This window comes from Roseibium sp. MMSF_3247, assembly GCF_030733765.1.
Lineage (GTDB): Bacteria > Pseudomonadota > Alphaproteobacteria > Rhizobiales > Stappiaceae > Roseibium.
This window is the reverse complement of the sequence record NZ_JASHII010000001.1, coordinates 978745-1209430: the sequence shown is the minus strand read 5'-3', so window position 1 is coordinate 1209430 and position 230686 is coordinate 978745. Positions and strand designations below refer to the sequence as shown.

193 protein-coding genes, 1 tRNA gene, 1 pseudogene and 1 riboswitch (2 of these 196 running past the window's edge) are annotated in these 230686 nt (G+C 56.5%); of the genes and pseudogenes, 93 read left to right on the top strand and 102 right to left on the bottom strand.

Annotated features, from left to right (window positions below; translation table 11 throughout):
* From RBB44_RS05390 to RBB44_RS05355, 9 genes are all read right to left on the bottom strand, one after another.
* Nucleotides 1-294 carry the 5' end (the start) of an HDOD domain-containing protein gene (locus RBB44_RS05390; RefSeq protein WP_306149371.1) on the bottom strand. The gene continues 726 nt to the left of window position 1, outside the view, so 294 of the gene's 1020 nt are visible here — the first part of the coding sequence; it begins with the start codon at nt 292-294; its stop codon lies beyond the left edge, outside the window.
* A 209-nt stretch (nt 295-503) separates the two neighbouring features.
* On the bottom strand, nt 504-1544 hold the full coding sequence (locus RBB44_RS05385) for a response regulator (RefSeq protein ID WP_306149372.1): 1041 nt from the start codon (nt 1542-1544) through the stop codon (nt 504-506).
* 253 nt (nt 1545-1797) lie between these two features.
* A complete protein-coding gene (tnpA, locus tag RBB44_RS25500; protein WP_371932631.1) occupies nt 1798-2082 on the bottom strand; it encodes an IS200/IS605 family transposase in 285 nt (94 codons plus the stop codon).
* A gap of 69 nt (nt 2083-2151) precedes the next feature.
* Nucleotides 2152-3645, bottom strand: a complete 1494-nt coding sequence (locus RBB44_RS05380; RefSeq protein WP_306149373.1) for a bifunctional diguanylate cyclase/phosphodiesterase — start codon at nt 3643-3645, stop codon at nt 2152-2154.
* A gap of 153 nt (nt 3646-3798) precedes the next feature.
* On the bottom strand, nt 3799-5172 hold the full coding sequence (locus tag RBB44_RS05375; protein ID WP_306149374.1) for a sensor histidine kinase: 1374 nt from the start codon (nt 5170-5172) through the stop codon (nt 3799-3801).
* Nucleotides 5136-5675: a heme NO-binding domain-containing protein gene (locus tag RBB44_RS05370; protein ID WP_306149375.1), complete on the bottom strand. Its 540-nt coding sequence runs from the start codon at nt 5673-5675 to the stop codon at nt 5136-5138. Before RBB44_RS05370 ends, RBB44_RS05375 begins: the two co-directional genes overlap by 37 nt.
* Nucleotides 5676-6092: 417 nt before the next feature.
* Entirely contained in the window at nt 6093-8417 is a 2325-nt protein-coding gene (locus tag RBB44_RS05365; protein WP_306149376.1) for a methyl-accepting chemotaxis protein, read from the bottom strand.
* A gap of 36 nt (nt 8418-8453) precedes the next feature.
* Nucleotides 8454-8822, bottom strand: a complete 369-nt coding sequence (locus RBB44_RS05360) for a response regulator transcription factor (RefSeq protein WP_306149377.1) — start codon at nt 8820-8822, stop codon at nt 8454-8456.
* A gap of 28 nt (nt 8823-8850) precedes the next feature.
* On the bottom strand, nt 8851-10188 hold the full coding sequence (locus RBB44_RS05355; protein WP_306149378.1) for a PAS domain-containing protein: 1338 nt from the start codon (nt 10186-10188) through the stop codon (nt 8851-8853).
* 1178 nt (nt 10189-11366) lie between these two features.
* Here RBB44_RS05355 and RBB44_RS05350 point away from each other — a divergent pair.
* The 12 genes and pseudogenes from RBB44_RS05350 (at nt 11367) to RBB44_RS05295 (ending at nt 27076) form a co-directional block, all read left to right on the top strand.
* Nucleotides 11367-12730 (top strand): annotated as a pseudogene (locus RBB44_RS05350) (transposase).
* Between the two features lie 673 nt (nt 12731-13403).
* Nucleotides 13404-13952 (top strand): heme NO-binding domain-containing protein, encoded by a 549-nt coding sequence (locus RBB44_RS05345; protein ID WP_306149379.1) that lies wholly within the window; start codon nt 13404-13406, stop codon nt 13950-13952.
* Nucleotides 13949-16396, top strand: a complete 2448-nt coding sequence (locus RBB44_RS05340) for a hybrid sensor histidine kinase/response regulator (RefSeq protein ID WP_306149380.1) — start codon at nt 13949-13951, stop codon at nt 16394-16396. The genes RBB44_RS05345 and RBB44_RS05340 overlap by 4 nt, the downstream gene beginning before the upstream one ends.
* A gap of 14 nt (nt 16397-16410) precedes the next feature.
* Nucleotides 16411-17499, top strand: coding sequence for a two-component system response regulator (locus tag RBB44_RS05335; protein ID WP_306149381.1), 1089 nt, complete (start codon nt 16411-16413; stop codon nt 17497-17499).
* A gap of 875 nt (nt 17500-18374) precedes the next feature.
* Nucleotides 18375-18746, top strand: coding sequence for a transcription termination/antitermination NusG family protein (locus tag RBB44_RS05330; RefSeq protein ID WP_306149382.1), 372 nt, complete (start codon nt 18375-18377; stop codon nt 18744-18746).
* Nucleotides 18747-19287: 541 nt separating this feature from the next.
* A complete protein-coding gene (locus RBB44_RS05325) occupies nt 19288-20178 on the top strand; it encodes a helix-turn-helix domain-containing protein (RefSeq protein WP_306149383.1) in 891 nt (296 codons plus the stop codon).
* Entirely contained in the window at nt 20175-20786 is a 612-nt protein-coding gene (locus RBB44_RS05320) for a hypothetical protein (protein WP_306149384.1), read from the top strand. Before RBB44_RS05325 ends, RBB44_RS05320 begins: the two co-directional genes overlap by 4 nt.
* Before the next feature lie 987 nt (nt 20787-21773).
* Nucleotides 21774-22349: a transcription termination/antitermination NusG family protein gene (locus RBB44_RS05315; protein WP_306149385.1), complete on the top strand. Its 576-nt coding sequence runs from the start codon at nt 21774-21776 to the stop codon at nt 22347-22349.
* Nucleotides 22350-22991: 642 nt separating this feature from the next.
* Nucleotides 22992-24278 (top strand): tyrosine-type recombinase/integrase, encoded by a 1287-nt coding sequence (locus tag RBB44_RS05310; protein WP_306149386.1) that lies wholly within the window; start codon nt 22992-22994, stop codon nt 24276-24278.
* A 295-nt stretch (nt 24279-24573) separates the two neighbouring features.
* Nucleotides 24574-24792: a hypothetical protein gene (locus RBB44_RS05305; RefSeq protein ID WP_306149387.1), complete on the top strand. Its 219-nt coding sequence runs from the start codon at nt 24574-24576 to the stop codon at nt 24790-24792.
* A 7-nt stretch (nt 24793-24799) separates the two neighbouring features.
* A complete protein-coding gene (locus RBB44_RS05300; RefSeq protein WP_306149388.1) occupies nt 24800-25549 on the top strand; it encodes a hypothetical protein in 750 nt (249 codons plus the stop codon).
* Between the two features lie 354 nt (nt 25550-25903).
* Entirely contained in the window at nt 25904-27076 is a 1173-nt protein-coding gene (locus RBB44_RS05295; protein WP_306149389.1) for a trypsin-like peptidase domain-containing protein, read from the top strand.
* 60 nt (nt 27077-27136) lie between these two features.
* Here RBB44_RS05295 and RBB44_RS05290 read toward each other — a convergent pair whose 3' ends face one another.
* The gene (locus RBB44_RS05290) at nt 27137-27685 is read right to left on the bottom strand and encodes a helix-turn-helix domain-containing protein (protein WP_306149390.1); all 549 of its coding nucleotides are present in this window, start codon (nt 27683-27685) and stop codon (nt 27137-27139) included.
* A 140-nt stretch (nt 27686-27825) separates the two neighbouring features.
* On the opposite strand from RBB44_RS05290, the gene RBB44_RS05285 reads away from it, so the two are divergent.
* Complete coding sequence (locus RBB44_RS05285) at nt 27826-28578, top strand: AzlC family ABC transporter permease (protein WP_306149391.1); 753 nt, start codon at nt 27826-27828, stop codon at nt 28576-28578.
* On the top strand, nt 28571-28867 hold the full coding sequence (locus RBB44_RS05280) for an AzlD family protein (protein ID WP_209172991.1): 297 nt from the start codon (nt 28571-28573) through the stop codon (nt 28865-28867). Before RBB44_RS05285 ends, RBB44_RS05280 begins: the two co-directional genes overlap by 8 nt.
* A gap of 71 nt (nt 28868-28938) precedes the next feature.
* Here RBB44_RS05280 and RBB44_RS05275 read toward each other — a convergent pair whose 3' ends face one another.
* From RBB44_RS05275 to RBB44_RS05260, 4 genes are all read right to left on the bottom strand, one after another.
* On the bottom strand, nt 28939-30048 hold the full coding sequence (locus RBB44_RS05275; RefSeq protein ID WP_306149586.1) for an acyl-CoA dehydrogenase family protein: 1110 nt from the start codon (nt 30046-30048) through the stop codon (nt 28939-28941).
* 117 nt (nt 30049-30165) lie between these two features.
* Nucleotides 30166-31194 (bottom strand): AraC family transcriptional regulator, encoded by a 1029-nt coding sequence (locus RBB44_RS05270; RefSeq protein WP_306149392.1) that lies wholly within the window; start codon nt 31192-31194, stop codon nt 30166-30168.
* A 117-nt stretch (nt 31195-31311) separates the two neighbouring features.
* Nucleotides 31312-32220, bottom strand: a complete 909-nt coding sequence (locus RBB44_RS05265) for a DNA-binding response regulator (RefSeq protein ID WP_306149393.1) — start codon at nt 32218-32220, stop codon at nt 31312-31314.
* A complete protein-coding gene (locus RBB44_RS05260) occupies nt 32213-35605 on the bottom strand; it encodes an ATP-binding protein (RefSeq protein ID WP_306149394.1) in 3393 nt (1130 codons plus the stop codon). The genes RBB44_RS05265 and RBB44_RS05260 overlap by 8 nt, the downstream gene beginning before the upstream one ends.
* A 390-nt stretch (nt 35606-35995) precedes the next feature.
* Here RBB44_RS05260 and urtA point away from each other — a divergent pair, with 390 nt between their 5' ends.
* From urtA to RBB44_RS05225, 7 genes are all read left to right on the top strand, one after another.
* Complete coding sequence (urtA, locus tag RBB44_RS05255; protein WP_371932296.1) at nt 35996-37279, top strand: urea ABC transporter substrate-binding protein; 1284 nt, start codon at nt 35996-35998, stop codon at nt 37277-37279.
* Between the two features lie 179 nt (nt 37280-37458).
* Nucleotides 37459-39078: an urea ABC transporter permease subunit UrtB gene (gene urtB / locus RBB44_RS05250; protein WP_306149395.1), complete on the top strand. Its 1620-nt coding sequence runs from the start codon at nt 37459-37461 to the stop codon at nt 39076-39078.
* The gene (gene urtC / locus RBB44_RS05245) at nt 39075-40307 is read left to right on the top strand and encodes an urea ABC transporter permease subunit UrtC (protein ID WP_306149396.1); all 1233 of its coding nucleotides are present in this window, start codon (nt 39075-39077) and stop codon (nt 40305-40307) included. The genes urtB and urtC overlap by 4 nt, the downstream gene beginning before the upstream one ends.
* A 3-nt stretch (nt 40308-40310) precedes the next feature.
* Complete coding sequence (urtD, locus tag RBB44_RS05240; RefSeq protein WP_133947833.1) at nt 40311-41057, top strand: urea ABC transporter ATP-binding protein UrtD; 747 nt, start codon at nt 40311-40313, stop codon at nt 41055-41057.
* A gap of 3 nt (nt 41058-41060) precedes the next feature.
* Nucleotides 41061-41756, top strand: coding sequence for an urea ABC transporter ATP-binding subunit UrtE (gene urtE / locus RBB44_RS05235; protein ID WP_209172983.1), 696 nt, complete (start codon nt 41061-41063; stop codon nt 41754-41756).
* A gap of 241 nt (nt 41757-41997) precedes the next feature.
* The gene (locus RBB44_RS05230; RefSeq protein WP_306149397.1) at nt 41998-43305 is read left to right on the top strand and encodes a UDP-glucose/GDP-mannose dehydrogenase family protein; all 1308 of its coding nucleotides are present in this window, start codon (nt 41998-42000) and stop codon (nt 43303-43305) included.
* 272 nt (nt 43306-43577) lie between these two features.
* The gene (locus RBB44_RS05225; RefSeq protein ID WP_306149398.1) at nt 43578-44399 is read left to right on the top strand and encodes a sugar transferase; all 822 of its coding nucleotides are present in this window, start codon (nt 43578-43580) and stop codon (nt 44397-44399) included.
* Nucleotides 44400-44432: 33 nt separating this feature from the next.
* Here the strand turns inward: RBB44_RS05225 and aroQ are convergent, their stop codons facing one another.
* Nucleotides 44433-44876 carry a type II 3-dehydroquinate dehydratase gene (gene aroQ / locus RBB44_RS05220; RefSeq protein ID WP_306149399.1) on the bottom strand — a complete coding sequence of 148 codons (444 nt, stop codon included), beginning with the start codon at nt 44874-44876 and terminating at the stop codon, nt 44433-44435.
* Nucleotides 44877-45309: 433 nt separating this feature from the next.
* Entirely contained in the window at nt 45310-45846 is a 537-nt protein-coding gene (locus RBB44_RS05215; RefSeq protein ID WP_306149400.1) for a response regulator, read from the bottom strand.
* A 298-nt stretch (nt 45847-46144) separates the two neighbouring features.
* On the opposite strand from RBB44_RS05215, the gene RBB44_RS05210 reads away from it, so the two are divergent.
* Nucleotides 46145-46309, top strand: coding sequence for a hypothetical protein (locus RBB44_RS05210; protein ID WP_306149401.1), 165 nt, complete (start codon nt 46145-46147; stop codon nt 46307-46309).
* Between the two features lie 31 nt (nt 46310-46340).
* Here the strand turns inward: RBB44_RS05210 and ccoS are convergent, their stop codons facing one another.
* The 9 genes from ccoS to RBB44_RS05165 form a co-directional block, all read right to left on the bottom strand.
* Complete coding sequence (gene ccoS, locus RBB44_RS05205) at nt 46341-46505, bottom strand: cbb3-type cytochrome oxidase assembly protein CcoS (protein ID WP_008193235.1); 165 nt, start codon at nt 46503-46505, stop codon at nt 46341-46343.
* Between the two features lies 1 nt (nt 46506).
* Nucleotides 46507-48759, bottom strand: a complete 2253-nt coding sequence (locus RBB44_RS05200) for a heavy metal translocating P-type ATPase (protein WP_306149402.1) — start codon at nt 48757-48759, stop codon at nt 46507-46509.
* A 10-nt stretch (nt 48760-48769) separates the two neighbouring features.
* Nucleotides 48770-49282: a FixH family protein gene (locus tag RBB44_RS05195; protein WP_306149403.1), complete on the bottom strand. Its 513-nt coding sequence runs from the start codon at nt 49280-49282 to the stop codon at nt 48770-48772.
* 139 nt (nt 49283-49421) lie between these two features.
* A complete protein-coding gene (ccoG, locus tag RBB44_RS05190) occupies nt 49422-50885 on the bottom strand; it encodes a cytochrome c oxidase accessory protein CcoG (RefSeq protein WP_209002271.1) in 1464 nt (487 codons plus the stop codon).
* A 264-nt stretch (nt 50886-51149) separates the two neighbouring features.
* Nucleotides 51150-52028, bottom strand: coding sequence for a cytochrome-c oxidase, cbb3-type subunit III (ccoP, locus tag RBB44_RS05185; RefSeq protein ID WP_133947851.1), 879 nt, complete (start codon nt 52026-52028; stop codon nt 51150-51152).
* 3 nt (nt 52029-52031) lie between these two features.
* Nucleotides 52032-52187 carry a cbb3-type cytochrome c oxidase subunit 3 gene (locus RBB44_RS05180; RefSeq protein WP_133947853.1) on the bottom strand — a complete coding sequence of 52 codons (156 nt, stop codon included), beginning with the start codon at nt 52185-52187 and terminating at the stop codon, nt 52032-52034.
* Nucleotides 52188-52192: 5 nt separating this feature from the next.
* Complete coding sequence (gene ccoO / locus RBB44_RS05175; protein ID WP_133947855.1) at nt 52193-52927, bottom strand: cytochrome-c oxidase, cbb3-type subunit II; 735 nt, start codon at nt 52925-52927, stop codon at nt 52193-52195.
* A 14-nt stretch (nt 52928-52941) separates the two neighbouring features.
* Entirely contained in the window at nt 52942-54597 is a 1656-nt protein-coding gene (gene ccoN / locus RBB44_RS05170) for a cytochrome-c oxidase, cbb3-type subunit I (protein ID WP_306149404.1), read from the bottom strand.
* 204 nt (nt 54598-54801) lie between these two features.
* Entirely contained in the window at nt 54802-55905 is a 1104-nt protein-coding gene (locus RBB44_RS05165; protein WP_306149405.1) for an AbrB family transcriptional regulator, read from the bottom strand.
* Nucleotides 55906-56163: 258 nt separating this feature from the next.
* Between RBB44_RS05165 and hemN the strand changes: the two genes are divergently transcribed.
* Nucleotides 56164-57540 (top strand): oxygen-independent coproporphyrinogen III oxidase, encoded by a 1377-nt coding sequence (gene hemN, locus RBB44_RS05160; RefSeq protein WP_306149406.1) that lies wholly within the window; start codon nt 56164-56166, stop codon nt 57538-57540.
* A gap of 62 nt (nt 57541-57602) precedes the next feature.
* Here the strand turns inward: hemN and RBB44_RS05155 are convergent, their stop codons facing one another.
* The 6 genes from RBB44_RS05155 to RBB44_RS05130 all read right to left on the bottom strand — a co-directional run bounded on the left by RBB44_RS05155 (nt 57603) and on the right by RBB44_RS05130 (nt 63288).
* The gene (locus RBB44_RS05155; protein ID WP_306149407.1) at nt 57603-58691 is read right to left on the bottom strand and encodes a MerR family transcriptional regulator; all 1089 of its coding nucleotides are present in this window, start codon (nt 58689-58691) and stop codon (nt 57603-57605) included.
* 135 nt (nt 58692-58826) lie between these two features.
* Nucleotides 58827-59540 carry a Crp/Fnr family transcriptional regulator gene (locus RBB44_RS05150; protein ID WP_306149408.1) on the bottom strand — a complete coding sequence of 238 codons (714 nt, stop codon included), beginning with the start codon at nt 59538-59540 and terminating at the stop codon, nt 58827-58829.
* Between the two features lie 221 nt (nt 59541-59761).
* The gene (locus tag RBB44_RS05145; RefSeq protein ID WP_209177115.1) at nt 59762-60103 is read right to left on the bottom strand and encodes a response regulator; all 342 of its coding nucleotides are present in this window, start codon (nt 60101-60103) and stop codon (nt 59762-59764) included.
* 133 nt (nt 60104-60236) lie between these two features.
* The gene (locus RBB44_RS05140; protein ID WP_133947866.1) at nt 60237-60848 is read right to left on the bottom strand and encodes a response regulator transcription factor; all 612 of its coding nucleotides are present in this window, start codon (nt 60846-60848) and stop codon (nt 60237-60239) included.
* A gap of 38 nt (nt 60849-60886) precedes the next feature.
* A complete protein-coding gene (locus RBB44_RS05135) occupies nt 60887-62041 on the bottom strand; it encodes a nitrogen regulation protein NR(II) (protein WP_306149409.1) in 1155 nt (384 codons plus the stop codon).
* Nucleotides 62042-62115: 74 nt separating this feature from the next.
* Complete coding sequence (locus tag RBB44_RS05130; RefSeq protein WP_306149410.1) at nt 62116-63288, bottom strand: pyridoxal phosphate-dependent aminotransferase; 1173 nt, start codon at nt 63286-63288, stop codon at nt 62116-62118.
* A gap of 279 nt (nt 63289-63567) precedes the next feature.
* On the opposite strand from RBB44_RS05130, the gene RBB44_RS05125 reads away from it, so the two are divergent.
* Complete coding sequence (locus RBB44_RS05125) at nt 63568-67095, top strand: PAS domain-containing hybrid sensor histidine kinase/response regulator (protein WP_306149411.1); 3528 nt, start codon at nt 63568-63570, stop codon at nt 67093-67095.
* 81 nt (nt 67096-67176) lie between these two features.
* Here the strand turns inward: RBB44_RS05125 and RBB44_RS05120 are convergent, their stop codons facing one another.
* On the bottom strand, nt 67177-69645 hold the full coding sequence (locus RBB44_RS05120) for a bifunctional diguanylate cyclase/phosphodiesterase (RefSeq protein WP_306149412.1): 2469 nt from the start codon (nt 69643-69645) through the stop codon (nt 67177-67179).
* A 243-nt stretch (nt 69646-69888) separates the two neighbouring features.
* Entirely contained in the window at nt 69889-70569 is a 681-nt protein-coding gene (locus RBB44_RS05115; RefSeq protein ID WP_133947876.1) for a response regulator transcription factor, read from the bottom strand.
* A gap of 466 nt (nt 70570-71035) precedes the next feature.
* Here RBB44_RS05115 and RBB44_RS05110 point away from each other — a divergent pair, with 466 nt between their 5' ends.
* Nucleotides 71036-71905 (top strand): thioesterase family protein, encoded by an 870-nt coding sequence (locus RBB44_RS05110; protein ID WP_306149413.1) that lies wholly within the window; start codon nt 71036-71038, stop codon nt 71903-71905.
* Between the two features lie 37 nt (nt 71906-71942).
* Here the strand turns inward: RBB44_RS05110 and RBB44_RS05105 are convergent, their stop codons facing one another.
* From RBB44_RS05105 to RBB44_RS05095, 3 genes are all read right to left on the bottom strand, one after another.
* On the bottom strand, nt 71943-72482 hold the full coding sequence (locus RBB44_RS05105; protein ID WP_306149414.1) for a hypothetical protein: 540 nt from the start codon (nt 72480-72482) through the stop codon (nt 71943-71945).
* Nucleotides 72483-72602: 120 nt separating this feature from the next.
* Entirely contained in the window at nt 72603-74267 is a 1665-nt protein-coding gene (locus RBB44_RS05100; RefSeq protein WP_306149415.1) for a cisplatin damage response ATP-dependent DNA ligase, read from the bottom strand.
* Between the two features lie 83 nt (nt 74268-74350).
* Nucleotides 74351-76672: a methyl-accepting chemotaxis protein gene (locus tag RBB44_RS05095; RefSeq protein WP_306149416.1), complete on the bottom strand. Its 2322-nt coding sequence runs from the start codon at nt 76670-76672 to the stop codon at nt 74351-74353.
* Between the two features lie 308 nt (nt 76673-76980).
* On the opposite strand from RBB44_RS05095, the gene RBB44_RS05090 reads away from it, so the two are divergent.
* On the top strand, nt 76981-79098 hold the full coding sequence (locus tag RBB44_RS05090; RefSeq protein WP_306149417.1) for a DEAD/DEAH box helicase: 2118 nt from the start codon (nt 76981-76983) through the stop codon (nt 79096-79098).
* A 58-nt stretch (nt 79099-79156) separates the two neighbouring features.
* Here the strand turns inward: RBB44_RS05090 and RBB44_RS05085 are convergent, their stop codons facing one another.
* Nucleotides 79157-79843, bottom strand: coding sequence for a MipA/OmpV family protein (locus RBB44_RS05085; RefSeq protein ID WP_306149418.1), 687 nt, complete (start codon nt 79841-79843; stop codon nt 79157-79159).
* A gap of 424 nt (nt 79844-80267) precedes the next feature.
* On the opposite strand from RBB44_RS05085, the gene RBB44_RS05080 reads away from it, so the two are divergent.
* A complete protein-coding gene (locus tag RBB44_RS05080; RefSeq protein WP_306149419.1) occupies nt 80268-80912 on the top strand; it encodes a TetR/AcrR family transcriptional regulator in 645 nt (214 codons plus the stop codon).
* Nucleotides 80913-80998: 86 nt separating this feature from the next.
* Here the strand turns inward: RBB44_RS05080 and RBB44_RS05075 are convergent, their stop codons facing one another.
* The 6 genes from RBB44_RS05075 to RBB44_RS05050 form a co-directional block, all read right to left on the bottom strand.
* The gene (locus RBB44_RS05075; RefSeq protein ID WP_306149420.1) at nt 80999-81538 is read right to left on the bottom strand and encodes a tail fiber domain-containing protein; all 540 of its coding nucleotides are present in this window, start codon (nt 81536-81538) and stop codon (nt 80999-81001) included.
* A gap of 120 nt (nt 81539-81658) precedes the next feature.
* Nucleotides 81659-83776, bottom strand: a complete 2118-nt coding sequence (locus RBB44_RS05070; RefSeq protein ID WP_306149421.1) for a peptidase domain-containing ABC transporter — start codon at nt 83774-83776, stop codon at nt 81659-81661.
* Complete coding sequence (locus RBB44_RS05065) at nt 83776-85014, bottom strand: HlyD family secretion protein (RefSeq protein ID WP_306149422.1); 1239 nt, start codon at nt 85012-85014, stop codon at nt 83776-83778. The genes RBB44_RS05070 and RBB44_RS05065 overlap by 1 nt, the downstream gene beginning before the upstream one ends.
* 210 nt (nt 85015-85224) lie before the next feature.
* Complete coding sequence (locus tag RBB44_RS05060) at nt 85225-85620, bottom strand: VOC family protein (protein ID WP_306149423.1); 396 nt, start codon at nt 85618-85620, stop codon at nt 85225-85227.
* Between the two features lie 161 nt (nt 85621-85781).
* Entirely contained in the window at nt 85782-86219 is a 438-nt protein-coding gene (locus RBB44_RS05055) for a DUF4440 domain-containing protein (RefSeq protein WP_306149424.1), read from the bottom strand.
* A 31-nt stretch (nt 86220-86250) separates the two neighbouring features.
* Nucleotides 86251-87285 carry a ligase-associated DNA damage response exonuclease gene (locus RBB44_RS05050; RefSeq protein ID WP_306149425.1) on the bottom strand — a complete coding sequence of 345 codons (1035 nt, stop codon included), beginning with the start codon at nt 87283-87285 and terminating at the stop codon, nt 86251-86253.
* A gap of 77 nt (nt 87286-87362) precedes the next feature.
* Here RBB44_RS05050 and RBB44_RS05045 point away from each other — a divergent pair, with 77 nt between their 5' ends.
* Nucleotides 87363-89864 carry a ligase-associated DNA damage response DEXH box helicase gene (locus RBB44_RS05045; protein ID WP_306149426.1) on the top strand — a complete coding sequence of 834 codons (2502 nt, stop codon included), beginning with the start codon at nt 87363-87365 and terminating at the stop codon, nt 89862-89864.
* Nucleotides 89861-90598 (top strand): ligase-associated DNA damage response endonuclease PdeM, encoded by a 738-nt coding sequence (pdeM, locus tag RBB44_RS05040; RefSeq protein WP_306149427.1) that lies wholly within the window; start codon nt 89861-89863, stop codon nt 90596-90598. The genes RBB44_RS05045 and pdeM overlap by 4 nt, the downstream gene beginning before the upstream one ends.
* Here the strand turns inward: pdeM and RBB44_RS05035 are convergent.
* Nucleotides 90595-91728, bottom strand: a complete 1134-nt coding sequence (locus tag RBB44_RS05035; protein ID WP_306149428.1) for an AI-2E family transporter — start codon at nt 91726-91728, stop codon at nt 90595-90597. The genes pdeM and RBB44_RS05035 overlap by 4 nt on opposite strands.
* A gap of 25 nt (nt 91729-91753) precedes the next feature.
* Here RBB44_RS05035 and RBB44_RS05030 point away from each other — a divergent pair, with 25 nt between their 5' ends.
* Complete coding sequence (locus tag RBB44_RS05030; RefSeq protein ID WP_306149429.1) at nt 91754-92344, top strand: histidine phosphatase family protein; 591 nt, start codon at nt 91754-91756, stop codon at nt 92342-92344.
* 21 nt (nt 92345-92365) lie between these two features.
* On the opposite strand, the gene RBB44_RS05025 is transcribed toward RBB44_RS05030, so the two are convergent.
* From RBB44_RS05025 to RBB44_RS05015, 3 genes are all read right to left on the bottom strand, one after another.
* On the bottom strand, nt 92366-93145 hold the full coding sequence (locus RBB44_RS05025) for a TIGR02186 family protein (protein WP_306149430.1): 780 nt from the start codon (nt 93143-93145) through the stop codon (nt 92366-92368).
* Complete coding sequence (locus RBB44_RS05020; RefSeq protein ID WP_133947901.1) at nt 93142-94071, bottom strand: sulfite exporter TauE/SafE family protein; 930 nt, start codon at nt 94069-94071, stop codon at nt 93142-93144. Before RBB44_RS05020 ends, RBB44_RS05025 begins: the two co-directional genes overlap by 4 nt.
* Nucleotides 94072-94303: 232 nt before the next feature.
* The gene (locus RBB44_RS05015) at nt 94304-98209 is read right to left on the bottom strand and encodes a peptidoglycan-binding protein (RefSeq protein WP_306149431.1); all 3906 of its coding nucleotides are present in this window, start codon (nt 98207-98209) and stop codon (nt 94304-94306) included.
* Between the two features lie 571 nt (nt 98210-98780).
* Here RBB44_RS05015 and RBB44_RS05010 point away from each other — a divergent pair.
* From RBB44_RS05010 to RBB44_RS04995, 4 genes are all read left to right on the top strand, one after another.
* Nucleotides 98781-99245, top strand: coding sequence for a MerR family DNA-binding transcriptional regulator (locus tag RBB44_RS05010; protein WP_008192637.1), 465 nt, complete (start codon nt 98781-98783; stop codon nt 99243-99245).
* 342 nt (nt 99246-99587) lie between these two features.
* The gene (locus tag RBB44_RS05005; protein ID WP_306149432.1) at nt 99588-101384 is read left to right on the top strand and encodes an acyl-CoA dehydrogenase C-terminal domain-containing protein; all 1797 of its coding nucleotides are present in this window, start codon (nt 99588-99590) and stop codon (nt 101382-101384) included.
* A gap of 105 nt (nt 101385-101489) precedes the next feature.
* Nucleotides 101490-102128, top strand: a complete 639-nt coding sequence (locus RBB44_RS05000; protein ID WP_306149433.1) for a glutathione S-transferase family protein — start codon at nt 101490-101492, stop codon at nt 102126-102128.
* Between the two features lie 27 nt (nt 102129-102155).
* Nucleotides 102156-103364, top strand: coding sequence for an acetyl-CoA C-acetyltransferase (locus RBB44_RS04995; protein WP_209172948.1), 1209 nt, complete (start codon nt 102156-102158; stop codon nt 103362-103364).
* Nucleotides 103365-103464: 100 nt separating this feature from the next.
* Here the strand turns inward: RBB44_RS04995 and RBB44_RS04990 are convergent, their stop codons facing one another.
* On the bottom strand, nt 103465-104220 hold the full coding sequence (locus RBB44_RS04990) for an EAL domain-containing protein (RefSeq protein ID WP_306149434.1): 756 nt from the start codon (nt 104218-104220) through the stop codon (nt 103465-103467).
* A 161-nt stretch (nt 104221-104381) separates the two neighbouring features.
* On the opposite strand from RBB44_RS04990, the gene RBB44_RS04985 reads away from it, so the two are divergent.
* The 4 genes from RBB44_RS04985 to RBB44_RS04970 all read left to right on the top strand — a co-directional run bounded on the left by RBB44_RS04985 (nt 104382) and on the right by RBB44_RS04970 (nt 109956).
* Nucleotides 104382-106592 carry a 3-hydroxyacyl-CoA dehydrogenase NAD-binding domain-containing protein gene (locus RBB44_RS04985; protein WP_306149435.1) on the top strand — a complete coding sequence of 737 codons (2211 nt, stop codon included), beginning with the start codon at nt 104382-104384 and terminating at the stop codon, nt 106590-106592.
* Between the two features lie 165 nt (nt 106593-106757).
* Nucleotides 106758-107858 (top strand): AraC family transcriptional regulator, encoded by a 1101-nt coding sequence (locus RBB44_RS04980; protein WP_306149436.1) that lies wholly within the window; start codon nt 106758-106760, stop codon nt 107856-107858.
* A gap of 684 nt (nt 107859-108542) precedes the next feature.
* The gene (locus tag RBB44_RS04975) at nt 108543-108818 is read left to right on the top strand and encodes a DUF6460 domain-containing protein (RefSeq protein ID WP_209172945.1); all 276 of its coding nucleotides are present in this window, start codon (nt 108543-108545) and stop codon (nt 108816-108818) included.
* Nucleotides 108819-108906: 88 nt separating this feature from the next.
* A complete protein-coding gene (locus RBB44_RS04970; protein ID WP_306149437.1) occupies nt 108907-109956 on the top strand; it encodes a hypothetical protein in 1050 nt (349 codons plus the stop codon).
* A gap of 2 nt (nt 109957-109958) precedes the next feature.
* Here the strand turns inward: RBB44_RS04970 and RBB44_RS04965 are convergent, their stop codons facing one another.
* Nucleotides 109959-110900, bottom strand: a complete 942-nt coding sequence (locus tag RBB44_RS04965) for a histone deacetylase (RefSeq protein ID WP_306149438.1) — start codon at nt 110898-110900, stop codon at nt 109959-109961.
* Nucleotides 110901-111019: 119 nt separating this feature from the next.
* On the opposite strand from RBB44_RS04965, the gene RBB44_RS04960 reads away from it, so the two are divergent.
* Nucleotides 111020-112369 carry an MATE family efflux transporter gene (locus RBB44_RS04960; protein ID WP_306149439.1) on the top strand — a complete coding sequence of 450 codons (1350 nt, stop codon included), beginning with the start codon at nt 111020-111022 and terminating at the stop codon, nt 112367-112369.
* A 12-nt stretch (nt 112370-112381) separates the two neighbouring features.
* Here the strand turns inward: RBB44_RS04960 and RBB44_RS04955 are convergent, their stop codons facing one another.
* Together RBB44_RS04955 and RBB44_RS04950 are read right to left on the bottom strand one after the other, a co-directional pair.
* Complete coding sequence (locus RBB44_RS04955; protein WP_306149440.1) at nt 112382-113476, bottom strand: quinone-dependent dihydroorotate dehydrogenase; 1095 nt, start codon at nt 113474-113476, stop codon at nt 112382-112384.
* On the bottom strand, nt 113473-113817 hold the full coding sequence (locus tag RBB44_RS04950; RefSeq protein ID WP_306149441.1) for a DUF952 domain-containing protein: 345 nt from the start codon (nt 113815-113817) through the stop codon (nt 113473-113475). The genes RBB44_RS04955 and RBB44_RS04950 overlap by 4 nt, the downstream gene beginning before the upstream one ends.
* 219 nt (nt 113818-114036) lie before the next feature.
* Here RBB44_RS04950 and RBB44_RS04945 point away from each other — a divergent pair, with 219 nt between their 5' ends.
* The 4 genes from RBB44_RS04945 (at nt 114037) to RBB44_RS04930 (ending at nt 118268) form a co-directional block, all read left to right on the top strand.
* Complete coding sequence (locus RBB44_RS04945; RefSeq protein ID WP_306149442.1) at nt 114037-114675, top strand: helix-turn-helix transcriptional regulator; 639 nt, start codon at nt 114037-114039, stop codon at nt 114673-114675.
* An 18-nt stretch (nt 114676-114693) separates the two neighbouring features.
* The gene (locus tag RBB44_RS04940) at nt 114694-115578 is read left to right on the top strand and encodes a thermonuclease family protein (protein WP_306149443.1); all 885 of its coding nucleotides are present in this window, start codon (nt 114694-114696) and stop codon (nt 115576-115578) included.
* Nucleotides 115579-115733: 155 nt separating this feature from the next.
* Nucleotides 115734-117704, top strand: a complete 1971-nt coding sequence (locus tag RBB44_RS04935; protein WP_306149444.1) for a methyl-accepting chemotaxis protein — start codon at nt 115734-115736, stop codon at nt 117702-117704.
* A gap of 60 nt (nt 117705-117764) precedes the next feature.
* The gene (locus tag RBB44_RS04930) at nt 117765-118268 is read left to right on the top strand and encodes an aggregation factor core (RefSeq protein ID WP_306149445.1); all 504 of its coding nucleotides are present in this window, start codon (nt 117765-117767) and stop codon (nt 118266-118268) included.
* Between the two features lie 60 nt (nt 118269-118328).
* Here RBB44_RS04930 and RBB44_RS04925 read toward each other — a convergent pair whose 3' ends face one another.
* On the bottom strand, nt 118329-119987 hold the full coding sequence (locus RBB44_RS04925) for a lysine--tRNA ligase (protein WP_306149446.1): 1659 nt from the start codon (nt 119985-119987) through the stop codon (nt 118329-118331).
* A 256-nt stretch (nt 119988-120243) separates the two neighbouring features.
* Here RBB44_RS04925 and RBB44_RS04920 point away from each other — a divergent pair, with 256 nt between their 5' ends.
* The 3 genes from RBB44_RS04920 to RBB44_RS04910 all read left to right on the top strand — a co-directional run bounded on the left by RBB44_RS04920 (nt 120244) and on the right by RBB44_RS04910 (nt 122275).
* On the top strand, nt 120244-120615 hold the full coding sequence (locus tag RBB44_RS04920) for a tellurite resistance TerB family protein (protein ID WP_209177786.1): 372 nt from the start codon (nt 120244-120246) through the stop codon (nt 120613-120615).
* A gap of 26 nt (nt 120616-120641) precedes the next feature.
* On the top strand, nt 120642-121712 hold the full coding sequence (locus tag RBB44_RS04915; protein WP_306149588.1) for a S9 family peptidase: 1071 nt from the start codon (nt 120642-120644) through the stop codon (nt 121710-121712).
* Between the two features lie 152 nt (nt 121713-121864).
* A complete protein-coding gene (locus RBB44_RS04910) occupies nt 121865-122275 on the top strand; it encodes a hypothetical protein (protein WP_306149447.1) in 411 nt (136 codons plus the stop codon).
* 17 nt (nt 122276-122292) lie between these two features.
* On the opposite strand, the gene apaG is transcribed toward RBB44_RS04910, so the two are convergent.
* On the bottom strand, nt 122293-122712 hold the full coding sequence (gene apaG, locus RBB44_RS04905; RefSeq protein ID WP_209172933.1) for a Co2+/Mg2+ efflux protein ApaG: 420 nt from the start codon (nt 122710-122712) through the stop codon (nt 122293-122295).
* Nucleotides 122713-122840: 128 nt separating this feature from the next.
* On the opposite strand from apaG, the gene RBB44_RS04900 reads away from it, so the two are divergent.
* Nucleotides 122841-123452 (top strand): CDP-alcohol phosphatidyltransferase family protein, encoded by a 612-nt coding sequence (locus RBB44_RS04900; RefSeq protein ID WP_306149448.1) that lies wholly within the window; start codon nt 122841-122843, stop codon nt 123450-123452.
* Between the two features lie 31 nt (nt 123453-123483).
* Here RBB44_RS04900 and RBB44_RS04895 read toward each other — a convergent pair whose 3' ends face one another.
* Entirely contained in the window at nt 123484-124341 is an 858-nt protein-coding gene (locus RBB44_RS04895; RefSeq protein WP_306149449.1) for a LysR family transcriptional regulator, read from the bottom strand.
* A gap of 113 nt (nt 124342-124454) precedes the next feature.
* Between RBB44_RS04895 and RBB44_RS04890 the strand changes: the two genes are divergently transcribed.
* Nucleotides 124455-125066 carry a LysE family translocator gene (locus tag RBB44_RS04890; RefSeq protein WP_306149450.1) on the top strand — a complete coding sequence of 204 codons (612 nt, stop codon included), beginning with the start codon at nt 124455-124457 and terminating at the stop codon, nt 125064-125066.
* Between the two features lie 9 nt (nt 125067-125075).
* On the opposite strand, the gene RBB44_RS04885 is transcribed toward RBB44_RS04890, so the two are convergent.
* On the bottom strand, nt 125076-125393 hold the full coding sequence (locus tag RBB44_RS04885; RefSeq protein WP_133947941.1) for a helix-turn-helix transcriptional regulator: 318 nt from the start codon (nt 125391-125393) through the stop codon (nt 125076-125078).
* A 91-nt stretch (nt 125394-125484) separates the two neighbouring features.
* Here RBB44_RS04885 and RBB44_RS04880 point away from each other — a divergent pair, with 91 nt between their 5' ends.
* A complete protein-coding gene (locus RBB44_RS04880; protein WP_306149451.1) occupies nt 125485-125838 on the top strand; it encodes a putative quinol monooxygenase in 354 nt (117 codons plus the stop codon).
* A 22-nt stretch (nt 125839-125860) separates the two neighbouring features.
* Here RBB44_RS04880 and RBB44_RS04875 read toward each other — a convergent pair whose 3' ends face one another.
* Complete coding sequence (locus RBB44_RS04875; RefSeq protein WP_306149452.1) at nt 125861-127060, bottom strand: O-succinylhomoserine sulfhydrylase; 1200 nt, start codon at nt 127058-127060, stop codon at nt 125861-125863.
* Nucleotides 127061-127103: 43 nt separating this feature from the next.
* Nucleotides 127104-127183, bottom strand: a riboswitch (SAM riboswitch).
* Between the two features lie 126 nt (nt 127184-127309).
* On the opposite strand from RBB44_RS04875, the gene RBB44_RS04870 reads away from it, so the two are divergent.
* The 3 genes from RBB44_RS04870 to RBB44_RS04860 all read left to right on the top strand — a co-directional run bounded on the left by RBB44_RS04870 (nt 127310) and on the right by RBB44_RS04860 (nt 130435).
* Nucleotides 127310-128446, top strand: a complete 1137-nt coding sequence (locus RBB44_RS04870) for a 2'-deoxycytidine 5'-triphosphate deaminase (RefSeq protein WP_306149453.1) — start codon at nt 127310-127312, stop codon at nt 128444-128446.
* A 7-nt stretch (nt 128447-128453) separates the two neighbouring features.
* The gene (locus RBB44_RS04865; protein ID WP_306149454.1) at nt 128454-129020 is read left to right on the top strand and encodes a YigZ family protein; all 567 of its coding nucleotides are present in this window, start codon (nt 128454-128456) and stop codon (nt 129018-129020) included.
* 146 nt (nt 129021-129166) lie between these two features.
* The gene (locus tag RBB44_RS04860) at nt 129167-130435 is read left to right on the top strand and encodes a glycoside hydrolase family 3 N-terminal domain-containing protein (RefSeq protein WP_306149455.1); all 1269 of its coding nucleotides are present in this window, start codon (nt 129167-129169) and stop codon (nt 130433-130435) included.
* Here the strand turns inward: RBB44_RS04860 and RBB44_RS04855 are convergent.
* Nucleotides 130401-131195, bottom strand: a complete 795-nt coding sequence (locus RBB44_RS04855) for an ion transporter (RefSeq protein WP_306149456.1) — start codon at nt 131193-131195, stop codon at nt 130401-130403. The genes RBB44_RS04860 and RBB44_RS04855 overlap by 35 nt on opposite strands.
* A 151-nt stretch (nt 131196-131346) precedes the next feature.
* Here RBB44_RS04855 and RBB44_RS04850 point away from each other — a divergent pair.
* A tRNA-Gly gene (locus RBB44_RS04850) sits at nt 131347-131420 on the top strand.
* 234 nt (nt 131421-131654) lie between these two features.
* Complete coding sequence (locus RBB44_RS04845) at nt 131655-133262, top strand: BCCT family transporter (protein ID WP_306149457.1); 1608 nt, start codon at nt 131655-131657, stop codon at nt 133260-133262.
* An 81-nt stretch (nt 133263-133343) separates the two neighbouring features.
* Here RBB44_RS04845 and RBB44_RS04840 read toward each other — a convergent pair whose 3' ends face one another.
* On the bottom strand, nt 133344-133757 hold the full coding sequence (locus RBB44_RS04840; protein WP_209177070.1) for a universal stress protein: 414 nt from the start codon (nt 133755-133757) through the stop codon (nt 133344-133346).
* A gap of 301 nt (nt 133758-134058) precedes the next feature.
* On the opposite strand from RBB44_RS04840, the gene bchI reads away from it, so the two are divergent.
* The 4 genes from bchI to RBB44_RS04820 are packed head-to-tail and all read left to right on the top strand — an operon-like array spanning nt 134059 to nt 139185.
* Nucleotides 134059-135114, top strand: coding sequence for a magnesium chelatase ATPase subunit I (gene bchI, locus RBB44_RS04835; protein ID WP_306149458.1), 1056 nt, complete (start codon nt 134059-134061; stop codon nt 135112-135114).
* Nucleotides 135107-136981, top strand: coding sequence for a VWA domain-containing protein (locus RBB44_RS04830; RefSeq protein WP_306149459.1), 1875 nt, complete (start codon nt 135107-135109; stop codon nt 136979-136981). The genes bchI and RBB44_RS04830 overlap by 8 nt, the downstream gene beginning before the upstream one ends.
* A complete protein-coding gene (gene bchO / locus RBB44_RS04825) occupies nt 136981-137901 on the top strand; it encodes an alpha/beta fold hydrolase BchO (RefSeq protein WP_306149460.1) in 921 nt (306 codons plus the stop codon). The genes RBB44_RS04830 and bchO overlap by 1 nt, the downstream gene beginning before the upstream one ends.
* 33 nt (nt 137902-137934) lie before the next feature.
* Nucleotides 137935-139185: an ATP-grasp domain-containing protein gene (locus RBB44_RS04820; protein ID WP_306149461.1), complete on the top strand. Its 1251-nt coding sequence runs from the start codon at nt 137935-137937 to the stop codon at nt 139183-139185.
* Here RBB44_RS04820 and RBB44_RS04815 read toward each other — a convergent pair.
* Complete coding sequence (locus RBB44_RS04815; RefSeq protein ID WP_306149462.1) at nt 139166-140548, bottom strand: cytochrome P450; 1383 nt, start codon at nt 140546-140548, stop codon at nt 139166-139168. The genes RBB44_RS04820 and RBB44_RS04815 overlap by 20 nt on opposite strands.
* A gap of 52 nt (nt 140549-140600) precedes the next feature.
* Between RBB44_RS04815 and RBB44_RS04810 the strand changes: the two genes are divergently transcribed.
* The 3 genes from RBB44_RS04810 to RBB44_RS04800 all read left to right on the top strand — a co-directional run bounded on the left by RBB44_RS04810 (nt 140601) and on the right by RBB44_RS04800 (nt 144299).
* Entirely contained in the window at nt 140601-141380 is a 780-nt protein-coding gene (locus RBB44_RS04810; RefSeq protein WP_306149463.1) for a hypothetical protein, read from the top strand.
* Between the two features lie 172 nt (nt 141381-141552).
* On the top strand, nt 141553-143118 hold the full coding sequence (gene crtI / locus RBB44_RS04805; protein WP_306149464.1) for a phytoene desaturase family protein: 1566 nt from the start codon (nt 141553-141555) through the stop codon (nt 143116-143118).
* Entirely contained in the window at nt 143115-144299 is a 1185-nt protein-coding gene (locus tag RBB44_RS04800; RefSeq protein WP_306149465.1) for a phytoene/squalene synthase family protein, read from the top strand. Before crtI ends, RBB44_RS04800 begins: the two co-directional genes overlap by 4 nt.
* A 15-nt stretch (nt 144300-144314) precedes the next feature.
* On the opposite strand, the gene RBB44_RS04795 is transcribed toward RBB44_RS04800, so the two are convergent.
* Nucleotides 144315-145100, bottom strand: a complete 786-nt coding sequence (locus RBB44_RS04795; RefSeq protein WP_306149466.1) for a carotenoid 1,2-hydratase — start codon at nt 145098-145100, stop codon at nt 144315-144317.
* A 68-nt stretch (nt 145101-145168) separates the two neighbouring features.
* Nucleotides 145169-146764, bottom strand: a complete 1596-nt coding sequence (gene crtD, locus RBB44_RS04790) for a 1-hydroxycarotenoid 3,4-desaturase CrtD (protein ID WP_306149467.1) — start codon at nt 146762-146764, stop codon at nt 145169-145171.
* Between the two features lie 102 nt (nt 146765-146866).
* Between crtD and RBB44_RS04785 the strand changes: the two genes are divergently transcribed.
* The 12 genes from RBB44_RS04785 (at nt 146867) to pufC (ending at nt 157949) form a co-directional block, all read left to right on the top strand.
* Complete coding sequence (locus RBB44_RS04785) at nt 146867-147736, top strand: polyprenyl synthetase family protein (RefSeq protein ID WP_306149468.1); 870 nt, start codon at nt 146867-146869, stop codon at nt 147734-147736.
* Between the two features lie 71 nt (nt 147737-147807).
* The gene (locus RBB44_RS04780; RefSeq protein ID WP_306149469.1) at nt 147808-148929 is read left to right on the top strand and encodes a methyltransferase; all 1122 of its coding nucleotides are present in this window, start codon (nt 147808-147810) and stop codon (nt 148927-148929) included.
* 133 nt (nt 148930-149062) lie between these two features.
* On the top strand, nt 149063-150004 hold the full coding sequence (gene bchC / locus RBB44_RS04775; protein WP_306149470.1) for a chlorophyll synthesis pathway protein BchC: 942 nt from the start codon (nt 149063-149065) through the stop codon (nt 150002-150004).
* Nucleotides 150001-151008, top strand: coding sequence for a chlorophyllide a reductase iron protein subunit X (locus RBB44_RS04770; RefSeq protein ID WP_208326692.1), 1008 nt, complete (start codon nt 150001-150003; stop codon nt 151006-151008). The genes bchC and RBB44_RS04770 overlap by 4 nt, the downstream gene beginning before the upstream one ends.
* A gap of 84 nt (nt 151009-151092) precedes the next feature.
* Nucleotides 151093-152601: a chlorophyllide a reductase subunit Y gene (gene bchY, locus RBB44_RS04765; RefSeq protein WP_306149589.1), complete on the top strand. Its 1509-nt coding sequence runs from the start codon at nt 151093-151095 to the stop codon at nt 152599-152601.
* A complete protein-coding gene (gene bchZ / locus RBB44_RS04760; RefSeq protein ID WP_306149471.1) occupies nt 152595-154040 on the top strand; it encodes a chlorophyllide a reductase subunit Z in 1446 nt (481 codons plus the stop codon). Before bchY ends, bchZ begins: the two co-directional genes overlap by 7 nt.
* Nucleotides 154041-154086: 46 nt before the next feature.
* Nucleotides 154087-154320: a hypothetical protein gene (locus RBB44_RS04755; RefSeq protein ID WP_209172908.1), complete on the top strand. Its 234-nt coding sequence runs from the start codon at nt 154087-154089 to the stop codon at nt 154318-154320.
* 131 nt (nt 154321-154451) lie between these two features.
* Nucleotides 154452-154598 (top strand): light-harvesting protein, encoded by a 147-nt coding sequence (locus RBB44_RS04750; RefSeq protein ID WP_008196822.1) that lies wholly within the window; start codon nt 154452-154454, stop codon nt 154596-154598.
* A 30-nt stretch (nt 154599-154628) separates the two neighbouring features.
* Entirely contained in the window at nt 154629-154829 is a 201-nt protein-coding gene (pufA, locus tag RBB44_RS04745) for a light-harvesting antenna LH1, alpha subunit (RefSeq protein WP_133947988.1), read from the top strand.
* A 147-nt stretch (nt 154830-154976) separates the two neighbouring features.
* Nucleotides 154977-155822 (top strand): photosynthetic reaction center subunit L, encoded by an 846-nt coding sequence (pufL, locus tag RBB44_RS04740; protein ID WP_209172907.1) that lies wholly within the window; start codon nt 154977-154979, stop codon nt 155820-155822.
* Between the two features lie 10 nt (nt 155823-155832).
* Nucleotides 155833-156795 (top strand): photosynthetic reaction center subunit M, encoded by a 963-nt coding sequence (gene pufM, locus RBB44_RS04735; RefSeq protein ID WP_306149472.1) that lies wholly within the window; start codon nt 155833-155835, stop codon nt 156793-156795.
* 11 nt (nt 156796-156806) lie between these two features.
* Nucleotides 156807-157949 (top strand): photosynthetic reaction center cytochrome PufC, encoded by a 1143-nt coding sequence (gene pufC, locus RBB44_RS04730; protein WP_306149473.1) that lies wholly within the window; start codon nt 156807-156809, stop codon nt 157947-157949.
* 401 nt (nt 157950-158350) lie between these two features.
* Here the strand turns inward: pufC and idi are convergent, their stop codons facing one another.
* The 15 genes from idi to bchF all read right to left on the bottom strand — a co-directional run bounded on the left by idi (nt 158351) and on the right by bchF (nt 174710).
* Complete coding sequence (gene idi, locus RBB44_RS04725; protein ID WP_306156106.1) at nt 158351-158884, bottom strand: isopentenyl-diphosphate delta-isomerase; 534 nt, start codon at nt 158882-158884, stop codon at nt 158351-158353.
* A 61-nt stretch (nt 158885-158945) separates the two neighbouring features.
* Nucleotides 158946-160163: a 5-aminolevulinate synthase gene (gene hemA, locus RBB44_RS04720; RefSeq protein ID WP_306149475.1), complete on the bottom strand. Its 1218-nt coding sequence runs from the start codon at nt 160161-160163 to the stop codon at nt 158946-158948.
* Nucleotides 160164-160192: 29 nt separating this feature from the next.
* Complete coding sequence (puhE, locus tag RBB44_RS04715; RefSeq protein ID WP_306149476.1) at nt 160193-161044, bottom strand: putative photosynthetic complex assembly protein PuhE; 852 nt, start codon at nt 161042-161044, stop codon at nt 160193-160195.
* 10 nt (nt 161045-161054) lie between these two features.
* Complete coding sequence (gene acsF, locus RBB44_RS04710) at nt 161055-162164, bottom strand: magnesium-protoporphyrin IX monomethyl ester (oxidative) cyclase (protein ID WP_306149477.1); 1110 nt, start codon at nt 162162-162164, stop codon at nt 161055-161057.
* A complete protein-coding gene (locus RBB44_RS04705; RefSeq protein ID WP_166672675.1) occupies nt 162161-162466 on the bottom strand; it encodes a hypothetical protein in 306 nt (101 codons plus the stop codon). Before RBB44_RS04705 ends, acsF begins: the two co-directional genes overlap by 4 nt.
* The gene (gene puhC / locus RBB44_RS04700) at nt 162463-162957 is read right to left on the bottom strand and encodes a photosynthetic complex assembly protein PuhC (RefSeq protein ID WP_306149478.1); all 495 of its coding nucleotides are present in this window, start codon (nt 162955-162957) and stop codon (nt 162463-162465) included. Before puhC ends, RBB44_RS04705 begins: the two co-directional genes overlap by 4 nt.
* A gap of 9 nt (nt 162958-162966) precedes the next feature.
* Nucleotides 162967-163644: a photosynthetic complex putative assembly protein PuhB gene (puhB, locus tag RBB44_RS04695; protein ID WP_306149479.1), complete on the bottom strand. Its 678-nt coding sequence runs from the start codon at nt 163642-163644 to the stop codon at nt 162967-162969.
* Nucleotides 163641-164420 carry a photosynthetic reaction center subunit H gene (puhA, locus tag RBB44_RS04690; RefSeq protein WP_371932298.1) on the bottom strand — a complete coding sequence of 260 codons (780 nt, stop codon included), beginning with the start codon at nt 164418-164420 and terminating at the stop codon, nt 163641-163643. The genes puhB and puhA overlap by 4 nt, the downstream gene beginning before the upstream one ends.
* A gap of 34 nt (nt 164421-164454) precedes the next feature.
* Nucleotides 164455-165891, bottom strand: coding sequence for a BCD family MFS transporter (locus RBB44_RS04685; protein ID WP_371932300.1), 1437 nt, complete (start codon nt 165889-165891; stop codon nt 164455-164457).
* Nucleotides 165891-166610 carry a magnesium protoporphyrin IX methyltransferase gene (gene bchM, locus RBB44_RS04680; protein WP_306149482.1) on the bottom strand — a complete coding sequence of 240 codons (720 nt, stop codon included), beginning with the start codon at nt 166608-166610 and terminating at the stop codon, nt 165891-165893. The genes RBB44_RS04685 and bchM overlap by 1 nt, the downstream gene beginning before the upstream one ends.
* Before the next feature lie 17 nt (nt 166611-166627).
* On the bottom strand, nt 166628-167557 hold the full coding sequence (gene bchL / locus RBB44_RS04675) for a ferredoxin:protochlorophyllide reductase (ATP-dependent) iron-sulfur ATP-binding protein (protein ID WP_008189250.1): 930 nt from the start codon (nt 167555-167557) through the stop codon (nt 166628-166630).
* Entirely contained in the window at nt 167554-171324 is a 3771-nt protein-coding gene (locus RBB44_RS04670; RefSeq protein ID WP_306149483.1) for a magnesium chelatase subunit H, read from the bottom strand. The genes bchL and RBB44_RS04670 overlap by 4 nt, the downstream gene beginning before the upstream one ends.
* Nucleotides 171299-172861, bottom strand: coding sequence for a ferredoxin:protochlorophyllide reductase (ATP-dependent) subunit B (gene bchB, locus RBB44_RS04665; protein WP_306149484.1), 1563 nt, complete (start codon nt 172859-172861; stop codon nt 171299-171301). Before bchB ends, RBB44_RS04670 begins: the two co-directional genes overlap by 26 nt.
* Nucleotides 172852-174156, bottom strand: coding sequence for a ferredoxin:protochlorophyllide reductase (ATP-dependent) subunit N (locus RBB44_RS04660; RefSeq protein WP_306149485.1), 1305 nt, complete (start codon nt 174154-174156; stop codon nt 172852-172854). The genes bchB and RBB44_RS04660 overlap by 10 nt, the downstream gene beginning before the upstream one ends.
* Nucleotides 174153-174710 (bottom strand): 2-vinyl bacteriochlorophyllide hydratase, encoded by a 558-nt coding sequence (gene bchF, locus RBB44_RS04655; protein WP_209177044.1) that lies wholly within the window; start codon nt 174708-174710, stop codon nt 174153-174155. The genes RBB44_RS04660 and bchF overlap by 4 nt, the downstream gene beginning before the upstream one ends.
* Before the next feature lie 218 nt (nt 174711-174928).
* Here bchF and RBB44_RS04650 point away from each other — a divergent pair, with 218 nt between their 5' ends.
* The 6 genes from RBB44_RS04650 to RBB44_RS04625 all read left to right on the top strand — a co-directional run bounded on the left by RBB44_RS04650 (nt 174929) and on the right by RBB44_RS04625 (nt 181252).
* Nucleotides 174929-175909 (top strand): cobalamin-binding protein, encoded by a 981-nt coding sequence (locus tag RBB44_RS04650; protein WP_306149486.1) that lies wholly within the window; start codon nt 174929-174931, stop codon nt 175907-175909.
* Complete coding sequence (gene ppsR, locus RBB44_RS04645) at nt 175906-177342, top strand: transcriptional regulator PpsR (RefSeq protein WP_306149487.1); 1437 nt, start codon at nt 175906-175908, stop codon at nt 177340-177342. Before RBB44_RS04650 ends, ppsR begins: the two co-directional genes overlap by 4 nt.
* Before the next feature lie 95 nt (nt 177343-177437).
* Nucleotides 177438-178358 (top strand): chlorophyll synthase ChlG, encoded by a 921-nt coding sequence (gene chlG, locus RBB44_RS04640; RefSeq protein ID WP_306149488.1) that lies wholly within the window; start codon nt 177438-177440, stop codon nt 178356-178358.
* A 22-nt stretch (nt 178359-178380) separates the two neighbouring features.
* Nucleotides 178381-179751 carry a BCD family MFS transporter gene (locus RBB44_RS04635; RefSeq protein ID WP_306149489.1) on the top strand — a complete coding sequence of 457 codons (1371 nt, stop codon included), beginning with the start codon at nt 178381-178383 and terminating at the stop codon, nt 179749-179751.
* 29 nt (nt 179752-179780) lie between these two features.
* The gene (locus RBB44_RS04630; protein ID WP_306149490.1) at nt 179781-180986 is read left to right on the top strand and encodes a geranylgeranyl diphosphate reductase; all 1206 of its coding nucleotides are present in this window, start codon (nt 179781-179783) and stop codon (nt 180984-180986) included.
* Nucleotides 180983-181252, top strand: coding sequence for a hypothetical protein (locus RBB44_RS04625; protein WP_306149491.1), 270 nt, complete (start codon nt 180983-180985; stop codon nt 181250-181252). The genes RBB44_RS04630 and RBB44_RS04625 overlap by 4 nt, the downstream gene beginning before the upstream one ends.
* Here the strand turns inward: RBB44_RS04625 and RBB44_RS04620 are convergent.
* The gene (locus RBB44_RS04620; RefSeq protein ID WP_306149492.1) at nt 181249-181695 is read right to left on the bottom strand and encodes a TspO/MBR family protein; all 447 of its coding nucleotides are present in this window, start codon (nt 181693-181695) and stop codon (nt 181249-181251) included. The genes RBB44_RS04625 and RBB44_RS04620 overlap by 4 nt on opposite strands.
* Before the next feature lie 345 nt (nt 181696-182040).
* Here RBB44_RS04620 and RBB44_RS04615 point away from each other — a divergent pair, with 345 nt between their 5' ends.
* The 3 genes from RBB44_RS04615 to RBB44_RS04605 all read left to right on the top strand — a co-directional run bounded on the left by RBB44_RS04615 (nt 182041) and on the right by RBB44_RS04605 (nt 185568).
* On the top strand, nt 182041-183930 hold the full coding sequence (locus tag RBB44_RS04615; protein ID WP_306149493.1) for a 1-deoxy-D-xylulose-5-phosphate synthase: 1890 nt from the start codon (nt 182041-182043) through the stop codon (nt 183928-183930).
* Nucleotides 183931-184052: 122 nt separating this feature from the next.
* Nucleotides 184053-184982: a B12-binding domain-containing protein gene (locus RBB44_RS04610; protein ID WP_306149494.1), complete on the top strand. Its 930-nt coding sequence runs from the start codon at nt 184053-184055 to the stop codon at nt 184980-184982.
* Between the two features lie 199 nt (nt 184983-185181).
* Entirely contained in the window at nt 185182-185568 is a 387-nt protein-coding gene (locus RBB44_RS04605; RefSeq protein WP_306149495.1) for a hypothetical protein, read from the top strand.
* 76 nt (nt 185569-185644) lie between these two features.
* Here the strand turns inward: RBB44_RS04605 and RBB44_RS04600 are convergent, their stop codons facing one another.
* Entirely contained in the window at nt 185645-188437 is a 2793-nt protein-coding gene (locus RBB44_RS04600; RefSeq protein WP_306149496.1) for a bifunctional aconitate hydratase 2/2-methylisocitrate dehydratase, read from the bottom strand.
* Between the two features lie 625 nt (nt 188438-189062).
* Here RBB44_RS04600 and RBB44_RS04595 point away from each other — a divergent pair.
* Entirely contained in the window at nt 189063-191132 is a 2070-nt protein-coding gene (locus RBB44_RS04595) for a peroxidase family protein (protein WP_306149497.1), read from the top strand.
* 162 nt (nt 191133-191294) lie between these two features.
* On the opposite strand, the gene RBB44_RS04590 is transcribed toward RBB44_RS04595, so the two are convergent.
* From RBB44_RS04590 to RBB44_RS04580, 3 genes are all read right to left on the bottom strand, one after another.
* On the bottom strand, nt 191295-192176 hold the full coding sequence (locus RBB44_RS04590) for a bile acid:sodium symporter family protein (RefSeq protein ID WP_209177033.1): 882 nt from the start codon (nt 192174-192176) through the stop codon (nt 191295-191297).
* Nucleotides 192177-192182: 6 nt separating this feature from the next.
* Nucleotides 192183-193898, bottom strand: coding sequence for an AMP-binding protein (locus RBB44_RS04585; protein ID WP_306149498.1), 1716 nt, complete (start codon nt 193896-193898; stop codon nt 192183-192185).
* A gap of 289 nt (nt 193899-194187) precedes the next feature.
* Nucleotides 194188-195447: a urate hydroxylase PuuD gene (locus RBB44_RS04580; RefSeq protein WP_306149499.1), complete on the bottom strand. Its 1260-nt coding sequence runs from the start codon at nt 195445-195447 to the stop codon at nt 194188-194190.
* A 104-nt stretch (nt 195448-195551) separates the two neighbouring features.
* On the opposite strand from RBB44_RS04580, the gene RBB44_RS04575 reads away from it, so the two are divergent.
* From RBB44_RS04575 to RBB44_RS04565, 3 genes are all read left to right on the top strand, one after another.
* The gene (locus RBB44_RS04575) at nt 195552-196469 is read left to right on the top strand and encodes a LysR family transcriptional regulator (protein WP_306149500.1); all 918 of its coding nucleotides are present in this window, start codon (nt 195552-195554) and stop codon (nt 196467-196469) included.
* An 88-nt stretch (nt 196470-196557) separates the two neighbouring features.
* A complete protein-coding gene (gene puuE / locus RBB44_RS04570) occupies nt 196558-197973 on the top strand; it encodes an allantoinase PuuE (RefSeq protein ID WP_306149501.1) in 1416 nt (471 codons plus the stop codon).
* Complete coding sequence (locus RBB44_RS04565; protein ID WP_306149502.1) at nt 197970-198458, top strand: ureidoglycolate lyase; 489 nt, start codon at nt 197970-197972, stop codon at nt 198456-198458. Before puuE ends, RBB44_RS04565 begins: the two co-directional genes overlap by 4 nt.
* A 1-nt stretch (nt 198459) precedes the next feature.
* Here RBB44_RS04565 and RBB44_RS04560 read toward each other — a convergent pair whose 3' ends face one another.
* The 3 genes from RBB44_RS04560 to RBB44_RS04550 form a co-directional block, all read right to left on the bottom strand.
* Nucleotides 198460-199443, bottom strand: a complete 984-nt coding sequence (locus RBB44_RS04560) for a type I glyceraldehyde-3-phosphate dehydrogenase (RefSeq protein WP_306149503.1) — start codon at nt 199441-199443, stop codon at nt 198460-198462.
* Nucleotides 199444-199642: 199 nt separating this feature from the next.
* A complete protein-coding gene (locus tag RBB44_RS04555) occupies nt 199643-200464 on the bottom strand; it encodes a bifunctional allantoicase/(S)-ureidoglycine aminohydrolase (protein WP_306149504.1) in 822 nt (273 codons plus the stop codon).
* Between the two features lie 130 nt (nt 200465-200594).
* Nucleotides 200595-202448 (bottom strand): glycosyltransferase family 2 protein, encoded by a 1854-nt coding sequence (locus RBB44_RS04550; protein ID WP_306149505.1) that lies wholly within the window; start codon nt 202446-202448, stop codon nt 200595-200597.
* A 143-nt stretch (nt 202449-202591) separates the two neighbouring features.
* On the opposite strand from RBB44_RS04550, the gene RBB44_RS04545 reads away from it, so the two are divergent.
* A complete protein-coding gene (locus tag RBB44_RS04545; protein WP_306149506.1) occupies nt 202592-203389 on the top strand; it encodes a transporter substrate-binding domain-containing protein in 798 nt (265 codons plus the stop codon).
* Here the strand turns inward: RBB44_RS04545 and RBB44_RS04540 are convergent.
* On the bottom strand, nt 203383-204147 hold the full coding sequence (locus tag RBB44_RS04540) for a sterol desaturase family protein (RefSeq protein WP_371932301.1): 765 nt from the start codon (nt 204145-204147) through the stop codon (nt 203383-203385). The two genes, RBB44_RS04545 and RBB44_RS04540, sit on opposite strands and share 7 nt — an antisense overlap.
* 178 nt (nt 204148-204325) lie before the next feature.
* On the opposite strand from RBB44_RS04540, the gene RBB44_RS04535 reads away from it, so the two are divergent.
* A complete protein-coding gene (locus tag RBB44_RS04535; RefSeq protein WP_306149508.1) occupies nt 204326-204967 on the top strand; it encodes an alpha/beta family hydrolase in 642 nt (213 codons plus the stop codon).
* A 2-nt stretch (nt 204968-204969) separates the two neighbouring features.
* Here the strand turns inward: RBB44_RS04535 and RBB44_RS04530 are convergent, their stop codons facing one another.
* The 5 genes from RBB44_RS04530 to RBB44_RS04510 all read right to left on the bottom strand — a co-directional run bounded on the left by RBB44_RS04530 (nt 204970) and on the right by RBB44_RS04510 (nt 213095).
* Nucleotides 204970-208368: an efflux RND transporter permease subunit gene (locus RBB44_RS04530; RefSeq protein WP_306149509.1), complete on the bottom strand. Its 3399-nt coding sequence runs from the start codon at nt 208366-208368 to the stop codon at nt 204970-204972.
* Nucleotides 208369-208380: 12 nt separating this feature from the next.
* Nucleotides 208381-209790, bottom strand: a complete 1410-nt coding sequence (locus RBB44_RS04525) for an efflux RND transporter periplasmic adaptor subunit (RefSeq protein ID WP_306149510.1) — start codon at nt 209788-209790, stop codon at nt 208381-208383.
* A 192-nt stretch (nt 209791-209982) separates the two neighbouring features.
* Entirely contained in the window at nt 209983-210957 is a 975-nt protein-coding gene (locus RBB44_RS04520; protein WP_306149511.1) for an Hsp33 family molecular chaperone, read from the bottom strand.
* Between the two features lie 12 nt (nt 210958-210969).
* Entirely contained in the window at nt 210970-211899 is a 930-nt protein-coding gene (gene argF, locus RBB44_RS04515; protein ID WP_306149512.1) for an ornithine carbamoyltransferase, read from the bottom strand.
* A complete protein-coding gene (locus RBB44_RS04510) occupies nt 211896-213095 on the bottom strand; it encodes an aspartate aminotransferase family protein (protein ID WP_306149513.1) in 1200 nt (399 codons plus the stop codon). The genes argF and RBB44_RS04510 overlap by 4 nt, the downstream gene beginning before the upstream one ends.
* A 424-nt stretch (nt 213096-213519) precedes the next feature.
* Here RBB44_RS04510 and RBB44_RS04505 point away from each other — a divergent pair, with 424 nt between their 5' ends.
* Nucleotides 213520-214065 carry a GcrA family cell cycle regulator gene (locus RBB44_RS04505; RefSeq protein WP_306149514.1) on the top strand — a complete coding sequence of 182 codons (546 nt, stop codon included), beginning with the start codon at nt 213520-213522 and terminating at the stop codon, nt 214063-214065.
* 66 nt (nt 214066-214131) lie between these two features.
* Here RBB44_RS04505 and phoB read toward each other — a convergent pair whose 3' ends face one another.
* The 8 genes from phoB to RBB44_RS04465 form a co-directional block, all read right to left on the bottom strand.
* Nucleotides 214132-214827, bottom strand: a complete 696-nt coding sequence (phoB, locus tag RBB44_RS04500) for a phosphate regulon transcriptional regulator PhoB (RefSeq protein ID WP_040451610.1) — start codon at nt 214825-214827, stop codon at nt 214132-214134.
* A gap of 87 nt (nt 214828-214914) precedes the next feature.
* On the bottom strand, nt 214915-215610 hold the full coding sequence (phoU, locus tag RBB44_RS04495; protein ID WP_133948073.1) for a phosphate signaling complex protein PhoU: 696 nt from the start codon (nt 215608-215610) through the stop codon (nt 214915-214917).
* A gap of 32 nt (nt 215611-215642) precedes the next feature.
* Nucleotides 215643-216431 carry a phosphate ABC transporter ATP-binding protein PstB gene (pstB, locus tag RBB44_RS04490; protein WP_286189813.1) on the bottom strand — a complete coding sequence of 263 codons (789 nt, stop codon included), beginning with the start codon at nt 216429-216431 and terminating at the stop codon, nt 215643-215645.
* A 21-nt stretch (nt 216432-216452) separates the two neighbouring features.
* Nucleotides 216453-217802, bottom strand: a complete 1350-nt coding sequence (gene pstA, locus RBB44_RS04485; protein WP_306149515.1) for a phosphate ABC transporter permease PstA — start codon at nt 217800-217802, stop codon at nt 216453-216455.
* Complete coding sequence (gene pstC / locus RBB44_RS04480) at nt 217802-219274, bottom strand: phosphate ABC transporter permease subunit PstC (protein ID WP_133948078.1); 1473 nt, start codon at nt 219272-219274, stop codon at nt 217802-217804. The genes pstA and pstC overlap by 1 nt, the downstream gene beginning before the upstream one ends.
* Nucleotides 219275-219363: 89 nt before the next feature.
* Nucleotides 219364-220401 carry a substrate-binding domain-containing protein gene (locus RBB44_RS04475; protein ID WP_133948080.1) on the bottom strand — a complete coding sequence of 346 codons (1038 nt, stop codon included), beginning with the start codon at nt 220399-220401 and terminating at the stop codon, nt 219364-219366.
* Nucleotides 220402-220802: 401 nt separating this feature from the next.
* Nucleotides 220803-222119, bottom strand: coding sequence for an ATP-binding protein (locus tag RBB44_RS04470; protein WP_306149516.1), 1317 nt, complete (start codon nt 222117-222119; stop codon nt 220803-220805).
* 161 nt (nt 222120-222280) lie between these two features.
* On the bottom strand, nt 222281-222802 hold the full coding sequence (locus RBB44_RS04465) for an SRPBCC family protein (protein ID WP_306149517.1): 522 nt from the start codon (nt 222800-222802) through the stop codon (nt 222281-222283).
* A 112-nt stretch (nt 222803-222914) separates the two neighbouring features.
* Between RBB44_RS04465 and RBB44_RS04460 the strand changes: the two genes are divergently transcribed.
* Nucleotides 222915-223817, top strand: a complete 903-nt coding sequence (locus RBB44_RS04460) for an MBL fold metallo-hydrolase (RefSeq protein ID WP_306149518.1) — start codon at nt 222915-222917, stop codon at nt 223815-223817.
* 10 nt (nt 223818-223827) lie between these two features.
* On the opposite strand, the gene RBB44_RS04455 is transcribed toward RBB44_RS04460, so the two are convergent.
* Entirely contained in the window at nt 223828-224814 is a 987-nt protein-coding gene (locus tag RBB44_RS04455) for a DUF1499 domain-containing protein (protein ID WP_306149519.1), read from the bottom strand.
* Nucleotides 224815-225583: 769 nt separating this feature from the next.
* On the opposite strand from RBB44_RS04455, the gene RBB44_RS04450 reads away from it, so the two are divergent.
* The gene (locus tag RBB44_RS04450; RefSeq protein ID WP_133948089.1) at nt 225584-226558 is read left to right on the top strand and encodes a CorA family divalent cation transporter; all 975 of its coding nucleotides are present in this window, start codon (nt 225584-225586) and stop codon (nt 226556-226558) included.
* A gap of 6 nt (nt 226559-226564) precedes the next feature.
* Here the strand turns inward: RBB44_RS04450 and pdxH are convergent, their stop codons facing one another.
* A complete protein-coding gene (pdxH, locus tag RBB44_RS04445; protein WP_306149520.1) occupies nt 226565-227200 on the bottom strand; it encodes a pyridoxamine 5'-phosphate oxidase in 636 nt (211 codons plus the stop codon).
* A gap of 83 nt (nt 227201-227283) precedes the next feature.
* On the opposite strand from pdxH, the gene RBB44_RS04440 reads away from it, so the two are divergent.
* Nucleotides 227284-227766 carry an RT0821/Lpp0805 family surface protein gene (locus RBB44_RS04440; RefSeq protein WP_306149521.1) on the top strand — a complete coding sequence of 161 codons (483 nt, stop codon included), beginning with the start codon at nt 227284-227286 and terminating at the stop codon, nt 227764-227766.
* A 185-nt stretch (nt 227767-227951) separates the two neighbouring features.
* Nucleotides 227952-228947, top strand: coding sequence for a J domain-containing protein (locus RBB44_RS04435; protein ID WP_306149522.1), 996 nt, complete (start codon nt 227952-227954; stop codon nt 228945-228947).
* Between the two features lie 4 nt (nt 228948-228951).
* Here the strand turns inward: RBB44_RS04435 and RBB44_RS04430 are convergent, their stop codons facing one another.
* On the bottom strand, nt 228952-229845 hold the full coding sequence (locus RBB44_RS04430) for a DMT family transporter (protein ID WP_306149523.1): 894 nt from the start codon (nt 229843-229845) through the stop codon (nt 228952-228954).
* A gap of 141 nt (nt 229846-229986) precedes the next feature.
* Nucleotides 229987-230686 carry the 3' portion of a VOC family protein gene (locus tag RBB44_RS04425; protein ID WP_306149524.1) on the bottom strand. Its footprint extends 323 nt past the window's final position, so the window shows 700 of its 1023 coding nt (coding positions 324-1023); its start codon lies off the right edge, out of view — the gene reads right to left on this strand; it ends in the stop codon at nt 229987-229989.

The window sequence follows — 230686 nt, the reverse complement described above, 5'->3', positions numbered from 1 at the left end:
GCCAACTATCCGGTAAATCTCTTCCAACTTCGCTTCGCCAGACAGAACAACGCGAATGATCTTCGGGTGGTGTTCGGAAATCCATTCGAGCAACTTCGGCCCGTCGACCTCCGGCATGCGCATGTCGGTCACGATGATGTCGATGTTCTCGCGGGTGATAACTTTGACGGCGTCCACTCCGCCATATGCAAAATGCACATCCCATTGATCGCGAAAATGCCGCACGTGTCTGCGCACCGCCCGGAGGATGTTTGGTTCGTCATCTACAAACAAGATACTCACTTTGCGCGTCATCGCGATCAGTCCCTTCCATCTATTTTAAGAAGACGGTAGGAGATCACGACGTCAGCGAGAATCCCCATTTGGGAACAAAGCGCCTGGTCCAATGTTTTTCAGTCGCGAAAATGGAAAGAAAGCCTTTGTGAGCGGTGTACAACCCCGAGGCTGGGAGAGCGGGTTGCTTAGACATCGGATCATTTCGGGCCCATGATCAGCCTGCATTTCTATCCTGACAGCACTTTCTGATGGTCATTGGCCGGAGGCGCATCGGTTCCGTCCTTTGTTGCCTGACCTGTGCGGAGAAGTGTCGCCGGTGTCGTCAAGATCAGTTGCACCAGATCCACCTGCCGACGGACACCTGTCTTGAGAAAGATCCGCTTTAAATAGGTTCGCGCGGTTTCCTGGGTCACATTGCCCTTGGTCGCCGCTTCTTCTACGGTGCCGCTGTTGGCTATTGTCTGCGCAATGACCGCCTCTACCGGAGTCAGGCCGAACAGGTCAATCAAGCACTCCACGGAAGGAGGCTCAAACCGTCCTGGGACCGTGAACAAGACCGCGACGCGTGTCTGGCCAAGAGGCGTGACAACCGCCGTCAGCTGCTCCAGGTCATCCGGGTCCGTCAGGGATATGAACTTGGGAATGGCCTGTGGATCTTCCGCGGCCTTTTTCACGGTCTCGTTAAAGCTGCTACAGCTGCCCGAAGCGTTTACCTTCAACGCGCCCTTGCGGTCCACCACGATGCCGCGATGGGTCTTCAGCACTTCGGCTGCACTGTCGTTGTAGTAGATAATCCGACTTTCACCATCGACTACCGCGACCGCTGGCGACATTGCAGACAAGGCGGCTGTTGCCATGTTTTCGGGCTGTTGCTGTCGGCATTGAATGGCCGAAAGCGCGACGTCGACCGCATCGATCAGGTTCTCGGCAGCGCAAGGTTTTGTTAGGAACCGAAAAACGCATGTCTTGTTGATTGCGTCGATCGCCGATGCCAGATCCGCGTTACCGGTGAGGAGAATAAATTCTGAATCGGCCGTTTGGTGCTGACGCATCTCCGCGATCATTTCGAGACCTGTCATATTTGGCATGCGCAGGTCGCTGACGATGACGTCAAAATGATCGGAGCGAAATCGCTCTACCGCCCTGAGCGGATCCGATTCAAAGAACAGGTTCAAACGACCGCGTTCGCTTCGCAGGCTTCGCCGAAGCGAATCCAGCATGATGGTTTCATCGTCTACGAAAAGAACACAAGGTAGAGCATTTGTCATAAAACTCAGTCTACAGATCGCAGGGTAAAGCAAGTATTTAAATTTTTTATTTTATTCATTGATAATAATAACAATGCGACAGGGACGTATTCGACTTAGGGTAATATTTATTGGAACTATTCTACTACCCGCTGGGACCGGCAGAATTTTCGGAGTGATTCTTCCAGTACTGAAGTCGAATGTTTTCAGCTATAACGCCTGCTGTTGTGTAAAATATGCCGGCGTCCATAAGTGCTTGCCCAATAACGCTTCTTCAACTGCGGGAACTCCCCTCAGATTTTCGTGATGAACATCGTTTTGCATTGCGATTGAAATCGCTCACGGACAGGTTCGGCTGGATCGAGCCAAACACATGCACGAGGTCCCAGCACAAGACACACTTGATGATCTCAACCCGATTTTCACCGTAAACCCGCCGGACAATCTCTTGCACACGCAAACGCGCGTCACACACCAAAGCCTTCAAGCGATACTTTGTCACCCAGACAAGATGGCTCCGATGATAGAAAACACGGTGTTTGCATCGGTCAAAATGCATGATCATTCTTTTCAGCGGCGCCATCGCGGTCCGTCTGGAAGACGGAAGATTTCACCCAAGGCGTAGATTTTAGATCAGTGCTCGCCGATCAAGCGTTTTGTGCACAGTTGAAACATAAGGAGATGAATTCAGATCCATATATGACATTGGCTTCGCATAGAGAAATCCTTGAGCAAATTTGTATCCAAGTTTAGCAAACAAATCTCTCTGTGCGTGCGTTTCAATACCTTCTACAGTCAACTTGGCATTTATTTTTTCAGCAATCGACCCTATAGCTTGGGCGACATGTCGGGCACGTTCACTAATACTTGCTTTAGAAACAAAACTGCGGTCGATTTTCAACTCATCCCAGTCAAAATCGGTCAAATAGGATAACGCAGAAAAGCCTGTTCCAAAATCGTCCAGTGAAATCGAAATGCCCATGGCCTGTAGTTCGCCGAGCACGTCGTAAACTTGACCACCATTCTCTATACAGATCGACTCTGTGACTTCCAGCTTCAGCCGCGAAGGTGGGAGACCGGTTGAGTCCAGAACCTGTGCGACAAAGTCTCGTATCGAGTCTTGAGTGACTTGGAGGGTAGAGAGATTTACCGATACTGTCGGATTCCCGCGCATCGATACAGCATCTTTGCACGCGAGATGCATTATATACCGACCGAGTGCCACTATTTTCCCGGTCCGCTCAGCTGCTTCCACAAACTCAAATGGCGGCACTAGGCCAAGCTCGGGGTGTTTCCAGCGTGCGAGAGCCTCCATTCCTACCATATCCCCATTCAAGATATCGAATTGCGGTTGGTAGACGACGAATATATCCCCCTTCTCGATAGCTGGTTGAATATCGACCTCTATTTGTTGTCTGCGACTCAGATGTTCTTTTGGGTTCAGGGTTCCATGTGTGAGTTTGGCTGCGCCGTTATTTCGTGCTCGCTGCATCGCATTGTTTGCTTCAAGCAACATATCAAGAGCTGCTACTGAATTGTCTTTAGCTAAAGCAGCTCCAAAGTACCCTTCCAAGATTTCATCGAATTCGTGATCCTTACCAACCGCAGTGACAATAGCGACCAGCATATCGCCAACCAGATTGATCTCGATATCATCCTCCACGTTATGGATCAAAAATGAAAACTCTGCCGAGCCGGTGCGCGCCGCAAGATTACGTGTGTCAATTTTGGAAACAAATTTAGATAGCTCTACTGCAACACCTCGTAAAAGAGCATCCCCGCGAAGATAGCCAAACTTTGAATTGATTTGAGCCAAGCCGCTCAGTTTCAGAACGATAAGCCCAAGTTTTAGCTTCTCATGCCTCTTGGAGCAGTTTCTGATCGTGCTTTCGAGGAACCAATTGCGGTCGGGTAGTTTGGTCAATTTATCTGCACTGCAAAAAAACTCGTAATCTCCTCCTATGGAATGGCTTTTTAACGAGTTCCCAGGCTGAAGATTCAACTCGCCGACCGGTTTCGCACGCCGAATGAACGACTGCAAAACACTCTTCATTGATGCTGCCAATCCTGACCGGGCATCTCCCTGGTAAACGGGTTGCGTGTTTTTGTTCCTGCCGGTCATTGATCCCACCCTACATTGTTCTGATGGCCGCAAGTATTGCGGCGGTGTCAACCAGCATTAAAGTTGAAGACCTAGGGCGAGCGATATCCTCATTTGGGGATACTGTTAGGCAAATTCCTCCGATGTGCAGATGTCCTCCCGATGCCGAGGGTGTTATCCAATAGGGAATTTCAAAGTGAAGGTCGTTCCCTTACCGGGTTTGCTGTCGATTCGGATCTGACCACCGTGCTTGACCTGAACGATTTTGTAGACAATCGCGAGGCCTTGCCCGGTTCCCTTGCCGGGCGCTTTCGTAGTGAAGAACGGGTCGAACACGCGCTCCATTGTGGCCTCGTCGATCCCCACTCCGTTGTCGGCGACTGTGACTTCGACCCATTTTTCGGTTCTTGTTGTCCGGATGTGAAGCTGGCCCAACTTGGAGAGTTCTTTTTCTTCAATTGCATCCGCGGCATTGCCAAGCAGATTTATAAAGACCTGATGGAGATCACCAGGATGCCCGATGATCTCGGGAAGATTGTCGGCCAGATCCAAGTTCAGTTCCGCGTTATGTTTCCAGCTGTTGCGCGAGACCGAAACCGTAGTCTCAATGATGCTGTTGATGTCGACCTGTTTTAGCTCGGCGTCGCCCGGATGGGAAAATTCACGGATCGCCGAGACTATTGAGGCAACTTGTTCGAGCCCGTGGAGCGATTGTTCAATCGCCACAGGCGTTTCTTCGATTGTGAATTCGATGTCTTCAGCTTCATATCTTTCGGCGATAGTTTTTGTAAGTTCGGGGAACAGCCCTTGTTTTTCCACTGCAGATTTGAGCGGTTCATAGGCCGCCAGAAGACCTGTCATTGAATCGTAGAATTCCTTTAAGAATTTAACGTTGTCGCCGACATATTGAATTGGTGTGTTGATTTCATGCGCGACCCCGCTGGCCAGGGTTCCCAGAGCTTCCATTTTTTGCGCCTGATTGAGTGTGCGTTCCAGCATTTGTTTTTCTGCTGCGTGCGCCCTGTCTTTCCGGACATCCACAAGGATCCAGAGCAGCAATCCGTCGTAGCCGATATCGGCACAGGAAATGCGAACCGGGATGTTCTCACCTTCAGATCGACCCACTTCGCCTTCGACCGAGCTGTCATCGGCGCGACTTTCAGGACCCGCATGCGCCTTGACCCAAGCTTGAGCTTCACCCTCTTCAGCCAGGAAGGAAATCAGATTTTGCCCACCGACATCACTTTGCGGAACATCAAGCAAAGTCGCTGCAACGGTGTTCAGTCTGACAATCCGGAGCGTATCGTCGGTCAGAACCAGGCCGGAGGAGCGTGCATTGAAGACCGCACTGAGAAGCGTTCGTTCCTTGTCGAATTTTGCAAGGGAGGCAGCGAGATCCTGGTTCGCATTGTAAAGCTCAAGGCTCTTCTGTTCCAAAAGACGTTCTGCCTCCATGCGGGCATTACGCTCCCTTGAAAGCCGTTTGGCCAGGATATCATAGGGAAGACCGGTCAGTTTGGCCTCCTGCTCAATATGAATTTCACACATTGCTCGTCATCGATATCCGGCATTTCAACCCTGTCGACATCAATCGTTTCGCCATAATGGTCGATGGCTCCCCACAGCAAACCTTCCGCGAGGTCCGCCATTCGTCGGCTCGACCTGTAAACCAATGTCAACTGATCATCATTCGCCTGTTCAGCTTGCAGCCGTGGCAATTCTGCTCCCGGATACAACTTACGCACGTCGACATGGATTTGTTCTTCCACTGACGATACGAACTCGAAGGTGTTTGTACAGGCGTTGAAGTAGGCCCCATGCCCTACCTTGAAACTGCCAAGCAGGTGTTTTCCGAACGTTTTCAACAAATCAGCGATCGGTAGGCTGGTTTCAGCATGCAGGCATTTGACCAATCGGACAATCTCCGCCGCATCATAGTTGCCGACCCCCGTATATGCGCCATCATTCGGCAACTCGGCATTGGTAATAATCTTTTCAGTCACCTCGGCACCGAAAGCTTCGTCAACCAAGGCAAAGAACTCGTTGAACACGATTCCTTTCATGAGCTACCCCTACTCGTTTTATTTAACACTTCACCAAAAGTAATTCGTGTAGATCGAAAATATTTCATTAAATCGAATGCGTTATTTTTGGAAAAACACAGTTTCTATTGCGATTTTTCGAACAGATAAAAACAAGTCTGATCGTTCAAGTGTGATAACAACATGCTTGCATTCCACTGGCGCCATTGAGACTTGGTGTTGTATTCATTTGCCCGCGCCCTTACGCAGGTTCGGTAACCGCGATCAACACGATGTCATTCTGCTCAGGCTGAGAGGAGTAGTGCTCGGACGTTGCAGCGCCGGGTGTTCCGTTGGAATCACCCGGAGCTCGAACAAAAAGAGCGATAAGATTCGGTCCGAAACAGAGATCAGCGCCAATGACCGCTGATCCTGAAACCCGCCCAATTACGCAGCCATAATAGTCAACTGCTCAAGCTTCATGTGCAATTTGGCGATGTGGTCCCGCTTGAGAGGGAACTGCAACATGGTCCCGCCCGCCTCGGTTTGTGCTACCCGCGCCTGGATGGGGTCATTGAGGAACTCGGTATAAAATTCCACTGGTGTTCCTGGCTCGGCTTCTAGCATGGTGTCGATGTGGCAGGATGCGGAAGAAATCTGCCGCAGATTCACAGCCATGGACCGCCCGGAGAGTATTACTGTTGCCGGCCAATCGACTTGGAAAATGCGATAGGTTTCGTCGTCGCCGCGATTTGCGATTGCATCAAGGAACGTTTCCACCTCCGTCCCGAGCAGCATGGCTTCGTCGTAGACAACGGTGCTTCCGGATTGAACACTGTCTGCCGTTTCAGCACTGGTATCAGCATTGGTCTTCATCAGCGTGACGCTGTCCTGCACCCGTGAGGCATTTTGCGCGACCGTATCCATACTTTGCGCAATTTCAGTAGTGGCATCTTTCTGCTGGCTTACCGAAGCTGCAATGCTGACAGCTGTTTCTGTCACTTTGCCGATCGCGTCATAAATTTCGTTTAGGGACGACTCAGCGCATTGGGCCGTTTCTTGCACAGCGGTGACTTGTTCCCCAATTTCCGCTGTGGCTTTTGCGGTTTGGGCAGCCAGCTCTTTAACTTCCGTCGCCACAACAGCAAACCCTTTGCCGGCTTCACCTGCGCGAGCCGCTTCGATTGTTGCATTGAGAGCGAGAAGGTTGGTTTGATCCGCGATTGCCCGGATCAGTTCAACCACACTGGTGATCTGGGTCGAAACCTCCAGAAGACGATTGAACTCATCCCTGGTTTGCTCGGCCTTTGTTGAGGCTTCAGATGCCACATCGGCAGATTGGTTTGCATTGCGCCGGATTTCCTCAATGGACGAGATCAGCTCTTCTGCGGCAGAAGACACGGTCGCAACCATGGTGGTTGTTTCAGACGCGTCCTTGTCCAGGACCGCAGACTGGTTGGCAGAGACTGCCGAGATTTCGGTGAGGGATTTCGCCGATGTCGACATTTCCGACGACGAGTGCGACATTCTCTGGAAAATCCCGCGAATTGCGTTTCCAAAGACCCCGATCATTTGATCGAGTTCGTCGCGACGGCGGGATGCCGTTTCATCGCTTTGCATTTGCTCTTCGCGCATCCTTTCGCGCTCGACCAGAGCTTCGTGAAAGACGATAATCGCCCGCGTCATTTCGGCGATCTCATCATTGCCCCGTGGCGGCGCGATTTCCAGATCCAGATTGTTGTTGGTCAGGCTCTTCATGACCGCAACAAGCTTTGTCACCGGTTGGCTGATCAAGCGGCCGAGACCGAAAGCCGTAGTGAAGCCGATGATCAAACCTGTTATTGTCGCAACGACTGCAAAAATCATCGCGGTCTTTGTCTGGGCGTGAACCTGTTCCTCGATCTTGTGCTCCAGAGACATGGCGATCCTGTTGATTTCGTCGAGATCGTGCGAAATCACTCCGGCCTCTTCCACCATGACTTCCTTTTCAAGACGCTGAATATCAATATCCAGGACGCGATAACGGTCTAGGGCGGCAACATAGACGTCCAACTGCGTGAGAGCGTCCTCGACCAGTGCCTTGTCGTCGGCGGATATACCAGTCAGGGCGTGGTCGGTCAGATCCTTTCTCACGCGATCGATCTCAGACATCGCAAAATCCAGATCATTGTCCTGATGAGAATAAACGAACCGGTTCGCGTGATCGCGGGCAATCAGGACGTGGATCAGCGCGTCGATAACAATATTCAGCGTTTCGCTCGGTTTTCCATCGACGATTTCGGCGTCCAGGATATGACTGAAGACCAGCTGCAAGTCCTTTTGCAGCGCATCGCCTGCTTCGGTGAGATTCCCTTGGATCAGGTCATTTTGTTCGTCACGTTCCTGGGCGAGTTTCACAAAGTTCTTCCAGTAGATCTTAATGTGCTTGTCCGCGTCTCTCAGTCGTTCCAGCTCCTGTTCGTTATCGATAAGCAGGAGCTTCTTTTCGATCAGGCCGGACGCCGTTTGGTAGGCCTTTTCGGCCGCGGCCATGTTTTCAGTGGTCGAACTGGATATGAAATCCTTGGTCCGGCCTTCCAGAATTGCAAATGAACGGGTGATTTCACTTGTAGCGGCAAGCACATTGCCTTGTTCGGAGAATTCGGTGAATTCTTCGTCTAGCAAGTCCAGCGTGAAGACGAATGTGCCACCGAGACCGCCCAGCAGGACAAGCAGGACGCCGAATGCGCAAAACAATTTGTTCATCAGTCTGAGATTTAAGAACCAGGTCATGAAACGCTCCTGTTTTTTACTTTTTGTTTGCCGTCGTCACGCGGCGAGCAACTCTTTCACGGTGCTGATGAGCAAAGCATTTTCGATCGGTTTTGCGAGAACGGCATCGGACTTGACCATCGCCAGCCGGAGGGCTTCTGATGGGGAGATCCCTGCACCACCTCCGGACATGGCGACCACTTTCATCTGTTGCCGACTCTCTTTGAGAGCAAACACAACATCTGTCCCATCGGAGTCCGGCATCATGATATCGGTCAGAACAAGATCAAAATCCTCGGTAGTTGCCAGTTGAAGACCTGACTGTCCATCGGCAACGGCAGTCACATCGTGGCCTTCCTTTTCCAGGATAGCTGTGAGGGCGTGCTTAACCGCGGGTATATCGTCGATAAGAAGTATCTTGGCCATTGGACCTCTCCTTTTATTTTGAAGAATTTCAGGTGATGGGAAGCGTCAGACGAACACGGCACCCGAACCCGCTCGTCCGGGTGCTTCTCAGTCCCGCCTCAATCGCGAGAGTGCCGCCGGCTTCAGAGATTATGGTCTTGACGATGTGCAGCCCTAATCCGGTTCCGTCCTTGCGCCCGTGCGTAACGAAGGGTTTGAGAACGTTAAGCCGATCTGCTTCCGGAATGCCCGGCCCGTCATCGGAGATGCAGATCTCGCACAGGTCAGGCGTGGCGGAGGAAACGTCAACGCGTACAGTGCCGCCGGTGCCGGTTGCCTGGGCGGCGTTCAGCACAGTGTTCATGATCACCTGAAAAAAATCTGCTTCCGTTATCACAGCCTTTGCGGCGCGCACGTCTTTGCCGATCTGAAAGTAGAGCTGGACCTTGACCGGCAGCAGGACCTGCAAGAGCTTGTGAGCCCTGTCCAGCGCGGCCGAGATGGGTGTCAGACGGCCGGCAGTTTCAGAAACGCCCTTGGTCATCGCCAGAAGGTTGTTTGACAGGTCTGCGGCCCGCATCGTGCTTTCGCGAACGATCTCGAGATCATTGCGAATGCGCTGGTCGGGCATCTCGGGCCCATGAAGAGCCAAAAGACTAATCGCCGGTTGGAGGAGATTGTTCAATTCATGCGCCAATGCTCCGGACGCCAGACCCAGGGCCTCAAGCCGGTTTTCAACTCTGTCATGTTGCGCGCGAAGCTTTTCTTCTGTGATGTCCCGCTGAATGCCGAGATAGGCCACAAGAGACCCGCCAGCGTCAAAGACCGGTGTGAGTTTCAAGGCGTTGACAAAGGGCTGGCCGTCCCGCCGGTAGTTCAGGATTTCGAAGGCACCGCTTTTTTGCTGGCGCACCGTGTCGGCCAGATTTCTGACAACATTCGGATCGGTTTGCGGGCCTTGCAGAAACCGGCAGTTCCGGCCAATAACTTCCCCTGCTTCATAGCCGGTCGTCTCCGTGAAGGCCGGGTTGACAAAGACCAGGGGCATGTCCGGACAGGTTGCATCGGCTATGCTGATCGTGTCCGGCGATGCTTCCAGCACGGCGGCAAACATCTCCAGGGCGATGGCCGAGAGATTGAAGGGGGGGACTGCACCGCCTTCAGACCTTGCCGGGCGTTTTAGGATACTCGGTTGGCCGGTCAGGCAGGCGGCCATCAAGGCGTTGATGCCGGTGGCGTCCGTGTCGAACCCTTCGATAGCCCCCCCGGCCCCGAAGATATGGGGTGCTCGGCCTTGCGGGCCAAACACCTGATGTTCGGGCCGGGTCCTCAGCATCTCTTCGGCTGGATCCGTGTGGATCTGCCCTGTTGCTTTCCGTCGCAGCATACATCTTTCTCCAAATTCGCTCGAAAGATGCAGAAACCGGAAGGCCTCACCAATTCCCAAATGGGGAGGTTCGAATGGTTCCGCGCAGGCCGGCCCCCTCTTGTCTTCCCACGCCTTTAACGACGCTGGATTTTTCAAAAAAAAAACAATTTGTTACAGTTCGAGAGGGTTCTTTCGGGAGGGCGCCATTGCGGCGGTTTCCGGAGTCGATCAAGGATTCTGCAAAGGCCGGTTCTTAAAAAATCACCCAATCAAGCGGCCTTATCCGGAATCGAGGAGGCACTCACCGCAAAAATCGAATTTTATCTGACACGTTCAAAACGAAGGTTCAGCTTAAGGCTTTGCGTAGTGACAAGATAATCCACGAGATCGCAGCCAGGTGACAGGTACACCCGAACCAGATGCGCGCGCAGAAATGTCGGGCTTTTGTAGGATTGGCGGATGTGTTCGCCGATGGTGGCATTTCCGATGGACCGACGGAAGCGGAGGTGAAGGAGTTGCAAGTTAAGATCGGGAGCTTACCGTCAAGAACGATCAATTTCACGACGCTTTTGCGCCTATTCGCTTAGCCGCAACTCCAATCAGTTTGTACACGAACCCGCTTTGAGCAAGTTCCGAAATCAAAACGCCAACACCCTTTCAAACATAAATGTCGCCACCCATAGATGTGCTGAACACGAAGCTGGACGAGATTCGATAGGATCTACCTTATAACGTGTGCTTTGCACTGGATGCCCTGATCAGCAAATTAGACGCGTTGAGTCGGCAGATCGATGGGATCGATGCCCGACTGGCTCAAATTCACAAGACCAATGTGATTTGCCGCTTACTCGCCACCATACCGGGGATTGAGCCGGTTCCATCCACGCCGCCGACGGAAGGGAGCAGGAAGGGTGCCTAATTATCGATCAAACTGGAGAAAACTGGCCAGTTTTTCCAATAGAAATCTCTTTGACTCGACTTCATTGCGAGCCGAAGACTGCGAACCAGTTGGTAGAAAAGTTCCGTTCTTTAGAGTGGCAGGGGAGCTTTGGTGTTTCCCAGGCGAACCGACTTTGCTCAGGCTAAGACCGAACGCAGGAGTAAGGTTACTCTGAGCTAATTTTGTTGAAAAACTAACTGTTGCGATCGGTTTTGCTGACTGATTCAATTGCCTAACTGGCGGAGGATTGAATCGGATGATGGGATCTAATCAGGAGTTTCAAAGTTCTCTTTTTTACGAGTTTTCCGTGGATGAGCATGTACCCGGGAACCATCTGCTTCGCTCGATTGACCAGTTCATCGATCTTTCTGACGTGCGAGACCATCTAAAGCTCTTTTACAGTCACACCGGTCGCCCGTCGGTTGACCCCGAACTGATGATCCGGATGCTGATCATTGGTTATACCCATGGCATTCGTTCGGAACGGCGCTTGTGTGAGGAGGTGCATCTCAATCTGGCCTACAGGTGGTTCTGCCGCCTGGATTTGACCGACGCGGTGCCTGATCACTCTACCTTTTCCAAGAACCGGCACGGTCGTTTTCGGGGCAGCGATCTGTTTCGCAAGGTCTTCGAGACTGTCGTGGTGCGTTGCATTGCCGAGGGTGTCGTTGGCGGCGAGCGGTTTGCCACCGATGCCAGCCTGATTGCAGCGGACGTGAACAAGCAGACCTCGACAAGATCAACCCGGAAACCGCCGCACGTGCCGTGCGCGAATACCTTTTGGCTCTTGATGATGAAGCCTTTGGCGCCGCCACCGATGTGCCCCCCAAGTTCACGTCGCATGCCGACCCGTCCAGTCAGTGGACAGCTGCGCATCACGGTCCGGCTTATTTCGCCTATTCAAACAATTACCTGATCGACACGGACCATGCGATCATCGTTGATGTAGAAGCGAGCCGCTCGGTTCGCACCGGTGAGACCCATGCCACGATCTCCATGATCGATCGGGTGAAGGAGCGCTTCGATCTGTGGCCGGAACGGCTTATCGCCGACACTGCCTATGGCACCGCCGAGTTCTTGAACTGGCTTGTTGAGCACCACGGCATCGAGCCGCACATACCGGTGTTTGATAAATCAAACCGGACAGATGGCACCTTCGCGCGCGACGACTTCACGTATGATTATAAGGCTGACGCCTACATCTGCCCGGCCGGCAAACAGCTGCTCAAAAGCCGGCGCGCGTTTCAGACGATCCGTCAGAAGCCAAAGGACATAGGTTTTACAAAATATGGCGCTTTGAAAGCAGACTGCGATGCATGCGCCTTGAAGGAAAAGTGCTGTCCCAAGAACTCCCCACGCCGAATTACCGTTTCCGAATTTGAAGGCGCACGGCAAATGGCGCGAGACATTGCCAAGACCGAAGAATACGCAATCTCATGCAAGCTCAGGAAAAAGGTGGAGATGTTGTTTGCCCATCTCAAGCGCATTCTCGGTCTCAGGCGGCTCAGACTACGAGGACCAAACGGAGCAAACGATGAATTCCTCCTCGCAGCAACCGCCCAGAACCTTAGAAAACTCGCAAAGCTCTTCCCAATCGTACAAACAACGAAGCCTGCATGACAGAGCCAGGCGTTTGTCAAATCTTGAAACCGCTTTCTAACAACTTGAAAGAAGACTTTTTCAACGGAATTAGCTCAGAGCCGACGTTTGCTGTAAGCGGCACCAAGGTCAGCAATGGGCCGATTTTGACGCTTTAAAAATTCGGCAGACCGGAAAAAACGGCCCAAAGAGGTCATTGATACACCTGATAACGAAGGTTTGCTCCCCGCCCAAAATTCGACTTTAGTGGCTGACGCAACCGAACATCCAGACGCGGAGACCCCGGAAAATCACCCCCACTGTGTCCGAAGCCGTAGGGGAGGAAGACCGTGACCGAAGGGATCATGCGTGATCGGCTCGTGAACAGCAGGGCCACAGGCGAACACGACGAACCGATTTAGATCTATCCTCTAGAGATGATCCTCATCAAAGGAGCGTTCAAAGCCGAAAACCAGATGCATTGCTGATTGCTCTCAGAGACTGGCGACGACAAGGGCGAACGCACCTAAAAGCGCCTTTGTGTCACGCCTACCGTGTTGCGCGGCGACAGGACAGGCCCAACAAATCTGGACTTTTCAGTTTTCGGGCCGCGTCGGCACCTTACTCGTAAAAATGTACGCATTTAGAAATTCGCAACTGCGGTACCTTAGAGTTTCCGACGTGTCCGATTGCATGGTGATGTTGGGATCAAGAAATGCTTGGGGTTGTTTTTACTGAATTCATGGAGATGGTCGAAGATGTCTTTTCCTTCGACATGGCCGACAAGGTTTTGGAGATCTCAGGCGTAGGATCCGATGTGGGATTCACCGCAGTTCAAGACTATGATCACACCTTGATGGTAAAACTGGTCGCTGCCTTGAGTAAGCAAACGGAAATGCCAATCGACGACCTCATTCAAGCTTTCGGAAAGCATCTATTTGGCCGTTTTTCGATAACGCATTCTCATTTCTTCAATGAGGCCACAAGTTCTCTAGACTTTCTCGAAAATATCGAAGATTATATTCATGTCGAGGTCAAAAAACTCTATCCGAATGCGAAATTACCAACCTTTGACTGCATACGGCATTCTGATGACTGTTTGGAAATGAATTACCGTTCGGTCAGGCCATTCGGAGACCTGGCTCACGGTCTTATTCTTGGGGCTGGTCAACATTTCGACGAGACGCTCGAGGTGGAAAGAACGGACCGGAATGGACCGAACGAGGTCCAATTCCTGGTGCGGCGGATTGGCGCGACACAATGACTGGGTCGGACGAAACCAAATGGCGCAACCGATTTGAGCGGGAACGCAAAGGTCGGAAAGAGGCTGAAGCGCTCCTGCAAAACAAAAGCCTTGAGCTTTACAAAAAGAACAACGAATTACAATCAACGCTAAGAGATCTTGAGGGTCTGGTCAGCGAACGCACAAGAGAAATTGAAAATGCTATGGCCGATCTGGCCAAAGCCAGTCAAGCAGCAGAGGGCGCAAACCGGGCGAAGAGCAATTTCCTGGCCAACATGAGCCACGAAATCAGGACGCCGATGAACGCAATTGTTGGCCTCAGCCACCTCGCTTTGCAGACCGAACTAGATCCCAAGCAGCGTGACTATCTCCAAAAAATCCAGAATGCGTCGAAAACACTGCTTGGCATTATCACCGACATTCTCGACATATCAAAAATTGAAGCCGGCAAAATGACAGTCGAACACATTCCGTTCGACTTATTTCAAGTTCTCGATCAAGTCGTGACTTTATCTTTGCACAAGGCGCAAGAAAAAAAATTGCAATTCATTCTTGATGTTCATCCCGATGTGCCGCCAGATCTTAAAGGTGACCCGCTGCGGTTAGGTCAGGTTCTGACCAATCTGGTCAATAATGCTTTGAAGTTCACAGAATTTGGAGAGGTCGTTTTAACCGTACAGCCGGAAACACGTGGCAACGATCAGACCGTCCTTGTCTTTACCATCAAAGATACCGGAATCGGACTCTCCCAACACCAGATCGAAGATCTGTTTAAGCCGTTCAATCAGGCCGACCTGTCGACAACACGAAAATACGGTGGAACGGGTCTTGGCCTTGCCATTTGCAAACAACTCGTCAAATCGATGCAAGGGACCATCTCGGTCGAGAGTGAGCCGGGTCGTGGCAGCGCGTTTACAATCAAGATACCCATGGACCACGCAGATCGAGATGGCGGAATTTCAAATCTCGATACAACGCTCACAGCCGGGCGCAAAGCCCTCGTTGTGGACAGCAACACAACCGCCGGCAAGATCCTTTCAAGAGACCTCGAAAGTCTTGGAATGGAGGTTGTTCTGGTCTCCGGCGCAGAGCTGGCGCTCGACTTGATCCGTTCAGCTTCAAGAAATTTCGATCTGGTGTTTACCGAATGCACCATACCCGAAGGTATGGATGGGATCGATCTGGTCCGCGAGGTTCTGGCCGACACACAAATCCAACCCCGACCGCTCCTTTTCCTGACGACAACCTCGAACCGCTGCGAACCCTGGAAGTCCCTGGACGGAAAAGTGACCGAAGAGAACGTCCTACACAAACCCATTAACCGCCGATCGCTGTTTAACCTCTTGAACCCCCTTTTTGGCGGTGAACCAATCCGGCACCAGCTACCCGCTACTCGCGGAAAAAATTTGGAAGACAGTAACCTGTTGCTCGGCGGGCGCGTTCTTGTTGCAGAAGACAATCATATTAATCAGCAGGTGATATCCGAGCTTCTGGAAGAACTTGGCATATCTGTCACTTTGGCAAGCAACGGTCAGACCGCCGTCGAAGCCATGCAGGCAGATCAGAGTTTCGATGTCATTTTGATGGATGTGCAGATGCCCGTTCTGGATGGTTATCAGGCAACCCAAATACTGCGCTCCAATCCAGCGACGCAAAACGTTCCTGTCATCGCGCTCACGGCAAATGCAAGCAGTGAGGACAGGGAGAAGTGCTTGAAGGCCGGAATGAACGATTATCTTCACAAGCCGGTGGAACCTGACACGTTGCGGGAAAAACTGTCTCACTGGATTCCGTCGCGCGATGCGCGCGACGGCCCTCGCCCGCTGAACGCGGCGCCTGGCAAAACCAGCACCGCCGCTCTACCACAGTATCTCCCTGGTATTAATCTGCAGATAGGCAAGCACTTCGTAAACGGCAACGAACACGCCTATGCGAAGCTGCTGCGGCAAATGTGGCAAGACCACTCGACGGCAGACCTCCTATTGCGCGATGCAATAACGGCCAACGATAAAGACTTGGCAGTGCGTACGGCCCACACGATGAAAAGCCTGAGCAAAACGCTCGGCGCAGAAGAGCTGGCCGAGGTAGCTGGGTACCTCGAACTCAAGCTTAAACAGGGGCTAGACACGATCGAGGCATCGGATGTCGAAGCATTCACAACGCATTTGCAATGCGTCATGGACGGGCTTTGGCAATGGTGGCAGCAGGACCCGTCGGACCAAGTCTCTCCTACCGGGCAAATGCCGATTGCTGAACTGCTTGAGCGTTTGACTGACCTTGAGGTGGCACTGCTGCGGGGGGACAGTGCGGCCGAAGATATATTGAATGACGTGAGTGCCAGCGTGCAAGCCTATGCCAATCGGACCGATACCCAAGACTTGATCGATGCGATCGATCAGTTCGAATTCGATGATGCATTGACCATTCTGGCAGGTTTGAAAGCCAAACTATCTGCAGCAGCATAGGACCCAGACACACCATGGACCGGAACACAATCCTTGTTGTTGATGACGAACGGGTCAACATAAACGTTCTTGTGGAACTTTTGCGGGACGACTACCAGGTTTTGGTTGCAAAAGATGGCGACCAGGCACTCAAGCGCGCCAACGGGGATCAGCCGCCCGATCTCATCCTGCTGGATGTGATGATGCCTGGGATAGATGGCTATGAGGTTTGCCGCAGGTTGAAGCACACGCCTGAAACCGCGGACATTCCTGTCATATTCATTACGGCCATGGGAGAGGTCGAAAACGAGTCCCATGGACTGGAGCTCGGCGCTGTCGACTATATCACCAAACCGATTTCGCCAGCTGTCGTCAAGGCGCGGGTGCGGACTCATTTATCCTTGCGCCAAGCGCGTAATGAATTGAAGGACCAGAACAGAAAACTTGAAGTCAAGGTTGCCGAACGCACTGAAGAGTTGCGCCATATTAACGAGGAGCTGCTCAACACCCGCCTTGAGATCATTCGCCGGCTAGGCCGAGCCTCGGAGTACAAGGACAACGAGACCGGGCTCCACGTTATCAGGATGAGCCATTATTCCCGTATCCTTGCTGCGGCATACGGTATGCCAGCTGAACAGGTCGAGATGCTCTTCCAGGCCGCCCCGATGCATGACATCGGCAAGATTGGCATCCCGGACCGGATCCTGCTCAAGCCCGGGAAACTGGACGATGACGAGTGGCGTCTCATGCGCAAGCACCCTGAAATCGGAGCCGGGATTATTGGCGACCAGGACAGCCCTCTCCTCACGGTCGCACGGTCAATCGCCCTCACACACCATGAAAAATGGAATGGTCAAGGATATCCGCACGGTCTGAAGGGCGAAGATATTCCGATAGAAGGGCGCATATGTGCGGTTGCAGATGTGTTTGATGCCCTAACAACGGCGCGTCCGTACAAGGCGGCCTGGCCGGTTGAGCGCGCAGTCAAGCTACTCGAAGAGGAAGCGGGCGACCATTTCGATCCAAGCTTAGTACCTTTGTTCATTAATAACCTGGATGCCATCCTGGCTATCAGAGATAAATGGGCTGAAAAAGAAAGCGTTTTAGAGGATCCGGTTCAGTAAACGGTGCGTTGATCATTTTGAGGACATCCAACCCTCGCGATAGGGTGTGCGTCTGGGTGTGATGCATAGGGTTGAGCCTCAATAGTACAAATGCACGTTCCAAGCCTGTTTATCCAATTGAGAACGGTATTCTGAATTGCAACTTTTAATTGCTTCCACTTGCACGTTTTCGATTGAACAAACTGATCAAATCCCGCGCCGGAGCACCAGCATGCCGGATAGCGGTGACGATGCTTGAAAGTCCATCCGCGTGACTTAAGATCTCGTCGGCGCAAAAGTCCTTTGCCGCTGCCATTTGTTTATCATCGGACTGGTGTACAAGAGCAATAATCTGGAAAGGCGATGCCGAAAGCCAGCGTTTGCGTAACTCCTGAAGAGCTTCATCCGTGGCATCGCTAAAGTCGACTAAAACAGCGTCAGAACCGCTAATCGATAGCGGCGTTACATCTTGTGGCCTGAAATAACTGACTGAAAAATACAGCCCAAGAAATTTGCAGGTTGCACTACTCTCTAGGTCGGCGAAGTGTATTATTGAGAGCCTCATCACTAATGGATAAGATGATAAACCTTACCAAAGCTTAATTTTGGGTCGCTCGTTTCAGATTTGTTGCGGTCTTCTCACGCTACGAGGTTACCGTGATGAAGGACATGAGACCGTGAAGCCAGAGATTGTCCTAAAATTCAGATCTATGTACTCCCGACAGCCAGTGCACCATGCAGCATTCGATGCGAGTCTAGCGGTGTCAAAGTAGTTTCGGTATCTGCCATTTTCGGCCTTGGCGGTCATTGATGCATACCGCAACAAATGGCCGCTTTCCGCCCATTTCGAGCATTAGCTGCGATCAGAACAAACGACCGCCCCGGGACGAAAAGTCATGTCACCGAGAGGCAGGCATCGGAATGAAAGTGGAACGGAAAAACTGAACACCGAAATAGAGCTGCTGGAGGCGCTGGTGAGAGGTTATCCACCGCTTTGGTGTGCAGTTTACGCGAACCCGAACTGCGAGCGGCGAGCGTTCATGAGCCTCACCAAGGCGAGGATCGTTGCGCATCATCCGGCAGAGCAACACGAGCGACAGCAGGTGCGCTTGAAACGGAAAGCAGCTCCGAGCAAGCTGATTTTCACGCGCTATCTGTTTATTTGCTTTGATTTGATCCCAAAGCGGGTCATGACTTTGCGCATGTTAGTAGGCGCGATCGCGTCGAAGGTATTGTTTCTCTTAATAAAACTGGCTAGTCTTATCTGATCGGGCACGATAAAATGGTGTCACCGATTCAACGTTGGAACACAGGCGACCGAGGCCCGGGCGGGCCATTTGTCTGGGTCTGAAAGACGCTGTAATTGATCAATGGACTATTTGCCGGGTTCAATCTTGAGATCACAAGCTACGAGGACACGGCCAAAACATTTCGCGGCGAAGTTTCCGCCTTCTGCCGCAAAACGCTCCTTGTCGCACCCGTTGACGATCTGGCGATTTGGGCATATCTGATTCAATCAGGATGATTCGTTGGACCCTTCGGACCTGATGCTGGCGCAAGGCCAGACGCTAATAGACGACTGAAGCGGCGGACCCAGCCAACACAAGACGCAGGACCTGCGGAGTTGGTGCGATGGGTTCATATGGAATAAAACCAGAAGACGATGCACACGGCTCGCTTTGATGCGGGCCTTTTTTGTTGCCTGGAGGCGCGTGGGCGCCATGCCGTCAGCAATAGCGGGCGTTACGGACTGACCACCATCGCACTGGCGATTGACTTTCCCGACCACACTTTGAAGGAGGCGCCGGAATGAGCCTCGGGCGGCAACGGTTTTCGATCATCCCGGCCATGGCGGTTACCGACCGCCGGCTGAAGCCGCGTGACCTGCAGGTGCTGTGCCTCTTGGGGCGGCATACCGACAACAATGGCTGGTGCTGCCGCAGTCAGGTGAAGATGTCGAAAGAGCTGGATTGCGGACGCAGCACGCTGCAGCGCGCGCTTGATCGTCTTTATGAGGCCGGCTACTTGGAATTCAGGGTCAATGAGCGCGCGTCCGGGGCATCCGCGGCACATGACTACCGCGTGGTGATCGACCCGAAAGAGGCCGACCACGGAGACGATTGTTCGCTGGAAGTCGACAGCAAAAACGCGGCCGAACTCACGCCTGAAAGTGAGCCAGAACTCCGTGAAACACCCCTGCCCATATATGGGCACCCCCTGCCCGCCTATGAACGGGCACCAATGTTAACGACCCAAGATAAACGAATAAGTGGGGTGGTCGCGCGCGCGCTTGCCCGCGAGGAGGGTGTTTCACGGAAAACCGATACACTGCCCGAGACCGACCTCGTCGACCGCGGCAAGCGCGTTTGCGGGGCGATGGGCATCGGTTGGGACGACCCGCACTGGACGGGCGATGTCTGGCTGATCACGCAATGGGCCGCAGCCGGGTTTGATTTTGACCTGGATGTGATCCCGACCATCACCGGGATTTGCCGCATCAGGGCCGAGCCGCCCGCATCGCTGAGCTATTTCACCAAGGCCATCGCCAGACACCGGCAAGCCCGGCTCGATGCGGCAAACGGCAAGACCGGGGCTGCTGCCGGTTCTGGCGGCAAGGACCGGTTCGTTTCAGAGCACGATGCGCAAAGCGCAAGGATCAAAGCGGCTATTGCCGAGGTTTTTGGGGAGGATGAGGCATGACGATTTCGCCGGCGCAAGCCCATTTCATCAAGCCGCTTCTGGGTGTCTTCAAGCGTACACCGGGCGCCGATGAGAACGCGTATTTCCGGCTGTTGAAAGACAAGCTTTCCAGCTTTGAGCAAGAGGATCTCCTGGCGGCGGCCGACCACTTGTCGACCAATGCCGAAAACCAAACCTGGCCGCTTTTGCGCGACTGCATAAGAGCCTGCGAGGCAGCTCGGGCAAAGCGGCTGGCGGCGGAAAACCCGCGACCCAACATCCCTGTACCCGCGGACGGACCACGACTGCCCGAAGCGGCAGCGATGCGCATCCTGGCCGCCGACGTGCCGGAGGTTGCGCTTCGGGCCTGCGACGGCGACTGGATCGTCTGCCTCCTGGAGTTCGTCCAGGACAAAAAGCGCGTCCCGACGGGTAGGGAAATCGACGATTGCAAGGCGCAGACATCGCGCACCGACGCCAAGATCGAGGAACACTGCACCCTTGCCAATGGCAGTGCCCTCGATCAGATGATCTCAAGAATGATCAACGGCATTCACGCCAAACGTGAGCGTGTCAAATCGGCCATGAAAGAGATGCTGCGGTGCCCGGCAAGCCAGGTGGCGGAGTGAGCCAATTGATGAAGATCCCGGTTAGCAACAGTGACGCTCGACGTTGACAAGCTAGGGAAGCTTTGAGATCTACTTGGGTCAGGACGATTCGTCGGATCCCTCGAACCTGGGCGTGCCGCTGCCGCTATTCCAAACAGAGTGCGCGAGGCGATGAACCCAGCCAACAAAAGACGCCGGAGGGGCGGAGTTGGCGCGACGGTTTTCTATGGACCAAATTCAACCGCCAAATGAACGGCTCGCAAGTCAGCGGGCCTTTTTGCTACGATACCAGTCACTGGCGATGGCCATGACCCGTTTTAGGGACCGTACAACCACCTCGTCCCGCCACGGGCGGAAAGCTCCCGGGATCTCGTCAGTCTGACGCTAAATTCCAAGCCTAAACTTAAATTTGAGAGCTAAACGTCTAAGGTTGAGAATTTGAGGAGATCGGTTTGCTCAACGCACCGTTACTGGAGTTCCCGTCTAAGAGCTGACTTACCTAAATAATCAGCGACCCGAAGTGGCGGGTCCGTCTCCCTGGCTACAGGCAATGCGCTCAATCTCCTTGCGCTCGGCTATGAGCATCTGCTTAGGCGATGATCTTTCAGGAACTGCGAACGGACATGGATTTCGTCCTCAGCGACGAATATCTGCGGAGCCGGACGCTGATTGAAAACTCCGGCGTTTGTGACCTCCTAGAGCACAGACCCACAAACGGCGTTCCTGCCGTCGCAAACTCAGATGTGCCTACGCTTTAGAAGGTGCTGGAAATAGCGTCCCTTCCAGGTGCAGAAGTTCTAACTCATGCCTGTTAACGCGAGGCGGAAGAGACCGCCGGCGCCGACGTCTCATGTGAACATCCCCTCGTCATAGCGTGTCGTCACCTAAGCACACGTGCCGGTGCCGTCGGACGCTCTCAAAACCTATCCAAACCCGCTGGAAGCCGCGCGCGGCAGTTGATTGTTTCCGGCAAGACCACGCAACAATCACGGAAAGGCAAGCGGCGAAATGAGTGTCGTAAAAAGAAAGCTGAACCCTGAAATCGAACTACTCAAAACCCTGGTGAGGCGTTATCGACTGCTTTGGTGTGTGGTTTACACAAACCCGAATTGCGAGCGGCGAGCGTTCATGAGCCTCACCGAGGCAGGGATCGCTGCCCATCTTCCGGAAGAGCAATTCGAGCGAAAGCAGGCCCGCTCAAAGCGAAAGGTGACCGTGCGCAAGCCAATCTTCACGCGTTACCTGTTTGCAGGCATTGATCCGAAGGCGGGCCAAGACTTTGCGCATGTTCGAAACTGCGACGGCGTCGAAGGTATTGTTTCTCTAAATAAATCCGGCAAGCCTTATCTGATCGGGCGCGATGAAATGGTGTCGCTAATCGATAGACTGAACACAGGCGAGCGCATCCCTGACGGGTCATTTATCCAACTCGGCAAGACGCTGCAATTGATCAAAGGACCGTTTGCCGGGTTCGATGTCGAGATCACCGGATACGAGGAAGCGACCGCAACCTTTCGCGGCGAGGTTGCCATCTTCGGCCGCAAAACACCCGTTGTCGCATCCGTCGACGATCTGGGGAGTTGAGCGTATCGGTTTCGCGCGGGCGGGAAGCGCACGGTGTCCGATCGAAAAGCCGAAGTCAGATGGGATCATCCCTATAAAAACGGTCAAAGTCGCATTGGGCCGACCCTGGAAATTGACCATCAACATGGTTTTGCCTGTGCGCATGCGCCACTAAATCAAGCGCCGCGCAGGCAAAGCGTTCTCGTGACGATGTCAGGCAAGACGAAGGGCGAGGACACTAGGGACCGTATCCAAAGCACGCCCGCCGACGGGCGGAAAGCTCCCAAGATTTTACCAGTAGAGGGGTCTTCAACCGATACACGCTTTGCACGGATGCACGCGTGTAGCGAACGGAAGACGAGCACGCCTTCGATCAGTGGCGCTTGGAACCGAGCCTCGACCCGGTCACACAGTAGTGCCGCCCTAACAGCACAACCCCGTGAACCGCAAAGGGCGACGGGCAGACGAAATCAGGAACGCGAACCCCATGTCCAGCAAGCAAACGCTTGACCCTACCGCGACGCAGTATTTCACTGTGTCGGAAGTGGCAAAGCACATACGCAAGTCTTTGCGCTGGCTGAACGGAATACTGGCCGAAGACGGCCGGCGCCGGCCGGGCGAACAGCTGTTTCAGTTTCACCGACGCCATGGGAGGACGAGACTTTGGACACGGCAAAACCTTCAGGATCTCTGCGAGGCAATCGCGCGGGAAAGCGAGCCGGGCGGCGTGCTCGCGGGCTCGCCCCGGTCGACCGTGACGGCGTCTGGCACGTTCACGGCACCGTCCGGACTCGCGGACGCTCAATCCGCATTAGAAAAAGTCTTGGCCTTTCAGTCGCACGCGTCTCCGAGGACGCTGCAATCGAGGAATGCCGGCGCATCGAAACCGAAATCATCGCGGAAGCGGCCGGCGAGCGCACGAAAGGTTCTTACGTTTCGGTCGCCGCCAACGACTACGTGACCCGCCCGCGCCAGAAAGCCATCGGCAAAACCACAATCGACATCATCAAAGAAATTGTCCAGCGGTTCGGACTGCGGCGTCTGAACGAGATTTCCGAAGAAGAGTGGCAGCGCCATGTGGACCAGCGTCAGAAAGGCAATAGCGCCGCTACTCGAGAACGCTATCTGAACGCACTGCTGGCGTTCCTGTCGTTTTGCCAAGGAAAGAAACACAACCTGGAAAAACTTCCGGAATTTGACCGGGACAAACGCGCCCGCAACCCGAACCGGCGCACGCGCCGCCGCATCAAGGAGTTGCGGCCAGATCTGATCGCGCGCCTGATGATGTCCGCGCATATCACCATCCGGGCTCAGATGGCGGTAGAATGGTCAGCGGGCGCCCGCGTCTCTTCGGTGCTGCATGGGTGCCGAGTCTGCGACCTCATTCTAGCCGAAGGCCGCGAGCAGATCACCTTTCACGACACCAAGAACGGCGAACCGGTTGACGCGGCCCTGCATCCGACCGCCGCCGCGATCCTGCGCGACTATGTCAAGTGGCGCGGCAACCTGCACGACCGCGAGGCGCCGCTGTTTCTCACCTTTCGGCGAAAGCCCTACACTGACACGGGCGGCGCATGGGGCGGCCAGAACAAGACCGGTTTTAACGCGGCCAAGCGCCGCGCCGCTGAAGCCGTTTTGAACGATGCCCAGGAGGCAGCGGCAAAGCTCGGTGACACGTCGCGTAAGAAGGCAATCCTGAACGAGGCGCAAGCCGATGCGGTTCTTTTGAAATCCATGACGCAGCACTGGTTCCGCCACATGCTGGCAAGCCGCATGCTGCGCGACGGCGACATCCGCGCCGCCATGGAACAGGGCGGCTGGCTCGACCCGCGCTCGGTCATCGGATACACGCACGACGTGCCAGAATTCCGCCGGTCGGTCGTGTCAAACTTCGATGATTTCGGCAAGTCTTTGACACATACAAACGACGCCACGACAGCAAGTAATTAACAAAATTACACAAATCAGAACTAGAACCACCCCTTGGTAAGGGAGAGGTCGAGAGTTCAAATCTCTCCGGCAGCACCATTTTCTAGCGATCTACATACCAACGCGCATCGTGATCGAACTAGCTTCAGAAAAGTTCAACGGCGCACAATGGCCTCTGCGAAAAAGTCTCCACGCAGGTCCAGAAACAGCCTTATCTGGACCTCATGGGCTTTGTGCGGTCATTGATGTAGGATCCTGACAGGGGCAGCATTACGCAACGCTCTCAAATACATGATCATTCGGAGGGGGGCGCGAGATGAGTTTGTTGGAACCTAAAGCTTCCGCCCTCTCCGCGACAGATCTTTCCGGGCTTTGGGCTTTCGGCTTGCTCAGCGCCCGTACGGGCGAGCCGCTGATCTTTGAAGGCGGCGAACACCAACTTGATACCAGCCTCATCTCTTACGGATACAATCAGGTCACCGACAGCAGCGGCAATTTGAAATCCGCCGCCGCAGCCCCCCTTTTCCGGAGGTGAACTGCTGGTGCTGTCGGATACGCCAATCACCGATCCAAACACCGTTGAATACGCCCGCACCCTCGCAATCATGGCACCGATCCGTGACGCGATCCTCTATCAATACGATCAGACATCCCGTGCCGAATGGGAGTTCCTAACTGCCGTCTTGACTCTGAATGGTCTCAAAACCTTGGGCGCCACAACCTCAAGCACATCGCTGCTGGCAAGTGGCGAGGTGTTTGATTATGTCGCAACCGGCCCCACCGACGGCAATCCGGTGCTGCAATACCTTGAAGAGGCTGAACTTGAACTGAAATGCCTCGGCTTCATAGCGTTTAACTTCACCAATCCCGAAGGCACCAATCACTGTGAAGAGACAGGGCTGGTTGAGGGGTCAGGGATCAGGACATCCGCTGTTCTGGACGCCGGTGTTGATGAGGTGTTTTACCTTCAGGAAAACGATGATGTGGCCGCCGCCCTGCTGGACGGATCAGCGCACTACAACACCTTTGGCTGGCGGGAGGGCCGTGACCCCAATGGCTGGTTCGATACGGACTGGTATTTGGCACAGAACACGGATGTCGCCGCGGCGGACATCAACCCGCTTGCCCACTACCTTGATCACGGATGGCGCGAGGGAAGAAGCCCCTCAGAATACTTCAACGGGGATCGTTATTTGAACGCAAACCCGGATGTGGCCAATGCCGGGATCGATCCGCTCAGCCATATGTTGATGTTTGGTCTTGCAGAAGGCCGAGATTGGGGACTTCTCTAAGCGAAAGCTCCAACATTGTTACTTGTATGTGGCACCAGAACCATCAACGACTCATACCGGACTTGCCATCACCAGAAGAATGACAGCCTCCTCGGCTCAGCTGAGCGCAGAGCACCGCCAGCGAAACCGCTATGAACGGGTCGTATCCGGTGTCGACTATTCCCTACGGCCGTTCTGACAGCGTCGCTGGCAGCAACACAGCATTCAAGCGGCCTAAATTTCACCTCAGATGAGATGGAAACTGCCTAATCAGTGCTCGAAGAACCGGGCAGTCGGCTCCCCGTTGGTCGGCCTCCGCCTGGTTTGAAAAGTCGAAATTACTCATCGCTGTATCAAAGAATATTCGAGGCCAGGATGACCTACGAAGTTGATGACGACATATATCCGGCAACGACCGGCATCTACATCGAAGCGACCTGGTACGGATACGGAACGTATACCGGAAGCGGTGTTCTCGTTGGACGCAACGACATCCTGACGGCGGCCCATGTCGTCTATGACCCTATTTGGGGTATTGCCGATGATATTGTGCTTTACCCGTCCTACGATCCCGACGACTTTTCCAACGACACTGTCGAATGGTCGACGGTTCACTATTTCCCAGATTTCGATCCAGACGCAGATGGACGCTTGTATTGGGGTGATTTCAATTCCGGCACTCTAGGGGAGACCGAACTTGATATCGCCCTATTCACTCTTAGCGAGGCAGCCGGAGACGTCTATGGCTGGATGGGAATGGACTACGGGTTCAACGGCGGGAACGTGGGTGTTCTGGGATACCCGGGCATTTATGGCCGGCAGCCCATGTATGACACCGGCTCCGTCAGCAACGCGCCTTTCAACGACTATGCGTTTCTCTACAACGGGGACCTTGAGGTCAACAGCGGCAACTCGGGCGGCCCAATATTCTATGACTACGGTGATGGTCCCTATGTGGTCGGAATTGTCTCCACCGGCATCGCGGCTGTTGATATTGCCGGCCATGAGTATTGGTTGCGCGACTATATTCGCGACAACGATGTGGCACTGTCCGGCGGCAGGTTTGATCCCACATCAAGCGGCAGCACGGTAACGATCGACTTGGTCGAAGATGGTGTTTACCGCTTCTACAACAGCTCAACCGGGACACATTTTTACACCTCGGCTTATGCCGAGGCGACCTCGATCAACACGAGCTCATCCCAATACAGCTACGAAGGCGTCGCTTATAAAAGTGTCGACAGCACGGGTTCCAATGCGGTCGAGTTCTACCGGTTTTACAACACAGATACGGGCACGCATTTCTTCACAGCAAGCGCCACGGAACGCGACTCAGTGATCTCAACTCTGCCTCAGTTCAACTATGAAGGCGTTGCCTATCACCTCCACAGTACTGCGGACGCCGACGACATTGCACTCTATCGTTTTTTTAATACGGAAACGGGAACCCATTTCTATACAGCTGTTCAAGCGGAACGGGACAGCGTGATCAACACGCTCTCGCAATACACCTATGAGGGAATTGTCGGATACGTTGACATTGCCTAGCGCGCAATGTGGCATCAGACCACGAGACTGAGGCTGCCCTGTTCGAAAGAGATACTGACCCTAGACCGGGCTTTCCATCACCAGAAGAATGACAGCCTCTTCAGAGAGGACTTCATAGCTGTGGGCGACATCGCCGGAAAACCGGAAATAGTCCCCTTCTGAGAGGGTTTCCGGTTCGTCCGCGGGGCCGACGCGGATCTCGCCGTTTGCGACGAAAACATGTTCAATCGTGCCTGCTGGATGCGGCTCGGCCGAGCGGAGTGCACCGCCGGAAAGGCTGGTCCGGTAAAGATCGCGGCGGCGGCCAGGCGGGCAATTTGCCAGCAGGACAGCGGTAAAGCCGGCTGCTTCCGAGGCGACCGGATCCCCTTCCCCGGCCCGGATGAGTGTTTTATCCGTCGTACCAGTCTCAAACAGGAAGCTGAACGGGATATTGAGTGCACTCGCGATTGCCCAAAGCGTTTCAACACTCGGGTTGCCCTGCCCCGCCTCCAACTGGGACAAGGTCGACTTTGCGAGCCCGGCGGTCTTTGCAAGCGCAGACAAGCTCATGTCTGCTTTCAATCTTTCTCGTTGAATGGCTTTTGCAATGAGGGTGATCGGTGTCATGTCGCGTGGTCTCTTGTTGTTCGTTCGTTTTAACACTCATGTGTTCGATTTGACAAACGCCATCCAATAGTTCATTTATTCAAACACCGTTCTTTATATCGAACGATCATTATCGAATTAGCACCTCTCAGGCGACACTCATGAGCATGACACGCAATGACGGCGGAACGCCCGACTTCGCAGGCAAACCAACAAGCACCTTCCGATCCGATATTTCGGACGGTATCCGGGATGCCCTGCCCATCTTGTTTGCCGTTGCGCCGTTTGCAGCCGTATTCGGCGCTATTGCGCTGGAGAACGGACTGACCTTTGGCGAGCTCCTGCTGACATCGATGTCCATTTACGCTGGGGCTAGTCAGTTCGTTATGCTGGACTTGCTCGGCCAGGGCGTGCCGGCCTGGTCTATCGTTTTAACGGTCTTTGCGGTGAACTTCCGGCATGTGCTCTATTCGGCCGCCGTCGGCCGGCATTTGAGCAAGTTTACGACCTTGCAGAAGGCACTGGCTTTTTTCGTTCTGGTTGATCCGCAATATGCAGCTGCCGAGCGCCGCGCGGGCCGGGATGGCCTCCGACCCGCCTATTACTTTTCGTTCGCAGCTGCAATTTATGTCGTCTGGATCACGTCCAACTGCCTCGGCGCTGCCTTCGGGTCGCTGATTGAAGATCCGGCCGCCTTCGGTCTCGATGTGATGCTTCCGATTTATTTCGCTGGCCTTGTCGCCGGTTTTCACACCCGCCGCGGGTTTGGAGTGATCCTGCTGGTCAGTGCAGCCGCCTCAACCCTCGCCTTCCACACGATCGGCAGTCCCTGGCACATCACGATTGGCGGCCTTTGCGGCCTTGCCGCAGCCGCCCTACTCAGCCGTCCGAAAGGAGAGGCGTCCCATGGATAACACTGTTCTGATCATCTGCCTGTGCGCCCTGGCCACTTACCTCACAAGAACCGGCGGGCATCTGATTCTGTCGCGGTTTGGTGCGCTTCATCACCGCGCGGAAGCTGCGCTCGATGCCGTCCCGGTGGCCGTCCTCACCGCGCTGGTTGCCCCCGCCGCAACGACGGAGGGGCCCGCGGAGGCCATCGCGATCATCCTGGCAGGCGTTTTGACATTGCGTTTTTCCCTGATCATCAGCGTTTCCGCGGGGATTTTCAGTGTCGTCGCCCTGCGCAGCCTTGGGCTCTAACGCACTGAAAAACGGCCGGAGGGAAGATCCCTCCGGCCGCTAACTGTATTACTTGGTGCCGCTGCAGCCGATCAGATGTCTATGGACCGGGCGATCAGCTCTTTCATGATCTCATTGCTGCCGCCATAAATCATCTGCACCCGGGAATCGGCATAGATGCGGGCAATCGGATACTCCATCATATAGCCATAGCCGCCATGCAGCTGCAGGCATTCGTTGGCGATCTCGTTCTGAACTTGCGTACCCCAGTATTTCGCCATGGATGCAGTTGCCGCATCCAGCGTGCCCTCGTCCATCCGCGCAATACAGTCATTCACGAAACTGCGCAGCACTTCCGCCTTGGTCTTGCACTCGGCCAGCTTGAAACGCGTGTTCTGAAAGTCCATCACGCGCTGACCAAAGGCTTTGCGGTCCTGAACGTAGCGAACCGTCTCATCGATCGCGAAGTCGATTACACCCAGCGCCAGACAGGCAATGATCAGCCGCTCCCAGGGCAGCTGCTTCATCAGCTGATAAAAACCCTGCCCTTCTTCGCCTCCCAAAAGGTTCTCCGGGGGTACGCGCACGTCTTCGAAGAACAACTCGGATGTGTCATTCGCCTTGCAGCCGAGTTTCTTGAGGTTCCGTCCCCGCGTGAACCCATCTGCGCCCTCAGTTTCTAGAACCAGGAGGGAGACGCCCTTCGACCCTTTCGTCTTGTCGGTCTTGGCGACAACAATGATCAGGTCTGCAGTCTGGCCATTGGTGATGAAAATCTTCGATCCGTTCAGCACGTACTCATTGCCGACAAGCTCAGCTGACGTCTTGACGCTCTGAAGATCGGACCCGGTGCCGGGTTCGGTCATGGCAATCGCACCGACATATTCGCCGGAGGCAAGCTTCGGCAGCCAGCGCTCTTTCTGGCTGTCCGTGCCATAAGCTGTAACATAGTGATTGACGATCGACTGGATGGAAAAACCCCAGCTGCTCTCGCCTTTGCGACCCTGGAGGTAGGCCGTCACCGCATCAAAGCTGATCGGGGCTCCGGCGCCGCCAAACTCTTCGGGAAGCGCAGCGCCCAGAATTCCGGCCTCGCCGGTCTTGGTCCAGAACTCGCGGTCAACGACACCCTGATCGTTCCACTTTTCGATGTTCGGCACCATTTCATCATCCAGCAAACGCGACGCTGAATCGTAGAACATTCGGTGCTCTTCCTGAGGCCAGGATGCGGTGGCGGCAAAAACAGACACGATAACCTCCCAAGGGTCCAATTCTTACGTTTACGGAAAGGTGGCGCACTTGTTACTTTTTGTCAATTTCTATCTGAATGTGCGATGACCCGGCACAGGAACCTGAAGACGTCCGGATTGCCGGTATGTTCGTGGTGTCACGCCTGTCCACTCTTTGAAAGCACGAATGAAAGCGCTGGTCTCACTGAATCCGAGGCGCAGTGCGATGGCTTCGATACTCTCGCCTGTTTCCGCCAGCATCGCACGGGCATGGTCCCGCTTGACCTGAAGTCGGATATCTGGAAGTGAGACACCTTCTTTTTTCAAACGGCGTCGCAGCGTGTAGACCGGCACCTCAAGTAGGCTGGCAAGTTCATCCATGGACGGCAATGGCCTGTTTTCAACGATCGCCGCTTCAATCAGACCCGCCACTTCTTGCGACACATCCTGAAGCAATGCCACGGGCATGAAGGCATCCATCGGCGTGCGCCGGGCCCAGGCAACGGCGGCCTCTTCACTCCGTTGTAAAGGCCAGGCCTGAACATCAACCGGCATAGAAAAGCCGCTGCTTTCTGAGGAAAACGAGGGAAGTGCGCCGGGGAAGAGTTCGTTGCAGCCTGACGCCCAGGCTGGCCGTGGATAGTCGAACCAGACCGACGACAGCGGCAGCCATTTACCGGCGAGCCACCCCGTCAGCCGGTGCATCAACACCAATATAGCCTCAATACCAAATTCCGACTTCGGAAAGGCTGGGGTCGTGCGCTCGAGCTGAAACCGGCACTCTGAACCGGCAGTGGAAAATGTCACAGTGAACGTGTTGTCCAGCATGTTCATAAATTCCGCCAGCCGCGAGAACGCGCCACCGACCGTCTGTCCGCGGGAAGCATGTTCTGCCATCAGTGCCAGCGTGCCAATGCGCTGCGGCCGCTCCAGCTGCCCGGCGAACTCGTCGTTCATCTGAAGGGAGATTGCGCGGCTGAGGCGGATGAAATCCTGCGCTGTCGGCGCATCCGACAAACACTCAAGCTTGGCCGCGGTGAGTGCATCTGCCCGACTGTAACCAGCCTCGGCATACCCTCGCAGAAGATTGCTCACCAGACCTGAATATGCAGTTGTCATAACTCGTGTTTTGTAAGTTTATGTCAATTATGATCACCTTGAGTGCCAGAAACAGGCGCAAATGTCCATCCCGCTGCCACAGTTGGCAGATTAAGCACGGTTACCGAGTCTGGAGATTTAGAGCGCGAACATGACCTCTGCAGCCCGAACGGCGGCGGAGGCGCGGTTCTCGACACCAAGCTTTACAAAGATCTGCTCAAGGTGCTTGTTCACCGTTCGTGGGCTCAGGTTCAGGATTTCGCCAATATCCTTGTTGGACTTGCCTTTGGCAATCCAGATCAGGACTTCTGCTTCGCGCTGGGTCAACTGAAACTCGATTTGCAGCGCCCGCACTTGCCCCTCCTCGTCTTCCGCCGTCACGCGAAAGAGATTCTCATCCGGCCCAACGCGGCCGAGAGGATAGAGCTGGACGGCCAATTCTTCGGACAGTCCCAACATGAAGCTGCCGCGCCGTGGCGCATCTGCACTGCTCTCAAGCCATTCGCCGAGCGCACGGCCCAGCTGAAAAAGCGTTGCATCTGCAGCGCCGGTCCGCGCCAAAAGGGTGTGGATCTGGGGCGTGGTCCACAGGATCGCCCCTTCCGAGGATACAGCGACGAGATGCCGTCCGGCGGCATCGAGCGCAACATGCGCGCTCTGAACGGATCGGGCGTTGCGCAAATGCACCTTGATCCGGGCCTTCAGCTCATCAACATCAATGGGCTTGGTGAGAAAGTCGACCCCGCCGCAATCCAGTGCCTTTACGATGTGTTCGGTCTCTGAAAGCCCTGTCATGAAGATTACAGGAACATGCTGAAGGCCTTGGTTCTCCTTGAGCTTCCGGCAGGTTTCGAACCCGTCGAGCCCCGGCATCACTGCATCCATGAGGATTGTGTCCGGGGTTACCCGCTCGCAGATGGAGAGAGCTGCTTCACCACTGGTCGCAACCAGGACCGCGATGCCGGTCTTTTTCAGAGCTTCTGTCACAAAGCCGAGGGAGTCCGGGCTGTCGTCAACCACAAGAACGGTGTCGCGGCGGCTATCCATCCTGCCTCTCCAATCCGTTCAACACATCCTTGTACCCTTCAAAATCGAACCGGCTCAGGTGCTCCTGCAGCGCTCGAACCAGCGGCTCGTTGACCGGGTCTTCGGTCAGCTCCGTCAACTTCGCCTCAATCCCCTCAACATAGCCAATTTCAGCGAGATTGATCAGATCGGCAACATGGCGCCCTCCCGGTGACGTCAATCCAGAGCTTTGAGAAAGTGCCAAATCTGATTCCACCTGCGCATGTTCGCTCCATTCGACACCCGTATGATGTTGGATCAGATCGAGCAGCTGGTGAATATCAAACGGCTTGGCGAGCGACGCAGTGTGATTGGTTGGCCCTTCCGGTTTCAGCGCCTGATCACCGATATTGGCCGACAGCATAATGACCGGGGCTGTTTCCCCTTTCATCCGCAGATCCTTGACCAGCTCCCAGCCGTTTGTCCCGGGCATAAGGATGTCTACAAGATAGAGGTCCGGCTTGAGGGGCAAGACAACTTCAACACACTGGTTGGCACTCGCAGCCTCCAGAACAACGAAGCCAATTGGATCGAGGATATCGCGTACCAGTGCCCGGTGGTCCGGATTGTCGTCGATCACCGCGATCGTCTTACGAGGCCCCACGTAGCCGCTGATCCGTTTTTCACGGCGAACCGCTGTCACAGGCTTATCAACTGCAGCCAGCATGAGCCGGACTTCAAACCTGGAGCCGTCTCCCTCAGAACTGGAGAGCGCAACAGCGCCACCCAGCGTTTCGGTCAGCAGCTTTGTAATCGTGAGCCCCAGCCCCAAGCCTGGGATCCTGTCGGTCTCCTGAGTTGCACTGCGCGCGAAGGGTTCGAAGATTTTTGCCTGTTCATTGAGGGGGATGCCGGGACCGCTGTCCTCGACCACAAAGCTCGCAACTTGCGACCTATAGGTCACGGCGAAGGAAACGTGCCCAGCGTTCGTAAACTTGATGGCGTTCGACAACAGGTTGACCAGGATTTGACGCAGACGCTTTTCGTCGGTGCGCACGATCACCGGCAGGTTGTCAGCCCGTTCGAAATGAAAGTCCAGTCCCTTTGCTTTCGCCTGCATTCGGAACATGTCAACGATTTGATCAAGGAACTCGTGGCAATTGATCTCATTCGAATAGACCTGCAATCGGCCGGCCTCAATCCGTGAAATATCCAACAATCCGTCGATCAAGCCGGACAAGTGCTCGGCGCTTCGGCGAATGGTCGTCACAGCCGGTTTTCGGGCTGTCGGCAGCGCCTCATCCCGCTCCAAAACCTGGGCATAACCGAGGACTGCATTGAGAGGCGTCCGCAGTTCATGGCTGAGGCCGACCACATAGCGGCTTTTCGCAAGATTGGCAGCTTCCGCATCTTCCTTGGCCTTTTGAAGCGCGGCATCGGTGACATTGTGAGCGTCAATTTCCTTCTGCAAAAGAGCGTTCTGGCGGGCGGATTCTTCTTCAGCCACATGGCGGGTGTCATGCGCAAGCACCAGGAACCAGGACGCGATACCAGCCGCGATCGCGAAGACGAAGAAGATGAGGGCGACGATTTCGCCCAAAATCCCGGTTGGATCTCCAAGGCGGCTGACCGCTTGGGCATAGATGATCCAGAGCACAGCTCCAATTGCAGCGATACCGAAGACGGCCGTCAGCGCATACCGGCCAAGCCGTGTCTGAAACATCTCCATGACCGGCACTGGCAGCACTGCACCAGCCACCGACCCGAGCTGATAATTCAGGCGCGCCTTGGGTTTGCAGGAATCATGACATCTGGCATCCAGCGAGCAACACAGGGAGCAGATCGGTGCCTGATAGGCGGGACAGTACGCCATATCTTCCGGCTCAAAAGGATTCTCGCAAATGGAACAGGCTATGTGATCTCGCGCCTGCCAACTTTTGCGCGGCTTGCGCGCAAGGTAGTATTGGCCCTTGGTCGCCCAGGCGATGAGCGGTGCAGCCACGAACGCGATGGCCATGGCAAGGAAGGTCGAGAGCGCTGCGGCCACCTTACCGAAATAGCCGAACTGCGCGGCGAGTGCAAAGCCCGCAGCCAGCAGCATCGCGCCAGTGCCGACAGGGTTGATGTCATAAAGGTGCGCCCGCTTGAATTCGATCCCGGGCGGGGAAAGACCGAGCGGTTTGTTGATGAAGAGATCAGCCGAGATAGCTGAAAGCCAAGCCATGGCGATGATTGAGAAAACACCCAGCGTTTCCTCCAGCATCCGGTAGATGCCCAGCTCCATCAAAAGAAGCGCGATAACCACATTGAACACGAGCCAGACAACCCGGCCCGGATGCGAATGGGTTAGACGGGAGAAGAAGTTCGACCAGGCAAGCGAGCCCGCATAGGCATTCATCACGTTGATTTTGAGCTGCGCCACAACAACAAAGGCAGCCATCAGCAACAGCACAACTGTCTCGTTCGGAATCATGTATCCGAACGCCACGGTATACATTCTTGATGGATCGTCCGCATGCTCGACCGGCACGCCGTGGGACAAGACAAGAACCGCGAGGAACGACCCGGCGATCATCTTCGGTGCACCGAGAATGACCCAACCGGGCCCGGCGAGGAATACTGCCAGCCTGTGACGCTTCCTACCGTGGTCAGTGGCCGGCAAAAACCGCAGAAAATCAACCTGCTCTCCGATCTGTGCCATTAAAGCAAGGATCACAGCGGATGCTGCGCCAAAGCTGATCAGACTGATGCTGTCCCAGCCGCTTTGTGCGGCTTTTGGCGCACCAGTTGCCGGGTCAATGCCGGAAAAACTCAGCCAGGTGCCGAGGGCCTGCCAGTCCGTAAACAGAATGAAGACGAAGGGTAGAATGTTCAGGATGATCCAGAAGGGCTGGGTCGCCAACTGAAACCGGCTGATCCAGGTGATGCCATGCGTGACCAGAGGAATAACCGCGACCGCGCTGATGATATAGCCGAGCCAAAGCGGTATCCCGAATGCAAACTCCAAAGCCCCAGACATGATCGAGGCTTCGATCGCGAAGAGAATAAAGGTGAAACTGGCGTAGATCAGCGATGTAATTGTTGATCCGATATAGCCAAACCCTGCCCCGCGAGTCAGAAGATCAATGTCCACGCCATATCGGACCGCATACCGGCTTATCGGCAGGCCGACGATCAAAAGGACCAGGCTTCCGACGAAAATCGCGAGAAAGGCATTCGCCGTGCCGTGGGAGAGCGTGATCGCTCCACCGATCGCTTCCAGAGCAAGGAAAGATATGGCCCCAATGGCCGTTTGGGAAATGGCACGGGATGAGAATTTCCGTGCGCCCTTGGCGGTGAACCGGAGCGCATAATCCTCAAGGGTCTGATTGTTGACCCATTTGTTATACTGGCGCCGGATCGGCACGATGCGTTGGCGCGCCGTCACTGAGCTGCCTCAATAATAGGCAGCCGCCCTTTCTGCAGGCAGATTCGAGCCTCCATTCCCCACTTGCGCTCCGCGTTTTTTCGTTTTGATGAAGCAGAGCAAGTTTTGCGCCAGCCCTTTGAGAGGAAGCAGCCACCGCCAATCTGCAGATAGGGTGATAGAAGTGATTTTGTCGGGTTACCTTCCCTGCCTGAGCAGTCCACGCGACAACTCGCCAAAATTACACTCATAATTTCAGAAGCTTAGATGACAGTGACCGGCAACTTACGTCAATTGACGTATACCGCACCGCAACAAACCACCGCACGATCTTTCTCCGACAGCGGCACTCCTTCCAGCCGCCTCGCACCGGCATGGGGGCTGGTGACGTCACTCAAGAGGGGAAAGTCAATGACCAAGACATTCAAGCAACTGATGCTGGGCGGCCTGATGGCGTCCACCATGATCGGCGGTGCCGCAGCTGAGGAAACCATCAAGGTTGGTATTCTGCACTCGCTCTCCGGCACGATGGCGATTTCCGAAACCACGTTGAAAGACGCCATGCTGATGCTCATCGAAGAGCAGAACAAGAAGGGTGGCCTTCTCGGCAAGAAACTCGAAGCTGTTGTCGTAGACCCGGCTTCCGACTGGCCGCTGTTTGCCGAAAAGGCGCGTGAGCTCATCGAAGTGAACGGTGTTGATGCGGTCTTTGGGTGCTGGACGTCCGTCTCCCGCAAATCCGTTCTTCCGGTCTTTGAAGAGCTGAATTCTCTTCTGTTCTACCCGGTCCAGTACGAGGGCGAAGAATCCCAGCGCAACGTCTTCTACACCGGTGCTGCGCCGAACCAGCAGGCCATCCCGGCTGTTGATTACCTGATGAACGAAGAAGGCGTCGAGCGCTGGGTTCTGGCAGGTACCGACTACGTCTATCCGCGTACGACCAACAAGATCCTTGAAGCATACCTCAAGTCCAAGGGTGTTGCTGAAGAAGACATCATGATCAACTACACGCCGTTCGGTCATTCCGATTGGCAGACGATCGTCTCCGACATCAAGGCCTTCGGGTCAGCTGGCAAAAAGACCGCCGTGGTCTCCACCATCAACGGTGACGCAAACGTTCCGTTCTACAAGGAACTCGGCAACGCCGGCATCAAAGCGGAAGACATCCCGGTTGTTGCCTTCTCCGTGGGTGAAGAAGAACTCGCCGGCCTCGACACCGCTCCGCTCGTCGGCCACTTGGCAGCCTGGAACTACTTCCAGTCCGCCGACACCGACGCCAATGCAGAGTTCATAGAGACCTGGCAAGCCTTTGTCGGTGACGAAGAGCGTGTGACCAACGACCCGATGGAAGCCCATTTCATTGGCTTCAACATGTGGGTTGAGGCTGTCAACAAGGCCGGCACTACAGATCCGGACGCTGTCATTGACGCGATCGTTGGCGTGTCCGTTCCAAACCTGACCGGCGGCTACTCCGCCATGATGCCGAACCACCACATCACCAAGCCGGTGCTGATTGGTGAGATCCAAGACGACGGCCAGTTTGAAACCGTCTGGGAAACATCTGGTCTCGTTGTCGGCGATGCCTGGTCGGATTACCTGGAAGGCTCCAAGGACCTGATCGCGGACTGGCGCGCTCCGCTGTCCTGCGGCAACTTCAACACCGTAACCGGCAAATGTGGTGGCTCCGGCTCCTAAGTTAAGAGCTGGAATATGCGGGACGGGCGTTGATGGGGGCCCGTCCCGTTTTCTTCCCACTCGCCAAGAACAGGTGATCTCCTGTTGCCCATCTCCCCGAAAGGAACCTCATCCTTCGAGACGCCGTGACAGCGGATCCGCAGGATGATTGGCGGATATCTTCCAACCGCGGTGGACCAATGTCCTTTTTGAAATCATTCCTCGTTCTCCTATGCCTTGCAGTGCTGTCAATCGGATCAGTTTCCGCACAAGACAGCAGCAAAGCGCTCCGGCCGCTGGTCAATGAACTTGCCGAAGGCAAATTCGACGAAACCCAGCGCCAGGTTGAAGCGCTCAAGGCAACTGGCGATCCAGCTGTTGCGCCAGCGCTTGAAGCGCTCAGCGCGGGCGATCTTTATTTCCGCAAATCTGACGGAATGGTCTTCATCGCTCAAAGGGAGGGGAAATCCTATAAACTCACCGACCCTCTCACAGGAGAGGCTGCAGGCACGGCGGGCCGCCGAGAAGTCAAAAAGATCAAGGTCAACAACCGGCTCCGCCGCGTCATACGAGCTGCACTTGGATCACTGACCCTGCAGGCACCCGATCCGGCTGTCCGCATGACAGCCGCCGAAGCGATTTTCAAAGCCCAGGATCCGGAGAAGATTGAAGCGCTGGATGAAGCGCTTGCCGCCGAAACCGACGACAACGTCCGCACAGTCATGGAGCAGGCGCGAGCGGCGGCCGTCCTGAATTCCGATCTGGATGAGAGTGAAAAGCTTGGGGCAGTTCAAACGTTGTCCGACATGGGCAACCGGGATGCGCTCTCCCTTCTGATTGCTACTCAATCCGCCTCCACGGGCGCGGTTCAAGAAGCTGCCGCAAACGCAGTTGCCAAGATCGAGAAGTCCATCGCCACTTGGGATGCAGCTCAGAACATCTGGTACGGCCTGTCGCTCGGCTCCGTTTTGCTGCTTGCTGCAATTGGCCTTGCCATCACCTTCGGTGTCATGGGTGTCATCAACATGGCCCACGGCGAAATGGTCATGATCGGTGCGTATGTCACCTTTGTGGTGCAGGAGCTGATCCGCACTTCCGCGCCGGGCCTTTTCGACTATTCTCTGTTCATTGCTCTTCCGCTTGCCTTCGCGACCTCTGGCCTTATCGGCATCGGGATTGAGCGCGGCGTCATCCGCTGGCTCTATGGCCGTCCGCTGGAAACACTTCTTGCTACCTGGGGCATCTCGCTCATTTTGCAGCAAGCCGTCCGGTCGATCTTTGGCCCGACAAACCGCGAAGTCGGCAACCCGGACTGGATGTCAGGCGCCTTCGAAATCGGCCAGATGACCGTTACCTACAATCGGATGTGGATCATCCTGTTTGCCTTGCTGGTCTTTGCCGGGCTGATCCTGGTCCTGAAGAAAACGCCGTTCGGTCTCTACACACGAGCCGTGACCCAAAACCGGCGTATGGCCGCGTCCATGGGGATCCGCACGCCCTGGATCGACGCTCTGACCTTTGGCCTCGGTTCAGGGATCGCGGGGATTGCCGGAGTTGCTCTCTCCCAGATCGACAACGTTTCCCCGAACCTCGGACAAGGCTACATCATCGACAGCTTCATGGTCGTGGTCTTTGGCGGGGTTGGCAACCTTTGGGGCACCCTGGTTGGCGCCATGACCCTTGGCGTGGTCAACAAGTTCCTTGAGCCTTATGCCGGGGCGGTTCTTGCCAAGATCCTGGTGCTCGTCTTCATCATCCTATTCATTCAAAAGCGTCCACGGGGTCTGTTTGCCCTCAAGGGCCGGGCAGTTGAAGCATGATGACGTCCTTTCTGTTCCGGGCCATGGACGCCCGTGCCGGTATCTTCCTGGCGCTGCTCACCGCTGTGATCCTGCTTGTCCCGGCCGGCAATCTCCTGGTCCCGGAAGATTCCCCGTTCCATGTTCCGACCTATGCGGTTGCGCTGATGGGCAAGTACCTGACCTATGCACTGCTTGCCCTGTCAGTCGATCTTGTTTGGGGCTTTTGCGGGATCCTGTCGCTCGGCCATGCCGCCTTTTTTGCGCTCGGCGGTTATGCCATGGGCATGTACCTGATGCGCCAGATCGGTAGCCGGGGCGTTTATGGCGACCCGATCCTTCCCGATTTCATGGTGTTTCTGAACTGGGATGCCCTGCCCTGGTTCTGGTACGGCTTTGACATGTTCTGGTTTGCAGCACTGATGGTGGTGTTGGTTCCAGGCGCTCTAGCCTTCGTGTTCGGCTGGTTTGCTTTCCGCTCGCGCGTTACGGGCGTTTACCTCTCCATCATCACGCAGGCCCTTACCTACGCGCTGTTGCTGGCCTTCTTCCGCAATGACATGGGGTTCGGTGGCAACAACGGGCTGACCGACTTCAAGGACATCCTGGGTTTCGACATTCAGGCGGACACGACCCGAGCGGCGCTTTTCGCAGCCTCCGGGATTGCCCTCGGCCTTTGTTATATCATCTGCCGCGCGATCACGCGGTCCAAACTGGGCAAGGTGCTCGTCGCCGTGCGCGATGCGGAAAGCCGGACACGGTTCCTCGGCTACAGGGTCGAACACTACAAGCTCTTTGTCTGGACCATTTCAGCGATGATGGCCGGGATTGCAGGTGCGCTTTATGTTCCTCAAGTCGGCATCATCAACCCGGGCGAATTCGCGCCAGCCAACTCCATTGAAGTGGTGATCTGGGTCGCAGTTGGCGGGCGTGGGACACTGGTCGGCGCCGTCCTCGGAGCCGTTCTTGTGAACTTCGCTAAAACCTGGTTCACCGCCGTCCTCCCTGACATCTGGCTGTTCGCTCTCGGCGGCCTGTTCGTGGTGGTTACCCTGTTCCTACCCAAGGGCATTGTCGGGACAGTCACACAAGGGTGGACGGCACTGAAGCAGCGCAAAGTGTCAGCAAGCGCGGAAAGCGGGTCTGGCACGCCGCCGACCACACCGCCTCAAAGCCCGGCGGCTCCCGCCAATATTACCGGGCCAGGAAAGAGCAAACCACTCTCATCAGAACCTCAGCCCGCGGAGTAACTCATGGCCAGATCAACAAGCCAGCTTTATCTGGACGGTGTGTCAGTCTCCTTTGATGGCTTCAAGGCGATCAACGACCTCTCGCTGACCATCGACCCGGGAGAAATGCGGGCGATCATTGGTCCAAATGGTGCCGGCAAAACCACGATGATGGATATCATTACCGGCAAAACCCGGCCTGATACGGGAGAGGTCTTCTTCAACGGTGTCATCGACCTGACTGGAGAAGACGAGGCCTCCATCGCCGAGCTTGGCATTGGCCGCAAGTTTCAAAAGCCGACCGTGTTCGAAAGCCATACGGTCTGGGACAATCTCGAATTGTCGCTCAAAGCACCCCGGGGACCGTTCGCAACCCTGTTTCACGTCATTACAGGCGCAGAAAAAAAGCGGATTGAAGAGCTGCTTGAGCTGATCCGCCTCGGCGAAAAACGCGATGAGCTGGCGGCAAATCTCTCCCACGGCCAGAAACAATGGCTGGAAATCGGGATGCTGCTGGCCCAGGATCCAAAACTCTTGCTCGTGGATGAGCCTGCCGCCGGTATGACCGACGCGGAAACGGCGGAAACAGCCGAACTCCTGAAAGAGATCGCCAAGGACCACTCCGTCGTTGTTGTCGAACACGACATGGATTTTGTCCGCTCCCTCGGTGTGAAAGTCACGGTCCTGCACGAAGGATCTGTTCTGGCCGAGGGATCTCTTGATCACGTCTCCGCCGACGAGCGGGTTGTTGAAGTCTATCTGGGGCGGTGAGACATGCTCAAAGTCGAAAACATAAATCTCCACTATGGCGCCGCTCAAGCACTGAAAGGTGTCTCTTTGAGTGCTGAAACTGGCAAAGTGACCTGTCTTATGGGCCGTAACGGTGTCGGCAAGACGTCGACGTTGCGCGCAGTCGCCGGCCAGCAACCCATCAGTTCCGGGCATATCATTTGGAACGGTGAGGACATTTCCAACCTGCCCCCGCATGCACGGGCCAAGAAGGGCATCGCCATTGTTCCACAAGGGCGCGAAGTGTTTCCGCTTTTGTCAGTCAAGGAGAACCTGGAAACCGGTTATGCGCCGATCCCGCGCAAGGAACGGTTTATCCCGGATACGATCTTCGAGCTTTTTCCCGTGTTGAAGGACATGCTGCATCGCCGTGGCGGCGATCTATCCGGCGGGCAACAGCAGCAGCTTGCGATCGCCAGAGCCTTGGTGACGCGCCCAAAACTGCTGGTTCTTGATGAACCAACCGAAGGAATTCAGCCTTCGATCATCAAGGACATTGGCCGGGCCATCTCCTGGCTTCGGGATCAAGGGACAATGGCGATTGTCCTGGTTGAACAGTATTTCGAGTTCGCCCGGGATCTTGCAGATGATTACGCGGTTATGGACCGCGGCGAAGTGGTTTTGTCCGGACGTGGCGCCGACATGTCTGAGGCGGACGTCAGGCGTTATCTGACTGTCTGATGGTCAAAACTCGCCTGGAAAACCAAGGCAAGAAACATTGCCGTCATAATAGTGTGCCGAAAACTGCTGCATAAGGGCCGCAACTTGGCGCAATTGGTTCCCGTGCAGCCCTTCGTGGATTGACACCAGTCAGAAAGCCAGTACCAACGCGCTGAGTTTTCTTCTTCGGCTAAGGGTATTCCGTGCCCTAGCCGCGCCTTTGACGGGATTACGATCCTGTCTGGAAAAACTGGGATAGACGATGCGCGTTGCGATGATTGGGACCGGGTATGTCGGTCTGGTATCTGGAACCTGTTTTGCCGACTTCGGCCACATTGTAACCTGTATCGACAAGGACGCCACCAAGATCGATGCCCTGAACAAGGGCGAGATCCCGATCTACGAGCCTGGCTTGCAAGAACTGGTCGCCAAGAACGTTTCCGAAGAGCGGCTGTTTTTTTCGACCGATGCAGAAGAAGCTGTCAAAGGCGCTGACGCCGTTTTCATCGCGGTCGGAACTCCAACCCGCCGGGGCGACGGACATGCTGACCTGACATATGTGTACGCAGCGGCCGAAGAAATCGCCACGCTCATTGACGGGTTCACCGTTGTGGTGACGAAGTCGACCGTTCCGGTCGGCACTGGGGACGAAGTGGAAGCGATTATCCACAAGACTCGCCCGGATGCAGACTTTGCAGTCGTCTCAAACCCGGAATTCTTGCGGGAAGGTGCTGCCATCGAAGATTTCAAACGTCCAGACCGCGTTGTTGTTGGCACAGACAATGCCAAGGCTGTGGATGTCATGCGGGAGCTCTACCGGCCGCTCTATCTCAACGAGACGCCGATCCTGGTCACCAAGCGCCGCACGTCCGAGCTCATCAAATACGCTGCCAACGCCTTCCTTGCCGTAAAGATCACCTTCATCAACGAAATTGCTGATCTTTGCGAGAAGGTCGGCGGCAATGTTCAGGAAGTCTCCCGCGGCATTGGTCTGGACAACCGGATTGGCTCCAAGTTCTTGCACGCGGGGCCTGGCTACGGCGGCTCCTGCTTCCCGAAAGATACGCTTGCTCTATCCAAGATCGCAGCCGACGCGGACTCCGGGCTGAAAATCGTCGATTCGGTGATCGAAGTGAACGCTGCGCGGAAGAAGAAAATGGCCGACAAGGTCATTGATTTCATGGGTGGGGATGTCGACGGCAAAACAATCGCCCTGCTCGGCCTCGCCTTTAAACCGAACACCGATGACATGCGCGAAGCGCCAAGTATCGACATCGTTCAGAAACTGCAAGCAGCCGGTGCCAAGATTCGCGCCTTTGACCCGGCGAGCATGGAAGAGGCCGCCAAACTTATGCAGGACGTCATGTTCTGTGACGGTCCTTACCACGCGATCGAAGGTTCTGATGCAATCGTGATCGTGACGGAGTGGGACCAATTCCGGGCGCTGGATCTGGAGCGCGTGAAATCGCTGGTCAAAACCCCAAAGGTTGCAGATCTCCGGAACATCTACACACCTGCGTACATGGCAGAAGCTGGTTTCGACTATACGAGCGTTGGCCGCTCCTACTGACACATGGTTGTATTAAGGTTGCAAACCTGTGCGTTTGGGGTGTTTTTCGCCCGTTTTTCGGGTTTGCCTTTTTCTCCTTCGCAACGCTCTTGTAAGGAAAAATCCGGACGCCATTTTCTCGGTCAGCGCAAATAAGTATTTTATCTCATGCACTTCGTGATCTGGATCACAGCGTTAACACTTTACTAATATTTAATTGGAACCTGAAAATGTTCTGATTTATGGTCCGCAAAGTTAGGTAGGACTGAGCGGACGACGGGTGTTTTGGGCGCATGGCAGATGAGACGCTGACAGACGAGAGGAAAGAAGCGCGAAAGCTTTATCGCTTTGGCTTTGCGACGCCGTCTTCCGGCTTGTTCAGAGGCACCAGTTCAGGCCGTATGCAGAAAATTCGCGGCGGGGCGGCACAACGGATACTGACTGCCCGCCAGCTGCGGAAAGCCGCCTCGCCTTACGCAGAGGTAAAGCGCCCAGTCTACGAAGCGAAGCCCTTGCAGCGCGCATTGAAACGGGTCTTCGATGTCACGGGCGCGCTCGCCGGCCTCGTGTTTTTGTTTCCTCTCCTGGCAGGCATTGCGCTAACGATCAAACTGACCAGCCGTGGACCGGTGTTCTTCCGGCAGACCCGTCTTGGGATTAACGGACAACCGTTTTCCATTCTCAAGTACCGGACGATGTTCGTCGATCAATGCGACCATACGGGCTTGCAGCACACCATTGTGGGCGATCAGCGCGTTACATGGATCGGACGTTTCCTGCGCCAGAGCAGCTTTGACGAACTGCCTCAGCTTTGGAACGTGTTGCGCGGGCAAATGTCGCTTGTGGGCCCACGGCCTTATGTCCCCGGCATGCAGGCAGGCGGAGTTCCCTACGAGTGCCTCGACTATCGCTACTATGACCGGCTTCAGGTGCTGCCAGGCATCACCGGCCTTGCACAAGTCAACGGGTATCGCGGAGATGCGTCCGATGCGGACCTGGCGCGTATGCGGCTCGAGTATGATCTTGCATACATTGAGAATGTGAGCCTGTGGCTTGACGCCAAAATCGTGGCTCGCACGGTCGCCCGCGAGTTCCTGAAAGGAAGCGGCGCCTAAACGGCCCACAACTCCCGATGCTAACTTGAGCTTCTAGCCACCGCGCACCAAGCTGGCGGCACGGGTAAGTGCAAGCTCATAGCCCTGAACACCACAGCCAGCGATGACTGCATCTGCGCGGCTTGAAACGTAGGAGTGATGACGAAACTCTTCACGCTTGTGAATGTTGGAGATATGGACCTCGATAACCGGAAACTCACAAGCGTTCAGGGCATCTAGAATGGCGACAGATGTGTGCGAGTAAGCCGCGGGATTGATAACGATCGCGGCGGCTGTTTCCCGCGCCTCCTGAATCCAGTCGATGAGTTCATGTTCCGCGTTGCTTTGCCGGCAATCGGCGGTCATGCCCAAGCGCTCCGCGGTGGACCGGCACAACTCTTCAACATCGGCCAGGGTTTGCGCTCCGTAAATCTCTGGCTGCCGCTTGCCCAGAAGATTGAGGTTCGGGCCATTCAAAACGTAAACGACGGCAGCCATTGCGAGATCCTTTGTTGTCACCTGTAGACCTAAGGTGCGTTTTGTTTAGCAATAAGTGCGCATTGGTGTGAACAAAATATAATTGGTTTTTCAATTGCAGCTTATTTGCCGGACAGCTGTTGCCCTCCAGACAATTACCTATTATTAACCCTACATCATAACAAAGGTCATGATTCGTGATTGACTTGGGATGTCATGATAAAAATTCGTGAAAGACTAGACACATTAGAAGCTCTCAATGAAGCTGTCGAAGGGTATCAACATCTCCCTATAGATGTTCTTTCACAATTCCTGCTCGACAATTACACTGTTGATTTGGATCTACTGGCGCAGTTCTCTGACGCTAGCGCCTCACTGAGCCAGACAGATGGGTTAGGCGCAGAGAATACTGCAGATTCGAAACAGTCAGCCGCCTAGCGGGGTCTAACCAGACCTAACCGATAGCTGTGACTGCGCCGTCGCCACCGTTTCCTTGGTCGCCACCTGGCTGTTCCCCAGAACCACCCTGCCAGATTTTCTGACGATTGCGGATCTCGCGCGGGGCCGGGCCAAAATAGGTCGCGGTCTTGATGAAGTCGCGTGGCTGAACGATCACACTCGACACGCGCTGATAAAGCGCCTTGGCGGAAATCGGTTTGGAGAGGAGTTCGTGAACACCAAGCCGCCGTGCTTCGACAATACGGCTGCGTTCCGTATGAGCGGTCACCATGATGATCGGAATGTAGGCAAAAGGATTGTTTGGGCTGCGGATCATCCGAACCATGTCCGCGCCATCAAGGATCGGCATGACCCAATCAAGGATCAAGATATCCGGGTTAGCACGGTCCATCGCCTCCAACCCGGATGCGCCATCTTCGGCTTCGACAATCCGCCGCGCTCCGAACCCCTGCAGCATCGTGCGCAGAATGGTCCGCATATACGCGCTGTCTTCCACCAGCAAAAACGTCAACGAGGCCAGATCCAGGCTCACCCAATCCTCCTAAGTTCATGTCTTCTCTGACATGAATTTCTGAACAATGCGTTAGTCGCGTTCCGGCATTGAACATGCTCTCAAGTTGTAAAGCTAAGCCATCTTATTGGAGAACTGGTTAATTAGTAATCCCTGCCCTTACGTTTTAGTAAAGTTGCGAAGAATTAAGACTTTTGCGGCCTTCCGATTAACAGGACCTTCAAACTGCAGCGCCATTCTCCAGATGACTGGTCCCAAGAATATGGGCTGTCTGCCCGCTGGAAACAGACAAACAGGATTATGGGTGATCGTTCGATATATGACCGAAGATGAAAACAATGCTCCGGACAGCGCACCTGGCTCCAAAGAGCATCATTTACAATCAAACGTGAGCGGGGCGTATCGCCCGAATATGCTTCTGCTTTCCGGAATAGGGCTGCTGATCGTTGCGACCGGCATGGTCCTATCGAACATTCTTTCCTGACATAGCCGGTACGGGAGCCCCCTTGCACAGGTCACTGAGTGTTTTTGCGCTCAGGGAGATCATCGTCGTCCAGAATGCGCCATTTGGCCCCTTCCAGATCATCATATTGCCCGGTTTTTAAGGACCAGAGAAAAGCCACGAGGCCCACGCCGCCGAGCACGAGGGCAATCGGGATTAGAAAAATCAAGACATCCATTTCACTCTCCCTTGGTGCTTGCTGCCGGGCCGAAGGCGGCCGTGGCCTCAACATCAGCTGCAACCCGGTTGCCCCATTTCAAACGCAGCGCATTGGCTGTCACCGCCAATGACGAAGCGGACATGGCGACGGCCGCCATCAAGGGCGTCACGTATCCGGCAACCGCGATTGGCACCGCGATGATATTATAAACGGTCGAAATCCAGAGGTTTTGTTCAATTGCGCGCCGCGCTCGTATGGAAAGCCGTAGCGCGTCAAAAACCGGCTGGAGTTTCTTGCCGAGAAAGACGGCGTCAGCTGCCGCCTGACTAAGATGAACAGCGGAGACAGGAGACAACGACACATGCGCTCCGGCGAGCGCTGGCGCATCGTTCAATCCGTCACCGACCATCAGCACTTTCCGGCCATCAGTCTGCAGGGCTTCCAGACGGGCGATTTTCGCAGAAGGCGTCATCGCGGCTTGCCAATTCTCAATTCCAAGTGCTTCGGCACACTCTGCCACAGAAGGCTGCGTATCACCTGACACAATCTCAAGAGCATACCCCTGCGCTTTCAATTGATCGACGACATCTCGCGCATCGGAGCGGAGCTTCTGGCGAACTGCCAACAAGCGTACGGGCTCTTCGCCATACTGAATAGCCAGCAACGACGCCCCTGGCACTGCCAACAGACGTTCTTCAATTGCTTCTGTCGTTGCACCACAGAACAACGGACTTCCAAGCCGCAACCGCTGCCCATCGACATGGGTTTCAAGGCCTGCACCTGACACTTCCTGTACATCGGCAAGCGGGACAAGCGCGCCTGTGGCCTTCACCAGGGCCATCGACAGGGGATGGCGGCTTGCCAATGCCAACTGGCCAGCCAACGCCAGCACGGGATCTTGCCGGTCAATCTCTCCAACCAGTTCCGGTTCAGCCAGGGTCAGCGTTCCGGTTTTGTCGAAGAGGATGGTGTCGATGTCTGCCATACGTTCAATCGCGTCAGCGGAATTCAGCAAGACACCGGACTTGAACAATTGTCCCGACGCAACGACCTGGACAGCAGGAACCGCCAATCCAAGCGCACATGGACAGGTAATGATCAGGACCGAGATGGCGATCACAAGTGCCGGCTGCCACTCCATGCCCGCCAAAAGCCAGCCCAGGAAGGTGAGGCCAGCGGCTCCATGAACGAGCGGCGCGTAAAGCTGGGCAGCGCGGTCGGCAATGCGGACATATTTCGATTTGGCTTGTGACGCCGTCTCAAGCAACCGGTTGACTTCATCGAGAAGCGTCGCGCCTGAGGTCGCTTCTACGCGGATCTGCAACGCCCCGGCCCCGTTGAGAGTGCCGGCATAAACCCGCTGGCCCGGCTTGACGGGGACAAGAACGCTCTCTCCTGTCACAAGGCTTTGGTCGATTTCGGAAATGCCGCTTGAGACCACGCCGTCCACCGGCACGCGCTCACCGCCTGCGACCAGTACAAGGTCTCCAGCCGCAATCTTGGACAAGGGAACTTCTCGAACCGACCCATCCGGGTTGATCCTCGCCGCCACCTCGGCTTTCAAAGCTGCAATATTTTCGGCAAACGAGCGCGTGCGGCCGCGCATGTTGTGGTCAAGATACCGCCCGACAAGCAGGAAAAAGAGCAGCATCACAGCCGATTCAAAATAGGCATGGTGATGATGCTGGATGGTTTGGACGACCGACAGCGCCACGGCCAAACCAACACCAATGACAATCGGCACGTCCATATTCAGACGGCCGGCAGACAACGCACGGAACGCGCTTTTGACAAACGGCTGACCGGAATAGGCAACGGTCGGCAAGGCGATCAGAGCAGAGAGCCAGTGAAAAAAGTCCCGGGTTTCCGGCGTGATATCGCTGGCGTTCCCGGACCAAACGGAAACGGACAACAGCATGATGTTCATGCCAGCAAAGCCGGATACCGCCAGACAGCGCAGCAATTGCTTGCCGGTCTTGTCCTGCCGTTCTTTTTGACTTGCCGGATCAAACGGGTGAGCCGCATACCCCAACCGTTCCAGTTCAGCAACGATTTCATCAGCTCCGGTCTGGTCTTCGACCCAGTCAACCGCCAGCCGCTGAGATGTCAGATTGACCCGGGCCTTGCGGATGCCCGGGAGCCGCTTAAGTCCGCGCTCGATTTCGCCCATACATGCCGCACAGGTGATGCCGTCAACGGCCAGGTCCATATGAACCGCGCCGTCATCTGCTGGAACTACAAAAGCCTGCCAATCGCGCTGATGAACCGTCACTTCTGCCGCCTCATTCCTTGATGAATATGCGATTTTCGGACTTGAACTTGCGTTCGCCGTTCTCGGTTACTTCAAGATGCAGTGTCCAGTTTCCGGCCGGCAATGCGTCAACTTCAGAGATATACCGGCCGCCGCCGTCCGCTGTCAGGATCAAAGCGATGTCGGCATTGACCTGTGCCGGGTGCTTCAGGGTCGCCTCGACATTGATCCCGTAAAGCGGTGCATCTGCGGCATCCTTCGCAAGGACCAGGAGCTTGCCACTACCATCGGCCTGACGCGTCAACTCGCTGGAGATGGTCCAGTTCAGTTGCTCCTGTGCTTTCGCTGCTGCAATTTCCTTATTGTAGGCCTGACCGGCTTCATAAGAACTCTCTACGGCGACACCCGGAAAGGTCCCGAGCGCGTAGTAAAGAAAGATCCCGTTGGTCAGGAAGATTACACCGAAGAACCCGACCAGCCACAGCAGGACCGTCTTGCCAGTGATTGCTTTAGGATCTCTTCCGTTTGTCTCAGCCATCGCCATATCCGTCTCCTCGGCGTGGTCTTTTGCTGAAGGCCCCTCTTCAGCAAAAGAGCGTTTGTCTGAACTTCACCCCGCCCCTTTCAGGAGCTCGCCAAAAGGGCGAGGTGTTTGGTTGTCTCTCAGCGTCCAGAGCTCCGGCTTAGTCCGGATCCGGCGCCTTGAATGTGTCCTTCGCGGTAATGACTTCCCCCATCACACTTTCGGTGATCCGGAACGTCACCGGAGTTGAGTGCGGCATCTTTTCCCAAGGTGGTGAGGTCACCAGAACGCGGATTTCCCGTGTCGTGTCTGGTCCAACTTGGATGATCGGCCGACCAGCAAAGGTCTCAGTCACACCAACGGCTTCGACCTGTGTGTTCGGTGGCATGCCTTCGACGTGCAGCATGAAGTGCCGGTCATGGCGACGTTTGTTGGACAGACGCACGGTGTAGCCGTTGCGGACCGAGCCGTCGGACTGTTCCACATAAACTGGGTTCCGGTCATGCAGAACGCTGATGTCGGCAAAGTCACGGGTCAAAAGCGCTGCCAGCATGATGATGCCGACTACAGCAATGACAGCCGCATAAATGACAGTCCGAACCCGGACGATCTCATAGACCGGTTCCTTGCCCTCGATCCGGCGTTCAATGTTTTCGTCGGTATCATAGGCAATGAGGCCGGTGGGCTTACCAACCTTCGTCATGATGTTGTCGCAGGCATCAATGCACAGGCCGCATTGAATGCAATCGAGCTGGGGACCTTTGCGAATATCAACGCCGGTCGGACAAACCTGGAAGCACTGGTAACAGTCGATGCAGTCACCTGCCGGGAGGCCCTGCGCTTCGAGTTCCTTGTTATGCTTGAGTGACCCGCGCGGCTCGCCGCGATCCCAGCGATAGGTCACATTGAGCGCTTTTTCGTCGGTCAGGGCCGCCTGAATCCGCGGCCAAGGGCACATATAAATACACACCTGTTCGCGCATAAAACCGGCCAGCAGATATGTGGTCGCGGTCAAGATGCCGATCCACATATAGGCAACCATCGGAGCCTGGAACGTCAGCAGCTGCCAAACCAATGTCGGCGCGTCGTTGAAATAAAGCACCCAAGCGCCGCCCGTCCACCAGGCGATCATCAGCCAGAAGAAGTGTTTTGTTGCCCGTTTGCCAACCTTCGAGGCGGACCAAGGCTCCTTGTCGAGCGCAATCCGCTCGCGGCGGTCGCCCTCAACCTTGCGCTCTACCCAGAGGAACAGGTCAGTCCAAACAGTTTGCGGACACAGGTATCCGCACCAAATACGGCCAGCGACTGCGTTCATGAGAAAAAGGGTCACAGCCGCAATGATCAACAGGCCGGTCAGGTAATAGACTTCCTGCGGCCAGATTTCGATAAAGAAGAAGTAACCACGGGCATTGTCCATATCCACGAGCACAGCCTGGTTCGGTGCATTCGGGCCGCGGTCGTATCTTATGAAGGGCAGGAAATAGTAGATGCCCAGGGTAATAAATAGCAGCGCCCATTTGATCCGCCGGAACAGACCATGGGTTGCCATGGGATAAATTTTCTTGGCAGACGCAAACCACTCGTCGTCGTGGCCGCCCTCGTGCGTTTCGGTGTCGGTAGACATACCGTCCGTCCTCTTTGCCCGATCCTGCCCCAATAGGATCTTCAACCAAATGCCCAGAGCATCGTTTGTTCAGGTGAACGCAAAAAGATGCTCTTTAGCTTCAAAAACGATCAGCTTTGGCGGCACAACCGGGCCCGGTTGACCTGCCGCTGATCTGGTGGAGTTCCACCATGCGCATAAGATAATCCGGCGCAAAGATATCCTCTTTGCGCCGGATCAAATCAAAGCCAAGTCTGGCGCTTTTGTCGCACCATTTTGAACAGTTTACTGGCCGCCACCGAAGGCATGGACATAAACTGTCAGCGACTTGATCGTTGCCGGATCAAGACGATCTTCCCAGGCGGGCATGACGCCATTGCGCGGGTTGGTGATCTGAGCCTTGATAGCGTCCAGCGACTTGCCATAGAGGTAGTTCGCCGACATCAGGCTTGGTGCGCCGACATCCTGAATACCTTCCAGGTTGTCACCGTGACACGCTGCGCAGTTGTCTACGTAGAGGGTTTCACCCGCTGCGAGATCGACACCCTCATCGGTTTCCAACCCTGTGCGGGAGGCGACGTAGTTGGCGACCTGGCTGATTTCCTCTTTGCTCAAGAGTTCATCGCGACCATAAGCCGGCATCTCGCCAAAGCGTGCGTTGTCATTGTCGACACGAATGCCGTGAAGCAGCGTGGTATGGATGTCATCCAGCGTACCGCCCCAGATCCAGGTGTCGTCCTGAAGGTTCGGGTAGCCTTCAAATCCGGTTCCACCTGCCCCGTGACATGGTGCACAGTTGTCGCCGAATGCAGCCCGGCCATTGGCCATCGCAAATTGCAGGAGTTGCTGATCGTTGGAGATATCCGCCAACGGTGTCGCAACGATCTGATCAGCGAACTGGGAGCGACCGGCAACGCCTTCTTCAAGGGCTGCAAGGGCTTCAGCCCGCTGGCTGGATCCCAGAACACCGGTGGTGTAGCTGGAAATCAGCGGCCATGATGGGTAAAGCACCCAATAAATCACAGCCCAGACAATGGTGACGTAGAATAGATACAGCCACCATTTCGGCAACGGATTGTTTAGTTCCTTCAGGCCATCCCACTCATGGCCTGTGGTTTCGACCCCGGATACCTGGTCGACTTCCTTTGGATGTGTATCAGACATGGATCAGTCCTCCCGAAACGGGATCTGGGCGGCATCATCGAACTTTTCACGGTTCTTCGGCCACAAGGCGTAGGCCAGAACGATGCCAAACAGGATCATGAAGTAGATAAGGCCACCGGTTTGCGCGAAGGCCGCGAGGGCAGAGTATGTCTCGTTCATCGCACTTACCTCAGGTTGGCTTTGTTGTCGTAGATCGAGAAGTCGACCATGGTTCCGAGCACCTGGAGATAGGCGACGAGCGCATCCATCTCGGTGACCTTACGCGGGTTGCCGTCGAAGTCGCGAACCGCCGAATTTGGCCAACGCTCTTCGAAGTCATAAGCCCCGTCGGTGTCCGGAGACGCCTGACCGATGGCATCGGCGACAGCGAACTCGAGTTGCGCATCCGTATAGGGAACACCCACCACCATATTGGCGCTGACGTGGCCCTGAATGTCACGAGTGAACAGCTCGGTCTCGGCAAGGAACGGATAGCCAGGCATGATCGAGGCCGGAACAAGCGAGCGCGGATCGATCAAGTGCTCAACGTGCCAGTCATCGGAGTACTTGCCGCCAACACGGGCAAGGTCCGGACCGGTCCGTTTCGAACCCCACTGGAACGGATGGTCGTACATCGACTCCGCTGCCAGTGAGAAGTGGCCGTAGCGCTCCAACTCATCGCGCATCGGACGGATCATCTGGGAGTGGCACGTATAGCACCCCTCCCGGATGTAGATCTCGCGGCCTGCGAGCTCCAGCGGCGTATAAGGCCGCATTCCTTCCGTCTTCTCGATCGTGCTCTTCAAATAGAAGAGCGGAGCGATCTCAACCAGGCCACCGACTGAGATGGCCACGAGAATACCGATCACAAGGATGATCGAGTTCTTCTCAAATATTTCGTGTTTTTTCCATGCAGACATTTTTGTCCCTCCCCTTATTCGGCCGCAGCCAGGGAGCCTGCCGGTAGAGCGTCGGCTTCTTCAGCCTCGCCGTGACGGACAGTCATCCAGAGATTGTAGGCCATGATCAGGGCGCCGACCACGAAGAGCGCACCGCCGAGAGCACGGATGATGTAGAAGGGATGCATCGCTTCAACGGTTTCCACGAAGGAGTACTCCAGGAAGCCGAGGCTGTCGTATGCGCGCCACATCAGGCCTTGCATGATGCCGGACACCCACATCGCGGTGATGTAGAGAACGATACCGAGCGTCGACAGCCAGAAGTGCCAGTTCACCAGTTTCAGGGAATACAGGCCCTTCTTGTTCCACAGCCACGGAACGAGGCAGTAGATCGCGCCGAAGGAGATGTAGCCAACCCAGCCAAGCGCACCGGAGTGAACGTGACCAATCGTCCAGTCGGTGTAGTGCGACAGGGAGTTGACAGCCCGCAGGGACATCAAAGGCCCTTCGAAGGTGGACATGCCGTAGAAGGCAACGGAAACCACCATCATGCGCAGAACCGGATCGGTCCGCAGCTTGTCCCATGCACCCGACAAGGTCATCAGGCCGTTGATCATGCCACCCCAGGACGGCATCCACAGGATGATGGAGAAGGTCGCACCAAGTGTTGATGCCCATTGCGGCAGAGCCGTGTAGTGCAAGTGGTGCGGGCCAGCCCAGATGTAGATGAAGATCAGCGCCCAGAAGTGAACGATCGACAGTCGGTAGGAATAGACCGGCCGTTCAGCCCGCTTCGGGATGAAGTAGTACATGATGGCGAGGAAGCCAGCTGTCAGGAAGAAGCCCACCGCGTTGTGGCCATACCACCACTGAACCATCGCATCTTGGACACCGGCCCAGACGATCACGGACTGGGTCGAATAGATCGACACAGGAATGGTCAGGTTGTTGGTGATGTGCAGCACCGCGATGGTCACGATGAACGCAAGATAGAACCAGTTCGCGACATAGATGTGCGGCTCTTTCCGCTTCCACAGGGTTCCAAGGAAGAGGAGCAGGTAGAACACCCAAACGATGGTCAGCCAAAGGTCAGCGTACCATTCCGGCTCGGCATATTCCTTGCCCTGAGTGGCACCCAGCAAGTAACCGGTTCCAGCAATGACGATAAAGGCGTTGTAGCCCAGGATTACGAACCAGGGCAGGATCTTGCCTGGCATCCGCGCGCGGCAGGTCCGCTGCACGACATACATCGATGTTGCCAGAAGAACGTTGCCGCCAAATGCAAAAATCACCGCGGAGGTGTGCAAGGGGCGCAGGCGGCCGAAGTTGGTCCAAGGCAGATCAAAGTTCAGCGCAGGCCAAGCCAACTGAAGCGCGATCACAAGACCGACAGTGAAGCCGGCGATGCCCCAGAACATGGCCGCGATCGCGCCAAACTTGATGGGGCCAATGTTGTAGTTGGGTTTACCATCGAGTTCCTGCGGGATCGCTTGCCCGCCGTCATCGAAGTAATTCTTGAAGATGTAGAACACGCCGAGTGCGGCGAACAATGCGCCGACGCTTGCGTGAAATGCCATGACCTGATCAAAGGTCTTGCCCGCCACGATAAGGCAGGCAAATGCAAGTAGCACAAGGAAGATGGCGAAGCCGCCTTCCTCGAGCGAGACCAATCCGGTCTTTTGTTGTGCCATATTTAGCGCCCCAGTCTTTAAAATCGTTACAAGGTGCCAACGATGGCAAGACAGTGCGCACGGTTCCGGAATGGATGCGTTGATTCATGTCAAGAATCAGAAACCCACCCCCGGTGAAGCTTGGGACAGATTATCGCAGGTACGAGAAAGGTGGCTTTCAGGAGACGCCAGGCTCCCTCTTCAAGACATGACGGTGTTGAGAAATCAGGTCATTGGTTTGTCAGACGTTGGGATCGTGGAGACGTGTCCTGCGGTGCCGGATGACTGGGGTGCCCTGCCGATGGTGATCAATGTGATTGCGGGCAAAAGCAGGACCATTCCGGTGAAGCGAACAATCTGGTGAGCCGCAACGAACGCCGGATCAAGATCGAGCACAAACGCCATCAAGGTCATGACCTCAAGTCCGCCCGGCGCAAAAGCCAGAAGCGCCTGCCCAAAGGGGATGTCGATCATCCACGAGACAAATCCTGCCCCTGCAACGGAAACGGAAAAAGCCGCAGCAAATGCCGCAACCGAAGCGCTCAAGACGCTTACAAATTCGCGAAAGGTCATCTCATTAAACCGGCAACCAATCACAGCTCCCATTGCGACCATACAAGTGAGGACGATACTTTCCGGCAATACAAGATGAATGGCACCGGACGCGTTCAGAGCGGCACTTGTGAAAAAGGCACCTGTCATCCATCCACCTGGAAACCGCACTTTTACGGCAAGAAGACTGCCCAGAATGCAGAGCGGCACCCCGATGGCGTAATCCCACAGATCGGACGCATACCGGCTGACCGTGACACTGGCATCGGTGTCCGTTGTAGAAACGACTGCAAATGGCAGAAGTGCAATCAGGAAGAACAGCCGGACCGATTGCGTGGAGGCAATTCTGGGAAGATCTGCGCGCCTTTCAGACGCAAGCGCGATAACATAAGCCAGAGTGCCAGGGATTGCGCCAAAAAATGCCGTCTCCTTCTGCCAATGGGCCGCGTATCTCAAAACGCAGTATCCAGCGATGGTCACCCCAACGACAACGAGCAATAGCATCGCCATGGACAGCGGCCACTCGGATACCCGTTCGACAACTTCCGGCTGGACGCCTGCCCCCATGGAAATGCCAAGAAGAACAAACAGGCCGTCGCGGAATTTGTTCGGCATCACAGTCGGGACGCCCGCCAGGGTCGCTGCGGCAACGAGAATCATGGCCCCGGACAACCATGCCGCCGGCAAACCGGCAAGATGAAACACAGCCCCGCCCGCCACGGCAATCGCCAGCGTCGCCGGAAACTTCCAGAGTGTCTCAAACCGGAGTTCGTTCATATTCTACGTCACCTAGTTGTCTTGGGGTGACACCTTATAGCCTCAACGTTCAGCTGAATCATGATTGATCACATTGATCAATATAATCATTTTTTGATATATTCTGATCGTCAAAGACGATGTATCTTCAATCATAACGGAGCATTCGTCAGCCCCAAGCGTAACTTCTGTTCGATTGCGGCCCGAAATAACTAAAATCGTCCGAGCTGGTTGAGCGATATCAAGGCGGCACGCGGACCTGCGGCCAATAGTTGGCTCATGATGACGAAAACGCTCTCCTATGCCATGCGCAATGTACCGCGCTACACCAGCTATCCGACCGCCCCTCATTTCCATGATGGGGTATCGGCAGATGTTTATGTTGATTGGCTGCAATCAATAGGTCCGCAGGACACGTTATCTCTTTATCTGCATGTCCCCTATTGCCGGGAGATCTGCCACTATTGCGGGTGCCATACCAAGGCAACGCGCAAGGACGCGCCGCTGAAGGCTTATGCACACAAAATGTGCAGGGAACTTGAGTTGACTGCGGCTCACCTGCAAAAAGCTGGCCCCGTCAAACACATTCATTGGGGGGGCGGTACGCCAAGCTTGCTACCGCGGCAGAGCCTAGTGGAACTCACCGGACTAATGCGGGTTCTGTTCGATTTCGACCCGGATCTGGAGCACGCGATCGAACTTGACCCGCGCCTTGTGACACAGGAACTGGCGGACACGCTGGTTCAGGTCGGCATCAACCGGGCAAGCCTTGGAGTTCAGGATTTCGATCCGGACGTTCAAAAGGCAATTGGCCGTGTCCAGCCTTATGAAGTGGTTGAGCAGACGACCGGGTACTTGCGCAAGGCCGGACTTGATGCGCTGAATTTCGATCTGATGTACGGACTGCCGGGTCAATCGGAACAGTCCATTCTGGACACCGTTGAAAAGACCCTGTTTTTGAATCCTGGCCGGATTGCACTGTTCGGCTATGCGCATGTTCCCTGGATGCGGAAGCATCAGCGGTTGATTGACGAGACCTCCCTGCCCTCTGCCGCAGAAAGGCTGGCCATGGCGGACCTTGCGCGCAGCGAGTTGCTGAAGGCGGGCTATGTGGCGATCGGCCTTGATCACTTTGCACGACCGGACGACAGCATGGCCGTTGCGCTCAACGATGGCTCGCTCAAACGCAACTTCCAGGGTTATACGACCGACCAGGGAGAACAACTGATCGGCTTCGGCGTTTCCTCGATTGGCAAGCTCAGCAAGGGATTCGTTCAAAACCTGCCGGATGTCGGCAACTGGCAACGCAGCATTGAAGCCGGTAAATTGCCGGTTTCCAAAGGGTTACCGTTGTCCATTGATGACAGGCTGCGTGGCCGCATCATTGAAGAACTTATGACCAACTACTCCTGCGACCTCGATGAGGTGTGTTCAGCTTATCATACCGGCATTCATCATCTGCAATCCTCCATGGACGCTCTTGATGAACTTGCCGCTGACGGTCTTGTGCAGATCAACCGCAAGCAAAACAACAGCACCGTGGTTCGGGTAACAGATGAAGGCCGCCCGTATGTGCGCCTCGCTGCCGCAGCGTTTGACGCTTATCTGGCCGACAGCCAGGCGGCGGGGAAGGCCCGGCATTCTGCGGCTGTCTAAGGCCAATCAACCACACAACAACCAAGCGGATCGCCGAAAGAAACCGGCGATCCGCTCTGTTTCTAGACGATGTCACAGGGTGCGGGGCGCATGAAGAGCCCGTTCAAACGGCCATCTGCTGCTTTGGAAAGCCCCCATTCCAGCCGTCCATTGTCAAAGTCGACGGTATAGAGGTCATAGCCACCGGCACCCACGCCCCGGAAATCAAGGGATTTGAGCGGTCCCAGACGTTCCAGCTCCTGCCCAACCATTTGGAGTTGCTCGCGAATAACGCTGGCGAGCTGCGGTATATAGTCATCATAGTTGACTGTTCCAGCAGCACACTCGGCAATGACGGTTCGCAGCTGGTCGGCACTTCCAGGATATGGTTCGTTGGCCTTGACCCGATCCTGCAGGGCGTCTTCAGCTTTTTGATAGGTACCGGGTTCACATCGGCTTGCCTTGAGTTCAAACCCTTCCTGATGAAGCGTCAAACTCTGGACAAGACCCGTCTCGTCCCGATCAAACGTCACCTGAGCAGGCGTGATCTTCAGGAAGAATTTGTCCGGCGCCTCGGCGAATAATTCGAACTCAGGCTGCCCCAAGAGCCCACCGAACAACTTCCCATTGTCCGCCCTTACTTTGCCAGTCAGCCCGTCTTCAAATCTGTAGTCGCCGACATAATCCTTCAAACTCCTTGGGTCGATTTCAACCTGGGTCCGCGGACGTGCCTGCTCATACCGGCGCCATGCGATATCGTCTGTTGCTTCATGCATATGGGTCTCCTTTGCGAGCGAAAGGAGATCCTCCATGGACAGGCCGTTCTTGGCTTTGAGCTGCAATTGCCCGATTAGCCGCAGGCTGGTTTCGATCTGCGCACTGCGGGTTCGCAGGGTTGTGGCCTGGATTTCCAGAAGCCGTTCCAAATTCGCCGGCTGGCCGGAGAGGAGCTCGCTGATCTTGGAAAGACTGAGACCCAACTGCTTGAGGATAATGACCTCATTCAATCGAACAATCTCGTTGGTGCCGTAAAGTCGCCAGTTCTTCTCCGTGCGCTTGGGCATTATCAGCCCCTGAGCTTCATAGACCCGGAGCGTCTTAACCGACAGCCCGGTCCTTGCAGCGCATTCGGCAGCTGTCAAAAGAACGTCGTTCTGGATTTTCTTGTCCATGAGAACCTCCTGAGCGTCGCTCTAAGGTATGACCATAGGTCCGGCTCAAGGGGCAAAATGCGCTTATTTCACCAATCATAAAAGAAAAAGCCGCAGACGAATCCGCGGCTGTTTAATTGGACTAGCGCACTGTGTTCAGTGCATGCCTGTCATTTGGCACAGGCCGCAGACCTTATTGAGGTGGATTTTGTCAGAGCGGTCCACACGGATGATCCCGCGGCGCTTCATATCCGAGACCACACGGCTGACGGTTTCAATGGTCAGTCCAAGGTAATCTGCGATTTCCTGCCGCGTCATGTGGAGCTGGAGGTCGTAACCGTCCTCGCTCTCGTCTACCGGACCGGTGCAACCGAGGCCGCCGCGGTTCGGCACCAGATGCATCAGAAAGCTAGCGACACGCTCAACGGCGGATTTCCGGCCAAGCAGGACAGCATGTTCATGAAGCACGCGCATTTGCTTGGTCAGGCACTTGGTCAGATGCCGCTGCAAATCCGCCGATATCTCAACGTGGCGCAGATCGATCTCATTGACCTTCGCATCCGTCAGTGTTTCCGCGGTGCAATCGTTCTCTTCAGCTCCAGACAGTCCAAACAGATCGCCCGGGCGCAAAACTTCAACAACCTGACGGCGTCCGTCCGGCAGCAGCTTGTAAAGCATCACCGTACCGCTCGCCAACTCATAGAGCCGCTTCGCCGGATCCCCCTCGTAGTAGATCACAGCGTGGGTATCGTAGTGGGCCTGCTTGGCCCCAAAATGTTCAAAAGAAGTCTCTTTGGATGCACACATCTCGGCAACCGGACGACCGGTTCCAACCACATGCCCGAAAGTATCTGCTTCATAGTAAGCCATTTAAATCCCTCCTGCGCACAGACCTGTGCGGCGTAGTCCGGTCATGGCAACTGTTGAATTGGCGACCGCTCTTATGAGAGGCCGTGGTTCGACTGTTGCTGCAAAACGTCCCGTCCGACGTTCTGCCAACCGCAGGAGAAACTGTATCTATCAGATGTTGCAGGAGAAATTAGGGTGTCTGCGTAAGAAGAACTACATATGAGATATTCGGACGCAGGAGATTATGCCACAGCCTCTGCCAAAGCCTCCATCGACAGCGGCTTTCTCAACAGCGGCATATCGGGCAAATCCCTGAGATGTCTGTTCAAGCCGGCGCGGGTCTTGCCGGAGATCGCGATGATGCGGGGAGCGCTCGCCCGGGAATTCAGTTGATGGGCAACATCCACACCGCTCATTCCCGGAAGTCCGAGGTCAAGCAAGACGATATCGTTGGCCGAAACGGTCGCTTCGGCCAGAAAAGTTTCACCATCACTGTAAACGGTCGGAAGATAACCCAGCTCACCAAGCACTATATAAAGTGCGTCGGCAACCGCCCGATCGTCTTCGACAATGTGAACAATCACTCGGCAATGTCCTCACGGTTTGGTCGGTTTTGCCAAACCTTCGGAGAAATTACGCTAAAAAAACCGTATCAGATGTACGCAGTACTACGTTTTCGCGTGATTACTTATCTGATGGGGCCTTCAAGCGCTTTTGTCATCCTGACGCACCGTGGCCGAGGACAATACGGACCAACTCGGCCGCATTGCGGGCCCCGAGCTTTTCCATGATTCGAGCGCGGTGAACTTCGACCGTGCGCGGGCTGATACCGAGTGTCCGGCCAGCTTCCTTGTTGGAGGCGCCATCGGTGATCTCTTTCAGCACTTCCAGCTCCCGGCGGGTCAGAAGGTCTACGCCCTCAAACTGCATCCCGCCGTCGGAAGACTGGCGCTGCTTCATGGCGTTTATGCCTTCGCGGACACGCTCCAGAACCGACTCGGCTGAGAAAGGCTTTTCAATGAAGTCGTGCGCGCCGTTGCGAATGGCCTCCACCGCCAACGGAATATCCCCCTGGCCGGAGATGATAAAGATCGGCGCGGGATAGTTTTCCGCGTTAAGCGCCTTCAATACTTCGATACCGGACCGCCCCGGCATATGAACATCCAGCATGATACAGGCAGGAACGGCTTTGCTGGCCGACTGCACGAACGCGTCTCCATCAGTAAAGGTTTCAACGATAAAGCCCTCCATATTGAACAAAACGGATAGGGCGTCACGCACAGCGGCATCATCGTCTACGATATAGATGGCATCAGCGTTCGCTTTCATCGATTTACTTCCTTGTCCTGAGCCGGGACCGTCCGCGTTCATTCCGTCCCGGTTTCTTCAATTGTGACGGGCAGCGTCAGAAGAAACGACGCACCTGCACCCGGTGCTGATTGTTCGAGGCGCAAGTCACCGCCGTGATTTTGCGCGATTGATCTGGAAATTGCCAACCCCAAGCCGACGCCCTTGTGCTTTGCGCCGCTGAACGCCCTGAAAAGACTGTCTGCGACTTCGTCAGAAACACCCGGTCCGTTGTCTTGAACGCGAAACTCAAGCGAATCTTCGCCAAGGCAAACCGCCAAAGTCACTTTTCTTTCCACCTGGCCGGCGACGGCTTCTCGAGCGTTGCGAAGAAGGTTGATCAGAATTTGCCGAATTTGCACCGGGTCGGCCATCAAGGGGGGGAGGTTCTTATCAACCTTGGCGACCATGATGGACGGTTCGTCGATTGCACCCAGATCTGCCATTTCCAGACAGGTGGCAACCAACTCATCGACGTTGACTTCTTTGCGCTCCGGATCCTTGCGCTCCACCAGTTGGCGCATGCGTTGAATAATTTCGCTGGCACGCTCAGCTTCCTTCACCGCCTTTGAGATGACGTCCAACATAACCGGTGTCAGACGTTCGTCGGCGGAGGCTTTGCGGGACACGGACTGCAGATAGAGCAGAATGGCTGTGAGCGGCTGGTTTAATTCATGAGCAATGGCAGCACCCATCTCGTCGAGCGCACTTAACCGCGTCATGTGCAACAGTTGGGACTGCGCTTTGCTCAAACGCTCTTCGATCTGCTTGCGCGGCCTTAAGTCCCGCAAGATGCCGATGAACTGGCGGCCTTCAGACGTCGCCGCCTCGCCAACCGACAGTTCCAACGGGAAAACCGTCCCGTCCTTATGTTGGCCTTTGACCTCCCGGCCGATGCCAATGATCTTCTTGTGACCCGTATCCAGATAGTTTTGAACGTAAGAATCGTGATGGTGCGCATAGTCGGTCGGCATGATCCGATTGACATTCTCGCCAAGCAGATCTGTTGCTGAATACCCGAAGAGTTTCTCACAGGCCTTGTTGAATGCCAAGATTTGGCATTTCGCGTTGATGACGATGATGCCGTCAACAGCGGTGTTAAAGACACTGTCCAAACGGGCGTCAGAGATCGTCGCGGCAACTTCTCCGCTTTCAATCACACTGTCATCCGCCATGCCGCACCCCGATGGAACTCGCCCTTCCATCAAGACTTACGGATTTTCACGTACTCCAGCAACCCGTCTTTGTTCTAAATCTCTGGCAACCAAACGCTAATTCTTTGGATAGCTTCTTCCAAATGGGCGCGCTGGCGCGCAAAGCACAAGCGAATGTAGTTTTCTCCGCCGTTTCCGAACGCTGTTCCAGGTGCAAGACCCACACCGGTCTCGCGGACACAATCCATTGCAAACTTGCGGGTATCTTCAACACCGTCGATGGAAAAGAATAAATAAAACGCGCCTTGAGGGGCCGCGATCCGGACGCGGTTCAAAGCCCCAAGCCCCTGAACCACGCAGTCCCGCCCTTCTTTGGCAAGCGCAACTTGCTGCTCGAGAAACGTATGGCCGTCATTCAAAGCTGAGACAGCCGCACGTTGACTGAACATCGGGACGCCGGACGTTGAGTATTGAATGAGGTTCTCCAAGACTTGGCCCAGCGCCTCTGGTGCCGAAATCCAGCCAATACGCCATCCCGTCATTGCCCAGTTCTTGGACATGGAGTTCACATAGATGATCTGATCATCCTCTTCCGCAATGTCGTAAAAGGACGGGGCGCGGTTTGCCTCGCCATAATAGAACAGTGCGTAGATCTCATCCGCTATGATCCAAAGTCCGCGCTCACGGGCAAGACTAAGCACTTGTCTCAACACCTCTTCTGACGCGACCCACCCTGTTGGATTGCTGGGGGAATTAAGGAATATCGCAGCGGTCTTTGGCGTAATCGAAGCCTCCAGATCATCCACGTCCAATTCCCATCCTTCGAGCACTTCGCGCATTGGGACTGAGACCGGTTTTACGCCTCTGATCCCAAGAGCTGCCTCGATGTTTGGCCATGTTGGTGTTGGCACCAACACTTCTTCGCCGGAGGATGCAATAGCCTGGATGGCGAGTTGAATGGATTGCATGCCGGAACCGGTGACAAAAAACCTATCAGGTGCAAAGGCCTTGCCGAAAACTCTTTGATGATATCCGGCCAGCGCGGACCTCAGTTCCGGAATGCCGCGCTGGTAGGTGTAGAAGGTTTCACCGTTGTCGAGGGACTGCTTCGCAGCATCACAGATGAACTGGGGTGTCGGCAGATCCCCTTCCCCCGCCCACAAAGGAATTACGTCATCACGTCCTTGTCCGGCATTGAAGACTTCAACGATGCCGCTCTCCGGCGCCATGCGTGCCTCGTGGCTCAATGTATCAATCAGCGCAGCCAAATGTGTGGTCCTTAGTAGCCCTATCCGCCGTCAACATACCTGCAATTCTTCCGATGTTTTCATGAAACAATTTGAACTCTGCTTCACAGGTGCTGATCAATAGCGGGACTGCCTAGAGTGTTTCAGCGACAGATCTGTCTTCGCCGCATGGCGAATAGACATCTGCTGCAAGCTGTGATCGGATCGCGAAAGAGGCGGAATAAACACGGGGATGTGCTGAGATTCGGCATACTTTGAAACTGACCCCAAAAAACTGCCCGGGAGGATAACCGCAAGACGATGCTGCATGGCTGGCTCGTGATACTGGCGGCAGCGGTGTACATCCTGCTGCTGTTTGCCATAGCAAGTTATGGCGACCGGATGGCCCGGCGCTCCAAGCGTTTGCGCGGTGGCGGCCGGCCGATGATCTATGCCCTGTCCTTGTCGGTCTATTGTACGTCTTGGACCTTTTTCGGCTCGGTCGGCAACGCTAGCCGAAACGGCGCTGAGTTTCTGACCATCTATATCGGTCCCCTTTTGGTCTTTGCCCTTGGCTACCCGCTGCTGCGCCGGATTATCCATATCTCCAAAACGGAAAGCATTACCTCGATCGCCGATTTCATTGGTGCGCGGTATGGCAAGAGCCAGTCCGTCGCAGCGTTGGCGACCCTGATTGCCGTGATCGGCGTAATCCCCTACATCGCCTTGCAGCTGAAGGCCGTATCCCTGTCTATCACAACGATGGTCGGCCCGATATTTTCGCCGCCGGAGTTTCTCTATCCGGGCTTTGCCGATCTGACGCTCCTGGTTGCGTTGGGCATGGCGATCTTCAGCTCTGCGTTCGGGACCCGGCACATTGATGCGACCGAACACCAAGAAGGCCTGATGCTCGCGATTGCCGCAGAGGCGGTGGTCAAGCTGATCGCGTTTCTGGCAGTCGGTTTCTGGGTCACTTACGGGCTGTTCGGCGGCCCCTTTGACTTGATCCGTGCAATATCCGAGGCGCCTGAAGTTGCCGCGGTCTTCGATCAGCCAATCAAGATCAGCAACTGGGTTGTCATGTCGACCTTGTCGGCATTTGCGGTTCTTTTGCTGCCGCGCCAATTCCACGTGACCGTGACGGAGAACAACTCCGATGCGGAACTGAAACGCGCAACCTGGCTGTTTCCGGCCTATCTGATCCTGATCAATCTTTTCGTTATTCCGATCGCAGCGGCGGGGCTCCTTCGGTTCGGGCAGGACGTCAATCCGGACACCTATGTTCTGGCACTGCCAATGGATGCAGGTCAGCACTGGCTAACGATCTTCGTCTTTCTCGGCGGCTTGTCTGCCGCAACAGCAATGGTGATTGTGGCTGCGGTTGCCCTTGCGATTATGATCTCAAATGACATCGTCATCCCGCTGATGCTGAGAGGGCATCGCGAAGAGGACATCGTAAACACCGACGGTCGGGACTTGAGCCGGCGTCTGATCACAATTCGCCGCCTGGCCATCTTCGGTATCTTACTTCTCGCCTACGCCTATTATCGGGCTGCGGGAGATACAGCTGCCCTCGTTTCCATCGGTCTGTTGTCGTTCGCTGCGATTGCCCAATTCGCACCAGCGTTCTTCGGCGGACTTTACTGGCGGCGAGCAACAGCCACTGGCGCTATTGCGGGTCTGAGTGGCGGCCTGTTTCTCTGGGCCTACACGCTGTTGTTGCCGACCTTTGCCCAATCCGGGTTGATCTCTGACACCATCATGAGCACGGGGCCATTTGGCATTGACCTGCTTAAGCCGGAATCCTTGTTCGGTATTGAGGCAGATCCATTCATTCACGGCACGCTCTGGAGCCTTGCGGCAAATGTTGTTCTGTTCATCGCCGGATCGCTGATCCGCAAGCCTCAGCCTTCAGAAACGCTGCAAGCAAACGTCTTTGTACCGTCAGAACTCCGCAATCCGACCAACTTCCTCTACTGGCGGACGTCAGTTACCGCTGGAGATCTCCAGGCAACCGTCGCCCGATACCTCGGTGAAGAAAGAACAGAGCGCTCATTTCAGAGATTTGCACGTGAGCGCGGCATCTCGATCGAACCAAATACAATCGCAGATGCGAACCTTCTAAGGTTCTCCGAGCAACTGCTGGCAAGCGCAATTGGTGCCGCCTCCGCCCGTCTCGTCCTTACCTTGATGCTGAAGCGGCATGATCCGTCGACCAAGGGCGCGGTGAAGCTGCTGGACGATGCGTCCATGGCGATCCAGCACAATCGGGATCTCCTCCAGACAGCGCTCAACCAGGTGCGACAGGGCATTGGCGTGTTTGATCGGGACTTCCGGCTGATTTGCTGGAACCGTCAGTTCCGGGATCTTCTGGGCCTTCCGGCAGAATATGGACAGGTCGGCACGACCCTTGATGCTATCCTCCGATACAACGCGGAACGCGGTGAACACGGTTCCGGTCCCGTTGAAGTCATTGTGCAAGACCGGATCGAGAAGCTGGTCATCATCCAGGAGACCTATCAGGAGCGCCTGTTTGAAAGCGGCACGGTTCTGGAGGTGCGGATCAGCCCGATGCCCGACGGCGGCATTGTGACGACCTACACCGACATTACTGAACGCGTGATGGCCGAAGAGGCTTTGGCCAAAGCCAATGAAACGCTTGAGCGGCGGGTTCGAGAACGGACCGAAGAACTCACACACGTTAACGACCGTCTTGTGGAGGCGACCCGTGCGGCCGAAGAGGCCAACATCGGCAAAACCCGTTTCCTGGCCGCCGCCGGTCACGACATCATGCAGCCTCTGAATGCGGCACGGCTTTATTCTTCCGTTCTGGTCGACAAGCTCCAGGAGGGTGACAACGGAAAACTCGTGAAGAACGTGGAGTCGGCGCTGGAGTCGGTTGAGGACATCCTCGGGGCTGTCATGGATATCTCCAGGCTCGATACAGGAGCCTTGAAACCGGAGCCGACCGTCTTCCGGCTAGACGAGTTGATCCGCGGCTTGGAGCTCGAATTCATGCCCATCGCTGCCGAAAAAGGACTGGAGCTTCGGATCGTTCACACCACCATGTCGATCAGATCTGACCGGCGCCTCTTGCGGCGTTTGCTACAAAATCTCGTTTCCAACGCCATCAAATATACAGGTGAAGGCAAAGTGCTGGTCGGCTGCCGTGTCCGAGAAAACAGGGTGTTCGTGGAAGTGCATGATACGGGCCTCGGAATCGCTGAAACCAAGCAGAAAGCCATTTTTCAGGAATTTCATCGCCTGGACGACGGCATGCGCGTCGCCAAAGGTCTCGGCTTGGGATTGTCGATCGTTGAGCGGATCAGCCACGTTCTCAATCACAAAGTAAACCTGCGCTCTACGCTGGGAAAAGGGTCTTGTTTTTCGGTCGAACTGCCACGAAGCGCGCCCGTGCCTGATATCGAACCGGTGCCGCAACCGGCCCCAATTGTAGGCCAGCTTGATGGGCTTTGCGTTGTTGCGATCGACAACGAACCCGACATCCTGTCCGGCATGCGCCATCTTCTGACAAATTGGAACTGCAAAGTCATAACGGCTTGCGATGACACGCAGGCTGCCGCTCTGCTCAACCATGAAAACCTGACGCCCGACGTGATCCTGGCGGATTACCACCTGGACAACGGCACAGGGATCGAAGCGATCGTGAAACTGCGCTGGAAATTCGGCAGCCACATACCGGCCATCCTAATCACGGCGGATCGCAGCCGCCCGGTGCGTACAGAAGCCGCCGACAAGGACATCGCATTCTTTAACAAGCCACTGAAGCCGGCGGCCCTCCGGGCTGCTCTTGGCCGATGCCGGACAGATCGTTCTGCAGCAGAATAGCCGGGTCCACAAGCAACAAGCCCAAAGTGCTGCCCGAGCCAGTGATGGGTACAGCTCTAATGTGAAACGAAAACGCGAATATCAGTCCCGCGCAGCTTCGAGCCCACCACGTTTGTCCGGTGCGGTGCTCGGCGCCCGGTCATCCCAGTCCTCATTTCGGATCTCACCGATAAGCATTGGATTGGGGTCCGGTTTACCGAAATAGTATCCCTGCAACGTGTCACACCCAAGTGTGCGCAGAGCATCGACCTGAAACTGCCGCTCCACGCCTTCCGCGGTCACTTCCAGTCCAAGATTATGAGCAAGGGCTATGATGGCGGCAATGATGGCAAGTCCCTCGCTTTGCTCACCAATTTCATCAACGAACGACTTATCTATTTTAATCTTGTCGAAATTGTAATTGCGCAAGTAAAGCAGCGAGGAATAGCCAGTCCCAAAATCATCAAGCGCGATTTTGATCCCCATATCCCGAAGGCCGTCCAGTTTCTCGGAAGCAGATCCGATGTCTTTCAAGAAGACCGATTCCGTAATTTCAAGTACGAGCCGCTCGCCCGGGAAGCCAGTCTCCATCAGGACGTCGGAAACGGTTTCAACCAAATTTGGATCCATGAACTGAACCGCAGACAGGTTTACTGCGACCGTCTCAAGATCCGGCCATTGCGCGGCAACCTTGCAGGCCTTTTTCAACACCCACATCCCCATGGGCAATATGAGCCCGGCGTGCTCCGCAATCGGGATAAACACATCAGGAACAATTTCCCCACGGGTTGGATGCTGCCAACGCACCAGAACTTCACTTGAAACGACACGGCCGCTGCGGGCCTCAACAATCGGCTGAAACTCAATGGTCAAGCCGTCAGTTTCAAAAGCTTCGCGCAGATCGGCTTCAAGTTCGCGGCGCTCCCGAACCTCCCGCTCCATCTCTTCCGCAAAGGCAAGCGCCTGCCCACGCCCCCCCTCTTTGGCCTTGTAAAGCGCGATGTCAGCCTCGCGCATGAGATCATTCACGCTTGAGTTTGTCTGACGGAGCCGGGAAAAACCAACGGTCGCGCCGATCGCAAATTCACGCTTTCCGACTTTGAAGGGCTTGCGAGTAACTTTCACGAGTTCATTCGCGAAAACCTCAGCCGCCTGATCGCTGACGAATTCCCCGACAGCTGCAAATTCGTCGCCACCAAACCGGGCGAGTAAGGTGCGGCCTTCGCTGATTGAACGGAACCGTTCAGCGACCTGGATCAGGAGGTCATCCCCGGCTGCGTGCCCACTGGTATCGTTGACGACCTTGAAGTTATCGAGATCGATCAAAAACAGGGTCAGAGTGCTGGCGCGTTTTTCAAGTTGTGCCGCGAGCTTTAGGTCTGCCTGTTTCAAGAACCAGTTGCGGTTTCCAATGCCTGTCAGCGCATCTTGCTCGGCCAGCTGCGTGACCAAAGCGTTCGCGACCTTCATCTCGGTTATGTCCGACGCAACGCCCCGATAACCGGTGAAATAACCCCGCTCGTCGAAAGCCGGTGTTCCTGAAACCGCCCACCACCGCGCTTCGCCATCGACATCAACGCCGATCTCAAGGTCCCGGAACGCCGTGATTTCTGTGATTGCATCGTCCAGGACTTTGTACCCATCCTGCGCGTCCGGATGGGACAGCGAATAGGCCAGATCGGTCAATCGCATTGCTTGAAGTCTGTTTGGGTCTCGCCCGCTCACAGCTGCAAATCGAGAAGATACGTTTCGAAGATTTCCGCTTGTATCGGTCTCCCAGAACCAGTCGCTATCCTTGTCTTCGATGTCGTTCATCATGAGCGCGATGAGATCACCCCGCTGGCGCAACTCTCCCTCCGAGAGGAAATGAGAGGTAAAGAGCCAACTGGTCGATGTGGAACTGCCGACAATGATGACGGCAAAGCTCGTTAGGAGAGTGATCAGGATCCAGGACTGATCGATGTTGACAACCGCAAGAGAGACAGCCGAAACACTGTACAAAACAAGCAACCATCGAAACGCGGCCTGCGGAACAGTTGCCAGCGCAAAAGCGCCGCCACAGGTCATTCCAATCGTCACAATGGATGCTATCCAGATGCCTTGAGCATCTCCGACAGCCAGCGCCGCAATAGGCACGACGGCCCAAAGCGCGCTCAAAATCGTGGCATGATGAATGGCGCGTGCGATGACTTTTGGGGAAGCCTGTTCGATTGGATATCTGCCGCTCTTGTGCCATCTCAGGCCCATCTGAGCCATTACAGCGACGACTAACAACGCCCATCCAAGCACGTATGCTTGCGGCACAAGCGTCAACCCGACTGCAGTAAGAGCCGCCGCGTTAATCAGATTGCCCGCAATCATGACGGGGGTCAGACGTAGAACATGCGAAATCTGCGCGGCCCGAACCCTGCGCATGACATCTTCATCAGCCACAGGATAACCAAATGCCAGCAGGAATGGCTGCATCGAGTTTTTCAGGCTTTGCCGTGACTTGCCAGTGGCACTGTGGCGGGCAGACGCCCAGATCTGTCTTCCTGGATGGACAAACGCCAGAAATATAACCTGGAGCATCGTTTTCCAGTGCGCGGACAACCGCATGCTTACTCCAATACTACGCAACGAGATGCACGCGCCAATACCTTCGCGCACTCAGAGCCTAACTGGCCCCTCATGAAATTACGGTAAAGGAGAAGGATTCAAAAAATTATTGTCAGTATTCAACAAATAATGCCGCAACGGGAAGCTGCGGCATCGTTTCCATAAACTGAAGATTGGCGATCTTGGCAGGTGAATACCGAGCGCCGCCAGTACTCCCTAGGCGTCAGGCGTCTCAACGGTTTCACCGTTCATTTGCCACTGACCAGCTTCGATTTTCGAGGCGGCAATGACCGCTTGTGTCCGGCTTTCGACGCCCAGCTTTTGAAGAATGGCAGAAACGTGCGCTTTCACCGTTGCCTCGGAGACAGACAGCTCATAGGCGATCTGTTTGTTCAAGAGGCCTTCGGACAGCATCATGAGGACACGAACCTGCTGCGGTGTTAGCGTTGAAAGCCGTTGTACAAGGTCGCCACTGCCGTCATCTGCAGACAGATCTACATCCGGCGGCGTCCAGACATTGCCCAGCATGACTTCGGCAATGGCTTCCCGGATCACCTCGATGCCATGAGATTTCGGGATAAAGCCTGATGAGCCGAACTCCATGGCCTTTCGGATCGCCTGCGGGTCTTCGTTTGCCGACACGACAACGACCGGTACACCGGTGTGTTGCGCGCGCAAGTACATCAATCCTGAAAAGCCGCGCATACCGGGCATCGTCAGATCCAGAAGGATCAGATCGACCTCACCGTCTTTCTCCAAAAGCGAGGTTACATCTTCCAATGCCCCCGCCTCGACAATCGAGGCTTGCGGATATTGAGCTTCCAGCGTTTGACGCAAAGCTCCACGGAACAGCGGGTGATCATCCGCAATGACAAAGCGATACGATGGCGCCGACACGTTTTCCTCCCAGATCAGCCTTCTTTTTTCAGGCCGTTTATCGAACGAGTGTCTGCGCGCTCTCCTCCGAAAGCCGAGGCTTTACGCCGGGCTATCACACACTTACGCAGACGTGGTTCGTAATGTTTGAAAGTATGTGCCTCAAGGCGCGTTGGCAAGTCAAACCATTGGGCGGTGCTTCGTTCTCGTCAAAGATACAATAGGTCTAAAAAATAAGCATGAGACACATCAAAGAGACTCAATTGCTTCACTATACTTACGCTGAATTGAAACTATTGCCACTGAACGCAGCTGACACGTCCTCAAAAGCAGTTTTAATCTCGAACAATTACAACCCAGATGACGTTTATACCATCTGCGTTTTCCACAGATTACCAAAGCCACAAATAAGAACTTCAAAAAACAGATTAATTACAATAACTTCACGTCGCTGATTGTTCTTTTCCCTAATCAAAGTTTCTTCAAAATGGCGCTTTCACCAACTCTCTATTCCTTCACCAACCGGTGGGAATGCGATGAAAATGATCACTTGAACGTCCAGTTCTATTTCAGCCGCTTTGATGAGGCAGATCAGCAATTCCGGCTGATATCCGGCCTCAGTGACACTGTCGCCGGGGCACGTCGTGTGCGGCATGTGCGCTATCACAAGGAGCTGCGGACCGGGGATCTCATCACTGTGCACTCCGGGATCGCTTTCGATGGCCCGCATCTGCTGACCGTCGTGCACGAGATGCGAAATGCCGGGACGGGCGCATTGAGCGCGACTGCGATCGACGGATACGAACCGAGCCCCAGCACGGTCAAATCACTGCGGCAGAGGTTTTCGGACTATCAAACACCTATGAATGCGGACGCAACACCGCGCGGTCTATCGGCCAGCCCTGCCAGCGCACGCCCGGCATTGGACAAACTCCTGCAGGGCAACGGAGCACTCTGCTTCCGTGGGACCGTCATGCCCAGACACGTCAATGCGGACGGAAAAGCAGATGATCAATTCGCTTTGTCTTGCTGCACGGACGGCGTTCCGCATGTATGGGAGCGCAGCCCGCTTACCCAAGCTTATCTGACCCAGCACAATCTTGGCCGGGTCGCCATCGAAATGAAGTTGATTTGGCATTCGCCATTGAAATCCGGCGACATGATTGTGGTGGCCTCCGGTTTTACCGGCAGCCAGAACAAAACCTTCGGAATGCGGCATCATGTTTTCGAAAGCCGTACCAACCGTTTGGCCGCAACGCTCGATGTGGTCGCGCTGACGATGGATCTCGATGCCCGGCGCGCGGTCGAATTGCCGGAAGAGGCAAGAACCGCCATTTCCAAGATGGTGCTTTCTTAGAATTCAATGATGCCTTTTGGCCACACGACGGTTCCGGTCAGTTTCCGGAGCCGTCGAGGTCTTTTTGAAGCTCGCGGACCATGCCGAAAAACCGGCGCATGGCTGTCTCGGTGAAATCGAGAACACGATCGAGTTCTTCTTCGTCCTCTGAAGTCAATCCAGAGGTTTGATCTCCGGGTTCAGCATCGGTAGCAGGACGATCCAGGGCGGAGCCTGGCGGCAATTGCGGCTGACCATTTGCGTTACCGCCTTCCAGTTCTTCCACGCGGGCGGTCAGTCTCTCAACTTCACCGGCCAGTGTATTGATTTCCGCCAGATAGGCCTCTTCAGCCAGGGGCACGGGATTGCATCGCCATGCCTCGTTTTTCTGTTTGCAGACAGAGACGGTCCCGTTCTGTCGGTCCACTCTCAAGACATCACCGTCCACGGAGACCAAAGAGTATCTTTCAGGTGTGCCGTCTGTCACAGCTGTTACGGTTTCTTCCGACACTGCCTCTTCGGCAAACGCCGCGCCGTTCACCGAAACACTCAGACATACCAAAATGCCAAATGCTGCTGTTTTACTTTTGCGGATCATGATGCCGGTTCTCCTGGCTCCGTGAAGTCAGACACTGTGATGAGCACGTTGGAGTAACCGTTGCCACAAATCCATGGCCAAAGCACGGCCTCTTTGGGACTTGTCACCACAGATGGCCGATTAGTTGGATGCCACACGCACTGGCTCCAGCAGCTTCTCCAGCGTTTCCAATCGGTCCGCCTCTCCAGCAGGCTTGTCCCAGCGCAGCCTTGAAATGCGTGGAAAGCGCATGGCAACACCGGATTTGTGTCGGCTGGATCTGTTTAGCCCCTCAAAAGCCACCTCCAGAACAAGGCCGTGGTCTTTGCTGTAGGCAACCTCCCGGACAGGACCGAACCGGTTGGTCGTGTTTCCTCGGACAAACTTGTCGATCTGCTGCAACTCTTCGTCTGTAAAACCAAAATAGGCCTTGCCGACCGGCACCAGTTCATCGCCGGTCTCTGCCGCCCGCCACAGCCCAAATGTGTAGTCGGAATAAAAGGACGAGCGCTTGCCGTGACCCCGCTGGGCATACATCAACACGGCATCGATCAGATGCGGCTCCCGCTTCCATTTGTACCAGAGACCCTTCGGCCGCCCTCCGGTGTAGGCCGTGTCCCAGCGCTTCAGCATCAGCCCTTCAACGGCGGCCGCATCTTCTTTGTCCAGCCTGCTTTCCGGTGTGTTCCGCGCCTCTGTTATGTCCTGCCAGCTAGTCACAGGTACAAGCGGTGACAGGTCGATCCGTGGGTGATCAAATTCCGCTACAAACCCTTCAAGGCGGCGGCGGCGCTCTTCAAAGGGAAGCGGTCTCAAGTCCTCACCGTTGAGCGATAAAAGATCGTACGCCCGGATGGCCGCCGGAAACTCCTTCAAAAGCTTGGGGCTGGCTGTTTTTCTGTTGAGGCGTTTTTGAAGGTCACCGAATGGACGGACCTTGCCACACTCCATGATAAGCAACTCACCATCAATGCAACCTTTGAAATTCAGTGCGTCGAGAACATCCGGGAATGCCCGTGAGATGTCTTCACCCGTGCGGCTGAAGAGACGACGGACCTTTTGTCCGTCCCGCGTTTCGCCAGCCGCTGCTTGAATGCGAATGCCATCCCATTTCCATTCCACGGCAAACTCGGCTGCATCAAGCTGAGCAGGATCCCTGTCCGCATCAAGTGGGTGGGCCAGCATGACGGGCCGGAAGGGGGCCGGGTCCAGATTGTCCGGGCGTTCCCCTTTGCCCTCGGCCCAGGCAAACAGGCTTTCAAAGGGTGGCTTCAGCCCGAACCAAACCTCCTCAATGTCCGAAACACTAAGATCACCCAGTCGTGCCACAGCGGTTTTCGCAAGGCGCGCAGACACGCCGACACGAAGCCCGCCTGTAACCAGTTTCAGCAAAGCCCACCGACCGGTCTCATCCATTTGATCCAGCCAGCTCGCGATCAAACGCGGCGCATCCGTTTTGCCTGCGGTCTCAAGCGCATCGACAACTCCCGTCAGTTCGATGCGTTGACGCTCTGCGCTCGCGCCGTCGTCGGGAAGCGCAGGCCACATGAGTGCAATTGTCTCGGACAGATCGCCAACAAAATCATAGGACAAGGCAAACAGCGTTTCGTCCGAACGCTCTGCGATCAGCGCTTTCAAGACAGCTGGTTTTGCATGCTTGAATTTTAGGTCTCCGGTCAGCGCTGCCAGCGCATAGCCACGTTCCGGATCAGGTGTTTCCTGAAAATAGCGGACAAGAAGCGCTTCTTTTGCAAGGCGCCTTGGTTCTAACGACAGTCGGTCAAGTAGTTGGGAAAACACATGCATGAACACAAAAACCGGGAAAGAGGGCTAAGGCAACTCTATCCCGGTTAGATGCTGTTCAGGAAATTAAGGTCAAGCCGATGGAGTTAGGCGGCAATTTCCTTTGACCGTTCTGCGGTCAAGTACTGCAGTCCGACAGTATCACCATGCACCCATTTGACCGCCATCGGATACTGTTTTCCGCTTGTGTCTTCATAGGTGAGATGCAGGCCTTCGGTCGCGTCGGCAAAATTCATCACCCCGATACCACCTTCCGAGCTGTTCATCAGGCGTGTCCGGATGTGTTCGCCGCTTTCGGTGATCGGATGAATTTGCTGACCGCGCTCTTGCTTCCGGTTTGCGCGACGGCGTTCTTCAACATCCCGAGCCATCTCATTGAGGAAGCCTTCAATGCCTTGAGACATTTCATCAGCAACGTTTTTCACCGCCACAGCAATGTGATCCACGGTCTCGGCTTCACCTGCGGTCGCCTGGATGGCCTGATCCACGCTCTCCGCACTGTTGACCGCGTTTGCCGTCTCGCTGGCTGCCATGGTGATGCTTTGCGAGATTTCCTGTGTTGCAATGCTTTGCTCGCCGACCGCAGCGGTGATCGCACCAGCCACTTCACTGATCATCTCGATGGAACCGGAGATCTTGCGAATGGACTCAACCGCTTCGCTCGTCAGCCCTTGGACCGACGAAATCTGACTTGAGATTTCTTCAGTTGCCTTGGCGGTTTGGGTCGAGAGTTCCTTGACCTCGGCGGCAACAACTGCAAAGCCCTTACCGGCATCTCCCGCCCGGGCGGCCTCAATGGTCGCATTCAAGGCCAGCAGATTTGTCTGTTCGGCAATGGCGCGGATCATCTCAACGACGGTGCCAATTTTTTCAACCGCTTCTGCGAGGCTGGAAACATTGCCGTCTGTTTGCTGGGCCACGCCGGTCGCATCTTCAATGACGTTGCTGGCCCGATCTGCCTGGCTGAGAATTTCCTGGATCGCTGCGGACATTTCCTCGGCTGCCGCCGCCACGGTTTGCACGTTGTCAGATGATGACGAGGACGCATTTTTCGCCTCAGTTGCAGCGCTGGACGCCCCTTGCGAGATGTCGCGGACGCGTGCGGCAATGTCGGTCATCTGACCGGTTTTTTCGTTCACATCTCCAGTGACACTGGCCATCAGATTGCGGAACTTCTCGATAAGGCTTTCCATCTGATTCTGGCGCATGCGCTCGCGGTCACGCTCCTTGGCAGCTTCTGTTTCCAGAACACCGCGTACCCGCGCATTCTCCTGGAACACTTCACCAGCCTTGGCCAGTTCGCCAATCGCGTCCGTGCGGTCACTAAACGGCATCTTGAAGTCAATATCGCCATCAGCAATCCGGACCAGACTACTCGTCAGGCGACCAAGCGTTTGGGTGACATTGCGCAACTGCCACGCGACCAGAGCCAAGGTTACGAGAACGACCGCGATCGTTTCGCCAAGAACCAGCATCAAGTGCCCGTTTGCAGCCTCGGAGATTTGTGCCGCGCGTGCCTCACCGGCTTTCAACATTTCAATTGAAGCTGCGCGGATCATGTTTAAGCGCTCGGTTGCTTTGCCGAACCAGACGGACCCTTCAATGCCTTGCCCATCCTTTGTTTCAGGCAGTGTGCGCAATACCTTGCGCCACTCCATCACCTGGTCCACGGCTGGGCCGGACACAGTTTGCTCAAACATCGCCAGTTGTTGCGGAGAAGCGATTTGCTGGAAATTCTTCAAGAAGGCTGTTTCAACCGACAGGCGGTCGAAATACGCCAGGAACCGCGCTGAGGGGACTTCACCATCTTTGCCAACGATTGCAAACAACTGCCCACCGATTGCCCGCTCCAGACCGCCGGCTTCAATCGCTTCGGTCAACAGAAGAAATGGCGTCATATGCTGGGCGTATTCATTGTCCGAGCTCGCCTGAACCGCAGAATTCACAATCGTGATCAGCTTGCGCACTTTGCCGGAGTAAAAAGCCAAATTGTCCGGACCTTTAACCGACTTCGCGTCGACACCGGCTCGGTGTTGGGTGATCTGGTCAAGCTCAGCGCTGGTCGTGCGAACGCGCTCCAGAAGCTTTTCGTTGCTGATATCAAAGTTGGCTACCGCGGCCTGCATTTCCGCCACTGCGGCGTCAGTTGCCTTGCGTTGATTGTCGAGCAGTTCGCGCGGCTTGGCGGCATAACCGGACGCCATAAGCACCGCGGTTCGGCCACGTTCCTTCTGCAACTCGTGCAAAACCGCTTCTGAGCGTTCTGAAATCAGTGCGGTCGGAAGGATTTCTGATGCCTTCCGGCTTTCGATCATAGCCTCATTCAAGGCCAGCCCACTGGCAATCATAAACGCCACCAACGGAACAATGGCGAGAAGCGCAATTTGCGCACGAATTGATTTGAACATCCCAAACCCCAGCGAAATTCTGTCACGCAAATTTAACGCAGAGGCAGGTTAAAAATTTACATATACCCAAAGATGTTATTCCCTACATCTTTATACTATCGGTATTAATTACATGGATGCGAAAGAAGCGATTTTGCCAATACGGCCAATACTGACAATATCGCTCAAAATATGAGCATTTCTTTCTGGTGGACGTCACTGCGATAAGCCTGTATAAGCCGCGACCCACAAGGGCCTGCATGGTGATGGCCCGATCCGGTAGACTGCTGATTGGCACGCAGGTGATCCGGAGCAGTCGAAAGAATCCAATGACCGAATTGATGTCGCTCGCCCCGGCGCTGAAAGCCGCGCTGGCGAAACGTGGCTATGAAAGCCTCACTCCCGTTCAAGAAAGTGTTCTGACCGAAGCGCCAGCTGACGCCGACCTTCTTGTGTCCGCACAGACCGGCTCCGGCAAGACCGTTGCCTTTGGCCTCGCCCTCGCCTCAACCATTTTGGGCGAAGAAGAAACGCTTGGAAAACCTGGTGCCCCGATCGCCCTCGCCATCGCGCCGACCCGCGAACTGGCGCTGCAGGTCAAGGAAGAGCTGACCTGGCTTTATGGCGAGGCCGGCGCGGTGACCGCGTCTTGCGTGGGGGGCATGGACCCGCGCATGGAACGGCGCACATTGGAGCGCGGCGCCCACATTGTTGTCGGAACGCCCGGCCGCTTGCGCGACCACATTGAACGGGGCGCGCTGGACCTTTCCGAACTCCGTGCTGTTGTGCTCGATGAAGCCGACGAGATGCTCGACATGGGCTTCCGCGAGGATCTGGAATTCATTCTGGATGCCGCCCCGGAAAGCCGACGCACGCTCATGTTCTCGGCAACGGTTCCGAAACCGATTGCCGAACTTGCAAAGCGCTTCCAAAAAGATGCAGTCCGCCTGTCGACAATCAATGCCCGCGAACAGCACGGTGACATCGATTATGTTGCCCATCCGGTCGCACCAAATGAGCGCGAAAACGCGATCATCAATGTGCTGCGGCTTCATGAAGCGGAAAAGGCGATCGTTTTCTGCGCCACCCGTGAGGGCGTCAGCCGTTTGACCGCGCGCCTTGCGAACAGGGGTTTTGCGATTGTGTCGCTCTCCGGCGAACTGAGCCAGGAGCAACGCACAGCCGCATTGACTGCCATGAAGAACGGCACGGCCCGCGTGTGTGTTGCGACCGACGTTGCCGCGCGCGGCATCGACTTGCCTAACCTTGACCTGGTGATCCACGCAGACTTACCGACCGGCAAGGCAGCACTCTTGCACCGTTCGGGCCGGACCGGCCGCGCCGGGCGCAAAGGCACATGTGTGCTGATGGTTCCCTTCCCCCGCCGCCGCCAGGCCGAACGCACGATGCACTTTGCCGGTATCAAGGCGACCTGGACCGGCGCTCCAACCGCGGACGAGATCTGGGCCAAGGACAAGGAACGCCTTCTGGCAGATCCTGTTTTGACCGCGGAGCTGGAAGACGAACAACGCGCCATCGCGATGGAACTTCTGGCGCTGCACAGCCCAGAGCAACTGGCAGCTGCTTTCGTCAAGCTCCGCCAGTCGCGCCTCCCCGCGCCTGAAGATGTTTCGGAGTTGAACGAGACCGCTTTGCAGGGCCGCGATGCCGGGTCCCGCGGTGGGCGCAGCGCCGAGATCAAAAACAACTTCGAAGATGGTGTCTGGTTCTCGCTGTCGCTCGGCCACCGCCAGCGCGCCGAACCACGGTGGATCCTGCCGCTGATTTGCCGGGCTGGCCATGTGACCAAGAAGGAAGTCGGCGCGATCAAGATTTTCCAGAACGAGCTCTACTTCGAGATCTCCGGCAAGCATGGCGAACGCTTTAACAGCACCGTTAAGCGCGAAGGGACGGGCGAGGAAAACGTCACCATCAAATTACTGGACGCGCGCGGCGGCCAGATGCCGCAACCGCCGAAGGACGACAACTTCCGGGGTGGCGGCAATCGCGGACGCGGAGATCGGGATCGTGGCCCCAGGGATCGCGGCGACAGAGGTGACCGGGGAGACCGGGGCGATCGGGGCGGCTATCAAAACCGGCGTCCGCGCCGCGGCGATGCGCCCGACTACGAGGACATGGGCCGCGAAGACACGCTGAAGCCAAAGCGCGGTCCGAAGCGTGACTTCGACGCCCCGCGTGGCAAAAAACGCCGCCGCGACGATGACGAGGCTGCCCCCCATCATCCAGCTTACGAACCGCTGGATATGAAAGCCCTCGCCAATGACGGCGACGCACCGCGCAAAGCTCGCAAACCCCGCGATGCCGACGGCGATGGGCCGCGCAAGGGCAAGCCAAAAGCGTCCGCCAAGCCATCTGGAGCGAAGAAAAAAGCTCCGAAGAAAAACAAGCCGTCCCGCGCCCAGCGCAAAGCGGACCGGACAAAATAAGACCAAAGGCCCGCTGATGCAGCGGGCCTTTTCTTTTCTCTTACGATCAAACCAAAAATCAAAACCTGAACGACAGGCCGACGCCACCTCGGAACTGGTCTGCCGACCCTTCGTCCTTAACGATGGGACTGTCCGCCGCGTCCCCGAGAAGGCGCGTATAGGACGCCCGGCCGACCAGCCCCCAGCGGTCTGTGAGCTGGTAGGTCATCGTCGCCTGAACACCAATGTCCTTGAGCCCGCCTTCAGCGGTGTAGGCGGCCAGTCCAGAGCGGGCCGAACCCGTTTCTGACACTCCAAAATAGGTGTTCATGTAATCGTCCGTCGCAAAACCGACTTCGGTCTCAAGCCCAACCCGCAGCCGCTCTCGGGGCGCGACCCAATACCCGGCGCGGACCTTGCCGATCATGCCTTCATGAACACCAGAAACATCTGCCATCAACTCGGCCGAGATTTCAAAAACATCCGATTGCGCCATCAAGGACTTGAATTGATAGGTGACAAATGCACCTGCTTCGAAGGCGCCGTCGATTGCCTCCAAGCGGTCGATCACGTCATTCCCCACTTCGTCCCGGCCCATCCGGTACTCAACGGCCGGACCGAACTGAAAAGCCGTGTGCGGCCGCAGGTTCAGCCGGGCCTCCGGCCCCTCAATTTCAAAGCCCAATCCAAAGGCGGTGATGTGGGCATAGGCCTGGGGGATCGGAAGGTATTCGGCAGCGCCCTCAAATTCAGGTTCTCCCGCCACTCCAACCGCCAATATTCCGTGAATGCCACTTTGAGTTTTCGCTCCCCTTTCATCTGAGCGTGCACGCGCTGTGTCATCTGCGTAAACAACTGCCGGCGCACAACTGACCATCGCAACAATCACAATCGCTCGCGGGGAGCGTCCAAAGCAAACTCGCACTATCACAACCTCCATTGAGCCGCCGTTCTGGATTGGCTGGCCCATGGAAGGTGACGCGTTGGAGCTTGTTGAAAAACTCGCGTTTTCGGATTAGTGATCGGTCAGATTGCCGCAGAAAACATCATTTATCTATTTGATTTTTATTACGTTTCTCATTCATATCTGAACTATAAACAGACATTGCATCAGACCAGCTCGCGTTTTGGTCACACTTTTGACCCAACCGCAGATCCTATTGGCAGCTGTTTTTCATTGGAGCATTTTTATGGACTTGGCCCCAACGCGCAGGCGGCGCCCCAAGCAGCAACGCTCGCGGCTCATGGTCGACTTTATCCTGGAGGCTGCATCGCATGTCTTCGATGAAGAGGGCTATAACGGTGCGACCACAAACATGATCGCCGAACGTGCCGGGATCAGTATCGGGTCGCTGTACCAGTATTTTCCCAACAAGGGGGCGCTCATCCTAGAGCTGAGATTTGCGCATCGTGCGCACGTCCTCAAAACCGTTGAAACGGCCATGGCAGCATCGGAACACCTGTCCCTGCCAGACGCCATCCGGAAGATCGTTGACGCAAATTTCCAGGTGCACCTGAACGCACCCCGGCTCAACGCGGCTTTTGAAGAACAGACACCGGCCCAAACGCTTTCAGAAGATCCCGACGGCTTTCATCAAAAGATTGATCTGGCTGCGACCAATTTCCTGGATATCCGAAAAAACGAAATCAGCGCGCCAGATCTGAAGACAGCCGGATTTGTGATCCGCAACCTCATTCCAGCTGTGCTGCACGCCGCAATCAAAGACGGTCAGGTCGTTCAGGATCCGGACCTTGTGAAGACCCATCTGGCCGGCAGCATCATGGGCTGCTTACGCCCTGAGGCGACTGCACCCCACGTCTTCACACCTCAATAAGCTTGATAAACACCGCAAACCCCGCCAAGTCCTTTTCGGGCTGCTCGGCGGGGCCGTCGGCGACTGTAATCGCTGCTTGCTGCGCGTTAGGCTGCGATCGCTGTCACCAACAGGGTATCGACGTTGCCGTCGAATTCGCTTTCCCGGACACAGGCCAATCCGAGTGCTGAGTAATCAACGCCGTAAAAGCCCTTGTGCGGACCTTCTTCGAACATGAACACCACATGGCTGAGATCTTCGCGCGCCAGAAGATCCTGTGCCATCACGCCGACATAACGGGCGCCTGGTTCGTTCGTGTATTCCCAGGAATAGACATCTAACTCGAGATGATCGAGATGACCGACCAGTTGAACGTCTGTCTTAATCCGGCGGTCGGAGCCGAAGCCGCCACCGTTGCTGTGCGCATGTTGCGTGCTGCCTGCAATCTGCTCAAGAGAGTCCCTGTTGTAGAGCCCGTTGTTGTCCAATATCGCGATGATGCCCGCCATGGACGATCCCACATTGATCCCAATTTTCAGGGCCACAAGACTGCTTATCCCGATGGACACACCAAGCAGAACGACACCGCCAGAAACCTGATCGCACTCTTCTAGGGTAAGTTCTCTCATTGTAGATACTTCGGTCATTTGTTCACTCCAGGTGAAATATTGGCGCGCATGCAAGCGCTTACATTTTGCAATTTTTTATCTGATTGTCAATATCGGAGACGCCACTTTTAGCTGAATTCATTCATATTAATTGGATTTTTATTTCTGTTTTTCAGTTACAACTTCAATAATTGTTTCACTTGCAATCATTAATACACGATCCGCCATTTCGATTGTTTCCGGACGATGGGCAACAATGATCCGCGTCATGCCTAAATCTCTTATGGAGGTGTTGACTGCTCTTTCCGTTTCCACATCCAGATGGGCTGTCCCCTCGTCCATGAACAGAATTTTGGGCTCCTGATAGAGGGCCCTGGCGAGCATCAACCTTTGAAGCTGACCCGCTGAAAACACGGCGCCCATGTCTCCGATAAAGCTTTCGTAGCTCATGGGCAGCCGGGCTATGTCTTCATGGACGCAAGCCTTTGCCGCGCAACTCAACACACGCTCCATGTCAATATCGCTGCTAAAAAAGGCAATGTTTTCGGCCACAGTGCCCGAAAACAGCTGATCGTCTTGCATCACCGCAGCGATCTGGCTCCGGTAGTTGGAATTTCCGATCTGCTGAATTGTTTTTCCATCAACTTTGAAGTCACCGGACACCGGTTGGAACAGACCCATGAGAATTTTCAAAAGCGTTGTCTTACCGCAACCGGATGGCCCGACCACGGCGACACTCTCGCCCGGCTCGATGACAAATGAAGCGTTCTGAAACAACAGAGGCGCGCTGTTGTCGTAAGCAAACGACAAATTCGACGCTTCGCATTTTCCGTGTTTTATTTTGAACGTGCCATGCCCGCCATCACCTCTTTCCTCAAGAGCGATATCCGCAAGGCGCTCAAGGTGGAGATCAAGCATACGAAAATCGATGATGAGTTCGACAAGCCTTGCCGTGTTGTCCGCAAACTGGCCGCGGTAGGCCATGAAAGCAAAAATCATTCCTACCGTGATGGCCGCATCAATCGCCATCATCGCTGCAAGGTAGATGATTATGACCTGCTCCAGGCCGCGGATCAAAACTGCTGTTGAATTGAAAGCTATCGTCAGGAATTGAACGCGCACACTCTGATTAACCGCATCTGCGAGCAGGTTATGCCAGCGTTGCTGTCGCTGATCTTCCTGAGAAAAAACCTTTATGCTGAGAATACCGCGGACGGTTTCAATGAAATTCGTATGCTCTGCAGCTCTCGAAACAATTTCACGCTCCGATGCGGTCCTGAATGGCCGGAACATCGCGAGACGCAAGGTTACGTAGAGCGCAAGGGAAACCAGAGAGATGACCGCCAGCTTGGGGCTGTAGGCGAACATCAGGCCAAGGGTGACAAGCGCCATAATTCCGTCCACCACGCCCCCGACGACACCGTTGGTCAAAAACTGCCGAATTGGTTCGATCGAAGAAAACCGGGAGACAATGTCTCCGATGTGCCTGCGCTCAAAAAAGGGCAACGGAAGACGTATCAAGTGTTGAAAAAGATTGATGGAAATCTGGTAAGCCAGCTTGCTTCCTGCATACAGGATGACCAAATCACGAAGCACGCTTGCGACAACGTTGATCACAAGAAAAAGCCCGAACCCCAAAGCCAGAGTGATCAACAAGTCCTTGTCAAGACTGGGGAGCACAGTGTCGATTGTAATTTGCATGTATTGCGGGGCGGCGATCGTATAGGCGAGCAGAACAAGTGACAGAAGCAACACCTGCGTCAGGGCACCGCCCAACCCCTGCATACTGCTCCAAAGTGACGTGAATGCGAGTTTGTTTCTCTCATCTGCACGCTGAAACCCGGTAGCGGGCATCAGCTCCAAGACGATCCCGGTGAAATGATTGCCGAACTCTTCAAGGCCGAGTGTCAGGTCGCCGCGCGCCGGGTCATGAATGACCGCCCGGTTCTTTGTAAGTTTTTTCAGGACTACGAAGTGGTTCAAATCCCAATGCAAAATCGCGGGCAAATGCACACGTTTAAGGTCCTGAACTTCCGCTTTCAACGCCCGTGTTGCCAAGCCGATTTTGTTTGACATGTCGGCCAACGTCCGAAGCGTCGTGCCTTGCGCTGTCGTCGGAAACCGGCGGCGAAGGGATGCAATATCTGTCTTGAATCCGTAATAGCTCGCAACCATTGCAAGGCAGGCATTGCCGCATTCTGCCGCCTCGTTTTGCCGGATCAGCGGCAAGGAGCGCCCGCCAATAAACTGGAGATTTGATAGGGCCTCGCTTGCCATCAGCTTCTCCTCGCAACAGCTATCATTGGTTCAAGAAGCCATGAGAGGATCGAACGATCTTCAAGAATGATATTGGCGCTCAGAAGCATTCCCGGTTGGATGGCATAGGATCGGCCGTAAGCGGACACTTCACTTGAGGCGAGATCGACATTCACCCGATAGACAGGCTCGCCCGTTTGAACGAGGACACTCGGATCGTTCTTTGACAGAACCGATTGTGTGACCAACCGGACCGTTCCCGCCTGCGCACCAAAGCGCTCAAAAGGGAATGAATCGAACTGGATCCGGACTGCCTGCCCTTCTTCGACAAACCCAATTGCTCGGCTCGGCACGTACAGTTCCACCTGCAAGACACTGTTTTCCGGCAGAATAGAAAATAGCGGATGCTCACTGCGAACCGCAGCGCCTCGGGAGGCTAAAACCGTCGTCACATATCCGCTGATCGGCGCGACAATCTTGAAAACCTTCTTCGATTTGAAGATGTCCTTTTCGGCGAGCAGTTTTTCCTTCTGCGCCTCTAGCCGTGCAATATCGAGGGCATTTTGCGCGATTAATTCCGAACGCGCCCGTCCAAATTTCCGCAGTTCCGCTTCCAGATCATTTTGGTCACTCAACAGGCGCTGCAGGTCCTGTTTTCCGGACAATAGGCGGATGTTGCGAACATCCCGCGTCTCACCGCTGACATGCCCGCGCGCCGAAAGATCGGACGCGCGCTGGTAGGAGCCTTTGAGCTCAACAACTAGGGTCTCTTGAATGGCGATTTGATTTTTGATGTTTTCCAGCGCGATTTGTGCGTCGCTCGTTCGAACCCTCAGGTCTTCAAGTTTTACCTGATTCAGTTGGTTAATCTTGATGATCTCATCATCAAGGTTGGAGATCTGCCGCTCATGAGCTGCAAGCCGGGCGGCCGTTTCGGAGCCATCATCTGTCGCAGCGTCCGCGACCACCAGCCGGCCCAGCTCTTGCCCTTCCCGGACATATTCGCCCTCGTGGGCAGCAAAGTCGGTGATGTAGCCCGAGCTGGCGGGCCTCACATGGATCATACCGTTGGACGGAATAACTGCGCCGCGCACGGTCTCCAATCGGGCGAAATTCCCAAAGCCAAGGAAAAGGCCAACGACGACCAGGATTGCGAACAGGAAGACGGCAATAACCTTGAACGCGACTGGCGTGACGATTAGCACATCACCATACAGTCTTGTTCGCTTGGCTTCGATTGCCTGTTTGCGAAAGAGCATGTCCTCCCCGGGATGCCGGCTCCTGTTCTTTTGACCTAGCATATACCTAGAGATGCATAATGCAAGCGCTTACATTTGCTATTTTCCGCTATTTCTTTCCAGGAGTTGATCTTATTCCGACACTCTGCCACTACCTATGATAGGTTTTAAAGGTTGTATTTGACGGGCCTTGATACGCAACAAAACCGCTGCAGGTTCCGACCCCAGGCCCTACTGAAACCGGCCGAAGCGCTGCAGGACTTCGATCTTGTAGCCGTCCGGATCTCCAAGGAAAAAGAACCGCGCGAAGGGCTCGCCCTCAAATGCAAAGTCCTTAACGTCACCGACCGTCAATCCAAGTCCGGCAAGACGCTGGTGTTCGGCGTCAATATCCTCGACCGAAAAGGCCAGATGCCCGTAGGCGTCGCCATGGTCATAAGGCTCTGTGCGGGATGCATTGGTGGTGAGTTCAAGTTCGAAGCCAGTCTCTGCGTTCGCAAGGTAAATCAGGGTAAACCCGTCGAACGGATAGCGCCCTGCGACCTTCAGTCCAAAGGCTCTTTCATAGAAATCGACCGACCGAGTTTCATCGCTCACCCGGATCATCGAGTGGATCATCTTTGCCATATTAGTCTTTCTATCTGCGCGCTGTTGTGCGCAGCGCTTGCTACCCCAGCCTTCGCGCCGGGGCCTCTTGGTCAATCAATCAGGTAATGGACACTGTTTGGTCCCCGCTCAAGGCTGGGACCGCGAACCTGTATCCATCGACTGCGAAGTGGTGCGCGGGGTTATTCGTTGACGATCCCGGCAATCATCCAGTCCTGGCCGTCCTGGATCAGCTGGTAGTGGCACGTGAATTCAAAAACGGCCTCGCCGTCAGCGCTCTCCTGCGACCAGTCGAGGGTCACGAGCGCCGTCGGTCCGCTGACATGGCTGGAGACCACCTGGAAGTCGGAATGGCTGACACCTTCTTTTTCAAGAGCTTTCAAGAGCGCTTCGATGTTCTCGATAAGTTCTTCGTCATCGTTGAAGACATGGCCCTTTTCATGCTGCCAGATGATAGCCGGCAACGCGAAACAGTCGCAGATCCGTTCCATGTCGTAATCGTTGAACCCGGCCTGATAGTCATCGAACAGCTGTGCGATGGCCTCTTCGGCTTCACCATTGCCGTTTTGGCTCGTGCCGTCTTCGTCGCCGGCCTGATGGAAGTCGCTATTGTCTGCCATGCCTGCCTCCTGCACTCCGGCCCTTTACGGATCAGGAGGCATCCGCAACTGCATCCAGTTGGGTATCGTCTGCCCCCTCGCCGTCATCATAGCCTATCATATTGAGGGGACGGGCCTTTCGTCCATTCAATTCGCACCAATGCACAAGAGCTTCTTCCGCTCCGTGCGTCACCCAGATCCGCTCGGCGCCTGTTTCCAAGATGGTCCGGCAGAGATCGTCCCAGTCCGCATGGTCCGACAGGATCAAAGGCAGCTCCGCCCCTCGCTGGCGTGCTCTTGCACGCACCCGCATCCAGCCTGACGCCATCGCGGCAACCGGATCGCCAAACCGCCGGGACCAGCGATCACTCAACTGCCCCGGTGGGCACATGACAATTTCGCCTTGCAGCTCCTTGCCGCGGCGTCCGACAAGTTCCAAGGGCCCAAGATCCACACCCTGGGTTTTGTAATAGGCGCAAAGCTTTTCCAGCGCGCCATGCAGATAGATGGTCTTTGAATATCCAGCTGCTCGGAGTTCCGCGATCACCCGTTGGGCTTTTCCGAGGGCGTAAGCCCCGACCAGATGGGTCTGGCATGAAAACAGTTCCAGAGACGTCAGAAGCTTGGCGACTTCCTGTTGTGCAGGTGGATGGCGGAAAACCGGCAAGCCAAAGGTGGCTTCAGTTACGAATGTATCGCATGGCACCAGCTCGAACGGCGCGCATGTCAGATCCGCCTGCCGTTTATAATCACCGGACACCACCGTGCGCTCCCCCTGTGCAGATAACAGCACCTGTGCTGACCCGAGCACGTGGCCTGCCGGGTGCATCGAAACGTTGACGCCCCCGACGGTGAGTTGCTCGCCATATCCGATGGCCTGTGCCTGACCGCAAAAGTCGCTGCCATAGCGGATCGCCATAATGTCCAGGGTTTGTCCGGTTGCGAGCACCGCACCATGCCCGGCCCGTGCATGATCGGCATGACCATGTGTGATAATCGCCTTTTCGACCGGACGGACCGGATCGATATGGGCCTTCGCCTCCGGGCAATAGAGGCCTTCAGGGGTAAGGGTCAGGAGCTCGCTCATGAACGGGACTATAGGCCGCGTATTTTGAAAGACCAGCGCCCTCGCAATTTCATGCGACACTCCCTAAAACGGTCGATATGGACGCAGCGCTTCTTCCTAACAAATTTCAGAACTGGTTTTCATCCCGCGGCTGGAGCCCGCGCGCGCACCAGATGCAACTGGTCGAACATCTGCGCCGTGGACAAAGCACATTGCTGATTGCCCCGACAGGTGCGGGCAAGACGCTTGCCGGGTTTCTGCCAAGCCTTGTGGAACTGGAAGACCGCGGCAAGCGCAAACCCGGTCAGGCAGGCGGTATCCATACGCTCTACATCTCTCCGCTGAAAGCACTTGCCGTTGATATCGCCCGGAACCTGGAAGCACCGGTCACAGAGATGGGTCTGCCGTTTCGCATTGAGACCCGGACCGGCGACACCCCGTCCCACAAGCGGCAGCGCCAAAAGACAAACCCGCCGGATATCCTGCTGACCACGCCGGAGCAGATCGCGCTGCTCTTGTCAGATCCAGCTTCTGAAAAGCTGTTCTCATCGCTGAGGACGATCATCCTCGACGAACTCCACGCGCTCGTGACGTCCAAGCGCGGCGATCTCTTGGCGCTTGGCCTTGCACGCCTGCGGCAACTGGCGCCTGAGATGCGGACGATTGGTCTTTCGGCGACCGTCGCAGAACCCGATGACCTGCGCGCTTATCTGGTCGGACAGCCGCTTGACGGCACCCGGGCCCTGTCCTCCTTGGTGGAGGTCCAGGGCGGGGCTGAGCCGGATATCTCCATTTTGGAATCGGAAGAACGCCTGCCCTGGTCGGGTCACTCGTGCCGCTATGCCATGGGCGACATCTATCAGCTGATCAAACAGCACAGCGTCTCTTTGCTCTTCGTCAACACCCGCAGCCAGGCGGAAGCCGTCTTTCAGGAGCTTTGGCGGATAAACGAAGACACGCTGCCCATTGCTCTTCATCATGGATCCTTGGATGTCGGCCAGCGGCGCAAGGTCGAGGCGGCTATGGCCTCCGGCCAGCTCAGAGCGGTGGTTGCCACCTCCTCTCTCGACATGGGGATCGACTGGGGCGACATCGATCTGGTGATCAACATCGGCGCACCCAAGGGCGCCAGCCGCCTTGCCCAACGGATCGGCCGGGCCAACCACCGCATGGACGAGCCGTCTAAGGCGGTCCTGATCCCAGCCAACCGGTTCGAGGTTCTGGAGTGCCAGGCCGCACTCGCAGCTTCCAAAAAAGGCGACCAGGACACACCGCCGCTCCGAAAAGGCGCGCTGGATGTTATGGCCCAGCACCTGCTTGGCTTGGCCTGCGCCGATCCCCTTGATCCGGCACAGGCGTTTGATGAAATCCGCTCGTCGGAGACCTACCGCTGGCTGGAGTGGGAAACCTTTGAAAAGGTCCTCGATTTCGTTGCGACCGGCGGCTATGCGCTGAAATCTTATGAGCAGTACGCAAAGCTTCGGAAAGGCAAGGATGGTCTTTGGCGGATCGCCCACTCGAAGATTGCCCAGCAATACCGGTTGAATGTCGGCACGATCGTCGAAGCACCAATGCTGAAAGTGCGGCTCGTCAAATCAAAGGCGGCCGGGCGCCGGACACCAATTGGCCGTGGCGGACGGGTGCTTGGCGAGATCGAAGAGTATTTCATCGAGCAAATGGCTCCGGGCGATACCTTCATCTTCGGCGGGGAAGTCCTAAGGTTCGAAGGCCTTCGTGAGAATGAGTCTTATGTCTCCCGCGCGCAGACCGACAATCCGATGATCCCATCCTATATGGGCGGGAAGTTCCCGCTCTCCACCTATCTGGCGGAGAGCGTACGTGCGATGCTTGCAGCTCCCGACACCTGGAATGCCTTGCCCGGTCAAGTCCGTGACTGGCTTGAAATCCAACAGGACAAGTCCGTCCTGCCAAGCCGCGACGGTCTTCTGGTGGAAACCTTCCCAAGGTCCAACAAGCATTACCTGATCTGTTATCCGTTCGAGGGACGGCTCGCGCACCAAACACTTGGCATGCTGCTCACCAAACGTCTGGAGCGGATGGGCGCCCGGCCAATGGGGTTTGTCGCCAACGACTACGCCCTGGCCATCTGGGGGCTTGGCGATCTGTCACTTCTGTTTTCCTCCGGAAAGATCCCGCTACAGGAGCTTTTTGATCAAGACATCCTTGGGGATGACCTTGATGCCTGGCTCGCTGAGTCCAGCCTGATGAAGCGGACATTCCGCAATTGCGCCGTGATTGCCGGTTTGATTGAACGCCGCCATCCGGGTCAGGAGAAGTCCGGCCGGCAAGTAACCGTTTCGACGGATCTCATCTACGATGTTCTTCGAAGTCACGAACCGGATCACATCCTGCTGCAGGCAACCTGGAACGATGCCGCCGAAGGACTTTTGGATATCTCTAGATTGGGCGATCTTCTCGCCAGAATTCGCGGACGAATCACGCATACTGCTTTGGAGCACGTGTCTCCACTCGCCGTGCCGGTCCTTCTTGAAATCGGTAAGGAACCTGTCTACGGCGAGGCAATGGATTCCCTTTTGGAGGAGGCCGCGTCGGAACTGCTGCTGGAGGCCATGGAATGAGTGCACTCACGTCACACCTGCGCAAATATACTGCCGCGCCCGTGTGTCATGACATTCAGATCAATGGTCAGCTGGTCGGCCTTCATGACAGCGGTGTACTGTGGTGGCCGGACGAAGCAACGCTTATCGTTGCGGATCTTCACCTTGAAAAGGGCTCCAGTTTTGCCCGCCGTGGCATCATGCTGCCGCCCTATGATACGGCAACCACGCTGGAGAAGCTGGCCGCCGTCATGGATGCCTTCGACCCTGCGCGGGTCATTTGCCTCGGTGACAGTTTTCACGATGCGGACGGTTCTGACCGCCTGCCCGCGCCCTACCGGGCAATGCTCACAACCTTGCAGCTGAATCGGGAATGGATCTGGGTGACCGGCAACCACGACCCGGTGGCGCCCGTGCGCTTGTGCGGCGAGACCGTCGATGAAATTCAGATCGGCCCCCTCACCTTCCGCCATGAGCCGGTTGAGAAGATTGGCGCCACGGTGGCGCTTGGAGAGGTTTGCGGGCACCTTCATCCGGCTGCCCGCGTCCGCCGGTTCGGCCGTTCCATCCGCCGCGCGTGTTTTGTAACCGATGGCAGCCGTCTGGTTTTGCCGGCCTTTGGGGCTCTCACCGGTGGGCTCAACGTCACCCACGAGGCGTTCAGCATGATCTTCCAGCGCCGGAAATACTCGGTGTTCATGCTCGGCAACGACCGCCTGTTCCCCTTCACGGCCACACGGCTCGTCGGGGATTAAGCCTCCTCCCCCGCTTTTACCCAGGCAATGACCAGCTCATAGAAAACCGACAGGATCACCGGACCAAGGAACAGGCCGATGAGGCCGTAGGCCAGTGTACCGCCGAGAACGCCGATCAGGATCACCAGCATCGGCACATCAAGGCCGCGGGACATCAGGATCGGCCGCAGCACATTGTCGACCAGCATGACCGGAACGATCAAGACGGTGAAGAGAAGCGCTGGCAACAACTCCCATGAACTCCAGGCCCAGATGATTGTCGGCAGGATTACCAGAGCCGGGCCGATCTGGATGATGCAGAGGATCAGCGCCGCAAAGGTGAGCAGTCCGGCCAAAGGCACCGCAAAGGCGATCAGGATAACACCCGTCAGCAGCCCCTGAATGACCGCGACGCCGATCACACCTCGGGAGACGTTCCGAATGGTGGCCCCTGCCAGATCAACGAATTCGCCACCGCGCGGCGCGATGATCCGGTCGGCGAACCGTTTTGCTCCGGAGGCCAGCGCCGGCCCCGGCACGAATAGGCATCCGGACAGGATGATCGACACAATGAAAAAGAGAACGCTGCCGCTCAAGGATGCCAGAACAGAGAGAATCTTTGTGCCGGCCGGCGCCACCATCGGGCCGATCTTTGTGAGAAACTGCTCCAGGCTCCGGCTCGCGAGCTGCCAGAACTCCGCAATCTTTTCGCCAACCATGGGCAGCTCTGCCAGTTTTGGCGGCAAAGGCGGCACAGCAATGGCACCTGACGTCACACCCTCGTAGAGCCGTTGAAGCGTTTCGACGAGACTGACCACCAGCACCGCCACCGGTCCGATCACAATGCCTAAGCCGATGAGAGTCAGAATGGTTGCGGACAGCACCTTCCGCCCGCCGAGCTTGGCCGTTAGCCAGGCATAGGCCGGATAAAGCGCAACTGTCAGCACGACTGCCCAAAGCAGAAACGCAAAAAACGGCGCTACGAGCTGTAGGGAAAAATAAGCAAACACGCCGAGGACACCCAGCCGGATAGCGATGTCGATCACCCGGGCATCAACGGTGGGTTCCGGCTTGGATTGAGAAGAACCGGATGGTTCTGATTGAGACTGATCGGTCATGCTGCCCCTGCCGTAGTAAGTGGCGAATCTCATACGAACTCTCGCAACGGCAGCCTACATGACATTCACACCAATTGGACCCCGTTTCTCGCTTCAACGTATTGCCCTGGCATTGGTTTTTGCTTGGGCAATGCTCCTGGCAATGCCACATGCGCGCGCAGATGACGCTGCGTGGCAGGCGCTGGAAAACGGCGGCATTGTTCTCTTCCGCCACGCATTGGCGCCCGGAACCGGAGATCCGGCCAACTTCACGCTTGGCGATTGCTCCACTCAGCGGAACCTGAATGACCAGGGCCGCGCAGACTCCCGTGCGATTGGGCAGGCGTTTCAGGACAAGGGCATCAAGGTCGGACGCGTGTTGACGTCGCAATGGTGTCGGTGCGTCGAAACAGCGGAGCTCGCATTTCCGGGGCAAGTCGAGGAAGAGCCGGTCTTCAACTCGTTTTTTCAGAACCGCTCCGCCGGGCCTGAGCAGACCCGAGCAGGTCAGCGCATACTAGAGCAATGGCCAGGTGATGGTGCCCTGGTCATCATCACACATCAGGTCAACATCACCGCGCTGACTGATATCTTTCCGCAGTCTGGCGAAGGCATTGTCGTTGAGATTAATAACGGCGAAATCGAAGTGATCGGGCGTTTGAGGATCTAAGAGAAAGCGGTATTGCTCCGATCAATCCTTGCGGAAGATCACGCCGGCGAGCCAACCGGTAAAGATCGCGAGAATGACCGCAAGCACGCCGTACACGAACGAATGCTCCCGCGCCAATTCGAAGGTGATCTGCTCAAAGCCGGTCTTTGCGACACGTAGGTGATCGTTGGTGTTGGCGATCAGGTCGCCTTCGTGAAAGAGGAAGCTTTTGACGACGTAGTCCCCAACAGGAATGTTGGCGGGCAACGGAATGTTGGTCCGGAACATTGTTTCGGTCAAAAACGTTATGGATGTCTCCCGCTCAGAATAGAGCCCCATATCCTGACGCAGGCGAACGAAGGCCCTGCGGAAATCATCCCGGTCGGAGAGAGACACATTCGACTCGCCCGACACGGCCAAATTGATATGGTTCAAGCCAATGGCGTGTTCGTCCAGCAGAGCTCTGCCTGCAATTTCAGAAATGTCCGCTGTACTTGCCACTGCATAAAACGACGGAACGTTGCTGAAGGTTTCCGCTTCCCGGTTGACCCAGACACCAAGCAAACGCCCCTTGCGGCGAGTCGTGATGTCTTGTGGAGGCCCTTCGACGACAATGACCAGATCGTAGTCGAGATCCGTATCCGGGCGGTACTGGATCTCTTGGGCCTGTCCGAAAATGACGATCTCTGTGCCGGTGAAGTTGGACTGGATCGAAACCGTTTGTGACGACAACTCCGTCACCAGGCTCTCATCGCTTTTCGCAAAGCCTTCGAGCGTGCCGAAGAGCAGTGTCATCGCAGCGATGGTGGCCGCGCGGATCATAACCCGGCCCCCTTCTGGATCGCGATGGAGTAGAGGTCTTCGGGGACCAGCAGGAGATCGACCGCGAAGCGCAAGCCAACCCCCAAAACCAGCAACGCCAAGAGCAGGCGCAGCTGATCACCGCGCAAGTTCTGACCCATTCGTGCACCAAATTGCGCGCCGATCACACCACCGACCATGAGTGTCATCGCCAAAACGATGTCGACGGTCTTGGTGCCCATGGCATGGAAGATCGTCGCTGCCGCCATGGTGAAGAGGATCTGGAACAGGGATGTCCCGATCACGATGCTCGTTGGAACGCGCAACAGATAAATCAGCGCCGGTACCATCATGAAGCCGCCGCCGATGCCAAGGACGGTGCCAAGAAAGCCGATGGCCGCGCCCAGTCCGACGACAGGTATCACGCTGACATACAGCTTGGATCTCCGGAACCGGACCTTTAACGGCAGCCCATGCACCCAGTTGTGCTGACCGGGTTTTCGCGCCCGAGGCGGTTCCCCCGACCGGCGGCGCCGCATGGCCCGCACTGACTCCACCAGCATCAGTCCGCCGATTGTCCCCAAAAACGTCACATAAGACAGGGAGATCACAACATCGAGCTGGCCGATCGCCTGCAAAACATCGAAAAGAATAACGCCGAGCAGTGACCCGGAAATACCGCCGGCAAGCAGCACGCTGGCCAGCTTCAGGTCAATTGCCTTGCGCCGCCAATAGGTGACAACTGCAGAGGCGGAGGACGCAACGACCTGTGTTGTGACCGTCGCGACAGAGACCGCTGGCGGGATCCCGGAAAAAATCAGAAGCGGGGTCAAAAGGAAACCGCCGCCAATGCCAAACAATCCGGACAAGAACCCCACAGCCCCGCCCATGCCAAATATCACGAAGATATTGACCGGTATCTCGGCTATCGGAAGGTATAATTGCACAGGGCTTCGCCGGAAAACTGCAGACAAGACTGCATAAACTTACATGTATAATGGTTAAAAACCTGTGGCAGCTGCTCTGTCAACTCAGCAATTTAATTCCGCACAACTGGACTTATCACTTACCCTGAGCGATTAGTGCCAGTTATCCGCAAACCGCGAAACACAAAAGCCGGAAACGCTTTGCGTCTCCGGCTCATTTCGAACTTCATTGGGTTCTATCCAAGGCGGTTTGTCAGATGGCCTGGCTTTTCAGCTCATCCATCAACCGGCTGTCCACTTGACCCGTCTCCGGCAGGCCGAGGCTGCGCTGGAAAGCCCGGATCGCGCTGCGTGTGCGCGGGCCCATCTGACCGTCCGGTGTACCGGTGTCAAAACCCAGATAGTTGAGTTTGTCCTGCGCCTCGCGGATCATCGCCGAGTTGTCGACGGCGGTCACGGACGCATTGCTCGCCGGAAGGGCAGACCCTTCGGTCCAGCTTGGCTGGAGCGTCACCTTGTTTGCGGCCGGATCCGGTGTTTTCAGTTTGAAGCCTTCAACAGCCAGGCGGGCACTCGCCAAGGTTTCCTGATCCATCATGTTGGCAACATCGTCGCGCCGCTTGGCAGCCTCCGGATCACCTTGGTCGGCAGCAATCGCAAACCACTTGTAGCTGGCAATCAGATCCTTATCGACGCCGATGCCACCGGCATAAAGGATACCGAGATTAAACAGACTGTCTTTGACGCCATAGTTGGCAGCGTCTTCAAACCACTTGGCCGCCGATGCATAATCGGGCTGTCCGCCGCCGCCTTCAGCAAAAAGGACTGCAAGGTTGTGCATCGCCTTGGCATTGCCCGCTTCCGCGGATTGTGTGTACCAGGCCTTTGCCTTCGGCAGATCCTTTTGGACCCCGCGGCCCTTTTCGTAGAGGCTGGCAAGCCGGTATTGCGCTGGGGCAAGTCCTTTGTCCGCAGCCTTTTGATACCAGGCAGCCGCCTTTGCCAGATCGGCAGCAACACCATCGCCTTCAGTGTATTTGACACCGATCAGGAATTCTGCAGCCGCGTCCCCACTGGCAGCAGCGCTTCGCAGTGCCATAGGCCCGACGCCTTCCGGTGGCAGGCTGGCCAGCAATGCTGCGCCCGCTTCGCCAGCAGCCGGTTCAGATGCTCCAGCAGCTGTGAACCCAGATGACACACCCGCAGGCGCTGCGCCGAAGCTGTTTTCAACGCCGCTTGGCGGTGCAAACGCCACACCAGGCTCGGCTTCCAGTGATTGGGACGCGGCCGCAGGTGTCGGCACCGGGTCTGCAGCTGCCACGGGCGGCTGGGTTGTTGCAGGCGGTGCCAGCGCAACAGAGCCTTCGATCGCGGGCATCGGATCGCTTGCGGCGATTGGCTGTGGACTGTCTGACGCCCCTTGGCCTTCGGAAACCGTTTCAGGCTCAGAAGCAGCAATACTCGAAGCTGTTTCCTCAGCGGGACTTGCCTGTGCAGCCTCGCCTACAACGGCCTCGTCTTGAGGAACTGCAGCTACTTGCGGCGACGTATCAGACGGCGACAATGCGCCGCGTGTGACGTAGAAACCGGCCATCAGCAGGACGACAGCTGCTGCAGTGTAAAGGATCGCCCGGCGGCGCCCCCCGGAAGCCTGGGCAGGTTCGGGGGCAACCCGGTCACCTGCCAGTACAGTCGTCTGTTCTTCGCTCTGTTCGACTTCGGCCGGATTGATATCAGCCGTTTTCAGCTCAAGCGCTTCGTCAACGGTTTCTTCTTTCTCGGCCGGAGACCGCTTCAACACATTGCGAAGCCAGCCGACTCGCGCCTTTCCACGTTCTTCGTCTGCGCTCTCTGCCTCTTCCTTGGCCGGTTTCTTCTTCTCAAGCTGAGCCGCTTCAGCAGATGCAGCCTGTGCGGCCCGGCGGGCAGCAGCAATAAAGTCGGCTTTGCGGTCCCTCGGGGGTTCCGGCGTGTCTTCAACGGGCAGCGGAGCCGGCTCAGCCTGAGCCTTGCTCTGAGCAACGTCCGGCTGGGCCTTCGCAAAGAGTGGCGGACGCTCGGCAACCTTAATCGGCGAGAACAAACCGCCCGCCGCTTCTGGCGCTGGATCGGACGTTTGCTTCGGTGCAGGCTCAACACGCTCCAGCGTGTCCAAACGCTCGGTGATGGACCCAAGGACGGATTTTACGCCGTCAAAGGTGTTGCGGGTCCGCTCTTCGCTGCCTTCGGCAGCATCCAAGAGACGCTTGAGGTCGTTCTGAAGCGACGAGATCGCGGCGTCATACTCGCTGTTTTTGGCTTTTGGAGCATTGGCGACAGCTTCCTGGGCAGCCTTGCGCGCAATGCCGGCCACATCAGAGCGTGTTTCGGCGAGCCCTGCCTCAATCCGTTCAAGAACAGAAGATATCTGATCCGAATTCTGAGCGTTCGACGATGATGTCTCAATCTGCTCGGCCAAAGCTGCGACCTTGGCGCCCAGAACTTCAAGCCCCTTGTCATCAACCTTGCCGCCACTTGTGGTCACAAGCTGTGCGAGATCGGAGATCCGTTGCTCGAGCGCATCGGTCGACGCTGGCTGCGCAACCCGTTCGCGCATCGCCGTGATCTCCGAACGCAGCTTGTCGAGATCCGACGTCGTAACTGTATCTTTCGGTTGATCGAGCCGGGTAGTCAGATCGTTCAAGCGATCCTGGATCTGCGCAAAAAACTCGGTGTCCGCACCGGAAGCGCTTTGTGCCGCTGCCACAGGTGCAATGACCGGGCGGACCGCCCGTTTTTCAATCGCATCGATCTTTGTTGAAATCGCTTCAAGCCGTTTTCCCAAGGCGTCGAATGCACTTGGATCGCCCGATTGGATTGGTTTGGCCTGCTCCATCCGCTCAAGACGGTCAACGATGTCGTTGAGGCGGTGATCCAGTTGCGCAAGATGCTCCTGATCTGCAGGCGCCGACCGGTCGTCGGCCATCATGCCGACGATGTCTTCAAGCCGACCCTGAAGCCTTGTGATCGTTTCCGGCTCCGGCATCCGCTGTTCCATTGCGGACAGCCGATTGTCGAGGCCGCGCTGTTCTTTTGCCAGCGTTTCCAGATCGTCCAGGCGGTTGGAGACGAACTTCATCCGGTCGTCGATGCTTTCAACCAGACCCTTCACATCGATCTGTTGCACAAACCCGCGCACTTCGCGCAGCTCGGCGCGCAAGGGTTCGATCTCAGCATGATCCTTGCGCTGAAGCAGTTCTTCCATACGTTCGGCAATCGAGACGACCCGGTCCTCCAGGACCATCATGTGCTCAGAACGCGGCAGGGCTGCAAAGGCGTCTTCTATCTCATTCAACCGAACGGTAACGCTGCGCAGGACGCGCGGGTCGACAGAAGCTCGGGACAATTCGTCAAGCCGCTGCAAAATGTGCGCGTAGCCGTGTTCGAGCGTCTGAAGAGCGCCTTCCACATTGGTCCGTCCGACAAGAGATTTCAGCTCGGCAACTTCCTTGCGGATCTCTTTTGCAAGCTGATCGTTCTTTTTATCATTGCGCAGCCGGTCCACCATGTCAGCCAACCGGCGCAACTCGGCATTCTGACGGCTGACGGTCTCATTGGTTCCGCGTGCAATTCCGCCGAGTGCGTCGCGCAAAGACCCAAGCTCTTCGCGAACATGCGCCAGCGCTTGTTCTTGCGGTTTTCTCAGCGCATCAATGCGGCGTCCCAGATCCTTGTAGGCGTGCATGGACGCATTCCGGCTGGCGATCGAACTGCGGCGTGGTGCCCGCTGATAATAAGCATCATCTTCGTCGCCATAATCCGCATATGGATCATCGTCATAATAGACGTCATCATCCCCGTAAGGATCAGACTCGTTCAAAGCATCGATGGCATACCGGCCAGGGCGGTGGCTGCGGGACGGCGCGCGCTCATAGTCGTCTGCATAGTCTTCGTCACCGGCGAGCCCTTGGACCTGCCGGTCGAGACGGTCCAACGCTCCCATAACATCATCGATGCCTGCTTCAGGCGCACGCTCCCGGCCCCGGCGTGGAGCTGAACGGGACGAACGCCCACGCCTGCGTTGTGGTACTTCCCGCTCGGCTTGTTCGGACAGAAGACGGTCCAGCTCATCGGCCACGGCATCCAGATCCCCTTCCGGCCCGCGTTCGCCAGAATACATGCGATCATATCCGCCGAGAGCAGTTGCTGTTCGGGTGAGTCTTTCAATCCGGGCGCGCGCGGGTTCGCGGTGAGGCAAATCGTTCCGATCTAGACTGTCATACACATCTCGGCCGCGGCGTCCTGCCTGGTGTTTGTTTCTAGCCGGCATATCCTGACCCTGGGCTGTTGGTCTTGAGACCACTTAAAGGAGCTGGCTTCAGAACAGTGTCCGACGCAGGCCGGAAAGCGGGCCAGCATTTTCCAAGACTTTGTCGACTTAGGGTAAACAGGCAGTTAACTCGCATTGCCAAATGCGATTCCGCGCTCTGAACGGCGGCAGATCATTCAGGATATGCACAAACAGTGTCGAATCGAGCGCTTTGCCGTCAGCGATTCTGACAGCACGTGGTGGCCCGGACTAGACGGTGACGCAAACGTAAGCTAAACAGTGCACAAGAATTCAAGCAGAACCCGCGCCGGAATACGCGCACGACAGTCCTTTATGCGAGTGAACTCGCGGTCTGCACTGGGTCTTTTCAAGTTGAAACGGCAGCCCGCTGGCAGCGGAGCAAATCAAGAGAACAAGCAAAATGAGCGAAGCGCTTTCGATTTTGAACAACAACGATGAGCTGGTCGATGTGGTTGCAGCCTCAGACGACGGCAGCAAGAAGACGCAATTCACGATCGGCGATCTGGCGAAGGAATTTGGCTGCACGCTGCGGACACTGCGCTTTTATGAAGACAAGGGCCTGATCAATCCGAAGCGCGATGGCATGAATCGGGTTTATAACCGCCGCGACCGGGCACGCCTGAAACTGGTTCTTATGGGCAAGCAGGTTGGCTTTTCACTCTCTGAAATTCGGGACATGCTGGACCTTTATGACCTGCGCGATGGACAGGTCACGCAGCTGCGGGTCGCACTCTCCCGCTTCAACGAGCAGATCGCGGTTCTTGAAAATCAGCGCAAGGACATCGAAACAGCCATTGAAGAGCTCTCACGTACCGTCGAGATCGTTTCTGGCATGCTGAAGCAAAAGGAAGCTGAAGAAGCCTGATTTGGCCAACCGTCTTTCCTACCGGCAGATCAAGCCCGGCATTCTCAATGGAATGCCGGGCTTTTTTCATGCAATTTAAGTATGCTCACACAATTTTTAATCGCATTAAGTGCATTTTCGACCTTCATTTAATTGGCTGAAAAACGTAGCGTCACGCACTGGTTCAGTGCGTGCACCACCACAAAAATCTCACTTTTGATGCCTTTCAGCGCGTTTTTTGAGCTATACTTCCGTAACGACACCCCTTGTCGCCCTAGAATTTCGCGCGTATATAGATGCCCAAGGTGACGTTTACGGAAACGTCATGCAAAAACATCTGACGGCAAATCTGGGAGGATTTCCATGCCGACATACTCCGCACCGGTTGATGATACCCTTTTCCTTTTGAAAGACGTGTTCGGATACGAGCGCTATTCCAACCTGCCGGGTTTTTCCGACGCTCCATTGGACCTGGTAGAAGCCATCCTGAAGGAAGGCGCCAAGTTTACTGAGGAAGTCCTCCAGCCAATCAACCAGTCTGGCGATCAGGAAGGTTGCACCCGGAACGACGACGGCACGGTCTCCGTTCCGAAAGGCTTCAAGGAAGCTTATGACGCTTTTTGCGAAGGCGGTTGGGGCACCCTCTCCGCTGATGCGGATTACGGCGGACAAGGATTGCCGCACACGCTGGCAACGATCTTCAACGAGTTCGCCTCCTCCGCCAACATGGCCTTTTCTATGTATCCGGGCCTGACCGCAGGTGCGATTGCTGCGCTGACCATCCATGGAACGGATGAGCAGAAGCAGACTTATCTGCCGAACATGATCGCCGGCAAATGGACCGGCACGATGAACCTTACCGAGCCTCATTGCGGCACGGATCTCGGCCTCATCCGCACCAAAGCCGTCCCGCAATCCGACGGTTCCTACAAGATTTCCGGCACCAAGATCTTCATCTCGGCCGGTGAACACGAAATGTCGGACAACATCATTCACCTGGTTCTGGCCCGCATCGAAGGTGCCCCGGAAGGCAACAAAGGCATTTCGCTGTTTGTCGTTCCGCGGAACGAAATTGCCGAGGATGGCTCAAGCGGTGCGCGCAACGGCGTGTCTTGCGGCTCCATCGAACACAAGATGGGAATCCACGGCAACGCGACCTGCGTCATGAACTATGACGATGCGACCGGCTGGCTCATTGGCGAAGAAAACAAGGGCCTGCGCGCCATGTTCGTCATGATGAACGAAGCCCGCCTCGGTGTGGCCGTTCAAGGTCTGTCGCAGTCGGAAGTTGCCTACCAGAACGCCGTGACATACGCGAAAGACCGCATTCAGGGCCGCGCACTCACTGGGCCGAAGAGCCCGGACAAGGCCGCCGATCCGATCATCGTTCATCCGGACGTCCGCCGTACCTTGATGTCCATCCGGGCATTCAACGAAGCAGCCCGCGCCTTGGTCATCTGGACCGCGCTGCACGGCGACGTATCCCATCGCTCTGAAGACGACAAGGACAAGCAGTTCTCTGACGACATGATGGGCCTGATGACACCCGTGCTCAAAGGTGTTCTGACCGACATCGGCTTCGAAAACGCGGTCAATGCCCAGCAGATGTATGGTGGCCACGGCTATATCGGCGAGTGGGGTATGGAGCAGTTCGTCCGCGACGCTCGTATCGCCATGATCTACGAGGGCGCGAACGGCATCCAGGCGCTGGATCTCGTGGGCCGCAAGCTTCCGGCGAATGGCGGCCGCGCGGTCATGAGCTTCTTCAATGAAGTCAACACGTTCTTGAAAGAAAACAAGGACAACGAAGACCTGGCCGCATTTACCGGCCCGCTGAAGAAAGGCGTCGATGATCTGCAAGCGGCTACCATGTGGTTCATGAACAACGCCATGAAGAACCCGGACAATGCCGGGGCCGGCTCGACCGACTACATGCACCTCTTCGGCCTCGTTGCACTCGGCTACATGTGGGCAAAGATCGCCAAGACGGCAAAAGAAACGTTGAAGAACGGTGCCAACGGCAAGGAGCAGTGGCTCTCCGACAAGTTGGCCTTCGGCACCTTCTACATGGAACGGACCATGCCTGAGACCGCGGCGCACCTTGCGAGGATTTCAACAGGTTCTGACACCATGATGTCGGTCAACGCCGAGGCATTTTAAGCCGAACGGCCCGGTGATCGCCGGGCCGATCATTCACCCGCGCAAAATCTGTTTGGGGCGGTATAGTCCCGCCATAAGCATATTTGTCAGGGAGATAACATCGTTATGGCTGAATTCGTTCTTCATTGCATGGCCCAGTCCGGGCATTCCTACAAAGTCGCGCTCATGCTGGAGCTGTGCGGCGCCGACTGGGAAGCGTCCTGGGTCGATTTCTTCAACGGCGAAACGCGCAGCGAAGAGTTCCGCTCGTCACTGAATGAAATGGGCGAAGTCCCGGTACTTGTTCATAGCGATGAGACACTGACCCAGTCTGCAGTCATCATGGACTATCTCGTTGAGAGGTTCGGCAAATTCGGCTGGGAGACTGACGAAGAACGCCGCGAAATCCTGCGCTGGACCATTTTCGACAATCAGAAAGTGTCCGGCATGATCGGCCCGCTGCGGTTCATGCGCACGCTGATCAAGACCGGTGAAACCGATGTTGTGAAGTTCCTGGATGGGCGGGCCAAAAGCGCGCTGGCCATTCTGGACAAGCACCTGGCGAAAAACGATTTCGCTATCGGCTCCAAACTGACGACAGCCGATTTTTCCCTCTGCAGCTATCTGTTTTATGAGGGCGAACTCGGCATTGACCTCAACGAATACCAAAACGTGACCGCCTGGCTGGACCGCATAAAGTCCCAACCCGGCTGGAAACATCCTTATGACCTCATGCCCGGCCACCCTTTGCCGAGTGCCGCGTGAGGCCCGCCTGATCTAGAGGAGGATTTGATGCCTGAAGCCTATATTTACGACCACGTGCGCACCCCGCGCGGCCGTGGCAAAAAGGACGGTGCCCTGCACGAAGTGCCAGCCGTCCGCCTGGCTGCCACCGCGCTGGAAGCAATCCGCGACCGCAACGGTATCGACACGAAAAAGGTTGATGACGTGGTTCTCGGCTGCGTCGATCCTGTCGGTGAAGCCGGCGGTGACATCGCCCGTGCAGCCGTATTTGCAGCAGACTACGATACATCGGTTCCGGGCATGCAGATCAACCGGTTCTGTGCTTCAGGCCTTGATGCCGTCAACATGGCCTCCGCTCAGGTCATGTCCGGCCAGCACAAGCTCGTCATCGCCGGAGGTGTTGAAAGCATGAGCCGTGTCGGCCTTGGCGCGTCTGGTGGCGCCTGGCCAATCGAGCCGCAGGTTGCCATTCCCTCCTACTTCATGCCACAGGGCGTTTCCGCTGACCTGATCGCAACCAAATACGGCTTTAGCCGTGACGATTGCGATGCCTATGCCGTGGAAAGCCAGAAGCGTGCGGGCAAGTCCTGGGAAGACGGCAAGTTCGACAAGTCAGTCGTTCCGGTCAAGGACATCAACGGCATCACGATCCTGGCCAAGGACGAGCACATGCGTCCGGAAACGGACATGCAGTCCCTCGCCTCGCTCAACCCGTCGTTTGAAATGATGGGTGCCATGGGCGGTTTCAACGCGGTTGGCATTCAGGCCCATCCGGAAGTGGAAAACGTCAAACACGTTCACCATGCAGGCAACTCCTCTGGGATCGTTGATGGCGCTGCGGCAGTGCTTATCGGCTCTTCGACAGCCGGCCGCTCCATCGGCATGAAGCCGCGCGCGCGCATCAAAGCCTTCGCAAATATCGGCTCCGAACCAGCGCTGATGCTGACCGGCCCGGTGGACGTGACCGAGAAGCTTTTGAAAAACGCCAAGATGGAGATGAAGGACATTGATCTCATCGAGATCAACGAAGCCTTTGCGTCCGTTGTGCTGCGCTACCAACAAGCGTTCGATCTTGATCCGGAAACGGTCAACGTCAACGGCGGTGCCATCGCACTTGGCCACCCGCTCGGCGCAACCGGTGCGATGATCCTCGGAACCGTTCTTGACGAACTGGAGCGCCGCGACCTCAACACCGCGCTGGTTACACTCTGCATCGGTGCCGGTATGGGCACCGCAACCATCATCGAGCGGGTCTGATAAAATGGTCGCCCGGCTCCATCCAGCGCGTGGCAATTCATCCCGCCGTCTATCCGACGGTGGATGCCGCAATGGATCTGGGCGACATGACCGTTATGACTTATTGGGCCGCGACCAGCGTTTCGCTAAACGTCACCTTGGGCATCGTCTCAAGCTCAGGCCGGGCGAAAAGGTAACCTTGCAGAAGGTTGATGCCGAAGTCTTTCAAGACATGCAATTCACCCTCGGTTTCAATGCCTTCCGCGAGCATGGAAATTCCGAGGTCATGGCAGATGGAGGCAACGCCCCGTACAATAGCGCGCTTGGTAAAATCACTGTCGATGTCTCGGACAAGACCCATATCAATCTTGACAATGTCGGGAGTGAAAGACGCCAAAAGGTTCAGGCCGGCGTAGCCAGCGCCGAAATCGTCGATCGCGGTCAAGAAACCCTGCCGCTGATATTCGGCGATGATGCCCTGCAAGTGAGCCGGGTCAGTGACGCGTTCGCTTTCGGTGAATTCGAAATTTATCCGGCGCAAGTCGAAACCGGTTTGGGCGGCGGCCACAAGAGTTGTTCTGATGCAGGCACGCGGCTCATACACCGCGTTCGGCATGAAGTTGATCGACAAGATGCAGTCAGAGGGCATAAGGCGTGCGGCCAACTCGATGGCTTTAACCCGGCATCGCTGATCGAAACTGTACTTTGTCTGATCAGTCACCCGGGAAAGAACAGTGGGAGCTGGTTCGCCGGATATCCCGCGGACCAAAGCTTCATAGCCCCAGATTTTTTGGGCATTGATGTCCACGATCGGTTGAAAGGCCATCGTGAAGTCAAAGTCGATTTCGTTCCCGCCCCTGCATCCGTCGCAAGACATGGCGTCCCCTTCCCGGCCGTACCGCAAATGTCTGGATCGAACACTAACGGGCGTGGACTTCCAAATCCTTACCCTGGGTACAAAAGCTTGAACATTCGCTCTTCTCATTGGGAAAGAGCGCACAAAAACGAAACAACCTTCCACTGATTAGGGAGAAACAGATGGATTATAAGAACTTCACGATCGAAACCGACGAAGACGGTATTGCCCTGATCACGTGGGACATGCCGGAGAAATCAATGAACGTCATCGACCTCAGCGTCATGGAAGAACTCGATGCAGTCGTTGATCAGGTTGTTGGCGATGAGGCCATAAAGGGCGCTGTCATCACATCTGGAAAGAACGCCTTTTCCGGTGGTGCAGATCTGACCATGCTGGAAGGCCTTTTGAAAGACTTCCACGTGCAGCGCGCGAAAGATCCCGAAGCAGCCGCCAAGGCGCTGTTTGAAGGTTCCCGCAAACTCACTCTCGTTTACCGGAAGCTGGAAACCTGCGGCAAGCCGTTTGTGGCAGCTGTGAACAGCACTTCCATGGGCGGTGGCACAGAGTTGGCGCTCGCTTGTCATGCGCGGGTTGTCGACGAAGACCTGAAAATGGGTCTGCCGGAAGTGAAGGTTGGCCTGTTCCCGGGTGCTGGTGGCACTCAGCGCGTCATGCGCATGGCCGATGGCCAGCAGGGCATGCAGTTCCTCTTGCAGGGCAAGACGCTGCGAGCACCTCAGGCAAAGCAGCTGAAGCTGGTCGATGAAGTGACACCGTCCAAGAAGCTGGTTGCCGCAGCCAAGAAAATGCTGAAAGCCGGTGTTGATCCGGTCAAGCCGTGGGACAAGAAAGGCTTCAAGCTGCCGAACGGCAAGGTTTATTCCCCGGCGGGCTTCCAGTTCTGGCCGGCTGCAAACGCGATCTACCGCCGCGAAACCTTCGACAACTACCCGGGCGCCCGTTATCTGCTGCATGCGGTCGTGGAAGGCCTGCAGCTGCCGATGGATCTCGCCCTTCAGGTTGAAAGCCGCTACTTCGCGAAGGTCCTCCAGACCCCGGAAGCGGCCAACATGATCCGCTCCCTTTTCGTCTCCATGCAGGAGCTGAACAAAGGCGCACGCCGCCCCATCGACCAACGCCCCAATAACATCAAAAAAGTTGGCATCCTCGGCGCGGGCTTTATGGGAGCGGGCATTGCCTATGTCACTGCGCAAGCAGGTATCAATGTGGTTCTGATTGACCGCGACCAGGAAGCTGCCGACAAAGGCAAGGCCCACACCGAAGACTTGCTGACCAAGGCGGTCAAGCGCGGCCGGTCCACGGAAGACAAAAAAGCCAAGGTTCTATCCCGCATTCAAGCGACCGCGGACTACGAGGAACTCGCCGATTGTGATCTCGTGATTGAGGCCGTCTTTGAAGATCGCGAGATCAAGAAGACAGTGACCGAAAAAGCCGAAGCGGTGATGAAGTCACGGGCAATCTATGCGTCCAACACCTCGACACTGCCGATCACGTCTTTGGCGCAAGCCTCAAAGCGTCCTAAAAACTTTATCGGTATCCACTTCTTCTCGCCTGTCGACAAGATGATGCTTGTCGAAGTGATCATGGGCAAACGGACGTCCGACCGGGCTCTTGCCATGGCACTCGACTACATCAAGGCCATCAAGAAGACCCCGATCGTCGTCAACGACAGCCGCGGTTTCTACACGTCGCGCGTTGTCATGACCTATATCCGCGAAGGCCTGATGATGCTGGCGGACGGCATTCCGGCGCCAATGATCGAAAACGCGGGCAAGATGGCCGGCATGCCGGTCGGTCCGCTGTCTCTCGGCGACGAAGTGGCACTGGACCTTGCCTGGAAGATCGTCTCGGCAACCCGCAAGGATCTCGGCGTCAAATACGTTGAAGGCCCGCTCGACAACATCCTGGAAGAGATGGTCGTCAAACGGGAACGCTTTGGCCGCAAGAACGGCAAGGGGTTCTATGACTACAACGGCAAGGAAAAGAGCCTGTGGCCGGGCATTCCGGACGTCGTTGGCCAACCGAAATCTGCCGACAGCTTTAACATCGAAGAACTCAAGCAGCGTCTGCTGGTCATGCAGGCCCTGGAAACGGCCCGGATCTTTGAGGAAAACTGCCTCACCGACGTGCGCGAGGCCGATGTCGGCTCGATCCTCGGCTTTGGGTTTGCCCCTTACACTGGCGGCACACTCAGCTACATCGACATGATGGGTACGACCGCATTTGTCGAACTGTGCAAGAAGTTCACACGCAAGTGGGGACCACGCTTCAAGCCAAACAAGCTGCTGCGTGAAATGGCCAAAAACAACGAAACCTTCTATGGCCGGTTCCCGCCCAAAGGCGAAGCGGCCGTCAAAGACGCTGCCTGATAAAAAGCAGCACTCTTGCACCTTTCAACGCCGCTTTTTCTGGAAAGCGGCGTTTTCTTTTCCGATCACATTCGTGTTTGCAAAATACGACGCTACTTGATCCCACATGCCGCCTCATGCAAAGTGGAGGTAAGAAAAAGACCTTAAGGTTTGCTTGGAGGGGAAATGCCGCTTGACGGAGAGTGGGCGCGCGCGGATGTGCTGCGTGTCTTGCGGGACGTCTGTCCAAACGACAGGTTGGACTGGGCTCATATCGCCAAAGTGTATAACTTTGACCTTCAGGCTCTGGATGATCCGCAGGGTATCGTTCCCATAACGGCTTGGCATGGCACCTTTGAATATGTCGCGAAATCTCTGAATGATGACGCGATCATGTTCGACATGTTCAACAAGCTGGATGTCGGCAGCTTTTCCATATTCGACTACGTTTTTGCCTGTGCGCCGTCTTTGCGTGATGCGTGTCAGGCCTGGGTCCGGTTCATCCAGATCCGAACGAACGCCTACCGGATCAAGTTCGAAGAAACTGAGACCGGGGCCTTTATCGAATGGCCCAGCCTGGAGGGACGCGGGGAGTGGCGGCAAAACATGTTTGCGCGGATAGGCTGGGCAGCCCGGCAGCTGGAACATGCGCTCGACATGAACGTCCCGCCAATACTCATTGAAATCGCAACCTACCCGCCAGAAAAGACATCCGCCTTTCAAAAGAAGTATCAGGGCCGCATCCAGTTTCGTGCGCCGACGAACCGGATCAGCTTACCAAAGGCGTTGCTCAACAGGCCTTTGCGGCGTCAGGATCCGCATCTCTACCAGATCATTTTGAAATCAGCGCTTCAGGAACTGGATGAATTCGGGCAGATGGTCTCTCCGATCTCACGCCTGGCAAACGAGATCGCTGCCAGCCTGTCTGAAGGTGGGGCTGCGTTGCCAAAGATCGCGGCGAAAATCGGTATGTCGCAACGGGCAATCCAGCGCCTTCTTGCAAAGGAAGGCACGACATACAGGCAATTGAACGAAGAGATCCGAAAATCCGCAGCAGAGCGGTATTTGCGCTCCACTGACCTTCCAATGAAGGAGATCGCTTTTCTCTTGGGCTTTTCTGAACTCAGTACTTTTTCACGAGCCGTTAAATTATGGTTTGGCGAGTCCCCAAGAAAGGTTCGGGAAAAACTCGCTGCCTGCCGGACAAGGAGTACGGAGGAAGACGACGAACTGGAAACAGCGCTTTCATCCGTTGCTTCTCCGGATCCCCTTGTGAAACCGAACTGATTAACCTGAATAATGCGCGCGCATCGGGCGCAGATCGGTACTTCTTGCGCAACCCATTGGTTATGCGCCTGCCATATTGGCGCCGTGGAGCACCTACGCCACATTGATGCCAGTTAAATTGGGTGATCGGATCCTTGAGTAGCCCACAGGTCAGTCGTTGCGCGGTGCCTCAGGAAAGACTTCGTCATTTTGGAGAATAAAGCGCGGCAGCAGATCGGGCTCCTGCTTACCGCGCCAAAACTTTCCCTTACCTGGAAACGCCTAATGGAGCTCCCGGCACTGGTGCGGACCGACGCCAATCGTCTCCGATCGGAGTGCATCGTCAATCCCCAGCTACGCCTGATTGCCTGTTGGGCTCCGCAGTCCTGTTAAAACACAGCTGCGATTATTGTCTTTCACAAACCGGCGTGGAAGCTGACCGCGTACGAGTGTGGGTGGGTTGTACACGCCCAAGTAAGTCTTCCAAGGTCATTGTTAGAGCAAAACACGTCTTTTGTCATTAGCTTGTTACGTACACATTTTTGCGATTTACGACACCACATATAGTTAACAGCGATCTGTTTTCGTTTGCAGTTTCGAGTTTTTCGATCGCATGTTTCATTCCAGCGAAAATGTTTACATTGAAAGACCTAATTTTGGTGCTTACGTCTATTTCGAGCAAAACTGCATTTTTTGGAGAACCAGATGTCCGACAATAACTTGAACCGTTTCATGGGAGGCTCCCCTGGGCAAGTTTTGTTGCGTCTGGTTTTCCTATCCTTTGTTGTCGGGATTATTCTCGCTGCGCTTAATCTGAACCCAATCGATCTTGTTCATATGGCCATCGAGTTTGTCGAGCGCCTGTGGAACATGGGCTTTCATGCGCTTGGACGTCTTGGCGGCTATCTTGCGGCGGGCGCCGTTGTCGTCATCCCGATATGGCTCCTGCTACGGCTGCTTGCAGTCGGGAAAAACAGATAGGCCCGGCGACACACTTTATGCGGGAAATTTAATTAATCGTTAACCATCCTGAAGAGACACTCTCACCTGTTTCATTCTGGATTGGTTTATGTCTTTTTTCTCGATCGTTTCGAACGCCAGCCAGCAGCAGTTTTCTTTGCGGCCTCAGACCAATGGCTCAGGCCTGCAGACGTCTGTCCGGTCAGCCGAAACGCTTTTGGACCAAATCGGCAACACGGCCTCGCCACTGACTGAAGAAGAACAAAAGGCAGCGCAGGGTCTCCTTCAGGATTTCAAGGACGCTGTTGAAACCAACATCAGCATGTCCCGGGCCCTACAAGACAACAAGGATGCGCTCCGAGAAGAACGTCTGGCCCGCATCGAAGCGCGGATTGAGCAACTGAAAGAGCTGCTCCGATTTGCAACACCGGAACAGGCCAAACGACTGCTCAAAGAGCTCAAGCAGATTTCGAAGGAATTCAGCAGTGCCGCTAACGGGCTCAAAAAGGCCGCCGGAGAATTGGGAGGCGGCTCAGGCAGTTCCCTGAGCGCGACGGCCAACGCTGTCAGCTCCGTGATTTCCAGTACACTCGGCAGCGCATCACAGCCTCCCACAGTGTCTAATCTGGGTGCCGTCGGTTCGAGCGCTGCCCAGGTCGCAACCGCAAAGCACCTCTCAGAACCCGCCGTCTCCAATCCGGATACTGGCACGCCATCTGAGTACACTGGGATAAAGGACGGGACCGCCACTGGGCGCGGATCCAAAACCCGGGTAGAACAGACCGAAGCGTTGAAATCCGGCGTCTTCGCCTATGCTGAACAGCAGGCCAAATCGGAAACTGCTCACAAGGACAGCCGCATCGCCGGAATGCGCGATGAACAAGATCGGTTGCGTAAGGTGGGCGATGATATCGAAATGCTGGCCAAATGGCTGGGAGCGCTTGCTGAAAAAGATGACGAAACCGAAGACGACCTCGACGACATCCGGGATGAATTGAAAGCTGGCCGGGATGACCTGAATGATCCCGAGCTCGTAGAAACATTAAGACCCAAGACCACTAAATTTGGAACGAGCGCAAGTCAGTTTCAAGAAACAGCTGCCACCGGGTCAAGTATCGACGTCACAACGCCCGTGGTCCAAACAGATATTGTGGTCTGACATCACCCCAAAACGCTTGTTCTCTCGGACCGCCTTTCGGCTTCCCAAACCGATAGCGCTGTTCTGTGCAAGGTCACATGACGATCGGCCAGCTCCTCAATGTCGGTTGAGTATCCACCGCCAAGAACACCGGCCAGCGGAATGCCAAGGCTGCGAACAGTTTCCATGACATAGCGGTCGCGCGCTTTCAGGCCATCTCGTGACAGGGCAAGGCGGCCCAGCCTGTCTTCAACATACGGATCAACACCCGCATTATAGAAGACAAGATCCCAAGCCTCTTGGCGAAGCAGATCAGGCAGAACTTCTTGGAGAGCCGTCAGGTAGGCGGCATCTTCCATTGCATCCGGTAGGGCAAGGTCAAGATGTGACGGCACCTTTCGAACCGGATAGTTTTTGGCCGAATGCATTGAAAACGTGAAGATATCCGGATCACCTGAAAAGATATCGGCGGTCCCGTCACCCTGATGCACGTCGAGATCAATTACCAATGCCTTTCGGATTGCACCATCAGCCTGCAGGACTTTCAAGGCAACTGCGACGTCATTGAAGACACAAAAGCCGGCACCATGTGCGCGCCGGGCGTGGTGGCTGCCGCCCGCCGTGTTGCAAGCAAGGCCGTGCTCCAGGGCAAGATAGCCGGTTAAAACCGAGCCTCCGGTTGCACACCGGGCCCGCAGCGCGATATCCGCGCGCATGGGAAAGCCGATTTCCCGGGCGATTTTTTCCGGTACTTCCGCATTGAAGACCTGGTCGACATAAACCGGATCATGTGCAAGAGCGACCCACTCGAACGGCGCGGGCCGAGGGCGGTAGAAGTCGCCGCTTCCAAGCAAACCTTCCGCACGGATAAGTTCGGCGACAGCGCGGAACTTGTCCATCGGAAACCGGTGGTTTGCAGGAAGGTCGGCACAATAGGCAGGGTGATGCACGATCGGAAGTGTCATTTGCTCAAATATAGACAAAACCGCTTGTCCGAAAAGCCATATGACCGCCATGCGCGTGCGTGCCCTTGACGCGCCCCCACTCCAAGGCGATGACTGCAGCTTGAATCGAAAGTGTTTGCATGTCCTCCCCAGCTTCCACCGAAAACGTCGCCCCAGCGGCTGACCTGACCGTGACCCATCGCGGTGTCCTTGCCATCGCGGTGCCGATGACGCTTGCCTATCTGTCGACACCGCTTCTTGGTGTTGTCGATATGGCTGTTATCGGCCGGCTCGGAGATGCTGCACTGATTGGCGGCATCGCGCTCGGCGGCATCATTTTCGACCTCGTCTTCACCACCTTCAACTTTCTGCGCTCTGGTACCACTGGCCTGACGGCCCAGGCGCTTGGCGCACGCGATGAGGCCGAAATTCGGGCGACTCTCCTGCGGGCTTTGGTGATTGCCGGGATCGGCGGTGCACTGGTGATCATATGCCAGATACCGCTGCTGATGGCGGGGCAATGGTTTCTTGGCGGCAGCGAGGACGTTCAGGTGGCAACGACCCGCTACTTCGAAATTCGCATCTACAGCGCGCCGTTCCTTCTTGCCAACTATGCGATCCTTGGCTGGTTCATCGGCCTTGGACGCGCTGGCACCGGGCTGATGGTGCAGCTGTTTTTGAACTGCCTCAACATTGCACTCAGCATCTGGTTCGTCATGGGGCTGGGTTGGAGTGTCGAAGGCGCCGCGCTCGCAACGGTTCTCAGCGAAGTTGCGACCACCATATTCGGCCTGACCATAATCCTGACACGCCCGCGACCAGGCACTTGGCCGAGCCCGCAGGTTGTGTTCGACAAACGTCTCTTGTTGCGGATGATGGCGCTAAACCGGGACATCATGATCAGGTCCTTTGCGCTGCTTTATGCATTCGCCTTCTTCATGGCCCGCTCTGCCGATCAAGGGGACGCGGTGCTTGCCGCCAATGCCGTCCTGCAAAAATTCACCATGATCGCGGCCTATTTCCTGGACGGCCTGGCGACAGCCTCAGAACAGCTGGCTGGATGGGCCGTTGGCGCTCGGAAACGCAAGGCCTTTGACAGGGCGTTGAAACTGACGGCGCTGTGGAGCTTTGCCATGGCAGCGCTTCTGTCCGTGTTTTTTGGCCTGTTCGGCCACATGATCATTGATCTTCTCACCACCAATGAAGACGTCCGGGCACTGTCCAGGATTTACCTAATCTGGGTGGTGATCGCGCCGCTTCTCGGGGTTCTCGCTTATCAGATGGACGGCATCTACATCGGCGCAACCTGGTCCGGAACCATGCGCAACATGATGCTGGTGTCGCTCGCCGTCTATATCGCCGCTTATTATGCGCTGTTTCCGTTGATGGGAAACCATGGTCTCTGGCTAGCAATTTCGATGTTTCTCGGACTGCGCGGCCTGACACTTTTGGCGGTTTGCCAGCGCCGCGCTGATGAAACCTTCTGCTAGCAGTCGCAGCGTTTACGGCTCTTTGGATGCCCAATCATCAACGCTGGCATCGCGAGCGGCCCGCAACGACGGCAATCCCTTTTCGTCAAGTTTGGCAGCGAGGCCTTTGAGGATTTCGTCGATCAGCGACGGCCCCTTGAAAACAAGAGCGGAATAGAGCTGGAGCAGATCAGCTCCGGCCTGGATCTTCTCCCAGGCAGTTTCTGCGCTGTCGATACCACCAACACCAATAATCGGGAGATCCGGTCCCGCCATCTTGCGTGCCTTTGCCAGCATAATGGTCGATCTTTGGAATAATGGACGGCCGGAAAGGCCCCCGGTCTCCTGGAAAGGCCCCTCGCCGCTCAAGCCTTCCCGCGAAATGGTGGTGTTGGAAACAATCAGGCCATCTACCTTTTTGTCCAAGACTTCTTCGACGATGTCCTGAAGGTCGCACTCGACAACATCCGGCGCAATCTTCAAGAGGACCGGCACCTGCCGGCCGATTTTCGCAGTTGCGTCATCGCGCGCAGCCATGACGCGGGTCAGCAAGTCTGCAAGCGCCGATCGTGCCTGCAAATCCCGCAAACCCGGCGTATTCGGCGAAGAAATATTCACCGTGAAGTATGAGGCAAATTCCGCGAATTCGTGGATACCGGCAACGTAATCCGCGTTCCGGTCTTCAGAATCCTTGTTTGCGCCGACATTGATGCCGACCACGCCAGGAGTTCCGTTCCGAGCTTTTAGACGGTCCCGCAGAGCAGCGTGCCCATCGTTGTTGAAGCCATACCGGTTAATGACCCCAAGATCGTTCGGCAACCGGAACACGCGTGGTTTTGGGTTGCCGGGTTGAGCGCGCGGCGTAACCGAACCTGCTTCCGTGTACCCAAACCCGAGCTTCAGCAGGGCATCCGGTACTTCACCGTTCTTGTCAAACCCGGCGGCCATGCCTAGAGGGTTCGGGAAAGTCAGATCCCAAAGGTTGACGGCGAGCCGGGCATCCACTGGGCTTGTCCTCGAAGGCACCAAACCAGATTTCAGGCCCAAAATTGTCACGCGGTGGGCTGCTTCCGCGTCCAGCAACTGAAGGCCCTTTTGGATTGCCGTTTCAAACACGTTCCCGCTCATACCGCCAGTTCCGGAAACACGTGCGCACCATCATCACCGAGAGGAAGATCCTTTACCCAAACCGCCGAAGCTGGATCGAGGTCGGAGTAGAGGTGCGGAAACAAGGCCCCGCCTCGCGACGGCTCCCATTTCAGGGTGCCGCCAAAGCTTGTGTCGTCGAACGCGACGATGAGCAAATCGTTCTGGCCGGCAAAATGCTTGGCAGCAGTTTCCCGGACCTGCTCAGCGCTGGAGAAATGAATGAAACCGTCAGCCAGATCCACAGGAGCTCCTTTAAACACGCCAGATTGTTCGGCTGCCTGCCACATGGTTTTGGGCACAATTTTGAAGATCGCTGTCATGCGCTGGTTTCGCTCCATGCGGGGTTGGGTCCATCGGAGTAATAAAAGTCCGTTGTCCGGGATAATTTCGGCGGACACTACTCATGCTCGTCGGAACAGACAAGCAGTGCACTCTTGTCTGTGCTGCCATTCTTGCTTTTTGACAGAAAAAACTGCACTCACCATACTCGGAAAAAAGGTATTTATTCCTGTTTGATTGGTGGTGGGAGACGGGCCCCGATGCTGTCGCACGCAAAAGTATGGGCTGCCATTGATGCATTGGCCTCTTACAACGAGATGACGCCGTCAGGCTTGGCGAAGAGAGCCGGACTGGATCCGACCACCTTTAACCGCTCGAAACGCTTTGCCGGTGATGGGCGTCCCCGGTGGCCATCGACCGAATCCCTTGCAAAGATCCTTGAGGCCACCGGCGAAAGCCTGAAAAGCTTTGCCGGGCGGGTGGAAGCTCCAGAACAAAGGCCGTCCACAACGCTGTCTGCGCTGCCGGTTGCTGGCTTTTCCAATGCGCATGAGGAAAACGCGTTCGACACCACGGGCCGCCCAACGGGGGAACACTGGGAAACAATTGTTTTTCCGACAGACCACACCCAGAACATTTTTGCCCTTGAGGTGTCTGGTGACGCCTTGCTGCCGCTTTATCGTGAAGGTGACCTGATTGTTGTTGCGCCGTCCGCTGCGGTCCGGCGCGGTGACCGGATCGTGTTAAAACCCTTAGAAGGCGGTCTTGCCGTCTACACGCTTTTGAAACGGACACCGAAAACCTTGCAGGTCCAGACAATCGGGGACAATCCGGAGAAGGCGGCGCTTCTCCACTCGGCAATTGAGTGGACAGCCCGTATCATCTGGGCGAGCCAATAACAGGGTTGAGATCCGGATATGAAAATCCGCTCACTTGTCGTCCCACTTGCAGTCGTCGGTGCTTTCGCCGGCGCGGTTGCGTGGCTCATAATCGCAGAACCGCCAGCTATACCTGAGCCGGAGACCATCTCTTCTCAAACTGAACCGGTTGTGGCGGCCAAACCTGATAATGATGCAGCTCCGGTTGCCCCAAGTGCGCCACCGCAGGATGAGCAAGCTACCGCGTCCCCGCCAGATGCCCTTCGGGATGTTTCACCGGACGGTGTGTCGGCACCTCAGGTCACCGGCAAACTTACCCGTGTCGGGCCGTCGGAACGGCTGCTCGAACTCCTGAACCCGCCGGTCGAACCAGTCCCGGATGGTCCGTTGGAACTGGTCCGCGTTGAAGTTCCGGATGCAGGACATCTGAAGTCCGTGCGCCTGACAGTGCGCCTCGCTCACATTGAATCGCTGGATCTGGAAGCCACCTGCAAGACAGAACTGGGTGCATCGTGGCCGTGCGGCATGCGGGCCAGAACCTTTCTACGAGGTCTCATCCGGCGCTTGAAAGTCAGCTGTATCAAACAAGAAGACCTGGCTCCTCAGGAAATCTCGGCAGTCTGCACCCGAGGTGCAATCGATCTGAGTTCGCAATTGGTCCGCTTTGGCTGGGCAACGCCGCTGGAAACTGCCCCAGATGAATTCAAGGAACTTGCAGAAGCGGCCAAAGCCAAGGAGATCGGCCAGTGGCAGACCGAGTGGTTGACAGATCTTCCGCAAGCAGATTGGGCTGAACCCAGCGCCCTCAACGAAATCGATCTGGAGCAACTCGCGCCAGACGTTGTTGATTGGAGCCTGCGGACACTCACAGACGGCACGACAACGAACTCTGGCAACACAGATACTCAGCCTCAGGTTGAGTGAGCAGAAAGAATATACCAGAATAACTCTTAGACATTGGACGATAGGTATTTGACCTAATGTTCACATATTCGATTATTAGAAATTCTTTTACGCAGCTCACGCTAGGTTAACGACGTTGATTATCTAGCAGCGCGAAAGTTTTAGCAAAAATGTCGATGCCGAAGCCCGTAAAGCCTTCCGAAACAACGAATCTCAGCAAGTTCATCGACTTTATGACACCGAAGGGCAGCAACACGCATGCGTCAAAGAAGGTCTGGAAAGATCTCCAACCTGCAATGCCCGACATGCTGGACCGGTTCTACAATGACATGCTCGCAAACGAAGAGCTGCGGGCGAAAATGGGATCGAACGCAGCCAACACAAAGCCCTTGAAAAACGCCCAGAGCAAGCATTGGGACTACATTTTCAACAATGATCCCGATCTAGAATTCATTGGTCAGGCAGCGCGTATCGGTCAGGCTCATGTGCGGATCGGCTTGGAAGCAGAATGGTTGATGTCGGCCTTCGGCCGTATGTTGAATGAAGCCATCCCGGTGCTCATTCGCAAACACCGCTTCTCGCAAAGCGCGATGACCTCATCAATCCAGGAACTCGTAACCCGTTTCTTTCTGGACATGATCCTCGCTCAACGCGCCTTCGAAACCGAAAAACATCGGCTGGATGGCATTGAAGAACGGGAAACCACCGGTCTCCGCAATCTGCAGATAACGGCTGATAACATCGTTGAGCTCAACGAAATCGTTATGGCGATGGCTCTTTTGTCCCGAAACACACAAGAAGCGAATGTGAACGGGGAGTCCATTTCGGCAGCGGCCGATCAGCTGGTTGCTTCCATCGAGCAGATCTCGGAAAACAGTGAAGGCGCAGCACAGGAAGCTGCACAGACAAACGACGCGGCCAAAGACGGTCTCAACAAGATGTCTGCGGTATCCCAAGCGATTGGTGACATCTCCCGGACTTCACGCGAAACCTCGCAGAGCCTCTCAGACCTCAACACCGCAGCAAATCAGATCAGCGAGTTCCTCTCGGTCATCCAATCCATTGCTGACCAAACGAATTTGCTTGCACTCAATGCCACAATTGAAGCTGCGCGTGCAGGCGAGGCAGGCAAGGGTTTTGCCGTGGTCGCCTCTGAGGTCAAGACGCTGGCTGCGCAGACAGGGAAAGCAACCGAGGACATTGCACAGCGCATCGATGCGCTCACTGCAGGCATGGCAACGATCCAAACCGCGATCCAGGGATCAGAAGGCGCCGTTCAAAACGGTGAAAGCGCGATCGCATCTGCCAACGAAATTATGCAATCGATAGACATGATGGTCGGCAATGTTTCGGAACGCGCGACCCAGATCACGGATATTTTGCGTCAGCAAAAGGAAGCCAGCCACGAGATCGCAAGGAACGTATCAAACGTCGCTGAATCCAATCGCAACACCGACATGCAGCTCGGCGAGATGCAAACCACGCTTCAGCATTGCAATACCCACTTCAGTGACAATGCCAAACGTTTCTTCGACGCAGACAGTGACCGATCATTGGTGGAAATGGCTCGGATTGACCATGTTCTGTTCAAAAAACGGGTCGTCGATACCGTCACCGGCCATGACGATTGGGGATCTTCTGTAATGCCTGATCATCATCACTGCCGTCTTGGAAAGTGGTACGACGGCATCAAGAACGACCGCGTCCGGAACCACCCGGCTTTCAAGGCCCTCGTGGCCCCGCACAAGGATGTGCACGATGCGGGACATAGGGCACTCTTGGCCGCGGAAGAAGGCCGGAGGCAGGATGCGTTCGACGCGCTCAAAGACCTGGACACATCCAGCAATGCCGTTTTGGACAAGTTGGTTCTGCTGGCCAAAGCAATGGAAAATGAGCTCCAGGACGCCGAGGCCAGGCGATCTCCACGAAAGGATACGACTACGGTTACCCAAGCCCAGGTCGATGGCAAAACACAGACTATCGAAATTGAAAATGTCTCCCGCACAGGCGCGGCACTGAAGGGACTGATCGGCGCTGAAAAGGGCATGACTGTGAGCGTGATGATCGATGATCAGGAACGCCTTGGACATGTTGTCTGGACTGATGCCGGGATGACCGGCATTCAATTCTTCGACGATGCAGACTGAGTCCAAATAAACCAACCGAACGACGGCAACGTAAGCTGGTCACCAGATGAGGAGACCAGCATGCGGATGATTGCGATTTGTGGGATGGCGTTGGCGCTGTCGAGCCCGGCTCTAGCGGACCTCGATGTCCGGTTCGATGAGGGGGCGCCAAAAGACCGGTTCACAATTTCTGCGGCTGGCGGCTGCGACCTTGGCCCGATGACCGTGACGATCGACCTTCAGCCCTCCCCGTTCGGTCTCATCTTTGACACGACGTCAAGCGGCGCCGGTGTTCAGGTATTTCAGCCGTTCGAAATCACGGATGGCCGAGAGCAACTGACTGCAATTCCGTCCGTAAAAGACGGCGACAACAGCATCCAACTGACTGTCAAAAGCCTTGGAAAATCACAGAAAATCTCCTTCACGATCGACGTCGACGACACCGTGCAAAACCGCGAGATCACGGTATCAGATGCTGAAATCACCGGCGCAAAGGTCGTTGCGCTCCGGGACGGCCAACGGTCAGAGGCTGTTTTCGGGCCGAATGCAATGGCGATCGTCAAAATGAACGCCTGTGTGTCTTGAAAACAAAAAAGCCGATGACCGGCACACGGTCATCGGCTTTGTCTTCATAAGTCTGGCGCTCTAGTCCGCGATCGTTCCGGCGAGCGCCTTTGAAATCATGTCGCGGGTTTCGGAAATCCCGTAGAGCGCGACAAAAGATCCAAAACGCGGGCCTTTTTCCTGTCCCAACAGAAGCTGATAAAGCGCTGAGAACCAGGCAACGGACACGCCCGGTCCACCATCAGGTCCTTTTTTGTTGTGATCCTGGTAACGCTCGATCGCCCTTGCTACATCCAGAACCGCGTCCTGGATCGTTGCACCGTCGGCATCAGCCGGTAGAGCTGCGAGTTTCGCATCCAGTTGCTCAAGTGCCTGACGCTCAGTTTCATCCGGTGTCTTGAAGGACTTGTTCGGTTTCACAAAATCGTCGAAGTAACGAATTGCGTAGCCGACCAGCGCGTCAAGCTCCGGATGTGTCTCAGCTGTTACGCCTGGCGCATAGCGGGAAATGAAGGCCCAAAGCACATCCTTGCTGTCTGCGTTGGATGCGGATACCAGGTTGAGCAACATGGCAAACGGCACCGGCATGTCGATCTTAGGGATGTCGCCGGAGTGAATGTGCCATGCCGGGTTTTGCAGTTTCTGCTCAACCGGCATCTGTTCGTATTTCTGCGCGAACGTATAGTATTCGTCGACTGCCTTCGGGATCACATCGAAATACATCCGCTTCGCTGTCCGCGGTTTCTGGAACATGTAAAGCGCAAGGCTTTCCGTAGGCGCGTAGGTAAGCCATTCGTCGATGGACAAACCATTGCCTTTCGACTTGGAGATCTTCTCGCCCTTATCGTCCAAAAACAGCTCATAGACGTAATGCTCCGGCGGCGTTCCGCCGAGGACCTTACAGATCTTGTCGTAGACCGCCATGTTCGGACCGTGGTCCTTGCCGAACATTTCAAAGTCGACGTCAAGCGCTGCCCAGCGCGCGCCAAAGTCCGGCTTCCACTGAAGCTTCACGTTGCCGCCAGTGACCGGCACGGTCACGTCCTGGCCGTCTTCATCCTCAAAAGTGATGGTGCCGTCGTTGGCATTGACCTCTTTCATCGGGACATAGAGAACCCGGCCAGAGGTCGGCGAGATCGGAAGGAACGGCGAGTAGGTCGCCCGGCGCTCTTCGCCAAGCGTTGGCAACATCACATCCATCAGCTTTTGATAGCGTTCTGCAGCCCGCAGAAGAATGTCATCGAACTTGCCCGACTTGTAGTAGTCGGTCGCACTCGCGAACTCATAATCAAAGCCGAAGGTGTCTAGGAACCGCCGAAGCATGGCATTGTTATGATGTCCAAAGCTCTCATAGTCGCCGCCGAACGGGTTCGGCACGACAGTGAGCGGCATCTGCAAATACGGCTCCAGCGCGGCTCGGTCCGGCACGTTTTCAGGGATTTTCCGCATGCCGTCCATATCATCGGAGAAGCAGATCAACCGGGTTGGGATCTTGTCTTCGGTCAACAGACGGAACGCGGTGCGCACCATCGTCGTGCGGGCAACTTCACCGAAAGTACCGATATGCGGCAGCCCGGACGGGCCGTAACCTGTTTCGAACAGAACCGGTTTTTGCGGATCCCGCTTCTCGATCCGTTTGACCAGTTTTCGCGCTTCTTCGAACGGCCACGCTTTGGACTTGGTGGCCGCCTCGACAAACTCTTGCGAAAGGTCAAGCGGAGGCAGGGATTGATCGGTCATGTTCTTAAGGTCGTTTCAGTTGTTCTTGAGGGAAAAGCTGGCGAAACGGGTCATTCCCCGGGGTTGGCCAGCTTGATGCGGCGCGACACTAGAAAACAGCGGGGCCGCCGTCAATCAATTGTCAAAGGGAACATGCTTGAAGCAGCGGGTTTGAGCAGCTACATCGGGGCAACAGAAATGCCCATTGGTGGCCAAGGAGAATTGAAAAGTGTCAGGACAAGACCCGATCAGCATCGAGGAAGCTCTCATCTACGTGATGGTGATTGTCGCCGCCTCGGACAATTCCATGACCGACAATGAACTGGCAACGATCGGCGACATGATCAAGACACTGCCCGTCTTCAAGGATTACAACCCGAACAATGTCATTCCGGCAGCGCAGCGCTGCGGCGACATTCTGCAGGATGAAAATGGCCTGTCGCTGGTTCTTGAACTGGTCGGCGACATTCTGCCGTCAAAACTCTATGACACCGCCTATGCGCTGGCCGTTGAAGTCGCCGCAGCCGATCTGCACGTCGAAAAGGAAGAATTGCGGATCCTCCAGTTACTGCGCGATCGTTTCAGCCTGGACAAACTGACCGTCGCAGCAATTGAGCGCGGTGCCATCGCCCGCCACCGCACGGCCTGATCAGAGGTCGTTGATCCTTGCGTCCCATGCTTCGGCGCTGGATTTACTGGCTGACCGGATCCGTGTTTGGCGCGGTCATGCTGGTCCTCGGCCTGCAGGTCTTATCGGGTCTCGATGATTTTGACCTTTCGGCTTACGAGGCCAGGTCGGTTTCGTTTCGCCATCAGGACACACAAATCTCCGGGACCCTGCACCTGCCCGGCGTGCAGGACGCTCCTGTCATGCTGCTGGTCCATGGCGACGGACCGCAGGACCGGTACTCGGGCGGCGGATACCTGCCGCTCATAAAGGTCTTTCTGGAGAGTGGCATCGCCGTTTACTCCTGGGACAAGCCAGGCGTTGGCGACAGTCAAGGCGATTGGCTGGACCATTCCATGAGCGACAGAGCCGACCTTGCGAAGGCGGCCTTTCTTCAATTGAAAACACTTCCCGACCTGTCACTGTCTTCATTTGGCTTTCTGGGGTTCTCTCAGGCCGGATGGGTGCTGCCTCACCTTGCACAAGAAAACGAACCAACCGATTTTCTGGTGCTCGTTGGAGGTGCCGTCGATTGGCAACGCCAGGGGCAATATTACACACGGCAAAGACTGGCTGCCGACGGCGCTTCTGCAGAGGCAATCAAAAGCGAACTGGATCGCCAAGCCTCTCAGAACGAACAGTATCTGGGCCCAGAGGCGGCTTACGCCGATTACGTTGCCGCTCAAGACACAACCACTCCGATGCCCGAGGATCGGTTCCACTTCGTTAAAAAGAACTGGCGTTTAAACTCCACAGAAACGCTGAAGACCGCCGAAAAGCCAATGTTCATCATTCATGGCAGCGACGACCTGAACGTTGATCCCGACTATAATTCTCAGACCTACCGGCAAATTCTGGAAAACCAGCACCCATCCAACCGGTTTGAAATCATCGACGGCGCCAGTCATGGCTTGTTACGTTCTGATTTGTTCAATTACCAGCGCCCCGACCAAATACCTTTTTGGGTCGAGTGGGCCTTTTTGGCTTTGGGGCGTGAGGCCTTTACACCGGGAGCACTCGACCTTATCGCCAACTGGGTCCATGACCAGTCGCATTCCGCAAGCGTGACGGCGCGCTAGTTTGGGTCAAGGTTCAGGGTGCATTAAACAAACTCCGCCTGGCGACCCAAATCGTTCCAAATTGAATTAATAGCTTTACCCGCCCCTAACCGGGAGACCGCTAAGACCCGATCAGAGCCGAAAAGGCCAAGGGGCATCATGCGGAGATGGGGATGAACAAGCCTTCACAAGGCTATCAGGCGACTGTGCGCTATCCGTTAAGGCGCCATCAGCAGCAAGTCGCCCTTAGGCACCCCGCTCAAGCCCACCGCCCCAATCGGCAGGTTTCCCGCATCAAAGCTCAGAAGAAAGCCCACTGGGGTGTGCGGATGCTGATCGCCTTTGTTGGCTGGATCGTTGGCGTCACTGCAGTGTCGCTGGTGATGTTCGCCGAGTATCATTATCCGCTGGCCAAAAACCGGGACCCAGATCTTTTTGCGCTCGTCCTTGGCACCGGTTTTGCCGGACATGCGATCTATGCTGTCATGGCGATCCTGGCCGTTGCCCTGCTCACCGCGTTCAACCGACGGAAATGGATCTTGTGGGTCCTGATTGGTTTTGCGGGCGGCCTCTACAGTGTCTGAAAGCGCCGGAGCCCAACCTAGTTGAGGCTACGGATCGTATCGGGAAGGTCCAGCGAGAAGGCTGGCACTTCAACCTGGAAGGTCGTGCCGTCTGGACGCTCCATTTCGTATGATCCGGCCATGATCCCGGAATCGGTCGCAAGCGGGCAATAAGAGGAATACTCGTAGGTCTCGCCCGGCTCGATCACAGGCTGCTCACCAACCACACCTTCACCGCGCACCTCTTCCAGCCGGCCGAGCGCGTCCGTGATCATCCAATACCGGCTCTTGAGCTGTACAGGCTTGTCACCACCGTTGTGGATCTCAACAAGATAGGCCCAGATAAACTCCTGGTCTTCCGGTTTCGACTCATCGTCCAGATAATAGGGCTCTACGGAGACTTCGATATTGTCGGTTATGGCGCGGTAACTGCCAGACACGATTGTTCCTTTTATCATTCCGGCCGCGTGGCCGAGTTGCATGTGGCTTATAGGGCGATTGACGCAACCGTGAAAGAGTGTGGCTTGTGAAATCGGACCGGATTTCGCATTAACGCCCAAACAATCCTTCGTAAAGCCGCTTCTACATGTTTGATGCCCGCCTTCGACCAATGATCGATCCTCCCCTAAATGCAATCGGGGTACGGCTGGCCAACGCCGGCATCAGCGCCAACATGGTGACAGTGTCCGGTTTTTGCTTGGGGTTATTGGCTGCCGTCTCAATCGCTTTTGGATATTTCCTGGCAGGGTTTGTTCTAATCGCCCTCAACCGGCTGTTTGACGGATTGGATGGGGCGGTTGCGCGCGCCAGCCAGAAAACGGATCTTGGCGGCTATCTGGACATCACGCTCGACTTCTTTTTCTACGGTGCAATTCCACTCGCCTTTGCAATTCAGGCTCCAGAGACCAATGCGCTGCCTGCAGCGGCTCTGCTTGCAAGTTTTTATGCCAACGGCTCGGCGTTCCTTGCCTTTGCCATCATGGCGGAAAAACGCAAACTTTCGACCAACCACCAAGGGGCCAAGTCGCTCTACTACATTGGCGGCTTGGCGGAAGGCACCGAGACGATCGGCCTCTTCTTGCTGATGGCGCTCCTGCCAGCCTGGTTCCCTGTCCTTGCCTGGGCGTTTGCCGGCGTTTGCCTTGTGTCAGCCAGTGCTCGCGTCCTGATCGGTCTCCGCGCCTTGAAGGATCGCTGATTACCCTACCATACCACTCAGGTCCGGCCATTTAGGTCCAGGTGCTCTCGCAGAATTGCCAGAATGTTTGCGCAGCGCGTGACCGCGGAGCCTTGTCGATCCGGGCCAAGATAATCGACCTTGGCGCAGTTGGGGTGAGCGGCAAGAACTTCACGCCAACCGGCTCAGACGGTAGAGCCAGTTTTGCAATGATCGACACCCCAAGGCCGGCCTTGACCAGTGCCAGGATCGAATTCACCTGCAATATGGTGTGCGCCACATTCGGCGTCTGTCCGGCTGCTGCGAACCATTTCTCAACCAATGGCGCGCTCCCGCCTTTGGTCAGGATAAAGGGATCTTGGCAAAGGTCCTCCGCCCGCACCGTTGACCGTACCGCCAACGGATGATCGTCCCGAACCAGGGCGACCAGCTCGTCCGACACGAGCGGGAGAATGTCCAGATCCTCTTTATGCGGATCCGCCAAGATCGCCGCATCCACGCCGCCGTTGCGCAAAACCGTTTCAAGGTCTGCGTCCGGGAATTCCAGGATCTCAACGTCAATACCAGGAAATTTCCGGCCAAACGCGCCAAGTAGCCTTGGAAGAATATGAAAGGAGGCGGATGATCCAAAGGACCCGAGGCGGACGGTCCCGATCTTGTCCCGCCAGACATCCTCCAAATGACGGAGCGCTCTGTCTTGCAGAAGATCGGCCTGACGGGCAAATGCCGCCAAGGCTTGCCCTTCTTCGGTCAACCCGAGTGGCCGGGCCCCGCGAATGAGCAAATCCAGTCCAAACCGTTTTTCCAGCTGGGCAATGCCCTTGCTGACAGCCGGTTGAGATATGCCAAGGGCCCGAGCGGCTTCGGAAACACTTCCCGTTTCCTCGATGATCCGAAGAGCCCGGACCATTGCGAGAGGAAGATCCTGAGAATCTGACGACAAAATATAACCTCAAGTTATTTTCTTATGCCAAGATATATCTCTATTTGACCTTCCAGCACAATTACCGTCTGGACAACATCATGCCCCTAGAAACCTGGCTCGCCTTCGTCGCCGCCTCTCTCATCCTGACCATGACCCCGGGTCCCAGTATCCTATTGGGTATGGTTCATGCCTTGCAGTTCGGGACGAAACGCACGCTCTATACTGCCCTCGGAGACATCTCCGCCAACTTGATCCAGATGCTGCTGGTCGCAGCAGGCCTGGGCATCATCATCGCCAACTCGGCAGTCGCGTTTCAGGCCATCAAATGGGCAGGGGTCGGTGTGCTGATCTTTATGGCCGTCAAAATGTGGCGGTCAGCACCAACTCTATCTAACGCAGCAACACCAGATCGGTCGTCCCACCCGGCGCGGCTTTATGCGAGCGGCTTTGCGGTTGCGTTTGGCAACCCGAAGGCACTGGTCTTTTTCACCGCCTTCTTTCCGCAGTTCATAGATCCGACGGCGCCGGTACTGCCCCAGTTGTCGATCATGTGCCCAACCATGGCCGCACTCGATTTTGCGTTTGTGATGCTTTATGCGGCCGGTGCCAAACAGTGCCTCGGTTTCCTGAGACAACATCCAAGACTTCTGAACCGGATGGCGGGCGGCACCTTGCTGACGGCAGCCGGAATTCTGGCAACGACGCGTTAGATCAGGATGTCAGGGGCTGATCTCTTCAGCAATCAGCGGCAGCAATCCGGGAAAACGAGTATCGATCTCCTCCCTGCGCAATGCGGCGGCTCTGGAATTGCCCCGATCGACTTGCCGGATCAAGCCCGCTTCCCGCAACACCCGGAAATGGTGCGTCACTGTGGCCTTGCTGACCGGAAGCTGGAAGGAGGCACAGGTCCGCTCCGTACCCGTGTCCGCCCGGACCAATTCCCGGATCACGCGGCGCCGATGAGGATCTGCCAAGGCGGTGAGGACCTTTCCCAGGTCCAGATCGACCGGCTCCAGATTGTCGTCCTTCTCTCCCATCTCATCCCTCATGCACCACTAGATAGGTAAGGCTTGCATCTTACCTTTTATTCACCTAGGTACGACACACATCATACCTAAGGAGATCTCCATGTCCAATCCCGACTTCGCGCTCCCGGAACCCGACGCCGATGAAACCGGTCCTTATGCGCTGGTCGGTCAAGCCCGCGCACGGCCCGGTTCTGCTGAAAAACTGGAACAAGCACTTGTTGCGCTCGTCACCCCGACACGGGAAGAGACAGGCGCTCTTCAATATCACGTGCATCGCGACCGGGCCGACCCGGATCTCTTTGTCTTCTATGAAGCCTGGGCGTCTCTGGCAGACCTAAAGGAACACCTCCAGATGCCGTACATTCAACAATTCCTTGCAGGCCATCAGGAGCTTGTTGACGGAGAGATGCAAGTCACCTGGCTCAAAATGGCCAGCCCTTATCCGGGAGCCTGACCTCAATAATTGAGCTGGCGGACTATATCGCCGCCAGTGCCTTTTCGACGTCCTCAAGAAGATCCTGCGGATCTTCCAGACCAACAGAAAGGCGCAGGATGCCGTCGGTAATGCCAAGCTCGGCGCGGGCTTCCTCACCGATCGACTGGTGGGTGGTCGTTGCCGGGTGGGTGATCAGGCTTTTGGCATCACCGAGGTTGTTAGAGATCCGGATCAGGTCCAGCGCATTCACAAACCGGAATGCAGCCTCCTTGCCGCCCTCGATTTCAAGCGCCACCATCGTCGAACCACCGCGCATCTGACGCTTGGCGATCTCGGCTTGCGGGTGATCGTCCCGCCCCGGGTAAATCAGGCGTTTCACCTTGGACTGACCCGCCAGGAAGTCCGCAATCTGGCCGGCACTGTTCGTCTGCTGTGCCACGCGCAGCGGCAATGTTTCGAGCCCCTTTAAGAGCACCCAGGCACTGAACGGGCTCATGTGCGGGCCAGTGTGTTTGACAAACGGCATCACCTCTTCGGTGATCCATTCTTCATCGGACAAAACAACACCGCCGAGACAGCGCCCCTGCCCGTCAATATGTTTGGTGGCGGAATAGATCACCACATCCGCGCCCAGGCTCAGAGGAGACTGGTACATCGGCGTCGCAAACACGTTGTCGACGATCAGGCGCGCACCTACCGACTTCGCAATTTCCGCGACCGCGGCAATATCGATGACTTCCAGGGTCGGATTGGTTGGGCTTTCCAGAAACAGCGCCTTGGTGTTCGGCTTGACGGCCGCTTTCCACTGCTCGATGTCCGTGCCATCGACGAGCGTGCTCTCAACACCAAAACGCGGCAGGAGGGTCTCACAGATGTAGCGGCACGAGCCGAAAAGGGCCTTCGCAGCAACCACATGATCCCCCGCCTTGACCGACGCCATCAGGGCAAGATTGACTGCGGCCATGCCGCTGGCGGTTGCCCGCGCAGCTTCCGCGCCTTCCAGCATCTTGATGCGGTCTTCGAACATCGCGACGGTTGGGTTGGCATACCTCGAATAGACAAACCCCGGATCTTCACCATTGAACCGTGCTTCGGCCGCTTCCGCACTGTCGTACACAAAACCCTGTGTCAGGAACATCGCCTCGGACGTCTCGCCGAATGGTGAGCGGGTGGTGCCGCCATGAACGAGTGCGGTTGCAGGGCGCCAGTTGGTTCCGGCGGTGTTCTTGGTGTCAGTCATGTCGATGTTCGCTCCAAACGAAAAAACCCCAGCCTCAAGACCGGGGTTTGCACCTCCGGCCTTTTTAGCGACTTGTTTAACGTGGCTGCAAGCCGGCCGGCCCAAATCACCACGAGGTGACTTTCACTTAAGCGAAAATGGGCTTTCGGTCAATCTACCTCCCCCTTTTCCTGAGATTGGCCAGAAAGAGAGTTGGCGGGGCCAGCCGCATCCGTTAAGGACGTTAGACGAAGATTGCAGGATGAATTGATGAACGTATCAGCGGACCAAAGCCCCACAGGCAGCGCATTGATCGCAGCAAGCGGAATTTTGCCCGAGCGAGTCATTCAGGCGATGTTCGCAGCGCAGGAGATTTCCGCCGCGCAGCCCCCTGTCAAAGGTCAAATCCAGCCAGCGAGCCTCGATCTGCGCCTTGGAACCGTTGCTTACCGGGTGCGCGCAAGTTTTCTGCCCGGTCCGGACATCAAGGTGGCGGACCGCTTGGAGCAGCTGAAGCTTCATACCATCGATCTTCAGGACGGGGCCGTTCTGGAAACCGGGTGCGTCTACATTGTTCCCTTGCAGGAAAGTCTGGCGCTGCGGCCCGACATTTCGGCAACGGCCAATCCAAAAAGCTCCACCGGGCGTCTTGATGTGTTCACCCGCGTGATTACAGACAATGGCCAGGCATTCGACACCATACCTGCGGGCTACACCGGACCGCTTTATGCAGAAATTTCACCGCTCACGTTCCCGATCCTGGTGCGCTCCGGCTCCCGCCTCAGCCAGATCCGGTTCCGGCGGGGACAATCGCTGATCCCGGACGCTGATCTTCAAGGCATCCACAAATCAGAAACCCTGATGAGCGGCGGCAACGAACGGATCGGCGGCGGCGTGCAGCTGTCCATTGATCTGGAGGGCGAAGGCCCGGGCAGCCTGATTGGTTACCGCGCCAAGCATCATTCCGGGCTGATTGACGTTGATCTGGTCGGCGCTCAAGACCCGCTTGATTTCTGGGAACCGATCTACCGCCGCCAGAATGCTGAACTGATCCTTGATCCGGACGCTTTCTACATACTTGTCAGCCAGGAAGCCGTTCACGTCCCGCCAGACTATGCCGCCGAGATGGTGCCGTTCGATCCACTGGTCGGGGAGTTCCGGGTGCATTATGCCGGTTTCTTCGATCCCGGCTTCGGCCATGCCGGCGCCGGCGGTGTAGGCTCTCGTGCGGTTCTGGAAGTCCGCTCCCATGACGTGCCCTTTATCGTGGAACACGGGCAGACCATCGGCCGCCTTGTCTATGAACACATGGCCGAACGGCCCGCGACACTTTATGGCGAGGGCATCGGCTCCAACTATCAGGGCCAGGCCTTGAAGCTCTCCAAGCATTTCAAGGCCTCAACCTGAACACTGAATGTCCTTGAAAACCATCACCCGCGAATACGAAGGCTTTCTGGAAGACCGGAAGTCCCGGTTCCTGGCCTTTTTGGTGCCCATTGAGCAGTTCGACACCCGTCTGGAAGAACTGCGCAAGGAACACCGCAAGGCCAATCATATCGTAACCGCGCACCGGCGGCTTCTCGATGATGACCGGATCGAGGAAAGCGGCAAGGACGATGGTGAACCGGCAGGCACGTCCGGCATGCCGACCTTGCGCGTCCTGCAGGGCGCAGACCTGATCAATTGTGCGGTGCTGATCGTAAGGTATTTCGGCGGTACGAAGCTGGGCGGCGGAGGCCTTGCCCGCGCCTATTCAGGCGCTGCCCAAGACGCGATTGCGCATGCTGAATTGGTGCCGTTTCAAAAACTCTCCCGGAAAAGATTAAGCGCAGACTTTGCATCGAGTTCCGATTTGGAACGGAAAATCACCGGCCTCGGACTGGATGTGGTCTCGCGCGACTACACCGAAACGGGTGTCGTTCTGATAGTGGAAGGGCCGGAGGATCTCCTGGATGCCCTTGACGGCAGCGCGGACGGTTAAAACTCCAGGCCCAAGCCGCAGTCTGCTGACACGATGTTTATCGCCCGACGATCGATAAGATCGCTTTCTCACGCCCGCGGCGCTACCTTGGCAAAAACAGAGGATCGGCATCCGTTGTCTGGAGTGGAGTAAAAGGCTTGTTTTCAGTGACGAAACGATCTCTGGCCTTGACTGCCATGCTGCTGTTCTTCCCTTTTCTCCTTGCAGCGCTGTGGATTACCCTCTTTCAAGCCGGACCTAATCGGCTCATTTCCGGTGGGCCAGAAGCCAGCGCATTGGAGCAGAAAGTCGGTCAACTGATCATGGTTGGGTTTAACGGCACCAGCCCGACTGATCCGGGTGTCATGGCTGTCAGCGGCCATCTTGAAAGTGGCCGCATCGGCGGCGTTATGCTGCTTGGCCGCAACATTCTAACACCCGACCAGCTGACCACCTTGACCCGCCACCTTGCCGATCAAGGTTCCGAGTCTTCGGTGTTGATCGCCGTTGATCAAGAGGGCGGCCAGGTGCAGCGCCTGGCCCCTCTTGGCGATCCCATGCCTTGGAGCGCGGCGAAGAACCTTCCGGCCGCCACAGACAACTGTGCACCTCACAAGGTCCGCGCTTATTATGCCCGCAGGGCCGCCCAACTTGGCGCCTACAACATCAACGTCAACTTCGGCCCCGTCGTTGATGTGGACATCAACCCGGACAATCCGATTATTGGCAAGAAAAAGCGGAGTTTTTCCGCGGACCCCGCCACCGTTACCAATTGTGCTGCGGGTTTTATTGCCGCCCATCAGGCCGCTGGAATAGCAACAGCACTCAAGCACTTTCCAGGACACGGATCTTCAACGACGGACAGCCACTCCAGTTTGCCGGTGATCAGCCAGTCCTGGCGCGAGCATGAACTGGAGCCTTATCGCGCGCTCAGGCAGCAGGACCGGGTGGACATGGTGATGATGGGCCATCTTGTTCACCCGCGCTTTTCCGACACGCCAGAAACTCCAGCCTCTCTTTCGAAAAAGGGGATTGCGGAGGCCAGAAGCCTCGCCGGCAAGGATGTTGTTATCATCACGGACGATCTGGAGATGGATGCAGTCTCTGACCAGTTTTCGATCGAGGAAGCAGCGGTGCAAGCGATCGCAGCCGGGAATGATGTCGCGCTCTTTTCCAGTTTTGACCGGACCGACCCTCAGCTCGGTGACCGGGTCAACGCCGCCATTGTGGCCGCCGTTGCGGATGGCCGGATCAGTGAAGCACAGGTTGACCAGGCTGCCGCGCGGGTTGCCGCCTTAAAACATCGCCTGCGCCGGTTTCGGGTGGGCGTTTTGCCAGATCCGCAGTCTGCAAGACTGGGCCCTGGACCGAAGAACACACCACCCTCCTACGCCGCAGCAACTACGATTTTGCCGTCTGCTCCCGCAGCTCCTTGAGTTCGGCCCGCAAGGCTTTCACTTCTTCCAAAATAAGGCCCGTTTCATCATGGATCGCCTGTCGGTTGGCGTCGGCTTCCGCTTCATGCTCCTCCTGCATGGCGGAGACGATGATACCGATGAAGAGGTTCAAAACCGTGAAAGCCGTGCACAAGATGAACGGTACGAAGAAGATCCAGGAGAGTGGATAGACTTCCATGACCGGCCGGACGATCCCCATGGACCAGCTTTCCAGCGTCATGATCTGGAAAAGCGTATAGAGCGATGCCCCAAGATCACCGAACCATTCGGGAAACGATGCGCCGAAGAGTTTGGTCGCCATTACCCCGAACACATAGAATACCAGCGCCATCAGGACGACGATGGACCCCATGCCCGGCAAGGCGGCAATCAACCCGCCAATCACCCGCCGCAGAGACGGAACAACGGAAATCAGGCGCAGGACACGCAAGATCCGGAGCGAGCGCAGTACTGAGAGCGTACCGCTGGACGGCAACAATGCGATTGCTACGATGAAAAAATCAAAGAGGCTCCAGGGATCTTTGAAAAAGCGGAAGCCATGCGCAAACAGACGCAGCGCGATTTCGATCACGAATATGCCGAGGATTGTCTGGTCGATTGCAATCAAAACCGACCCGAACCGGTCCATGACCAATGGGCTGGTTTCCAGTCCGAGCGTGATCGCGTTCACGACGATGATCGCAATGATCCAGTATTCCCACGTGCGTGAGGTAACCAGGGCTTTGATTTTTTCCCGCATAGTCTGTTCCGGAGCCTGAAATATTCCAACGGCGCTGCGCCGCGCGGAACATGGAGGTTCGGGCCGGTCTTGGCAAGATGGCAGCGTGCGGGATAACACAATTCCACCGCTTGACAGTTAGCCGGACTGGGCGCACTAAAGATGGGCTCAAGCGGGTGTAGCTCAATGGTAGAGCAGAAGCTTCCCAAGCTTAAGACGAGGGTTCGATTCCCTTCACCCGCTCCAGCGATCTCAAAGCCTTGACTCCCCTCACCCGGCACGCACCTGCCTGCAACATGACCTTAAGTCGTGATAGTAACGTTGTGTTTTTATTCCGAGCGCGGTGGGCCTTTGAATATCTATTACTGATCACCTGCCTCTTTTTGAAGCTAATAATGATCACTTTTCTGCCGCAACGTTAGACAGAACCTGCCTGCCGTGTCAGTCTACTTCGATAGTATAAGCCAAGAGGGGGAGACAATGACGGACACAAGTCACAAAAAGATGCTCGATCCAGACCCAAGGGTTTGGGATTTCGAGACGGAATATGAGCTGGGACAAGACAATATCCGTCCGCTTGGACTGGACATCCACAATCCGGTTTTCATCGTCTCAGGGATCCTGATCCTTGGCTTCGTTATTGCAGCGCTTGCCAACCAAGAGGCTGCCGCTGAATTCTTTGGCTGGCTGCGCCCGTGGCTAACGAGCACGTTTGACTGGTTCCTGGTGCTGTCGGTCAACGCGATCACCCTTTTCTGCCTGGCGCTGATCGTACTGCCGGTCGGCAAGGTCAGGATTGGCGGCAAGGACGCCAAACCCGACTATTCCTATGCGGGCTGGATCGCCATGATGTTTGCAGCAGGCATCGGTATTGGTCTGCTTTTCTTCGGGGTACTAGAGCCTGTCTATTATAACTTCTCCGAAAACGGCGGCGCGCGGCCGCTTGGCATCGACATCACCCAACCCGGCAACGAATACATCGGCATCGTCGGCACAATTCACCATTGGGGGCTCGAAGGTTGGGCTGTCTACGCGGCCGTCGGCCTGTCGCTGGCTATCTTCGCCTATAACCTCAACCTGCCACTAACCTTGCGGTCGGCGTTTTTTCCGCTGCTCGGGGAGAAAGTATGGGGTTTCTGGGGTCATGTCATCGACACGCTCGCGGTATTTGCGACGCTGTTTGGCCTGACCACCTCGCTTGGATTAGGCGCACAACAAGTTGCAGCCGGTTTGAACGAGGTCTTCGGCATTGCACCGTCACCCACGCTCACCGTTCTTATCATCGTCGGTATCACACTGATCGCCCTCGGGTCCGTGCTACTTGGCATGGATGCGGGCGTGAAGCGGCTGTCTGAAATCAACATGATCATGGCCGTCGGCCTGTTTCTCTTTGTCGTCATCGTGACCGGAATTGGCGCCGCCTTCTCGAGGTACTTCAGCGTGATGGTCGACTACGTGACCCTACTTCCCGCGCTCTCCAATCCGTTTGGCAGGGAAGACACCAGTTACTTCCATGGCTGGACAACCTTTTACTGGGCCTGGTGGATTGCCTGGTCGCCCTTCGTCGGCATGTTCATTGCGCGTATTTCCCGCGGCCGGACGGTAAGGGAGTTTGTCCTGTGCGCCCTGATCGCCCCGACTGCAGTCTGTGCACTGTGGATGTCCACCTTCGGCGGCGCTGCGATCGACATGCTGAATGCGGGCGGTGCAGAAGGTGTGCGGGCCACGGTCATCGATAGCTACGCACCGGAAGGCGCGCTCTTCGGTTTCTTGAAGGAGCTGCCGCTTTACAGCATCGTGGCACCGATTTCGCTCGTTCTCATCGTGATCTTCTTCGTCACTTCGTCGGACTCCGGTTCCCTGGTGATCGATACGATCACAGCCGGCGGCAAGCTGGATGCACCTGTTGTTCAGCGCGTTTGGTGGTGCACACTCGAAGGTCTGGTGGCCATAGCCCTGCTACTAGGCGGTGGGCTGAACGCACTTCAGGGGGCGGCGGTCTCCATGGGAATTCCTTTCACCATGGTCGTCCTGGTCATGTGCTATTGCCTATGGCTGGCGCTGCGGTCCGAGCACCGCAAGCTTTAGGCCCCGGTTTGAACGCCCCCGTTCCGCGCGGGGGCGTTCACCACCCTATCAGACGCCGTCCTTGAACCTTCGGTTCGCGCGTTAACCCCGGACAACATAGACCGAGCATTTTGCATGCGCGACGACGTGGCTGGCGGTGGTGCCAAGCAGGTAATCCTGAACACGTGGATTGGCTGACTCCATCACGATAAGATCCACGTTCCGCTCATCTGCGAGCTTCACGATCTGCCGGTGTACCGCGCCGAGACGGACAACTGTCTCCAGTTCGATCCCCTCTGCAGGATGCTGCTCAACGAAACTCTTCAGCTGCTTTTCCCAGTAGGAAGCGGAATCCCGAATGTTGAGGTTCCGTTCCATTTCAGGAGCGATGGTCGCCACCAGAAGCTTTGCCTGCCTGCGCCGTGCCATGGCCATGGCTTCTTCATACGCGGTGACGTTCAACTGCACATGGCGCAGATTGACTGGGCAGAGGATCAATGAAGTGTCGCTGGGCATAACATCCCTTTCCATCCAGGACGGCGGATAACGGTCAATTGTTTGACCCGAAACATCTTAATCGAATTGAATTGGGACCAACAATAGCTCCCTTATCGCCGCAAGGCGCCGCCAGCACAGAGACGTGGTGCCATTGCCTCCCTTTTGGTGTCCGGTTTTCTTGGTTAGACACGGCGGCGCTTGTTTCTTGGACACAAAGACACCGGCATTCTACGTACAGCGCCAAAAAAACCGCGCCGCCTCTTCTCTCCACCAATAAAATGTGTCAACTTATATTGACACTCATATATGGTGGATTCCAATGTCAGCACCCTTTCCCTTCTCAGCCATTGTCGCCCAAGAGGACATGAAAAAGGCCCTGCTGATGGCAGCCGTGGAGCCACTCTTGGGTGGTGTCCTGATTTTTGGTGATCGTGGCACCGGCAAATCTACAGCCGTCCGCGCACTCGCTGAACTGTTGCCCAAAATTGACACCCGCGTAGGCTGCCGGTTCAATTGCTCACCGGACCACCCGCAGACAGCCTGCCCGGTTTGCACCCCCGCAGATGGCAAGAAGCCGCCCAAGAAAGTGCAGATCCGCACCCCCATGATCGATTTGCCGCTTGGCGCAACCGAAGACCGGATTTGCGGTGCTCTGGATCTGGAAAAGGCGTTGGTTGCCGGCGAAAAGGACTTTGAGCCAGGGCTATTGGCAGCGGCCAACCAGGGCTTCCTCTACATTGATGAAGTCAATCTTCTCGAAGATCATCTGGTCGATCTTCTTCTCGATGCTGCGGCCTCCGGCGTCAATGTGGTCGAGCGGGAAGGCCTCAGCATTCGCCACGCCGCGCGCTTCGCGCTGGTCGGAAGCGGCAATCCGGAAGAAGGCGATCTGCGTCCGCAGCTGCTCGACCGGTTCGGCCTCAGTGTCGAGATCCGCACAATCAACGATCTCCAGCAACGTATCGAGGTGATCCGCCGCCGTGACGCATTTGAAGCTGACCCGGCTGCCTTTGTGGCGAAGTGGTCCCGCAAGGATGCCGCCATCCGGAATAAAGTGGTCAAGGCCCGCAAGATCCTGCGGCAGGTCGATATTCCGGATGATGTCCTGTCGCGGATGTCTCAACTCTGCATGAGTCTTGGCATTGACGGGATGCGCGGCGAGCTGACCCTCATGCGGGCCTGCCGGGCAAGCGCAGCCCTCGCCGGACGTCTGGCGGTAACCTGGGCGGATGTTTCTGACATTTCGCCAATGGTTCTGTGCCATCGGTTGCGGCGGGATCCGCTTGATGATGCCGGAAGCGCTCCGCGAATTGAACGCGCCGTCGCTGCCGTGAGCGCTGAGGCGGTTTCCCCAACAGAGGCCGCGCATGGATGATGTCCGGTCCATGCAGGCTTTTGACGCCGCAAGACCAGAACTTGCCCCGAATACGTGGCAGGATGCCCTTCTTGCAGCACAAGCCCTGAAAGCAGGTGGTGCCAGACTGGGCGGACTTTGGCTGAAGGCCCGCGCAGGCGGTGTTCGTGATGCATATCTCGATCACCTTGCTGCGCTGCTGGGCCAGGACAAACCGTGGGTCCGCGTTCCCTCATCCGTTTCCCTGCAAGGCCTGACCGGCAGTGTCGACATTCCGGCAACCGCCCTCGCCGGGCGTGTCATCACCCAGCCCGGGCTTCTCGCAAAGGCCGATCAGGGCGTCCTTCTCATCCCGATGGCGGAACGTGTGGAAGCCCCTGTTGCGGCCCTGATCGGCGAGACAATGGATCGCCGCGCCTGCCCAAGGGCCGGCCGCCCAGCCGACAGTGCTGCCGAAGACACCGCAGACTTTCTGGTAGTCGCGGTAGATGAAGGGGCAAACCCCGAAGAACATCTCCCCAAAGCGCTGGGAGACCGGCTCGGGCTCATGATTGACCTGAATGCAATCCCTTGGAGCGAGGTCGCATCACATTCACCCGGCGCGGAGCGTACCTCCACCGTCACTGCTGCCGACGTGATGATCAGTGACGAACTGATTGGCCTTCTGTCCCGTCTGGCGTTTGCCGCGGGCGTTTCTTCGCTGCGCACTTTGAAACACCTCTCAAGGCTCTGCCAAACGCTTGCAGCGCTGGAGGAGCGAAGCACTGTTTCAGAGGCAGATCCCCTCACCGCGGTCCGCTTGTGCCTTGGGCTGTCCCTCGCCGCGCAACCAAACGATCCGGTCGAAGAAAACCAGACACAGCCTGAGGACAATGGCCAATCTGACCAACAGGATGCAGGGCCCAAACTGGACGGGGAAAACCAGGATCAGGACACCCCTGCAACTGCTGAGCAGGACCTTTCCGCACTTTCAGAACTTTTGGCCGCTGTCGAAGCTGGCACAATCGACGGTCTTCCCGAGTTTCTGGCCGACACAACGCGATCGTCGCCTCGGGCCCGGTCCGGAAAGTCCGGTGCGGTTCGCAAAGACGCCCGCCGCGGCCGGCCGGTTTCAACCTCCCGCATGCCACCCCGTCCGGATGCCCGTCCCAACATTCTTGCGACCTTGCGTGCGGCAGCTCCTTGGCAACTCATCCGGACCCGCAACCGGGACCTTCTGGCATCCAAACTGGAACGCTCGATCGCCGCTCCACCGCGCCGCAAACCGCGCACGTTGATCACGCGCGACGATTACCGCTATCAGCGCCTGCGTCATGAGACGCCCTCGACTGCGATATTCGTTGTTGATGCCTCCGGCTCAACAGCTTTGGAGCGTCTTGGCGAAACCAAAGGCGCCATCGAGCAGTTGCTTTCCAGGTGTTATGTGCGCCGCGATGAAGTGGCAATGATTGCCTTTCGCGGCACCCAAGCAGAAACCCTTTTGTCACCGACCCGATCGCTGGTCATGGCAAAGCGAAAACTTGCCGGACTTCCTGGCGGAGGTCCGACACCACTGGCAGCCGGTCTGGAACGGGGTTTGGAGCTCGCGCTCAGTGTCCGGCGGCAAGGAAGCACACCGGTACTGGTCCTCATGACGGACGGACGGGGCAACATTGCGCTGGATGGCACGCCAGACCGAACCCGGGCAGCTGAACAAGTGCACGGTCTTGCAGAACAGTGCCGTGCGCATGAGATCCGGGCAATTTGTATCGACATCGCCCGCCGTCCGCGGGAATCCGTTTCCACTCTAGCCAGCACCATGGGCGCAGATCTGCATATTTTGCGGCATGCCGATTCCCGTGCCATGTCCGATCTCGTCAACGCTTCGCTTGAGGAGGCGCACAGCTGATGGCGGATCGTGATTGGCTCAACTGGGACCGGGACGGGCAAGACTGGCCTTACAGGGAGACCAGCCAGTTTGTAGAGGCAAGCGGTTACCGGTGGCATGTCCAATTGTTAGGTCAAGAAGCGGCACCGGCGTTTCTTTTGATCCATGGGACCGGGGCAGCCTCTTTCTCGTGGCGCAATCTCATTCCCTTTATGGAAAAGGACTATCGGCTGATCGTCCTGGATTTGCCGTGCCATGGCTTCACCCGGCCGACGGAAAGCCCGGACCTCTCACTTGAAGGCATGACGACTGCCATTCGTGGATTGCTGCACCATCTGGGCGTGAAACCGCAATTTTTCTTAGGGCATTCGGCCGGGTCTGTTATCGGGATATCTCTGGTCAACGCAACGCGGCATGCGAAACACACGCAGGACCCAACGCCGCAGATTTTCAGCGTCAACGGAGCCTTGAAGCCGATCCGGGGCAACCGGATCCTGTCGCCAATGGCCAAGGCGTTGTTCGCCAATCCCTTATCGGCATCCATGTTTTCTTTGCTCGCAAAGTCAACGCCTCTTGGCAACAACCTCTTGAGCGCAACCGGGTCCCGGATCGATCCGCTAGGTGATGCGATTTACCAACGCCTCCTTGGATCTTCCGGCCATGTTCGCGGGGCTCTGGGAATGATGGCTTCCTGGGATCTGTCGCATCTGAACGCCATGCTGCAGCGATTGAGCGCGCCGCTTCATCTTTATGCGGCTGAAGACGACCCGATGGTACCGCCCTCCAGCTCAAGAAAAGCCGCAGCGCTCGCACCGAACGGACATCTGCAGCTCACGCCGGCCGGGGGGCATCTTGTGCACGAGAGCCATCCGGAAGGCGTCGCAAGCTGGATGACTGAGGCCCTGCAGGCCGCCAAGACCAACGGCGCAGATGCTGCATGAGCAAGGATCAATAGACAACCAGGGAATGGAGAGGTGGCAACGGAGACGACACAAAAAACCGTGTTGCTCACACTTGGACGGCTTCCAAAGTCGCTGGAACTCGCCCGGGCCCTGAAAGGTGCGGGCTGCCGGGTTCTGGTGGCTGATCCATTTGCGTGGCATTTGAGCCGGCCGTCGAATGCGGTCGACAAGTGTTATCAGACACCACCGCCAGCGACGCAGCAATCCGAGTATCTCGATGCCCTGCTTACCATCATTGAAGCAGAAAACGTCGATCTGGTCGTTCCCGTTTCCGAAGAAGCTCTTCATGTCAGCTTGCTGGCGCCGCGGCTCCCGGAAAGAACCCGGCTCTTCACCAATCCGCATGGCGTGCTGTGGGACCTCAACGACAAATACCTCTTCAATCGCTTGGCGCAATCCGCAGGCTTGCCTGCCCCCGAGACCCATCTTGCGACCGATCCTGAGGCTGCCAGACTGGTGCGGACCACGCCGTGTGTGTTCAAACCTCGCATCGGATGCTCCGGGCAGAAGATGCAAATGCTGACACCGGACGCTGTTCCGGAAGGACCTTTGAGCGATCCAGATGCCATCGTTCAAAAGCGTATTTTTGGCCGCGAACTGAGCACCCTGACCCTGTGCCAGGACGGCAAGATCCTCGCGCATGTGACCTATGAAGGCCTTGTCTTCTCGGGCACCGTTGCGGTTTGTTTCCAACGTGTCGAAGATGCGCCGCAAGTGGCGCAATGGGTCGCCGATTTCGTCGCTGCAAACCACTACTCCTACTTTTTGGCGTTCGACTTTATAGTCGACCAGAATGGAACGCCCTGGCCACTGGAATGCAATCCGCGGCTGACGAGCGGCATTCATTTCATGGAGCATGAGGATCTGGCCGCTGCGGTGTCCGATCCGGACAACGCACCGCCGGTTCGGTTGAAGGCGAAGAAGCGTTTTCAGGAAGGCCACACCACTCTGTTGCAAGTCTACGGCAGTGTTCTGGAGCCAAAACAGATGGCACGCCGCGCCGGTGCCATGGCCACATCGCGGGATGTGCTTTGGTCGGGCTCTGATCCTTTACCGTTTCCGATGATGACGTTCTCGTCCTGGCCCGTGCTGAAACAGGTTCTGTTTGACGGGAAGACCTTTGGTGAAGCTGCAACGCTCGACATTGCCTGGCCTGCCGAGATTTCTGGGGCCAAAGCGGTGGGAGAAGCTCGCGTTCCCCAGTCAGCCAGCACGCAACAGACGGTCAGCCCCGCCGATCCGGTCAACGCCCATGAGACTTGAGCCGCACATAGATTTGCTCCGCAGGGCGCGTCGTGAGGCGCGCGACCGGTCGCACGGCATCCGCGTTTTCAGGCAGAAAGTCGAACTCACGTTTCAGGCGGGCAAGAATGAGCGCGCTTTCAACGGCCGCAAACCCTGCCCCGACACAGGTGTGTGGTCCTGCTCCAAAGGGAATGTAGGCCCCTTGCACGACCTCTTGCTCCCTCGGGGGCAGGAAGCGATCCGGGTCGAAACGGTCCGGATCAGGCCAGTACTCTCCATGACGCTGCAAGGTCCAGGGCGAGATCATCAAAAGCGCGCCCTTGCGCACTTTGTACTTGCCGATTCTGGTGCCCTGCATCGCAACCCGCGGCAAAAACGTGATTGGCGGGTAAAGCCGCAAGGTTTCACGAAAGACGGCACGCGTATAGCCCAGCGCACGCGTCGCCTCAAAGGTGAGAGCATCACCGTCCGTGGTCTCGTCGACTTCCGCCCGCAGCCGGCGCAAGACATCCGGACACATCGCCAAGAGATAAAACGCCCAGGTCAGTGCGCTCGCTGTCGTTTCATGTCCTGCAAGAAAGAAGACCCCCAGCTGATCGATGAGTTCATCGCGCGTGAACGGCTCGCCCGTTTCGCTATCGCGCGCAGAAATGACTGCACTCGCGATATCATCATATTTCTCGGCATCCGGGCCCATATGCGTATCGATCAAGCTCCCAAGGTGGTGCCGGATCCGCTTACAAGCCGCCAGAACCTCCTCGGTTTGCGGAACATCGGCCCAAGCCGGATCTGTGATCAATCGCCAGATTTTCACTTGCGCCACACCGCGTTCAAACACGGCGAAGTCGTCAAAGACGTCCCGCGAAATTCCGGTGTCGAGCGAGGTCGAAAATACCGTTCGGCAAATGATATCGGCTGTGAGTTCGCTCATGATCCGGTCAAGCGACAGAACCTCATCGTGGGCTGCGCTCTCCTTCAGACGGGCGACATAGTCATCGACCGCCCCGACCATCGCGCCAAAGGCATGGGTCAGCCGCATTTTGGAAAACGCCGGATCGATCATGGCCCGTTGGCGGCGCCATTTCGCACCATCGGAGACGAAGATGGAATCGCCAATAAGCGGCTCCAGTGCACCGACCATCAAATCGCTTTTCGGAAAGATTCCTTCCGGGTCGAGCAGGATCTGCCGGACAAGCTCCGGGTCGTTGAAGAGTTTGATGGACCGGCGCGAGTAGCCCAGTTCTCCAGCAGCCATGGAAAACGCTGCCCCCGGCAACAGGCTGAGAAGATCTCCATCGCCGTGCCAGACGGTGCGCAGCAGCGCCAGAACCGGTGGCAGCCGCGACGGACGCGGCGGAATGTATGTCTCAACAGCTGCCATCAACATGTCCTTTCTTCCGCATTTCGTATGCCTCGATCAAAGAGCCAAGCCCATGACCGAACATGATCTTTTTGTCGTATTGATCGCCATACACATCACAACCGGCGCGCCGGGACTGATCGGTTTCTGGATCCCGGTCTTGGCCCAAAAGGGCGGCGAGCGTCACAAGTGGTGGGGCAAGATCTTCTCGGTCCTGATGCTGATCACAGGCACGGTGGCCATGATGATGGCAACCTTGACCCTCCTTTACCCCATGCCGACTCATCCGCATCTCGTTGATCACCCGGAGTTCTCCGATCCCGTTCTGGTGCAGGGCATATTTGGCTGGATGATGTTTTATCTCGGGCTCTTGACCGTAAACCTCACCTGGTACGGCTGGCGCTGCGCGGTTAACAAGCGGGATCAGCGGAAGAACCAGACTGCGCTCAACTGGGGTCTTCAGGCGGCCCTGCTCGCTGCATCCGCCAATTGCGCCATTCAAGGGGTCTTGATTTCCCAGCCGATGATGATCGGGATTTCCATGGTCGGATTTGCGACCGTCGCGACGAATGTCTGGTTTCTTGTGAAGTCCGACCCGTCTCCGATCGAGTGGCTGCTGGAACATATCAAGGCAATCGTCGGCACCGGCATCTCGGTCTACACCGCGTTTTTCGCTTTCGGCGCCGTCCGGCTGATGCCGGAACTGGCCCTGGCACCCGGGCTCTGGGCTATTCCACTCGTTACGGGTCTCGCTCTCATCTTCTACCATCGGCACAAAGTTACCCAGCGCTTCACTCAACGAACAGCCAGACCGCGTCAAAGACGGTCCATGGACCTTGATGCAGCGGAATAATCCGCCAGGGCCCTTCTCTCTTGCGGAGAAAAGTGTAAACTAAATTTGACACATGTGAAGGTCTAGCCTTCATATCAGCTGTGGCCAAGACACACGCTCACCACCCGGAGATCCGGAGGGAGAGCCAAAGCGGACCCTCAGGTGAGAGGGTTGCAGGAACGGGAGTTCTGGCGTGAATGTTGTCCAGGGATTTGGGTTTCCAAAGCCGCAACCAATCGGGTCTACACGGCCGCATGCGGCCGTTATTGGCGCAGGAATAGGCGGTTTGGCGGCTGGTGCTCTGCTTGGCGCGAAAGGGTACAGGGTTACAATCTTCGATCCGCTCGATAAACCAGGCGGACGGGCTTATGCCTTTGAGCAGGACGGTTTTACTCTTGATGCTGGCCCAACCATCATCACCGCTCCATGGCTGTTCGAGCAGCTCTGGGAAGCCTGCGGCGGGAAGCTGTCAGACGATGTTGACATCCGCCCGAACATTCCCTTCTACAAGATCCGGTTCACGGACGGCACATTCTTCACATACTCGGCCGACAAAGACGCTATGGAAGCGGAAATCGCCAAGATTGAGCCGGATGACGTCAAGGGCTACCGCTCTTTCATGGCGGAAAGCAAAGAGATTTACGAATACGCTTTCCTAGAACTCGCCGACAAGCCGTTTCACAGCCTGCCCTTTACACTGAGCACATTTGCAAAGTTAATCCGGCTTGGCGGCTATCGGTCCGTCTACAATGTGGTGTCCAAGCACTTCAAAAATGATCGTCTGCGGTCTGTGTTTTCCTTCCATCCGCTGCTTATCGGCGGGAACCCGTTCACCACGACTTCCTTCTATTGTCTCATTGCTCACCTGGAGAGCAAACATGGGGTGCATTACGCTATGGGCGGCACAAATGCACTGGCACGCGGGATCGCAAATCTCGTCACCAGGAACGGAGGACAGATCCGGTATGGGGAGACGGTCGATACGATCCTGACATCCGGACGGCACGCGACAGGGGTGCGCCTGTCCTCCGGAGAGACCGTTCCGGCAGACATTGTTGTCTCCAATTCCGACCCGGCAACGACCTATTCAAGGCTTTTGAAAGACCTGCCGCGCCGGCGTTGGTCCGACGGGAAGCTGGGCCGGCAGGACTACTCAATGGGTTTGTTCGTCTGGTATTTCGGGACCGATCGCCGGTATGACGATGTCGGGCACCACACCATGCTGTTCGGCCCCCGCTACAAAGGGCTGCTCAAGGACATATTTATGAACAAGGTGCTTGCAGAGGATTTCAGCCTTTACCTGCACCGCCCTTCTGCAAACGATCCATCCGTCGCGCCGGACGGCTGCGATGCCTATTATGTGTTGAGCCCTGTTCCAAACTTGAAAGGCGATGCGGATTGGGAAACTGTCGCTGAGCAGTACCGGGCCAAGATTGCCGCAGAACTTGAGGCAACGCTGCTTCCGGATCTTTCCAAGCACATCGTGAGCTCCCGTATCTCGACGCCGCTTGATTTCCGGGACAGGCTTTTGTCCTGGCAAGGCGCTGCCTTCTCGCTTCAGCCGAACCTTTTCCAAAGTGCCTGGTTCCGGCCGCACAACAAAAGCGAGGAGCTGGACAACCTCTTCCTGTGCGGTGCCGGAACACATCCTGGCGCCGGTCTTCCAGGTGTTGTTTGTTCTGCCAAGATCGTTGCTGAGCTTGCCCCGGATCCGTCAAACCTAACGGCGGCGCATGCCGGGACGGAGGCATCTGTATGAGCGACATTACACCCGACAATCTGGAGAGTTTCGTGCCGTTCGCGACCAGCACCAGCAGACAAAGGGCCAGAGCAGCACAGGCATCCGTTTCTGCAAGTCATCAGGCGGATCTGAGGGAGTGCGCCGCAGCGATCCGAAAAGGATCAAAATCGTTTCACCTCGCCTCCCTGATATTACCTGCGGAAACCCGAAAGGCAGCCCTGTCGTTGTATGCCTTTTGCCGGCACTCCGATGATCTGATCGATGATCCACGTGCTGATCGAACAGCCCTTGATCAGCTGAAAGACCGCCTTGATCTTGTCTATCGCGGAACGCCCGCGCCCTACGCCTGTGACCGGGCGTTTGCCAGAACTGTTCAGGGGTATGGAATACCGAAATGCGTTCCGGATGCCTTGCTGGACGGGTTTGCGATGGACCTTGGTGACCGGCGCTACAAAACTATCGCGGAAGTCAAGGATTACGCCACCTGTGTTGCTGCAACGGTCGGCCTGATGATGTCGCTTGTCATGCGGACGGGCGACAAGGACGCCCTTGCAAGGGCCGCCGATCTCGGGATTGCAATGCAATTGACGAACATTGCCCGAGATGTCGGAGAAGACGCCCGGAACGGACGCTTGTATCTTCCGGAAGACTGGATGCGCGACGCAGGCCTTGATCCGGAGGCTTTTCTCGCCTCTCCGAAGTTTTCGCCGGAGCTCCGCGAAGTCGTTGTGCGGCTGTTGGCAGAAGCTGCCCATCACTATGAACTGGGCCATGCCGGGATTAGCGCACTGCCGGAAAACTGCCGCCATGCGATCCGGACAGCGGCTCTGGTTTATCAGGAAATCGGGACTGAAATCGCAGTCAACAATTATGACAGCGTCACACGCCGCGCTCACACCCGGAAGATCAAAAAGCTCAGTCTTCTGCTAAAGGCCCGGCTGACCCAATTGGAACAGTCCAATACGGCACATTTCGATATGCAACGTCCGGCTGACCCGTCTGCCGCACACCTGGTTTCTGCTTGTGCAAACTCGTTCGAAACACATGCCAGACTGCAGAAAGCTGCACACGCAAGTGATGCTGATGACAGCAACATGGAGTGGGTCCTCGGTGTGATGATCAAGCTGCAAGCAGAAAGCCGTGCGCACCACAGATCCCAGAAGCTGGCCATGCAAAGACGGCCTCAGAACCGTTTCTAGCGGGGCACTGCGGCTCTATCGACTGGTTCTGCGGGGCATCCGGAACGGCAGCATCATCCTGACAACGGGATTTGCCAATCGATTGCAGTCGAGAGTCTCATGCACCATCGCAAGCTGGTCGCCGTTGACCATCGTCTCGACAAGGGAACGGCGGTAAAAGGGAGCGTCCTCCAGCTTCATGGACAAGCGCGGTGCGTCACCGGGATCGCACGCGATGCCGCCCTTCACGCCCCAGGAACCAACAGGCAGCATTTGGCGGTCTGGCGGCGCAAAATGACGTTCTTCCGCCTCTTTAGAAAACACAAGACCAAGGGTTCGGCGGGATCCGCTTCTCAAAACCGCATCATACAAGATTGTCGTCGCCTGATCGCCTGACGGCCCGCGAGCCCAGTCCCAGTGCTCGAAATCCTCTTCCAGAACACGGTCGCCAAAATTGAAATCGTGATAGGCCTCTCCCTGCCAGCCGCCATCGGGCAGATGGTTGCTTTCAACAGTCACACGCGCCCGCGGGAACACCGGCCACCAGATGTGATGGCCCTCTGGATCCAGATCGAAAACGCGGTCGTTTTGGATTTGCGGCTCAAGGCGGATCCGGCCGGACATACGCGATGGCATGAGCCGATGGCCTGGCCACGGCAGGGCGATTTCGTCGAACACGATCTCAAGCCCACCGTCGACGTAAACAATCGAACTGCTGGCGATCTGCATGGTATTTTGCGTTCGAACGAGGTCACTCTCCCCCCGCTCCGTCATGGACCAGCTGTTCCGGTCCTTGCCGTAGAGCGCAACATTCAGGGCCACGTGGTTTTGTGGTTTTCCCCGGCCGGACCAATGGTAATAGGGCGAGAAGACAGACCCGATAAACGCAATTACCGTGAGGGCGTAGCGCCCGCAGTCGCTGGTTGCGTCGATATACCACCAGCAATAGCCGCCAGGTGGGACCGGCCGGTCGAAGGATGGTCTGTGAGAAGAGTTTCCGCCGCGATCTTGCCCGACAGAAGCGCCATCGGCACGCCCGGGCCCGGATGCACACTGCCGCCTGCGAGATAAAGTCCCTTCAGAGGGCTCCGCGCGCCCTGCCGTTGAAACGATGCCATCCAACCGTGGGATGGCTGGCCGTAAAGGCCGCCCCCCGTTGCTGGAAACAGCTGCTCGAACGTGTCCGGCGCCGTGACCACTTGAGCCGTCCGGTCCCGCCGAAGCACCAATCCATTCGCCGCCATACGGCGGTCCATCGCTGTCAGACATTGGTTCAACTCTTGTTCGGTGTAGTCATGCCGGTCGCCATCTGGCGGCAGGTTCGTCAGACAATAAATCCGTTCAATCGGATCCGAGGTTGCGCTCCCTTTCCGGTCCCCGTCGGCAGTCCTGTCTTGGGCACACACGTAAACTGTCGGGTCCTTGGGCGCTTCGCCGCGGTCAAACACGGCCTCAAATTCGGCCCTGTAGTTTTCGGAAAAGAAGACGGTGTGATGGGCCAATGGCGCGCCGTTGGGCTCTGCGAGGCCGCACACGACAAGTGCAGATTGGGATCGCGCGGTCTTCGCTCCTGCCCGCTTTTTCGCGTTGCTGCGGCCCAAAAGTCCGGGCAACGCTGCGGCGTCTCCGTTGAAGACAACCTGTCCGGCCGGGATAAACTCACCGCTGTCCAGCTTAACACCTGAGACGGACCGCCCATCTGGACTGGAGACAATTTCGGCGACCTTCGCGCCGTACCGGAACTCGGCGCCGAGGCCCACCGCGAGATCAGCGAATTTACGAGCAACTGCGTGCATGCCGTCTTGCGGGATCCAGACGCCTTCCTGTTCCACATGCGCAACGAGCATCAACGTTGCCGGCGCCAGATAGGGCGAAGATCCGCAGTAGGTTGCATACCGTCCGAACAGCTGCCGCAGCCGCTCGTCGGAAAAATAATCCCCGAGAACAGACCAGAGGGATGAAAAGGGTTTCAACGCAAAAAGCGCACCGGGTTTTGAAAGACCTACCCGGCGGGACAAGGTGATCGGATTGGGGCGTGTCGCATCGATAAACGTGTCTTTCAGCAGTTCAAAGACCCGGCGGCTGTCCCGCGCGAAGGCCTGATATCCGTCGGCGTCGCGCTGTCCCGCAAAATCCCTGATGGCCCGGACGCTGTCTGCAACATCGGCATGGAGGTCGAGGCAAGAGCCGCCGTCCCAGTAATGCCGGGCAATCACACCCGCCGTTTCCATTGGGATTTCCCGGTCCAGCGTTGTCCCGCAAGCCTCAAGCAAACTGTCAAAAGCCCATTTCATCGTCAGAACAGTCGGACCGGCATCGAAGGTCCGGCCACCTGCAGCAACGTGGCGCATTTTACCGCCCGGCGCAGCGGCCGCTTCCAGAACAGTGACCTGACGGCCTGCAGCGGATAAGCGCAGCGCAGCAGCCAAACCGCCCATGCCGGCGCCAACAACGACCACTCTCTGCTCGGTTATGGCTGAGGCCATTCGTGTTCCTTCAAGTTGACATTCGCCCTCAATGTGTCACTCTTAGTTGACACTATACCGTCAATTTTTGTGGACATCCACGTTAAATAGAGGAATGGCTCCATGGACCTGTCGGACCGCATCGAAACAGGGATGCAAACTGCCATCCGCTACGCCACTGCGAATGGATGCCCGCGAAAGCTTGGAAACGCCCTCAAATATGCTGTCTTTCCGGGCGGTGCCCGCATTAGGCCCCGGCTCTGCCTCGCCGTCTCCCTGGCGTGCGGCGACAAGGACCCACGCGTTGCCAATGCCTGCGCAACAGCAATTGAACTCCTGCACTGCGCGTCTCTGGTTCACGACGATCTGCCCTGTTTCGACAACGCGGCAACCCGGCGTGGCAAGCCCTCCGTCCACAAGGAATATGGCGAGGAAATTGCCCTTCTGGTCGGCGACGGTCTGATCGTAACGGCCTTTGAAACTCTGGCCCGCGAGACCCTTCATGCGCCCGAACTGACGGCACGGCTTGTCGCCACGATTGCCAATGCAGTCGGCTCTCCTTACGGGATCGTTGCCGGTCAGGCTTGGGAGAGCGAGGAGAAAATCAACATCACTGCCTATCACCGCGCGAAAACGGCCTCGCTGTTTACCGGCGCCGTATCGGCCGGTGCCCTGTCCTCAAGCGGCAATCCGCTCGACTGGTATGCGCTGGCAGATGCCCTTGGTGCGGCTTATCAGGTGGCTGACGATCTTTATGACGCGATGGACGACACGGACAGCATGGGCAAACCCGCAGGCCAGGACGCCGAAAACGGGCGCCCAAACCTGGTGGCCGAGCTCGGCGTTCAAGGCGCTTTGAAAAAACTGCAGGAACTGGTCGAAACAGCAGCCGATAGCATTCCGGACTGCGAGGGCGCTGATCTGCTCAGCGCCATGATCCACAAGGAAGCGAAACGTCTCATGCCGGCCAAATTGGCCGCCAGCGCCGCCTGACAATGTCGGATTGGACGGAGACGGCGCCCGGGGCCAACGCGCCACAACAGGGAAGACCATCCAGTCGGTCTATGACCAGTTTGAATGCACTTCGTGTGCGCTATCGCCTATGGCGCAACCGGTTGATCGGATCGGCAACGTTCCGCAGCAAAATCGCGCGGTTTCCAGGGACGCGATGGATCGCGCAGAAGAAATCGAATGATCTTTTCAAACTGATCAACGGTTTTGTCTTCAGTCAGGTTTTGAGTTCCTGCGTGTCGCTTGGCGTGCTTGCACGGCTCACAGACAGGTTTGCAAGTACCGAAGTCCTTGCAAAAGACTGCGGACTTGAGCCAGGCCGAATGCAATTGCTGCTGGAGCAGGCAGAACGTCTGCAGCTCGTCAAAAACGTTGAAGGAAACTCTTGGGTTCTGGACGATGCCGGCGCCGTGGTAGCAGCCGACCCAGGACTGCAGGCGATGATCCGGCATCACGCCCTGTTCTACCGGGACCTTGCAGATCCAACCGCTCTTCTAAAGGCATCTTCTCAAGATACCGAACTCAAGAAATACTGGGCCTATGCGCACGCGCAGGACCCTGCGGATATCGGGACGGACATAACCCAGCCCTATTCTGAACTGATGCGCAGCAGCCAGGAGATGCTCGCCGACTGCATCCTCGCAGCTCATGATTTTTCTCAGTACAACGCGGTTCTGGATGTTGGCGGCGGCGAAGGCGCATTCCTGGCAGCAATTGGCAGGGCCTGTCCGGATACACGCCTACACCTCTTTGATCTACCGTCGGTCACGGACCTTGCGAAAATGCATCTTGCAAGAGAAAACCTTGCCGACCGGGCCGAGGTTCACGGCGGTGACTTTGCAAGAGATCCAATCCCGGACAATGCCGAGTGCGTCAGCCTGGTCAGGATCCTTTGTGACCACGATGATGGGCGTGTGAAACAGATTTTGGCGAATCTGCATCGTTCCTTGAAGCCCGGCACAAAGGTCATGATCGCCGAGGCTATGGCGGGAAACAGCGAAGGCGCTGAGCTCGCGGCTGTCTACTTCAGTCTTTATTTCCTTGCTATGGGATCCGGCCGCTGCCGAAGCGATGCCGCCATAAAAGAACTTCTTATGGGCGCAGGTTTCAAAAATCCACGCACCAAACCAACGCCCAATCCTTTGCTGGCAACGCTCGTTTTTGCAGAACGATAACGGAGCAGGCCTGCTTATCAGGCCGTCTTGAACACTCTCCTTGTCAGCAAATGTGTAAATTTTAATTGACACTCAAATGCGTCAATTTACAATGACACTCACACGCCGCCAAACCCACGAGAGGGAGGCACTCATGGAAACCACGGCAATCGTCTTTGAGGATCCCGGCAAGCTCCAGGTCAAACGACTTGGGCTCACGGAACCAAGTGACTTTGATGTGGTTGTCGAAACCATGGTGAGTGGCGTTTCCACCGGCACGGAAAAAATGCTGTTCGACGGCACCATGCCGGCATTCCCCGGAATGAGATATCCGTTGGTCCCTGGCTATGAGTCCGTTGCCAGAGTTGTCGGCGCAGGCCCCTTGTCTGGCCGCACAGTCGGCGAAACGGTCTTCATTCCAGGCGCATCCTGTTTTGAAGGTGCTGCCGGGTTGTTCGGCGCGACCGCCAACCGGCTGGTCCTTCCAGGTGTCCGCACCATCCAGATCTCGGAAGACTTTTCAGAAGACGCCGTATTGCTCGCCCTCGCCGCCACCGCCCATCACGCTTTGATTCGGGCGGAAAGTCCCGTGGACCTGATCATCGGCCATGGCGTTCTTGGCCGGCTCATGGCACGGCTCGCCTGTGCACTTGGCCAAGAGCCGCCGATTGTCACGGAAACATGCCCGGACCGGATGCACGGTGCCGATGACTATGACGTTCTTGACCCCAACGATGCGCGGGCGTCGAAACCGTTTGACACAATCATCGACGCCAGCGGCAATCAGGACGCGCTTGATCCGGCCATCAGCCGGCTAACAAAGGGCGGCACGCTGGTGCTCGCTGGCTTTTACGGTGAACGGGTGAGTTTTGCATTCCCCGCCGCCTTTATGCGGGAAATCTCAGTCCTGCTGTCCGCTGAATTCAAACCAGATGACCTTCAGGCGGTTGTTGATCTTGTGGATTCCGGCCGGTTGTCTCTTGGCGGGCTCGTGACACATCACGCGGCCCCGTCCGACGCGGCAAAGGCCTATCGGACCGCCTTCGATGATCCGGCCTGCCTGAAAATGGTTATCGATTGGAGGAAAGCTGCATGATCCTGGAAAACCCAACAGGCCGGCATTACCAAATGCAGGACTTCCTCAGGGACGAGGCAGCCATTGAACCTGACGCTCCGGCAACCGGGCCAGTCACCAAGGAAACACAGATCATTGCCATCTACGGCAAGGGTGGCATTGGCAAGAGCTTCACGCTCGCCAACCTCTCCTACATGCTGGCACAGCTTGGCAAAAAAGTGCTTCTGATCGGCTGTGATCCAAAGAGCGATACCACCTCTTTATTGTTCGGCGGACGCGCCTGTCCAACGATCATTCAAACTGCCTCCGCGGCCAAGGAAGCCGGCAGCGAAGTAACCGTCTCCGATGTCTGCTTCAAACGTGATGGTGTTTTTGCCATGGAGCTCGGCGGGCCGGAAGTTGGCCGGGGCTGCGGCGGTCGGGGCATCATCCATGGTTTTGAAACACTAGAAAAGCTCGGGTTTCACGACTGGGATTTTGACTACGTTCTTCTTGATTTCCTGGGCGATGTGGTGTGCGGCGGTTTCGGACTGCCGATCGCGCGCGACATGTGCCAGAAGGTGGTGGTGGTCGGATCCAACGACCTGCAATCCCTCTATGTGGCAAACAACGTTTGTTCCGCCGTCCAGTACTTCCGCAAACTCGGCGGTAACGTCGGCGTTGCTGGACTTGTCGTGAACAAGGATGACGGAACCGGCGAAGCACAGGCATTTGCAGAATCCGTCGGCATTCCGGTTCTGGCCTCAATACCGCAAGACGAAGACATCCGGCGGAAAAGCGCGAACTACCAGATCATCGGCAAGCCGGGCGGTGTTTGGGCGCCGCTCTTTGAAGCCCTGTCGATCAATCTCGCCGAAGCGCCACCGGTCCTTCCCAAACCTCTCGACCAGGATGGGCTGCTCGGCCTGTTCGACGCCAGCGAGACAGGTGCGGACTTTGTTTTGACACCAGCGACCCCGGAAGACATGTGCGCCGCAGGTGCGCTTAACAAACCATCTCTGGAAGTGATTTACGACACCGTTTGAGGACCGATCCGCGACATGGACACCTACTCCAAATCTCATGATCCCGACCCAGTTGGAAGCGCCACAGTTTCCGACCGGCCGGTGATGGATTTGGCGGATGACCAACCCGCCGCTGGCGGCGGCTGCCATGGCGGACAAGAGCTTTCAAAAGCTGCGGCCAGAAACGCTGGAAACGACGCCTTGATGGACCGGCTGGAAGCCGACTATCCGAAAGGGCCACACGACCAGCCGCAGTCCATGTGTCCAGCCTTTGGTTCACTGCGCGTCGGCCTGCGCATGCGCCGGACAGCAACCATTTTGTCCGGGTCCGCGTGCTGTGTTTACGGGCTGACATTCACTTCGCATTTTTATGGCGCAAAACGCTCAGTCGGCTATGTGCCATTCAATTCCGAGACTTTGGTCACCGGCAAACTCTTTGAAGACATCGTTGAAGCGGTTCATGCCATGGCGGACCCGGCAAAATACGATGCCATCGTGGTCACAAACCTCTGTGTCCCGACCGCCTCCGGTGTGCCGCTGCAAATGCTGCCGAAGGAAATCAACGGTGTCCGGATCGTCGGCATCGATGTTCCAGGGTTCGGCGTTCCGACCCATGCAGAAGCCAAAGACGTGCTCTCAGGTGCAATGCTCGCCTATGCCCGCAAGGAAGCGCTGGACGGGCCGGTTCTGGCACCCCGCGACGGCGTCAAGGACAAGCCGACTGTGACCCTCGTCGGGGAAATGTTCCCGGCCGATCCGGTAGTCATCGGCAACATTTTGGAACCAATGGGCTTGGCAGCCGGGCCAACCGTGCCTGTGCGCGAATGGCGTGAGCTCTATGCAGCGCTTGATTGCGCCGCCGTTGCAGCCATTCACCCCTTCTATACCTCCGCGTTCCGGGAGTTTCAGGCGGCGGGCCGCGCTATTGTCGGCTCTGCACCTGTTGGACTTGAAGGCACCGATGCTTGGCTCACAGCCATCGGCGAGAGCTGCGGTGTGGCTGCTGCCAAGACAGATACCAGCCGGAACGCGATGCGCGGTGCCATTACGGCCATGTTGAGCGAGAACCGGATCGACGGCCGGATTACCCTGTCCGGATATGAGGGCTCTGAACTTCTGGTCGGCCGGTTGCTGGTCGAACTGGGAGCTGACCTTCGGTATGTCGGGACGGCTTGTCCAAAAACGCTCTACAGCGCAGCGGATGCAGAATGGCTTGAGTCCAAAGGTGTGACAGTCCAGTTCAGGGCTTCTTTGGAGCAGGACCTCGCTGCGTTTGAAGAATTCGATCCTGACCTGGCGATCGGTACGACACCTGTCGTCCAGAAAGCCAAAGAACGGGCGACACCCGCGCTTTATTTCACCAATCTGATTTCCGCCCGCCCGCTGATGGGCCCCGCCGGAACGGCTTCGCTCCCAAGCGTGATTTCAACGGCCATCGCCAACAAGGATCGCTTCCTGAAGATGCAGGACTTCTTTGATGGCGTTGGTCAGGGGGATACCGCCGGGATCTGGCAGGACACTCCGAAGGAACACAGCGGTTACCGCGCGAAATATGCCAAATCTGTCGCGAAATCCCGCAATGCGGTCGACAACGGGGAGAGCGTTGGATGCTGATCCTCGATCACGATAGAGCCGGCGGCTATTGGGGCAGCGTCTATGCCTTCACGGCCATCAAGGGTTTGCAGGTGATCATCGACGGACCTGTCGGCTGCGAAAACCTGCCGGTGACCTCCGTTCTTCACTATACGGATGCCCTGCCCCCGCACGAGCTGCCCATCGTGGTCAGCGGCCTTGCGGAAGAAGAACTCGGCCAACATGGCACGGAAGGTGCCATGAAACGTGCCCGTGATGCACTCGATCCGGACCTTCCAGCTGTTGTTGTGACGGGCTCCATTGCGGAAATGATCGGCGGCGGTGTCACGCCGGAAGGCTCCAACATCAAACGCTTCCTACCGCGCACGATCGATGAAGATCAATGGCAGAGTGCAGACCGCGCCTTGAAATGGCTCTGGACGGAATTTGGGCCGAAACGGGTTCCAAAGCCCCGGAAGCGCAAAGATGGCGCCAAGCCCCGGGTGAACATCATCGGCCCGATTTACGGCACCTACAACATGCCGTCGGACCTGCATGAAATCCGCCGTCTTGTGGAAGGTCTTGGAGCGGAGATCAACATGATCTTCCCGCTCAGCAGTCATGTGGAAGACATCCGCAAGCTCGCCGATGCGGACGCGAACATTTGCCTTTACCGCGAGTTCGGCCGGTTGTTGTGTGAAACCCTCGAGCGGCCCTATCTCCAAGCCCCGATCGGCATACACTCCACCACCGCTTTCCTGCGTAAACTGGGCGAAATCCTGGACCTCGATCCGGAGCCGTTCATTGAGCGGGAAAAACATACGACGCTGAAACCGCTTTGGGATCTGTGGCGCTCCGTGACGCAGGACTTCTTCGCCACTGCCAATTTCGCTGTGGTTGCCAATGAAACCTATGTCCGCGGGATCCAGAACTTCCTCGAAGAGGAAATGGGCCTGCCCTGTGCCTTCGCCGTTGCGCGAAAGGCCGGGTCGAAGACAGACAATGCCGAAGTCGCGGAACTGACAGCCAGCACACCGCCCATGGTGATGTTCGGATCTTTCAACGAACGCATGTACATGGCGGAAGCCGGAGCGCGTGGAAAATTCATCCAGCTTTCCTATCCGGGCGCCATTGTTCGCCGTCATACCGGCACACCCGTCATGGGATACTCCGGAGCTTGCTGGTTGATCCAGGAAGTCTGCAACGCGCTTTTCGACATGCTGTTCGAGATCTTGCCCAAGGCCAGTGAGCTTGATGCGATCGAAGCGACGGCGGCCAAGGCTCATTCTCATATGCCCTGGCATCCAGACGCTCAAGCCGCGCTTGAACGCCGCGTCAATCAAGAGCCCGTTCTGGTTCGCATTTCCGCAGCCAAACGTTTGCGTGAGGCCGCCGAACAGCGCGCCCGGCAGACTGGAGCTTCGGAAGTCACCCTTGATGACCTGGAGCTGGTCTCCGGCAAGGAGGGCGTGCCTGCATGACCCCTTTTTTTTTCAACACCCCACTGGCCACCCGGGAGGAAGACAAATGATTTCCACCACCCATAGCGAAGCGGTCTGCAGCCGCCGCCATCAGGAACGCGAATCCCAGCGCCTCTTGATGAAGCGTCTGTTTCTCGTGGTGTTTCCATTTTGCCTCATGTCCACCGTCCTCGGCCGCCTCGGCCGCGTCTTGGGCGCCCATGAAGGCACGACACAATCTGCTTACGCCGAAGCCAAGGCCTCGGCATACGCCGCATTGGGATACGCGTTTCACGCATGATCCCAACGCCTTTTGCTGCTGCTTTGGCATCGGCAATTGCTCAGTGAGCCCTTCCAACCGGCTTGACTGGGACCCCGCCGCGAGGGTTCTGCGCGGTAACCGCCGAAAGGCAAGTAGTGGAGGTCATGCGAATGGCTTCGGACAAGGAGACCCTTACAGGTCTTAGCCGTGAGGAAGCACAGGAGTTTCACCGGCTCTTTGTGAAGTTTGCGATCGCAATGTCGCTTGCACCCTTCCTCGCCCACATTTCGATGTGGCTCTACAAACCGTGGCTCTGACGAGCTCACACCAGACAAGGATCTGAAGACATGTGGAAAATGTGGCTTTTGTTCGATCCGCGCCGGGTGCTCGTTCTTCTGACGGTCTTCCTGTTCAGCCTTGCAGTTTTGATTCATTTCATTCTGCTCAGCACCGAAAGGTACAACTGGCTGGAACAGCAAGCATCGTTAAGCGACGGCAACGCGCATATCGAAATGCTCCTACCGGAGGGTTCGTCAGCTTTGGTCTGACGAACGCATACGGTTCAACATCATCGGTGGCGGAGGCTGCGTATTGGCCGGCGCCTGGACGACGGTCAGCACTCTCCGCCACCAAGCCTTGCTTTCAATGATTAGCCGCAGCACGCGCATTGGCAAAACGCGGCTAAGGAGGACTCTATGGCTTTGCTCAGCTTCGAAAGGAAGTACCGCGTACGCGGGGGCACACTGATCGGCGGTGACTTGTTCGATTTCTGGGTGGGCCCATTTTATGTCGGTTTCTTTGGAATTACCGGCGCGTTTTTTACATTTCTTGGCACCGCCCTGATTGTTTATGGCGCTGCAATCGGCCCAACCTGGAACATCTGGCAGATCTCGATCGCCCCGCCTGACATCTCCTACGGGCTTGCCTTGGCGCCACTAAAAGAAGGCGGCCTCTGGCAGATCATAACCATTTGCGCATTGGGGTCTTTCGGGTCCTGGGCTTTGCGCGAAGTCGAAATTTGCCGCAAACTCGGCATGGGCTATCACGTGCCCTTCGCTTTCTCCTTCGCGATCTTTGCCTACGCCACTTTGGTCGTCTTCCGGCCACTGCTGCTGGGCGCTTGGGGACATGGATTTCCATACGGGATTTTCAGTCACCTCGACTGGGTCTCCAACGTCGGCTACCAATATCTCCACTTCCATTACAACCCCGCACACATGATCGCCGTGACGTTCTTCTTCACGACGACACTCGCTCTGTCCTTGCACGGTGGCCTGATTTTGTCGGCGGCCAATCCGGGCGAGTCCATGGAAGGCGGCGGCAAGCAGGCGGAAGTGAAAACGCCGGAATATGAAGACACCTTTTTCCGCGACATCATCGGCTACTCCATCGGGACTCTCGGCATTCACCGCCTGGGATTGATCCTTGCGTTGAACGCCGGTTTTTGGAGCGCCGTCTGCATCGTCATCAGCGGGCCGTTCTGGAACCAGGGCTGGCCGCAATGGTGGAACTGGTGGCTGAACCTGCCGATCTGGAGCTGAGGACACGACCATGACCCAATATCAAAACATCCTCACCATCATTCAGGTCAGCGGCCCGGCCGAAGAGGGCATGCCGCTTCCCAAAGGCGACAGCGACCGCGTTGGCACGCCAATCATGTCGCGCCTTGCCGGTTGGTTGGGGAACGCGCAAATCGGGCCAATTTACCTGGGCTTTCTCGGGTCTTTGTCCCTTGTGTTCGGCTTGATCGCATTCGAGATCATCGGTTTGAACATGCTGGCCTCTGTGGGTTGGGATCCGATCCAGTTCGTCCGGCAACTGTTCTGGCTCGGCCTGGAACCGCCGCCAGCGGAATACGGCCTGACAATGGCACCTCTCAACGAAGGTGGCTGGTGGCAAATTGCTGGCTTCTTTCTGACAGCTTCCATCTTGTTGTGGTGGGTGCGCGTCTACCGGCGGGCACGCCAGTTGGAGCTCGGCACCCATATTGCCTGGGCATTTGCCTCAGCAATCTGGTTGTTCCTGGTGCTTGGCTTTATCCGTCCGATCCTGATGGGCGATTTTTCCGAAGCCGTCCCTTTCGGGATCTTCCCGCACCTTGACTGGACCGCAGCCTTCTCCATCCGCTACGGCAACCTTTACTACAACCCGTTCCACTGTCTTTCGATCGTCTTCCTCTATGGCTCGGTTCTGCTGTTTGCCATGCATGGCGCGACAATTCTTGCTGTCGGCAAGTATGGCGGCGAGCGGGAGCTTGAGCAGATCACCGACCGCGGGACCGCGTCCGAACGTGCAGCGCTCTTCTGGCGCTGGACCATGGGCTTCAACGCCACAATGGAATCGGTTCACCGTTGGGCGTGGTGGTTCGCCATTTTGACCCCTCTGACCGGAGGGATCGGCATCCTTCTCACAGGCACTGTCGTCGACAATTGGTACCTGTGGGGCATCGAGCACGGGATCGTGTCTCCGACACCGGACGTCTGGCCGGGTGTTGGTGATCCGGCGGCGCAATAAGGAGAAGGAAAATGCAACTTTGGATACCTTTTGCAGCTGCCGCCGGAACACTTCTCGGTATTGCGAGCTTCGTTGGTGCCGATTGGGATGCTCCACCTGTCGAGACAACCCAGATGGGATATCGCGGCACAGGCATGAATGTCATTAAGGACGCTGACAAGGTGGAGGCCCTGAAAGCCCTGAATGCGGTTCCAGAACCGCTCTGGGAAGCGGACCCGGAAGGTGACCGCGCTGGTGAGATCTATGAAAACGTTCAGGTCTTGGGTGATTTGTCCGATGACCAGTTCAACCTCTTCATGGCGGCCATCACGGAATGGATCGCACCGGAAGAAGGCTGCGGCTATTGCCACAATCTGGAAAACCTTGCCTCTGACGAGGTCTACACCAAGGTCGTTTCCCGGCGCATGATCCAGATGAACCAGACCATCAACGTGGACTGGGAACCGCATGTCGGTGATGTGGGGGTCACCTGTTACACCTGCCACCGCGGCCAGGCTGTTCCCGCCTACTACTGGTATGATGATCAGGAGCCCAAACCGGCCAGTGCGTCCGGCCGGGGCGGACAGAACGTTGTCGGTCAGTTTGTCGGCAACACATCCATGCCGCAAAATGCCTTGGCAGAGTATCTGCTGGGTGACAAGGAAATCCGCGTACATTCCCTGACCGCTTTGCCGGACCCTGCAAATCCAAACCCTGCGGGAACGAAGGAAACGGAAAGCACCTGGGCCTTGATGATGCACATGTCAGAGGGTCTTGGCGTCAACTGCGTGACCTGCCACAACTCCCGGGCCTTTAACGACTGGGATCAGAGCCCTCCGCAACGGGTTACCGCCTGGCACGGCATTCAAATGACACGGGCCCTCAACAACGACTACATGGTCGGATTGACCCCGGTCTTCCCGGACAACCGCAAGGGACCGGAAGGCGATGTCTTCAAGATCGGTTGTTCGACCTGCCACCAAGGCGTTCAAAAACCGCTCTACGGCGTTTCCATGCTTCAAAACTACGTAGACGCCCTGGATAAGAAAGGACCGACTGCGGTACCTGACTATTCGAAATACGTCCCCGGTGAGACCCAGACCATGGCGCCGGACGGACCGACCAACTCCTCCGCCCTCCCGGCGAAAACGACGGTTGCCGCCACTCAGCAATGAGCGCGGCATCCGCCGAGGACACTTTGGGAGCTCTCGGGCTCCCAATTTTTTTGTTTTTTGCTCGAAAAAGGAGCTCTCAGTGACGATTTTCGAGTTCGGTGTTTGGAGCAAGTCGCGTTGAGCAGGACCCAGTTTTCGCTGCCTGATATCCAAACTTTCAACGCAAAATCCGGGGACCATCGTGTTCGATAAAGCGCGACATACACCAGACAGCGGACTTCGAAACCCGCAACACAGTCACAGAGGCCCTCACGCCGTTTGGTTCACTTGTAAAATGTAGAAACCGGTCAGAGGCAAAAGTCGGCTGCCGGCAACGGCCGGGAACTCCGCGGCCAACTAGCGCGGGTCACGCCATTATTGATACGCGTGGGTGATACAAAGGAGCCTGATTTGCGGGAAGTTCAAGCTGCTGCTTGGAACTTCAGCCCCGGAAAGCGCCCTAAATAAATTCGGAACCAGGGCGTGAAGGCATTCGGATTTTCCAGGACTTCGCGATGAAGGTCCGCCGAGGTAACCCACCGCACGTCTTCCACCTCGTCCGGATTGGGCGCCACGATGAGCTTATTGCGATCCACTTGCGCACTAAAGAGCGTGACGCGCTCGTGCTCTTTCAGGCCCTCACCGACACTGGCTTCATATTCAACGGTCTGATGTCGCGTCAACGGCAGTGTGAAGCCGAGCTCATCCATCAGCCGGCGCTCCGCGCAGGTTTCAACGCTCTCATCCCAATGGGGATGACTGCAACATGTGTTCGCCCATTGGCCGCCACAATGATACTTCCCGGCAGCCCGCTTCTGGATAAGCAGATGATCGCCGTCGAAAACAAAGACGGACACGGCCAGATGCAACACGCCATCAATATGGGCTTGCAGTTTCTCGACCGGATAAAATGATCCGTCCGGTGCGACAGCAGGAATTATCAAGGGCTTATTCATTGGTGTACGGGCTCTCTGCCCCTTTTTAGATCCAGACAGGGTCTTCTTGCTTTCGCCTTGATCAGGCCACCGCTCTTGCCAAAGCACACTGTGACCACAAGGAGCACAGCGCCTCTGACAGATGCCGGATATCAGCCTCGGTATGGAGTGGCGTCGGTGTGATCCGCAGCCGCTCCGTTCCAACCGGCACAGTCGGATAATTGATCGGTTGCACGTATATGCCGAAATCGGTCAGGAGAACATCAGAAATCCATTTGCACTTCGACGCATTTCCAACCATGACGGGCACGATGTGGCTTGGGTTCTCCATATGCGGAATGCCTCTGGCATTGAGTGCTGCCCGCACTTTCGCAACATTGGCCTTGTGTGCATCCCGCTCGGCCGAGCTCTCTTTCAAGTACTGGATCGAAGCTGTTGCGCCAGCGGCCAGCGCCGGCGGCAAGGCTGTCGTGAAGATGAAACCCGATGCAAACGACCGGACGAAATCCACAAGCACTTCCGGACCGGTGATGTAGCCGCCCATGACGCCAAACGCCTTGCCAAGGGTTCCTTCAATTACCGTCAGCCGGTCCATAAGACCTTCCCGTTCGGCCACACCGCCGCCACGCGGTCCATACATTCCAACGGCATGAACTTCATCGAGATATGTGATCGCTCCAAACCGGTCAGCGACATCACAGATCGCCTCGATCGGCGCAATATCGCCATCCATGGAGTAGACGCTCTCAAAAGCAACCAGCTTCGGCGCGTTCGGGTCATCGGCCGCCATCAATTCGGCAAGGTGCTCCGGATCATTGTGCCGGAAGAGCCGTTTTGTGCATCTGGAATGGCGAATCCCCTCGATCATGGACGCGTGATTGAGGGCATCGGAGTAGACGATTATTCCAGGGATCTTCGACAAGAGCGTGCCGAGCGCTGCCCAGTTGGACACATATCCAGATGTGAAAATCAGTGCCGCTTCCTTGTCATGCAGATCAGCGAGCTCACGCTCCAGCATCACATGATAATGGTTGGTGCCGGAAATATTGCGGGTACCACCTGCGCCTGCCCCGCACTTGTGAATGATCTCAGTCATCCGGTTAGTCACAACAGGGTTCTGCCCCATGCCCAAGTAGTCGTTGGAGCACCAGACTGTCACTTCACTTGTCTCACCGGCATCGTCATAAAACGTTGCCTTGGGGAAGGCGTTGCAATGGCGCTCCAGCTCGGCAAAGACTCGATAATTTCCAGCCTCGTGCAAGTCGGAGAGAGCGGTCTCCATAGTTTTCAAGATGTCCATCGCTTCGTCCTCTCCTCAAGGTATTCCAATTATCGCGTTTCCAAGCCGCGTTTCGTGCCAACAACTGCAGGTGCAAACTCATGTCTAGGTGGGTTTGAGCGGGGCTCGCGTGCCCCTTTGGGAACCGCCCAGCGCCAAAGCGCCATGTCCGAGACCGGCAGAACGAGAATTAGGTGTTCGATGATTGCCAGCGCCATAAACGCGGCGAGCAAAATGTGACCAACGACGGAGTACGCGCTGTGCGCATTCATCGCTCCAGCCACCAGGACCGCAAACAACCCAACCGCGATAGCTAAAAGAAGCGGGAAAAAGGGGGTAGTCCGTCCAGTATTAAAGTAGGTCTTCAGGTACACGATCCCCGGGGGCATCAGGCCGCTGATTGCATGGCGCGCGCCCAGGAAAATTAGCAGCTTCGCCGAGATCCGCATCCCCCATAAGAGCCCAAAAGTGGCAAGGCCGAACGTGTTGGGGGCATCCGCCAAGACAAACCAGAGAAACACAGCCGTTACAAGCAGCGCGATCTCGTGATCACACACGGCTTTCCAGGCAGCGACAAACCGGGCAGCGCCTTTCGCATCGGGCGGGCATTCCTGTTTGCTCCGGCCGGTCACCATCCCGGTCAAAAACGTGGTTTCATGCCAGGCCCAGACCAGCAGTGCGCCAAAGAACCCGGCGTAGGATCCAAGCGGGGTCTGCATCTCGCTGCCCTCTAGGAGCAACAGAAAACCGGCAACACCGACCAGTGTCACCAGCGGCAAAAGCTGCCAGGGGCCGAGCTTCTTCCGGATCGACCAATGCACCATCAACAAGACAAGCCCGGTCGACAGCCACCAAACGCCAGTGGCAATCAGAACAGCTATGACCGGGTTTGCGAGCCACATGAGCGTTGGCCTACCAGACCGGCTGCAGGCGCGAGGTCTCCGGCAAAGTGTTTTTCTTTGTCGGGATCATGTACATGCGGACGAAATTGAGCCCTGCGGCAGCCCCCCACCACGCTCTTCCCAGCTGGCCAAAGAGGCCGCCTTTTTCGGTTGCAGCCTGCATCTTGCGGCTAATCCGCTCCATGCGCCGGAAACCTTCCAGAAGCTTGGGATTATCGAGATCTAGTTCGAGCGGGAAACACTGACGGGAGATTTCGGACGTTAAGCGGAACACCCGCATGTCGTAGTCTTCTATGTTGATCCCAAGTGCCTTGTGGAACGCCGGGCGCATATGATCGCGCACATACATCGTGGCAAAGACGGCCAGCAAAAAGAACTTGATCCAGAGCTTGTTGCGCCCTTCAAGCAAGCGCTTGTCCGACCGGATGATCAGGGAGAACGCTTCGCCATGTGAAAACTCGTCGTTGCACCACTCCTTGAACCACTTGAAGATCGGATGGAACCGGTGCTCTGGATGCTTCTCAAGATGGCGGTAGATTGTGATGTACCGGGCGTAGCCAATCTTCTCTGACAGGTAGGTCGCGTAGTAGATGAATTTTGGCTTGAAGTAGGTGTATTTCTTCGCCTTGGCGAGGAACCCCATGTTCACGCCGATGCCAAAGTCTTTCAGCGCGTCATTTATGAAGCCAGCATGGCGGGATTCATCCCGGCTCATGAAGCCGAAGAGCTCGCAGATTTCCTGGTTCTTGCCGCGCCGTTTCATCTCCTTGTAGAGCACGCAGCCGGAAAACTCGGAGGTCAGAGACGATACGAGGAAATCGATCAGCTCTTCGCGCAGATCATCTGGCAGAGCGTCGATGTCAATATTGTCCCAGGCTTCACTGCGCTTGAAGTGACCCCGGTTGGGATCGGAGCGCATTTGCGAAATCAAGGCGTCCCACTCTTCACGGACGGGCTCGACGTTGATCTTGTCCATTTCGTCGAAGTCGGTGGTGTAGAACCGCGGTGTCAACATCGTGGAGACCAAGGCACTCTTGGTCGTATCGTTGACGGCGGCCCGGCGCTTTTCAAGGGTCGGCTCATTGGAGGCCAAATCGGCTGGCGATACGGTCTTGTTCATGACAACGCCCTTTCCGTGAAGCTGAATTCACACAGTTCCATCATTTCGAAATCGCCAGTGGCGCGGGTCCAGGCGCGTTCCAGCGGCCCGGCCCGGCGGATGGTCGCCTCGCGGCGGAACCTCTGACTTTCCCCGTAAGGGATCGACACCGGAGCGCCATGGACAAATACTTCATCGCCCGGATGCACCACCACGCCATTGTCAAAGCGCAGATGGGCACCGAGTTGATCAAAGGTGTTGTTGATCTCCACCGTGCAGTTGACGGTTTCCTTCCGGCTCATCAGATTGAAAATCGCGTTCATTGGCGCGCTCCTTCCCGGGTTTCAAGCAGAGCTGCAAAGGCCGCTGCATTATCTTTTCCAAAGGCTTCCAAATAGATGCGTTCGCCGAGTGCGGTGTCAGACAAACTGACTGCGCCAGTCTCCCATTGAATGAGCCTGTAAGGTGCTGCGGCCGGAACTTTCGCCACCATCCGCATGCGCTCGAAAGCCCGCAGCGAGCCGCGAACGAAGCCTCCGGTGTCCTTCTCAAAGGCTGAAATCACAACGCCGCTTCGCGCGTCCGTGACAGTGACGATATCCGCCGCATCCCGTGTGATGAGAATATCCCGGATCGCAACCGGTGCACCTGTTTGATGCTTGATGACGCCAATGCCGGTTGTCTGGCCAAAAACGACCGCCGCGACGGCAAAAGTCAGAAGCAATGCCGTCCCGATCAGGATCCTGCGCGGAAACTGTTTGCCGCGCCGGCCCTTGCGGTCCGAGAAATATCCGAGATGGGAAACCGAAGGCATCGCTGGCTCCTACTCCGCAGCTTCTACAGATGCAGGAACTGCACCCTGCGGTGAGGTGTCATTGTGAGCCAGACGCGAGTGACCAGAAGTCACAGCCGCATCCTGGCTGATCGCGAGGGCAAGGATGTCAGCTACTTTCTTCGCGTCGGTCAGGCAGATCAGGCTCGGCTCGACATTTGCAAACCGCCATCCACGAACATGCGGCCATTGCACCAACCAGGAAATCTGGTGTCCCGGCAAAACCTGGATAGCAACATGTCCGGCACCACCTGGAAGTTCGGCCATAGAGATTGCTGCCAGCTGTTTGAAAGGCAGATTGAGCGTCATGGAAAACGCGACACCAAAGCGGATGACAACACGCTGCGTTGTGACGGTGTAAAGCGTCGTCTTGTGGACAGCCCAGGCAAACAACTCCAGCATGCCGATCAAGATCGCGGCCAAGGCGGTCAATACGGCGACAGAGAAGACGATGCCAGCCAATGGGCGGCCATCATAAAGACCGCCAATCACTGCCCATGCCGCCAAGATCAAAAAGTAGCCGGTAATCCAGCGGTTCTTGAGGAGATGGCGGGCAAAAAGGCGGGTTGAAGGCCGCCCCTGCCACAGCATTTTTTCGCCGTCCGGTAAATATTCAGGCAATCCGGGAACCGGTTCCATCTCATGTTCCCGAGCGACAAACTGTTTCACAGCAAGGCCTCCCGACGATCTTTCGAGGCATAGAGGAGACCGGCGCCGAAGTAGGCCGCAATCTTGTCCTCTTCCAGCAAGGTGACAGTACCCGGTTTCGCATGTGCCGGGACATCAGCAAATTGCTCGGATGTGATCGCGTGGACATAAAGATAAGGCTTGTTTCCGCGTCCCCGCTTGATGACGACAAAGTTGTTCGGCAGAAGCACCGGTTTCTCAGCGCCCTCAATCTCAACTTCGTAGTAGCGGATCAGAAATTCTGCCCGATCGACCCAGACGTCCTTGACGGTTCCTGCAGAACTGCTGTCACAGCCCACAACCGAAAGGCCAATAGGATCAAGCTCACCGTCGGCGATCGCAAATCCCTCAGCTTCGCGCATCGGGACAATCCGGGCATCGCCATGAGCGGTCAGATCGGGCGTATCAGCGCGCTCGGCCCATGAGCCCGGCCCAACGCCCGCGAGAAGAGGGTTGCCTTCCGGCTCCATCGGATATCCAGGTGCAGGAGAAACCCGTTTGGCATTCAAGGGGCGGTCATCGCGCTTTAGATCGGGGACCTGAACAGTCCCATGACCGTGTGGCAGGATGAACGTCTTCTTGTCCGGAACAAACAGCCAAGGGTCCTTGTTGAACCTGCCTGTGACATCATCTTCAAGCGGATAGCCTTCGCGCCGGTCTTCCTGACGGATGTACCAGATCAACCCGGCGAAAAAGACCCAAAAGACATAGAGCACCACCTGGGCGACATCTATGCTGCCGACGATAGAACCGGTCATGGTCATTCCTCCTAAAACTGGTGCCGATCCGGGATCACCCGGGTATTTCGGCAAGGCCAAAGCGCATGTCGTCTCCGCGCTCTTGCCGGTATTGGTGCCCTGCCAGGGGACCAAGAACGGCGAGACAGATGAAAAGAAGCGCGATTTCAATGTGATAGACAGCCAGATACCCGGCGGCCTCGTTGTTCATTGCAGTTCCGAGCAGCCCATCCAACGCAAGGATGTTGACGCCGTTCTTGATCAGACCGCCGAGCAACAGGCTGACGCCGATGGCGGTCGCCTGGACCGCTCCCCAGGCGCCAACCAGAATGCCGCTGTCAGCGCGTTTCGAAATGCTCATGGCTGCCAGCATTGTGCAGACTGCAAAGAGACCACCGCCGAGCCCGACACCGGCCGCGCCGGCGTAGAACAGCATGTCGGTCTCAAGCGGCGATGCAAAAACGACCGCGGAGAAGGCTGCAATACCAATCAAGAGGCCGCGGGCGGCGACCCTGTACATGTGGGCGCCGCGATTAAGGCTGTGTGCTGCCCAGGCAAATCCTGCCATCGTGCCAGTGGCCCAAAGCGCCGTTAGCAGCGTGGTTTGCCCGACCGTCATGCCAAGGATTTCACCACCATAAGGCTCCAGCAGGATGTCCTGCATGGAAAACGCGGCAGACCCGATCGCGACAGCAATCAACAGGCGAACGGTGCCCGGCTCTCGCCGATAGTCGGCCAAAGCCTCAAAGAACCCGGCAACTTTCCTGTCATGGGACGTTCGGGCCGGGTTGCGGGCTTCCTGCTTCCAGGCGGAAATCACGTTGAGCGCCAAGGTCAAAAGTGCTGTGCTCTGGATCACCTGGATGAGCCGCTTCGGCGTAAAATCGGCCAGGAAGATGCTGTAAAAAATTGATGCAGCGATCATTCCCGCCAGCAGCATCACATAAAGCAGCGCAACAACACGGGGCCGCTTGTTTTGGGGAACCAGATCAGTTGCGAGTGCAAGACCCGCGGTTTGCGACATGTGCAGGCCGAAGCCGGCAAAGAGAAAGGCAAGACCAGCAAGCACTGTTCCGGCCCACGCTGGTCCAACGCTCTGCGATTGAAGCAGCAAGAGCGCGAAGGGCATGAAGGCCAGTCCGCCGAACTGCAAGATCGTTCCGAACCAGAGATAGGGAACACGCCGCCAGCCGAGCACCGACTTGTAGGTATCTGAACGATAACCGAAGAAAAGCCTCAACGGCGCTGCCAGAACCGGGATTGCCACCACAGCAGACACCAATGCAACGGATACTCCGAGCTCGACGATCAGGACCCGGTTGAGCGTTCCGGTTAAGAGAACAAGCACACAGCCCGCAGACACCTGGAACAGCGCGAGGCGAAGAAGACGCGACAGCGGCACGTCTTTTGTTGCCGCGTCCGCAAACGGCATGAAGTGGACCCCGGCGGTCTGCCAGAACCCGATCATCCTGTCTGATGCGGACTTGAACATCATGGCCGGACCACCTCCATGGCCTGGGAGGTGTAAAAGCCGACTGAAATCCGGTGCGTTCGACCGCTCCTCCAACCGCCCATATGCGGCTGATGCACGAGTTGATCCACCAAACGCTCCGGGTTGGCCGGATAGATGGCCGGGGCCCTGTCGGCCCGTGGGAATGCCTTGCCGATCATCAGCATGGCTTTCAGGAGGTGCGAGCTCGGAGCAAGCGTGAACAAAAGGCTTTTGCTGGTGCGCTCAGCGAACTGCTCCAGAACCTTCTTGGCGTCCTCGGGGGTGTAGTGAATAAGGACGTCCATCGCAACGACCGCATCGAACTGTCCCAAATGCGGGTCCAGCATATCCCCGCTCTTGAACGTTACAGTTCCATGCGGGTGACCGTTGAGGCGGCTTATTTGCTCAGCCGCGCGCTGGCGGGCAAAGGAAACCATTTGCGCCGATAGATCGATGCCAACCACGTCAGCCCCACGCGCGACCAGTTCCATGGACAACACGCCGGAACCGCAGCCGGCGTCGAGAATGCGCCAGCCGGTAAGATCCTGCGGAAGCCAGCTTTCCAAGGTTGACCGCATGTCTTCACGGCCTTGACGCACAGTTGCCCGGATCCCGCTTACCGGCTGATCGCCGGTCAGCTTTTTCCAGGCATCAAGCGCCGTACGATCGAAGTAATGTTCGATTTCGCCGATCCGCTGTGTGTAGCTGGCCCGTGTCATATCCGGTTCAAACCTTCTTATTCAAAGCCGAGAAATTCAAAGATTTCCCGGTCTTTCATGGGTTCAGCCTGAAGGGCCTCTGTCCCCGCCCAAAGTTGCTCGGCAAGCTGGAGGTACTCGTTCTGGATGGCTGCGATTTCAGGACTGTCGCCCATTTCAAAGAGCGTGCTTTTTTTGAGACGGCTCAAGCGCACATGATCGGAGTCCGGCACGTGGGCGAGGCGCTTCAGGCCAACACTGTCATTGTAACGGTCGATCTGATCCGTTTCGCGGGACCGGTTGGCAATCACCCCACCGAGGCGCACCTCGTAGTTTTTCGCCTTTGCCTTGATTGCGGCGACGATCCGGTTCATCGCGAAGATGGAATCGAAGTCGTTGGCCGCGACAACAACCGCCCTTTCGGCGTGTTGAAGTGGAGAGGCAAAACCGCCGCAAACAACGTCCCCAAGGACATCGAAGATCACCACATCGGTGTCATCCAGAAGGTGGTGTTCCTTCAAGAGCTTGACGGTTTGACCGACCACATACCCGCCGCAGCCGGTGCCAGCTGGCGGCCCGCCGGCCTCAATGCACTGAACCCCATTGAATCCCTCGACCATATAGTCTTCCGGACGCAATTCCTCAGTGTGGAAATCGACCTGTTCCAGGATATCGATCACGGTCGGGATCAGGCTTTTTGTCAGCGTAAAGGTGCTGTCGTGTTTCGGATCGCAGCCGATTTGCAAAACCCGCTTGCCAATCTTGGAGAAAGCAACGGACAGGTTGGACGAGGTGGTTGACTTGCCAATGCCGCCCTTGCCGTAGATCGCAAAAACCTTGGCCCCGTCGATTTCCATCGTCGGATCAAGATGAACCTGGACACTGCCGTCGCCATCCGCACGCTCCCGGAGTTTCTGAGCGGTTTTTGCCTCTTGTGCGGCTGTCTTCGGATGGGTGTAGATGTTCATTCGGCTGCCTCCGTTGCCAGGCCTTCCAGCCGGTCTTCCAGTTCTTCACCCGCCCGGCGCAGAGCCTCGAGCGTTTCTTCGTCCGGTTGCCAGTAGTTGCGTTCGTGCGCTTCCATGAGCCTTGCCGCGACCCGTGCCGCGGAGGCCGGATTGAGATCGGCGAGCCGCTGGCGCATCGCCTCGTCGAGCACGTAGGTTTCCGTGATTTTCTGATATACCCAGGGCTCAACGCCGCCGGTTGTTGCCGACCAGCCAAAGGTGTTGGTGACATTGGCCTCGATGTGCCGCACACCTTCATAGCCGTGCTGGAGCATGCCCTCATACCATTTCGGATTGAGGGTCCGGGTCCGGGTTTCCAACGCGACCTGCTCGTCGATGGAGCGAACCTTGCCTTCACCTTGGGTCTGGTCCGAAATGTAAACGGGGAGTTCCGCGCCGCCCTTGGCCTTTGAGACGGCTTTTGAGAGCCCGCCAAGCGTGTCGAAATAATGCTCGATCGTGGTGACGCCGATTTCGACTGATTCCAGGTTCTGATAGGCCATGTCGACGTCCGCCAGAACAGAATCGAGAAGTTCGGTCTGGCGGCTGGTCTTGCCCTTGCGGCTGATCGCAAAGCTCTTCCGGTTGGTGTAGGTCTCTGCGATTTCCTCGTCATCGGTCCAGGCCGATGAGGCAATCAACATGTTGACGTTCGACCCGTAGGTGCCATCCGCATTGGAAAAGACGCGATAGGCCGCCTCTTCCAGATCGCAGCCATTGGCCTCGCAATAGGCAAGTGCATGTTTGCGTATGAAATTCTGCTCAACCGGCTCATCCGCCGTGGCCGCCAGATAACTTGCTTCAGCTAGCATGCTCGCCTGGATCGGCAAAAGATCGCGGAAAATGCCGGACAGGGTCATCACGGCATCGATGCGTGGCCGGTTTAGCTCTTCAAGCGGGATAAGTTCAGCGCCGCAGACCCGGTTGTAGAAATCCAGCCGCGGCCGCGCGCCCATGAGCGCCATGGCTTGCGCCAGCGGCGCACCGCCGGTTTTCAGATTGTCTGTGCCCCACAAAACGATTGCAACGGTCTCTGGCAGTTTGCCATCGGTCTCCAAATACCGTTCCAGAATGAGGGCCGCCTGGCGGGCACCATCTTCAAGCGCGAACTTGCTTGGGATACCAAACGGATCAAAGCCGTGAATGTTCCGGCCAGTTGGCAGGAGGTCCGGCGTGCGTAACAAATCGCCGGATGGGGCTGGCGGTACGAAGCGCGCATCCAGTGCCTGTACCAGACCGTCAAGTTCCCGATTGTCTGATAAGTCCTGATCGATCTGGACGAGTTTTTGAACAATAGACTTTGCCTCTTCGTCGAGGGTGTCCGTTGCCGCAGCCAGGGCATCGCGATCTCGATTGGCAATGACCTGACACAACTCCGGGTCGGCGATAAAGCCTGAGTCTGTCTCGACACTCAGAGCCATCTTCGCGAGCATTTCTGAGCGCTCGGAGGCGTCCATACCGCGTCCCGCAATGTGCAGGCCGTGGGGGATCAGCGCGTATTCGGTTTCGGTGATGGCCGCGACGAGATGCTGGATAAATTGGTCTTCAGACAACTCCGCCGTTTTGCCCGTGAGATCGAGCTCGTCGGCTTGAACGCGGATCACGTCCAAAAGACGTTCGCGCTCGCCTCTCGCCTCAGGCGCCATGGAGCGATACTGGTCAAGGCTGGCTTTCAGGCTGTTCAGGCCCTTGTAGAGACCAGCTTCCGTGATTGATGGGGTCAGGTAGGACACAAGCGTTGCGGCAGACCGGCGTTTGGCGATCGAACCTTCGGACGGGTTGTTGGCCGCGTAGAAATAAAAGTTCGGCAAGGCGCCCAGCAACCGATCCGGCCAGCAGGAGCCGGACAGCCCGGTGTGTTTGCCCGGCATGAATTCCAGCGCGCCATGCGTTCCAAAGTGCAGAACGGCATCAGCGGCGAATGTTTCGCGGAGATACGTGTAGTACGCGGCAAAGGCATGGTTCGGAGCAAACCCGCCTTCAAACAAGAGCCGCATCGGATCGCCCTCGTAGCCGAAGGACGGCTGGAGAGCGATCAGCAAATTGCCGAACTGACGTCCGAGAATGTGGATCCCACGGCCGTTGCTCAAAATACGCCCTGGGGCCGGTCCCCACTGGGTTTCGATCTCGCTCAGGAACTTTTCCTGGCGGACATGATCATCTGCAGAAACAGTCACATGGACGTTGGCCTCGGTGCCATAGCGGTCCGAGTTGCCTTTGAGGATCATGTTCTGAAGCGTCTCAACATCGGCAGGCACGTCGACGTCATAGCCTTCCGCTTTCAAGCGCTTCATCGTCTCCAGAAGGCTTTCAAAAACGGACAGGAAGGCCGCGGTTCCGATGTTGCCGCCATTGGGCGGATAATTGAACAAGGTGGCTGCGATCTTGCGGTCTGAACGTGGGGTCTGGCGCAACTTGGTCATTGCCGCGATCCGGTCAGCAAGCAGATCAACACGTTCATCATCCGGCCGCATGCAAGACCGGCCAGACGGGCATGTTCCAAGCTGGCGGGCGCAAATACAGCTCTTGCCGTTGGCTTCCGATCCGCTGCGGCCACCGATCACCATGGATCCGACGGCACCATCCAGCTCGGGGATAGCAACCATCAAGGTGGTTTCAATCGGTGTAAGCCCTTGCGTTGAAGCCTGCCATCCCTCGCGGCTCTGGAATTCGGTCACGCAGGCTGACAGATAAGGAACGTCAAGCTTTTGAAGGGTTTCCGCCGCCGCAGCTGCATCGCTGTAGGCCGGGCCGCCGACAAGCGAGAAGCCGGTCAACGAACACAGCGCGTCGACCGTTGGCATGCCATTGGCATCCGTCATGTAGGTTTCGATCGCGGACCGCATATCGAGGCCGGAACAGAACACCGGAACGACATTCAGCCCGCGCGCCTCTAGCGCCGAGATGACCCCGTCATAATGACCGGTGTCACCGGACAGAATGTAAGTCCGCAGAAGCAGGAGCCCGACCGTGCCGTTCGCCCCTTTGACAGTTGCAAGATTGCTCTTTTGGGTCGTAATCCGCGGCTCGGTGCGCGGGTGGTAGAGCCCCATATCCGGGTAGTCACTCGGTGGTTTCGCCGCCACTGCCGAGCGCAACGATTTCCGTTCGCCAGCGGCATATTTGCCGACCAGCAGGCGGACCATGTTGGCGATGTTCTCGTCCGACGCCGCGATCCGGTACTGCAGGGTCAGGAAATAGTTGCGGACATCCTGGGCGGTGCCCGGGATGTACTTCAAAAGCTTGGGCAACCGGCGGAGCATCGCCATCTGGCGCTCGCCGGCCGTTTTGCCGCTCTCCTTGCCACTGTTGGAGCTGCTGCCGCGCAGTTTCTTCAAAAGCGCCAGCGGCCCTTTTTGCTCACCGCTCATGCGGAAGCGGCCCATGGCCGTATACTTCATGATCGTGCCGGCAGACATGCAGCAGACCATGGCGTCACACTCAAGGTGCCGTTCTTCCAGAACGTCCGCGATCGCCTTGACGTGTTCTTCGACGAAGATCATCGAAACAACGATGATGTCGCCTGCCCGGATGGCGTCACGGCAGCGGGCCAGCTTGTCCGGATTGTCCGCCCAGTCGGTTGCCGCATGCACCGTGAAGGTCAGACCCGGCATCTCTGTTTGCAAAGCCCTGCGCGCATCATCGACGGCGGCTGCGACATGATTGTCGAGCGTAACAAAGACCACCCGGATCGGGAGGTCGTTATCGGGCGAAGTGCGCTTTCGCATCGTATAACGTCTCCACGGTTATCGGGTGAATGCCGTTGTCAGCGGCAAAGCTCTCGGTGTTGCGCCGTGCCTTGCCGCGCACAAAAAACGGGACTTTCTTGAGTTCCTTTTCTGCTTCATCTGTCCAGAGCGTTGCGCTGGCTGGCAAGGTGATCTGGTCTTCTGATACCGGCGCTGCTGGGCCTGTTTGCTGGTTTGAGGCAGCTTCAGGACTGTGGGCATGCAGATGCGAGGCCGTCGCCCCGTCATTAAATTCAAAGTCGTCGCGGAACATGGACAGCAAATGCTCTTCCAGCCCCATCATTAGCGGGTGAACCCAGCTGTCGAAGATGACATTGGCACCCTCAAAGCCCATCTGCGGCGAATACCGCGCCGGGAAATCCTGGACATGGACCGGCGATGAAATGACAGCACAGGGAACACGCAGCCGCTTGGCAATGTGGCGTTCCATCTGGGTGCCGAGCACCAACTCCGGGCGTGCTTCTATGATGGCATCTTCAACGACCAAATGATCATCGGTGATCAGCGGCTCAACGCCGTACTCCTTGGCTGCAGCCCGCACATCGCGCGCAAACTCGCGCATGTAGGTTCCAAGACCGCAGACTTCGAAGCCAAGTTCGTTCGCGGCAATTCGGGCTGCGGCAATTGCATGCGTCGCATCGCCGAAGATGAACACCCGTTTGCCGGTCAGGTAGGTGCTATCGATAGACCGGGAGTACCAAGTGAGACGGTCCTTGTTTTCTGACGATGACAGGACCGGTTCAAGACCGGCTAAAGCCCGTGCCTCGGTGACAAATCTGCGAGTTTCGGACACGCCGATCGGCACCGTAGACATGTACGGCATCTCGTACGCCTTTTTTAGCCAGCGGGCAGCGGTATCGGCGATTTCCGGGTAAAGCACGATATTGAAGGCAGCCTCTGGCAGTCTGGCCAGATCTTCCGGACTTGCACCGAGCGGGGCGACCACCCTGACATTCAGACCGTTTTCTTCCAGCAACGCTTTGATCTCGCGGACATCGTCCCGGTTCCGGAACCCCAGGGATGTCGGGCCCAATATGTTACAGGTGTTGGCTGGAATGGTCTCAGGCCGCTGCCGATTGGACGCGCACGCCCGCACCAGCTGATAAAACGTTTCCGCCGCGCCCCAGGTTTCTTTCTTCTGGTAAGACGGCAGTTCAAGCGGCACGACCGGGATATCGAGATCAAGTGTCTTGGCAAGGCCGCCTGGATCGTCCTGAAGGAGTTCTGCGGTACACGATGCCCCAACCAGCAAGGCACGCGGCTTGAACCGGTCGACCGCATCGTGACAGGCCGTCTTGAAAATGTCGGCGGTTGACGCGCCGAGATCGCGCGCCTGAAACGTTGTGTAGGTGACCGGGGGCCGGCTGTCCCGCCGCTCAATCATCGTGAACAAGAGATCGGCATAGGTATCGCCCTGAGGCGCGTGCAGAACGTAATGCACATCCTTCATCGAGGCGGCGACCCGCATGGCGCCCACATGAGGCGGTCCTTCATAGGTCCACATGCTCAGCTGCATGGCGCGCCCTCCTCAAATCCGAGACCGGATTTCAAAACGGACTGGCGCCGCAGCGGGCGCACGAAGAGTTCTGCAAGATCGCCTGCCTGCTCGTAGCCCTGGATCGGTGTGAAGGCGAATTCGATCGACCACTTGGTCAGACGGCCTTCCGCTTCAAATGGATTGGCAAGACCCATACCGCAGACAATCAGATCGGGATCCGCCTCACGGGCGCGATCAATTTGAAGATCAACATCCTGACCTTCCGAGATCGCGGTGCCCGGCGGGAGCAGTGCAAGTTCGCCTGCTGCATGTTCCCGGTGAAGATAGGGGCTTCCGACCTCGATTATCTCCGCTCCCGTTTCGCTGTGAAGGAAACGCGCCAGCGAAGGCTCGAGCTGAGAATCTGGGAAGAAGAACATCCTGCGTCCTTCAAGCCAGGGCAAATAGGATTGAAGCGCGGCTTTGGCGCGCTTGCGCGGCGCTGCTGTTGCCGCTTCGAACCGGTCCTCCGGTACACCAAAAGTGTCGGCGATCGCCTTAAACCAGGCCGTTGTCCCCTCTTCACCGAGCGGGAAGATGGAATTAATGCGTTCAGCGCCGCGGGATTCCAGAGCTGCGGCTGTCGCCCCCAGATAGGGCTGAGCCAGAATGAACCGGGTTCCCGGACCGATTGACGGCATTGCCGCGCTTGAACGGCCGGGCAGAAACTGAACACCCTCAATGCCAAGGTCTTCAAACAGGCGCGCGAACTGATCTTCAACAACATCGGGAAGACACCCGGCGACAATCAGTTTGGTTTCGTTTTGCGGACTTGAGGCTGGCGCTTCGTTCACAAGCGCGGTGAGGAAATTGTCTTCACCCTGGGTGAAAGTCGTCTCGATGCCACTGCCCGAATAACAGAGCACACGGTGTTTAGGTGCGTGAACCCGGTTCAACCGCTCAGCAGCCTTGGACAAATCGAACTTGATGACTTCAGACGGGCAAGACCCGACCAGGACCAGCATTTTGATGTCCGGCCGGCGCGCGAGCAGCTTGTCGACCACGCCATCGAGCTCATCATGCATGTCCGCCATGCCGGCAAGATCCCGCTCTTCCATGATCGCGGTCGCAAAGCGCGGCTCTGAGAAGATCATGACCCCAGCCGCCGATTGCATCAGATGCGCACAAGTGCGGGATCCAACGATCAGAAAGAAGGCATCCTGGACCTTCCGGTGCAGCCAGATGATGGAGGTCAGGCCGCAAAAAACTTCATGCTGGCCCCGCTCCCGGATTGTCGGCCCTGTCCCGCATCCTGCAGAAAACGCCTGGTTCATTGAGAACCTCCTGCGATCTGCAAATCGCTAACGCCAGCGGACCGGACGCCACTTTCAAGACCAGTCTTGCGGGCTGTCTGATCCAGCCGGGCGAGCCGCAGTTTCCAGACGAATTGTCCCGCATTGACCACATATGTTGCATAGGCTGCCAAGGCCAAAGCCATCAGCTGATTGGCAGTCAGAGCCTCGGTGAACAGAGCTGCGAGATAGGCCGTGTGCAAGGCCAGAACCAACATGGAAAAGACGTCTTCCCAGAAGAACGGCCGGGCGAACAAGTAACACCCAAAAACCTCTTTCTCCCAGATCGATCCAGTGATCATGATCGCGTAGAGCGTAAGCGTCTTGATCACGACGGAGAGCTCGGCAGCGCCCTGCATCTCGCCTGAAATCAAAAAAACAACGATAAGAGCAAGGCTGATCAGAAAGACGACAAACTGAACGGGTGCCAGAACGCCTTGGACCAGTGTCCAAACGGTTTCATCACGGCGGCGTCTTTCTTCCTCGGTGTAAAGAAAACCGGGTTTTATCGAATTCCTGTTTCCACTCACGGACATTCAACCCTCCCCCCGAACCCGACATTGGGTTCAGCAGATGAGTGAGGGTAACGCCGCAACTGCAAAAGTGTCAACTTTGATTGACGTATATTTTTGTTTACATCACGTCACGTGAGAGTCATGCTAAGCAGGCTCAAGGTGCAAATAAAAGCAACAATTGCGCACGCCGGAGCATGACCCCTTTCCGTAAGGCCAGGGAGGCCGACCGCGAAGTGAGGATGAACGGCACAACAGAATTGCCCGTTGAAACCGCGGACGCCCGCCGGACAGAGCCTGCCGACGGCAATATTTTTGTTTCTGATCAGGCAAATATGGTAAAGAAATCCCGGCTTAGCAGCGGCGAACAAGCGACTCTCCGCAACCTCATCCAAGGACCAGTAGCAGCAATGGCCGCAGAGCAATTATCTGGCCTGCTGGATGCAGGTCTTGAAACCGACATCCGCTACAAATCTGTTATCGCAGAAATGTACGAACGTATCCTGGCACCTGATGCCCGCATACAGGATCATCTTGCCTTTCTGGACGAGGAAGTCCGCTCCAGGTTCAGATCAAATGGCAACCCGGCAGCACTTCCGCCCACCGCAATGAAAGTCATGCTTTTAGAAGCGGTTGCGCGCGAACTGGGCAAGAACTGGAGCTGCGACGCAGCCAGCTTCATCGATGTCACGATCGCTTCAGCCCGGCTGCAAGCCATTGCTCAAGCCCTCACCACGGAAGCTGCGCGGGAGCGCTCTGGATCGAAGGCCCCGTTCGCCGTCATCTTTCTGCCCGTTGATGAACAACACAGCCTGATGTCCTACCTCACTGGCGCCCTTTTTCAGGCACTTGGATGGCAGCAACAGGTTGTTCCGCACGAATCACTGAGTGAATTTGAGTTCGCCAAAGTGGTAACTCAAGCTGATGTTGTCTGCATTGCGTGGAGCACCACATACCTCAAAAGCAACGCAATCCAACTGATTAACGACATCAAATTGTATTCCAGCCACAAAACACTACCCATAATTGCAGGCGGTGCTGCTACCCTTGACTTTATCGACCCCCTTGTGGAAATGGGCGTCGATTGTATTTGCGATAGCGCGCTTTCAGCGGTAAAAATCGCTGAGAGTTTCTACAATTTGGAAAAAATCAATCACTTTGCCGCGCAGGAAGACCGCGATGCAAAAAGAAGAAAAAGCAGCATCGATCGGCATTCCCAATGACCTCTCCCTCGACACATGGCGCGCTGCAAGATATCGGGGTTGGGACTGATTTGCTTGATTTGCTGGGCGCAGACGCCTTAACAGCCTTGATCGGATTGGGTGCCGATATCGTTGCATTGGTGGACGACAAAGGTGTCGTAAATCGCCTCCATTACCGCAACGCCGATCTGGATGCGTATGGTTTGGCAGCCATTGTCGGCAAGCCCCTGCGCGACTGCGTAACGGTGGAATCTATTCCGAAAATTGACGCCCTTCTTGCCCCGGCGAAAAAGCGGCCAGCCCGTGGCTATCAGGTCAACCACAGCGCCAGCGGCCTTCCCGACCTTCCGGTCGCCTACACGGCCAGCAGGACTGACGACTTTCCCTTCACCATTGTTGTCGGACACGAAATGCGGCAGCAGATGCTGGATCAGCAGCGATTGGTGGAAGCGCAGATCGCAATGGAGGCCGACTACCGCGAACTCCGGCAGGCCGAAGCGCGGTATCGGACTGTCTTCAAGATGTCCGAAACAGCCCATGTCGTACTGGACGGTGAAAAAAGAACAATTCTGGAAGCGAATACGGCAGCTGTATCTCTCTTGACCGGCGCCTCAGGAAACCTGACCGGAAAGGCGATGCGGGATCTCTTTAAGAAAGAGGACCGGGAACGTCTTGCAGATGCGATTGGCGAAGCCCGCCATAGCGGTGAACCGGTCCAGCTTGCCAACCTTCACAGCAGCGCGGGAAGTACGTTCGACGCAAAACTGCGCGCCTACCGGGAACACGGCACCACAAACCTGGTCATTACCCTGGAGAATTCCCAAGAACCGGACAGGAGTGATGCAAAACGCTCCAGCGATCATCTCAATGGCGTTCGCGTTGATCTGGAACTGCTGCCCGAAGCCGCGTTGACAATTGATGGCGAAGGCACGGTTTTATCAGCAAATACCTTGTTTCTGGACCGCGTTCATGCACCGACCCTCAATCAAGTGGTCGGACGAAATGTGTCAAACTGGCTCGGCAAATCCACCGTCGAATTGAGTGTTCTCTTCACCCGCGTCCGGGACGAAAAGACCCTCAGCGGGTTCTCTTCTGTTCTGACCGATACGCTCGGCGAGGGTCAGGATGTCAGTCTCTCCGCCCATTACAACAAAGAGACCGACACCACACAGCTGCTGGTTATTCCTCAAGCGGCCAGCGCTGGTAAAATGACCTTGCCGCCACCCGCGACACCAGATCAGGCCGAGGGATTTGCGAGCCTCGTTGGCAAAGTGCCCTTGAAGGAGCTGATCCGCGAGTCACTGGACGTTGTTGAGCGGATCTGCATTGAAGCCGCCCTTGACCAGACCAACAACAACCGCGCCAGCGCGGCCGAGATCCTGGGCCTCTCTCGTCAAAGCCTCTACATTAAACTGCGCCGGCACGGGCTCGAAAACTACCGTCCCGGCAGTTGAAGCTTTCGAGCGACCGTCAACTCTCATTTACAGTAACACTTTATAGCCGCGTAATGTGTCAATTTTAATTGACACTTTTTAGGGCGGCGCCTAGCATGTTTGGTATGGAACTCACCCGCCAAACACCACAGGCCAACTGGCCCATGCCCGGCGCGATCGTCGCTTTGCTCAAGCCGATCACCTGGTTTCCGCCGATGTGGGCCTATGCGTGCGGTGCGATCTCCACAGGTCACGGGATGGATGGGCGTTTGGGGTTCATCGTGCTCGGCGTCCTCTTGGCCGGCCCGCTTTTGTGCGGCACCAGCCAGGCGGTGAACGACTGGTTCGACAGACATGTTGATGCGATCAACGAACCGGACCGGGTGATCCCGTCCGGCCGGATGCCAGGACACTGGGGTCTTTATATCTCTATCATCATGTCGGCGCTCTCGCTGGTTGTCGCCGGACTGATGGGTTCCTTCATCTTTGCAGCAGCGCTTCTCGGTCTTGCCTTTGCCTGGGCCTACAGCGCGCCGCCCTTCCGCTTCAAGCAAAACGGCTGGCTGGGCAATGGCGTTGTCGGCTTCAGTTACGAAACCCTGCCTTGGCTGACAGCAGCGACCGCCATGACCGGCCTTGTGCCGGAAACACCAATCTGGATCGTGGCCTTGCTCTATGGCCTTGGTGCCCATGGCATTCTAACGCTGAACGATTTCAAGGCGATTGCAGGCGACAAGGAAATGGGCATCCGGACCCTTCCCGTTCTGCATGGGGAACGATCCGCAGCCCTCATCGCCTGCGCCGTCATGACCGTGGCTCAGGCGGGCGTTGTCCTGACACTCTGGATGCTCGGACTGCCGGTCTATGCCTTGGCAATCCTTATTGTTCTGCTGCTGCAGATGGTGTGCATGGTTCGCTTTGCCCGCAATCCCGTGCGATTTGCAGTTTGGTACTCGGCCATCGGTGTCGGGCTCTACGTCACAGGAATGATGATCACAGCATTTGGACTGCGCACTTTGGTGCCAGCCATCTCTTAGGCTTATTAAAAGGGAGATCCCCATGTTCGGTCGGGGAGACGCCAATCAGCAAAACTCCACAGCGGTCAAAGGGCTGAGCTGGATCTCGATTTTGCGTCTTGGGCTTGTACAGGCGTCACTGGGCGCCATTGTGGTTCTCACCAACTCTACGCTGAACAGGGTCATGATCGTCGAGTTGGCCCTGGCAGCCGTTATTCCTGGCTTGCTTGTCGGGCTCCACTACGGCGTGCAGATCTCCAGACCCTTGTGGGGGCACCGGTCGGATATTGGAAACTCGCGAACCCATTGGATCCTGGGCGGTTTGGCGCTTCTCGCCGTAAGTGGGACAGCAGCCGCGGCAACCACATTTCTTTTCGAGATCAGCTTTGCAGCCGGCTTGGCAGCGGCGCTTCTCGCCTACGCGCTTATCGGGGTCGGCATCGGGGCAAGCGGCACATCCCTACTCACGTTGATTGCGACCAAAACGGCACCGGAACGCCGGGCATCGGCAGCCACGATCACCTGGATGCTGATGATTGCCGGCATCGTGGTGACTTCAATTGTCACCGGGATCAACCTTGAACCTTATTCGCATCTCCGACTTGTTACAGTCACCGCCCTCACCGGCGTTGCGGTTCTGGTTCTTTCGGCCATCGCAGTTGCCGGAATTGAACGCAAACCGACCATGGTGGGCGAGACTGGCCGCGAGAAACCGGGCAGTTTCCGCGAAAGTGTCCGTGAAGTCTGGAGCGATCCGGAAGCCCGCCTTTTGACCGTGTTCATCTTCCTGTCGATGCTGGCCTATTCCACACAAGACCTGATCCTGGAACCGTTTGCCGGCTTGTTGTTCGGCATGTCTCCGGGCGAGACAACAAAGCTGTCTGGAACGCAACACGGCGGTATCTTTGCGGGCATGGCACTTGTCGGGATCGCCGGATGGCTGTTTTCAAAACGCAAACCCGGCCTGATGAAGATGTTCATTGTCACCGGCTGTGTCGGTTCGGGCGTGGCGCTCGCCGGTCTTGCGGTCTCGGCATCATTTGCACCGGCCTGGCCGCTTGAGGTCAACATCTTCGTACTCGGTTTCATGAATGGCGCGTTCGCCGTTGCGGCCATTGGCACCATGATGATTCTCGCGGGCGCCGGAAAAAAAGCCAACGAAGGCATGCGGATGGGCGTTTGGGGCGCAGCTCAGGCCATCTCCTTCGGCCTTGGAGGACTGGCCGGCACGATCGCCTTGACCCTCGGGCGATGGGCGACGGCCCAGGACAGCACCGCTTTTGCAATCGTCTTTTCAATGGAAGCCGTCTTGTTCCTCATGTCCGCGGCCATCGCGTTGCGGATCGGCGGCGGTCAAGTTGCCAAACCTCGTTTGCCCGTAAACCGGGAACCATCGGCAGTGCCCGCCGAATAGGCGCAAAACCTCACACCAGGGAGCCTGCAATGAAATCGAATTTTGATGTTGCTGTCATTGGAGGCGGTCCTTGTGGTGCGATCGCTGCGGAGCGCTTGGCGCGATCCGGTCATTCTGTTGTTCTGGTCGACCCGGACAACAAGATCAAACCCTGTGGCGGGGCAATCCCGTCCCGCGCCCTGAAAGACTTTGAGATCTCTGAAGACTTGCTGGTTGCCCGGGCCAATGCGGCGCGTGTCATTGCACCGTCCGGGAATGCGGTGGAAATGCGCATTGGCGATATTGGATTTGTCGGCATGGTCGACCGGGAAACCTTTGATCCATATCTGCGCGCCCGGGCTGAACAGGCAGGTGCCCAATTTGTCAGAGGCAAGCTGGCTGGCATGGACACAGCGTCGAATGGAAGCCTAGACCTGAAAGTGGACGGGACTGATCCAGAGAATCCTGGAACAACGGAACACCTCAATGCGCGCATGGTAATTGGTGCAGATGGCGCCAATTCCGCTGTCAGACGGTTGATGTTTCCCGCGAAGAAGAAGCCGCCTTACGTTTTTGCCTATCACGAGATCGTGGAAAGCCCGGAGGCTCCGGACCCAGACGCCTTCCAGCGCGACCGCTGCGACGTTGTCTATGACGGCCGGATTTCTCCCGACTTCTATGGCTGGGTCTTCCCGCATGGGGGACAAACGTCCGTCGGCTGCGGCTCCGCGGTCAAGGGACATAACCTCAGGGATGCCACGTCGGACTTGCGCGACCGTGCAGGGTTGACCGGACAACGGACGATTCGGCGCGAAGGGGCTCCGCTGCCCCTCAAACCAATGCGGCGTTGGGACAACGGGAAGAATGTCCTTCTTGCCGGCGATGCCGCAGGCACCGTTGCCCCATCGTCTGGCGAAGGCATCTACTACGCTATGCTGTGTGGCAACCTGAGTGCAGATGCGGTTGCTGAGTGCCTTGCGACCGGCCAAGCATCCGCTTTGCGCCAAGCCCGGCGCCGGTTCATGGCGGAACATGGCCGTATCTTTTTCATTCTCGGCATCATGCAGGCCGTTTGGTATCGCAGTGACGGTTTGCGGGAGCGGTTCGTAACGATGTGCGCCGATCCGGACGTCCAGCGCCTGACCTGGGAATCTTATCTCAACAAGCGCCTGGTTCGCCGCGATCCGCTCGGTCATATCCGGGTGTTCTTCAAGGATCTGGCACAACTTGCAGGCCTGCCGGCCAGCCAGAAATGAACCTGCTTTTGACGTGGCTGCAGTCCGGATGGCTGCCGTTCGGCGCAGTTCTGTTTCTTTGGATAGAGTTCGCAGTTCTTTGCAGGTTTTCGAACGCACCTGGCGAGCGATTCAAGTTGTTGCTCGCCAATGTCCTTGCCGGAAGCTGCCTGATGGCCGCGCTTGGGTTTGCCCTGCGCGGCGATGCCCTGTTTCTTGTGCTGTCGTTTCTAAGCCTCGCACTGATCGCCCATATATGGGACCTGATCACGCGATTACGTGTTTAGACTCCCGGGTTCAGCTGCTGGACGGCTCGGTTGAGCAATCCGGCAGTTGTCACCCAGGCAAGATAAGGCACGAAAAGCAGGGCTGCGATCGGTGAAACAGGCCACGCAGTAACAATAAACCCGGCAATTGCCAGCCAGAGAAAACCGACATCAACAAGCGCCAGATCCATGCGCCGCAATCCGAAGAACAACCAGGACCAAGCCGCATTGAGCACGATCTGCAAGGCCCAGAATACGATCGGCAACGACCAACCAACCTTGGACCAGACACTCCAGCCAGCATAGGCGATCATGATGTAAAGAAGTGTCCAGACCACAGGGAAAGCCCAGTTTGGCGGTGTCCAGCTTGGCTTCCGCAGCTCCTCGTACCACGGTCCTGGTTTGAACACGGCACCGCTGGCCGCAGCCAGGAAAACGACACCAATAAAAACTGCGATGGCCATCAAAGGCTCCGTTCCGGGGGATTAGACCCTGCAATAGATAGAAACGCGGGTTCCCAAATGAAGAACTGCGGACCGTTTGCGAACTGTCACACTGGATTAAAGGGCACCTGGCAGGAAAACAAGCCCACCGCCGCTTTGCTCATGATAGCCCAAAAACGTGCCGCGACCCGCTTAAACTGTCAACTTTGACGACATATTTCCCATCCTTATGTGTAAAAAAAAGTTTACACATCTATCAAGATCCCCGAGAATATCCTAACGACATCAGTGTCTACTGGTCGTACGTGAAGCTGGTCACAGCTTGGCACCACCAGAAAGACGGAACCATGCGGTGGAGGAAACGCAATGAGCTCCAACAAGACATCCGCAACCCCATTGCTGGATACCATCCACACGCCAGGAGACCTGAAAAGCCTCAGTGATGGCGAACTCGCCCAACTTGCTGATGAACTTCGGACAGATGTTATTGATATCGTGTCAGAAACCGGCGGCCATCTGGGATCTGGTCTTGGCGTCGTCGAACTCACTGTCGCCATCCACGCAGTGTTCGACACGCCGGACGACACCCTGATCTGGGACGTAAGCCACCAGTGCTACCCGCACAAAGTCCTGACCGGCCGGCGTGATAGAATGCGGACCTTGCGCAAAAAGGACGGCCTCTCCGGCTTCACGAAACGCAGCGAAAGTCCGTACGATCCATTCGGAGCTGCCCACTCTTCCACATCGATCTCTGCCGGGCTTGGATTTGCCGTTGCCCGTGATCTTGAGGACAAGGACGGCCATGTCATCTGTGTCATTGGCGACGGCGCCATGACAGCCGGTATGGCCTATGAGGGGTTCAACAACGCCGGCCACCTCAACAGCCGCATGATCGTCATCCTGAACGACAACAACATGTCGATTTCCCCGCCGACAGGCGCATTATCGGATCATCTCAACACCCTCGCTCAGTCCGATACAGTCCAGCGGGAACGCAGCTTCTTTGAGAATATGGGATTTGCCTATCATGGTCCCATCGACGGGCATAATATTCCAACTCTCTTGGAGACATTGCGCCAGTTGAAAGAAGACGGCACGGGCCCTGTCGTCTTGCATGCCATCACCCGCAAGGGGGCCGGCTATGTCCATGCGGAGGCGGCAAGCGACAAATATCATGGCGTTTCGAAGTTCGACGTTCCGTCCGGAAAACAGTCCAAGTCGGTTCCAAAGGCGCCGAGCTACACCAAGGTCTTTGCCAACGCTTTGATTGAGGAAGCCCGGCAGGATGACCGGGTTATCGCCATCACTGCCGCCATGGCGGAGGGAACTGGTGTTGACCTGTTTGGAAAACAATTTCCGGATCGCAGTTTCGATGTCGGGATCGCAGAGCAACATGCAGTGACCTTTGCCGGAGGGCTTGCCGCCAGCGGTATGCGGCCGTTCTGCGCGATCTATTCCACCTTCCTGCAGCGCGGCTATGATCAGGTCGTCCATGACATCGCCCTGCAAAACCTTCCCGTTCGTTTTGCCATTGATCGTGCAGGTCTTGTCGGCGCCGACGGCGCCACCCACGCCGGAGCCTTTGATATCGGTTTCCTGGCAAATTTGCCGAATTTCACGGTGATGGCCGCCGCTGACGAAGCGGAACTGGTCAACATGGTCAAGACAGCGACCGAACACGACCTTGGCCCCATTGCTTTCCGGTACCCGCGCGGTGAAGGAACGGGCGCACAACTTCCCGTTCAACCGGTTGCCCTGCCGATCGGAAAAGGCCGGATCGTCGACATCGGGCACACAGCCGCGCTGTTGTCTTTCGGCGGACGGCTGGAACAATGCCTCGAAGCCCGAGCGCTTTTGTCCGCACTCGGCATATCCGTCACGGTCGCCGATGCCCGCTTTGCCAAACCACTCGATACGGAGCTGATTGAGGACCTTGTTGAGACCCATGAGCTGCTGGTGACAGTCGAAGAAGGCGCGACCGGCGGCTTTGGGGCCCTCGTTTTGCATCACCTTGCAGACCAAGGCCTACTGGATGGACGCTGCGGCGTACGCACGATGACACTGCCCGATACGTTCATTTCGCAAGCATCGCCTTGGGAAATGTATAATGAAGCCGGGCTGAATGCCCGCCAGATCGCCGATCTCGTGCGTGTGACCCTGTCACGCATGGGTCACGGGTCACGGGCAACACTCGGAGGCGGGACCACCCGAATACAAGATCGCCCCATGTGGACGCACCATGCGGAGGACCGTTGAAGACCGGCACTTATTATTGCAGAGACGAATAGGTGATCTCAATTGGCGGGGGAAAGGTTGTATAGTACGATCTTTTGCTTGGAGGAGCTTGACCGCCTAGGCCGAGACATCGGGAGGGGGAATTGGCCTATAAAGACGACAGCGAGCGACAGACGGAAAGAAACAAGACCCCGTCGGACCTTGCTGGCAATGGCCAGACGTTGAAGGCAGACGATGCTGCCAATTTGTCTCTGCAGGACCTCACCGTTCTGGAGACGACTGTGCGTGGGCAAGTGTCCGGTTTGGTCGGAGCGCTTCATCCAAAGGCTGCAAAACTAATTGTGAACGGGAACCCGGTTTCGGGTCTCGATCTTCGTTTGCATCCCGAACTGGATGAGCGGGCACGGCAAATGCCGTCCATGGATGTTGCTATTTCCTACCGCGTGCCGTTCCTGAAATCACTGATCGACCCGGACCCTCGCCACCACCGGGATCTGATCGAGGAACTTGTCCAAACCAACATCCCGCTTCAGACACTGGCCATTCACTTGCTTTGCCCGATCGCAACCGAGCTTGGCAACTACTGGTGCACCGATGATGCCGATTTCATGCAGGTTGCCGTGGCTTCAACACGGTTGAGCAACATCGTCAATCATCTGACCCATGCCGGGCCTCAGCCATCCGTACCAACGTCGGCCAAACGTATCTTGCTGGCGCGGTCGCACGGGACCAAACATACGCTTGGTGTGAACCTGGTGAGAATGTGTTTCCGTGACCTTGGATGGATCGTCGATGGCGGCGCCGATATGGAAATCGGTGACACAATGTATATGCGCTTGTCTGCCAGGCCGTATGACATGCTTGGTCTGTCGGTCGGGCGTCTCGAAGAGGCCAATGACTGCATGGAAGCCATTCAACGGTGCCGGTCGGAAGCAGCGACCGACACGACTAAGATCGTCATTGGCGGTGCTGCTGTCCTGACGCATCCGGACAGCTTCCAAAACATGGGAGCCGATTTCGTCGCTCTCTCGGCTTTGGAAGCCATCACGTTGGCCGAACAAGCCGTTGGATGATCTCGTCCTGAATTGAAAAAAGCCATTGCTTCACCCAACGGCAGCTTTGCCACCTAAAGGCCTGCTTGGCGACTCAAACGTTGCCAGGTAATCAAAACGTCCCAAACCAAATCTCTCAGCGCCTCTAAAATGTCCCTTTTGTTCTCAAAAGGGAGAGGCTCTGCCGTCCAACAGATTTTACACGCTGCAGGCATGACAGATGTCGGACACCCAAGAAAAAGAACAGAAAAGAGACCCATCGGTGACACCAGGTTTCACAGACGGCAAAGGCCCTGCAACCAAAATCATCAAAATGTGCCTTGGCCTCGAACCGCATGGCGAGCAGGAAGTTATTGAACTCGGCCACACGCTCTACCGGCAGTGGGAGCAGTTTTATCGGCCCACCAGCGGGTCTGTTGCGAAAACCCCGGACGAGATCCGGCAAATTACAAACCGCATGCGCGATTTCCTAACGAGCCTCAGAGTTCTTCAGTCACATGGCGCACTCCCGCACCCCGAGGACCCCGATCCTGGCACCCCCTACCCGGCTTTGAGCCTGGGCCTGATTAATCAGTGGTGGCATGGCATCGGCGACTGGAAGGCATAAAAAAGGGGCGGCAGAGATCTCTGCCGCCCTTTTCGTATTTGATCTGTCAGCCGATAAACCGGCTTGTCTTTCTCGCTTAAAAGTGGACAGACTTTGAATCCAGCGGCTTCTGCAGCGGCGGAGCAAACTTGGTCAGGTTGATGCCTTCAACCGCTTCCTTGTACTCGTCCATCGTCGGTGTCCGGCCAAGGATCGCAGACAGCACCACGACCGGTGTCGAAGCAAGTAGGGATTCCCCCTTCTTGGTCTCAGAATCCGCGACCACACGCCCCTGGAACAGACGGGTGGATGTGGCCAGAACGGTATCGCCCTTGGCGGCCTTCTCCTGGTTACCCATGCAAAGGTTACAGCCGGGACGCTCCAGATACAGGATGTTCTCGTATTCGGTCCGGGCTGCAGTCTTCGGTGCATTGTCGTTGAACTCAAAGCCGGAGTACTTCTGCAGAACGTCCCAGTCGCCCTCTTCCTTCAACTCATCGATGATGTTGTAGGTCGGAGCAGCCACAACAAGCGGTGCCTTGAAGTCGACCTTGCCTTGCGACTTTTCCAGGTTCTTGAGCATCTGAGCAACGATCTTGATGTCGCCCTTGTGCACCATGCAGGACCCGACGAAGCCGAGGTCGACTTTCTTTTCGCCGTGGTAGAAGGACACAGGACGGATCGTGTCGTGCGTGTACCGTTTGGAGACATCGGCGTTGTTGACGTCCGGATCCGCGATCATCGGCTCATCGATCTCATCCAGATCGACAACGACTTCAGCGAAATACTTCGCATCGGCATCCGGGGTCAGCGCCGGTTTTTCGCCAGACTTGATTTCGGCAATGCGCTTGTCTGCCTTGTCGATCAGGCCCTGCAGAACCTTGGCATCGTTGTCCATGCCCTTGTCGATCATGGTCTGGATGCGGCCCTTGGCAAGCTCAAGAGATCCGATCAGGGTTTCATCGTTGGAGATACAGATGGAGGCCTTGGCCTTCATTTCCGCAGTCCAGTCGGTGAAAGTGAACGCCTGGTCCGCCAGAAGGGTGCCGATATGCACCTCGATGATGCGGCCCTGGAAGACGTTGTCGCCATGCTGCTTCAGCATCTGGGCCTGGGTGGCGTGCACGACATCGCGGAAGTCCATGTGATCCTTCATGGAGCCCTTGAACGTGACCTTCACGCTTTCCGGGATTGGCATGGACGCCTCACCGGTCGCGAGCGCCAGCGCCACAGTTCCGGAGTCCGCGCCAAAGGCAACGCCCTTGGACATGCGGGTGTGGCTGTCACCGCCGATGATGATGTCCCAGTCGTCGACCGTGATGTCGTTCAGAACCTTGTGAATGACGTCCGTCATCGGGTGGTAGACGTCCTTGGGATCGCGGCCGGTGATCAGGCCGAACCTGTGCATGAATGCCATCAGGCGCGGCGTGTTGGCCTGGGCCTTCAGGTCCCAGACGGAAGCCGTGTGACACCCGGACTGATAGGCGCCATCGACGAGCGGAGAGATGACCGTCGCGGCCATGGCTTCCAGCTCCTGGGAGGTCATCAGGCCAGTGGTGTCCTGCGAGCCGACAATGTTGACCCGAACGCGGACGTCTGAGCCGGCATGAAGAACCTTTCCTGGAGTGGAGCCAACTGCGTTCTTGTTGAAGATCTTTTCAACGGCAGTCAGGCCCTGGCCTTCGTGAGACACTTCCTTGGACGGTGCAAAGACCGGCGGTGTTTCGATGCCGAGCGTTTCCGCAGCCAATGTCTGCAGCTTCTTGCCGAAGACGATGGCGTAAGACCCACCGGCCTTCATGAACTCCATCTTTTGGGGAGTGAAAGAAGAAGACATGTCGACCAGCTCTTCATCGCCAGCCTCATTGAATAGTTTTTGCTTCTTCGTGTTGATGGTCAGAACCGTGCCGGTTTCGACGGAATACTTCTGCTCCAGCACCGGGTTGCCATCGTTGTTCAGGATCGGATTGCCGTCCGGGCCGAGTTTCTTGACCCAGTTTTTCAGATCGACACCGATGCCGCCGGTCACGCCGACTGTTGTCAGGAAGATCGGAGAAATACCGTTGGTGCCGGCAACAATCGGAGCAAAGTTAACAAACGGCACATATGGGCTTGCCTGTTTGCCGGTCCAAAGGGCCACGTTGTTGACACCGGACATGCGGGACGAGCCGACACCCATGGTACCCTTTTCGGCAATCAGCATCACGCGCTTGCCCGGATGCAGCAGCTTCAGCGCTTCGATTTCTTTCTGCGCTTTCTCTGAAATCATGCACTTGCCGTGCAGTTCACGGTCGGCCCGCGAGTGCGCCTGATTACCCGGCGAAAGCAAGTCGGTTGAAATATCACCTTCGGCGGCGATGTAGGTCACAACCTTGATCTCTTCGTCCAGGTCAGGAAGCTTCGTAAAGAAATCGGCCCGCGCGTAGCTTTCCAGGATGTCCTTGGCGATTTCGTTGCCGGCCTCATAGGCTTCTTTCAGACGATCGGTATCTGCATCATACAGGAACACTTGGGTCTTCAGGACTTCGGCAGCGTCCTTCGCGATTGCCTCATCGTTGCCAAGGGCGAGATCCAAAAGGACCTCCACGGACGGGCCGCCTTTCATGTGGGACAACAGCTCGAAGGCAAAGGCAGGTGTGATTTCCGGAACGTTGACCGCGCCCAGAATGATTTCCTTAAGGAACTTCGCCTTGACGCCAGCAGCGCTCGTCGTTCCTGGCAAGGTGTTGTAGATGAAGAATTTGAGCGAGTCGTCGCGGTGTTCGTTGCCAGCGTCCTTGATCTGCGTGATCAGCTCGGCAACTAGAGCTCCGTCTTCGATTGGCTTGGGATGCAAGCCCTGCTCTTTGCGCGTTTCGATCTCGGCGAGATATTCAGTGTAGAGACTCATAAGGACCCCGGCGTCTTGAAGTTGGATATCGCTTAGTCGCCGGGTCGCACATTTGCTGGCTCGCCGGGTAAGCTCGCTGCGCACTACATAATTCAGTATACAATGGTATGCAATATTGTTCGCTGAATTAATTGCGGTTCGATTGCTTCTTAACCGCACACCACTGAGCAAGTCTTAATGGGCACTCGAATTCATGCGCCTATCACGACCGCCTGTCGCGTGATGCTCTGGGATGCGGCGCCCAATTCCCGCAGTCCTCAAATCCTATCTAACTTAGCATTTTTTCATGGCCAACGGAATGAATCCTGTTCCGAAGGGTTGTTCCAGAAGGGCGTGCATGATTCTGGGTGTGGTGGACTCCAGACTGGGGGACGAGCGGTATGTTGCTCCGTACCGGAGGCCATTGCCTTGCGATTTTTCTTGCAAGGCCGCAACACAAACCAACGACAACAGCCAGCTCGCAGCCCGGCGCTGCGATTGCCGTTTATTCGTGCGATCCACGTCCGCTCACCTCACCATTCCAAGGCAACAGCAGTTCATCGCATTCGTCCAAACGCCGCGTGCACTGGCGTTTTGACGATACCGCACGTTCCGTCCCATCCAACAACAAAATCAGGAGCCTGAGATGCCTCGGTCCAATCAAGATCAACGTCGCGATCAGCAAAACCCGGATCAGCCACAAAACCAGCAAAGCGCGCCAAACACTTTGGCTCAGATTCAGGCAAACCTTGTCGCGGCTCTTGAAACCCGGTCCATTGACGGATCCTCCAGTCATGAGACCAACATCGACTGGGGATCTGTCGGCCAGCAAATGCTGCGGCTAACAGATGCGAACTACATAGACGGCATCGGCTCCGTCGCAACTGACCTTCCGAACGCGCGGGCGATAAGCAATGCGGTTGCGGAGCAAACGGAAGATGAGCCCAGTTCCTTCGGCCTGAGCGACATGTTCTGGGTCTGGGGCCAATTCATCGATCATGACATCACACTGACCGGCAGCGAGGGATTTGAATTCGCGCCGATTGTTGTCCCTGCTGGCGACAGCGACTTTGACCCAACCGGAACGGGTGAAGCGGTCATACCGTTTACACGCGCGGGATTTGTTGATGGAACCGGAGCCACGTCTGCCCGGCAATACAGCAATGAAATCACCGCCTTTATCGATGCCTCCATGGTTTACGGATCAGATGCCGAAACTGCCGCCTCGCTGCGCGGCAACGGAGGGAAGCTGCTCCTGACGGACAACAATCTCCTCATCGAAACGGAAACAGGTGGCGTGTTGGCCGGCGAAGTGCGCGCTGCGGAAAATGTCGCTCTGACATCCATGCACACCCTGTTTGCCCGCGAGCATAACCTCTGGGTGGACCGGCTGGCCCGCCAGGACACAAGCATGAGCTCGGATGAACTCTATGACGCAGCCCGGATCATCATTGAAGCTGAAATCCAGGCAATCACCTATAATGAGTTTCTGCCACTCCTCTTGGGAGAGGATGCCATCACGGATTACGCCGGGTACAATCCAGACCTAAATCCTGGCATTTCGGTCGAATTTGCAACTGCCGCTTTCCGCTTTGGCCACAGTCTCTTGTCATCCAGCATTCAAAGGTTGGACCGGGATGGCGACACCATCGCTGCCGGAAATCTCTCTTTGAGTGAAGCGTTTTTCAACCCGTCAGAGATTGCAGAGAATGGGGGCATCGACCCCCTTCTGCGCGGACTTGCAGACGGCATGGCGCAAGAGTTGGACACACACATCGTAGAGGATGTGCGCTCCTTCCTGTTTGGCGCTCCAGGGTCTGGCGGGCTTGATCTCGCCGCCTTGAACATCGAGCGCGGCCGGGATCTTGGGGTCGCCAGCTACAACGACCTTCGCGAGTCCCTCGGCTTGCAACGCGCAGCTGACTTCTCGGATATAACGTCGGATGCCACATTGGCCGCAAAACTGGCCGGCGTTTACGGATCCGTCGATCAGGTCGATGCCTGGATCGGCGGGCTAGCCGAGGACCCTTCGGGCAGCGGGATTGTTGGAGAGTTGTTTGCGACGATCCTCCTTGATCAGTTTTTGCGGTTGCGCGACGGGGATCCCTTCTGGAGCCAGGGCCTGGATCTACCTCAGGCTCAGATTGACGCTCTGTGGTCCACCACGCTGGCCGACGTGATCGAGCGCAACACGGACATCCGCTCCATTCAGGACAACGTGATGCTCGCTCACGACCGCCTCGGCGGAACCAATCGCGATGATGCTCTGGTCGGTTCGGTAGAGAGAGACCTGATCCTGGGCAATCGCGGCAATGACATTTTGGACGGCGCCGGCGGGGATGATCAGTTGGAGGGACAGGACGGAAACGACGTCCTGTTCGGCCAGGCCGGCAACGACCTACTTTATGGCGGCGATGGCAATGACGTGCTGGTCGGCGGCACGGGCAACGACACCCTCAATGGCGGGCGCGGCAGCGACGCCTATGTCTTTGACGGAGCCTTCGGATCGGACACAGTAACTGATTTCAGCACCAGTAACCGCAACGGTGACGTCCTTCAAATCGGGGTCGCAGGTTTCTCGTCATCTACCGAAATCCTGGCCGTCGCCGCGGACACCGATGCCGGGGTCGTTTTCCGTTTCTCAGACAGCCTGTCGATCACCCTGCTTGGCGTTTCCGTTTCGCAGTTGGACGCATCGGATATTCAAATCATCTGATTACAAAGGACTGAGGAACAACTTGCTGCGATCTGATCGGCGCAGAGACCCGACAGCCGTTAAAGCAAATCGCGTTTAAGCGGACTCAGGTTTCGCTGCCTCTCGGTAGCGCCTCGAACGCGAAACCTGAAAAATTCTGAATTCGATGAAACGCGACACGCTCTAAAGCAGGCTGTCGGGGATCTTCTGTTCTGCGGCCGTGTTCGCCCGCCGGAAGATGAGCGTCACCAAGGTCGACGTGATCACGATGAACAGGGAATAGAGCGCCGCCACGGCCATGATCCCCTGCTGCTCGTCGCTTGGGAAGGTCAGGGCGATGATGGCGACAGCCAGCGGTCCATTCTGAATGCCGGTCTCCAAGGCGATTGTCCGAACATTGCGTGGATGGAGCTTCAAGGACCGGGCGAAGAGATAGCCGACCAATATCCCGAAGACACCGAGCATGATCGCTGCGAAATAGGTCGCCGGTGTGGTTGTCAGAAGGAATTGCCAGTTCCGCGGGATCCAGGAGATCGCGATGAAGGCGATAAAGAACAAGGCCAAGGCCGATCCGAAGAACTCCGTCACCGCTCCGATATTTGCACTGATTTTGCGCAAACCCATGCCGATCGCGACAGGGACCAACAGGATCACCAGGGTTGCGATGATGTTTTCCCGCGGGATTTCGAGATCCAGCGCCGTGGCGTAGATCACAAGGACAATCGGAATGAGGATGACGCCGAACACGGTCGAGGTCACCGTCATGAGTACGGAGAGTGCCAGATTACCTTTGGAGAAATAGGCAAAAATATTCGATGTCGTGCCGCCCGGCATACAGGACATGATCAACAGCCCGATTGCAATCGGCTCGGGCAATGCCAAAGCCAGTGTCATCAGGAAGCCGATGAACGGCATAAAGCCATATTGTGAGACAACGCCAACGGCGAGACCATAGGGCCGGCGCAGTGCCAGATAGAAGTCGCGCGGGGTCAGGGACGCGCCCATTCCCAGCATGATGACAAAGATCATGGCCGCCAGAAGCGCCTGTTCAAATGCTCCGACCATGTAGTGTTACTCCGCCGCCTGCAGCTCTTCTGCGCGCAGGTCTTTTCTGAGGATCTTGCCAACGTTTGATTTGGGCAGGTCGTCCCGGATCTCAACCCGTTTGGGCACCTTGTACGCTGTCAGGTGCTCCTTGCAATGAGCCCGGATCGCCTCTTTGGTCAGGCTCTTGTCGTTCAGAACAACATAGGCCTTCACCGCTTCTCCAGTGGTGTCATCCGGAACGCCAATTACGGCAGCTTCGAAGATACCGGGATGCAAGGCAAGGCAGTCTTCGACCTCGTTCGGGTACACATTGAAGCCCGACACGACAATCATGTCCTTCTTCCGGTCAACGATGTAGAAGTACCCATCCGGCTCCATCACGCCGATATCACCTGTCAGAAACCAGCCATCCCGCATGACGATCGCGGTCTCTTCCGGCTTGTTCCAATATCCAGCCATGACCTGTGGGCCTTTGGCGGCGATTTCCCCGCGCTCGCCCTGCGGCACCGGGTTGCCGTCATCGTCCACACAGCGCAACAAGGTGGACGGCAGCGGTATCCCGATTGAACCGTCCCGCGTCTTGCCGATTGGGTTGAAACTGAGAACAGGTGAGGTTTCGGTCAGCCCGTAGCCCTGCAGCACCGGCCGGCCTGTCACCTCCTCCCATCTCCGAGCAACATCTGCCTGCAAGGCCATGCCGCCGGCAGAGGAAAACTTCAGATATTTTGGCGGGCTGTCGAGAAACCACGTCTCGTTGCACAGACCGTTGAACAAGGTGTTCACCCCGCTCATCCAGGTGATCTTGTAATTCTCAAACGCGCGTTTGAGATTTGTCAGCGGCCGGGGATTCGGGATCAGAATGTTCCGCGATCCGATCCAATAAAAGGCAAGCAAATTCAGCGTGAACGCGAAGATATGGTAGAGTGGAAGGGCTGTCAGAGCGACCTCCTCACCTCGTTGCACCGCCGGACACATCTCCAGCGATTGCTCCATGTTCATAAGCAGGTTCTTATGGGTGAGCATCGCGCCCTTCGCAACACCCGTCGTCCCGCCGGTGTATTGCAAGCAGGCCACATCGTCGGGCTCGACGGACTGGTGATAGGCATCAACTTCGACATGGTCGCGGGTTTTGTTGTCCCGCCCCGCGGCGAGCGCTTCCGGAAAACGGATATGCGGGACTTCGATTGGTTTGACCGACCGGTCCCAGTACTTTTGCACCAACCCGATGATGCCGCGCGGCAATGAAGGCAAAAACTCCGCAACCCGCGTGACGATAATGTTGGGGATCGGATGTCCCTTTGTTGCAGCCGGGATCTTGTCGGCAAACATATCGACAATCACCAGCGCATGCGGTTCCGCATCCTGGAACTGCCGCGCCATCTCCTCAGCCGTGTAAAGCGGGTTGACGTTTACCAGAACACAGCCGGCCTTGAAGACCCCAAAGGCAGCGATTGGAAACGACAGGCCATTTGGCATTTGCAACGCTACGCGGTCGCCCTGTGCAAGTCCTGCCACTTCCCGAAGATAGACCGCAAAGGCGTCTGACATTTCATCGACCTGCTCGAAGGTCAAAGTGCCGTTCATGCCATTGTGCATGCAGGTCGTGAAAGCCGGGGCAGACTTGAAAGTGTCTGCTGCAGACCGGATCAAGTCACTGATCGTGCGGTAGGATGCGGCCTCTATATCGGACCGCACATCGGGCCCATAAAACGCGGTCCACGGACGATCGCTTGATGTCATTGCTTCCCCCCGGCATTAACGCCTGCTCCTCAAACAACCTTCAGTTGCCTCCTCAAGCACTGAAGATTGTGCCTCAACCATAGATGCGGGACGGCCTTAGTAAAACCCCGTGACGCAAGGGCATAGGCAAAGTTTTTTATTGGGAGAATTGACGAATGACACAAGTCTTTAATTGACAGAGCCGAACAGCGAAAAATGCCGCCTCCCGAATTAAAGCATTGGGAGGCGGGCAGACGCTGTTTAACAAGCGCGTTATTTCAAGCGTGAAAGAAATTGACCGACCGGTCCGTCAGCGCGCACCAATCCAGAACGGCTGATCCTTGGTGGCGTTCCGGTACCAAGCCACTATCGCGCGCCGTTCGCTCTCTTCCATATGAGACACATTGGCCGGCGGCATGGCGTTGGTCACGCCAGCCTGCAGGTAAACCTGCTTGGCCGAGCGCACAACATCTGCTTCCGTCTCCAGAAGCACATATTTCGGTGCCCAGTGGATCCCCTCGTAGAAGGGCTCCCGTGCATGGCACATGGCACAGCGCCCGGGCACGATCGCCATCACCTCTTCAAACCCTTCGGCATTGGCAAAGACCTGCTCGGTCCTTGTCAGCGGACGCGCTTCGGACGCTTCGTAGGTGTCGTGCTGAAGCGGAGCCATCGACAGCCAGATAACACCGAGGAACAGAAGCGCGGTTACCAGCCATGTCCAGGTCGGATTGCCGGTTCCGGCATGGTTGGAGTTGAAGTAGTGCCGGATGGTGACGCCCATCAGGAAAACAAGCGCTGCAATCACCCAGTTGTATTCCGAGGCAAACGCCAACGGGTAGTGATTGGACAGCATCAGGAAGATGACTGGCAGAGTCAGGTAGTTGTTGTGTGTGGACCGCAGCTTGGCGATCTTGCCGTATTTCGGATCAGGCGTTCGGCCCGCTTTCAGGTCCGCAACGACGATTTTCTGGTTCGGAATGATGATGAAGAAGACATTCGCCGACATGATGGTCGCCGTAAAGGCGCCCAAATGCAGCATGGTGGCCCGGCCGGTGAAGACCAGATTGTAGCCATATCCCATGACGACCAGCAGCGCGAACAGGAGAACCATCAATAGGGTCGGATTGTCACCGAGCTTCGACTTGCAAAGGAAGTCATAGACAAGCCAGCCGATCGACAGGGATGCTGCGGAGATCAAGATGCCCTGCCAAAGCGCAAGGTCCGCTTTTGCCGGATCGATCAGATAGAGCTCGCCGCCGACCCAGTAGACCATCATCAAGAGGGCTGCACCGGACAACCAGGTCGCATAACTCTCCCATTTGAACCAGATCAGATGTTCCGGCATGTTGGCGGGCGCGACCAGGTATTTCTGGATATGGTAGAAGCCGCCGCCGTGGACCTGCCATTCTTCACCATGCGCGCCGACAGGCAAATGCGGCACTTTTCTAAGGCCCAGATCAAGGGCGATGAAGTAAAACGACGATCCGATCCAGGCGATCGCGGTGATGACGTGAAGCCACCTGACGGCAAACATCAGCCAGTCCCAAATGATGGCGATATCCAGCATTCCAATCCCTCCAAAAACTTTGCCATCAACCTAGTCGATCATCCAATTTTCTGGTATCCCGACATAATCCAAGCAGTTTCAAAAAATCCGGAACAATCGCCAAAATGGCTTACCTGGAGAATATCCGCACCTTTTTACGTGTCTACGAGCTCGGTAACATGTCCGCGGCCGCAAGGGACCTTAGAATTTCGTCTGCGGTCGCGTCGTCCCGGATTTCTCAACTGGAAGAACACCTGAATGTCCGGCTGTTTCAGCGCACGACCCGCGCCCTGAGCCCAACCGAACAGGGCAATATCTTTTACCGCGGCGCAACAAAAATAATGGAAGCGGTGGAAGAAGCGGAAGCGGAAATCACCAACATGACCCGCTCACCACGCGGGACACTGTTCGTGGCCGCTCCCATCAGCATGGGGCAAAGCCTGATTGCCCCAGCCATTCCGACCTTCAAGGCAGACCATCCGCTGATCGATATCCGGTTGCGTTTGTCTGACCGGAAGGTGGACCTGACAGGCGAAGGCCTCGATGCGGCGTTCTTTTTGGGAGTTCCGGAAGACTCGAACCTGAAGATCCGCAAGATCGCCGATTGTCAGAGAATCCTCTGCGCTTCGCCGGACTACATTGCCAAGACGGGACAACCGGCATCGAGCGCCGACTTGTCGACAGGAAAATTCGACTGCCTGAACATGCGCTATCCCGGCGCGCCGGAATTTCAGTGGCCCCTTGAAACACCTGAAGGTGTAAAGCGCATTCCGGTCAAAGGCCCTTTTGAGTCCGACCACGGCGATGTGCTCACCGCCTGGGCGCTGGAAGGTCATGGCATCGTCCTCAAACCGGTGTTCGAAGTTGCAGAACACTTGAAGTCCGGTCGCTTGGTTCAGGTTTTGGAGAACGAACCACCGATACCCGTTCAAATGGCATGCCTTTACACCCACCGCCGCCGCCAGGATCCTAAAGTCCGCCTCTTTATCGATTTCATGGTTGCACACATTCAGGACGAACTGGCCAAAACGCCTTCAGTTTGAAGCTGGAACTGTGAAGCACTTTCAAGAATTATCGAAAACCAATTACCCGTGCGCTGTTTTATAAGACCGGAAAGCTTGGAGGTCTGTCTTGAATCGCTATCCCCGCAATCTTCGTGGTTATGGTCCCACGCCGCCGAACGCAAACTGGCCGAACGGTGCCAAGGTCGCTGTGCAATTCGTTCTGAATTATGAGGAAGGCGGCGAGAACTGCGTCCTTCACGGCGATCCCGCGTCTGAAGCGTTCTTGTCAGATATTCCGGGTGCCGCCCAATGGCCGGGTCAACGCCATTGGAACATGGAATCCATGTATGAGTACGGCGCGCGCGCCGGTTTCTGGCGAATCCACCGGCTCTTCACCGGCGCAAACATCCCGCTGACGATCTACGGTGTTGCATCCGCGCTCGCCCGCAATCCGGAACAGGTCGCGGCCATGAAGAGCGCCAGCTGGGAAATTGCCAGCCATGGTCTGAAATGGATCGAACACAAGGACATGGATCCGGAAACGGAGCGCGCGGCCATTGCGGAAGCGATCCGTCTCCACACGGAAGTGACAGGTGAACGTCCGCACGGCTGGTACACCGGGCGCTGCTCGGAAAACACGGTCCGGCTGGTCGCTGAAGAAGGTGGCTTTGACTACATCTCCGACACCTATGACGATGACCTACCCTATTGGCTTGAGATCGGCGGCAGGCAACAGCTGATCATACCCTATACGCTGGAAGCCAATGACATGCGCTTTTCCGTATCACCGGGATGGAGCAGCGGTGAGGATTTCTTCGAGTACCTGAAAAACGCGTTCGATGTCCTTTATGCCGAAGGCGAAGCGGGCGCGCCGAAGATGATGTCTATAGGCCTTCACTGTCGCTTGATCGGCCGACCGGGCAAGATCGCTGCCTTGAAGAAGTTTATCGATTACATCCAGAGCCACACCGACGTTTGGTGTCCTCGCCGGATCGAGATTGCTGAGCATTGGGCCAAACACCATTCGCCGCAAGCCTTTGAGCGGCCGAGCCAGATGGATCGCGGCACGTTCGTTGCCAGATTTGGCGGCATCTTTGAGCACTCACCCTGGATTGCAGAACGAGCGTTTGATCTGGAACTCGGCCCAGCGCATGACTGTGCGGCCGGGGTCCACAATGCGCTCTGCCGCAAGTTCCGGACCGCTAGCGCAGGGGAGCGTTTGGGCGTATTGACCGCACACCCGGACCTTGCCGGAAAGCTGGCAGCGGCTGGACGCCTCACCGCAGAAAGCACCAGCGAACAAGCCGGTGCAGGTTTGGACATGCTCACCGACGACGAGCGGGAGACCTTTACCAAGCTCAATTCCGACTACGTCGCCAAACACGGTTTCCCATTCATCATCGCTGTCCGTGATCACAGCAAGGCATCCATCCTGGCTGCCTTTCACGAGCGGATCGGCAATGACCGTGAAACGGAATTTGCTGAGGCTTGCCGACAGGTTGAGCGGATCGCGGAATTCCGCCTGATGGATGTTCTGCCATGACCCATGTTCTGACGCCCGCGCCACTGACAGCTGAGGCCTTTTCTGCCTATGGCGATGTGATCGAGGTTTCCGGTGAGCCGAACAAGATCATCAATCAAGGCATGTGCGGGCGTCATCATGATCTGGCAAAGGTTGATTTTGGCAACGGCCGCGCCGGGATCAGCCTCTTTGACGCAAAGGCTCGGACCTTTCCCTACACGGTCGACATGGTCGAGCGGCACCCGGACGGCAGTCAGGCATTTGTTCCACTGGACTGTGTTCCGATGCTGGTGATTGTCGCCGAAGACCAAGACGGCGCGCCGGTCAATTTGAAAGCCTTTGTCACCCAGCCGGGGCAATCCATCAACCTTCACCGAGGCACGTGGCACGGAGTCCTTGCCCCAATCGAAAAACCGGGCCGCTATATCGTCGTCGACCGGATCGGGGATGGCGCGAACCTGGAAGAACACTGGTTCGATACGCCCTGGATCGTTGAAGCGGTTTGACCTACCGGGCCGCCATGATGCGCGCCATGTCGATCATCCGGCAGGAAAAGCCCCATTCATTGTCGTACCAGCCGAAAATGCGGACCTGACGGTCCCCAACGGCAAGCGTTTCCGGCAGAGCAACAACCAGAGACTCCGGCCGGGCACGCATATCGGTCGAGACGACATGATCGTTCGTAAAACCGACGATTGAACTGCTGTCAAAGATCTTCTGGAGCTGCGCGTTGACGTCGTCTTCTGGCGGCTCTTTCAACGTGAGCGTAACGTCTATTGCCGAGACACTGATCGCGGGAACTCGCACGGCAGCCCCGCTGACTTTGCCGTCCAGCTGCGGCAGAACAACGCCCAAGAGCTTGGTCGCACTGGTGGTCGTCGGAACCATAGACACACCGCCTGCCCGGCTGCGCTCCATCGGCCCACGCGGCGCATCCACCATCGGCTGACTGCCGGTGTAACAGTGCACCGTCGTCATGTGACCGGTTTCGATGCCGATCGCATCATCAATTCCGCGTAAGAGCGGAGCCAAGGCGTTTGTTGTGCAAGACCCATTGGACACAATCGTGTGGCTGCCGAGCTGGTCTTCATTCGCCCCGAGCACCAGGGTCACATCTGCGGCAGCAGACGGTCCGGAGATCAGCACATTGCGGGCTCCGGCCTTGAGGCCCCGGGACGCAACATCTCTGGTATCTGCCCGCCCGGTGCATTCCATAACCACATCCACACCTGACAGGTCGAACCCGGAAATGTCCGGAGCACACGTGAACGGGATTTTACGCCCGTCCACGATCAGGCTGTCATCAGTGTGCTCAACGGACCCGGGATAAGGACCGAAGACGCTGTCGTACTTGAAGAGGTACGCGCAAGTCTCGAGCGCGGCGATGTCATTGATCTGCACCACATCAATGGAGTGACCAGCTGGCAACCGCAGTATTTGGCGCAAGACAGTCCGGCCAATACGGCCGAACCCGTTGATGACGATCCGCATGTTACATGTCCGCTATGATGAAGAGCAGCCGGAACACCCGGCATGGCCGGGTTAATACGGCCCGGCTAATGCAGCCGGACCGCAGCCTTACTTTTATCAATCCACGGCTGTCTGTCTCGAAAAACATTGTCCTTAGAGACAATTATGGGAAATGGCAGGCAAATGCCCTACCTCTTCCCATTCCGTCTGACGCAGATGTTTAGAGCGCCATATGCCGATTGACGTCCTTGTAGAGAAGGTACCGGAATGGCCCCGGGCCGCCGGCATAACAGGCTTGAGGACAAAAGGCCCGGAGCCACATGTAGTCACCGGCCTCTACTTCGACCCAATCCTGATTGAGCCGGTAAACCGCTTTGCCTTCGAGCACATAAAGCCCGTGCTCCATCACATGGGTCTCGGCAAAGGGAATAACCGCCCCCGGCTGGAAGGTGACGATGTTGACATGCATGTCGTGCCGCAAGTCCTTGGGATCGACGAAGCGGGTCGTTGCCCACTTGCCGTCCGTTCCCGGCATTTCAATTGGCGCGACATCGTCTTCATGGGTCACAAAAGCCTCGGGAAAATCCAGACCTTCGACAGCTTCATAGGATTTGCGTACCCAGTGAAAGCGCACCGGATTGGTGCTTTCATTCTTGAAGGTCCAATCCGTCTCGGGCGGCAGGAAGGCATAACTCCCGGCGCGCAATTCATGGCGCGTTCCCTCGACAGTCAGAACGGCCTCGCCCTCCACAACAAAAAGAACACCTTCAGCATCGGGGTCCGTTTCCGGGCGCTCTGAACCGCCACCGGGTGAGACTTCCATGATGTACTGCGAAAAGGTCTCGGCAAACCCGGACAATGGGCGGGACAGGACCCAAAGACGCGTCTCATCCCAAAATGGCAGATAGCTGGTTACGATATCGCGCATGGTCCGGCGCGGAATGACGGCATAGGCGTCTGTAAAGACGGCCCTGTCAGTCAAGAGTGTTTCCTGCCCTGGATGTCCGCCTGTGGGCGCATAGTACGACTTCGGCACTGCCATTCTTCCCTTAAATTCAGTTGCAAACGGAAATATGGCCTTCAACTGCCTCATAAGCCAGAGGGGAAAGAGATCAGCAGTTTTCGATTTTTCAAGAAAATGGGATGATTACGCTTCGCAACAAGGATAATGCCTATTTTAGTTCCGCTTCGGGCGCCGTTTTCCAATCGGTCAAAGAGGTTCGTTGACGCGATACACCATGTTCCGTCTTGTTCCAACGGTAAGGTGCTGAGGCCAATTCCCAGACGGCTCTGTAAAAAGCGAGACCCGCAAACATCCAGTAGATCAAGACGCCCGGTGCGTCGAGCAACCGGATGCCATGCCCGCGCCTGCGGGCACCTGTCCACAAAGCAAACAAAGCGCCCGCATAGCCAGCGGCCGCACCTGATACAAACATCACGGTCAGCACAATATTGCCGAAGAAATAAGTATGGTCGTAATACCCAAGGAGAGTGCCGGTCAGGAGAACCAAGAAAACCGGATGTAGTGCGATCAAGAGAAAAGTGCCGAGGAACAATACCGCCAAAACGGCTGTTCTGACCGCTCCCAGATCGCTCAGTAGCCGTCTCGGTGATCGGGCATGAACGAAAATTGTCTGCAGCCACCCTTTGTGCCAGCGGGCGCGCTGGGCGAGCCAAGCCCTCAAGGTAACCGGCGCTTCTTCCAATGTCTGACACGGCAAGACACCGAGCCGGAACCCAAGCCGTTCGAGCCGGACGCCGAGATCAGCGTCTTCGGTCACGTTGTACCGGTCCCACCCACCAACAGCATGTAATGCACTGATGCGGAAGTGGTTGGAGGTCCCACCCAGCGGAAACGGCCAACGATGCCTGAACAACCACGGCAACAACTGGTCGAACAAGCAGGCATATTCAAGCGCGAACTGGCGGGAGATGAAGGTCTCGTTGGCGTTATCGACAAGCAATCGCGCCTGCAGGCAAGCGAGCTCGGCCGGTCCTCTAGCAAACAGGAAAGCAGCCTTCTTCAGCTGGTCAGGGTCCGGCCGGTCTTCCGCATCGAAGACAGTCACATAAGTTCCGGTGGCTGCTGCCAGACCGTAGTCCAACGCGCGTGGTTTCGTCCGGGGTGTCCCGTCCGGCACCACCAAGGCTTCAATGTGAGACGGCAGATCTTCAGGAAGGGCTGCTGCGGTTTCAAGATCGTCCGTTTCCATTAGAAGAAGAATCTGAAGCCGGTCGCGCGGATAGTTCAGTGCGTTCAGGGCCCGTAGCAGATCCGGAACAACACCTGCTTCCCTATAGAGCGGAACAAGAACCGTATATCTCGGCCAAATGATCAGCCCGGAGCTTAAGGGTTCCGGCAAATGGTAGACCAAGTCTTCCTCTTGAGAAGACTGTGCGCAAACAAAGCGGATGATCCCGGCTCCCAAACAGGCCAGCGAAACGACGCCGGTTACAACAAACAACAAAGCCCCGGAGATCATCTGGCTGACACCCAGCACAAAGACAGCGAGAAAACACAGGATCAACAGGACCGCCGGCAACCGGATATGCCGCGCCGAATAAGACGGAAACCGGATTTCCAATTCTCCGGCCGGTGAATTGGATACATGGGACGCATATTCGATTGCGGCGGGGGTCGTAATCCGGATTTGTTTGGCAAGTACCGGATGGCGTTCCAAATGGCGGCGGACAGCGAGAAACTGTCCGGGCTCCGGAGCGATCGCATAAAGCGCCTGATTTCTGTAAAGCGATAGAAGGGTCGGACCGAACTCCGCCTCCCCTATGGCCAACGGCCGATCGTTCAAGGTGCGCAACCGAAACCCGTTTTCCGGCAAAAACGGTAGATTGCAGAGTTCTGCAAAGGCGCTGTAAAGACACTCCGTAGTGACAATGGCGTGGCGAAGCAGATACTCTTCGAACGGGACGTCATGAACTTGGGCCGCGTCATGAGCCGCTGTTAAAACCGATCGGGGAACGCCACGTGACAACAGGATTTCAAGAACACCCGGCAGACTGTCCTGCATTTCCGTTCCCCCCGCATACTCGATACACGCACTTCTGCCGTAGGGGATCATCAATAAACGAAGCTGAGTTGCTGCCCCCCGGCAAACGGGTATTTGGTGTTACTTTCGTATTTTTAGTTGCATTACTATTAACTATAATCGCTATGGTTGCAACTTCTGATTTAGCTCGGGCAGATCAACCGGAAATCATCGTTCCAAATTTCTGGGATCACAAAGCTGTTTTTGACCGGCCGAACAACATCCCGGACACAATCCAGTTTCTTGCAACGGATAACTTCCCGCCCTTTGTGTTCCGCGATCCGCAAGGCCGCTTGACAGGGTTCAACATCGACTTGTCCCGTGCCCTATGTCAGGAGCTCGCAATCTCCTGTGCGTTGAAAATAAAGGACTTTGAGGTCTTGATCCCGGCCTTGGAGGAGGAAGAGGGAGACGCAATCATCTCAGGCCTTTCCCGGTATTCGCCGCAGGCCCGCGATCTGACATTCACCGACGATTACATGAAACTGCCGGCCCGTGTGATCGTTTCTAACTCAGCGGATAACGACTTCGGCGATGCTCCCGAACCCGGCCAAACAGTCGCGGTCCAAGCCGGAACCCGTTACGAAGCCTTTGCACGCAAGTTCTGGCCCAGCGCCGACATCCTGAACTTCCCGTCCACCGCAGAGGCACGAGAGGCCGTAAAGGATGGGACGGCAGATGCTCATTTTGGTGACGGTCTCAGTCTCTCGTTCTGGCTGCGCAGCCCGGCCGCAGAAAACTGCTGCCGCTTTGCCGGTGGTCCCTGGTTGGAGCCGGGTTACTTTGGGGAGGGTATGGCGATTGCTACGCGGAGCGGTGATACCGAGCGGGCCGCAGCATTGAACTATGCCCTAAGGCAGCTGCACCAAAAGGGCGTCTATCAGGAACTGTATCTGCGTTACTTTCCGCTCAGTTTCTACTGACTTTCCGATGTCTCGGGACGCCGTCTGGACCTCAGAAACGGAATAGCCAGACTGAACGGCAAACTGTGCGCTTTCGGCGTGAGTTCGGGTCCAAGACCGAGCTCCATGCCATCGTGCCCCCGCTCAGGCTGCGGCACATAGGTTCCGAAAATCCGATCCCATACGGAAAGATTGAAACCGTAGTTCGAGTCCGTCTCGCGGCGCTCAACCGAATGATGTACCCGGTGCATGTCCGGTGTCACGATGACAACTCTCATGACTCGGTCGAGCCATCCCGGGAGCGAGGCATTGGCATGATTGAAAAGTGCTGCGCCATTCAACACGATTTCAAAAACCAGCACCGCTTCCACCGGTCCGCCGAGCGCGACTATAACCGCACCTTTCCAGACAAACGAGAGCAGGATCTCAATCGGATGAAACCGAAGTGCGGTGGAAACATCGACCTCAGCATCTGCGTGGTGCATCCGGTGGATGCGCCAGAACAGCGGCACCTTGTGAGACGCCCAGTGCTGGAACCAGACCGCAAGATCCAGAATAACGAAGGTCAGCAACCAGGCCGCAACGCCCGACCAGCCGAGCCAGCCGAACAGGCCCCAGCCATTGTCGAAGGCCAGCATCGCCAAACCAACACCACCAATTGGAAAGATGAACCGAACCAACGCTGCATCAAGAACGACGAGCGCCCAATTGGTCGGCCAGCGTTTGCTCCGCCCGAGTGGTTGCTCCCGCTTTGGCAATGCGAACTCAATAGCCGCCATAAGGCCAAATATTCCCGCAAAACAGGCCAGCCGGATTGTGTTCGTATCCAGACCTTCCAGTAATCCAGCCGTCTCCACCTGCACCTCGCATCCCTGACTTGCTTTCCTTGCCGAGCATATGTAGTGCACGGACACGATTTCCAGCAATTCACATTCGCGCGGCACAGCAGACAAAACCATGGCTAATTTTCTTTGGACCCGGCCGGACACAGACCCCGTGGCAACACTACTCCTGGCACATGGGGCCGGCGCGCCGATGGATTCCACGTTCATGGAGAAGCTTGCAGGTGCGCTCGCCGAAAACAGGATTGCGAGTGCACGGTTCGAATTTGCTTACATGGCTGGCCGCAGAACTGGCGGCCCAAAGAAACCACCGCCGAAAGCCGACAAGCTGATCGGTGAGTTCCAAACTGCCCTGCAGAAGCTGATGAGTGAAGCAGAAGGACCGCTTCTGGTAGGCGGAAAATCCATGGGCGGTCGGGTGGCTGCCATGTTGTCCGGTGGCGGTTCCCTGCCCGCCCGGGTTAAGGGTGTCTGCTGTTTCGGTTATCCGTTCCATCCCACAGGCAAGCCGGATGCCGAATGGCGACTTTCCCCTCTTCAGGACGCCAAGCGCCCGGTACTAATTCTGCAGGGAGATCGCGATCCCTTTGGCAATCAGGCGGAAATTGATGCCATCACTCTGCCCGATGCTGTCGCGCTCAGGTATCTGGAAGACGGCAACCACGACTTTGGTCCGCGTGGCAAATCGCCCGCAACGCTTGATGGCAACATCCACGCTGCCGCTCAAGCCGTTGCAGAGTTCGCAGCCGGGAATTGACACTACTCGGCGGGAGTCAATCCACGTCCGGTCCCAGCAGATGGTGGCATGGGCCTCTGGCGCAGATGGATAAGACCGGCGATATCGTCGCCAATCTTCAGTAGAGCTGGCACCAGCACCAAAACCAGCGCTGTTGCCGTTGCCAAACCGAACACGATCGTGATGGCCATGGGCAACAGGAACTGAGCCTGCAAGCTGGTCTCAAACATCAGCGGCAACAACCCGCCGATGGTGGTCATTGAGGTCAACAACACGGCCCGCAGACGGTCGCAACTTGAACTGATTGCAGCTGAATCCAGGTCTTCGCCACTCTTGCGCCGTTCCTCGAAACGAGCGACCAAAATGATCGAGTTGTTGACCAGGATCCCGGCAAGTCCGAGCAAACCGATCATGCTGAGAATGGTGAGCTTAAAGCCCATCAGGTAATGGCCGACAATTGCACCGACGATGCCAAATGGAATGATCGACATGACAACGAGCGGCCTGGAATAACTGCCGAAGATCGCAGCAAGGATGATGTAGATCCCGGCAATTGCCATCAGAACACCGGTCAGGAGCTCGGAGAACGCATTCGCCTGCTCCTCTGCCCGGCCCGCAAAGGAATACTCCAGACCGTAGCTTCTGGCGAGATTGGGTAGGAAAGCCTCCTGAAGCTCGGCAATGATCTGGTTGTTCGACGTCACCGTGCTGTCGATGTCGGCGACAACGGAGACAACCGTCTTGCCATCCCGGCGCAGGATCACCGAAAAGCCTTGCGCATCGGTCAGGTTGACGACTTCTGTGAGCGGTACGAATTCACCGCCCGGTGTTCGCAAGGACAACTGCCGCAAGGCGGCCGTACCGTCGACATCGATCTGCTGGCGAACCCGAACGGTCACCTCTTCATCGCCTTCAGCAAACCTCCGGGCGATGTTGCCCTCAAACGCATTGCGGATCTGCCGGGCGGCGCTTTCGACCGTGAACCCGAGCGCCCGTCCGCGTGGCGTCAGCTCAACCAGCAGCTCCGGCTTGCCATAAGGCAAATCATCCTCAACGCCGCTGGTCCCCGGGAAGGCAGACAATTCCTGCTGCAGCTCCCGTGCTGCCGCCTTCAAATCCTGAAGCGATGCGCCGGTCAGACGGATATCCAGATCCCGCCCTGGAGGGCCGCCTCGGCGTTCAGCAATCGCAACGCGGGAGATGCCTGGAATCTCCGGAACGGCTGCCCGCCACGCATTCACAATGGCCGGCGTCCTGACAGCTCGCTCCTCGGACCGGCTGAGCTGAACGGTGATGTTTGCGACATTGTCCCCACGGTTGTTGCCCGCAACACCAAGCGTTGCGTAGGTCGCAACGACAAGGCTCGAACCAGCGCCGCCGGTGAGCTCCGCTTCCGCTTCTTTCAGGGCGTCCTCAATCTTGATGATTCCGGCGATTGCCTGATCTTCCGGAATGCCCGCATGGAAAAAGATTGAGGCAGTCAGGTTTTCCGCTTCTGGCGACGGAAAGAATGTAAAGCCCACACGGCCACCCCGGACGAGCCCCACAGCAAGCACCATGGCCGCAACCGCGACCGCGAAGGTGACATACCGCCAGTTCACCGCGACCTTCACAAAGGCATGGAAGGGATAATCGCGGACCCAGTTGAAGCCAGCGTCAAACCCGCGGCGGAACCAGCTTGGCTGTCCGCTGCGACGGGACCCGGCCCGTGATCGGCGCATGACACTCAGAAAAGCTTCAAATCCGACTGCAAGTGTAAAACAGACTGCGACAACAATCGCCTCGAACGGAACCAAACCGACGGTTTCCTTGAGGGCGCGCAAGGGATCATCGATCACATCCAGGAACGGGGGAACCGACATGTCCGGCTGGTTGACAAGCGCGCTCAGGAACAACGCCGGCGCACCCGCAAGAAGGACGACGCGCCACCAGTTCCAGCGCGGCCGGCTGCCGAGAGCATGCGACAGGTGGCCCGGAAGGATCATGAAACATTCGATCAAGGATGCAATGACAACAGCGACCACAACGACGGGCAGCGTTCCCATGATTTGACCGAGCACATCACTGATCAGGAGGATCGGCACAAAGGCCGCAATCGTCGTCAGGCTTGCAGCAAAGATCGGCGCCAGCATCGTGCTTGCCCCGTTGACAGCCGCATCTTCAGGACTGTCACCCATGGCTTGCCGGGTCGCCGTATGCTCGCCGACCACAATCGCATCATCAACAATCACGCCGAGCATCATGATAAGGGCGAACATGGAGATCATGTTGATGCTCTCGCCCATCAGCCACATGATCCCGAGCGTTGCCATCATGGCGACCGGAATGCCGGCTGCCACCCAAAGCGCGATCCGTGCGTTAAGAAACAAGAACAAAATCCCAACCACGAGCACGAGACCAGTGAGCCCGTTTTCAACAAGCAGGTTGATGCGGCCCTTCACGGCGTCGGCGCGGACATCGTATTTCAGGATTTCGAGTGACTGCGGCAGCTGAGGCGTGATTTCTGCCAAATAGTCATCGACGATCTGCGCTGCCTTCAATGTGTCGGTGGTCTCGGCTCGAAGAATGTCGAGCTCAATTGCGCGTGCGCCTTGAGAAAAACCCTGGTTTTCGCTTTCGTCAAAATCCCGGACGACCGTGCCGATATCCTCAACCTTGGTCTTTTCGCCCGATGCAAAGGACTTCACCTCAACGCGGCCGACAGCCTCCGGAGATCGACCCTCAGACAAGGCCCTGATCTGCCGTTCAACACCTCCGTCGAGATTGCCGGCAGGCAAATCAACTGTGTTTCCGGCAATCTGGGTAGCCACATCCGAAACGGTCAGATCCAGCCGGCGGAGTTCGCGTTCCGGTATTTCAACGAGATACTCCGGCGACCGGTAACCCTTGAGCTCAACCTTGTCGATGCCACGGGCGAGCAGGTCATCGCGCATCTGCCGCGCAAAGACTTTCAGCGCCTGCTCCGGGAACGGACCACGCAGGGCAAGCGTTGCCACGCCGTCTGTAAAGTTTGCCGCCGATACGACGGGCGTTTCGGAATCCACGGGAAGCGTCGTGACCGCAGAGACGGCCTGTTCGACATCCGACAATGCCTTTTGCATGTCGGTGCCTTCGAAGAATTCCATCCGCACCGAGGCGCTGCCCTCGCGGCCGTAGGACGTCAATTCCTTCATGCCATCGATGAACCGGAGTTCGGGCTCGATAACTTCGAGAATGTTGGACGAAACGTCCTCCGCACTGGCTCCCGGCCAGGCAACCGAAACGGAGATGCTGTCGATCTTGACGGTTGGAAAGAACTGCGTATTCAGCTTCGCAAGGCCGTAGGCGCCAAAAAGCACCATGATTGCCATGATCAGGTTGGCTGCATTCGGGTGCCGGACCAGAACTTCCATGATGCCGCGGGGTTCCATTGGGCGCGCCATGTCGTCCCCCCTTTACTGCGAAACCGCAGCAGATTGATCTGCCGGCTCAGCAACCTGGTTCACAGCCGGTTGCTCAGCGTTCACATCGCTGACCAGCAGTCCTTCGCCAGCTTCCGGGATACGCGTCACCAACAAGGTTTCACCGGAGTTCAGGTCACCGCGCACGAGTATGAAGCCGTCGTCAATTGCAAGTGCGTTCACTGATCTGGCCTGAAGGCGATTGTCTTCAACGACATAGACAGTACCCTGGCCATAATAAGCTGTTTCCGGGATGCGAAAGCTGTTGGCGTAGGTTCTGTCCGGAACCGCCACTTCGACGAAGGCACCCGGCCGCAGCGGAACTGCCGCTCCCGATGCATCAATGCGCGCTATCAGATCAACGCCGCCCCGGTCGCTTGCGACATCCGCTCCAATCCGCGTAACTGTCGCCGGATAAGTGACAGGCTGATCCCCGAGATTCCAGATCACGTCGACCGGGCGCCCGACAACTGTACCGCTGTCTTCGAGCAAGCGGCCGTACTGGTTGTCCGACAGGGTCAGCCGGACTTCGAATTCGCTGCTGTCGTAGAGGGATACGATTGCATCATTTACGCTGATGAGACGTCCCGGCTCGGCCGCTGACGAACGCACGATCGCATCAAATGGTGCGGTAAGGACAGTGTTCTCCAACTGGCGCTGAGCGTTTTCAAGGCGCCATTCCAGGCGCTCGACAGTCGCCTTTTGCTGAACGACCTTTGCTTCTTCCAAAGCCAAAGTGTTTTCAGACCGTTCAACGCTTTGCTGGCGCTGGGACACGATCAGCTTACGGTCGTCAACGGTTCGCTCTGTTGCCGCACCACGTCCAAGAAGCTCCTCTGCCCGCTCCAGATCCCGTTGGGCAAACTCCAGCTGTTCTCCGGCACGAACCAGATTGGCCTTTTCAAGCGCAACACGGCCCTCGTTTTCCACCAGTGCGGCTTGCGCTTCAGCAAGGTTGGCACGGGCTTCAGTCACGGCCCCTTCATAGTCGAAACGATCAATCACAACCAGGGTATCGCCGCGCTCGACTTTACCGCCCGCCTTCAAGTCTGGATGAACTTCGACAATCTCGCCGCCGACCAGCGCCCGCAAATCGACTTCCCGGCCAGCCTGGGTCTGGCCGTAAACGGAGATCAACGGCGCATAATCGCCTTGTTGAACTGTGGTGGTTTCAACCGCATAACTTTTTTCCTGAACGGGCCGTTTCGGCACGTCCGGGCGGGTTGCGATGAGCTGGTTCATGCCCTTGAAGGCACCAAAGAGAATGGCAAACGCCAAAGCCGTTTGAAGCAGCGCTTTCAGAACCAGCTTTGTGCGCTCCATCGGTGTCCGTGTCCGGCCTGCTGGCGGAAGAACTTCAGGACTTGGCGGCTTGCCGGTTTCCGGTTCAACGGACTGCAACATACTCAAGCTTTCTCACAGGTGCGAATGCGACGGCTCTAAACTATACGCGAACCGTGGGCATAAGATTACTTTGCACCGCAAAAAATCAAGGTTTTCAGCGCAGAAACGCGCTCTTCAGGCCGGAATTCGTGTATCCAAATGTATCAACGGATACAGTCTGCAGGCCAGATGTCACCGGCCTGCAGTGTATCCTCAGCGGTCAAATTCGTATGTGGTGCTGCAGAATTCGCACGTAACAACGATCTTGCCATCAACTGTGACTTCTTCCACTTCGTCTGCGCTAAAGTTTGCCAAAACATTGGCAACTTTGTCGCGCGAGCAACGGCATTTATCGGCAATCGGCTGGGCATCGAAAAGCCGCACGCCGCGCTCATGAAACAACCGGTAGAGCAGCGTTTCGACGCTGACTTCAGGGTCTGTCAGCTCCACATCCTGGACCGTATCGACAAGTGCCTTGGCTTCGACCCAGGCATCATCTTCGTCAATTTCGTGACGCACGGTTCCCGCCGGCGCATCACCCGGGTCAATGTCCGCCTGACGCATCCGTTCCGGCGCTTCAGGCAGAAACTGGATGAGCAAGCCACCGCCTGTCCAAGATTTGACCGGCACGTCTCCGTCCTGTCGGGTGTAGAGTTCACCGACAGCCAAACGGACTTCGGTCGGGATCTGCTCAGATCGCTCGAAGTACCGGCGCGCGACTTCTTCCAATGAGATACCATTCAGCTCGACCAAGCCCTGGTAGCGCTGCATGTGCTTGCCCTGATCGATGGTCATCGCCAGATGACCATGCCCGAGCAGCGCCTCTGGCGTTGCAGCACCGGCATCGATCAACCCGGCAACACGTTCTGCGTCGAACGTTGCGCAAGCACGGATCGCGTCCGGCGTTTCAAAATCGACGACCAGCATCGACACCGGACCTTGCGTCTGGGTCTGGAGTGTAAACCGCCCGTCAAACTTCAGAGAGGTTCCGAGCAGGCTTGTCAGGACAATGGCTTCCGCCAGAAGCCGGGATACCGGCTCCGGATAATCATGGCGTCCAAGAATTTTCTCAAGGATGGGGCCAAGCGCAACACTGCGCCCGCGGACATCCAGTCCTTCCACGGCAAAGGGCCGGACAGCGTCCAGCCCTGCGGGCTTGATGCCCAGTTCTTCCAAATTTAATGCCACTTTGGCTACGCCTTAAGCTGCGCCGAAACACCAGGCCAAAATGCCCTTTTGAGCATGGAGCCGGTTTTCGGCTTCGTCAAACACGACAGAATTGGGACCGTCCATGACCTCGTTGGTGACTTCCTCGCCGCGGTGTGCCGGAAGGCAATGCATAAACAGTGCATCACCATTTGCCTCCGCCATCAGACGTTCATTTACCTGATAGGCACTCAGCAGGTTGTGACGGCTTTCGGCGTCGTCGTCGCCCATCGACACCCAGCAATCGGTGACGACACAGTCGGTCCCTTTGACAGCCTCATATGGGTCGTCGGTGACCAGAATGGAACCACCCTTGGCACGGGCGGTCTCAATCAAGTCCTGAGGCGGGGCCAGTTCGGCCGGTGTCGCGATGCGCAGTTCGAAATCCAGACGCGGTGCGGCGTGAACCCAGGACGCCAGAACATTATTGCTATCGCCGGTCCAGGCAATGCTGCGCCCGGAGATGCCACCACGATGCTCTTCGAAGGTCATGATGTCTGCCATGATCTGGCACGGATGCGAGATCTTTGTCAGGCCATTGATCACCGGAATGGTCGCGTTTTCAGCCAGTTCATTGAGAGCTTCGTGGTCCAGGATCCGGATCATGACGCCGTCGACGAACCGGGACAGCACCTTCGCCGTGTCGGCGATAGTCTCGCCTCGGCCCAGCTGCATCTCCGCACCGGTCAGCATCAAAGTCTCACCACCGAGTTCACGCATTCCAACATCAAAGGAAATGCGGGTCCGTGTCGATGGCTGCTCGAAAATCATGGCCAGAACTTTGCCGGCGAGCGGCCCCTCACCCCGGCGAACGCCGTTGCGGTTTGCCTTGATCTTCTTTCCGGTTTCCAGAATAGCGCGCAGATCATCGCCCTCGAATTGGGTCAGATCCAGGAAGTTTTTGTACGCTCCGTTGGCGGTCATTCGGCCGCTCCTTCCAACAACTTTTTCTCAACGGCGAATGCAGCCTTCTCCAGCCGATCAACCGCATCGGAAATCTCTTCTTCCGAGATGGTCAGCGGCGGCAGGATCCGGACAACGTTGTCACCGGCCGGGACCGCAAGAATGCCCGCTTCGCGCGCGGCGGCGACATAGTCTCCCACCGGCGCGGTGCACTTGATGCCCAGCATCAGACCATTGCCCCGGACAGCCTCGAACACCTTCGGGTGGCTATCGACCAGCCCGGAAAGCTTTTGCTTGAAGGAGAGGCCCTTCTTTTGAACCTCTTCCAAAAAACCATCTGCAAGAATGACGTCCAAAACCGCATTGCCAACAGCCATGGCCAGCGGATTGCCACCGAAGGTCGTGCCGTGGGTTCCGGGTGCCAGCGCGGACGCAACTTCTTCGGTCGCAAGACAAGCGCCCATCGGGAACCCACTGCCTATGCCCTTGGCGACGGCCATCAGATCCGGATCAACGCCAGTCCACTGATGCGCGAACATTTTTCCGGTCCGGCCGACACCCGTCTGGATTTCGTCAAAGATCAGCAGGGCTCCGGTTTCATCACAAAGCTTACGCAGAGCGCGCAGGAATTCGTAGTCGACTTCCCGAATGCCGCCCTCGCCTTGGATGGGTTCGATCGCGATCGCTGCGGTTTGCGGACCGACCATGGCTTTCAAGGCCTCCAAGTCCCCGCTGGGCACCTGATCGAAGCCCGGGGCCTTCGGTCCGAAACCTTCCAGATATTTCGCCTGGCCACCTGCTGCAATCGTGCCGAGTGTCCGGCCATGGAAAGCGCCTTCAAAGGTCACGATTTGATACCGGTCCGGCTCATTGCGGTCATAGTGATAACGCCGGGCACACTTGATAGCCGCTTCCATTGCTTCGGCGCCGGAATTCACGAACAAAACCTTGTCTGCAAATGTTGCATCGGTGAGGCGCTGCGCAAGCCGCGCGCCATCCGGCATCTGGTGCAGATTGGAAATATGCCAGAGCTTGGCCGCCTGATCTTGAAGGGCCTGGACCAGATGCGGATGAGCATGTCCGAGCGAATTTACCGCGATCCCGGACCCGCAATCGAGAAATCGTCGGCCGTCACTCGTAACAAGCCAGACACCTTCCCCGTGATCGAATGACAGGTTCGATCTTGCGTAGTTTCCAAAAAGCGCGGACGCGGACATACCTCTTTAGTCTCCTTTGGCCGCCGGAAGCGCCACTGGTATCGGACCGTCGGAACTCCGGGGCATCACCTTTAATAAAGGCCAAAAACGCAATGTGCCGCCAAAGCGGCGGCACGTTGCAAGATCCTTATACACTGCCGAGGTCCCCGCCTGTCAATGGAAATGGCCATTGCCCGGGTTCGGGCTGTTTTATGTAAAAGTCTCAATGACCTCGCATCTGTTGGGGAAAAGTCCGTTCATCCCCAACTCACTGCAGCCTGACGGTTGCTTCACAAATTAACGTTATTGTAACCTTTGACTAATCAGACACGACATCTCGTGCGGCGTATCAAATAGAGGCACAAGATATGCCATAATGGACTTGCGTTTGCGTGTCCAATAACGGGATTTTGGCCAGTCACTGGCCTTGGCAAGGGGTGCGGCAATGAGTTGGACGAACGAACGGGTTGAGCTTTTGAAGAAGCTCTGGGGTGATGGTTTGAGCGCAAGCCAGATTGCGGGTGAGCTTGGCGGTGTCACACGGAACGCGGTGATTGGCAAGGTACACCGGCTTGGTCTTTCCGGCCGCGCAAAGTCTTCTTCCTCAAGCGCGAAACCGCGCCGTCCGCGCACAACGGCCAACCCGTCGTCTCAATCGGCACCGAAACGTCCGCAAACACAGCCGCAGACCCAAGGCTCCGCAGCGTTGAAGATGGAACCGACACCGGCCCCGGTCGCAGAGGTTCAACCCGTTGCAGAACCGATCGCTGACGTTGTTCCAATGTCCAAGCGGGCGACCATCCTGACGCTAACTGAGCGCACCTGTAAGTGGCCGATCGGCGATCCGGCGACAGAAGACTTCTACTTCTGCGGTCAGGTTTCCGAAGCCGGGGTGCCCTACTGCCCCTACCACTGCAAGATTGCTTACCAGCCGGTCGCTGACCGCCGCCGGAGCGCCAACAACAAGACCAGTGTTGCCCAGGCCTCCTGATCTCGAAATACCCAAGAAAAAGCCCGCCGATTTGGCGGGCTTTTTTGTTTGTCTTGAAAGTCTCGATCAGGCTGCCGTGAACTGGTCGTTGAAGGCATAACCAGCCCCGCGCACCGTGCGGATCGGGTCTTTCGCCTTGCCCTTGTTCAGCGCTTTGCGCAGCCGGCCTACGTGAACATCGACCGTGCGTTCATCCACATACACATCGTGCCCCCAAACACCATCCAAGAGCTGTTCGCGTGAAAAGACCCGGCCTGGTGCGGTCATCAGGAATTCCAGAAGGCGAAACTCTGTTGGCCCCAAATGGATTTCCTTGGTGCTGCGCCGGACGCGGTGTGTTTCCCGGTCAAGTTCGATATCGCCAGAGCGCAGCATCGTGGACACCACCTCCGGGCTTGCCCGCCGCAAGATCGCGCGGACACGCGCCATCAGTTCGGGCACTGAGAACGGTTTGACCACGTAGTCGTCCGCTCCGGTCGACAGGCCTCTGATGCGCTCAGCTTCCTCGCCGCGCGCCGTCAGCATGATGACCGGCAAGCGCTCGGTGTCTTCGCGTGCCCGCAGGCGCCGGCACAGTTCGATTCCGGAGAGTCCGGGCAACATCCAGTCCAGCAACAAAAGGTCCGGCTGGGTTTCCCGGAGGCGGATTTCCGCCTCGTCGCCGCGGACACAGGTCTCGACGGCGTATCCTTCAGCTTCCAGATTATACCGCAACAGAAGGCTCAACGGTTCTTCGTCTTCGACGATGAGGACCTTCGGCATGAATTCTCGCTCCAATTCCCTCAGCCGGCACTAAAGCGCCGGCTTACAGTTCCTGCTTCACAGCCCGCTCAGGCTGGCTCTGGCAACTCACATAGCGCCGGTTTCATCAACCTTGGTGCGGTCTTCCGGAAGCCGCTCGCCCGTCACCATGAAGAAGACGTTTTCGGCAATGTTGGTGGCATGATCGCCGATCCGCTCGATGTTCTTCGCACAGAAGAGAAGATGGACGCAGGAGGTGATCACCCGTGGATCTTCCATCATGTACGTCAGAAGTTCGCGGAACAGAGAGGTGTAGATCGCATCGACTTCGGCATCAGCTTCCTGCACGTGGCGCGCAGCCTCTGCATTGCGTCCGGTGTAGGCATCCAGAACCTTTTTCAGCTGCCCGAGGGCCAGCTCGGTCATGTGCTCGACGCCGATTGCCAGCTTCTTGCTCTGAATGTCGTTGTCGATTGCGATTGCCCGCTTGGCGACGTTCTTTGCAAGATCGCCAACACGCTCCAGATCGTTCGCGATCCGGCTGGCGGCTGTGATTTCACGCAGATCCTGCCCCATTGGCTGACGGCGCACGATCATTGCAATCAGGCCTTCCTCAACGTCCTGGTGCAGCGCATCAAGACGGCGATCCTGATCAATCACGCGGCGCGCCAAATCGGTGTCGCCGGACACGAGGGCGGAAACGGCTTCTGCAAATGCTTTTTCTGCAAGACCGCCCATTTCAGCGATCCGGCCGGCCATGACGTTCAATTCGTCATCATAAGCCGTGACTGTATGTTCAGACATCCTGTGTCCCTTCGAAAAAATGTGCGATCCGGTCAACCGAAGCGGCCGGTAATGTAATCCTGCGTACGCTTGTCCACCGGGTTGGTGAAGATATCCTGTGTCGGACCTTCTTCAACCAGAATTCCCAAGTGGAAGAATGCAGTGCGCTGAGACACGCGGGCGGCCTGCTGCATGGAGTGCGTTACGATCACGATCGTGTAATTCTCGCGCAGCTCGTCGATCAGCTCCTCAACCTTGGCGGTCGCGATTGGATCGAGAGCGGAACACGGCTCATCCATCAGGATCACTTCCGGGCTGACGGCAATCGCGCGGGCAATGCACAGACGCTGCTGTTGACCACCGGACATGCCAGTTCCAGGTTCGTCGAGACGATCCTTGGCTTCTTCCCAAAGACCCGCCTTTTGCAGGCTGGAGGCCACGATGTCATCAAGCTCAGCCCGGTTCCGGGCCAGACCGTGAATGCGCGGGCCGTAGGCTACGTTATCGTAAATCGATTTCGGGAACGGGTTCGGCTTCTGGAACACCATTCCGACCTTGGCGCGCAACTGCACCGGATCGACTTTCGGATCGTAGATGTCTTCGCCGTCAATCTGGATGGAGCCTTCGACCCGGCAGATATCGATCGTGTCGTTCATGCGATTGATGGTCCGCAAGAATGTCGACTTTCCGCACCCGGACGGACCAATGAAGGCCGTGACCGAACGCGGCTGGATTTCAATATCCACATCCTTGATCGCGTGCGTGTCGCCGTAATAGACCTGCACTTTGTTGGCTGAAATCTTGCTGTCGGTCATATCTGTCGCCTGTTCAATTTTCGGCATGTCATTCATGGGTACGCCTCCTTACCAGCGACGCTCGAACCTGCGGCGCAGGATAATCGCGAGGATGTTCATAGACAGAAGAAAGATCAGGAGGACGATGATACCGCCCCAGGCTTTCTCGTAGAACGCGAAGTCGGAACGGGCCGCCCAGGTGTAGATCTGTGCCGGCATCGCCGAGTTCGGGTCCATAAATCCGGAGACGAAACCGTCCGGATATCCGCGGGCCACAAAGCCGACCATCCCGATGAGAAGCAGCGGTGCTGTTTCCCCAAGAGCCTGAGCCAGACCAATGATCGTTCCGGTCAAGATGCCCGGCATCGCCAGCGGCAATACATGGTGGAACACGGCCTGCATCTTTGAGGCACCGACACCCAGGGCTGCGTCGCGGATGCTTGGCGGCACGGCTTTCAGCGAGGCGCGTGTTGAGATGATGATCGTGGGCAGCGTCATCAGTGTCAGAACAAGACCGCCAACGATCGGCGCCGATTGCGGCAAGTGCATGAACTGGATGAACACCGCAAGACCCAGAATACCGAACACGATTGACGGAACCGCCGCAAGGTTTGAAATGTTCACCTCGATCAAGTCAGTGAACTTGTTCTGCGGTGCGAACTCTTCAAGATAGATGGATGCAGCCACTCCAATCGGCAGGGACAGGAACAACACCACCAGCATCATGAAGAACGATCCGACCACAGAGGCTCCGATACCGGCACCGCCCGGATTGTCCACGCCGGAGTCTGCCCCGGTGATGAACGGCCAGTTGAAGACCGTCTGGATAATCCCGCTCTCGACCAGCACATCGACCAGATCCAGATCGGATTTTTGGAGGAACCGGCTGTCTGTGATGTTGTCCCGGGTCAGGCGGCCATTCATGTAACCATCAACACGGGAGGATGCCGCCAGTTCGAAGGCAACCGGCTGACCAAGCTGGTCCGGGTTCGCCCGGTAGAACTCGCGAATGGTGCTTCCCGGCTTGCCGACAATCCGCTCAATAGCAGCAATATCGAACGGAACCTGGATGTCCTTTTGCTCAAACTGCGCGCTCATTGCTTCAGTGAACACAGCCTCGTAGGCCCGCGTCTTGAAGAGCTGGCTTTCAGCATCGTCGAACTGTTCCTGGGTGACAGTAAATTCAACAGTCAGAACGGTCCGCGTAAAGGCCGGAATGCCTTCGCTAATGATTGAGTAGGCCAGGACGACCAAGAAAAACAGACCGGCTCCGATAGCGGCAATGCCGTAAGCCTGAAAGCGTTTTTCCGATGCATTGCGTTTCTTCGTCAGCTCGTCCGTCGCATACAGTGAGCGAGGCTGTGCAGACGTTTTTTCAGGCGCTTTTGCACCTTCTGGAGAAAGAGTTGCGTCGGTCATCAGTCATACTGCTCCCGGTATTTGCGCACGATGTAGAGCGCGACAATGTTCAAACCGAGCGTCACCACAAAGAGCGTCATGCCCAGCGCAAAGGCGACCAGCGCCACCGGGGATGCAAAGTCTGCATCGCCCGTCAGCTGGCTGACGATCTTCGCTGTCACTGTTGTCATTGCGTCGAAGGGGTTCAAGCTGAGACGCGCTGCGGCACCCGCACCAAGAACCACAATCATCGTTTCACCGATGGCTCGGGAGGCTGCCAGCAGGATTGCGCCAACAATACCCGGAAGGGCTGCCGGCAGAATGACCTGCTTGACGGTTTCGGACTTGGTCGCACCCAGGCCGTAAGAGCCGTCACGCATGGCTTGCGGAACCGCGTTGATGATATCGTCAGAGAGCGAACTCACGAATGGGATCAGCATGATGCCCATCACGAGGCCGGCGGTCATCACCGCCGTACCGGACTGCATAATCCCGGCCCCGTCCGGCCCAAAGACCGAGACAAGAAGCGGGCCGACTGTCAGCAGCGCAAAGAGACCGTAAACGATCGTCGGAATGCCGGCGAGGATCTCAAGAAGCGGCTTGGCGACGGCGCGCACCTTCGGTCCGGCGTACTCTGAGAGGTACACCGCAGCAAACAGGCCGATCGGCACAGCCACGGCCAAAGCGACGAACGAGATGTAGAATGTGCCCCACAAGAGCGGGATGATCCCGAGTTGTGAATTGCCGCCGCGGCCGGAGAAGGTTGGTGACCACGTCAGGCCGAAGAAGAAGTCGAATGCAGGGTAGAGCCGGAAGAACTCAACCGTATTGAACACCAGCGAAAAGACGATCCCGGCAGTCGTCAGGATCGCGATCGATGCGGCCGAGATCAAAAGTGCCTTGATGCCCCGCTCAACCGTGTTCCTGGCGCGGAAGTCTGCCCGGGATTCATAAAGCCCCCATGCCGCCCCAGCCAAAGCCGCAAGGATGACGACAATCGACATCATGAAATTGCCGGTGGCGTTCAGCACCCGGTACTCTTGGGCTGCCCGGAGAATTGGCTGCGTAATCTGAGACGTGACGACCTGCCCCGCCTCTTTCAGCCGTGCCGTAACATCGTTGAAGTCGGCACGGGCATTGCGCGCGAAGTCTTCCGAAATCAGCCCTTGAGCAACGGCGTTGTCCAAACCGCGCGCAGCACGGCGCACTTCGGCAAGCACAAGCCCACGCGACGACCCTTCCGCGATCTCGCTGTCCGGGATCAAACCTGAAACACTGTTGTTAACGATCAAAGGCTGCGCCAGCAGCCATAGGACCAGAATGAGGAAGGCAGGAACCACCACCTTCATTGCGACGTTTGAGCCGTAATACGAAGGAAGCGAATGGAGCTTTATCTGCTCGCCTCCTGCGCTCGCTAAAGCTCGACCACGTCCGAGTACGTAGCCCACCACCGCAATGGCGAGTACGATCAAGATGAGCCAGACCACAGGCATCTGCTTCCCCGGATTTTATATGAAATTTCCAAAAAGGAGAAAGGGGCGGCGGAATATGCCGCCCCTCATATTCGAACCTGAAGGCTCGATTACTTCATGGTTTCTTCAGCTTCGATGGAAGCCTGAGTAGCAGCCAGCTCCGGATCGGAAACCAGGCCGTACTGAGCCAGCGGGCCTTGCGGGCCAGCGATTTCGTCTGCTGTGAAGAACTGAGCGTACTCTTTCAGACCCGGGATAACGCCGATGTGTGCTTTCTTGACGTAGAAGAACAGCGGACGGGAAACCGGATACTCGCCAGTGGAAATGGTCTCAGTGGAAGGTGCGATGTCAGACATGGTCGCAACTTTCAGCTTGTCGGTGTTGTTCTCGTAGAACGCCAGACCGAAAACGCCAACGCCGTTCGGGTTGGAGTCGATGCGAGCCAGGGTCTCGGTGTAGTCGCCGTCGATGTCCACGGACTTGCCGTCTGTACGAACTGCAAGACATGCGTCTTCAGCGTCGTCTTCGGACATGCCGCCGTCCATCATCGCCTTCATGGCGCCGGACTCTTCACAACCAACGAGGAGAACTTTCTCTTCGAAGACTTCACGAGTGCCGTGCTTGGTGCCCGGGATGAAAGCAGCGATTTCAACGTCCGGCAGGGAAGCGTCTACTTCGGACCACTTTGTGTACGGATTGTCGACGATAGCGCCATCAACCAGGACTTTCGGAGCCAGAGCGTTGTGCCACTGAACCGGTGTGAAAGCGGTGAAAGCAGGGCCGTCTTTTTGGGATGCGAAAACGATCCCGTCATAGCCGATGCGAACTTCCATGATGTCGGTTACGCCGTTTTCTGCGCAAGCCTTGATCTCTTTTTCGCGGATTTTACGGGACGCGTTTGCAACGTCGATGGTGTTTTCGCCAACACCTTCACAGAAGCGCTTCAGGCCAGCAGAAGAACCGCCGGACTCAACAACCGGTGTCGGGAAGTCGGTGTTTTCACCGAAAACTTCAGCGACGATAGAAGCGTAAGGAAGAACGGTTGAAGAACCGGCAACCTGAACCTGGTCGCGAGCCTGCGCGGCGCCAACGAATGCAGTGGAAGCAACAGCAAGAGCAGTTGCGCTAACGAGGGTCGTAAATTTCACTTGACCACTCCCTTTGAATGTCAAGGTTTGCAAATCCACGCTGGACGCGATTTCGTCCAAGCGCTGCCCGGAACCTAGGCCCGATGGATGAGAGTTCTATGACAGATTTTTTTCAGTTTTATGACATTGTAAGTATATGTATTTATTGATTAATTCTACAATTCTACATTTCTTTGTGTCATCCAGCGCTTCCGATTGACACATAATCCATGGCGTGACTGACACGCAGTGGAGAAGCTCTCAGGTCTCCTCACCTCGAACCCGCTTCTTTAGGTAGTAGAACACGTTCCAGCACGGTTCGCGTGATTAGCCAGCGAACTCGCCCCATAAGTCATTCTGACAATGAAGACTTTCGATCCAGCAACCGGATAAGTCGCGGTTGCTCGGCTCGGAAACAGACACTAGCCGGAAATGATCACCTTGAACGTGGCGCCCTTGCCCGGCGCGCTCTCCACATCGAGCCGGGCGCGATGACGGGTCAGGATGTGCTTGACGATCGCAAGACCCAGCCCTGTGCCTTTCATGGCCCGGCTGGAATCAACATCAACGCGGTAGAACCGTTCTGTAAGGCGCGGCAGGTGTTCCGGAGCAATCCCTTCTCCGTAGTCACGCACGGCAAGTTCCCACGCGATCTCGCTCTCGCCCATCTGTTTGGAGGTCAAGCTGACATCGACGACTTCGCCGGTGCTGCCGTATTTGAGCGCATTCTCGACCAGGTTTTCTGTTACCTGGATCAGTTCGTCCCGGTCACCTGAAATCATCACCGGCGTCTCGGGGAGATCCAGCCGGATCGTCATCTTCATGTCGCGCGCCAACGGCCCAAGAGCGTCATTTGTATGCCGGACGATTTCGCAAAGATCGACTGAAGTTTGCGGGCGAACGTGGGCACGCAGTTCGATGCGCGACAATGACAAGATGTCGTCGATCAACCGGCGCATCCGCCCGGCCTGATCCAGCATGATCGACAAGAATCGGTCACGTGCCTCCGCGTCGTCGCGAGCTGGCCCTTGCAAGGTCTCGACAAAACCGGTCAGTGACGCGAGTGGCGTGCGCAGTTCATGGCTGGCATTTGCTACGAAATCGGTCCGCATACGTTCAAGGCGCCGGTTTTCCGTCTGATCCTGGACCACGACAAGAACAAAAGCGGGCTTACGGCTGCTCGCCTGTCCTTCTTGAGGACCCGGCTCGTGAATGGGCGCGATATAGGCCTCAAGCCAGGTTTCTGTTGGAACTTTCTCGATCCAATTGATGCGCTCTGCAGTGCCGTTTGAACAGGCGCGATCAAACGCCTCCAAAAGCGATGGAGCCCGCAAGGAGAACGACAGCGGATCTCCCGGTTTCGCGCCGGGGTAAATCTCCATCGCCCGTGCGTTGACATACCGAGTGATGCCACGCGCATCTGCAACGAAGCACGGCGTAGGCAACGCATCGACCGTGACCTTCATGTCCGTTCCAGGCCACATGCGCCGCATTCTGCGCTGCGCATTGATCTTCAGCCGTCGGCTGGCGGAGTTGCGGGGAATTGAGAGCGTGGCTGCCAAAGTGGCCGCAAAACAGAGGAACCCCACCCATACCGGGATTTCATACACAACCACAAGACCAGTCAGAATGACCGCGCTGGCCAAGAGCGCCCACCGCGCATCCCTCAAGCGGCGCCGCGGTGTTTCCACAGGCGAAATTTGAGGGCTGTCTTCAAAAGGCGGTTGAGACACGGTCATGGGCTTGCGGGTTTGAAACGAACTCTGGGTGTCCGCCGATTATGGTTATTTCGACACCTCACCTTGCAGGTTAAAGTGTGAAGACATGAAAGGTGCACTCCGCCTAGCACAGAATGCATGTCAGCTAAACGACAGAATGGCGGCTTCCTGACGCAGGCGCATCATTTCCGCTTCAGCGTTTTTGCCGCCTCTAACATGTTCTTCAAAATTCGTGGCCAGCCATTCGATTGCATCATGAGCTGCATATATTCGCCGCCCGCCTCGCCATGCCGCAGAAACTTGTTGTGTACGACCTCAACCCGCGTCACCTCTCCGGCCTCGCGGAAATTGAGCATGACCCGGCTGGCTGCCGCTGGATCGGCGATCAAACTGCCATCCTGCGCCACCTGCCAAGAAATCCGAATATAGAGTGGTTCTTCTATGGAAAGAACGGTGCCCCAGATGCGCCGCTGCCCCTTGTCGTCGATTTGGTAACAGGCGCCGCCAGCAAAGGGCTCTATGCGGACATCAAGGTCACCGCTGGGGGCCTCACTCATGGGCGGGCACCACCAAAGCTCCGGATGGTCGACAACCAGCTTGAACGCATCAAGTCGCGCGAGCGGTATTACGCTCTCAAACCGGCATTCGAATTCCGATGCCGCTTGGCTCGTCATGGCAGCGTTGTTTTCGACATCTTGTTTCATCGGGTTTGACAAGATCCCATGTTTTGGGCTCGATGCTTCATCATATGGCCGTTATACGATTCAAACGTCAATTGCGTGACGTCCGATCCCATCCTCCAGGAACCATCTTAGCATGAAACATGACCGATCCTTCGATCCGCGCTATGGGGAACGCGTGGAGCTCCTGCCCGGCCTTTGCCGCGTGACAGCAAGAAACCCGGGCCCGTTCACTTTTCATGGCACGAACACCTACATTCTGGGCCAGAAGCACCTGGTTGTTGTGGATCCGGGCCCGGCGGACGAAGGACATGTAAACACCTTGCTATCGCTGACGGATGGCGCACAGATCGAGGCTATCCTGGTCACGCACACACATGTGGACCACTCGCCCGCGGCACGGATGCTTCAAGAACGCTCAGGCGCAAAGATCATCGGATGCGCGCCGCACCATACGGCCCGCCCCCTCATGGAAGGTGAAGTCAATCCACTGGATGCCAGCGGGGACAAAGACTACGCGCCGGATCAGGAGTATCAGGATGGCGATGTATTTGAAGCAGCAGGCATCAAGTTTGAAGCCATCGCCACACCAGGTCATACCGCCAATCACATGTGTTTTGCACTCTCCGGCGAAGACGTGCTGATCAGTGGCGACCATGTCATGGCTTGGTCTACGTCCATTGTCGCTGCCCCCGACGGGTCCATGCGCGACTACATGGCGTCCATCGACAAGCTGCTTGCGCGCTCCGAGACAACCTATCTGCCAGGGCATGGCGGTGTTGTTTCTGATGCGCCCCTCTATGTTGAGCAGCTGAAACGGCACAGATTGTCCCGCGAGGCCTCAATCCTAAATGTACTCAGCAGTCAGCCAAGCAGCATTCCGGAGATCGTTGCCAAGCTTTACGCTGATGTGGATCCCAAACTGCATGGTGCCGCAGGGTTGTCGGTGTTTGCGCACTTGGAGGATTTGACCGAACGCGGAAGGACAGTGGCTGATCCGAGCTTGGCTCTGGACGCAACGTTCCGGCTGGCAGCGTAACCGATAGATATCATCCTTCGAGATCATCCAGCTCGAAGGCATCGGCAGAGAGCCCTTCATCATCTTCAAAGTAGGGCTTGAAGCTCGGCAGCGGGATTGTTTCCCGATCGCGCTCAAAAACTTCCAGAGGGGCGTCTTCCTGAAGGTCGACCTCTTCAACCGCCAGACGCTCCAGATCGCCGTAGGTTTCAAGAAGAACCCGGTCGACTTCAGCCATGAGACCTCGGATGACATCCGCATTGCCTGAAAACTCACGTAAAGGCGACTGGGATCTGGAGCGGACATCAAGGAGCGCACCGACCGGATCCGGGCGGACCCTCAGGGCAATATCATGCTTAAGGCCCAACAGCTGGGTGGTTTCCTCGGCCCATAACGCGGTGGGCGCATCCAAGAGGTCGGGCGGAAGTTCATCAACAACCCGCCAGTTCAGCTCATCAACCGCCTTCTTTGCAGCCGCGTGCAATTCGCCTGGAGTTATCCGGTAGCGCCGTGGAACAATGTCCGGGTAGAGCTCTAATTGAAGCTCCGCGGCTGACCTCTCAGTGCGCATGGTCTCCTGGTACTGGGTCCAGGCCGTGTTCCGGACATGCGACGCCATCCAGACCAATACAGCCTGGTCCGACTGCGGCAGAACCTCCACCAGCAGCGGAGGCTCGTCCGGGTCCGTGGTCACATCCGTGAGTTCCGGATCCACGATGAGAAGTCCCAAAACGGCTGCAGGCGCACACAGCGCAACAGTACCCAACATGACACCAAGTATGGAAGATCCGATACCGCCGCCGCCACGGCTCCAGATCCGGACAAATGCAATCAGCCCACACAGCATGGCCGTGACGGCCAAAACGGCTGCCACAGAGAGGGACAAAACGAATGTATCGGGTGTGAGAAGGTCAAAACGCTGCGTCACCAAGGTAACCAAAGCCAGCGCGAACGCAAGCGCCCCGAGAGTGCGGCTGGCTGGTGCAGCTTTTGATCTGTGAGCCGGGTATTGCTTCATCTGACCTTGCGTTCAGTTTCCAACCGCCTGTTTAGCATTCCTCACCGTGTCGGCATAGCGGGCATGTGCCTGATGTCCCCGGCAATACATCGGTCTCCGGCCTGAATTACTTCGCAACCAATACGCTCACCCGGTTCGTTAAGAAAGCCTTACCGCAATTGTTCACGTTTGACCCAAGTTGGTAACAACCTGACATCCTTTTTGAGTAGCCGAACACGGAACGTCGGGGCATCCTACGTTTATCCGGATAAGAAAAAGCGGAAGATGGACAAAATGTCATCTAAGCGCCTTATTCCGGCATCACATCACCGGTGCGGATCGAAACACTCTTAGGCCGCATCGATAAAAAAACTGAGACAGAAAGACGGAACGGAACAATGTCTGATCAAACTGCCCGCCCTGCACAAACTGCACAGGCTGGAGCAAAACTTGAAAGCCTCTACAAGCCAGTTGGCATCGCAGCCCTAAACGCTGCGGCATTGTGCTTGCGTCCGTTCTCAAAAAAGACCTCCGGAAAATAATCCGTCAGGCGTAATCATAGGCGATCAGGCATCGCCTTCTGATTTCGATACAAACGACATACCGTCAGACCCTTTTGCATGCGCAGCAACAGCGCGTGCAAAACGTCAGCGTTTGCATAATCCGTCAACACTGTTTGTTGGTCAGGGTATGTTATTGGCATAGCCGCAAAAGTGGTTGCGTGCGCCCAGTTATTTTGGGCAAGTTCCTGAGTGTCGATTGCATTGCAATCTGGGTGGAGCTTGTCTGAATGATCATTGCCTATTGCCCGTCAGTGAATGGCCTGGAACGTATCGAGCTTGCCGATGACGTAGCCCTGCCATCAACCTCCGTGTGGATTGACCTCATCAGTCCAACTCAAGAAGAGCGGACCAAGGCAGAGCGGTTGATGGGGGCCGAGATCCCAAACCGGGACGAAATTACCTCAATCGAAACGTCAGAACGCTTCTATCTGGAACCCGGCGCGGTCGTGATGACAGCACAAATGCCTGCTGTGTCTCATACCCTTGATCCGGTCCGGTCTTCCGTGACCTTTGTTCTGAATGCAAAACGCCTGGTGACCGTTCGATACGGTGAGCCGAAATCCCTGACACTTTTGGCCCGAAAGGTACAATCGGACGCGACAATCGCGCATCTTGGACCTGCGATCATGTTCGCGCTGTTGGACATCATCGTCGACCGGTGCGCCGACGAAATGGAAACCGCGTCTGCTTGTTATGACGACCTTGCGCTGAAAGTCTTCGGCGACGGCCTCAACACACGGAAAACCGCTAGCTACAAGGACGCGATCAGGGAACTGGGACGGATCGGCTTGAGAGTTGCCAAGATGCACGATGTGTGCGCCGGACTGGCAAGGATGGTGCTCTATATGACCACCCATGCCAAGCGCTTCAATCTCAGCGACGACCAACTGACCGATTGCAAGATGTATGGGCGGGACATCCACTCCATCAAGGAGCACGGCGATGCGCTCGACAACAAACTCACATTTCTTTTGGATGCAACCGTTGGCCTGGTCTCCATGGAGCAAAACCAGATCGCGAAAATCTTTACCGTTCTGGGGCTGATCTTCTTGCCTCCGACGCTTATTGCGTCGATCTACGGCATGAATTTCGTCAATATGCCGGAGCTCCAATGGCAAATGGGGTTCCTGTTTGCCATTGGTCTGATGGTCATCTCTGTCGGAGTGACCTTCTTCCTGTTCCGCTGGCTCCGGCTGCTCTGAGCTGGTTTAGGGGTAAAGGCGCTCTTTACTCCACTGTTCAGACGGGCTGGACCTCGTAAACTTTACCCGGTCATGAAGCCTGAAGGGCCGGTCCGCCCAAAACTCAATCTCACTTGGGATCAAGCGCAGACCAGACCAATGTTCTGGGCGTGGAATTTCGCCAATGCCGAACTTCGCCGTGTATTTGGCAACTTCCTTTTCCAATGCAAAACGGCTTTCCAGCGGCCGGGATTGGCGGGAGGCCCAGGCACCAATACGGCTGCCGCGCGGCCTGGACTGATAATACTCATCGGCTTCTTCGGCGGACACCTGGACAATCTCGCCGCGGATCCGGATTTGCCGCCGCAGCGACTTCCAATGGAAGCACATGGCTGCCTTACCAGCCGACAACAGCTCACGGCCCTTGGCGCTTTCCAGGTTTGTGTAAAAAACGAACCCGGTTTCATCAAAACCCTTCAGGAGAACCATGCGTACATTTGGCAATCCGTCCGGATCAACCGTCGACAGCGCCAAAGCATTCGGATCGTTGGGTTCGGTCGTTTTGGCTTCCTCAAGCCATTCATCAAACAGCTCAAATGGTTTCTCTGCCTCAACAAAGTCACCTTTTGTTAACTCTTCATGGGGATTCTTGAGGTCTGTCATTGGTACCCTGTCGAAGGATTCGATGGCCGGAGGAACGGCAAGAAGATGCCGCCCTTGAGAAAGGCTATCAAGTGATGCGCCGTATGCGTTCATATACTGCCAGACCCAGCAAGATCCACCCCCTGAAAAGCCAATACGCAGTGGTGTGCGCACTTGTCATGGGATTGACCACATCGGGATGCAGCCAGGTTGGCATGCAGGTCGGCACCGATGACATGAAAACACCGACCATTCTGACGGGATCCATTCCCTCAGCGGCAGATGAAGCCTACACAGATCTCAGCGTTGAGGACCGGCAATCCATTGCGAAGAACTTCGACACTCTTGACCAGGATCTGCCGAGCGGAGCGGGCCTGGACGACTTGAAACTGCCGTGGCTGAACGGTATCAGCGGAAATTCTGGAACAATTTCCGAAATCAATTCGACTGCGTTTACGCAGACCGGGTGCCTTGGTTTCAAAACCACCGCCAACACCATCAGCGGCATCAAACTTTACTCCGGCACAGCTTGCCGGGACATTACGCAGAAGTTTGCCGTCACAGCGCTCACAGTCGCTGACGCTTGAACAACGGAAAATTCGCTGTAAAAGATCCGAGGGTCCACCGTCGGCGCTCTGGAATTTTTTCCTATCCGTTACGATATCTAAGGTAACGATGGTCGGACAACGATATGCAGGCAGTGCCTTGTGACAGGCATCAAGACCGGCACAAGCGGTCCAGACCGGCAATCTTGTGAACACTGGTGAGACGAATGCGGGATCCCTACAGCGTTCTCGGGGTGGCGAAATCCGCCAGCGAGGGCGACATCAAAAAGGCCTTTCGGCAATTGGCCAAAAAGTACCACCCGGATCAGAACAAGGACGATCCGGGGGCGCAGCAGCGCTTTTCCGAAGTAAACCAAGCCTATGAAATCATCGGCGACAAGGACAAGCGGGCCCAGTTTGATCGCGGCGAAATTGATGCCGAGGGCAAGCAGAAATTCCAGTCGCGTGGTTTTGACGGCTTTTCCGGATTTGAAGACTTTGGTGCAGCCGGTGGTTCGCGTGGGTTCCGGTCCTCTGGCGGAGCTGCGGGCGGTGGCGGGTTCGATGACATCCTGAATGACATTCTGGGGGGTTTCGGCGGCCGTGGTGGCGCGCGCGGAAGTACGGGCCCAGGTGCCAGCGGGTTTGCAGGTGCAGGCGGCGCCAAGGCGCGGCGGCCCTCCCCCTCCAAAGGCGCGAATGCAGATCTGATAGCCGCTGTGTCGCTGGAGGATATTCTCAACTCCGGCAAGGCTCAGGTTACGCTCCCGAGCGGTAAAACCGTCAATGTCACACTTCCCAAAGGCGTGGTTGAGGGCGAAAAGATCCGATTGAAAGGTCAGGGTCATCCGGGCGACCAAGGTGGTCCTGCAGGCGATGCCCTGATTGAGGTCCGCTTCAAGACGCACAAGCTGTTTGACGTCAAAGGCTCCGATCTTCATCTGGATTTGCCGATCACACTCTATGAGGCGATCCTCGGCGCTAAGATCCGGACACCGACCCTGACCGGCGCTGTCAATCTGACCATTCCGGAGAATACCTCCAGCGGCAAGACCATGCGTTTGAAGGGCAAAGGCTTGCCGACCAAAAACGGCGGTCATGGCGACCTCCTGGTCAAGATCCAGATTATGCTGCCGCCGCACGGGGATGATGAGCTGGACACTTTGATGAAGGCATGGCGGGAGATCACCCCGTACCGGGTTCGCGGTGCCGAATTCGACTAGGACTTTAACCCAGAACAATGATGGCGGTGCCTGTCACCGCAAGGAATGCGCCCGCAATGGCCCTGGGGTCCGGGCGCATTTTTGATTTCAGCCACAGGATCGGCAGCACAAACAGCGGGGATAGGGATCCCAGCACCGCCGCGATCCCTGCCTCCATGTGCGCAAAGGCATAAAGCAACAGAGACGAAGAAAATCCGTAGCCAATGACGCCTGGCAAGATCGTGCGCACAAGAAGATAAGCGTTAGGCTCGGATTTTAGCTTGAAGATCGCCGCTGGCCACAGGCTAATCAAAACAACAAGACCGGCTGCACCTGTAAGGCGAATGGCCGCCACGGCAATGGGCTCTGCACCTTGCTCAAGCATCGGCTTGACGGCAAGAAACCCACCTCCCTGAAGAGCGGCGGCTGCAATCCCCAATAGAACCACTGGGCCCAGGATTTTGCGAGCACCGGTTATCGGCACCTCATCCGCGTGATTGGCCTGGATCGCCAGAACAATGCCCGTAATAACCACGCCTGCACCTGTGATGTCCGCAAGAGAAAGCGTCTCGCCGAGCCAAATGTAGGCCATCAACGCAACAAGAGGCGCCTTCAAGCACAAAAACAGTTCCGTCAGACGTGGGCCTCCCCGTCGGAGGCACTCGATCATGGCAAGATTGCCGAGCAAGACACCACCGACCACGCTCAAAGTGTATGCTGGAATGTCCATGGTGGCAGGGGCCGGCCACAGACCCAGCACTGACGACATCAAAGACATCAAGGCCGCACACGCTATCAGCTGAATTCTCGTAAACTCAAAAGCACCCAGCTGACGGGCCGGCCACTGCGCCAAGACAATTCCAGATGCCCAACCAAATGACGCCGACAAAGCGGCGACTGCCGGCAGCAACGCTATCATCACAAGACCTCATGCTATTTTTTTCATAGCAATAATGCGCTATAAAAAGAATAGCAAGCAGTCACTGTACTCGAACGCGCAGATGCGAAAGGCACCATTGGCGTTGGGCGCAGCGTCAATTAGGTGAGAGCCAATATCCCGTTAGAGGCCGTATATCAGCACAGCGGCGCTTAAAATGATCCAGGTAAGCGTAATCGACCAAAACAGAACGGGTGTTTCGCGTTTGCGAACCGGTTCGATGAGATGCGTTTCTCCGGTGCGAAGTGCCGGAATGGCCCAGGCCAGGAATATCAGCCCCCAGACCCAGGATTGGTCCAGCAAAAATGCCCCCCACAACACGGCCAGCGCGGCCGCAGGCTTCCAATAACGGAAAAGAGGCTTGGACGCCGAGTCGTCTTCACTCGATGCACCAGCTTTGGGCACAGCCACGAAGAACGCCGCGCCATCCGGGTCCTGCACTAGGACCGCATCATCGTCCTCGTAGAGAACCGCTCCGCCCTTGGCCTCGACGGTCGCCTTGGCGCGATCTCGGTCGGCAACCGAAAAGTGTATGCCCCAGAACTCGAAAGAGCCGCGGATCGCTTCCGGGGCTTGCACGAGATCTGCGACATGACGGCCATTGGAATTTAGGATCTGATAACGACTGTATGTTTCTCCAGCTCCCGATGACGGCTTGAAACGCCAGCCAAACAAGTGCTCGTAGAAGGTGATAACCCGGGCGGCGTCTGAAACATAAAGCGCATTCCAAATCATTGAGCCTTCAAGGGCATTATCCGAACGCACTGGCAGGCCGCTGTTCTCAATGACGGTAAAGCCAGCGCCAAGCGGATCCCGGATCAAC

Bases quoted from the DNA above. Each gene is read 5' to 3' on its own strand.
- RBB44_RS05385 (WP_306149372.1), bottom strand. From the start codon at position 1,544: ATGACAAATGCTCTACCTTGTGTTCTTTTCGTAGACGATGAAACCATC.
- tnpA (WP_371932631.1), bottom strand. From the start codon at position 2,082: ATGCATTTTGACCGATGCAAACACCGTGTTTTCTATCATCGGAGCCAT.
- RBB44_RS05380 (WP_306149373.1), bottom strand. From the start codon at position 3,645: ATGACCGGCAGGAACAAAAACACGCAACCCGTTTACCAGGGAGATGCC.
- RBB44_RS05375 (WP_306149374.1), bottom strand. From the start codon at position 5,172: ATGTGTGAAATTCATATTGAGCAGGAGGCCAAACTGACCGGTCTTCCC.
- RBB44_RS05365 (WP_306149376.1), bottom strand. From the start codon at position 8,417: ATGACCTGGTTCTTAAATCTCAGACTGATGAACAAATTGTTTTGCGCA.
- RBB44_RS05360 (WP_306149377.1), bottom strand. From the start codon at position 8,822: ATGGCCAAGATACTTCTTATCGACGATATACCCGCGGTTAAGCACGCC.
- RBB44_RS05355 (WP_306149378.1), bottom strand. From the start codon at position 10,188: ATGCTGCGACGGAAAGCAACAGGGCAGATCCACACGGATCCAGCCGAA.
- RBB44_RS05345 (WP_306149379.1), top strand. From the start codon at position 13,404: ATGCTTGGGGTTGTTTTTACTGAATTCATGGAGATGGTCGAAGATGTC.
- RBB44_RS05340 (WP_306149380.1), top strand. From the start codon at position 13,949: ATGACTGGGTCGGACGAAACCAAATGGCGCAACCGATTTGAGCGGGAA.
- RBB44_RS05335 (WP_306149381.1), top strand. From the start codon at position 16,411: ATGGACCGGAACACAATCCTTGTTGTTGATGACGAACGGGTCAACATA.
- RBB44_RS05330 (WP_306149382.1), top strand. From the start codon at position 18,375: ATGTCACCGAGAGGCAGGCATCGGAATGAAAGTGGAACGGAAAAACTG.
- RBB44_RS05325 (WP_306149383.1), top strand. From the start codon at position 19,288: ATGAGCCTCGGGCGGCAACGGTTTTCGATCATCCCGGCCATGGCGGTT.
- RBB44_RS05320 (WP_306149384.1), top strand. From the start codon at position 20,175: ATGACGATTTCGCCGGCGCAAGCCCATTTCATCAAGCCGCTTCTGGGT.
- RBB44_RS05315 (WP_306149385.1), top strand. From the start codon at position 21,774: ATGAGTGTCGTAAAAAGAAAGCTGAACCCTGAAATCGAACTACTCAAA.
- RBB44_RS05305 (WP_306149387.1), top strand. From the start codon at position 24,574: ATGAGTTTGTTGGAACCTAAAGCTTCCGCCCTCTCCGCGACAGATCTT.
- RBB44_RS05295 (WP_306149389.1), top strand. From the start codon at position 25,904: ATGACCTACGAAGTTGATGACGACATATATCCGGCAACGACCGGCATC.
- RBB44_RS05290 (WP_306149390.1), bottom strand. From the start codon at position 27,685: ATGACACCGATCACCCTCATTGCAAAAGCCATTCAACGAGAAAGATTG.
- RBB44_RS05285 (WP_306149391.1), top strand. From the start codon at position 27,826: ATGAGCATGACACGCAATGACGGCGGAACGCCCGACTTCGCAGGCAAA.
- RBB44_RS05280 (WP_209172991.1), top strand. From the start codon at position 28,571: ATGGATAACACTGTTCTGATCATCTGCCTGTGCGCCCTGGCCACTTAC.
- RBB44_RS05275 (WP_306149586.1), bottom strand. From the start codon at position 30,048: ATGTTCTACGATTCAGCGTCGCGTTTGCTGGATGATGAAATGGTGCCG.
- RBB44_RS05270 (WP_306149392.1), bottom strand. From the start codon at position 31,194: ATGACAACTGCATATTCAGGTCTGGTGAGCAATCTTCTGCGAGGGTAT.
- RBB44_RS05265 (WP_306149393.1), bottom strand. From the start codon at position 32,220: ATGGATAGCCGCCGCGACACCGTTCTTGTGGTTGACGACAGCCCGGAC.
- urtA (WP_371932296.1), top strand. From the start codon at position 35,996: ATGACCAAGACATTCAAGCAACTGATGCTGGGCGGCCTGATGGCGTCC.
- urtB (WP_306149395.1), top strand. From the start codon at position 37,459: ATGTCCTTTTTGAAATCATTCCTCGTTCTCCTATGCCTTGCAGTGCTG.
- urtC (WP_306149396.1), top strand. From the start codon at position 39,075: ATGATGACGTCCTTTCTGTTCCGGGCCATGGACGCCCGTGCCGGTATC.
- urtD (WP_133947833.1), top strand. From the start codon at position 40,311: ATGGCCAGATCAACAAGCCAGCTTTATCTGGACGGTGTGTCAGTCTCC.
- urtE (WP_209172983.1), top strand. From the start codon at position 41,061: ATGCTCAAAGTCGAAAACATAAATCTCCACTATGGCGCCGCTCAAGCA.
- RBB44_RS05230 (WP_306149397.1), top strand. From the start codon at position 41,998: ATGCGCGTTGCGATGATTGGGACCGGGTATGTCGGTCTGGTATCTGGA.
- RBB44_RS05225 (WP_306149398.1), top strand. From the start codon at position 43,578: ATGGCAGATGAGACGCTGACAGACGAGAGGAAAGAAGCGCGAAAGCTT.
- aroQ (WP_306149399.1), bottom strand. From the start codon at position 44,876: ATGGCTGCCGTCGTTTACGTTTTGAATGGCCCGAACCTCAATCTTCTG.
- RBB44_RS05210 (WP_306149401.1), top strand. From the start codon at position 46,145: ATGACCGAAGATGAAAACAATGCTCCGGACAGCGCACCTGGCTCCAAA.
- ccoS (WP_008193235.1), bottom strand. From the start codon at position 46,505: ATGGATGTCTTGATTTTTCTAATCCCGATTGCCCTCGTGCTCGGCGGC.
- RBB44_RS05195 (WP_306149403.1), bottom strand. From the start codon at position 49,282: ATGGCGATGGCTGAGACAAACGGAAGAGATCCTAAAGCAATCACTGGC.
- ccoG (WP_209002271.1), bottom strand. From the start codon at position 50,885: ATGTCTACCGACACCGAAACGCACGAGGGCGGCCACGACGACGAGTGG.
- ccoP (WP_133947851.1), bottom strand. From the start codon at position 52,028: ATGTCTGATACACATCCAAAGGAAGTCGACCAGGTATCCGGGGTCGAA.
- RBB44_RS05180 (WP_133947853.1), bottom strand. From the start codon at position 52,187: ATGAACGAGACATACTCTGCCCTCGCGGCCTTCGCGCAAACCGGTGGC.
- ccoO (WP_133947855.1), bottom strand. From the start codon at position 52,927: ATGTCTGCATGGAAAAAACACGAAATATTTGAGAAGAACTCGATCATC.
- ccoN (WP_306149404.1), bottom strand. From the start codon at position 54,597: ATGGCACAACAAAAGACCGGATTGGTCTCGCTCGAGGAAGGCGGCTTC.
- RBB44_RS05165 (WP_306149405.1), bottom strand. From the start codon at position 55,905: ATGAACGAACTCCGGTTTGAGACACTCTGGAAGTTTCCGGCGACGCTG.
- hemN (WP_306149406.1), top strand. From the start codon at position 56,164: ATGATGACGAAAACGCTCTCCTATGCCATGCGCAATGTACCGCGCTAC.
- RBB44_RS05155 (WP_306149407.1), bottom strand. From the start codon at position 58,691: ATGGACAAGAAAATCCAGAACGACGTTCTTTTGACAGCTGCCGAATGC.
- RBB44_RS05150 (WP_306149408.1), bottom strand. From the start codon at position 59,540: ATGGCTTACTATGAAGCAGATACTTTCGGGCATGTGGTTGGAACCGGT.
- RBB44_RS05140 (WP_133947866.1), bottom strand. From the start codon at position 60,848: ATGAAAGCGAACGCTGATGCCATCTATATCGTAGACGATGATGCCGCT.
- RBB44_RS05135 (WP_306149409.1), bottom strand. From the start codon at position 62,041: ATGGCGGATGACAGTGTGATTGAAAGCGGAGAAGTTGCCGCGACGATC.
- RBB44_RS05125 (WP_306149411.1), top strand. From the start codon at position 63,568: ATGCTGCATGGCTGGCTCGTGATACTGGCGGCAGCGGTGTACATCCTG.
- RBB44_RS05120 (WP_306149412.1), bottom strand. From the start codon at position 69,645: ATGCTCCAGGTTATATTTCTGGCGTTTGTCCATCCAGGAAGACAGATC.
- RBB44_RS05110 (WP_306149413.1), top strand. From the start codon at position 71,036: ATGGCGCTTTCACCAACTCTCTATTCCTTCACCAACCGGTGGGAATGC.
- RBB44_RS05105 (WP_306149414.1), bottom strand. From the start codon at position 72,482: ATGATCCGCAAAAGTAAAACAGCAGCATTTGGCATTTTGGTATGTCTG.
- RBB44_RS05100 (WP_306149415.1), bottom strand. From the start codon at position 74,267: ATGCATGTGTTTTCCCAACTACTTGACCGACTGTCGTTAGAACCAAGG.
- RBB44_RS05095 (WP_306149416.1), bottom strand. From the start codon at position 76,672: ATGTTCAAATCAATTCGTGCGCAAATTGCGCTTCTCGCCATTGTTCCG.
- RBB44_RS05090 (WP_306149417.1), top strand. From the start codon at position 76,981: ATGACCGAATTGATGTCGCTCGCCCCGGCGCTGAAAGCCGCGCTGGCG.
- RBB44_RS05080 (WP_306149419.1), top strand. From the start codon at position 80,268: ATGGACTTGGCCCCAACGCGCAGGCGGCGCCCCAAGCAGCAACGCTCG.
- RBB44_RS05075 (WP_306149420.1), bottom strand. From the start codon at position 81,538: ATGACCGAAGTATCTACAATGAGAGAACTTACCCTAGAAGAGTGCGAT.
- RBB44_RS05070 (WP_306149421.1), bottom strand. From the start codon at position 83,776: ATGGCAAGCGAGGCCCTATCAAATCTCCAGTTTATTGGCGGGCGCTCC.
- RBB44_RS05065 (WP_306149422.1), bottom strand. From the start codon at position 85,014: ATGCTCTTTCGCAAACAGGCAATCGAAGCCAAGCGAACAAGACTGTAT.
- RBB44_RS05060 (WP_306149423.1), bottom strand. From the start codon at position 85,620: ATGGCAAAGATGATCCACTCGATGATCCGGGTGAGCGATGAAACTCGG.
- RBB44_RS05055 (WP_306149424.1), bottom strand. From the start codon at position 86,219: ATGGCAGACAATAGCGACTTCCATCAGGCCGGCGACGAAGACGGCACG.
- RBB44_RS05050 (WP_306149425.1), bottom strand. From the start codon at position 87,285: ATGAGCGAGCTCCTGACCCTTACCCCTGAAGGCCTCTATTGCCCGGAG.
- RBB44_RS05045 (WP_306149426.1), top strand. From the start codon at position 87,363: ATGGACGCAGCGCTTCTTCCTAACAAATTTCAGAACTGGTTTTCATCC.
- pdeM (WP_306149427.1), top strand. From the start codon at position 89,861: ATGAGTGCACTCACGTCACACCTGCGCAAATATACTGCCGCGCCCGTG.
- RBB44_RS05035 (WP_306149428.1), bottom strand. From the start codon at position 91,728: ATGAGATTCGCCACTTACTACGGCAGGGGCAGCATGACCGATCAGTCT.
- RBB44_RS05030 (WP_306149429.1), top strand. From the start codon at position 91,754: ATGACATTCACACCAATTGGACCCCGTTTCTCGCTTCAACGTATTGCC.
- RBB44_RS05025 (WP_306149430.1), bottom strand. From the start codon at position 93,145: ATGATCCGCGCGGCCACCATCGCTGCGATGACACTGCTCTTCGGCACG.
- RBB44_RS05015 (WP_306149431.1), bottom strand. From the start codon at position 98,209: ATGTATTCTGGCGAACGCGGGCCGGAAGGGGATCTGGATGCCGTGGCC.
- RBB44_RS05010 (WP_008192637.1), top strand. From the start codon at position 98,781: ATGAGCGAAGCGCTTTCGATTTTGAACAACAACGATGAGCTGGTCGAT.
- RBB44_RS05005 (WP_306149432.1), top strand. From the start codon at position 99,588: ATGCCGACATACTCCGCACCGGTTGATGATACCCTTTTCCTTTTGAAA.
- RBB44_RS05000 (WP_306149433.1), top strand. From the start codon at position 101,490: ATGGCTGAATTCGTTCTTCATTGCATGGCCCAGTCCGGGCATTCCTAC.
- RBB44_RS04995 (WP_209172948.1), top strand. From the start codon at position 102,156: ATGCCTGAAGCCTATATTTACGACCACGTGCGCACCCCGCGCGGCCGT.
- RBB44_RS04990 (WP_306149434.1), bottom strand. From the start codon at position 104,220: ATGTCTTGCGACGGATGCAGGGGCGGGAACGAAATCGACTTTGACTTC.
- RBB44_RS04985 (WP_306149435.1), top strand. From the start codon at position 104,382: ATGGATTATAAGAACTTCACGATCGAAACCGACGAAGACGGTATTGCC.
- RBB44_RS04980 (WP_306149436.1), top strand. From the start codon at position 106,758: ATGCCGCTTGACGGAGAGTGGGCGCGCGCGGATGTGCTGCGTGTCTTG.
- RBB44_RS04975 (WP_209172945.1), top strand. From the start codon at position 108,543: ATGTCCGACAATAACTTGAACCGTTTCATGGGAGGCTCCCCTGGGCAA.
- RBB44_RS04970 (WP_306149437.1), top strand. From the start codon at position 108,907: ATGTCTTTTTTCTCGATCGTTTCGAACGCCAGCCAGCAGCAGTTTTCT.
- RBB44_RS04965 (WP_306149438.1), bottom strand. From the start codon at position 110,900: ATGACACTTCCGATCGTGCATCACCCTGCCTATTGTGCCGACCTTCCT.
- RBB44_RS04960 (WP_306149439.1), top strand. From the start codon at position 111,020: ATGTCCTCCCCAGCTTCCACCGAAAACGTCGCCCCAGCGGCTGACCTG.
- RBB44_RS04955 (WP_306149440.1), bottom strand. From the start codon at position 113,476: ATGAGCGGGAACGTGTTTGAAACGGCAATCCAAAAGGGCCTTCAGTTG.
- RBB44_RS04950 (WP_306149441.1), bottom strand. From the start codon at position 113,817: ATGACAGCGATCTTCAAAATTGTGCCCAAAACCATGTGGCAGGCAGCC.
- RBB44_RS04945 (WP_306149442.1), top strand. From the start codon at position 114,037: ATGCTGTCGCACGCAAAAGTATGGGCTGCCATTGATGCATTGGCCTCT.
- RBB44_RS04940 (WP_306149443.1), top strand. From the start codon at position 114,694: ATGAAAATCCGCTCACTTGTCGTCCCACTTGCAGTCGTCGGTGCTTTC.
- RBB44_RS04935 (WP_306149444.1), top strand. From the start codon at position 115,734: ATGCCGAAGCCCGTAAAGCCTTCCGAAACAACGAATCTCAGCAAGTTC.
- RBB44_RS04930 (WP_306149445.1), top strand. From the start codon at position 117,765: ATGCGGATGATTGCGATTTGTGGGATGGCGTTGGCGCTGTCGAGCCCG.
- RBB44_RS04925 (WP_306149446.1), bottom strand. From the start codon at position 119,987: ATGACCGATCAATCCCTGCCTCCGCTTGACCTTTCGCAAGAGTTTGTC.
- RBB44_RS04920 (WP_209177786.1), top strand. From the start codon at position 120,244: ATGGTGATTGTCGCCGCCTCGGACAATTCCATGACCGACAATGAACTG.
- RBB44_RS04915 (WP_306149588.1), top strand. From the start codon at position 120,642: ATGCTTCGGCGCTGGATTTACTGGCTGACCGGATCCGTGTTTGGCGCG.
- RBB44_RS04910 (WP_306149447.1), top strand. From the start codon at position 121,865: ATGAACAAGCCTTCACAAGGCTATCAGGCGACTGTGCGCTATCCGTTA.
- apaG (WP_209172933.1), bottom strand. From the start codon at position 122,712: ATGATAAAAGGAACAATCGTGTCTGGCAGTTACCGCGCCATAACCGAC.
- RBB44_RS04900 (WP_306149448.1), top strand. From the start codon at position 122,841: ATGTTTGATGCCCGCCTTCGACCAATGATCGATCCTCCCCTAAATGCA.
- RBB44_RS04895 (WP_306149449.1), bottom strand. From the start codon at position 124,341: ATGGTCCGGGCTCTTCGGATCATCGAGGAAACGGGAAGTGTTTCCGAA.
- RBB44_RS04890 (WP_306149450.1), top strand. From the start codon at position 124,455: ATGCCCCTAGAAACCTGGCTCGCCTTCGTCGCCGCCTCTCTCATCCTG.
- RBB44_RS04885 (WP_133947941.1), bottom strand. From the start codon at position 125,393: ATGGGAGAGAAGGACGACAATCTGGAGCCGGTCGATCTGGACCTGGGA.
- RBB44_RS04880 (WP_306149451.1), top strand. From the start codon at position 125,485: ATGTCCAATCCCGACTTCGCGCTCCCGGAACCCGACGCCGATGAAACC.
- RBB44_RS04875 (WP_306149452.1), bottom strand. From the start codon at position 127,060: ATGACTGACACCAAGAACACCGCCGGAACCAACTGGCGCCCTGCAACC.
- RBB44_RS04870 (WP_306149453.1), top strand. From the start codon at position 127,310: ATGAACGTATCAGCGGACCAAAGCCCCACAGGCAGCGCATTGATCGCA.
- RBB44_RS04865 (WP_306149454.1), top strand. From the start codon at position 128,454: ATGTCCTTGAAAACCATCACCCGCGAATACGAAGGCTTTCTGGAAGAC.
- RBB44_RS04855 (WP_306149456.1), bottom strand. From the start codon at position 131,195: ATGCGGGAAAAAATCAAAGCCCTGGTTACCTCACGCACGTGGGAATAC.
- RBB44_RS04845 (WP_306149457.1), top strand. From the start codon at position 131,655: ATGACGGACACAAGTCACAAAAAGATGCTCGATCCAGACCCAAGGGTT.
- RBB44_RS04840 (WP_209177070.1), bottom strand. From the start codon at position 133,757: ATGCCCAGCGACACTTCATTGATCCTCTGCCCAGTCAATCTGCGCCAT.
- bchI (WP_306149458.1), top strand. From the start codon at position 134,059: ATGTCAGCACCCTTTCCCTTCTCAGCCATTGTCGCCCAAGAGGACATG.
- RBB44_RS04830 (WP_306149459.1), top strand. From the start codon at position 135,107: ATGGATGATGTCCGGTCCATGCAGGCTTTTGACGCCGCAAGACCAGAA.
- bchO (WP_306149460.1), top strand. From the start codon at position 136,981: ATGGCGGATCGTGATTGGCTCAACTGGGACCGGGACGGGCAAGACTGG.
- RBB44_RS04815 (WP_306149462.1), bottom strand. From the start codon at position 140,548: ATGGCAGCTGTTGAGACATACATTCCGCCGCGTCCGTCGCGGCTGCCA.
- RBB44_RS04810 (WP_306149463.1), top strand. From the start codon at position 140,601: ATGACCGAACATGATCTTTTTGTCGTATTGATCGCCATACACATCACA.
- RBB44_RS04800 (WP_306149465.1), top strand. From the start codon at position 143,115: ATGAGCGACATTACACCCGACAATCTGGAGAGTTTCGTGCCGTTCGCG.
- crtD (WP_306149467.1), bottom strand. From the start codon at position 146,764: ATGGCCTCAGCCATAACCGAGCAGAGAGTGGTCGTTGTTGGCGCCGGC.
- RBB44_RS04785 (WP_306149468.1), top strand. From the start codon at position 146,867: ATGGACCTGTCGGACCGCATCGAAACAGGGATGCAAACTGCCATCCGC.
- RBB44_RS04780 (WP_306149469.1), top strand. From the start codon at position 147,808: ATGACCAGTTTGAATGCACTTCGTGTGCGCTATCGCCTATGGCGCAAC.
- bchC (WP_306149470.1), top strand. From the start codon at position 149,063: ATGGAAACCACGGCAATCGTCTTTGAGGATCCCGGCAAGCTCCAGGTC.
- RBB44_RS04770 (WP_208326692.1), top strand. From the start codon at position 150,001: ATGATCCTGGAAAACCCAACAGGCCGGCATTACCAAATGCAGGACTTC.
- bchY (WP_306149589.1), top strand. From the start codon at position 151,093: ATGGATTTGGCGGATGACCAACCCGCCGCTGGCGGCGGCTGCCATGGC.
- bchZ (WP_306149471.1), top strand. From the start codon at position 152,595: ATGCTGATCCTCGATCACGATAGAGCCGGCGGCTATTGGGGCAGCGTC.
- RBB44_RS04755 (WP_209172908.1), top strand. From the start codon at position 154,087: ATGATTTCCACCACCCATAGCGAAGCGGTCTGCAGCCGCCGCCATCAG.
- RBB44_RS04750 (WP_008196822.1), top strand. From the start codon at position 154,452: ATGGCTTCGGACAAGGAGACCCTTACAGGTCTTAGCCGTGAGGAAGCA.
- pufA (WP_133947988.1), top strand. From the start codon at position 154,629: ATGTGGAAAATGTGGCTTTTGTTCGATCCGCGCCGGGTGCTCGTTCTT.
- pufL (WP_209172907.1), top strand. From the start codon at position 154,977: ATGGCTTTGCTCAGCTTCGAAAGGAAGTACCGCGTACGCGGGGGCACA.
- pufM (WP_306149472.1), top strand. From the start codon at position 155,833: ATGACCCAATATCAAAACATCCTCACCATCATTCAGGTCAGCGGCCCG.
- pufC (WP_306149473.1), top strand. From the start codon at position 156,807: ATGCAACTTTGGATACCTTTTGCAGCTGCCGCCGGAACACTTCTCGGT.
- idi (WP_306156106.1), bottom strand. From the start codon at position 158,884: ATGAATAAGCCCTTGATAATTCCTGCTGTCGCACCGGACGGATCATTT.
- hemA (WP_306149475.1), bottom strand. From the start codon at position 160,163: ATGGACATCTTGAAAACTATGGAGACCGCTCTCTCCGACTTGCACGAG.
- puhE (WP_306149476.1), bottom strand. From the start codon at position 161,044: ATGTGGCTCGCAAACCCGGTCATAGCTGTTCTGATTGCCACTGGCGTT.
- acsF (WP_306149477.1), bottom strand. From the start codon at position 162,164: ATGAACAAGACCGTATCGCCAGCCGATTTGGCCTCCAATGAGCCGACC.
- RBB44_RS04705 (WP_166672675.1), bottom strand. From the start codon at position 162,466: ATGAACGCGATTTTCAATCTGATGAGCCGGAAGGAAACCGTCAACTGC.
- puhC (WP_306149478.1), bottom strand. From the start codon at position 162,957: ATGCCTTCGGTTTCCCATCTCGGATATTTCTCGGACCGCAAGGGCCGG.
- puhA (WP_371932298.1), bottom strand. From the start codon at position 164,420: ATGACCGGTTCTATCGTCGGCAGCATAGATGTCGCCCAGGTGGTGCTC.
- RBB44_RS04685 (WP_371932300.1), bottom strand. From the start codon at position 165,891: ATGTTCAAGTCCGCATCAGACAGGATGATCGGGTTCTGGCAGACCGCC.
- bchM (WP_306149482.1), bottom strand. From the start codon at position 166,610: ATGACACGGGCCAGCTACACACAGCGGATCGGCGAAATCGAACATTAC.
- bchL (WP_008189250.1), bottom strand. From the start codon at position 167,557: ATGAACATCTACACCCATCCGAAGACAGCCGCACAAGAGGCAAAAACC.
- RBB44_RS04670 (WP_306149483.1), bottom strand. From the start codon at position 171,324: ATGCGAAAGCGCACTTCGCCCGATAACGACCTCCCGATCCGGGTGGTC.
- bchB (WP_306149484.1), bottom strand. From the start codon at position 172,861: ATGCAGCTGAGCATGTGGACCTATGAAGGACCGCCTCATGTGGGCGCC.
- RBB44_RS04660 (WP_306149485.1), bottom strand. From the start codon at position 174,156: ATGAACCAGGCGTTTTCTGCAGGATGCGGGACAGGGCCGACAATCCGG.
- bchF (WP_209177044.1), bottom strand. From the start codon at position 174,710: ATGTCCGTGAGTGGAAACAGGAATTCGATAAAACCCGGTTTTCTTTAC.
- RBB44_RS04650 (WP_306149486.1), top strand. From the start codon at position 174,929: ATGAACGGCACAACAGAATTGCCCGTTGAAACCGCGGACGCCCGCCGG.
- ppsR (WP_306149487.1), top strand. From the start codon at position 175,906: ATGACCTCTCCCTCGACACATGGCGCGCTGCAAGATATCGGGGTTGGG.
- chlG (WP_306149488.1), top strand. From the start codon at position 177,438: ATGTTTGGTATGGAACTCACCCGCCAAACACCACAGGCCAACTGGCCC.
- RBB44_RS04635 (WP_306149489.1), top strand. From the start codon at position 178,381: ATGTTCGGTCGGGGAGACGCCAATCAGCAAAACTCCACAGCGGTCAAA.
- RBB44_RS04630 (WP_306149490.1), top strand. From the start codon at position 179,781: ATGAAATCGAATTTTGATGTTGCTGTCATTGGAGGCGGTCCTTGTGGT.
- RBB44_RS04625 (WP_306149491.1), top strand. From the start codon at position 180,983: ATGAACCTGCTTTTGACGTGGCTGCAGTCCGGATGGCTGCCGTTCGGC.
- RBB44_RS04620 (WP_306149492.1), bottom strand. From the start codon at position 181,695: ATGGCCATCGCAGTTTTTATTGGTGTCGTTTTCCTGGCTGCGGCCAGC.
- RBB44_RS04615 (WP_306149493.1), top strand. From the start codon at position 182,041: ATGAGCTCCAACAAGACATCCGCAACCCCATTGCTGGATACCATCCAC.
- RBB44_RS04605 (WP_306149495.1), top strand. From the start codon at position 185,182: ATGTCGGACACCCAAGAAAAAGAACAGAAAAGAGACCCATCGGTGACA.
- RBB44_RS04600 (WP_306149496.1), bottom strand. From the start codon at position 188,437: ATGAGTCTCTACACTGAATATCTCGCCGAGATCGAAACGCGCAAAGAG.
- RBB44_RS04595 (WP_306149497.1), top strand. From the start codon at position 189,063: ATGCCTCGGTCCAATCAAGATCAACGTCGCGATCAGCAAAACCCGGAT.
- RBB44_RS04590 (WP_209177033.1), bottom strand. From the start codon at position 192,176: ATGGTCGGAGCATTTGAACAGGCGCTTCTGGCGGCCATGATCTTTGTC.
- RBB44_RS04585 (WP_306149498.1), bottom strand. From the start codon at position 193,898: ATGACATCAAGCGATCGTCCGTGGACCGCGTTTTATGGGCCCGATGTG.
- RBB44_RS04580 (WP_306149499.1), bottom strand. From the start codon at position 195,447: ATGCTGGATATCGCCATCATTTGGGACTGGCTGATGTTTGCCGTCAGG.
- RBB44_RS04575 (WP_306149500.1), top strand. From the start codon at position 195,552: ATGGCTTACCTGGAGAATATCCGCACCTTTTTACGTGTCTACGAGCTC.
- RBB44_RS04565 (WP_306149502.1), top strand. From the start codon at position 197,970: ATGACCCATGTTCTGACGCCCGCGCCACTGACAGCTGAGGCCTTTTCT.
- RBB44_RS04560 (WP_306149503.1), bottom strand. From the start codon at position 199,443: ATGCGGATCGTCATCAACGGGTTCGGCCGTATTGGCCGGACTGTCTTG.
- RBB44_RS04555 (WP_306149504.1), bottom strand. From the start codon at position 200,464: ATGGCAGTGCCGAAGTCGTACTATGCGCCCACAGGCGGACATCCAGGG.
- RBB44_RS04550 (WP_306149505.1), bottom strand. From the start codon at position 202,448: ATGCAGGACAGTCTGCCGGGTGTTCTTGAAATCCTGTTGTCACGTGGC.
- RBB44_RS04545 (WP_306149506.1), top strand. From the start codon at position 202,592: ATGGTTGCAACTTCTGATTTAGCTCGGGCAGATCAACCGGAAATCATC.
- RBB44_RS04540 (WP_371932301.1), bottom strand. From the start codon at position 204,147: ATGGCGGCTATTGAGTTCGCATTGCCAAAGCGGGAGCAACCACTCGGG.
- RBB44_RS04535 (WP_306149508.1), top strand. From the start codon at position 204,326: ATGGCTAATTTTCTTTGGACCCGGCCGGACACAGACCCCGTGGCAACA.
- RBB44_RS04530 (WP_306149509.1), bottom strand. From the start codon at position 208,368: ATGGCGCGCCCAATGGAACCCCGCGGCATCATGGAAGTTCTGGTCCGG.
- RBB44_RS04525 (WP_306149510.1), bottom strand. From the start codon at position 209,790: ATGTTGCAGTCCGTTGAACCGGAAACCGGCAAGCCGCCAAGTCCTGAA.
- argF (WP_306149512.1), bottom strand. From the start codon at position 211,899: ATGACCGCCAACGGAGCGTACAAAAACTTCCTGGATCTGACCCAATTC.
- RBB44_RS04510 (WP_306149513.1), bottom strand. From the start codon at position 213,095: ATGTCCGCGTCCGCGCTTTTTGGAAACTACGCAAGATCGAACCTGTCA.
- RBB44_RS04505 (WP_306149514.1), top strand. From the start codon at position 213,520: ATGAGTTGGACGAACGAACGGGTTGAGCTTTTGAAGAAGCTCTGGGGT.
- phoB (WP_040451610.1), bottom strand. From the start codon at position 214,827: ATGCCGAAGGTCCTCATCGTCGAAGACGAAGAACCGTTGAGCCTTCTG.
- phoU (WP_133948073.1), bottom strand. From the start codon at position 215,610: ATGTCTGAACATACAGTCACGGCTTATGATGACGAATTGAACGTCATG.
- pstB (WP_286189813.1), bottom strand. From the start codon at position 216,431: ATGCCGAAAATTGAACAGGCGACAGATATGACCGACAGCAAGATTTCA.
- pstA (WP_306149515.1), bottom strand. From the start codon at position 217,802: ATGACCGACGCAACTCTTTCTCCAGAAGGTGCAAAAGCGCCTGAAAAA.
- pstC (WP_133948078.1), bottom strand. From the start codon at position 219,274: ATGCCTGTGGTCTGGCTCATCTTGATCGTACTCGCCATTGCGGTGGTG.
- RBB44_RS04470 (WP_306149516.1), bottom strand. From the start codon at position 222,119: ATGACCGTGTCTCAACCGCCTTTTGAAGACAGCCCTCAAATTTCGCCT.
- RBB44_RS04465 (WP_306149517.1), bottom strand. From the start codon at position 222,802: ATGAAACAAGATGTCGAAAACAACGCTGCCATGACGAGCCAAGCGGCA.
- RBB44_RS04460 (WP_306149518.1), top strand. From the start codon at position 222,915: ATGAAACATGACCGATCCTTCGATCCGCGCTATGGGGAACGCGTGGAG.
- RBB44_RS04455 (WP_306149519.1), bottom strand. From the start codon at position 224,814: ATGAAGCAATACCCGGCTCACAGATCAAAAGCTGCACCAGCCAGCCGC.
- RBB44_RS04450 (WP_133948089.1), top strand. From the start codon at position 225,584: ATGATCATTGCCTATTGCCCGTCAGTGAATGGCCTGGAACGTATCGAG.
- pdxH (WP_306149520.1), bottom strand. From the start codon at position 227,200: ATGACAGACCTCAAGAATCCCCATGAAGAGTTAACAAAAGGTGACTTT.
- RBB44_RS04440 (WP_306149521.1), top strand. From the start codon at position 227,284: ATGCGTTCATATACTGCCAGACCCAGCAAGATCCACCCCCTGAAAAGC.
- RBB44_RS04435 (WP_306149522.1), top strand. From the start codon at position 227,952: ATGCGGGATCCCTACAGCGTTCTCGGGGTGGCGAAATCCGCCAGCGAG.
- RBB44_RS04430 (WP_306149523.1), bottom strand. From the start codon at position 229,845: ATGATAGCGTTGCTGCCGGCAGTCGCCGCTTTGTCGGCGTCATTTGGT.